We start from the raw sequence: 230,686 nt of genomic DNA on the forward strand, positions 1-230,686 counted from the left end.
TATGAAGCAATATAAACCCAAACGTTTTAAAGATTATCCGCTCTACTATACATTAATGTTATTTTTAAGTCGTACTGGCTTACGGATCAGCGAAGCGCTCGCTTTACGCTGGAATGATCTGTCTGGCAACCAATTGACTATTCAGCGTCAAACGAACCGAGATAAACATAATCAACTAACCATTACGTCACTGAAAAGTCATTCATCATATCGTACCATTCAACTGGATGATGACTTACTTTGTTATTTAGAACAGTTTAAAGACATCCAAACACAAATGATCTTGAGTCCACATGAAGATAACCTAATTTTTCAAAACGGATGGGGTCAATATTTAATGCCTTCGGTCGTTCGAGAAGCATTCGAATCTTACTGCAAACAAGTCGGCGTCGAATATAAAGGGACGCATGGTTTTCGACATACGCATGCGGTCTTATTATTAGAATCCGGTGCCAGCTTACTTTATGTATCACGGCGACTCGGTCATCGAACCATCAAAACAACCGCCGATACGTACCTATCCATTACAAAAAAAATCGAAGAAGATGAGCTCCAGAAGTTTGCACGTTATGTTCCTTTGAAATCTTGATCGGCACGAAATCGGCACGACGTCAAAATCATCCCTTTAGACCACCTAAGCGAGTGCATAATCTTCTGTCTGTATATTGACGAAATGTTCCTGATCTTACACCCTATGAACTATCGAAAAACCCTTGTCCTGTCTACGATTTCACTTACATCGGAGGAACTCACTTACTATGATGCGCACTTGGTTTCCACGCTTACAAGGCAATAGCCGCGGTTGCCTTGCTTTTGAACCGTTTTTTCTAATTCCGTATAGCATGGTTATGACGTATGCCACGCTGTATATGTACGAGCTAGGCGTTACCGAGACGGCGATTGGTTGGATTACGACGCTGAGTCTGATTGTGCAGGTATTCTCTTCCTTTATTAGCGGGTATCTAACCGACCGGATGGGGCGTAAGCGAGCGGTGTTGTATTTTGACTTACTTAGTTGGAGTCTAGCGGGTGTGATCTGGGCTGTATCACAAAATGTCTGGTTTTTCGTCGCGGCTGCGCTAGTGAACGGCTTTCAGCGGGTTCCCTCTACTGCCTTTTACTGTCTGGTCGTAGAAGATACGAAGCCTGCTGATCGGACGTATGTATTTACGTTATTACAGATTATTAGCGTAATCGGTGGTCTGTTCGCTCCGCTGGGTGGTTTGTTAGTGTATGCGTACGGGTTAGTGCCGGGTACGCGAATTATGTACATATTGGTCGTTATTCTGATGACTTTTCAATTCATCGGTCGCCATCTAACGACACGTGAGACTGAGATGGGTTATCGTAAAATGAAGGAAACCCGTGATCTCGGTCTACGGAAAAGTCTGATCGATTATACCGGAGCGATCCGTGAAATTACAGGCAGCCGCGCACTGCTGCTCATCTTCAGCGTATATGTACTATTCAATTTTCAAACAACTTTGAAAACGACGTATTTATCGCTCTACATGGCGGACTATTTACATATTGATAACGATCTAATCTCCTTTGTTCCGGCGGTATCTTCGGTCGTGATGCTGATCGTATTGTGGTTACTCACTCCTCGTATCCCGGAGCACGGCATATTCAAAGCAATGATGGCTGGATTTGCGCTATCCGTATTATCTAATCTGATGCTCATTGTTGGACCGATTACGCATCTCGGCTGGATTGCTCTTAGTACGGTCATCTCTGCCGTCGGGATGATGATCAGCTCCCCTTATTTGGAAGCGGCGGTTGCCAATGCAATCGACGATGAGAAACGCGCCAAAATCTTCTCCATGCTATCCGTACTTATACTGCTTATCACATCCCCAGCCGGTATTATTGGTGGGTGGGCATACACATTTGATCCACGTATTCCAATCTGTCTGATGATTGGCGCCTTCGTATTGGCATATGTATTGATTGTGTTGTACCAGCGTAGACAGTTACAGCATATTTGATTGCGCAAATTAGAAAGGGAAAACACCTCTGCGCTTGTGGCGGGTGCTTCCCCTTTCACTCTCATTCTCATTTTTACTTTTACTTTTACTTTTACTTTTACTTTTAGATAACTATACAAATGGTGCATATTAAAAACAATGATATGCACATTCAACGATACAATGTGTTTTTCTCATATGAATCTATACATAGATGTTATCCAAGATATCTTCTGTATGAAAATGAAACTGTATTACTTATTTGCTATTCAGATTATTTGCCATTCAGAAAATTCAAGGCATCCTGTCCGATTCTTTCCGCTGGCGTGATACCGCGGAAACGAGTCCAGATATCGCGATCTACCATATACACGTGGTTGTTCTTCACGGCTTTCAGGTTTTGCCATACCGGTAACGTTTTCCACTCATTGGTGATAGCTTCCGAATCATCCGTAGCGATAAAGATAATATCTGGATCGATGGACGTGATTGTTTCCAGATTCACATCTTTGTAAGGCTCTTTCTCTGTGCCTTCCACTACATTCTCAAAACCGATATCCTGCAATACTTCCCCTGCATACGAGGCGGTTGTATGAGCGTTAAAGCCGTCTTTACGAGCGACACCGATTAGCACTTTTTTATCTTTCATGTTATCGACCTGTTTTTTTAGATCAACCATTGTTTGATTATGCTGTTCAATCCGCGCTGTCGCTTCCGTTTCTTTACCAACCGCTTTGGCGATGATTTCAAAATCCTTCAAACTATCGTCATAGGAGCCTTTACGACTATTCAATACAATCGTTGGTGCAATCGCATCCAGCTGTGCTTTGATTTTGGAATGGCGATCTGTATCCGCGATGATCAGATCGGGTGCTGCCCCAGCAATTTTCTCCAGATCTGGTGTTTCGCGTGTACCAAGTGGCATATATTCAATCGGTTTGCCAGCCAATTTCTCTATCACTTTATCTTTATCATCGTCTGCGATCCCAACCGGTGTAATTCCAAGTGCAAGTAAATCGTCTACAAAAGACCATTCTAGTGCGACTACATGTTGTGCCGGTTGTTGCAATTCGGTTGTGCCCATATCGTGCTGGATGGAAATACCGTTCGTTGTAGCTGTTGTATTCGTTGCGCTGTTTGTGGAAGATTGGCTGTTACCTGCATTACCGCAGCCTGCTAACAGTGCTACGCATGCTCCTCCGATCAGTATGTGCTTTGCCCATTGTTGCCATTTCATGTTCCCGTCCCCTTTATCTCTAATACTCGCTGATAATGAGAATTATTATCAGCCTTGACAGTATAACGCGTTCAAGCGATGATGTAAACCTTCAATTTAATTGTATACAACAAGTATATAGTTTCCAGACAATACATAACGAAAAGGACAAGCCTTTGTATAACAAGTATACAGAGCTTGTCCTTTATCTATTTTGAATCAAATGAGAGAACAACTTTCACGATAAAACTCATCCCAAATCCAAGCACTGAAAAGGGTAAACAATTAAAGGTGATCATTCTCCAACGTATTGTTGTGATACGCATGAATAATGCTCGACCATTTATCCAATTGCTGCTCCACATCCTGAACATGCAACGGTTTGGATACAAAATCCTGCATGCCACTTTCCAGACAGAACGCCTTTTCTTCGTCTCGTGCAAATGCAGTTACTGCTACAATAACGGGCAGTGCAGGATTATGCCCGATAGCTCGAATATGACGCGTTGCTTCCATACCGTCCAACACTGGCATATTCACATCCATAAAGATCAAATCATAATCATGCTTTGTCGCCTGCTGTACAGCTTCTTCCCCATTACGAGCAATATCTGCTTCATATCCACGACGTTTCAGAATTGTCAACAATAGCTTGCGATTAATATCATGATCTTCGGCTACTAGAATACGTAATGGACCATACTTGGCTTCATGAGAAGAGTACAGTTTGTCCGGTTCATTCATGCCCGGCTGAATCTCTGGATAATCGCTAGCATTCAGTGCAATCGTAAAGGAAAAGGTAGCGCCTGCTCCTTGTTGACTCTGTACATCAATCGTGCCGCCCATCAACTCTATGATCTTTTTACAAATGGATAGTCCAAGACCTGTTCCTCCATAATGTTGACGGGACTGATTACGAATCTGCGAGAACGGTTGGAACAGTCGTGATTGTTCTTCCTTAGCAATGCCAACACCGGTATCTCTAACTGTAAATCCGATCACGAGCTTTTCTGGATCAGGCTGGTTGATGCAGCGAGCTGCGATGTGTACACCACCTGTTTCCGTGAATTTGACAGCATTGCCGACCAGATTAACAAGTACCTGCCGTAAGCGACTCCCATCGCTAATGATCGCTTGTGGCAGATGACGATCCAACTCCGTTACAATGCTGATACGCTTCTCAGCGGCTACCGGTTCAAATAATTCGGCTACCTGCGTCAATAGCTCGCCCAGATGTACAGCCTCGTATTCCAATTCCATCCGTCCCGCTTCGATTTTGCTAAAATCGAGCAATTCATTTACGATCTTCAGTAGTTCGTTGCTACTGTTCATAACGATACCAGCGTATTCTTTCTGTACGTCCTGTTCCAACGTTTCCGCTAACAATTCCATCATACCGATCATACCATTCATAGGTGTACGCAATTCATGACTGATAATCGCTAGAAATTCTGATTTGGCACGGTCAGCCTGCTCCGCAATTTCACGTGCCTGAATGATCCGATTTTCTTCCGTACGATCTCGGAATACAATAACCATACCGACACGTACACCATGATCCACAATCGGTGTTACACGATAGGATGCGAGAAAACTCGTATGATCTTTGCGCCATAATACCGCTTCATCCCGCTCCAACGTGTAGCCTTCATGTAACGTCTGCCAGATCGGTGTCTCACCTGAGATGATCGGACTTCCATCTGGACCACTTTGTTCAAATTCCAATAACTGCTTTTGCCCCACCATTTCGCTAATATCATAACCAAGCATACGTGCGGCAGGTGGATTAGCGAAGATCGTTCGACCTTCGAGATCGACACCGAAAATACCTTCTGAAACGGAGTCAAGAATAAGTTCCTGCTGATTGCTTAACTTATAAATCTGATCAATTTGTTCATTCCGCTCCGTTACATCTTGTACAATCGCATATACGCCGACCAATTCTTCTTCCACATAGATCGGTACATTGGTAATATCTACATCTACTTTGTGACCATCTTTGTGGATCGCTTCGATTTCATACGATTGTGGTCTTCCTTGCTTCGCCTGCTCAAACCGCTCTACTGTATAATCAAGATCATGGGGTGCGACCAAGGCGTGAAACTTGCCTTGGACCAGCTCTTCTTCTTTGTAACCAAGAATCTGCTCAAAGCTAGTATTGGCGGACAAATAAGCACCATCTAGACCAAGAGCATGAATACCAAGCGGGTTAAAATCAAACAAAGATTTGTAGCGACTTTCGCTTTCTTTTAATCGACGTTCATTTTCGCGCCGTTCACTAATATCGCGTGTAATCGCTAGTACTTCGACCGCATTGTCTTGTTGATCCAATACCAAACGGCAGACGGATTCCGCCCAGAAATACGTTCCATCCCGGCGCAAATTACGGAAGGTAAGTGTTATTGCTACATTCGGCTGCAATCCGTTACGCAGCTGATGAATAAGAACTTGCCGATCTTTAGGGTGTACATAATCGAAACCGGCTGTACCAACCATCTCTTCCGCTGTGTAACCCATCAGTTTCTCACACGCAGGTGAAACTGCCGTATACGTAGACCCAGCATCCAAGCGATGATGACTAATGATATCGTCCGTATAATTCATTATATTTTGATAACTTTGCTTGAGTCGAATGAACTCATCATATTCCTGTTTACTGATTATGATGTCTTCCATATGTGTGTAGGCTCCTTATGATTAACGGTTACACTGATTTATACATATACTATCATGGACAGCATCGTATTTCAGCCAGACCTTCTCTATATGCATCTTGTGCAAGGTAACAATATACGATTCATGCTACTGTATTCTTTTCACCTGATATGCAAATAGACAAACAGAAAACAATAAAATTGACACTGTCCATTAGTATACATAGTCAGCATGCAGCAATATACTTCATTATCTAAGCTTTTCTTCATTTTACATTGCTCGCTATATTCTTGTAAACAAACAAAAAATTATATATGTCCTAGCTGGAATTCAAATATCTGAAATGAATAAGAAAAGGATCTCTCCATTAAAGTAGGAAAGATCCTTTTCTTATTCATTATTCCGTCTATGATACTAACTCATCATACAACGTTCATTCAAATTATAACCGTGCTTCCAGATATACATCCAGATATTCACGTGCGGATGCTTGCCAGCTGTAATCGCCGCTCATGGCATTTTTCATAATTTGTTTCCAGTGCTTCGGCTGTTCATGGAAAGAGATTGCACGGCGGATCGTATACAACATGTCGTGAGCATTGTAAGAGTGGAACGTAAAACCATTGCCTTCGCCTGTCGATTCATTGTACGACTGCACGGTATCATTCAGACCACCAGTCTCGCGTACAATGGGAATACTTCCATAACGCAGTGCCAGCAATTGACTAATACCACATGGTTCAAATTGCGATGGCATCAAGAACATATCGCTACCGGCATAGATCCGGCGGGCTACCCCTTCGCTAAAGCGAATTTCCGCTGCCAACCGTTCAGGATGACGATACGCGGCTCCGCGGAACCAGTCTTCATATTGCTGTTCGCCTGTACCGAGCAGTACGAATTGTACATTATTGTAATAAAGTAGTTCATCCAGCACACGAGTGACTAGATCCAACCCTTTGGATTCGACGAGACGCGTAACCATCGCGACAACGGGAACACTCGCGTCTACAGGTAAACCAAGTTCTTCTTGCAATGCTGCTTTATTTTGCAATCGCTTATTAGTGGCGCTGCGATAATGAGCGTTGAGATATGGATCGGTAGCAGGGTTATAACTTTTCGTGTCCACGCCGTTCACGATACCACGCAGACGACCACCGAGCGAAGTCAGCAAACCGTCCAGACCGTAACCGTAATACGGCATTTTGATCTCTTCGGCGTATGTAGGACTAACGGTAGTTACCCGGTCAGCGAAAACAACACCCGCTTTGAGGTAATTCACATTGCCATAATACTCGACTCCTTCTGCCTGGAAATAACGATCATCCAGTCCAAATAACGCACCCAAAATCGAATAAGGAAATACACCTTGATACAGCAAATTATGAATCGTGAATACCGTACGAATATTAGAATAAAACGGCAAAGCCTGATATTGTGCTTTGAGCAGCAATGGAATCATGCCTGTATGCCAATCATGCGTGTGAATAATATCCGGCTGGAAATCGATAACTGGCAAAATATCCAGTACAGCCCGGCTAAAGAACGCAAAACGTTCGCCGTCATCATCGTATCCATAAATGCCTTCACGTCCAAAATAATATTCATTATCCAGCAGGTAGAAAATAATCCCGTCTTGCTTAAATTGCTTGATGCCACAATATTGACTGCGCCAGCCTACTTGTACCTGCACAACATCTACCAGCGTAGCCTGATTGCGAATCGCTTCACTAATGTTGGAATATTGCGGTATGACGACGCGTACATCACATTTTTCCTTTTTCAACGCTGCGGGCAGTGCACCAATCACGTCTGCCAACCCACCTGTTTTAATAAAAGGGTTTGCTTCCGCTGCTGCAAATAAAATATTCATGCAAAATCCTCCTTTTGGATGTAACGGTATCGCCAGCAGGCATCCATCTCGTTGTTAGCGATCGCTGCGCTTGACTGCTTTACCGGTATGTCGTTTCAATATAATAACGCTGAGTGGTGGAATGGTCAGCAGCACGCTGTTCTCCTGACGATCCCACGGAACTTTCTCAGATCGCAGCAACGATTCGGTTCGTCCGCCTGTTCCGCCGAACCGTGGCTCATCGCTATTCCAGATTTCCCGATAAGTGCCTGCTTTTGGTACACCGATCCGGTAATTGACGCGTGGCACTGGCTGAAAGTTAATCATAATCAACAGAGTATCAGCGGCTTTTTTGCCTTTGCGCATATAAGTAATCAGACTGTTGGCGGCATCATCGGCATTTAACCACTCATACCCTTCCCAATCGTGATCCTTCTCCCATAACGCTGGGGATGCTGCATATAGATGATTTAGCTCACGCGTATAATCCAGCATGTTACGGTGCATTTCATAGTCAAGCAGCAACCAGTCTAATTGATCCTGATCTTTCCATTCGATAAACTGACCAAATTCGCCGCCCATAAACAGCAGCTTTTTGCCGGGATGGGTCATTTGATAGGCCAGCAACATACGCAAGCCTGCAAACTTCTGTTCATACGAACCGGGCATTTTATCCAGCAGCGACTTTTTGCCATGTACGACTTCATCATGAGACAGCGGTAACGTAAAGTTCTCGGAATAAGCATATACAAGTGGGAATGTTAGCAGATTATGATGTGCAGGACGCTCATCAAAGGGCGTCTCTACATAATCCAGCGTATCGTTCATCCAGCCCATACTCCATTTATAATTGAAGCCCAATCCATTCTCATGTACTGGTCGCGTTACACCAGGCCATGCACTGGATTCCTCCGCCATCATCAACGTGTGCGGGAAATAATGAAATACCGTCTTGTTCAACTGCTGTAAGAACGAGATAGCTTCCAGATTCTCTACCCCACCATGTTGATTCGGACGCCAGCCGCCGCCTTCACGTTCAAAGTCAAGCCGGATCATACTTGTCACCGCATCCACACGCAATCCATCAAAGTGATACACGTCCAACCAGTATAGCGCACTAGAGATCAGAAATGAACGCACTTGCGGTTTGCCGAAATCGAATGATAATGTACCCCAACCATGCTTCTCTGCACGGTCTGGAGCTGAATATTCGTATAATGGCGTTCCATCGAACTGGCGCAGCCCGTGCGCATCTTTTGTAAAATGACCAGGCACCCAATCCAGCAATACCCCAATATTATGCTGATGGCATTGATCGACAAAGTACATAAGATCCTGCGGAGTACCATATCGACTCGTTGGTGCAAAATAACCTGTCGCTTGATAACCCCACGACAGATCGTATGGATGCTCTGTCAGTGGCATCAGCTCTACATGTGTATAGCCCATATCCACTAGATAAGGAATAAGCAGCTCCGCCATCTCCCGATAGCTGTACAGACTGCCATCTTGCTTTTGCTTCCATGTGCCAAAGTGCATTTCATAAATATTCACCGGACGCTGATACAACGGGCGGCGTTTGCGACGCCATGCCGCGTCCTGCCATTTGTATCCGCCCAGTGATGTAACGATCGATGCTGTAGCTGGACGTACTTCCGCATGAAACGCATACGGATCTGCTTTGAAAATGGCTTCTCCATGCTGCGATGTCATATGGTATTTGTACACACTGCCTTCAGACACATCATCAAAAAATCCCGTCCAGATTCCCGTATCGTCCAGTTTATGTAGTAAATGATGTTCTCCGTTCCAGTCATTCCAATCACCAGCTACACCTACCTGTACAGCATGGGGCGCCCAAACTGTAAAACGGACTCCGCTTTTCCCGTCTTCGGAAGATAGATGTGAGCCAAACTGACGATAAGCATGATAATTGGTTCCTTCATGAAACAGATAAATGTCCTCAGAACCGGGCAAATGAGATTGCGAATGTAATTGTTTCAAAAAATCACCTCCAGAATGGATGCCAAACTGCTAGAAACACATTAGGAAAATAATTCCTTTCCGCTATATATGTTCCCCTTTTTCACAGTCATAAGATGTATTCATGAACGTCGTTCTACCTATAATAGATTCCGCACGGTAGCGACTACCTCTACTTAACTCCATGTATTACCCTTTTCCATTCAAATTGAATAGAGCAAATAAGAATTGAGACTGATTCCTTGTTCCAATAAGCATATTCCTTGCTACTATCGCATTCTACTCTATTGTATAGCGATAAAAGCAGAAATACCATGTACAGAAGTTCGGCAATTATTTCGATTTGTCAATTGAATTATTTTTCAGTGAAATCGCCCGTCGTTACTGGTGTTTCACCGCGTTCGACATAATTTATAAAATTTTACAATTTCAATTGTTTCAACAGGGATAGGAGACGTTTATAACACTAATACATTGTCAACTGTGCGTTGTCATGAAAATGGGAGGGAAAACATCATGAAAAAGACAAATAAAGATTGCATCGCTATGTTGCTGGCCGGGGGCGAAGGACGCAGGCTGGCTCCTTTGACGTCCGTTATTGCTAAACCAGCAGTACCGTTCGGCGGTGACTACAAAATTATAGATTTTCCTCTTAGTAACTGTGTGAATTCCGGGATCGATACAGTCGGGGTATTGACCCAATATGAAGCACAATCGCTGCATGACCATATCGGTCAAGGCAACGCGTGGTCTACGGCAGACCAATCTATGAATATTACACTACTGTCATCGGAACGTACCGGTGAATATACAGGTACAGCAGATGCCATTTATAAAAATATCGAATATATTGACCAAATGAATCCAAAAGATGTGTTAATCCTGTCAGGTGATCATATCTATCATATGGACTATAATGAAATGCTGCAATACCATAACGAAAATAAAGCACAGGCGACAATCGCAGTGGTCGAAGTACCATGGGATGAAGCGAGCCGTTTTGGTGTGATGAGCACAGATGATGACATGAACATTACCAAGTTCTCCGAGAAGCCAGCACAACCAGAAAGTAACCTTGCTTCGATGGGTATTTATGTATTCGATTGGCAATATCTCAGACAACACCTGATTGCTGATGCAGCACAGGCAGATTCCAGCCATGACTTTGGTAAAAACATTATTCCGCAAATGCTGGCGGATGGCGAGAAAGTCGTAGCTTATGAATTCCTTGGCTATTGGAGAGACGTTGGTACAATCAACAGTCTGTGGGAAGCTCATATGGATATTCTGCAACACAATCGTCAATTTGAACTTAAAAATGCAGAATGGCCGATGTTCTCTGCTGATTTTAATCCACTGGAAAACAATAACCACGATACTGCACCAGATTGCTCGATGGTGAGCAGCAAAGCAGTATTGGACGGTACGGTGGAACAATCCGTTGTGTTCAACGGCTCTACCATCGGCAAGCAAGCTGAGGTAAACAATAGCGTTATTATGCCCGGTGCAACCATTGGTAAACACGCGCGCATCCAGTACGCTATCGTTGCCGAAGGCGCGACTGTCAAAGACGGTGCTGTTGTTATCGGTACACCGGAAGAAATCGCTGTAGTGGCACCTTATGATACCGTATATGCGAAACCATCCGTACGCACACAACCAGCACGTCTGCTGCAAGAAGTATACGACAAATCTGGTCGTGTTCATGCAGGTGGCATGTCCTCTTAATATCTGCTTTATAGTAGATCGTACTATTGGATTCTATACGCAATGATTGATTATATAAAAAAGAAGCTGTTCTCTGAACACCATATGGTGTTGCGGAGACAGCTTTTTTTCATAAGTTAGCGTATACTAATTCAACTACTATTTTGTATCCACTGTACTGTTCAGTTCCTGTATCCAATGTAGACGATGTATCAGTAATATAGGAGCGACTTGGAGAAATATCCACGAATTGCTTGCCAATGGTCACATCATTGAACAGCGGCTCAAACAACGTCGCTGGTGCGTACAATACTCCATTCTTCCGCGTCAACTTTTCATCCAATACATAATCACCAGAAAGATCAATTACCTTTAATGTTCCTTTAACCTTCATCTGAGTGCTATTGGGATATAAGGTAATATGCTGGATCGGCGCTTCGATCTGAATATCCTTCGTACTCTGTTGCCAGATCACCTGATAACCGAGCGCTTCAGCAGTCAATCGTAAAGGAACCATTACTGTACCTTGAGCAGTACGATAAGGAGCCGCATGATCTGTATTGACCGTTTTGCCGTCGATTTGCAATGGATACGCAGGTGTTTGCTCCGCTGCTTGCGCAGGGAATGTGAATCCAGTTAAACTGCATGTCAACATGGCAGCAATTAGCCATTTTTTCATCATCTTCATTCATCCTTTCTTTGCCTTCTATCGTTTAGACGAAGCCCGCTGATAGAAAGTTACCGATGAATACAGATGAAGACAATGAATATGTGTTACTGTGGTTGCGACTGTGACAAAGCGCGCCATTCCTCTTCCAATATTGCCATTTCATAAACGCTATAATATTGACCATTACTATACGCTGTATCTCGCATCAAGCCTTCTTTACGAAATCCACAAGACTCATACAAACCCGCTGCTTGCTCATTATAGTCAAAAACGGCCAGTGTAATCCGATGCAAATTCAGCGCCTCAAAGCCAATACGCAAACCTTCCAGCACCATTTGTCGACCGTATCCTTTGCCACGCGCATGAGGATCACCGACCAGCACACGAGATAGGCGAGCGGATTTATTTTTGTGATCAATCCGGGTTAATGACATATGACCAATTGTTTGTTCACTCTGCCGATTCACCACTGCATAGATCAGCCCATCGGAATGTAGCGGATGATTGGCATCCTGAATGTACGTTTCCAGATCTGCACGCTGCAATGGATAGTTCCACATCGGACCTGCCCATTGCATAAGCATCTGCTGATCTTGCTGTGCTGTCCAGCTCAGCATCGTATCAAAATCTCGTTCGCCAAAATAGTGCAATCTCAGTTCATTGTCTACTGCTGGCGGTAACTTTTCATATAAGCTGGCAAGTTTGCCGTTGACATCATGCGTACCCATATAACGAAAATTCTGCTGTTGATAAAATCGGTTCAACGGCACCAACTCAGCCAGACAGTCAAGACGAAGCCCTTTTTTGCCTTGATCGGCTGCTCGCTGCACTGCCCAATCCAACATTGCAGCTCCCAAACGTTGACCACGGAATTGACGTAGAACGGTCAGGCGATGCAGATAGTAATACTCGGAATCATTTTTATGCTGCCAATAATCAGGATCATCTTGTTGAAGAGTGAACATTCCTGCCGGTTCTCCTTCATATTCAGCGATATATACTTCACGCTCCACAAAATAACTACGAATTAGTTCTGGTGTGAACAATACGCGTCGCCATTGCCCAATGCCTTTCTCTTCCATCCAATCCGCAGCCTCAACTAGAAAATCAGTAATCAGCTGTTCTTCTCCTTCGACAGCACGACGAATATGCAATCCAGTGACAGATGTTGGTTGCTGCTCATTTGACATCATATAGCTCCTCCCCATCCTCTATGTATGTTATAAAATATCCCCGTCCAGCAATGCTGGTTACGGGGATATTTTACAATTATGAATTCACGACAAGTGGAATGATAATTTTATTCTAATTCATCCGTGTTTTCTATAGACCGAATCGCAGTAAGTTGTTTCTCCTGCAAAGGCAGCTCTATAATTACCGTTGTTCCTTGATCCAGTTCGCTTTCGATACTCATATCACCTTTGTGCAACTGAACAATCTGCTGGGTAATGGCAAGCCCCAATCCAGTACCACCTTGATTCGGATTGACTTGGAAGAAGCGATCTTTGACCTTTTCCAGAAACTCTGCACTGATGCCGATCCCGGCGTCTTTGACCAGAATACGTACGCGCTGTGGTGCAGTCTCCTGAATGCTCAATTGGATGGTCGAATCATTAGGCGAGAACTTGATCGCATTATCGACCAGATTCAGAAACACTTGCTTCAAACGGTTCCCGTCTGCGTGCACAATATACGCGGCATCGCCCGGTTCTAGATTGAGCTTAATCTGCTTCTGCTCTGCCTTCGCCCAAACATTGAGCATCGTTTCCTGCAACACTTCTTTGAGATTCACTTCGCCCATAACAAGCTTCATCTGATTTTGCTGCAATTTGGAAAAGTCTAGCATCTCCTCGACTAACCCAATCAAACGTTCTGTTTCTTTGGAAATGATGCTCATGCCTAGCTTCGTTTCCTCTGGGTCAAAACCGCCAGAAACAAGCGTCTCACTCCAACCCTTAATCCCAGTTAATGGGGTGCGCAGTTCATGCGAGATAGAGGAGATAAAATCGTCCTTAATCTGATTACTGCGCACAATCTCGTCTGCCATATAATTCAGCGTAGAGGCAAGATCCCCGATCTCATGCGGATAATTGCCCTTGATCCTGACATTGAAATCACCCTTCGCCATCATTGTCGATACCCCGATGATGTTGTTAATCGGCTTCACGATAGAGTTGGCAAGTCCAATACTGACCATCAAGACGATTACGAGAATAATAACACCAATGCCTGCCGAAACGAGCGTAATGTAAAACAGCTTCTGGTTCACCAATTCTAATGAAGTCACATAACGAACAAGATATTCCTTATCGCCATTGACCTTGATTAGATGCGAGACCGCCATCACATCTTCACCGGTTCCAGACTGCTTGCCGATCCAGCGTGCACTAGTAACCGAACCGGACGTTATCTGTGTCACATCATTCGTCTTTACCGGCTTATCCACAATAAAGGAGGTTGAATTTTGCAGTACATTGCCCTGTGTGTCCAGTACTTGTACTTCCGCTTTGTCCAGACTGTAGTTGGATATGATATCCCGGTAATTTGCCGGTACGCGTGTGTTATCAAACGATGACTGCAAGTAGTTGGAGATGCCGTCATAGTAATACGTCCGGATGGCGAATAAAAACACCAGTTCCACCAGCAATATCGTCAAAAAGACAACGATAAAGTAATGCAGAACAATCTGTCGGGTCATCCCCTTTTTGATCATTATGAATCCCGGCCTCTCCATTTATACCCATGGCCCCATACCGTTTGCAGGAATTCCGGCTCGGATGGGTTGTTTTCGATTTTTTGACGCAGGCGACGGATATTCACATCGACAATCTTCGGATCGCCCATATACTCCTTGCCCCATACATGATCAAGCAGCAAATCACGGCTAAGCGGCGTATTTTCCTTTTCCAAGAAAAATTGTACCAACGAAAATTCGGTTGGTGTCAATTCGATCAGCTTGCCGCTTTTTTTGAATTGTTTGGAGATCAGATCCAGTGTGAATGGACCGGATTCAAATGATACTTTTGTATTCGATTCGCGCTGTACATTCACACGACGCAGCAGCGATTGAATACGCGCAATCAGTTCCGTCGGGCTGAACGGCTTGCTTACATGATCATCAGCTCCGACGGACAAGGCATAGACTTTGTCCTGCTCCTGCACTTTGGCAGTTAGGAAAATAATACCGATGCGCTCATTCTTCTCACGAATCCGGCGGCACACTTCGAAACCATCAATGCCCGGCACCATAACATCAAGCAGCGCAATATCGATATCCGGTACAGTTTCCAGCATATGCAGCGCCTGCTCGCCGTTCTCTGTTTCCAGCACTTCAAAGCCATTGCGCTTTAAGTTAATAATAATAAAACTACGAATTGATTCTTCATCTTCCATGATCAGCACTTTGCTCATGAATGATCCCCTCCAAGATACCTGGTTGATTGATATTGCCTGTTATTGTTAGTTTTGTACGATATTGATTTTGCTATTTTCCCAGAGGGCGATAATCTGACCACGATTCTGGGCGATGACTTTCCAGTCGCCATTATGATTATTCCAATCGCTTTCGCTAAAGAAACGGACTTCAGCGACTTTTTCCCCGGTATCCTTGAGAATGAAACGAATATCCTGATTTTTGTTCGATTTTGTATCGATTGTCAGCTTATCGTTCCAGTCCGGTGCAATTCGGATAACAAATCGACCCTGATCATCACGGTACTGCTGACTGACCAGCTTAGTTAATTGACTACCGCCATTCCATTGATAGTAGTACGTCCAGCGCGGAGTTTCTGTAGGCGAGATATTTTCCCAGCCTTCTGGTACAACATCTCTGCCAATTTCCAGAATCCCATCATTGTTAATATCTTCACTGGCAATTTGAATATTTTTGAATGTTGCCAGCAAGCTGCGTGGGAATACATCCACCAGCTCATTATTTTCCATAACGATCAAATGGGTCAGCCCAGATACACCAAGCGCTTCATCCAGAATAATACCGTTCTGATTGGAAGTCACTTTACCAGCGATCGTATTGTAGAAACTTTCGACACTGTTAGCCAGATCGATGCTGTCTATTTCCTGAAACCCGTTTTTGTAACGATATACAGTCACTTTGACATAGCCCAGATTTTCCTGATCGCCAAACTTGTCGATGGTTGCGATAGCAAGTTCATTCACACCATCTCCATCCAGATCGGTAATAAAGTAATACGAATACGGCATTTCGCTAACGGTCTTTAGAACGCCTTTGTCATAGCTATAAATAACGAGCGTCTTCAGCCCCGTATCTGAATTGGAAATTCCGCTATTGGAGTAGCCTACAATGATATCGCGTTTTCCATCATGTGTAATATCGCTAATCTCTACACTCTCCAGCGTGAATCCTGCACCTTCAATCGTATCTTTCTTTACCCATGTATCGCCAGATTTCTCAAAAATCAGACCGTTAATCCGACCATCGAATGTCTGGTAAAATACAATCGTCTCACTCGTTCCATCGCCATCCAGATCGACGGTCTGAATTTTGCTGGAATTGCCGTTTTTGGGACTTTGAATGCTAGCGCCCTCCGGTAATTCAGAACTAATCAAACTGCTCAATGTTTGTTTGTCTGAAGGCAGTTGTGGCGTCTGAATCAACGTTTTCGGATCAGCCAGCGGATTAAAGCTGCAACCGCTCAAAATGAATAGCAGCCCTGCGGTTGCCAGCAACTTGATCCAGATGCTTTTGCTCATCATATCACTCTCTCATAAAAAGAACGGCGTACCGCCCCATTGTTCAAATTCCCACCGTGTATTGTGATTTCATAACCAGCCGGTTCTGTCCGGTCTGTTCTCTGTGTAGCATAAGAACTCATATTGTTGTACGTGATCCGTATCTCTAAGGCAAACTATAACAACCGTCGCTCGGCACTAGTCAGTCGTCTTCCTTTGATATCAAACGATATATGACCAACCTGCATACCGATAATGCGCGTTGCATAGCGTTCAGCCAGTTCCAATGGAATAACGGAGATAACGGTCAGTCGCTCGCTGCTGCATAATCCGCGCAGCGTTTTGATCACTTCTTCGCCAGAGCGAGGATCAAGACCAGTGATCGGTTCATCTGCCAGAATCACCTTTGCGCCATGTGCTAGCGCGCGTGCAATTGCAACACGCTGCTTTTCACCGCCGCTTAGCGTACCAGCTTTTTGATGTGCTTTGTCCAGCAAGCCTAGCGTTTCCAAAATATCCATTGCACCCATATAATCATCCGAACGCACCATACCAGTTACCATACGCCAAATTGGCGTCTGCCCAGGTTGACCGATCAGCACCGTTTTCAGTGCTGTACGCTCTGGATGAAGCTGCGGACTTTGTTCCAGAAACGACCACTCTCTGCTAATTTTGCGTTTGCCACTAAAGCCCGATTTTAAAATATCTGTATCGCCAACACGGAAACTGCCTTCCGTCCAGCTTTCTTTCATGGCCAGACATTTGAGCAGCGTACTTTTACCACTACCGCTCGGTCCGACCAGTGCGATCATTTCGCCGTGTTGAATTTCCAGGCTCACATGATCCAGCACACAGGTTTTATGCTCGCCGACCGTTTTGGTCAGATGTTCAATTTGAATCATCGACATCTACTGCTGACCGCCTTTCTGCACTGTTGCTTCAACCATAACATCCTACTCTATAGTTTAGGGGAAAAAGCAAAGAAATGCCATCCGCAGACCTATTTTATTTTGATTTTTCAGAAAATGACCAACCAAATAGGGCAAACAGCACATAACAACCGCCTAGTACCCAGAACAGACTGGACGGCGAACCCATTTCAATCCCTTTTCCACCTACTGCTGGTCCAATGATACTACCAAAGTTGAAATGAAACGAAGCAAGCACATTCGCTGCTGGCAAATAGGCTCGTGGCAAGATATCTGCTGCATAAGCAAGACCAAGCGAGAAGAACGATCCTACTAGACCACCAGCGATAGCAAAAATAACCGCCAGCAGGATTTGCTTCGTTCCGACAAACGGTACGAGCATAAACAACAGACCACCGATACCGCCCGCTAACATCAATACTTTCTTCCGTCCAAACCGATCGCTCAGCATCCCTAAGGGAAGCTGTAAAACAAGCCCTCCGATGCCGATAAAAGGTAAAAGGAATGCAATATTGTCGGTGGACAATCCGATCCGCAATCCATAGACCGGGAAATTGCTGTTCATTGCCGCCTCCATATAGCCGTACAGCAGCGCTGGGATTAACGCATACCAAGCGAGCCGGTAACTGCGGCCAAAGCGTCCTTTTTCCGGTGTGGTGCTCTCGCCCTTCGCAGGTGCGCCATTGGGCAGCTTCCACCAGACCAGCAATGCAACAACGATGAATACCGCCGCCATAATCACGAATGGAACCATCATCCCCCAGTCTAGCAATGAAATGCCCAGTGGTCCGATGCTAAAGCCAATTCCGTAGGACATGCCGTAAATAGATAGATTGCGTCCACGATTCGCTGCGGGTGTCACCATGAGTACCCAGAGCTGCGCCACATAATGGATCGCACTATCGCCAATGCCAACGAGCAGCCGAAGTACGAACCAGAATGCAATCCCGGGAACGAGTGGGAATAACGGCAAAGCGATAATGACAAGCAGTAGACCGCATAATAACAACTTCTTGAACCCAAGCTTGCCAAGTAGCCGTTCAGCCACTAAGGTCATGGAAAAAGAACCGACATACAATGCCGCCGCATTGAGTCCGTTCATTGTAGAAGATACGCCCATTTGCTCCAAAAAGATGGCGAGTACGGGCAGCAGCATTCCCTGGCTCAGCCCCGCAACAATAATGGCAAGAATAAGAATCACGAAATGCAGAGTCTGATTGGAGTCAGCTCCAGTTGATGTACGTGCAGTGTTGTTAAACAAGGAATATTCCTCCATTTTTGCTAGGTAGATGTGTATTTTATTTTACAAACTGCCGGAATTATGCTGTAATTTGATAACGGTTCTTCTGTAAAAATCCTGCTATGTATGCATTTTCGGCCATCCCAATATTATAGTGGACAATTGGCCTGCAAACAAGCCATAATAAGCACAACAGGGTTTTAGGAATCAGCCTGTTTTTTAGCATTTTCCGCGTTTGGATATGCGGCTACCGACTATATTTGGGAGGTCTTGGTTTCATGAGCTATCAGGTGAAAATCGACATTTCCCCGGTCTATGATCTGCTCGGCAGTTTTATGGTCTATGTGACCAAAAAATGGATTCGTGACATCGATCTGGGCCCGGAATGGATCAGGGAAATTGATAATAGGTTAAGCAATGGAGTACGGATGGCAATTCTGGAGGCTTCTTCTTGGCCTTTTGACGATTATGACGCACTGTATGCTTGGGCTAGCTGCCGGACACGCGAAGGCTCGGTCAGCGATTTTCTGGATCATCTGGAAAGTATGCCGGAAACGGATATGTGGAATGAGATTCATCCGCTGATGCCTGGACTCACACTGAGCGAAGCGATCCGTATTCAAAAAAGCTACGCTCCACTGCTCAAGCTGTGGTACGAAAATTATTTTAACGAGATCGAAAATGAAATTTTGCCGCTGATCGCCGAGGATGGCGAAGAGAAATTGCGGTTACTTGATAAAATGGAACCTGCTGCGCTGATTGAATATGCGTCCGGCGGTCTAGTCGTTCCCGAAATGCCCGGTCTGAACACCGTTATTCTGTTCCCGACCGTGCACAATCGTCCGATCAATACGTATTGTTTCTATGAAGGCTTTTTGTTAATTCAATATCCGGTCGATGTGCATGAAGAAGGCGAAGAAGACCCGCCAAACGTATTACTGCGTATGACTCGCGCATTGTCCGATCCAGAGCGTCTACGTATGCTGCGCTATATTGGCGGCGATGAGCCGAAATCATTGCAGGATATGTCCCATGATCTGCTTCAGCCGCAAGAGACGCTAATGCATCATCTGATGATGCTACGTGTAGCCGGTCTGCTGCGCATTCATCTGGGCAGAGAGGATATTGACAGGTTCAGCCTGCGTCAGGACGGCGCGTCCGAATTGCAGCTGTTCCTTGAATCGTATATCCGTATTTAAGGAGTGAACGTCATGAACAACATTCGGCACCAGCATCTGATCTTCGATATGGATGATACGCTGATTTATTGTAACAAATATTTTAATTTGATTTTGGATGAGTTTATTACGCTGCTATCGGGATGGTTCAAAGAATACGATCTAGCTATGGACGATATTCGGCAAAAGCAGATCGAGATCGACGTTGCCGGTGTACATGTGGTCGGCTTTGCGAGTGAGCATTTCCCCGCTTCGCTGGTGGAAACGTATCGTCATTTCAGCCGTCTGTATGGTCGTCCACTGGACGATAGTGAGGAACGCCAACTGAAGCTGCTCGGCAGCAGTGTGTACGAGAAAGAAGTTGAACCGTATCCAGGTATGGTTAATACGCTCGAATCGCTGCGTCTTGCCGGTCATACGCTTTATTTATATACCGGTGGCGAAACTGCTATTCAACAGCGCAAAATCGATCAAATGAAGTTAAGCTCCTTTTTCGGAGAGCGCATCTTCATTCGTCAGCACAAAAATATTACTGCACTAGAAGAAATCATCACGACCCAGCTATTGCCTCGTCAGGATACATGGATGATCGGCAATTCGCTGCGTTCCGATGTACAGCCTGCATTGCAAGCGTCGCTGAATACGATCTATATCAAGCAGGAATTAGAATGGGCGTATGATATTGTGCAGCTGCAAACCGGCAGTGAGCAATCGTTCCATACAGTTTCACATCTGACTGATGTACCGGATACGATTCACCAACATCTGAATATTTACGATAACGAACAAAAACGGACCTGGGGTTAAACCCGGTCCGTTTTTTGTGATAAGACATTTTGGTGAGACAATAGGATTTATACTTCTGATCCAGTGCCTTACTATACATTCAGCAATACCAATCTCACTCGAAGAAAATTAAGAATCGACAGCTTCCACTCCAAGCTTACCGGTTTGGCGATCTATAAGCTTAATACGCGCTTTGAAGTCATTACCGCCTTTTTTAAATGATAGCACCTGACTTTCACCCTTTAACAACAATGCTTTGAGCATTTGTACCGATACAGATTTACCAGAAAACTCTTTCCAGATGACAAAGCTACAGCCCTGTTTGAAATGAGAGCATCCATAGCCTTTGCGACCTTCAATAATCGTTCCGCCGCAGCCTTGGCGTGGGCAACTACCAAGTGCCGTATGAGAGGGCACGGACGATCCGTTAGAACGATTGCTCTGAGTGCTAGCGCTGTTAGCATTCTCCCTTTGATCAGCCTTAGAACTTCGTACAGCGCCTGTCGCTGATGATGAGGCTGTTTCGCTTACGCCAGTATGACGATTGCCATTTTCTCTGTTCTCGCTAGTAGCTGTCGATTGCGTACGAGACGATTCGTAATTGGAAGTAGAGTAAGACTGTGCATACGACATATCCTCTGGCGGCGCGTCTGGCATGGGATGATCGACAATAGCCGATGCAGATGACTTGTTACGGCTACTTGCCTTGCTACGCGCCGAGCGCGCCCCCTCTGCTCCATTGGATGAACTCGTAGAACGCGACCGGGAAGACGATGCACTATTGGAACTACTGGAACGGCTACTAGTGGATGTGCGGGTGCTACTCGATGTGCGAGAGCTTGTACGTTTCCCTTTTCCTTTGGAGCGTGATGATTCATCTCCAAACAATCCGGCAGCAGCGGGAGTCTGTGTTCTTACCTTATCGATCACCGATACGGCGAATTTCTTCACACTTTCCAGAAACCGGTCGGAATCGGCTTCGCCACGCGAAATCTGGTTTAATCGCCGTTCCCATTGTCCGGTCATCTCCGGGGAAGTGAGCAGCTCTACGCCTGCGGCTCGGATCAGCTCGATTGCTGCTCTTCCTTTGAGCGTTAACTCGATCTTTTTGCCTTTGGCAGTAACATAACCAACCTGCTTGAGACGCTCAATCGTTGCAGCGCGTGTTGCTGGTGTACCAAGACCTGATTCCTTCATCGCATCCCGCAATTCCTCATTCTCAATCTGCTTGCCAGCACTTTCCATCGCTTTGAGCAGTGTGCCTTCTGTATACGGCTTTGGTGGCTGTGTTTCCTTTTCTTTCACATCCGCTTTGCGACACTGCACCGGCAGTTTGCTATCGATAGTGAACGGCTTGTCCGTTTCCTGCTCTTGCTGCTCTTCGCCGTCTGCATCTTTTTTGGACGACTTGTTGCCTGGTTTGCCTTTGTCTTTATCCGGCAACGTCACCTTCCAGCCCGGCGATAACAACTCCTTGATCGCTGTTTTGAACGTCTCCTGCTCGACCACCGTCAGCACTGTATGGTGCTTATACTCCGCTGGTGGATAAAATTGTGCCAGAAAACGGCGAATAATGAGATCATACAGCTGCTGCTCTTCCTTGCTCAGCGTACCGGGCTTTTTCAATGTCGGCAAAATCGCATGGTGATCTTCCACCCGTGCCGGATTACAAACAGACTTATTATTCACATGCACACGCTTGCTATCGGCTTCACTAGCGAGCTGAGCATAATCGCCGTTTTGCAGCATATTCAATACCTTGTGCATGCCATCAATATTTTCCTTCGTCACATAGTTGGAGTTCGTACGCGGATACGAAATGATCTTATGACGTTCATACAATGCTTGCGCTACATCCAGCGTCTTTTTGGCGGAAAAGCCGAATTTGGCGTTGGCATCGCGCTGTAACAATGTTAGATCATACAGCTTATACGGATACTCTTTGCTTTCCTTGATCTCGTACTTACTAATCTTGCCCTCTTTGCCTCGCACTTTCTCTGCAATGGCTTCGCCTTTGGCTTTATCGGTCAGACGGTCTTCCCCTTGCCAGATGCCTTCATACGTTTTGTCCTTTTGCTTGAACGATGCTTTCACCTCGTAAAAGGTCTGAGAAGTGAAGTTTTCGATCTCCTTTTGCCGATCATAAATAATTGCCAGCACTGGTGTCTGTACCCGACCAACAGATAACAGATTGTTATGCTTGGTCGTAAATGCACGCGACGCATTCATGCCGATCAGCCAGTCCGCTTCACTACGTGCTCGGGCAGCCTGAGTGAGGTTCTCAAATTCACTGCTATCCCGCAACTGGTCAAATCCGCGCCGAATACTCTCGGCAGTCAGATCGGAGATCCACAGCCGCTTGACTGGCTGCTTCAACTTGAGTTGACGCTGAATCAAAGCAAAGATATGCTGCCCTTCCCGCCCAGCATCGCAGGCGTTAACGATACGGTCGCATTGCTTCGCTAGATCACCGATCACCTTGAGCTGATCCTTCGTGCGCGGATTCGGCACGATCTTGAATTGCTCAGGAATAATCGGCAAATCGCCAAAGTTCCAGCGCTTGTATTTACTATCATATGCTTCCGGCTCTGCTAGTCCGATCAGGTGACCGATTGCCCAAGTGATAATGTAACGTTCACCTTCAATATATGTGCGCTGATTGCGTGCACCAGGTTCGATCACCGCCGCAATATTACGTCCCATATCCGGTTTTTCGGCAATAACGAGAATTTTCATGCTTTCATTCCTTTCAGGGAATGGTGATGTATACCGTATTGGTATGATTATCATCATTTTAACGGATTTTCGGCAAAAAAAGGAGCCACACTCTGGAGTGCAGCCCCCTTTATACCACGTTCGTATAACTCTATTTTAGTATAGCACAATTGCGATTGTAAATCGAACCGAATCCATGGATGGGAAACCGAGAATACATGACTGCATCGCAGTCGAATCCTCTCTGCCTTATTATACGAGAACGGTTGCGCCCATCAGATATTTATCCACTTCGCGCGCAGCTTCGCGACCTTCGTTAATCGCCCACACAACCAGACTTTGTCCACGACGCATGTCACCCGCAGCGAATACTTTATCCACATTCGTGGTGTATTTGCCATAACGTGCTTTTACATTCGTCCAGCGGTCACTTTCCAGTCCCAGCTGCTGGGAAATCGTTTGCTCTGGTCCGTCAAAACCGATTGCAATCAGTGCCAGTTCTGCTGGGAATACACGCTCTGTACCCGGAATTGGCTGATAAATTTTGCGACCTGTTTCATCAACAATACGTTGAATCTGAATCGTATGCAGTTCTTTCAGGTTACCATTTTCATCACCGACAAATTTGGTTGTCATGATTGAGAACTCGCGCGGATCGCTACCGAAGATCGCTTTTGCTTCTTCCTGCGCGTAATCCAGTGTGTATACATTCGGGAATTGCGGCCACGGGTTAGCGATCGGATCGCGCTCCAGTGGTGCTTTATCATGCGTACCGAATTGCGTTACACTGCGACATCCGTGACGCAGGGAAGTAGCTACACAGTCAGAACCGGTATCCCCGCCACCGATAACGATCACGTCTTTGTCCTGAGAGGACAAGTAATTACCATCTTCCAGATTGCTATCCAAAAAGCTCTTGATCGTGCCGTTCAGGTAATCCATCGCGTACACTACACCATTCAGCTTGCTGCCTTCGATGTTGAATTCACGCGGTTTCGTTGCACCGCCACAAAGCACGACTGCATCATAATCATCGACCAGCTGCTGTGCAGGGATGTCTTTACCAATCTCGGTGCTCGTAATGAACTCAATACCTTCCTGTTTGAGCAAGTTTACACGACGCTCGACGATTTGTTTATCCAGCTTCATGCTCGGAATACCATATGTCAGCAGTCCGCCAACACGGTCGGAACGTTCGTATACGGTCACACTGTGACCAGCTTTGTTCAGCTGTGCAGCGCATGCCAATCCGGCAGGACCGGAACCGATAACAGCTACACGGCGACCCGTACGCTTCTCCGGCGGCTCAGGTACAACCCAACCTTCGGCAAAGCCTTTTTCAATAATCGCTTCTTCAATCGTCTTGATCGTGACTGGCTGACCAATCAGACCGACTGTACACGAACCTTCACACGGAGCCGGGCAGATACGACCAGTAAATTCCGGGAAATTATTCGTTTTGTGCAGACGCTCCAGCGCTTCTCTCCACAGACCACGATATACGAGGTTATTCCATTCTGGAATCAGGTTATGAACCGGACAGCCAAAGGTGGACCCTGCCATGTTCATTCCCGTGTGACAGTAAGGCGTTCCGCAATCCATACATCGTGCGCCTTGTGTACGCAGCTCGTCTTCAGCCATATGCTTGTGGAACTCTTCCCAGTCTTTTACACGCTCAAGCGGATCACGATCCGCAGGAATTTGTCTTTTATATTCCATAAATCCAGTAGGTGTAGACATGTTAAATTTCCCCCATCCGTTCTATACGCTGCCGACCTTCTGCAATAACCAGTCTGCCGATAAGTTTATTTTCAAGAGTAGCATTATGACCAAGATTGGCAAAATGGATTAAGCGCATAATTATTTGTACTTTTTACATAGAGATTACACCGTCATGAAAGATCTTGCAATAACAATCGTGTGATTTTCATCAAATTTTGCATATTTTTATTTTTTTCCTCTTATCGATATCGCTAATCTCCCCCTACAGCCGCAAGGGTTTCAGCATTTTCTTCAGACAAAATATACATTTATGCAAAAACACGAGATTTCCCCTTAACAAGACATGTATCCAGCAAATATACAAAATCTTCGGACCATTATACAAGCATTATGAGATTTTGTTAATAATTATGCATTTCAATTGAAAGTAATACGCCGATTTAGCGACGCACATACTTTTCAAAATGGTACTCATACACATTCTTTTCATCACGGATACCCGGCGTATCTTGCTCCAGCTTCCATAGCGACCAATCGACTGCCGGAAAATACGTATCTCCATCAAACTCATGCTCAATCTGCGTAACAAGCAAAACATCCGCATGTCGTAAAAATAGTTCGTAAATTTGCGAGCCGCCAATAATCATTAGCTCATCATCACCCGCGAGCTTCAGCGCCTGCTCCACTGTGTGCACGACCTCAGCACCTTCTGCTACAAACTTCGGATCGCGTGTCAGTACAATATTGCGGCGATTAGGAAGCGGCTTTGCGCCAAACGATTCCCAGGTTTTGCGCCCCATGACAATTGTTTTGTGCTGCGTCTGTTGTTTGAAATAAGCCATATCGGCAGGCAACTTCCACGGCATATCGTTATATTTCCCGATTACTCCGTGCTTGCCCTGCGCCCAGATCAATGTCATTGTCATTGTGGCCAAACCTCCTGTCTTCCAGTGTATATCCGATTGATGTCCATCTGAACAAACCGGATAAGTTTATTCTATATCATATCATTAAAACCTATCATTCTGCATCAACTTCTTGTAATCTTTTACGAATGATTTGTAAGTGTATATAATGGATAATTCGTGAAAAAGCAAGTTATTAAAAGTTTTATATGGGGAGATTGATAAATTTGATCAACTTACTGTAATTGGAAATTTGAATTGGAGCTGCGTAATGGAATTGTGAGAGGTGCATGCGGAAGTTTTGTACTGTGGTGTGCAGGATGGCTGGATAGCAAAATAAAAGGACACTCTTCGAGTGGAAGAATGTCCTTTTATTCATTGTTTCATTTGTAGACTATTTGTAGACTCTAACTGCATATAGATAGAGCATTAGACATCAAGGTGAACATGGCAGAATAACCTTGGGCTTATCTTCCGCTTACCTTATGCTTACAACGAGAGAAATAAGCGAGTAACTATCATTCATCAAATAGCGATTGGTGCTTTGATAGTTGGATGGTATTCATAATTTTGAAATTGGAAGTCTTCGAATGTGTAGTCGAAGATCGATTCTGGCTTGCGTTGAATGGTCAGTGTTGGCAAATGGTGTGGTTCACGGGTCAATTGTAGTTTGACCTGTTCCAGATGATTGTTATAAATGTGTACGTCGCCGCCCGTCCAGATCAGATCACCGACTTGCAAATCGCATTGTTGGGCGACCATATGGGTTAGCAGTGCATACGAAGCGAGATTGAATGGCAGACCGAGGAACGTATCGACGGAACGCATTTGGAACATGCAGGACAGCTTGCCATCAGCTACGTAAAATTGGAACGCATAGTGGCATGGTGGTAGTGCCATGTTATCAACTTCGGCAGCATTCCATGCGTTGACGATATGACGACGGGAATTGGGGTTGTTTTTGATTTGCTGGATTACAGACGTGATCTGATCAACCTGTTCGCCGCCTGGACCACGCCAATCACGCCATTGTGAGCCGTAGACGCGACCGAGATTACCATCTTCGTCTGCCCATTCATCCCAGATCGTCACGCCATTCTCACGCAAATAATTAATATTAGTATTCCCACTCAGAAACCAGAGCAGTTCATGAATAATCGAGCGCGTATGCATCCGTTTCGTTGTCAGCAGCGGAAAGCCTTCCTGTAAATTGATTCGCATCTGACGACCAAATACAGAAATCGTTCCTGTTCCTGTACGGTCACCTTTCTCGACACCATTGTCTAGAATATCCTGCAACAGTTCTAAATATGCTTTCATTACTATACACCTCATAACTAAGACTTGTGTTCTGGCACAGCAACAGCTCCTAAGTCACCTATTGTAAATCAAGATCCTCATCTTGCTGTGCTCATTGTGCAACGCTACACGTTGCGATGGTCGCTGTTTTTAAACACAAAAACTAGTGTACCATTGTTGATGATTTCATGTACAGCTTCTTCAAGCTTTCTACTCACTAAGTTCTATTATAATCATTTGAACTTCAAATACCTATCATTCTTCTCTACAAATGATTTCTATTTTATGTACAGTATATATCAAGTCTTATGCATCTATAGCGCAATAGCACCATACAAACAAAATAAAAACCCCTGACTGCAATAGCAATCAGGGGCTTCATTACACATTCAAGCGAAAATTAACGAGTTTCGCGGTGAAGCGTGTATTTTTTCAGACGTGGGCAATATTTTTTCAGCTCAAGACGCTCCGGATGGTTCCGTTTGTTCTTGGTTGTTGTGTAGTTACGATCGCCAGTCTCTGTGCATGCCAAAGTTACGATAACGCGCATGTGAATTCACCTCACTTCATTGGTAATCAGGAATGATTAAATTAACTCTTCCGTAAAATCAATTAAACACCTTGTCCATTTTAGCATACATTGTTTTAAAAACCAATACATTTTTACGAACATGTATTCACTTGAATTCCAGCATATGAAAAACCGCCAGGAGCTCTCTGGCGGCTGTTCCTCACCTTTGCCTGCTTATGAATCTGTACAATCTCACCAGTTGCCTGAGAAGTGTACGTTCTTGTTCACCGCTGTATAAAGGCTGCATGGTTGCATACTTCTGCCATCGGGGATAAAAGTCCAATCACGAGTACGATTAAGCAACAAATAATGATATATGGCAGAGACTAAAGAATAAGTTGATTGTAGAGATAACAGTATGCTGCACCGCTGAATGCAGCATACTGTTCATCGCTATCCTCTATCTTACTTCTCGTATACAACACGGAAAATGTATTCACTCTCATCTTATGATAAGAACAAATGTAGTCCCTTTTGAAAAGAAATTACTTCTTACGTGGAGCTACAACGTGGATCGGATGACCCATAACCAGCTCAGCTGCTTCCATTACGATCTCACCCAGTGTTGGATGCGCATGGATTGTCAGAGCCAGATCTTCGAGTGTAGCTCCCATTTCGATAGCCAGACCCAGTTCTGCAATCATGTTAGAAGATTCCAGACCTACAATTTGGCTACCCAGTACAACGCCTGTTTCTTCATCAGCAACGATTTTCACGAAGCCTTCAGTATTACCCAGAGAAGTTGCACGACCGTTACCAGCATAAGGGAATTTACCTGCGGATACTTTGTATCCGTTCGCTTTTGCTTCCGTTTCAGTCAGACCTACGCTTGCGCATTCAGGATCAGTAAACGCTACAGCAGGTACACATTTGTAATCGATCACGGAAGGCATACCGGAGATTACTTCAGCTACCACTTTTGCTTCATAAGAAGCTTTGTGTGCCAGTGCCGGACCTTCAACGATGTCGCCGATTGCAAAGATGTGCGGAATGCTTGTGCGTCCTTGGTGGTCGATTTTCACCAGACCACGATCAGTCAGTTCCAATTCGATCAGATCCAGACCCAGTTCGCCGTCTGTATTTGGACGACGACCAACTGTAACGAGCAAGTAATCCGCAGTCAGTTCTTGTTCTTTGCCATCTACTGTGAATTTTACAGTAACGTCTTTGTCGGTTTGAGTTGCACTTTCTGCTTTCGCGTTTGTGAAGATCTCTGCACCGGATTTTTTCATATTTTTCGCTACGAGCGAAGTCATATCTTTATCGAAGCCTGGCAGAATTGTATCCAGACCTTCAATGATTGTAATTTTTGTACCAAATTTAGCATACATTTGGCTCAACTCGGCACCGATGTATCCACCACCGATAACGATCATCGATTTTGGAATTTCAGGCAGGTTCAGTGCTTCTGTTGAAGACAGGATGCGACCGCCAAACGGGAATGCTTTCAGTTCGATTGGACGGGAACCTGTTGCGATGATGCAGTTTTTGAAACGGTAGCGCGGGGACTCATGGTCATTGAACAGACGCGCTTCGTTTTCATTGATGAACATGCACTCACCTTGGAAAACTTCAACTTTGTTGCCTTTGAGCAGACCGCTTACGCCGCCAGTCATTTTTTTCACAACGCCGTTTTTAAATTCTTGTGTTTTACCGAAGTCAACTTTTACGTCGCCTACCGTAATACCGAATTGTTCGCCGTGCTGTGCAGCTTCAAACTGGTGAGCAGCTGCGATCAGCGCTTTGGAAGGAATACAACCGCGGTTCAAACATACGCCACCAAGTTCGGACTTGTCGACGATCAGAACTTTTTGACCCAATTGTGCAGCGCGGATGGCGGCTACATAGCCACCAGGTCCCGCACCGATTACTAACGTTTCAATATCGATAGAAGCATCTCCTACTACCATTGAATTACACCTCCATAGTTAACAGCTCAGGGTTACCAAGCAGTGATTTGATATGGTTCATAAAGTGTTGTGCAGTTGCGCCGTCAATAATACGGTGGTCAAAGCTCAGGGACAGTGCCATTACTGGTGCTGCTACCACTTCGCCATTTTTGATTACCGCTTTTTCGCTGATGCGACCTGTACCCAGAATCGCAACTTCAGGGAAGTTGATGATTGGAGTAAAGAACATACCGCCTGCGGAACCGATGTTGGAGATCGAGATTGTGCTGCCTCTCATTTCGTTAGCAGCCAGTTTACCGTCACGTCCACGAACAGCCAGATCGTTGATTGTATCAGCGATCATGAAGATACTCTTACGGTCAGCATCTTTTACAACCGGTACGATCAAGCCGTTAGGCGTATCTGTTGCGATACCGATGTCGTAGTGTTTTTTGTAGACAATTTCTTCTGTTTTTTCGTCGATAGAAGCGTTCAATGCCGGGAATTGACGCGCCGCGGACACGAGTGCTTTTACGATGAATGGCAGATAAGTGACTTTTGTACCGCGTTTTTCAGCCAGTGGTTTCATGCGTGTACGGAAAGCAACCAGTTCCGTAACGTCAACTTCGTCCATGATCGTTACGTGTGGAGCTGTGTACGCCGATTTCACCATAGCGTTAGCGATAACTTTACGGATACCTTTGAATGGTACGCGCTCTTCGTCGCCAGCTGCGGATGCTGCTGGTGCAGAAGATGCTGCTGGAGTTGCTGCGGAATCTACCGGCGCAGCTGCTTTGTCTGCTGCCGCTGCTTCTGTTGTTGCGCTAGAAGCTACTTGACCGCCACCTTGTTTGAACGATTCGATATCTTCGCGAGTGATTTTGCCGTTGCTGCCTGTGCCACTTACTTGACCCAGATCAACGCCTTGCTCACGTGCAAATTTACGAACGCTTGGTGTAGCCAGTACATCTTTGTTTGGTGCTGCCGGTGCGGAAGCATTTGTTGCTTGACCGTCTTTGGCATCAGCCGGGCTGGATGCTGCTGGAGAAGTGCTAGTATCAGCGCTACCTTGAGCTGCATCGATTTCTTGACCGCTCTTCTGTTCTGGAGCAGATTGCTCAGCTGGTTCTTCATCCTCTTGATCAGGGATATCGCCTGTTGCATCGATGATTGCTACTGTTTCGCCAACGTGGCAAACTTGACCATCATTGGTCAATACTTCAAGTACTGTACCTTCAACTGGACAAGGAACTTCAACAACCGCTTTATCATTTTGTACTTCCATGATGATGCTGTCATCAGTTACTTTGTCACCTGGTTTAATGTGCATCTTGATGATTTCGCCTTCGTGCAGTCCTTCACCAAGCTCTGGAAATTTATATACGAATCTTGCCACTTGCAAAACCTCCCTGATTAAAATTGTTGAACAGCGCATAAGGCCGGTATGTCAACAATCGTTGATAAATAATAAATAGATATAGTAGAACGTATAGCGACCGATATGCCGCTTATGGGCAAAGCCAAAAGGCGCCTGTAGAAAGGTGTTCGCCGGTCTCCACCTTCCCGGGATGGATGGTTGACCGGACGAATGCCATCTTGCAATCCGCCTCTTGTTTCCTTGCACCTTTAATTCATCAAGTCGTGAACGTTAGGTTCAAAAAGCCGGATGGCTATTTTAATCCAATTAGAAGTTCATTACTTTGTTTACAGCGTCGATAATGCGTTGCGGTGTAGGCAGCCAAGCATCTTCAACTTGTGCGAACGGATAGATTGTATCCGGCGGGCAAACACGCAGTACTGGAGCTTCCAGATGCAGGATTGCTTTTTCGTTGATTTGTGCGATAACTTCTGCTGCTACGCCAGAGCTCTTTTGAGCTTCTTGAACCACGATAGCGCGGTTTGTTTTTTGTACGGAAGTGATGATTGTATCGATATCGATTGGGCTCAGTGTGCGCAGATCGATAATTTCAGCTTTGATGCCTTGTTCTGCCAGTTGATCAGCAGCTTTGGTTGCTGTGTGAACGGTCATACCGTAACCGATCAGAGTTACGTCAGAACCTTCACGTACAACATTGGCTTTACCGATTTCGACAGTATAAGCTTCTTCAGGTACATCAGCACGGAACGCATGGTACAGGTTCAAGTGCTCCATGAAGAAGACAGGGTCGTTTTCGCGAATTGCTGCGATCATCAGACCTTTTGCATCGTAAGGGTTCGAAGGGATAACCACTTTGATACCCGGTGTTTGTGCCAGCAGACCAGACAGATCGTCCGTGTGCAGCTCAGCCGCTTTTACGCCGCCACCGAAAGGTGTACGGAATACGATTGGTGCATTGTAACGACCGCCGGAACGATAACGCAGACGTGCCGCTTGTACTGCCATTTGATCGAGAGCTTCAAAGATAAAGCCTACGAATTGAATTTCAGCAATTGGACGGAAGCCTTGGATACCCAGACCGAATGCCAGACCGCCGATTGCGGACTCAGCCAGCGGCGTATCGAATACGCGCTCCTCGCCAAACTCGTCTTGCAGACCTTCTGTCGCACGGAATACACCGCCGACTTTACCTACGTCCTCACCAAAGATGAGCACGTTAGGATCGTTTTTCATCTCAACGCGAATCGCGTCACGAATCGCTTCTTTCATATTCATTTGTGCCATTTGCTTCATTTCCTCCTTAAACATTTCACTGTTCATGTTCACGCATCAAGGATGTGCTACGGTACTATAGATAAACCTCAAACGCCCCTAAGGACAGATCATCTTATTGGAAATCAGCTTTTTGCTCTTCCAGATCGTGAGGTGTTGTTTCGAACATGCTATCGATCAGACCGGCAACAGTCATTTTCTCTGTTTTCTCGGCTTTTTTGATTTCTTCGTTCACTTTTGCTTTTGCTTCTTCTCTTACGCGCTCTGTATCTTCGTCAGACCACAGACCTTTTTCACCCAGGTATTTGGCAAGGCGAGCAATCGGATCTTTTTCGCTCCAGATACCTTCTTCGTCTTTGGTACGATATTTACTCGTATCATCGGACATGGAGTGTGGACGGAAACGATAAGTGACAGCTTCGATCAGAGTAGCGCCTTCACCGTTACGTGCGCGTTCAGCAGCTTCACGAACAGCCGTGATAACCGCGAATACGTCCATACCGTCGATTTTTACGCCAGTGATACCAGCAGCAATCGCTTTGTGTGCGATCGACAGTGCAGCGGTTTGTTTAGCAAATGGAGTTGTGATGGCATAGCCATTGTTTTGTACGAAGAAGATTGCAGGCAGTTTGTATGCACCAGCAAAGTTCAGACCTTCGTAGAAGTCGCCTTCCGAAGAACCACCGTCACCTGTGTAAGCAATAACGACTTGTTTTTGTTTTTTCAGTTTGTAACCCATAGCGATACCCATCGCATGAACGATTTGCGCACCGATGATAATTTGCGGCATCAGAACGTTAACGCCTTCAGGAATGCGTCCACCTTCTTGATGACCACGGGAGTACAGGAATGCTTGGTGCAGCGGCAGACCGTGCCATACCAGCTGAGGCATATCACGGTAACCCGGACATACGAAATCTTCTTTATCAAGCGCATATACGCTACCTACCATTGTTGCTTCTTGACCGGAAACCGGTGCATAGAAACCAAGACGACCTTGACGGCCGAGGTTAACGGCACGATCATCCCAAGTACGTGTAAATACCATACGGTACATAATTTCTTTCAATTGATCATCAGTCAAATCAGGCACTTTGTCAGGATTAACAATTTTGCCTTCTGGGGAAAGAACGGAAAGTGTTTCCACTTCTTCCGTGTAAACTTCATAAGGAACCTTGCTCATTTTATTCACCTCAATAAAAAATTTGAATATCATGTTCCGCTGTTATAGAATTATTATACACCTGTTCTACTCCGTTCGTCAAAGCATACATTGAAATTCATAAGCAGCAGCAATTATTGTATGTATAACAGGTTTATTTAATTAATATAACAGTTAATGCAAATGTAAATACTTTTCCTAAAAAGCACACCACTTAATAGTAACGTATTATACGTTGTAATGCAAAATTCTGATACAACAATTACGATGAAAAAGGTGATCTCCATGACAGATTCTCGCTACTTGAAGCGAACCATTCTAAAAGAGGAAATACAGAGCCGCCATTTGGGTGAATCCCGTACGCTACGCATCTATCTTCCGCCCGGTTATAATGAACTGCTTAGCTATCCCGTTATTTATTGTCAGGATGGCGAGGAGTTTTTTAACTTTGGACGAATTGCTACTTACGCCAATCAGTTAATTTTGGACGATAATATTGAACCGTTTATCGTCGTTGGTGTAGAAGTAAACACGAAAATCCGTACTCAAGAATATGCGCCATTCGGTAGTCGCTTTGATGCTTATACCGCCTGCTTTGCCGAGGAGATTATTCCATATATTGAAGGAAAATATCCAGTACGTACATCAGCTGATGAGCGTATCCTTGCTGGCGATTCGCTTGGTGGCAGTGTATCTATGCACCTTGCCCTCCTCTATCCGCAGCTATTCCAGCGAATTATCAGTCTATCCGGTGCTTATTACGAGCAGAGTCAGAAGCTGATTGCCGCTGAAACTAACTTGTCTGCCTTGGACGTATACATGATCGTCGGTTTGCAGGAAACGGATTTTGAAAGTGATACTGGCGTATACGACTTTGTACAGTTGAACCGCGACACACGCGATCTGTTACTGGAACGAGGCGCTACTGTCCGTTATACTGAAAAAGACGGCAAGCACCTATGGGGCTTCTGGCAAAAGGAATTGCCCGATGCACTCAAATATTTCCTCAAGGAAGTCTAATTCAGCAATCAGTAACAAGTGTCGTTCCAAGTCTACTTTGCTGTAACCAGTCTCGATAATTCACCGTTCCAGTGAAGACGCGTTTAATCAGACATGACAATACATCTTCTACTTACGATGATCCAGCCGCAGCGTATCTGTCGCTGCGGTTATTGATATAGGCAGTATGAAGAAGATGAAGGGGTATCACTACGGACGGTTAGCATGAACATTGGTACGACGATTGTATGATCGTTCGTCCGGTACAGGTGCTGCGTTACTCAGCGTATGGGAACTGTCATGGACAACTCTTAACTTATTACATTTAAAAATGGGAATTCAAACGTCATTTCTCAATGTTTACGCTTACATTTTCAACAATAACAATAGACATATCTGTCAGCGCAACATCATAAGCGTTCCAGCAAACAGATCCTATTCCCAAACTCTATTGTATCGGTGTATGTAAAAGTTGCGCAACTGTAATTTTCAATTTAGAGTTACATATATGGATAGGCTTATCGTAAATTGCCGTTGTTCTCTTAGCGGCACATTATTATGGACAGAAAGAGGGAGATTTCATGGCTGCAACACGCGCTCTTATTTTCTCAGGCGGTCTGTTACACCCTGATTTTTTGAAGGAAATTCGTGACGATGATTTTGTGATCGGCGCTGATCGGGGAGCATTGTTTCTGGTAGAGCACGGGATCAGACCGAATCTGGCGATTGGTGATTTTGATTCTTTGCAGGATCAGCATATCCAGTTGGAACAAATTCGCGAGAATTCCGATGAACTGGTCGTGTTCGATCCTGTTGATAAAAACTGGTCTGATACGGAAGCTGCGTTCGAAGCAGCTATGCAGCGTCATATTCAGAATATGGTTATCTTTGGTGCACTGGGTACGCGGTTTGACCATACGATTGCGAATGTACAATTACTGGTGCGGGCTGTGCAACATCAGGTGCATTGCGTTATTCAGGATATGAACAACTACATATCGTTGACATCCACATCCTCCATCGTGCATAAGCTAGAGTATCCTTATGTATCGCTGCTGCCAATTACGTCCGAAGTGACTGGGATTTATCTGGAAGGATTTCAGTATCCGCTGGAAAATGCTACGCTGCGGATGGGGCAATCCTTAGGAATTAGCAACCATCTGGCAGCCGATCAAGGTAAAGTGACGATTGAAGGCGGATTATTGATGATTATTCAAAGTCGGGATTAAATTCCTAGGAAGCAACAAAGTAAGGCACATTTTACTTTTGTGCTTTGTGCTTTGTGCTTTGTGCTTTGTGCTTTGTGCTTTGTGCTTTGTGCTTTGTGCAACGATGATAATTGATCAAGAAGCTGGAATTGCAAGATTGTTCGTTATTTTTATATTACAAATAAATACATCGCCATTATTTGATTATGAAAAAGAGATGTAAGTCGTTGTGACTTACATCTCTTTTTTCGCTATTGTTCCACTGTTTTTCAAAACAGCTAGATTCTTTGTTAAAATAAACATTACATTTTTGCTCGATATTTATTTGAAAATAGCTTTTCTCGTTCTATTTGGCGCCGATGATGAAGAAATACTTCTCAAATTTTAGCCAAAATAGCGATGATATACAGTACGTGCTTCGGCAATATCTTTCGTGCCGTGAACCATTACCCTGCCATCCTGAAACACTACCATTCGTCTACCTTCATGTAGCGTCATCGACAGTAGAAATGGATTAACCGTCACTTCATGCTCCGCCTGTGCTTTTAGACGGCGAGCAGTTTGCTGAAGATCCAGCGTTTGTCGATGTGGTGGGCGAATCTGTACTGTATCGCGTCCGCATAACACTTCACTTTTACTCTGCCCCTCATGACTTAAATGCGGATACGTCGGATGCTCACCGCAGGATGGGCAGTTGGAACGACGAGCGCCATTCATTTTGATCGAAACGTGTTCGTTGCGCCATAGATCAAATGACAGCAGTGTTCCTCGCAATTGTTCCCTATGACCAGACAGCAATTTTAAGGCTTCCGTTGTCTGATGAGCGACAACCATCTGTACCGCTGGTGGAATAATACCGGACGTATCACATGTATCGCCGCCAAGCGGTGCCGATTCCATCAAACATTGAAGACAAGGCGTAACACCCGGCACAATCGTAAATGTAATGCCATAACTACCTACGCATCCACCATAAATCCATGGAATACGATGCTTTTGTGAAACGTCATTAATCAGTAGACGTGTCTCGAAATTATCGGTCGCATCCATGATCAGATCGACTCCGTCTACCCACTCTTCTATTTCGTTCGCTGTCACATCAGCGATATGCGCTTCAATCTGCACGGTGGAGTTGATTTGTCGCAGACGATCCCGAGCAGCAATTGCTTTCGGTACACGATCTGCTGCGTCCTGCTCCGTAAAAAGCTGCTGACGCTGCAAATTGCTCCACTCTACATAATCACGATCTGCAATAATTACACGCCCCACACCTGCACGTACGAGCGTCTCCGCAGAACTGGAGCCAAGTGCACCTGCACCAATAATCAGCACAGTGGATTGCTGCAACTGCTGCTGACCGTCCCGCCCAAGCGGTGCAAATAACTCCTGCCGCGAGTAGCGTTGATGGTTATCCATCGTGGACGGTTGTTGCGTATTCATATTATCTTCTCGACTCAAGTCGTAATCATCCCTTCTGCAGGGCTGCTTGCCACTGCATACTGCCGCACTGGAATCATACCAGCTTCCCGACCAAGCCGACCGGCTTCTACAGCCAGCCGCATGGCATTTGCCATACGTATCGGATCATTGGCACCGGATACCGCAGTATTCAACAGTACTGCATCAGCACCCAACTCCATCGCACGTGCTGCATCCCCAGGCGAGCGAATACCGGCATCAACAATTACCGGTACGCTGGCATCACCGATAATCCATTCCAGCGAAGACGGATTTAGAATTCCGCGTCCAGAGCCAATCGGTGATGCTCCGGGCATAACGGCATGTACACCGAGCTGTTGCAGCCTTTTTGCCAGCATATAATCATCGGAAATGTAAGGCAACACCGTGAAGCCGTCCGCCAGCAAAATTTCGCAGGCTTTGTACGTTTCCAACGGGTCTGGCAAGATCAATGCGTCATTGCCGATGACTTCAACCTTTATCATATCACATAATCCAGATGCTCTGGCGAGACGAGCGATACGTACAGCTTCTTCCGCTGTGTGCGCGCCTGCCGTATTGGGCAACAGCTTATACTTCGTCAGATCCAATTGCTCCAGAAAATTAGGCTCATCTGGCTGATCCAGATTTAAGCGCCGAACAGCGAAAGTCAACACCTCTGTTCCTGAAACCTTCACAGCTTGCGCCTGTGTATCCAGATCACTGAATTTACCTGTACCAAGTAATAAACGTGATGAGAATTGATGTTGTCCAATATTCAACATATTAGCCACCTCCTACAAAATGTACAATCTCTAACTTGTCGCCTGCTTCTAACTGGGCTTGTCCGTGATCCTGTTTTTGCAAAATCTGTTCGTTATGCTCGACGATAACCATTTTGCCCTGCAATTGAAGAATATTCAGCAATTGCTGTACCGTTTCGGGCGCATCGGGAAATGTACGTGTACTGCCGTTGATAATCAACTGCATAGTAATTTTCCTTTCGTTTGCGACTGTTTTATTCTGTACTCTGTACTCTGTACTCTGTACTCTGTACTCTGTACTCTGTACTCTGTACTCTGTACTAAATTACCTGAGATGAGTTTGCTAATTGAAACTTTCTTTTTATAGGATTGATCATTGTTGACTTCTTACTTCTTGATGCAGATAAGAGCTAGCATCAAGAGGTGGAGACATGAACAGAGGCAGCATCTACAGAATGCATGAAACGCAAGGCGCGCTCGGGGTGAAAGCAGTTTGGAATGGCTGCATTCCCACGTCCGGCTATCGCATCTGCGATCCATTTGGCTGTACCAGCTGCCAACAAAATCCCATTGCGATAATGTCCAGAGGCAATCCATAATCCGGGCAGCTGCGGTACTGCACCGAGATACGGCAATTCATCCGGTGTTCCGGGTCGTACACCAGCCCAGCAGCGCAGCAGCTCAGCTTCGCCAAGGCGCGGTAAATGGCGCTGACCTTTTAGCAATAATTCCATCACTGCTCCTGCTGTAAAGGTAGTGTCATGCTGTCCCGGTTTGCTTGTTGCTCCTACCCAAATTTTGTGATCATGCTTGGGAATCAAATATATCTGCTCGCCATAGATCGTGTGATGCAGCCACGGTACAGGTGTCTGAAGTTCGATGAGTTCTCCTTTAACCGGAACAAATGGCAATTGCCAGTGTTCAGCCATCAACAGCCTTGATGTACCCAACCCAGAAGCAAGTACTACATGCTCACTGCGTAGTATCGAATCATCGGTCACTACACCGCAAACGGCACCATTACCTCCCGTTTCTCGCAACAGACGGTTCACATCATAATTTCGATAAACATCTGCCCCGCCATGAATGGCTGCACCTACCAATGCTTCGGTAAGTAGCTTAGGAATTAGCTGCAACTCATCCGGGTTGTACATCATACCTTGCTCTGCCCGTATATACGGCTCAACATCTGCCAATCGTATAGCATTCCACCATTCCAACCCTTGCTGCGGGCTAGTATCGGCAGCATTCCCTATAGAGGCAGCAACATTTATAGTGTTGGCAGTATCTTCAATTGGTAAAAGAAATCCTTCCTTGCGCAAACCAATGTCGATTCCAGTGCAGTTATACAAACGCTGCGCAAGCGCCGGATACAATGAACGACTGCGTAATGCGAGTCGCTGCAAATCCTGATGCACAAAATGCTCAGACGATGCAGCCAACATTCCACCTGCTGCACCGGAAGCTCCTGCTGCTGGTCGTTGTTTTTCTACTATCGCGACGTTTGCTCCACGGCTCTGACATTCCAGTGCAATCGCTGCTCCAATTGCGCCCGCGCCAACGACAATCACATCGTACTGTCCTTCATGTCTCATGAATGCCACTCCCTGTTGTCCCGTTCATCTCTCGTGGACGTTTGTTGTAAACTGCTTGTTGCGCAGAACCAGTCTGTTGTATAGCATCTGCATATTGTTGGACTGCTTGCAGCGGAGAACTGGCAGTGAATATGGAAGACATCACCGCTATGCCAGCCGCACCAGCAGCATGTAATTCTGCACAATGATGTGGCTGTATGCCGCCAATTGCGATTATAGGCATATTTGTTGCTGAACAGACTTTTGCCAGTTGCTCTACTCCGCGCGGTTCGACTCCGTGCTTGGACTGGGTAGCGTAAATATGTCCGAATATTGCATAATGACAGCCTTCCTGTTCTGCTTCCCATGCACGTTCAACACTATGAACGGAACGACTGATCGTTAATGAAGATGATTGAGCAATGTTGTGATTGGATTTGGTCGAAGATTTGTTGTCTGACTCAATGCAATCACTGGCGGTATACATAGCTGCAAATTCTGGTAAATGTACACCTCCAACCCCTAATTCCAGCGCCAATTGCGGATGATTATTAATGACAATCAAAAAAGCAGGTATATCTCGCAGCAACATCTGCTGAACGGTCTGTATGATTTGTTGCTCTGTCCAGCTTTTTTCACGAATATGGATTGCTGTCACGTAAGGATGAATACGTACACTAATGTCTATCACACCTTGTTGCGTTAGCGTACCGGGAGTCACTACATGCAGTTCCATTGGATCACCTTCTTTGTATGCTTCGTTTGTATAACTGCCTTGCAGATACCAATATACGCAAAACAGCCACCTTCCAATTGGAAAGTGGCTGTTTATTTTATCGTTATGAAATAAACAGGGTTTGCACTCGGATTCACCTGCAAATCAGTGATCCTTCTGCTACCCAGAGCAAAGGCAGATTCATGAGGTTGAAGATGATCATAATCTATTCCGGTTAACTATTATATTCACATCATTTACCGTATTATATTGCCTGATCGCGATCCATCCCATAGTAACTATCATGTAATAGAATATAACCGATCATGCTGATACAACATTAGATGCTATTTAAAACCCGGAATACGTCTTCATTTCCTCATATCGGATATGCTCTTCCACTTCCCTACGCTGGTATGATCCAGATCAGGTCCAAAGGGTTCGTCAGCAGTATGCTGTCATCTCAGCCTATAAAGGCTCCCCTAGTGCATATGGATATGCTGTTGTCGTTTGAAACATTCTCATCTTAGCAAACCTGTATCAATAAAGCAAATGAAGCTGCTATTTTCATATACAGGTTTATCGCTGTTTATGTAAATGCACCCTGGGTGCACTTTATAATCTGCTAGTTACAATTTATTATTTACCATCTGTTACATGATTAAGCTTAGCAGGTTCAGGAAGTCGATCTGTTTACAATCAAACGGGAGAATATACAAGCGATGGCATTTTCAATGCCAGATGACGAATCCGATGAATGCTAGACCGTTCACCCGCCAGTACGGCTTGCTGTGGCAAAGCTGCATTTTCCTGTTGCTCAAGCTGTTCGAGAATACCCGATGTCAGCAAAAACGATTGTCTGAAAAATTGACCCAATTGTTGCTCTGGCCAATCGAGAACAAGCCGATTTCGCATAAAAGACAGCAGGCGTTGTACATTCCATGCATCCTGTAAAGGCTGGCAATGATTCAGTGTGTATAACTGGCGCTGCAACCCAAAACGACGACTGATTTCGGTTTCTGTCAGTTTGCCTTTCGGTTGATATGCTCCGATTACCGGCATCCATGAAGAACTCCATTCCCAATCCGCATATAATGGGTTGGCAAAAAAGTTGTGCAAGGACTCGCGGTTTTGTCCCAGATTCACAACTACGAGGTCTGCCAATTCAAGCAATGGCAGCTTGTCTTCGCCACAACCTGCATCCATTAACACCAAGTCATAATGATGACTTGCCGCCTGAAATAGATTGTTCCAAAATACAGGATTGCGGTTTGCTTCGTTGTGAGCATGTTGTGTTCCTGCCAGTAAATGAAGCCGATCACGTACTAGCGGCACCATATAATCGGTCACATTGCCTGCATTCAGAATACCTGACTGCTGCAAATAATGCAGACGATCAATGCCAGGCCCGTTCTTCCAGATGTCTGCCACTGGCTCGCTCAAATCCGCTGTAATTCCATATTCTACACCATGTCCACGTTCATCATTATGGCAGAGAAGCAGACGTGCCCTGTATTGCAATGCAGCTGTAATCGCAGTAATAACTGTATGCGCAGACGTTTTACCCTGTCCGTTATCCGGACTCCAAAACATAACCGTCGTCATATTCACTCCTCCTTATCTCCCTGGCTATCCGTGGGATCATAAGCAGTCGGTTTATGATCCTGTTTGTGCGTTTGTGTATACAGGCAACAGAATTGATAGCACATCAGATTGCAATCGATAATGATCATTGGTGCAAATATTTTCTGTAAAAAGTGATGAATCATTGCAACCTTTATCGCAGCCTGTATTGATGTCTGTACAATGTTTGCAGATGGCCCGTATGTGGTATGATGTTTGCTACGAATAGAGAGTGAATAGATGTGGATGAGTTCGCAGATAGCCGTTTAGTACAGCTTATAATATATTACTATTGCTTCAAAGTGATAAAAGGCCGAGTATGGAATGATCTTATGTACCCTGTCCAGTGAATCTACGTCTGAGACTTTTTGCATTCTAATTGTTGAATATCAAATTTAAAACAGGGAAAGATGGAATCGAAAGCGCTTCTTTCGCGGGATGGCGGGCAAATAATTGCGCAAAAGAAGGGTAAGCAATTCGTCCATATCCTGCTGTCGATCAAACGGATCAGGCTGAGCTGGCAACCCATACACATGGTCACTCCCCAATTCACGTTGCAGCCGTTGCACCGCTTCCTCTTGTGCCAGTGGTAAACAATATTGCCATTTCTCCTGCGAATAACGCCTCAAATCATGAACCATATTCAGTATATCCTGATACCGCCATTCCGCCCCAGAGCCAACAACAAGCGGCAAATCAGCGCGTAAAAACTCCTCCAGTCGATCATTGCGCCGATATCCACCAAGATCCAGTATCAAAAAATGATAACTGCCGCTGAGGAGTGAAACAACTTCCGCTCGTGCTGCTTCGCGCCAGTAATCGACCCCTTCCAGTTCAAATCTTCGCGACTCGCGCAGCCTTTCCTGATCGGTCATTCCTTGTAATGCTACCTGCTGGATACGGGCAAATGCACCCGGGTAACTATTCATTTCGACCAGTGCGACTTTGTGCCCAAGCCGGGCAAGGTAGTGAGCGATGCTAACTGCTGTATGAGTTGTACCTGTTCCCGGTGTCGCCCCAATCAAAGCAATCACCTGTGTTGTTTTGTTCCATTTCAGCATAGTCGAAGGATGATCACTTCCGGCTTGAGCAGCAGAATGCCCGATTGCTAGATTTAGCGCAGTTCTCGCTTCGCTTGCCGATTGAAAACGATTGGCAGGGCTATATTGTAATAAACGACGTAGCATCTGTATAAAAGCAGGCTTTACATCGTTACGGATAGATGATTCCACCTCACTTTTCCATTCACTATATTGACCCGCAGTACATAGATACAACAGCAATGCTCCCAATCCATACAGATCAGAACGATGATCCGTCTGTCCACTGCCGTATTGTTCTGGAGCGGCAAAACCTACCGTTCCTAACTTGACTGTATCTTGATTCTCGTCTGGCTTAAACGTACGAGCAATGCCAAAATCAATCAACCGAATTTCACCCTGAGATGTAATCATCACATTCGATGGCTTCATATCGCGGAATACGATCGGCGGATTGTGCTGATGTAGATATTCCAGCACACTGAGTAGCTGATCTCCGCACCGCATAATAAAATCGCCATCCACTGTATGCGGCTCCATTTGAAATTTATGTTCCAACGTATCTCCATCGATATAGTCCATTACAAGATAGGTGTAACCATCTGGATCATTTTGAATATAATCGACGATACGCGGCAGACATGGATGTACCAGTGTTGTCAACATGCGCGCTTCAGCAGCAGCTTCACGGTATTTGGACGGTAACGATACCGTCTCCTTAATCGCCCATTGTTTGCCCGGCAGCTTCAGATCATGTGCCAAATATACATGACTCATCCCGCCACTGCCAATCTGTCGTTCAATATGATACCGTTGCTCCACTATCGTCCCTTGCTGCAATCGTGTTGGGAAAACCATCACCGTATCTCCTCCCCTGTAACGGTATCACAATGCCCCATTACAGTTCCTTATCGTTATGGCAGCGACCAGTGAATGATCCGTTCAAGCGGGTATAAAAAAGAAAAGCATCCCGCCGAATAAACGCCATAATGGCATTCACTCAAACGGGATGCTTTCCCTGTCCGCTGCATATTCAATGTACTTGAATTATAAATGATGTTGCGAGCAATGTAAAGACAGATGACAATTACTTGGCTGATGCAAAGGCATCGCGATTACGCTGCACTTGTTTGACATGCGACTCCAGATGCGTCACACACAGCTTATCAACGACCATACGCGCCGTAATCTCACCGTCGGTCGTATGAATGCCGATGCGATGCTGATCTTCTTCGCTAATCGTTTCCAGTACGGGTACAAAAGCACGTCGCATCGCCAGCAATGCTTGCAAATGATGCTCCAGATCCAAACCAGCATAATTCAAACGCTGCGCCCAACGATCCTGATCAAAGGCAACCAGTGTCGGCGGCTCTGCTTCACACAAAATCAACTTCAAGCGATGCTGCAATACAATTTCCACATCAAACAGATGAACGACAATTTCACGAATACTCCATGCTTCTGGCGCCGGTTTATAATCCAGCTCCGTTTCAGGAATATTGCGAATGGATTCAACAAAGCGTTCCATATCCGGCCAATAACGATAAATAGTATTTTGCATCATGCACATCCTTCTTGGAAGATATACAGCAACTACATATTAATATTTTACCATATACAGCGTAATTTCATCACGGTTGTGAAACAATTGCTTGGCACGCTGTACTTGCAGTCGCGCATCTTCGAACGATTGAATGACTTCACGAATGACGGCAAGCGGCTTTTTGTGCATCAACTTAACGGTCACAATAACAGTGCCGCCGGGTGATACCGCATCCAGCAAGTCGATCACCAGACGTGCAGTCAGTTTCGGACTCCAGCTCATATCACATACGAGCAGATCAAATTCGCCGGGACTGAATTTGACATCCGAAGCATTGCGGCGAACGCTTTTGAGCTGGGGATGATTTTGCAGGGACGAATGCATTTTGGCAGGATCAACTGCTGTTACATGCATCCCACGCTCTAGCAAAAAGGATGTCCAGCCGCCCGGCGCTGCACCGACATCCAATCCGCGTCGGAAAGCGGTAAAATCAATACCGAACACTGCTTCTGCTTCTAGCAACTTGAATTTGGCACGTGAAATCTGACCTTCCTCACGTTGAAAACGAATCGCTCCACCGTTCCAGTCGGACAGATTATCTTCCGGTCGTGAAATGCCTGCATATAATCGGTCTGACGTCCAGAACACGGAAATCGTCAATGTTGGCTGGTGTACGGTAAATTCAGCATGCAGCGATTCCAGCTTTTCTTCCAAACGATGACGCAGCTCGGAGGCATTGCCGCCATCCGTTTCGGCATCGCTCGTTTTACGAACCTGAAGTGACAGCGGAATACCGTACAGCTCTTCGCGCTTGAGTAGCAATTCTACTAGTGTATCCAGCGGATCAATCGTATCTTCCAATTGCTCTAGCACGATATCATAACGTACCGGCTGAATATGTCGCAAGAACATCAGCGGTTGACGTTGCAGCTGTTCAAGTACGTCTTGTTCACTAGCAGGCAGGGTTAGCAGCAATACCTCGCTATGCACCAGTACGGAACTTTTCACCGATCCAAACGCACGTTTTAATTCTTCCTGCGCATAAGCGGCAAAGCCATGATTGGCTGTACCGATCCAACGCGATTCCGCCTGCTGCTCGGACGGATGTTGTTTCTCCTGATCATTCATGAAATATTCTATAGCCTCCAATAGATTATACGGTTGTGCCGCGTACATGCTCAAGAATACGCTGTACCGATTGCAGGCGATACAACATACGCGGCTTCCGTTCACGCCATGCCTCGAATACGATCAGACACGGTACGCTAGTCAATTGCAGCTCCTGTACAAGACGGGGCGCAAAATTGATATTGAGCGCATACACCTGCTGCTCAGGCAACAGCGGCAAAGAAGCATCTAGCATCTTCCTGCCTAGTTTGCATGTGCCGCAAAAGGGCGTATACGCATAAATGACCGCCATTTCGCCGGATTGTGATGCCAATTCCAGCGCTTGCTTTTCATTTAATTCCTGAATCATGACATCACCTCCTGTTGATGGATATTATCGTTTATTCCTTTACATGATTAGCAGCAATCTGCTCTAACCGTTCTGACGCAATGGGACCGTTATGCAAGATCACATGCTCTGGCTTCGCTTGATACAGCAATTCATACATGCTCTTCTTACCAGACATGCTGGATGTATGCAAATAAATCTCGCGTGCATACAGCCCTTCTTGGATCATTGCTTTGACAACATCGGTGCCATCCATCTGACCCCAACCCAGCTCATGATCCAGCGATAAAATATCCACCTCACACTGGCGCAACATGGTCAGACATTCGCCGCCATCTCTCGCGAGTGCAAAACCCTTTGGACACGGACGGTAATCATCCAGATACAGATGAATCATCAGCTGTCCCTCCCGCTTTCGTAATTAATTGGCAAATTGCGATGCTGGACAATAATATGTCTTTTTCCCAGCTACTTCTGTTTTGACAACGGTATCGGTAGACGAGCGAACAGATGGTTCCCCTTCACGTTCATATACACGGCGCAGCGCATGGAAGCCGCCAGTTAACGCATCGTTAGCAGTCAATGGCTGACCTTCCATATGACCGCCTGCTTCGATCGCCTCTTGCAGCACGATATGCATTGCATCATATAACTTGCCAAGCGCTTCTTCATCTAATTCCTGCACTTTGGCAGTTGGTAACAAACCTGCGGTAAATGCGATCTCGTCCGCATAATAGCTGCCAATTCCTGCAATTACGGATTGATTCAGCAATGCTGTTTTCAATGCACCACGACGACTTTTGATCAGACTTGTAAATTGCTCACGCGTTAATTTGCGATCGGTTGCTTCTGGACCGAGATCCGCAAAGTACGCCTGCGCTTCTTTTGCCGAACAGAAGTGGAAGATGCCTTGACGACCAGCGGTATAGTACAACGAAGTACCGTCCTCAAACTGCAACTCCACATCGGACTTGCGGTTCGCATGTTGCTCACGCACACCATAGTAGAGCGAGCTGCCCAGTACGATGCTCATTATGATGCGGTGTCCGCTGTGCAGGTGCAGATTCAGATATTTGCCGCGACGTTCGATAAAAGCAACCCGGTTGCCGCTCAGCAGCATATTGGTAGGATCAGCTTCTACATTCGATACACGGGCAAGCCCAAGTACCATTTTCTCAATCGATGTATTCAAAATGTAACGAGTCAGTTGAATCTTGTAATTTTCCAGTTCTGGCAATTCAGGCATAATGTTGTCCCTCTCTCTCTGATAATAAAACTGCATGTAATCTATATTCATACTTGATTCATACTTCGTATACGTTTATCGTGCAGTCGGTTAAATCTCCGCCAATGATGCACAGATGCGATCTGCTTTCACACCGCTACGCGCTTCGTGGGCAGACAGATTATCCGCTGTTGTCACTCCGGTCGTAACGAGAATGGTCTGACATCCAGCAGCAACTCCGGCTGCAATATCAGTCAGCATATTGTCGCCAACTACGATCGTATCAGAGGCAGGCAACCCGATTCGATCTAGCGCATATTGCATCAGTATCGAAGATGGTTTGCCAATAATAATCGGCTCTACTGCGGCAGCGGCTGAGATTGCTGCGCCCAGTGTTCCCGCTCCTGGCAGCAAGCCATCATGAGACGGCAATTGCAGATCAGGATTTGTCAGAACAAAGCGTGCGCCCTGCCCGATCAATCGTAACGCGATCGTTAGCTTGTCATAATCAAACTGACGGTCAATCCCTTGCAGCACATAATCTGGCTGCTCATCAGTTACGATCAATCCTGCTTCCTCTACTGCGTTGATCAAGCCCGGTTCACCGATCACATAGACGCGCGCCCCCGGCTGTTCATCCGCGATGTAGGCGGCAGCGGCGAGCGCTGATGTGCATACTTGATTCGGCGTTGCTTCAATACCTAGCTCGGTCAGATGTGCAGACACTCCCGCGGCTGTACGTGAGGAATTATTCGTCACATACAGATATGGCGTCTGCGCCTGCTCAAGCTGCTTGATCCATGCTGCCGCGCCGGGAATCACACGGTTGCCGTGATATAGCGTTCCATCAAGATCAATCAGCATTCCTTTCGTATGCCCCATCCTATAGCCATCCTCTCTATTACTCACAATCCCCATTGTAAAAAAAGTTGCGGCATAAGGCAAACGATTTGCTCACCTGACCGCAACCTGTTTTCTATTTTGTTATGCGTTTATTGGAAATAGCATATGCTCTACTGCCAATTCCGTATGCTCAAACACCGCTTTTGCTTCTTGCAGTAGATCCTGAAGCTGCGCTTCGTCCTTATATCGGGAGCTAAAATGAGTCAAAATCAACTCCTGCGCACCAGCTTCACGAGCTGCCTTCGCTGCTTGTAGCGCGGTGCTGTGATAATACTTGCGAGCTGTTTCTTTTAGATCATGCAAAAAGGTCGCTTCATGCACGAGCATATTGGCGCCTTTGGCTAGCACCAGCACATTATCGCATGGTCGTGTATCACCAAGGATCGTAACGATCTTGCCCTTTTTCGGTTCACCCACTACTTGATGAGAATGCAGTGTCTCGCCATTGTCCAGCGTAATGCTACCGCCATTTTTCAGCTTGCCATAGATCGGTCCTGGCTTGATCCCATATTGCTTCAATAATTCAAAATTCAATTGTCCCGGGCGATCCTTTTCGATGATGCGATAACCGTAGCTATCGATCCGGTGCTCCAGCAATGCTGATTCTACACGGAAGGTCTCGTCTTCAAATACGACTCCACCCTCGTGCTCATGTACATTCAGTTCATATTCTACGCGTGATTGACTGAGTCCCATCGCTGTATCGACGAACTGTTTGATGCCCGGAGGACCGTACACATCCAGCGATGTCAAACCGCCTTGATTGGAACGGCTCGATAGCAGCCCTGGCAATCCAAACAGATGATCGCCATGCAGATGAGTAATGAAGATCTTTTCCAACTTGCTCAGCTTCAATTGGGAGCGCAGTACCTGATGTTGTGTGCCTTCGCCGCAATCAAACATCCACAGTGCCTTGCGCTCCTCATATAGCCGTAATCCAATCGAGGTCACATTGCGCTGAAGCGTAGGCACACCAGCATTGGTACCTAGAAAATAAAGTTCCATACGTCAAACCTTCTCTCTATAATAACAGCACAATGATACGAATCATGCTTGTTTATGCAAAATGATAATATCCTTTATCATATCATGTTATGCGTATAGTAAAAAGCCGTTCAGCAAATAGAATATACAGGGCAGCGACTATACTGGGTAGCGACGAATGTTAATAACCAATGTTGATATTGAGACCAGCTGTTTGGTTTTCTAAACTTATGCTTCATTTACCCTAACCAATATTGCGATAAGCAAAATGAATATGTTGCTATTTACATCACGATTGTTTGATATATGTCTCTCTGATTCTGCTGTTCCTTTTCCTACTATGCATTTTCTGATGCCAACGTATAAATGAGACTTGAACCTAACATCAAGCTGCTATATGATCAAACGTAACACTTGCATAAACTTGCATTTTTAAGATTAAAGCTGCATTTCTCAATATTCGCTATGTATCAGCTTAAAATCATAATGAGTTTTTAATGAAACTATCGACAAGGTTCAACATATCTTTTATAATACTTAAAAAACCAAGGAAAGAAGGGTAATCCGATGGCTGAAATCAGAATTAGAAATACGGATGAAAGAATTTCCGGTGATGACAACGTACTGGCGTTTTTGAACCAGCATGAAGTTGTGTATGAGAAATGGGATGTATCCAAACTCGCTTCCGAGCTGAGTGAGAACTTCTCCCTGACAGATGAGCAAAAGCAAGAAGTGCTGAATACATTTGAATCTGAAATCAAAGACTTGTCTGCACGCCGCGGCTATCGTACATGGGATGTTATTACCCTGTCCGAAGCAACACCGGATCTGGAAGCGAAGCTTGCCAAATTCGAAGAGATTCATACTCATACCGAAGATGAGATCCGTGCAATTGTATCGGGTAACGGTATTTTCATCATCAAAAGCCCGGAACACGGCTACTTTGATGTAGAACTGGAGCCAGGCGATGTAATCTCTGTACCGGAAAATACGCCTCACTTCTTCACACTAGTCGAAAACCGTAAAATCGTCGCTGTGCGCCTGTTTGTAGAAACAGACGGCTGGGTGGCACATCCATTTGCAGATTCTTCGTTCCAAAAAGCCTAAGCCATCGCTTCGATAAATATTATGTATTCCGGCTATAACGGATAGAATGATCATCTGCATCCTCTATGATGTATAGTCCATGAATAAAAGAACCACGCTCCCGATTCGCAAAAGGGTTATCCTTTATGCTGCGGGAGCGTATTTGTGTTTCCATATTGTCTTGCTATTCTAGCGCTATATTATACAAGCTGTTCAGATATCTGGTGAATCTCACTCAAATGCTTGATTTCATAATTCGGCTGAATATCGCTATCATTGGTTTTGGCATTGCGATTCAACCATACCGTGTTGATGCCAGCTGCCAGCCCACCTTTGATATCGGTCGTTAGCTTATCACCTACCATTAGCGCCTGTTCCGGCTGAACGTGCAGCAGCTCCAGCGCATGATGGAAAATCGACGGATCTGGTTTGCCTTTGCCATATGCGCCAGATACGAGAATGTGATCAAAAAACGGTGCCAGCTCTGGTACGCCGTCCAGCTTCTCCTGTTGCAATGCCGGACAACCATTGGTCAGCAGCAGCAGTTTCACTTTGCCCTGTAATTCACCGAGAATTTGCAGCGTTTCTTCATACATATGCGGACGATTGCGACGTTCCTGTACAAAACGATCTGCCAGCAATTGAGCCAGTTCTTCATTTTCTACACCAACTGCACTCAAACCTCTGCGCCAAGCTTCGGTGCGATAGATCGGTGCGATGCGTTCCAATTCACGAAATTCCGGTTGATCGCCAGCGCTGAATTGTGCCCATAGACCTTCAAATGGATTAATACCAATCATCTGGGTAAACGGAAACGTCTCATACGATTCATATAACGCACGCGCTTCACGACGCACAGCGACTTCCAATTCGACTGTATCCACGCCTGCCTGCTCGGCAGCAAACAAACAGGTTTGCTCAAATGCTTCTTCAATACTGCGTTCATCCCACAACAGCGTATCATCCAAATCAAACAAAACAGCTTCAATAGTCAAGTTCAAACCCTCCCGGCGATAGTTAAGCATATCGATATAGCGAAACAGGCAATCAAGAGCACAGCATATGATCTAACAACCTTCATATCCTCTGTCTCTCCGATATACCTGTTACTCTAATTTCATTCATTTATTGTAAATCATATAGTGGTATGACAATGTTACAGTTTATCTTCGATCGTAATGTGGTGCTGTGCTGCGAACATACGCAGATGCTCTGCCATCGCTGCTGTATCATAACGATTCAGCGTACGTGTGCGAATACCCATGCGCCACCTTTGGTGCTGTGCTCAATAACGACATAGCCTTTTTGCAAACGAATCTTCTTCACTTTGTCAGCGGTGATGATACGATCACGGTTAAACTTAGTCGTAATCAGGGAGTCTTTGCCGATTTTCAAATATGGACGACGGAAGTACAGAACGACTCCGAGGAATACATACAGCAGAACAGTCACAACAAACAAGATGGTGCTACTATTGGTCGCTGGATACATAATCCCCATGATACCGTATACAACTCCGAGCAGAACGAGCGTTGCCGGGAACACAAAATTGCGTCCTTTGTATGTGGTAAATTCGGATGTGGTATTACTGGTGCCGTTACTACCGATTCGATCTTGACCGGCTTTTTTGCGGCGATCGTTCACTTGCTTCGTATTGCGTTTGACTTGCCTTTCCCAGGAACGGGACATCGCATTTCCCCCTAAATAAAATTGATGAATATTACTTCTATTCAGACATGCAGAGTCCAAAAGCAGTTTCTGCACGCTCAAATACAGACAAACGCCGCAAATAAAAGAAGATGCCGGGGCTTGATCATGGATCAGCTGCGACATCCCTATATGGTTATTGCGTCGATGATCATAACCGGATTGGACGGGTCAGCCCGTCGTTTATTTGCCCTTTTCTTCCGTTTCACTGTCCTCGACCCATTCGATCGTGTCTAGTTGCTGACGGAAATTGCGGCGGATGTTGCCAAGATAAACGGCACGGAGTTCATCACGTTCTACTGTTTCTTCTTCAGTTAGACCGGATTCCTTCTTTTTACGTGCCAATTCGTTAATGCGTGCAATGATTACATCGATGTCCATAACTACCCTCCCAAAACTCTCTTTTCTAACTTTGACATGTAAAAAAAAGCTTGTCAAGGTTATTCACACCGTGACAAGCCACCAATATGGCATATATGTAAAACCGGAGGAGAACCGGTTCGTTAACTGTTAGATCAAGCATATCAAAACTATCATATTAAGTAGTAGGAAGTAACTTGCTTGCGTGTTCCTATTATCGTTGGTTCGGAATCACCAATACGTCACCGCTTTGAATCTCGCTGGTCGCCAAATTGTTCTCATCCCGAATCTCTGCGATGTAATCGCGAATATCAGCATCTGGTGCTTTGTATTGAGAAGCAATCGCCCACAGGCTGTCACCGTCAGATACGATTACATGTTGCTTCATCGCCGGAGATTCGTCCGCGACTACAAAGTGTTGTACTCCGCCATACAGCAATACACTCGCGAACAGCAGGCAGACAAACATGCGTCCGGTGGAATTCCAATTCGACTTGCGAGATGGACGTTTGCGTTTCTTTTTACTATTTAGCGATTTGCGCGCGGTCATCTGAATCAGTTCTAGCGTTTTCTGCCGGAAGGTGCGATGCGACTTGCGTGTACCGGATGATTGACGTTTGTTCTCACCGGAGACATACGTCCATTCGGTCACTGCTGGTTCTTGGGGCGATGCTGGATTGCGTACTGCTGAATTCTGACGGATATTGCCTGAGCGAGATGTAGAAATAGAAGATGCGGAGATGTTCGATGCGGCAGAAGTTGTATGAGAAGAACCTTGGTCTGTTCCTTTGACGATAGGCTCGATGGTTTGCGATTCCTGTTCTTGTTGGTGGATACTTTTATATGTAGAATATTTTAGCATGTGCTTCACGCTCCAAACGTTTGTTCTTGTTTTCCTGAAAAGAATATAACACGAACATATGTTTTGATCAAGCACTTTTTCGAACCTTTGTTCGCTTTTTATTCAAAACAATACCGAATACCCGTTCCTATAATTGAATAGAGTCTACAGTACTGAATAATCTCCGTTTGTAAGTTGCCCTTTTACTTTCTATATCGATAAATTATGTAGTTGTAGTTGTAGTTGTAGTTGCTACATTCATAATTGCGTATAGTTGAATCTTTATATTTAGATACAGCGATCTGTAATTATTGAGATTCAACGATTGATTATTTATTTTTTTTTTTAAATGCAGGTCATTCTTTGAAATGCAGGTGATTCCATGTAACTTTTGTTCGCATTTTATATATTCTTGCTAAATTTTAGAACTTATGTTTGTGCGAACGGTAGTTCCGTGTTATACTTTTCCCAAACGTTACTAGTATTGGGGTTGATACGGTATGTCCAAGATTTCTAGCCGCCAACAGGCGATTCTGGAATTTATCCGGAATGAAGTAAAACTGAAAGGCTATCCGCCATCCGTTCGTGAGATCGGCGAAGCGGTCGGTCTTGCCTCCAGCTCCACTGTACACGGTCACCTTGATCGTTTGGAGAAGAAAGGCTTGATCCGTCGCGACCCGACTAAACCACGTGCGATTGAGCTGCTTGGTCAGGAAGAGTCCGAAAATAATCTTTTGTTTGCGCAATCGGTATCTCGTGTACCAATCATCGGTAAAGTAACTGCTGGTGTGCCGATTACTGCAACTGAGCATATTGAAGATTACTTCCCACTGCCACAGCAATTTATGGTGATAACCAAATTTTCATGCTTTCCGTTATTGGCGACAGTATGATCGAAGCCGGTATTCACAACGGTGATTATGTGATCGTTCGTCAGCAACAAACCGCGGATAACGGCGATATCGTTGTTGCGATGACCGAAGATGACGAAGCAACTGTCAAAACCTTTTATAAGGAAAAAGACCATATTCGTCTTCAACCGGAGAATCCAACATACGAGCCGTTGCGCCTGACCCGTGTTACCATTCTTGGTAAAGTGGTTGGATTGTTCCGTAATTTGCACTGATTCTGCCCGGTATCAGCTGCATTACAAAAAGACTTCTGATCATCACATCAGGAGTCTTTTTTGTGCTTATTTATGTTATCCTTGCCTCGCTGCTACTTGCTGCTCACCGATATCACCCTTTTTCAATCGTGCCAATTCCATCCGGAACATTTGCATAAGTGCGTTGATATTAGTAATCTCGGCATGATGCTGACGTTCTAGTTCCTCAATTTTGGCGCTGAACACATCTTTGGCTTTGCTGGCGTGAAACATATAGGAGCTATAATCTTCATACGTCTGCCCTTGCGGCACACCGGTGCGCTCGACAGCGCTATAGATGTCCTCTAACCTGCGGCATACTTCATATTCATGCCGTACGTCAATGACTTCTTCGCCGGATACATTATTTTCATGAAGCGGATTATCAATCGTATACAGCTGTTTCAAACGGGCAGTTAAGTTTCTCAAATGCTGTTCGTATACAAGCGTCAATCGTTCTCTTACTTCTTCGTCCATCGCTTTTCCTCCTTGACAATGCAGGCATAGCCGCAGATGAATGGTTTGTTTTTCCAGTGTTTGCTTGTCCTGCTGAACTATATTACCCATGAGGCAGATATTCCTATCTTCGGCATAATGAGGTGGATATGTTATGGCTACCAATCAGCTTTTATTGAAAAAGAGGACAGCAAACACCGGTGTATGATCATACACCGGTGTAGCTTCAGACGATTATGCAGATGTGCTAATATGATATGCCTCTTTTAAAATATTCAGGTTTGTAGTAGTTCTGTTTAAAATAATTTCGTTTCCAGCACTTTAGCCATTAATGCTTTGAAATCTTTATTCTCTGCCTTTTCCGCCAGTTGGTTTTCCATGGTGTTAAACTTTTCTGCTAGAAAATAGGCATTTAAATACAGTGCCAGATGATCCTTTGCAATCGCTTCGGCATGCTGTTGTTGAGATACGTAACCAGTGATGACCTGCCCTGCAAATGTAGCGGGATGGATATTCACTTTATTCCGCATGCAAGATGTCCTCCTTTTGCCTTTGTTAGTAGTAATGATCTGCTGTGCAGCATCTGATTAGGATGTATGCAGCCAGACTTGCATTTCACCAGACTTGCGATTCGCCCAGCTGTAATACGGAATCAGTGTCAAAGTATGCGGGAGATATGTTTCCTTTACAAATGAACGGTACAATTCACCTGCCCACTCCGCTGCAATCTGCTGTCGCTGCTGCGCCTCTACTTGAATCACACCTACGCCTCCGAGTAACTCCGGCTGGAACTGGTACGTGTACTCCGCTTCAGGCGATACTCGAATGAGATGTAGATTGTCACCATTATCCTCTTCTTCTGCGCAATACATGAGCGGTCCGCGCCCAATCGCCAGCTTGCCCTGATCGCTTCGTACTAATGGATGCGCCGCATACTGACGAATATCCATCGGCAAAATCAGTTTGATCTGATCCCCATCCTGCCATACTCTATGCAGTGCTATATATCCATCCTGCGGCTCTGCGATGACTGATTCGCCGTTTATCTGAAGCGTATAGCCATCTGCCCAATATGGAACACGTAGCGTAAGTGTAAAGGCTACTGGTTCAGCAGTATGGATACTCATGTGCACCTGCCCTTCCCACGGCAACTGGCTATGCTGTTGTAGCTGCACTTGCTGACCGTTTAATTCCAGATGAACTGTACCTGTTACGTACAGGTGCGTATGAATAATCTGATGCTCAGCATCCACGGTATACACATACTTGTGCAGCGATGTGAGCAGACGTGCCAGATTGGGTGGGCAGCAGGCGCAACCGAACCAGGCGGGACGCGTGAATTTGACATGACTTTTGCCTGGATCGTGGATGCTGTTCTCTGGACGCACTTCCAGTGGATTCACATAATAAAAGTGCTTGCCGTCCAGCGCCATGCCGCCGATCGCCGTATTGTATAGCGCACGCTCCAATACATCGGCGTACTGCGATTTGACTTCATTTTTTAACATCGTGAAGGCGAAAAAGATCAAACCGATCGAAGCGCATGTTTCGCAATACATCGTATCGTTGGGCAGATCATAATCCAGTGTGAACGCTTCACCATCCACTGTAGAGCCAATACCACCGGTAATGTACATACGCTTGCTTACGAGATTGTTCCACAGTCGACGACAGGCTGCCAGCATCTGTTCATCTCCCGCCAGATGTGCAGCATCTGCCATCCCAGCACATAGATACACCAGCCGCACCGCATGCCCTTCTGCGGTTTCCTGTTCCAAAATCGGCTTATGCGCCTGATAATACTCAAGCGGACGATGCTGCATACCTTCAATTACCGGACGAGTACCTGGATCTGCCGCATGCTGTCTGGCAAAAAAGGTAGGATCTGTGCCACGCTCATACAAAAAGTAACGGCTTAATTCCAGATAACGTGATTCACCTGTCAACGCATACAGACGAGTCAGAGCTAGCTCAATTTCTTCATGACCGTCATAGCCGTGAATTTTGCCTGCTTCCTTGCCAAAATGATGATCAATGCAATCTGCAAGACGGCAAGCGATGGACAAGGCTTTTTCACTGTTAGTTGATTCATAATAAGCGACTGCCGCTTCGATAAAATGTCCTGCACAGTACAGCTCATGACTTTCGGCAAGTTTTTTGAATCGGCGTTCCGGTTCTTCAATGGAGAAATACGTATGGAGATACCCGTCCTCTTCCTGCGCCAGCGCAATCAGATCTATGACACCATCTGCTAGCTCCTGCAAATGCTGATCTGGATGAAAGGATAACGAATACGCGACCGCTTCCAACCATTTATACACATCGCTATCTTGAAATACCCAGCCATAATGACTGCCTTGCTTCAGTCCAGCAGCAATTTTGAAGTTCTCGATTGCATGACTTTTCTCGGATGGAATCGTTTCATCGTTACGCTCTTTTTCGATAACGATATTGGCATTGTCATTCAGTACATTCCACTGATACGGAATCATTTCGGTGCGTACTAGCTCGCGATAATGAGACCAGAAGGGATCGGTAATAGTGAATTGTTTCAGTTGTAAAGACATCGAAATGGCTCCTCTCCACACGGTTTCTTTTTGTACTTATCTGTTGTCATTTCTTGTGAATTGCACGTACATAGGACTGCATACGCTATGTTGGCTACATGTGCTATGTTTGCTAACTGTATTGTCTTTGCTTAGATTTGCTGCTCTTGCTTTTGGATCAGCTGTTTGCGAACAAAGCTTTCTTTGCGTTCAAATCGCCGGTAAAAGATCATCGGAATGATGCCTAGCGCGAATACAATCGCTGGCAGCCAGATAAATACGAATTGAATACCAGATAGCGATTGTGCACTTTGCGCTACGTTAGGCACATAACCGAACGCTGACATAAATTGGGTCGGAATAAAGCCGCCGAGACCGGAACCTGCCTTGATGCAAAAGGCGCTGCCAATCGCCGTCAGAATACCGCTAGCACGCAGCCCAGTTTTCCATTCGCCATAATCCACCGTATCTGACAGCATGGCAAACGGCATGGAACAGGCAATACCTGAACCGATACAAGCGATAATCCAGCCAACAATCAGTGTAGACATATGCCCATGAGCAGCAAACAGAATCAGTTGCCCACCCGCCGCCAGCACAAAGCCGAGAATCATCGTTAACTGCTTGTTCGTATATTTCACGATAAACGGAATCGACACCATGCCCAGCACTTGAATGATTGAGATGCCGTTGATGAGTGGCACCAGATTTTTCTGACCGATATTGTATTCAAAATAATAAACTAGTGTGGATGTACGGATTGTGAGTGCGATCCAGAACAGCAAATTGGCAGCCACAAGCAACATCCACGGCCAATTGCCACGAAGAGCTTTCAAGCTGGAGCGTAGCGGAATTGTTTTGATCTTTTCTGTATTGATCTCACGCAAGTTACCAAATGCGATCAGAAACATCACAATCGAGACAGCACCGAACAGACATAATGTCCAGAAAAACCCTTTTTGATCGTTGCCGCCACCGAGAAATGCTACCAATGGCAACGTAAACGTCACCGCTGCAAAGTTACCGATATTGCCACCGACCATCCGAAATGAATTCAATACAACCCGTTCATTCGGATCTCGGCTCAAATTCGGCAATATAGATGTGATTGGCGTTGAGATGCCTGTATACGCAATGCCTGCCAAAATATACGTCACACTGGCATATACGATTTTCCATGTGCCATCCAGATTTGGCGTTGTAAACGTCAGAATCGTAAACACAGCAAACGGAAAACAAAGCCATAGAAAATACGGACGACTTTGCCCATATTTGGACTTCGTATGATCGACGATAATGCCCCATAGCGGCGCGTCGATCGCATCAACCAGTCGGGTAATCAGTAGCAGCGCTCCCGCTACCCCAACTGATAGACCGAATACATCGGTATAAAAGTACAATAAATATCCACCAATGATGCTGTACAGCAAATTGCCACCAGTGTCTGTAAGCGCATAACTAATTCTGCGATGAAATGGGACTTTGTCTGTGCGCAAGGACGGATGCTGCTCTGGTGAAAGATCGGATCGTTGTTCCATAGGTGTAACCTCCTGTTTACTAGTGACCACGTACCAGATGGATGCCGTAGCGATGTATGTATATTATTCACGTCATCCGGTTCTTTTATCGTAAGCGCTTTCGGAGTGGTGATAAACTTAGGATTTCGTAGGAAAGGTGTATATTTGCGACTATTTGTATTTCAGAATTGTTACGTAAAACCGTATACATTCATGCTATAATGACTGTTAACAACGTATTTTAAGATTATACTGATTTAATTAGTGTATGAATCCGACTTTTCCTGTCTAAAACTGATATTCTGGTAAGGAGTGACCTTGATCTACAATGAAACCAGTATGGAAAATGAATATTGAACGTCCACTCGCGTATTATAAATGTGGTCAATTTGTCAGTGATGAAGGCTGGAAGCATAAGAAAATGAATATGGAAAAGGATTACGAGCTGATCATTGGTCTAAAAGAAACGGTTTATTTGCAAGTCGGCGATCAGCGGTATGAGATCAAACATGGCGATGTATTGCTGATTCAGCCACAGGTGGAATACTTCGGTTATGCATCATCGATAGCTGGCGCTAGCTTTTTCTGGCTACATTTTATTCCGCGTCAAGGTATTGTGACAGAAGCAGGCGATACCTTTGCCAATCGACTGCTGGGAAGTACGTTAACCGAACAACGGGATGAGACGAATGCGTATGTATGCTTACCGGATTTCTTTTCGCTGACGTATCTGGACAAGCCATTGATGTTAATGAAGCAAATTCTCGATATTTCCAATACATCGTATTACAGCACTTATGCGGTCGATTATCTAGTCACAGCGCTAATGATTGAATTGACGGATAAGTACATGGAGCCGCTGCTACATCATCAGCTATTGAACAAAGAACATAATCAGAAATTCATGCAGATTCTGGAATGGATTCGCGTCAATATATATCATGACTTGACTGTGCAAAAAGTGGCGGATACGTTCTGCTTCAATTCCGATCATCTCACTCGTTTATTTAAGAAAAATCTAGGCATGAGCACGATCCGCTATATTAATACGCTCAAACTCAGTCTGGTAAAAGAACTGCTCTGCACGACGAACCAGTCGATCAAGGAGATTGCTTATGAGCTACATTTCCGCGATGAGAAGTACTTGATGAAATTGTTCAAAAACTATGTTGGCATGACGCCGACACAGTTCCGTGATACGTATACGAATACGTACATTAACACCGTTACCGTTGACCCAGATATTCCGCTACCTGCTCACTTGCGTGAGGATTGATTTTTTCTCAAAATCTGGAACGGAATAAACACTTGAAGATCAGACTGATTCGACTAGGGAAGGCTTATAGAAAAAGATAATACATTGCCCGGCGCATCTCGTACAACGAGGATATGCCGGGCTTTTTTCTAACCATTTGCTATTGAAAATTCATCCAGCGCAATGCCAGCTTCTCTTATCGTGCATAATTAAATGCTTACTCATTGCATATTGGATTACTGAATATTTCATGCTTAATTGTGTAATCGCAGATGGTATGCGCCGAGAAGCTGGTGAACTGAAAAACGCAGCAGCGAATTTCAAATTAACGAATTTGAATATAATCCAATTCCGCATATCCAGTGCCTTTGCCAAACACAAGCGTATTGTCGCCTTGCTTCAGTGTAACGGGTACTGTCAGCACTTTGCGTGTACCAGCATTCGGAACATTCGAGATCCAGCCACCGCTAACCGGATACGATACTGCGTTTTGCACCTGCCCATTGACAGTCAGCGTATGTGTGGACGTAGCGCTTGTACCATTGCCATAACCGACATCCATACTGTACGTTCCAGCGCTTGGTGCATATACCGCAAACGCAACCGAACTATCAGGATTGTCGATATTACCTACAAACATACGATTCGATGCAAAGGAACTACCGACTACTTTGGCATCCTGTACTTTGGCATTTTCTGCTTCAAGTCTGACATCGAATGCGCCAACAGGCTGCAATTGAATATAATCTAGCTCAGCATATCCTGCATTTCCTTTAGCCAGTGTAATGATATTCTGTCCCTGCTTCAACGAAACGGTTTGCTGAATGGCAGATACATTGCCCTGTGCTAGCCATCCACCAGTTGTTGGATAGTGGACAGTTGCATACGTATTGTCGTTTACAGTCAATGTATGTGTTGCGGTTGCCGAGCCGCCATTGGCATAGCCGACAGTCATTTGATAATCGCCAGCCGTTGGTGCTTGGACAGCGAATTGTACATAGCTATCTTCATGATCAATCGTGCCGACGTACCCACCATCAGATGCCTGTTTATTCGATAATACGGCAGCATCATGAACGTCTGCTTGCTCTGCTTCATAGCGATTTACATCATTTTGCTCACCTGGTGTCACGATGAGTTGGTAGCCCGTCGAGGCTTTCATATTCGTAACTGGGACCGTAATCTGTCCATTTTGAATATGGAAATTGCCACTAAACTCGCTAGTCGTATTCGGTACAGCAGTATCGACCCCATACCACGGTGTACTCTCCAGCTTCACATGCGCTGTACCGGAAAAGGAAGATAGCGCATCTAACCCCTTGACCACAACATTGTGATTGCCAGTACCGCCGCCAAATACTACATTTACCTGCTGCTTACTATCATTGACACTGGCGATGCCGTCCAGATCGACAGCACGAGGATCAGCCGGAGTGGTCATCACCATTTGTCCCGACATATCGCCGTACCATTTGTACAGCCACCAGGCACCATTTTTTTGTCCGGTATCTGTTACTAGATTGCTTAGACGCCCCGGACGGAACCAGAATGCAATATTGGCGGTATCCACACCGGTTCGCTCAAATTCGGCAATATAGCGTACCATACTCCCCGGCACTGCTTGCTCTGCGATCACGCCGTATTCGTTAATGCTGATCGGTCGTGGGCTAATACCAAGTTCTTTTTCCAATGCACGATAAGAAGCTACATGATCGGAAATATAGCCCGTTGCTGGTGTATCGCGATGATTCCCTTCTGGGTCCCCTAGTTCATGCCATGAAATGATGTCCGGCAATACGTTGTTATCCCTAGCATAGGTCAAATAATTGCGAATCCATGCTTCATCATACTTACTGATACTTGGACCTACCGTTTTGGCAGATGAGTCAAGTTGCTTGACGCGCAGGTAAGTTTTTTTCCATGCTTCGTTAAAAGAACCAGCAGCGTTGGCATTCCAAGTCCAGTCCGGTTCATTCCATAGCTCATATCCATAAATGTTATCCGCTCCAGATTGCAGTCGTGCCTGTACAATATGATCTACCTTAGCATACCAATCGTCCCAACTTACCCAGCGATACGGAAAATCAGGATAAATATCCGGCATACGAATCATAACTTCCGCTCCATTGCGCTTAGCAATATCAGCTACCTTCAACGCATCCCCAATAGGTGTCGTTTCCCCATTCGGCAACTGCCTACCATCCGGTGCCATCTGCGTAAACATTTTTGGCTTAGTCGGTCCGATTAGATCATCTGCGGGTCTACCCTCTTCTGCCAGTCCGTACAAAGAACCGGAAGCAACATGGGTGACCGGTCTGTATGATTCCGATACATCTACAGTAAATGTAGTTGGAACTGCCGCTGAGACGGGCTTTGCGGATACAGGTAATAGGCTGAGCAATAATGCTCCACTTAACAAACACGCTATCTTTTTCATTCGTCATCACCTTTCGAAATATAGTGCGGATTGTGGTCAAACGATAATTGTAGCGCTTTCAACAGACGTTGGCCGACGCCTATCAACTGGTGTAAAAGTTATAACTTTACAGTAATAGGTTATTGGTTTTCCAAGTGGGGGTAAACTTAATAAATCGTAGGATGGGTGTATATTACCGACTTGTGATTATTCAGACAGTGCCTATATATTCCGAGCATTGGTAATTATAGTTTGCATACAAAATCATTTATTCTTCTTTATTATGAATCAAAGTGATGTCTGGATGAATAAACCAAGCCTACTCCCGCCAATAATAAAATCACAGGTATGACGATCCATCCCAATCCTACATGTAAGATCTGATATGTAAAAGCTCCACCATTAACCTGTGATGAAATAGCTGCTCCTTCTAACCCTGCAAGGATAAACCCTGTACATAATAGCATAATTGAAGCCAGAATAAGCGTGCAGCCTACCAATAATTTGATCATACTATCTCCTCCCATTCCCATACACCTAATTTTCCTTTTGCGACAATCGGTGTCTCTAATCGCTGAATAATATCCATTTGCCACGCGTATCGTCCTACTGTAAAATCTCCAAATGTCCATTCTGGATCAGAAACCTGATGCCCATTTTCCAGCATACAACCAGACTGCAACCCCTCTGTAGCCTGTAAACAGTTCGTCAAATTCGCTATCGCTACAATGGAACCTCTCGGCAAGTCCGCTATTGTCAAATACCCATGACGATCTAGTGCCTCTTCAACATACTCATTCTGTAACGCTTTTTTGTCCACTTGTTTACCGGCATGAATCGCTATTGTTCCTCGTAAAGCTGTTTTCCAGCTTCGAGTCTCATACTTTTTTTCTCCTAATGCCAGCAACGTTGCCCATGGCTGCCTGACGGTAATTGCTCTCATAGGTATAGTTCCTCCAATTATTAAATATCGATTTACTAATCATTTGATTTGTATCATTCGTTCTGCATGTTAGCATGAACGTCTAAAGCACGAATGTCTAACTTTCATACTCCAACATCATATCAAAAACCCCGGCGCTTCATGCTCCGGGGCTTTAGGTTTTCCTTTTAGTACAACGTCATATATTGGTCGCGCTCCCATTGATGCACTTGGGTGCGATACATATCCCACTCGATCTCTTTCAGCTCATAAAAGTGAGCTGTTGCATGCTCGCCCAGTGCTGTGATCATTACGTCATCACGCAGCAGGTCGTGCAGTGCTTCTTTCAGATCGCCTGGCAAACTAGGAATGCCTTCGTCGATCCGCTCATCTTCAGTCATTATGTAGATGTTACGGTCGATTGGTTTAGGCAGGTTAAGTTGACGATCAATACCGTCCAGCCCTGCTCTCAACATAACAGCCAGTGCCAGATAAGGATTCGCGGTTGGGTCCGGGTTGCGCAGCTCGATACGTGTGCTCAAACCACGGGAAGCCGGAATCCGAACCATTGGGCTACGATTGCTCGCCGACCATGCTACGTATACAGGAGCTTCATAACCAGGTACGAGACGTTTGTACGAATTCACGGTAGGATTCGTTACAGCTGCCATGGAACGTGCATGTTTTAGAATACCTGCCATATAATGACGGGCAATCTCGCTCAGACCGATCTCGTCGCTTTCATCGTAGAATGCGTTTTCGCCATCACGGAAAAGGGATTGGTGACAGTGCATACCGGAACCGTTCATGCCGAACAATGGTTTTGGCATAAAGGTCGCATGCAGTCCATGTTGACGAGCGATCGTACGTACAACGAGCTTGAACGTTTGAATCTGGTCAGCCGCTAACAAAGCAGGCGCGTATTTGAAATCGATCTCGTGCTGTCCCGGTGCTACTTCGTGGTGAGACGCTTCGATTTCAAAGCCCATTTCTTCCAGCGTGATAACGATATCGCGGCGACAGTTCTCGCCCAGATCGGTTGGAGCCAGATCGAAATAACCACCTTGGTCATTCAATTCCTCTGTAGGATTACCGTTCGCATCGGTGCGGAACAGGAAGAATTCTGGCTCAGGACCTACCATCATATCGGTAAAGCCCATCGCTTCAGCTTCTTGCAGGTTGCGCTTCAGTACACCACGCGGATCACCAGCGAATGGCGTGCCATCCGGCATGTACACATCACAAATCAGACGTGCTACACGATTGTCCGTTACCCATGGGAAAATAACCCATGTGTCCAGATCCGGGTACAGGTACATATCGGATTCTTCAATACGAACATATCCTTCGATCGAAGATCCATCAAACATCATTTTATTGTCCAGCGCTTTGGTCAGCTGGCTTACGGGAATCTCTACGTTTTTGATTGCGCCCAGCAAATCGGTAAACTGCAATCGGATAAAACGTACATTTTCTTCTTTCGCAATTCGCAGAATATCTTCCTTCGTGAAACTCACGTTACCCTCTCCTCTGTGCTCTGTTTATTTTTTGTTGAAGAATCGGGATAATTCCCCTTGGATAAGAGACACCTGACCCGGACGCTTACCGGTAACCAGTTGCTGTTTAAGCATACGATGAAGTTGGGAATCTGACAATTCCCTGCGACGTTCTTCCGTATCTGGCGTAATCACCGTTGCTTCTTCCGATTCTTTGGAAACAGGGTTCATCACTTGTTTGATACCAGCGATATTTACCCCTTTCTCGATCAGTGCTTTAATTTCGAGCAGACGCTCTACATCATTAAATGAGAACAAACGCTGATTCCCTGATGTACGCGCAGGTACAATCAGATTATGCTGTTCATAGTATCGAATCTGCCGTGCAGACAGATCTGTCAATTTCATGACGATCCCGATTGGGAATAGCGCCATATTTCTCCGAATTTCATCGCCCATGTATTCATCAACCTTCCAATTCGCATTTTAGCTTTATCTTCTCTTGCTACTATTGTACATATCCTGATATCGAGCGTCAATAACATGTTAAGTTAACTCACAATAATTTTATATTGCTTTAACATGTGATTAACAAACAAACAGATAGAAAGTTTCTATACATGCGCAAGCTCTCTTTTTCACAGACTTATTATAACATGAGATGCCTGTCAAATGCACGTCAGGTCGCTAATCTGTCTATCAATATTACTGCACGATGTAATGTTGGCGAGATGCCTATTTATAAGTTCACATTTGCTCAGGATAGGCATGTTATACATATAATCCTAGTTTGTTGCTATACAACCGAAATATTACATTGATCCAATATTCATCGTAACAAACATTACAATGGGCACAAATTTCCCCGCTATCCCTTCCTATCAAGTAACGTCTATGCCTTCTCTGGCAGCTTTTCTTCCGGTAAGCAAATATCTCATCCCGAGCAGACAATGATAGCTTGTTCAAAATGCTACACTTTATTTGTATAAAAAGAGGTGGCTGCCCATCCATAATCATAACTTTGTGACAGGGTGAACATAGTCTGGTATATGCAATCTATTGCGCGTAACGAAACAATCTTTCTAAAATACAACAGTTATTGCCTACTACAATAAACTTATATCCATAACCTATAAGCAAGCGAGCAAGCTTCCTTATTTATCCATATTGATCATAACGCCAAAATACATACATTGAAATATTCTATCGAACTTCATATAGAAAAAAAGAAATAAAAAAATGTATTTCCGCAACCTATCAATGAATGAAATCATTACAACAAGTTGCGGAACTATAGCTTAGCATGTATACCTTGCATCAATGTTGAGATATATCATACTTATTTTATATCTATTATATTTATTTAAAGCAGATTGCGTTCTAGCATCGTTTGCAATGCCATCAGTACACCAAGTTTTACATGGGAAAAGGTTAATCCACCCTGCATATAACCAATATATGGCTCACGGATCGGCGCATCAGCAGACAACTCCAGACTGCCACCTTGAATGAATGTACCTGCTGCCATAATGACCGGATGCTCGTAACCTGGCATATCCCATGGTTCTGGTACAACGTGGCTGTCTACTGCTGCTGCCCGCTGAATCCCCTGTACAAAAGCGATCAATTGCTGTTCCTGTTGAAACGATACTGCCTGAATGAGATCCGTACGAGGCTCGTTCCACCCGGGCTTGCTGTTGAATCCTGCCAGCTCAAACATAGCTGCGGCGTAGATGCTGCCTTTTAACGCCTGACCGACAATCGTCGGTGCCATGTATAATCCTTGATAAATCCCTCGTGTCGTTCCGAGCATGGCACCAACTTCGCCACCGATTCCCGGTGCTGTCATTCGATATGATGCCAGCTCCACGTATTCGCGCTTACCGCAAATGTACCCCCCAGTTTCAGCAATACCGCCACCCGGATTTTTGATCAGAGAACCTGCCATCAGGTCAACACCGACCTGCGTCGGTTCCAGCGTTTCACTGAATTCGCCATAACAATTGTCCACGAAGATCACGATATCAGAGCGGTATTCGCGAATCTTGCGTACCATCTGCTCAATATCTGCAATCGTGAACGAAGAACGCCAATCGTATCCGCGTGAACGCTGAATACCGATGACTTTGGTTCGTTCATTCAGCTTGCCTTCCACTGCCTGCCAATCGACTTGCCCATGCTCATCTAGTGCAGCTTCGCTATACGTAATACTGAAGTCTGCCAGTGATCCTTTGCCATCGCCCGGCTTGCCGATCACTTTGTGCAGTGTATCGTAAGGTCGACCGGTAATGTATAGCAGTTCATCGCCTGGACGCAGCACTCCAAACAGAGCCGTTGCAATCGTATGCGTACCGGAAGCAAAATGCGGGCGCACCAATGCGGCTTCGCAACCGAACACTTCTGCATACACTTCTTCTAGCACTTCACGTCCACGGTCGTTATACGCATACCCGGTTGAACCGGCAAAGTGATAATCGCTCACTTTATGTTTTTGAAAAGCTTCGATTACTTTCCACTGGTTGGCATCAATGATGCGATCCAGCTTGCGAACCGCTTCGTCAATGATCTGATCTGCTTGAGCAGACCATGCCATAATTGTATCGTCAAAAACCGGCATTTCTCTATCTCCCCGCAATGATAGCCCGCCCCGGTCATGCGGGCGGGCTATCTCATATTCATGTTTGGCTATTACGCCTGTTAGTTCTAATGTTCAGATCATGGAACGATGTATCCCGTTCTATCATGACATGTCAAAATGTAAACTTTCGCGATTCATATTTTACACGAAACGACAGCTTAAAGAAATGTCATTGTGAAAATTGTCGCAATTTTGTCACTTTACTTCGTAATCTTGCAGCTTGTAACCGAATTTCTCATAATCGACTTTATTGATTTCGACCGTGAAAATGGCTTCATTCTCTTCGTACTCTTGATCCACAATGCTGCTGAATGTATACAGCTGTGAGATCAGATCGCCACGTTCAGCTGGAATACGATAGATACGTTTCCCACCTGCCAGCTGATCCTGAATTAGCAAACTGACGCGCTCCAGATCAGCATCGTTGTAAGCACTGATGCGCAGATGTGTAGAATCAGACGGCAACATCTCCAATTGATCCGGTGTACACATATCAGATTTATTGTAGAGCACTACCATATCTTTATTACCAGCACCCAATTCCTGCAAAATCTCATCTACGACTATCATCTGCTCATCCCGACGCTCGGAAGACGCGTCAACGACATGTAAAATCAGATCCGCTTCGTTCACTTCTTCCAATGTTGCACGGAAAGCAGCGATCAGATCGTGTGGAAGATTCTGGATGAATCCAACGGTATCAGTGAGTACAATTTCCTTACCACCGGGCAATTCCAGTGTACGTGAAGTCGGATCAAGCGTAGCAAACAGCTGATCTTGCACGTACACATCTGCAGATGTTAACTGCTTGAGTAGCGTCGATTTCCCAGCATTGGTGTAACCGACAAGTGCTACTTGAAAAACACCAGACTTTTTGCGGCGTTCCCGATACAGTACGCGATGACGCATCACTTCTTCCAGCTGACGTTTCAGGTCAGTCACCCGGGTACGAATATGACGACGATCGGTTTCGAGTTTACTTTCACCGGGACCGCGCGTACCAATCCCGCCGCCCAGTCGAGACAGGTTTTTGCCTTGACCGGACAGTCTCGGCAGCAAATAACTGTACTGTGCCAGCTCCACCTGCAAAATACCTTCACGTGTTTTGGCACGCTGGGCGAAGATGTCCAGAATGAGCTGTGTACGGTCAATGATCTTCACATCCAGATGTTCTTCCAGATTACGTACCTGCGCACCTGATAGCTCTTGATCGAAAATGACAGTATTGGCGCCGAGAGCTTCCAGCAAAATGCGTAATTCTTCCACTTTACCTTTACCGATAAACCAGCGTACATCCGGCATCTCGCGATTCTGAGTCATCTGTTCCAGCACTTCTACGCCTGCCGTCTCCGCTAGACTGACGAGTTCTTGAATAGAGCCTTCCGCGTTTACATTGTTACGCTTGTCCATCTGTGTATACAGACTTACCAGTACCGCTCTTGCCTGTTGCTCGGTCTGTGTATCATGTGTTCCTTGTTTCATGGTAATACCCCTTGTGTATGTTATGACATCGTTAATGAAGCGGATGCTCAGGAGTGATGATCCCGTCCAAATAGGCTACGCCGATGCTTCAGCGATAACGGGAACAACGGAAAAGCATGCGCATCGATCTGCTTGAGCAATCGTCTGGCGGTTGCATGAGCAAGCTCATAATCTTGCTGCGTAATGACCCGGCGACGCAATGCATCATCTAGCTCATCCTCATCCAGCAGGAAAATCTGTCCATCCTTCATGACTACAATATCCAGATACAGATCATCAAACCACGGAACGCCCTGGTCGGTAATGCCCTGCGTTTTGCAGATGTCAATATACCACTCGATGATCTCCAGCTTATCATCAAACATGGCGGTTACGACATAGTTGGCATTGTCCGGGTAATACTGCATCCACGAATATTCAGCAGCAGCGATGCAAAATCTCCGGCCTCCATAAATTTTGTATAATGGTTCGCGCAAACGGTTCATATGGTAGAGCGTCACATATCCTGTAAAAATATTGTTGTTTACATAACGGCGTGTATAACTGCGTTGTATGACACGCCGCCAGTTCGCTCGATCTGCAAATTTACGTTTCATGGAAGCGTCCCTTTCCTACAAAGTAACTTCAGAATAGCATATTTGCGGTCATCCCTCAAAAAAAGCCTCCAATCTTCACGATTGGAGGCCTGAATCATGCCGTTTGTTACGTGGCAGGCGGTGTGGTCGTTGTATTATCGGTACTATTCGTACCTGTATCACCTGTACCTGCCGGTGGTGTGGTCGTTCCCGGCGTAGTCGTACCTGGCGTTGTTGTGGTGCCATCGGTCGTTCCACTGCCGTCCGTACCATTTTGACTATTATCCGGCGTTGTGGTGCCTCCATTATTGGTTGAACCATCAGTTGGACCGGTATTGGTTCCGGTATCTCCTGTACCACCTGTTCCATTATCCGTTCCCGGATTGGTATCCGTACCCGGTGTTTCTTCACCGGTTGGTGGAGTTGGTGTCTCGCCTTCTGGCGGTACGACTCCGTCTGGATTCTCGGTTGGTGGCGGTTCCGTTTCTGCCTGATCAATCGCAATTTGCACTGTATTAGATGCATCGGATTGCGCTCCGTCAGCCGTAGTTGCGGTAACGTAATAATCGTACGTTTGTCCGGCAGTGACTGCACCATCGGATGCGACTGGCTCAGCTCCACCGCTTGAGATTACACTGAACTCAGTTGCTCCACTTTCCTTACGGTAGACGGTGTAGCTGGATGCTCCTTCAACAGGATTCCATGCCAATGCTACAGATTGACTATCCTGATCAAAGGAAGCGCTCAGACCTGTAACTGCGGAAGGCGTCACCGGTTCTTCCTCTTCCGGCTCTTCCACAACTGGTGGCGGTACTGCGGCGGTATCAAAGTTCTGTACTGGATATCCTTCCAGTGCAGGACCCATGACTGCGGCAAACAATGCTGCTGCCCGTCCGCTACCGTCTTTGAGCAGATGCGTGCGATCTGGCTTGTCATAACCCATCCAGACAGCTGCCGTCCACTCCTTGGTATAACCGGCAAACCAGATATCGCGGTTGGCACTGCTGCTCAAGCCAGAGATACCATGCTGAGTCGTTCCTGTTTTACCAGCAACCGGACGGTTAATCTGTGCCCGTTTACCTGTACCATTCTGAACGACGTTTTGCAGCATTTGAGTCATTTCATCGGTTGCTTGCTTATCTAGTACTTCGATTGATTTGGCACTGTTTTTGTACACTTCATCACCAGTGCTATCGGTAATGCTTTTCACAGCGTAAGCAGCGGTGTAATTTCCGCCGTCGGCGAATACACGGTACGCTTGCGCCATTTCCAGCGTATTGGTTCCTTTGCTCAGACCACCTAGCGCAATTGCCAGGTTGCGGTCGTCGCCAGTCAGATCGAAACCAACCGACTTGGCATAATTGATACCAGTATCAATACCAATCTGATTCAGCAACCATACGGCTGGAATGTTGACGGAATCCTCCATCGCAGCTGTCATACTGATCGTATTGGAATAGCCACCATGCAAGTTATTCGGACAATACGTACCAAAACATTGCTTTTCATTGCTAAGCATGGAATTGGAATGGTAGTTGCCACTTTGCAGTGCTGGTGCATACGTAATAATTGGTTTGAATGCTGAACCTGGTTGACGATGACTCGTCACACGGCTGAAGTTGCCGCTCACATAATCGCGTCCACCAAGTAATGCGACAAGTCCGCCGGTATCGTTGTTGACGATAACCATCGAACCTTGCACTTTGACATCATCTGGACTGTTCTCAAATAGATCGTCGTTTTTGAAAGCATCTTCAAGCGTTTGCTGCGCCTTGGAGTCCATTGTCGTATAAATGTTATATCCGCCGCGGTTCAAATCATCCGCGCTCAGACCAGTGGCATCCTCCGCTTCCTGCATCGCATAGTCGATAAATGCCTGATACTTGGCACTTTTGCTTTCTGGCGATTTGTAATTGTACGTTACTTCTTCGGCTTCTTTTTCATCGGCGGCTGTAATGTAGCCCTGCTGCTGCATGAGCTGCAATACAACGGCGCGACGTTCTTGTGACAGCTCAGGATTGCTTTGCGGGCTGTAACGCGACGGTGCCTTCGGCAAACCAGCTAGTGTAGCAATCTGCCATGTTTTCAGTTTACTCAAGTCGCTAACTCCAAAATACGTTTCGGACGCTTCCTTGATACCGTAAGCCCCGGAGCCAAAGTAAATCCGGTTCAGATATGTCGTAATAATCTCGTCTTTGGTCATATTACGTTCAATCGCCAATGCGATCGATACTTCTGTTGCCTTACGGAAAAATGTTTTGTCATTCGTTAAAAAGACGTTTTTGGCAAGCTGTTGGGTGATTGTACTACCACCCTCTACGGCGGAGCGGGCTACAACGTCACGTACCGCTGCCCGACCGATCGACCACAGATCCACGCCCTGGTGGTCGAAAAACCGCCTGTCTTCGGTTGCCACGAAGGCTTCGATTACTTCTTTTGGAATTTCTTCGTATTTGACTGGATCGCCTGTGCGTATACTACGTTGCAAAATCAATGTTCCATTGCGGTCGTATACTTTGGTTGGCTCGGTGACCGCGAGTTTGTTGATGTTTGCCTGATAGATTTTTTCCCCGCTTACCATAATGAAGAGGTAGCCGGCAAGCGCACAAAATATACCCAGTGCAGTGACGGCAAATAATGTCCAGAATACGCGTTTGCCTGTAATTTTTTTGGTCTTTTTCTTTTTGGCACCCGAGTTGCCCGATCCTGATCCCGAGCCGGAAGAGCTTGTTCGGTTTGGACGGTTCGGTCGGTTCGTACTCTGACTTTGACCTTTGTCACTGCGGGATAGTTGCTGTCTTGGCATTGTTTATTCTGACTCCCTTTCAGTAAACCATGTAGTGCAATTCATGACGTGTATGCAGGACAGGTATGCGAAAGAAAAGAACAACCCTTATAAAGGGGTTGTCCGATTCCTTCTCTGTATAAGACGATATATGAAGCACAAAAGTTTCATTCTACTGTCTCTGTCTCTGTTTTGAGCAGCGAACCCACTTAGTTCTCGCTTTGGTTATCCTGTGGCATCAAGGATACATTGCGTGAAGGTGTAAATGTGGATACTGCATGTTTGTAGATCATTTGCTGACGACCATCACTGTCTACCATGATCGTAAAGTTATCAAACGCTTTGATCGTGCCGCGAATCTGGAAGCCGTTCACAAGATATACGGTGACCGGAATATTTTCCTTACGCAATTGATTTAAAAAAGTATCCTGAATATTAATAGACTTGTTCATTAACCGTACCCCCAAGTGATTATTAATTCAGCATTGGCTCAATGCTCAATTGGAATAAAGAAGTTGCTGCTGATAGTGCAGAAATGCGATTTAAGTTGTTGAAGTATATTCCCTGTCCCGGTACAAATTTCCTGCTACGATGTCATATACTTTCTCAATATGCTCTTCTTGGTTGTTCACATCGCTCACATCAACCCAGTGTATATCGCGCATATGGCGGAACCAGGACAGTTGGCGTTTGGCAAAACGCCGCGTATCACGCTTTAATAGCACGACCGCTTCTTGCAGATTCATGCCGCCTGATAGATAAGCGGCGATCTCCTTGTACCCCAATCCCTGCATCGCTACCATTCCGGGGGTGTATCCCTGATTCAGCAGATGCTGAACCTCGTTCAGCAAACCTTCATCCAGCATCTGATCAATCCGTGCTTCAATACGTTTATATAGCATTTCCCTATCCATTGTCAAACCGACGATGCACAATTCGTATGGCGACGTTCTGCTCTGACCCGATAGCTGATCGGAAAGCTTGATCCCGGTTAAATGATGAACTTCCAACGCGCGGATAATGCGCCGCTGGTCGTTCTGATGCAGACGGGCTGCGGATTCCGGATCAACGGCAGCGAGTCGTTTGTGCAGTGCCTGCGCGCCGTGACTCTCGGCGTATTCCGCTTGCTCACGGCGAAACTCTTCATCCGCTCCGCTGTCGCTGAACTGGAACTCATAGCTGACCGATTCGACATACAAACCTGTGCCTCCGACGATAAAAGGCAGTTTGCCACGGCTGCTAATATCGGGAATCAACTCACGGCAACGCTGCTGAAATTCGGCAACGGAGAATGGTTCGTGCGGATCATGAATGTCGATCAAATGGTGGGGAATCCCTTGCATTTCTTCACGTTTGATTTTTGCTGTACCGATATTCATACCACGGTATACCTGCATAGAATCACCGGAGATAATTTCGGCGCCAAAACGTTTGGCGATTTCGATACTGATAGCGGTTTTGCCGACGGCTGTCGGCCCGATCAGCACGAGCAGCTTCGGTTTCTCTGCTGTCTGGTCTGGTCGGATAGTCATACATAGATCACTCCGTATTCTATTTTGGATTTTTTGCGCCGGATGCGTTCAAATCCAAGGCGTTCATATTCAGGGCTGTCCCATTTTTCCTTTAGCATCACCGTTTTACGTGCGACACGTATAGCATGTTCGATGCATTGTTGATCCAGCGCATCATTGTTAGCAAACCCTCGCAACGGCGCGATAGCAGCCGATTCATGCAGTGCCTCACGGAACATCGGGTCAAAATAAACGATATCGACGCTCTTGTCCGGCAGGCTGCTCAAGTAAGACGTATGATCCTGCGGAATCACACGAATGCGCCGCAACGCTTCATCGACTGGTAGCAGTCCGCTTTCATACGTGCGAAGACCTTCCGTCAGAAGCGCGGCAAGTGGTTTTGAATATTCCAATGCAGTAACTGTGCCAGAAGACCCGGTTGCCAGCGAAAATACAAGCGAATCTGATCCTAGTCCAGCAGTACAATCCAACACGGAATCGCCAGGCGTTAGCCGGGACGTCGCAATCATGACGTCCTCTTCCCCTTTGAGCAACCGTTTGGCGCGTACAAACGCCATACTAGGATGGAAAAACATCGCAGACTCGCCAGGACGGGCAAGACGCGTTTCTTTCTCTACTAATACGATAATGTCAGGATCATCGTATTGAGCCGCCATACGGGCAACAGAGCGCCCTTTACGCGGAATATAGGAAACGGCGAACTCTGCTGCTAGCTTCCGGGCGCGTGCCTCGGTTATGGCAGACGGATCATCGCCAGTTGTAATCAACATACATTCATTCTCCATTCTTCATCTTTACATCACACGCTTGAATAGCTTCTCCAGATCATAGCTGGAAAAGGATACAACGATTGGGCGTCCATGTGGACATGTATACGGCTGATGACAAGCAGCCAGCCGATTAAGTAGTGCCTGCGCCTCCGCTTCAGTCAAGCGCTGATTGGCTTTGATCGATGCTTTGCATGAGCAGAGCGTGGACGCTTGCTCACGCAGCTTGGACAGGTCGATCTTGCGCTCGCTCAGCACCCATTCGGTCATTTCCTGAATGACGCGCTGCTCCTCGCCTTTGGGGAACCAATAAGGATATGCACAAACACGGAACGTCTGTCCGCCAAAGTGCTCCAGATATACGCCCACCCGTTCAAACCAATGCAGCCGATCTTTGAGCTTATCCGCTTCTGCACGAGTAAATTCCAGCGTAATCGGTAGGAGTAGCTCTTGTGAAGCTTCCTCTGGCTGACCGAACTTGTTGTAATAAAATTCGTAATTCACCCGTTCATGTGCAGCATGCTGGTCAATGAGGAACAAGCCTTCTTCATTTTGTGCAATCAAATACGTACCGTGATGCTGTCCAATCAACGTCATCTCTGGAAATTCCGGTTGCTGCGGCTCTTCGGCAGTTCCGTAGAGCATCTCTGCCGGAATACCGCGATTGGCATTGCCTGGACGCTGTGGTTGACGTGCAGACGTTCCTGAACCGGATGAGCGTTTATAATCTGGCTGATATGCACGTTCGCGCTCCCGAATGCCAGATGGCTGCTCTGCTGTAGTTGCTGCCGAAGATGGATAGTCTCCTTTGGCAGAAGTCGCTGGCCGGTTCGACGATGCACCAAGATCAGCGTCTGGTACAGGCAGCGAATCGGCACCTGATGCTGCTGTTTGAATGGAAGCTTCGTTCGTACGTTTTCCATTTTCATTATTAATTGTTCCATTCTTCGTATCGGTCGCACGGGAAGCGCCAGATGGCGCCTGCTCTTCTGCCTTGGCATACTCAGGATGCGGCAATTGTTCGCGGATTGTCGGAGACGATGTTGCACGATTCTCTGTGGCTGCCGGAATACTATCATGCAGTGAAGTATGACGTGCAGCAGATGCTTGCTCTCCTTCGGTCTGTTCATTCCACTGTGGAGCAGGCTGTCCCGGTTCTGGCGGTAGATCATGATCGCCTAGCGGCGGCACATAGGGAGCATCCAGTTCGCCTATATCCTCCTGTGCAATCTGCTGACGCGGAAGATCGGAGCCGACATTTCCACTCGGTGACAATGGAGTCGATGAAGATGAAGGCGCAGTGAACAGATCATTGCCCGCATACGCATCATTGGATACCGGCGGACGTGGGAAGCTAAACTGCTCCTGAATAACGGATTCGCTATTACCGCGCTTCACCGTCTGCTTGGTCACATGTGGAATCAGAATCTCGCGCCGCAACGCTTGACGAACCGATTCCTCTACAAACATCATCAGCTCCGGTTCTTTGCTGAAACGTACTTCCATTTTGGCAGGATGCACATTGACATCGACTAGTGATGGATGCATTTCCAGCCGTAGCACCGTGAGCGGATAGCGATTAATCGGCAGCAATGTATGATAAGCGCGTAGAATTGCTTGATTGACGATATAACTTTTAATATAACGTCCATTCACGATCACGGACATCGCATTACGGTTGGCACGCGCAATCTCCGGTCGTCCGATATATCCATTAATGCTGTAATCTAGATTATCATTGTTGAGCGGCAATACCATTTTGGCAGATGATGTACCGTAAACAGCCGCAATCACCTGCAACATATCGCCATTTCCCGGCGTTTGAAGCAACACATTATTGTTATGCCGCAGTGTAAAAGCAATCTCTGGATGTGCCAACGACATACGATACATAATATCAGAGATATGTCCCAGCTCCGTCTGGACCGTTTTCATATATTTCAATCGTGCTGGAGTATTGTAAAAGAGAGAATTGACGCGAAAATCCGTACCACGTGGTGCGGCTTCGTCTTCATTACTTTTCAATGTACCACCTTCGATCACTAGACGGCGACCCGCGCCATCATCGGTCGCGCTAGTTAACAGATCGACTTTGGATACGGCGGCAATACTTGGCAGCGCCTCACCGCGGAAACCGAGACTTGTAATCTGGAACAGATCGCGATCATTTGCAAGCTTACTGGTCGCATGACGGTAAAAGGCAGTTTCGCAGTCATCCGCCGCGATTCCCGTCCCATTATCCTGCACACGAATCGACTCCAAGCCACCTTCACCGATATGAACATCAATGCGGGTGGCACGCGCATCAATCGCATTTTCCACCAGTTCTTTGACGACAGAGGCAGGACGCTCGACTACTTCACCAGCAGCAATCTGATTGGCAATATGCTCATCCAGTACACGGATATTTCCCATATTGATCTTCCTCCTTCCCCATTCAGCCTATAGTTATATCGTTACACGCATCAGCCAATGATTAGCGAATCGTCTTCATTTTCAATTCATTTAGAAATTGCATTGCTTGTAGTGGCGTCATATTCATCAGATCGGCATTTTGCAACTGGCTAATAATTTGCTTGGCAAGCGGATCTTCTTTGATCTTCAGTGGCTGTACTTCTTCTTCGCCAAAGATTGACAGCTGTACAATCTCTTGTTGCTGTTTCGTTGCAGCAGGCTGCTCAGAAGGAGTTGTATCCAGCTTCGTGTGCACTTCCTGCGTATCGTGTTTCTCCAGATCGGATTGCTGAGTCTCTGGCAATGGGTACTCCTTATCCATGACAGCTACTGCGGGCGATACAGGAGACACGACAGACTGCTGACCATATATGGACGAGCCTTCGCGAATCGTAGAACGCTGCTCCATCATATCATCCGAATGCGTAGAGGACGCACGACTCAATCCGCTGGTACGATGTTCACTGTTAGATTCCGCTTCGTCATGAGATACAACCGTCGTAGTTGCTGCCTGCTCCATCCGATCCAGCAAAATATTAGCCCGATCAATAATGCTGCCCGGCAAGCCTGCCAGCTGCGCACAGTATATACCATAACTGCTGCTGGCTGCACCCGGAACGAGTTTACGTAGAAAATGAACTTTATCGCCGCTCTCGCGAACTGCCATGGAGAAGTTACGCAGATGCTCCAGCGTTTCCTCCAGATGTGCCAATTCATGAAAATGCGTCGATACGAGTGCTTTACAGCCAATCTCGTGATGCACATACTCGATGACCGCCTGTGCAATCGCCATGCCCTCACTAGTGGACGTTCCGCGTCCCAGCTCATCAATAATGATCAGACTGCGGCGAGTTGCGCGCTCCGTCATGACTTGAATATCTGCCATCTCTACCATAAAGGTACTTTGCCCGCCGATCAGGTCATCCGCTGCACCGATCCGGGTAAAGATACGGTCAACCATCGGAATCTCCGCCTGCCCAGCAGGTACAAAGCAGCCAATTTGCGCCATAATAGATAGCAAGGCAACTTGGCGCATATACGTACTTTTCCCCGCCATATTCGGACCTGTAATGAGCAAAATATTAGCTTCATCCTCGCTAATATCCGCACTATTGGAAATAAAATGACTGTTATTCATAACCGCTTCAACAACCGGATGACGACCATCTACAATACGCAGATTATACTGTTCAGACAGCTGCGGTTTGACAAAGCCACGTTCCGCACTAACCGTTGCAAACGACTGATACACGTCAATACCTGCTACTTGCTCAGCAAGCTGCTTCAGCCGTGTCACTTCATTCGCAATGCGTGTACGCAGCGCTGTAAACAGATCGTACTCAATATCGACCATTTTCTCTTGCGCTTCCAAAATGAGCGCTTCTTTTTCTTTCAGTTCCGGTGTGACAAAACGCTCGGCATTCGCCAGCGTCTGTTTACGCTCATATCGACCTTCTGGCAGCTGCGCCAGATTGGAGCGTGTCACTTCTATATAATAGCCAAATACTTTGTTATATCCAATTTTGAGTGAGCGAATACCAGTCGCTTCACGCTCTGCCGCTTCCAGTTCGGCGATCCAGCGTTTGCCATTCACGTTCGCTTCACGAAGTTCATCCAGACGCTCATGATACCCTTTGCGGATCAGACCGCCTTCACGTACAGAGATAGGTGGATCATCCACAACCGCGTTGCCGATGTCTTCTGCAAGATCCGCACATTCATCCATGCGAGCAGCCGTCTGCTGCAATGTTGAAGACGGAGATTCAGCACACAATTCGCGCAAGCTTGGAATACGCAGTAGGGAATCGCGCAGTGCCAGCATATCGCGTCCATTGGCTGTCCCAAATGCGATCCGACCGACCAGACGCTCTAGATCATAAATGCCTTTTAATTGACTACGCAGATCTTCACGTAAAATCAATCCGTGATGCAGCTTGTCTACCGCTTCCAGACGCTCCTCCACGAGACGCTTCGATAACAACGGCTTGTCAATCCAACGACGCAGCATACGACCGCCCATAGGGGTCTCTGTGCGATCCAGCAACCATAACAATGTGCCTTTGCGCGAACGTTCACGTACGGTTTCTACCAACTCCAGATTGCGGCGAGTAAACGGATCAAGAATCATATAATTTTCCGGCTCATACGCGCTAATATGTGTCAGTTGACCGAGAGAACGTTTCTGCGTTTCGCTTAAATACGAGATCAACAACGCGATACATGCTTGACGTTCCTCATCCAGACGTACCCATGCTGCTTCGCCAAACTGTTGACGTGCCAGCTCTTCGCGCTGCTTTTCCCATGGTGTGTAGAGGATTTTGCGACCAAATTGTGCAGCCTGACGATAATTGTCATCAATCAGTTCCAATTTGCCGATGATTTCAGACGGCTCGTACAATCCCAATTCATCGCGTAGCCATTCCTGTGATGCTGGTGAAGACGTGACATGCAATTCGCCCGTCGATAGATCACAGGCAGCAAGTGCCATTTTGCCATCATGCTCGGTGACACAGATCATGTAGTTGTTGTCCTTGTCGCTCAGCGCCTTGCTCTCCATCATCGTGCCCGGTGTAACGACACGAATGATTTCACGCTTGACGATGCCCTTTGCTGTCGCCGGGTCTTCGACCTGTTCGCAGATCGCCACTTTATACCCTTTTTCAATCAAACGATGGACGTAATTGTCTGCCGAATGATAAGGCACACCGCACATCGGAATCCGTTCCGGCGGTCCGCCATTTTTGCCAGTCAGTGTAATCTCCAGCTCTTTGGCAGCCAAAACCGCATCGTCAAAAAACAGTTCGTAAAAATCCCCCAATCGGAAAAATAAAAACGCATCCTGCGCTTGTTCCTTTATATCAAGATACTGCTGCATCATTGGTGTATATTGACTCATGATTCCCCTCCATATAAACCTGTATTTCTGCATCAGGATCAACCGATTGGACTTCAACTTCGCATACTATTCATAGTGAAATCATCGTTTTCAACAGTGTGCGAATGAATCCTTATCCTGTTTCGGATGCGAAAATAATCAGCCACTTGAATTCCGTGCCGCCGATCATATGCAAATGCTTGTTCGTCTATCCATTATACCGAAAGAACCTGAAAAGTTCTATGCTTCTCAGGGCTTGACGGTTACGACTCTATCTTTGTGTAGGAATTGCATTTCAACCGCCATTGTTATCCAGTATCTATCGTTTGCCCCCTCCACACTGCTTCTTTAACTTTCTCTTCCCAAACAAACAAGACCGGAAAGCTTCTGCTTCCCGGTCCCGTCGATCATCGTTATCCAATTCATAATTCGCTTGTTGATCATTCTCATGATCCTTGCTTATTTTGAAAATAATGCTTGTAACTATTATTGTGTAACTGGTTTGTCCGCAGTCAGCTCGATACCTGCCAAAGCGTCAGCGCCGTAGCCGCTGCCGTATGTGATATCGTAGTTTTTCACGCGTTTGTTCATCGCTACCAGCTCATAACGGTACAGAGTCGGGATAACCGGTGCATCTGCAACCATCAGTTCTTGCCATTGTTTGTATACATCTTTGCGATACGCATCGTCAAATGCTTTCTCGGACGCGCCTTCTTTCAGCAGTTTATCATTGTCTTCGCTAGTGTAGCGGGAATAGTTAAACTGTGCATCGCGACCATACAGACCTGCTGGGTTCACGTCAGTACCTGTACCCCATGCTGCGGAATACACATCCACTTCAGGATCGTCTTTTTCAATACGATCATAGAACGAGTTGAATTCTTGTAGACGACCGTCCAGCAGTTGTACATCCAGACCGATGTCTTTCCAGTTTTGCAGATAGAATTGAGCTTGTGGTTCAGCTACACTATCACCACTCATAGCAGAGAAGTTGATCGTCAGTTTGTTGCCTTTTGGATCTTCACGCAGACCGTCGCCGTCTTTGTCTACATAACCGGCTTCATCCAGCAATTGTTTCGCTTTTTCTGGATCATACGTGTAACCTTTGATGTCTGCATCATAGTAATCAGCGAATGCTGGAATGATCAGGGAAGATGCCGCTGTACGCAGACCGTGGTACAGTTGCTCACCCACCTGTGCATTGTTCATTGCATATCCCATTGCTTGACGCAGCGATTTGTTCGCCATTTTCGCATCTGGGTCCATTACGTTTTCGCCTTTGGCTTTGTCCCATTTGCCCAGTTTGAAACCTAGATACGAATACGCCAGATCTTGGTTACCCAACAGTTCGATATTCGTAGGCAATGTTTTCTCATCATATTGGCTAGTTGGCAGACTCACCATATCCACTTGACCGGAGCGGATCGATTCGACCACTACGTTCGGGTTGATGACTTTCAGGTTTACGCCATCCAGTTTTGGTGCGCCGTGGAAGTACTCTTTATTTGCTTCAAATTCAACGGATTCACCAGTAACCATCGATTTGATTTTGAAAGGACCATAACCGACTGGATCTTTACGAACTGGATCGGAAGAAGACATTTTGGCAACTGGGATGTCACCAAATACTTTTTTCTCCAGTGGGTAAGACCACAGACCAGCTTTGATACTTGGATCTGGATTAATAAATGTAATTTGCAGTTCTTTATCATTTACGACTTTAATACCAGAAATGGAATCTGCTTTTTTGGCATGATAATCTTCCATACCAGCGATATTGGTAAAGGTGGAGTCGTAACGCACACCATCATAGTCAGGGTCGCCGATCACTTCGAAGGCAAATGCATAATCTTCTGCTGTAACCGGATTTCCATCCGTCCAGTTCAGTTTGTCATCGATTTTTACAGTTGCGGTTTTGTTATCTTCGGAGAAGCTCAACGATGCCGCCCCGCCGTCTTTTATATTAAAGCTTGCATCTGTATCAAACAGAGACGGATAGAAGAATTGGATAACCTCAAAGTCAGGGTTACCACTATAGAAAACAGGGTTCAGGATACCTTCAAACGGTGTATCCGATACCAGACCATACGTTAATGTACCACCTTGAATCGCAGCGTCTTGATTCGACAACGATTTGGGGAATTTCCCCGTATCCTTGGTGCTTTCACTCGTTTGCGGCGTTGTCGTTGCCGTATCAGTCGATGTGTTACTCTTCGTGCAAGCAGATAGCACCAACACCAATGCAATCAACAAAATGGATATCGTACTCAGTTTTCTCTTTTTACTTCCCAACATAAACCTTCCTCCTCTTTTGATATGCATGCCTTACATTTATTATCCCAATCGCTGTCTGGCATCTGTCGCGCGTTTTAACGCTTGACCGATAAAGTTGATCGCCAGAATTAACACCAAAATCAGCAGCGATGCTGGTAACCACATCCACCAGTAATTCTGTAAAATGTTCGGGTCTGTCGCATTACTGACAATGGTACCCAAACTCGGTGTTCCTTCTGGCAAACCGAAGCCCAGATAAGAAAGACCGGTCTCAATGCCGATATTACCGGCAAGATTGAGCGTCATATTCACGATGACGATGGAGCTAAGATTGGGAAGAATGCCAAACGCGATAATTTTCCAGTTTGGCGTACCAAGCGTTTTGGAAGCCTGAACATAGTCCAGTTCCCTCTCCGCCAGTACTTTGGCACGGATCAGCCTTGCTTTGCCGACCCACAGGAAGGCGGTCATAATCCAGATGAAAGCCCAGATATCATACTTGGGTACAATCGTAACGAATACGATAACCAGCATCAGAAATGGCAATACGAGAATGAAATCGATAAAACGCATAATGACGTTATCAATCACACCGCCGAAAAACCCGGCAACCAGACCGATTGTCAAACCGATCGCAGCAGCCAATACCGTAATCATGAAGCCAATCGTAAACGAGTTACGCGCCCCCAATACAACCTGACCGAAAATATCACGACCAGCAAGATCAGTACCGAGCCAGTGATCGGCGCTTGGTGCTGCCTTGATCGACATCAGATCGACTTTGGTCACCGTCGCCTGATCAATAAAAAAGGTAGAGCCATAAATGAAGACCAAAAACAACGCCAAAAATACTAATGAAATCAAAGCCAGCTTATCTTTGATCAATTCTCTTGTCAGAATCGACCAGCTGGATGGCGACTTTTGAATCGTTTCAGCAGGAGCAAATGTTTCTGCACGCATTCCCATACTCAGTCTCTTCCTCCGTTCATATTCAGATACCGGAACCGTTGCTCCGGATACGGCGATCTTCGCGCATTAGCTAATCCGGATACGCGGATCGACCCAGCTCAGAATAATATCCGACAACAGTGTACCGATCAATGCCAGTAAACCGGAGATCATAACGAGTGCCGTAACGACAGAGAAGTCACGCTGTGTAATGGATTGCAGGAATAATTGTCCCAGTCCCGGATAACCGAAGATGGATTCGATAAATAGATTACCAGCAAGCACCGCTGTCAGATCGTAGCCTAGAAATGCAGCGATTGGCAGCAGAGAGTTACGCAGGATATGGCGAGAATATACTTTCGATTCCGGCACACCTTTGGAACGCGCTGTTTTCACAAAATCTTTGAGTCGTGTATCGATGACTTCGTTGCGCAAATATTGAATGGTTGCCGTTGTACTGACAAAAGCACCAGCAAACGCAGGCAGAATCATATGATAGATACGATTTGCAAAGTAATCCCATGTACCCGGCTGTAAGCCAGGATCAATACTACCGCTCGTTGGGAACCAGCCTAGCTGGAAACCGAATACAAACACAACAACGAGTGCAAAGATAAATAACGGTGTTGCAAAGCTTAAATACGTATAGCCGGTAATCGTCTTATCCAGCAGACTATTCTGATAACGTCCACTAAGAATACCAAGCGGAATCGAAATAATATAAGTAAGAATCAGAATAGCTACCCCGAGATAAAATGTATTCGCCAGACGGCTGCCGATCAGATATGTTACATCGACTTTGTGCACATACGATACACCCAGATCTCCTTTGAACAAATTGCCTAACCAGCGTGCATATTGCACGGTAGCCGGATCATTGAGTCCAAGGCGCTCACGCTGCTCGGCGATCATTTGCGGACTCAGGTTTGGATTGTTTTGAATCAATCCGGTTAATGCGTCCCCCGGCATTGCTTTTGCCAGAAAAAATACCAGTACACTGAGCACGAACAACTGGGGAATCATGATCAGAATACGGCGAAGCGTAAATTTCCACATTACTTATGTCCCCCTTACGTTACGGTAGTGCTACCTTGTGTGATGAACTGATAGGTTTCAGCGCAAGCGGCTTGCCTTCCGCATCGAGCAGCTGTTGGAGATCTTCTTGATAGGATGACATAATATTTTGGCGCAGTTTAGCAGTTTCCTTGCGCTGTTCCGGGTCGATATTCGGAATCGCCGAGATCAGACGCTTTGTGTACACATGCTGTGGATTTTCGTAAATATCTTCTGTATTGCCCTGCTCCACCAATCGGCCACGATACATAATACCGATCTCGTCACACATGTGGCGAACGATACCAAGATCATGACTAATAAACAGATAGGTCAACTTGAATTCCTTTTGAATTTCTTTCATAAAGTTCAGTACTTGTGCCTGTACAGACACATCAAGCGCGGATACCGGCTCATCGGCAATGATCAGCTTTGGATTCAGTGTCAATGCTCGGGCAATCCCGATCCGTTGACGCTGACCGCCGGAAAACTCATGCGGATACTTGAATGCCGCTTCCGGGTTCAAGCCGACACGCTCCAGCAAATCCTGAATACGGCGACGCTCTTCATCAGGCGTCAGCTTCTCAAAATTGCGCAACGGTTCAGCGACAATATCAAGCACCCGTTTTCTGCCGTTCAACGAGGAATACGGATCTTGGAAAATCATCTGAATATCGCGGCGTAGCGGATGTTGATTTTTGTGTGCGATACGGGTCAGATCTTGACCTTCAAATGAAACAGTGCCGTCCGTAATTTTGTTCAAACCAATAATGGCGCGACCAGTCGTGGTCTTGCCGCAGCCGGATTCACCGACCAATCCATATGTAGTGCCTGGTTCGATGCGAATGGACAGTCCGTCCACCGCTTTGACTTGGCTTACCACACGCCCAAAAAAGCCGCCTCTGATCGGGTAATGCACTTTCAAATTATTGAGTTCCAGCAATGCCATCCAGTACGTGCTCCTTTCCTTCATCTTCAAAATGAAAATGCTGATAGCAGGTGCAGCGCACCCAATGCTGTGGACTGACCTCACTCAAGGTCGGATTGTCAGCATGCGCTGTCTGCGGAATCCACGGAATGCGCTCGGAGAAGCGGCAAGTACCACGCGGAATATTTTGCAGAGAAGGAACACGTCCCTGAATAACGTGTAGGTTTTCCTGTCCAGCATTAGCGCCAGGCATAGAAGCCAGCAGGGAACGAGTGTACGGATGAAGCGGATTTCTGAATAGGTCGTTTACATTGGCAATTTCTACGATTTCTCCTGCATACATGACAACAACGCGATCCGCCATCTCCGCTACGACACCAAGGTCATGCGTGATGAGAACGATACCGGCTTCCGTTTCTGCCTGCAATTGTTTCAGCAGATCCAGAATTTGCGATTGAATCGTTACATCCAGCGCAGTTGTCGGCTCATCCGCAATGATGAGTGATGGACGGCATGCAATCGCAATCGCGATCATAATACGCTGTCTCATCCCGCCGGACAATTCATGTGGATACTGATTGTACACACGCTGTGGGTCAACAATATTGACATGTTGAAGCAGTTCGATCACAAGTTTGGTCTTGTCCTTCTTCGATAACGACGTATGATAATCCAGATTTTCTTCAATCTGTTTACCAATCGTCATCAATGGATTGAGCGCAGTAAGCGGGTCCTGAAAAATCATCCCGATCTCGGAACCGCGAATTTTGTTCATCTGTCCTGGCGATAGCTTGTTCAGGTCTTGTCCCTTAAATTGCAGCTCGCCCTGGATACGCGTATTTTTGCTATCGTGCAACCGTGTCAGAGAAAGTGCCAATGCACTTTTTCCGCAGCCGGATTCCCCGACAATAGCCAAAACCTCATTCTTGTTAATCGTCAAATCAAGCTGGTCGACAGCGGGATAATGATTATCCCTGATCCGAAAAGACACCGTCAGACCTTTGATTTCCAATACCGGTTCTGTGTTCAAAATTCTGGTTGCCCCCTCATCTCAAACTTTAACGCAATGTAAACAAACCTCGTAAGATTGTTATCATTTTATATTCATAATCTTCCACAGGTCAATAAAATTTATCTTTTTTTCAAATTGGCTAAAAGATTTTAGCAAAAAAGCTATCACCTGCTGTTATAAAGGTGATAGCTTTCTTCTATAGTCCTATCCTTATTTTACCTTATTATCCTGAGTTAGCAAGGGGTTTCTACCTTTATCCCGCTTTGAAATTTTCAAATATTGATCCAACTCGCGGCAGAGCTGTAGCGTAGCGGAATGAACTTCGAAATCTTCCCGGGTATCCGGCAAATCTAACGTAGCAAACGTCTGCTGAAATTGTACCAGCATCTTTTCCGTTTTACCGGTATAGTATGGTGCCTTCACATCTTCTGCCAGCTGCTCAAAGATAGCACCCATCTGCTCAGCATTCGGCATTTTGCAATACAGCTGCGAAACCAACTGCATCATATTTTGAATCGAATCCAGGTGCTGCTTGCGCATATGAAAATAAACGACCCATGACTCGTCAGGATGCCAGAACTGATTTTCCAGCTCACGACGTGCAACTACCAATCCTTGCTCTACTTTGCGCGTCGCTTCGATTACTTCTTTGCCATCCCACACATACGACGGATTCTCCATCGTGCGTCCAATCTGGGCAAACATCGCCGACATCAGCTCATGAATCTCCATCCGAATCACATTGAGCTTGGAATGCGGGTTCGGCATATACACCAGATTCACGACCGCCGCTGCGCCGAGACCGATCAGTAGCAGCTCCACTTCTACAAGTAACGCATGCATGGTCAATAATCCGCCGTTATAAATGTGTACCACCACAACCGAACTCGTTACAATTCCGCCACTGAACCGCGCCTTTGTAATGAGCGGGAACGCTACCAAAATGTACAGGGCGAATACCCAATGCTCAAATCCAAATAGCGAAAACAACACAAACGCACAGATCATACCAATGAGCGATGCAAAAAAACGCGCCGAAATTGTCATCAGACTGCGTTTGCGCGTTACATCCACTCCCAGAATAGCGAGCAGTGCTGCCGACATTGCGCTGGGCACCCCTAAAGCGCTAGCTATAACAACAGCCAGCAAAGCAGCAATGGCGGTCTTGATCACGCGAAAACCCATTTGTTCTTCTCTCCTTACCTATCGCTTTCTGTATCTATTCATTGTCTATTGGAATGTTTTTATCCTACTTCATTTTGCCCGGTACGACAACGTGAAAATACGGACAATCTTACATTTCGACAATCATTCTGCAACAATTCAGCATATGACGAATCTATATCTCATTGTTCACTTTCTACTATTAATAATAGACTAGCATTTTTTCCAGTAACCATTTCTTTCATTCTAATAATTCCATATTTAACATTCACCACTTGCGTTTGTGTAATTGTTGGTCTATACACAAACAGAGTGAGCATCCTCGCACTAGGCAGGGACACTCACTCTATTTCCACTTTACGTATTCACAATAGCAGCTATGGAATGTAGCAATAAGGTTGATATCATTACTATTCTGTTTCAAAAAAATTCATAGTTGCAAAGATGATATACCTTAGGTTTTTGAAGATACTACACGTTAGGCTTTTAAATTAAGATTGTACGTTAAGATTCTAAGAGAACTATAGTGAGATAAAGAGAACTACAGAGAGATACAGAAATCTATAGAGAATTATAGATAGATTCAGTGAGATATAAAGAGATAGAGAGATCTAAAGACAATTACAGGCTATAAATATCCGTATATTTCTGCTCCAAATAATCTGCCAGATAATCCGGGTTCAGCTCTTCCCCAGTAATATCACGAATCAGCTCAAATGGCGTTCTGCTTTTGCCGAAACGATAAATTTTGTCAGTCAGCCACTCTTTGATCGGCAACAGATTGCCTGCTGCGATCCATTCTTCAAACTGTGGCAGCTCTTGACGCATCGTATTCGTAATTTGCGCTGCATACATATTGCCAAGTGAATAGGAAGCAAAATATCCAAAGTCTCCACCCGACCAGTGCACATCCTGCAATACACCAAGCGCATTCGTAGGCGGCGTAATACCGAGATACTCCTCATACTTGCTGTTCCATACGGTTGGCAGATCTGCAACTGCGAGATCTTCATTGAATAGCATTTTCTCAATCTCATAACGGATGATAATATGCAGATTGTACGTCAATTCGTCTGCTTCGATCCGAATCAAGGAATTCTCGACCCGGTTAGCAGCACGGTAAAATTGCTCTTTATCTACATCAGCCAGTTGTTCTGGGAATAGCTGTTGCAGCTTATCATAATACTGATCCCAGAATACGCGACTGCGACCGACCACATTTTCCCAGAAACGGGATTGCGATTCATGAATGCCCATCGATGTACCCGTAGCTAACGGCGTACCTACCAGATCGGTAGAGATATTTTGCTCATACAGAGCATGTCCGCCTTCATGCAGAGAACTGAAAATTGCGCTCAGCAGATCATCCGGGTAGTAGTGAGTCGTAATGCGCACATCGCCCGGGTTCAGTCCCGTTGCAAACGGATGCTCACTTTCGTCCAGACGACCGGCGTCGAAGTCATATCCCATTTCTTTCAGCAAAAAGTGACTGATCTCTTCCTGCTTTTGCAGATCGTAATTTTGCTTGAGGAAATCATGCTCAGGCGTGTAACCAGACTGCTGAATGTTTTGCAGTAATGGCACGAGACGTGATTTTAGACGATCAAATACAGCGTCCAGCTTCTCTACCGTTATATCTGGTTCAAACATATCCAGTAGCGTATCGTACCGCGTGTCTTTCGCTCCCCAGTAACCGATAAATTCGCGCTTCATATCTACAATCTCGGTCAACAGCGGTGCAAAGCCTTCAAAATCATCCTTATGTTTTGCCTCTTCCCAGACTGTCTGTGCATGCGTCGTCAGACTGGCATACTTTTGAAAACGTTCTGCCGGAACTTTGCGGTTGCGATCGTATTCGTCTTTGCATTCCTTAACCGAACGACGATCGTTGTCGCTCAGCTGCTCAGAGATTTCAGTACGAGACAGAAACTCCACATATTCGCCCATCTGATCGGAGATCGACAGTTTAAATGCTTCCGTAGCGAGCACACCGATCGTATCGGCGCGCAGCTCGGCACCTTTGCGCGGTGCACCTGTACGCAAATCCCAACCTAGCAGAGCGAGAGCTTCATTGTAACTACTGATTTTGCGGACAAGCTGCTGGAATGATTCCAGTATCTGTTGTACATTTTGATCCATAATCAGGTCTCCTTTAATAGATGGGTTTGATGATGTAATGATATCTTGCTGCACATTCATTATGCTCAACTATTGCACAAACGACAACATTTTGAGCGGCAAATCGTCGTTACTGCTTGATGATCTGTTTGGCGCACATTATAATCAATGTTACATACACTGTTCTTCAGCCGTCAAGATGAAGCTACTGAGTCTATGACTATGCAGAACAATATTACATGTTGAATGTTCACTTTGGATATTTGTTCATCATTTTGACCATCGTGAATAAATATCAACAATATTGAATATAAATACAATGCGATTTGCATTGTTCAGGAGGAGATCTCATGGATTCATTGTCAAAGATCATGCAGTTTAACGAAGAGTTCGTTTCCAGCAAACAATACGAAGCGTACAGCTCCAGTCCGTTTCCAGACAAAAAGCTTGTCGTCGTAACGTGTATGGATACCCGTCTTACCGAGCTGCTACCACGCGCGATGAACATCCGTAACGGCGATGCCAAAATCATCAAAAATGCCGGTGCTGTTATTTCCCATCCATATGGTAGTGTTATGCGTAGCGTGCTGGTTGCACTCTACGAGCTGCAAGCCGAAGAAGTTATCGTATGCGGTCACTACGGTTGCGGCATGGCTGCACTGAATGCAGATCATATGATTAATGAGATCAAAGAGCGCGGTGTTTCCCCAACAGTACTGACAACTTTAGAACATTCTGGAATTGATTTAAAAAGTTGGTTGCAAGGGTTTGGTAACGAAAAGAACGGGGTAATCAATAGCGTGGATATCATTAAGAATCATCCATTACTTCCCCCCCATGTACCGGTGCACGGCATGATCATTGATCCCTCGACAGGTCAATTGGAATTGCTTGTGAACGGGTACGCCCAGCAAGAAACTTCCATTTAGCGGACGGATCTAACGGCTTCCTACATAATCTTGATTGCGGAAGAAGCCGCCCATACCGCCAGGACACGAAGACTACTTCGTGTCCTTTTTATTTTGTCTGCGCACTAGGCTGTTCGGTCTTTATAAAAAAATACATAAAAACCATAAAAGTTTTTGAATCTTTTTACGATTGTTTACGTACCGTATGTCATGCAGCTTTTAGCTACTCTCAGCAGCCGTTCCTCTTCATTTTTTGCTGTCAGCTGAACTGAAACATAACGCCCGTAACAACCATGCAGCGGATTGGCCGATCCTTTTACCTGCTGGAGTGTATTTCTGTACGGGCGCACAGTTGAACAGCTTACATTCGTTGTGACTTTCGATATGTAATTATGAAAATTGTTTGTCTATTTCCCTTTATTTTTGTGTGTTTTCCCGGATTTTGTCGTCGCCTTTCTTGCGAAAGCATACAGTTGTAGTGTACACTTTATCTTAAATCGGCCGATTTGCTGCTTGATAGATAGGAGAGACTGACTTATGAATACGCTATCGTATGGTTTACTTGCATTGCTTGCCCGCAAGCGTTCTTCCGGTTATGACCTGATGCTTAGAATCCAGCCTTTCTGGCAGGCAAAGCATAGTCAAATTTACCCACTGTTGTCCCGTATGGAGGAGCAAGAATTGCTCACTGCGGAATGGGTCAAACAGACGGATAAACCGGACAAAAAGATTTATGCAATCACCCCGACAGGTGAACAAAAGCTTCAGGAATGGATTCAACTGCCTGCCGGCGAACCGGTAACACGCGATGAACTTGTACTGAAAGCATTCTGTCTATGGATCACAGATCGCGATACCGCTATCTCGTTGTTCCGCAAGCGTTCCATTTTCTATCAGGAACAAATCCACTATTTCGAGCAAGCAATTCACAAAATGGCGGACGAGAGCCATCATTTCGGTTCTCCTGACTTTGGACTGTACATCCTGCGTCAAAAAGCGCTCGGTACAGCCCGTTCGAACATGGAATGGACAACCTGGGTAATTGATACACTCAAAAACTCAGCTCCATCCGAAGCGACAAATGAACCGCAACATCAGTAATTTGTAATATTTAAAAGTAAATGTTTGAAACGCTCGGGCTTCCTGTTCGTATACGTGTAGAAGCACCAAAAATTCAACTTACCAGAGGGAGCATACAGATAATGAAAAAAGTGCTTATGGTCTTCATGGCATTTACGTTATTCTTCGCTTCGCTTGGCATCGCCAGTGATGCGGATGCAAGACGCGGTGGTGGCGGATTCAAATCCCAGCCTAAATCGTACACAAACACACCGAACCGTGCGGACAACAACAGCGGCAGTGTGAACAGCACTAACCGTTCTGGTACCAATAGCTCGACAGCCGGAACAACAGGCAAACGTGGATTTTTCAGCGGCGGTAGCTTCTTTACCGGTCTGATGGTCGGCGGTCTGGCAGGCATGCTGTTTGGTGGCATGTTTGCAAATATGGGCTTTATGGGCGATTTCCTTGGTCTGCTCGTGAACCTGGCAGCTATTTATGTACTCTTTATTGCAGCTCGCGGCATTTATCGCATGATTCGTCAGCGCAAGAAACCGGCTGACCCTTACGACAGACGCTAATGGCAATGACGCTGAGCATGGACGAGATTATTAATGCGGTATGTTTGAACATCGCCGAACGAAAAGGCATTAAGCCTACGGATGTTACTGTTCAACTGGCATGGGAGGAAGATACCGGCTATACTGCGGAAGTCTGGTCACTGGGACGCAGCCAGTACCTGATCGAAAGTAATCTCTACGAAGCCATTCTGCGCTACATGTTTTCTGAATACAACGCGAGAGTATTTCGTGAACAGGTGGAATTGATCTTGAATGAAGAAGCTGAAGAGATTCAGGCGATCATTCGCGATTGATGCACGATCCGTCCTGGCTGTTGATTGATACCTGTGCTAACACTTGTATCGTATCCTTGTACACACCACCGGACGCACTAACGACTGAAAATAAACCCTGTCCTATTGCAGATTACTGCGATAGCGACAGGGTTTTTGGTATGCTGCTCTACTAGGTTCTAAAACGCTTTCTTGTTGACAAGCCACTCCTTGCTTGTTAGAGTTTTAGTGACAATCACATTCATTTCAGGGATGTTACCCGCGGGGCATAACCTGAACGATATCGGCAGCCAATGATCTGTAATGGGCCGATCTCGTTCGGGTTTTCTTTTTTTCTGGCCCTCTTCCCTACTAACTCTTATCTATTCACTACGGAAGGAGATTTATCATGTCCAATTTTACATTTCCCGAAAACTTTTTGTGGGGTGGCGCTATCGCTGCCAATCAGGCGGAGGGTGCTTATCTGGAAGATGGCAAAGGGCTGACACTTGTCGATCTGCTACCTACTGGTGACAAGCGTCGCGATATTATGAAAGGTTATGTGCCGGGTTTGACACCGCTGGAAGGTGAATTTTATCCGTCGCATGAAGCGATTGACTTCTACCATCGTTACAAGGAAGATATTGCTCTATTTGCCGAAATGGGCTTCAAATCGCTGCGGATCTCGATCTCGTGGGCGCGTATCTATCCAACTGGTGAGGATGCACAGCCGAATGAGCAAGGATTGCAATTTTATGATGATCTGTTTGACGAACTGCTGCGTCATGGGATTGAGCCGATTGTTACGCTGGCGCATTTTGACGTGCCTGTAGCATTGATTGAGAAATACGGCAGCTGGCGCAGTCGTGAATTGGTCAGCCTGTTTGAGACGTATTCACGTACGGTGCTGGAGCGCTACCAAGACAAGGTCAAATACTGGATGACTTTTAACGAGATTAATATGCTATTGCATCTGCCATTTCTCGGTGCGGGCTTGACCTTTAGTGAAGGCGACAATGTGAAGCAGATTCAGTATCAGGCGGCGCATCATCAGCTGGTTGCGAGTGCACTGGCAGTCAAAGCGTGCCATGAGCTGATTCCAGACGGTCAGATTGGCTGTATGCTGGCAGCGGGAAGTTTCTACCCGTATACGTGCAACCCGGAAGATGTATATCAAGGGATGGAAAAAGATCGGGAATCGTACTTCTTTATCGATGTGCAATCACGCGGTGAATATCCAGGTTATGCGCATCGCTTCTTCCGCGATCATAATCTGCATATCGATATGCAGGACGGCGATGCTGAGCTGCTCAAGCAAAATACGGTTGATTATATCGGCTTCAGCTATTATTCCAGCCGTACGACCAGCACCGATCCTGAAGTGATCAAAAATATGACTTCCGGCAACGTATTTGGCTCGGTTGCCAATCCGTATCTGGACAAATCCGAATGGGGCTGGACGATCGATCCGAAGGGCTTCCGTATTACTGCCAATCAGCTGCATGATCGGTATCAAAAGCCGCTGTTTGTAGTAGAAAACGGTCTGGGAGCAGCGGATGAGCCAGCACAAGACGGGGATGTGCATGACGACTATCGAATAGATTATTTGCAGCGTCATATTGCCGAGATGGGCGAAGCGATTCAGGATGGCGTGAATATTATCGGTTATACGAGCTGGGGACCGATTGATATTGTCAGTGCATCATCGGGTGAGATGCGTAAGCGTTACGGTTATATTTATGTAGATCGTGATAACGACGGCAACGGAACGCTGGCACGTAGTAAGAAGAAAAGCTTTGACTGGTACAAGCAGGTCATTGCCAGTCGCGGAAGTGATTTGAGTTTATAATTTGGTTGTTTATGTGTTTATGATGCAGATTTCGTTGTTCAGTGATCTGCGATGAGTAGCAAATAACTAGCTATTATTATTTATATTTATCGTTTTAGCAGCATCAGAATATGCGGATAAGTCGGCAGACTATAGAAGCATATTCTGATGTTTGATATGTTATCGTGTAGGGATATTTTCAGATTCACGTTTTACAAGTGCGTAGATTACTCATCCCCCTATTCTCCATTCTCTACTGATCATTTTGATATTCAGAGGCAGATTTGCTTGTTCATACTTTAAGATACGCTTACTATGACTGATCCATACAGAAATATGATTATGCTTTTTTACGTCATGGAAGCGTTGACAGCTTGCTATGTTACAGCTACACTAAACCTAACATTATGGATACGATCATGTTCATATTGGATTGGGATTGTTACTGGTCTACAGGCAAAACCTGAGCCGCCAACTAAAGGAAGACGAGAACGTCTCCCCTGCTTTGTCGTGCTTCGGTTTTTTTGTATTGGAATAGAGAGTACATAATAGCTATCAGACAGATGATGTAGCGGAATTGCGTGAAATGCTTGGAACACTTGAAAGACGTTAAATATGTGAAATGCGTGAAATACAACTATGTTATGAATGATATGTTTGGCAAGGATGCAGATCGGGGGATTCATATGAAAATTGCAAAGGTGATCAACAATAACGTAATCAGCGTTTTTCAGGCGGACGGCACGGAGCTGGTAGTAATGGGTCGGGGCATTGCGTTTAAGAAAAAGCCCGGCGATGAAGTGGAACAACGTAATATTCAGAAAGTATTTGCTCTGAAAAATAAAAAGGCTTCGGATAACTTCAAAATGCTGCTACGTGAAGTGCCGATTGAGCTGATTGTGATCGTAGAAGAGATTATTTCATACAGTCGCCAAATGCTCGGCAAGTCACTGAACGAGAATATTTATGTCTCGCTGACTGATCATATGAATTTTGCGATTGAACGGCATCAACAAGGGCTGGAGATTCGCAATGTGCTGCTATGGGAGATCAAGCAATTGTACCGCGAAGAATTTGGCATCGGTCTAAGAATGCTGGAACAGATTAAGGACAAGATGCAGATTGAACTGCCTGAGGACGAAGCAGCATTTATTGCTATACATATCATCAATGCAGAGATGAATGAAGATGTTAGTACGACGATGAATATTACGCGCTTTATGCATAGTATTATTAATATCGTTAAATATCATTTCAAAACAGAGTTTGAGGAAGATTCGCTAAATTATTTCCGTTTTATTACTCATCTCAAATTTTTCGCGCAACGCATTATGCACAAAACTCATTACGATAACAATTACGATCATCTGTACAGCATGATTAAGGAACAGCATCAGGATGCAGCGGCATGTACAGAGAAGATTCGCATATTTGTGCAAAAGGAATATGCGCATGCGTTAACCAACGAGGAAATGCTGTATCTTACCGTACATATTCAGCGTATTGTGAGTCGCAATTGATTAGCGCGGTTTACAATTATCTTTTGCTATATGTCAAATAATCTTTACCAGAGCGCAAACCTCAGCTATTTCAAATGTATGCGTTGACAAAAATATGAAAGCGTTATATCGTAAGGGTACAAATTGCATATAACCGGACTCGGATTGTTACTGGTTGAGCAGGCAAAACCTGGGTCATGATAAGCGGCAAGGACGTTATTATTCGCGTTGTCCTCCGTTTGTCATGGCTCAGGTTTTTTATTGCCAAAAATTGGAGGTGTCGAGTATGAATTACGAAAATCTGGCAAAAGAAATATTGCAAGGTGTCGGCGGGGAGCGCAATGTATCTTCTCTCGTCCACTGTGCAACACGGCTTCGTTTTACACTCAAGGATCAGTCCAAAACGGACAAATCTACACTGGAGAAGACAGATGGTGTCATTACCGTCAAGGAAAGTGGTGGGCAGTTTCAAGTCGTCATCGGTAATACGGTGCCAGAGGTATACGAAGCGATCGGTCGTATCTCCAATCTGTTACATGATGACAAGAAGGAAGACAAATCTGCATCTGCCAAAAAGGGATTTGGTAGTATTGTGGATGTGATTTCCAGCATCTTTGCTCCGTTGCTTGGGGTAATGGCAGGTGCCGGTATTTTGAAAGGATTGCTGTTGATTGCGAGTAATGTAGGCTGGCTGAATACGAAAGAAACGACGTACATCATTCTGATGGCAACAGCGGATAGTTTATTTTATTTCTTGCCACTGTTGCTGGCAGTCACGACAGCGCGTAAATTTGGCGGCAATATCTTCACTGCGCTTACAATAGCGGGCGCACTTCTCTATCCGTCGATTATTGAATTGAAAACAGCGGGCACGGAAACGAGCTTTTTCGGTATTCCCGTTATTATGATGAGTTACTCCTCTACAGTGATTCCGATCATTCTGGCAGTCATCGTATTGAGCAAGCTGGAAAAATTCTGTAATCGTCATATTCATGAAAGTGTTAAAAACTTCGTCACTCCACTTATCTCGCTAGTTGTGATGGTGCCGCTGACATTGATCGTATTCGGTCCATTTGGCGTGTATGTTGGTAATGTAATTGCGACTTCCCTTGTCGCTGCGTTCGGATTCAGTCCATTGATCGCTGGTGCGATTATGGGTGCATGCTGGCAGTTGTTCGTGATCTTCGGTGTTCACTGGGGTCTTGTGCCGATCTTCATCAACAATGTCGCGGTGCATGGACGTGATGGTATCAAGCCTGCGGCGGCAGCTTCCGTATTTGCCCAGACTGGCGCAGCCTTTGGCGTTATGTTAAAAACGAAAAACAAAAAGCTCAAAACACTCGCCGGTTCTGCTACTCTCTCCGCTCTATTCGGGATTACAGAACCAGCAGTATACGGTGTAACGTTGCCGCTGAAGCGTCCGTTTATTGCCGGAATTATCGGCGGTGCGGTCGGTGGTGCCATTATCGGTCAGGCAGGTACGCAGGCATTCGCTTCTGGCGCGCCGGGACTGCTGACTTTGCCAATCTTTTACGGACCGGGTGGTCAGGGCTTTCCCGGCTTACTTATCGGGATTACTGCTTCCTTCCTTATTTCTGCAACGTTAACGTACTTGATGGGCTTCCAAGATCCGGTGGAAGACACACCAGTTGAGCCTGCGGCCACTCCGGTTACTGGCATAACTGGCAAAGTCGATGAAAAGGTACTAAATCCGGTTGCCGGTCATGTTGTACCACTAACAGAAGTACCTGATCCAGCCTTTGCCTCTGAAGCGATGGGCAAAGGCATCGCCATCGAACCATCTACTGGGCGGGTAGTCGCTCCGTTTGACGGCACGATCACGGTCGCATTTAAAAAGAAACATGCGCTGGCAATTGTATCTGATCATGGTGCTGAAATTCTCATTCATGTCGGAATTGATACGGTGCGACTCGAAGGCAAGCCTTTTACACTGCATGTGCAGGAAGGTGATGTCGTAACCGCGGGGCAGTTATTATTGGAGATGGATTTGGAGCAAATTCGTACTGCGGGTTGTCCGACAGTAACGCCGATTATTGTGACGAATACGTTTGATTATGCGGATGTACTGCCGCTACAGCAAGGAATGGTGCACGAACAGGTGGAGCTACTCCATATCATAGCACCACAGACCGACTCACAATCTGATTCGCCCTCCAATACAGGTGTTCCAGTAAACAAGGCAAAAGAAGTGCTTCTATAAAGCTCAGCTTGATAGACTGCTATCGTACAACTTGTTCATGAGTCAAAAGTCAAATGTGTGGCTTATTCATGAATCAAACATATGACTTGCTCATGGATCGAATCATTCACACAAATCAGATGTTACTCTGCCCGATGATAAAGCAGCCCGTCGATCAGAAAAGGCAGTGCTTGTTCAATATAAGCTGTAGCAGACAGCTTCTGCTGATTTTGCCATTCTAGCGAAGCTCCGTATAATGACCAGCTTAGCATCGTTGCGATAATATGCTGCCGTTCTTGCTCCATCTCCGGTTGCTGCTGAGCAAGCAGCTGCACAAGGATCGATTGCAGTTCTGCTTTGAGTTTGCGTTCCATATGCGACTGAATCAATTCGTATGTGCGTACTGGCTTCAAGCGAAGCTGCTGATTACTCTGTTGTTGAAAATGAGCAAGCGTCATAAAAATATCAGTCATGCTCTCAACAGTTAATGATGCATGTTGCTGCCATTTGGATCTCACTTCATCAATCAAAAATAACGTGACCGCTTCATCCATCAAATGATATTTATCCAGAAAATGCGTATAAAAGGTCGCACGGTTCACCTCTGCCGCATCGGTAATGTCCTTGATCTTGATTTGTTCAAAATCCTTGCTATAGCTAATCTGCATAAAAGCTTCCAGCAAAGCGCGTCTTGTTTTTACGGCACGTGGATCGGTGCTATTCATATTCGGTTACGTCTCCTTCCGATTTGGGCAACAATATAAGCCAACTGTTGTGTACACAACAAATGCAGCATATTGACGATTGAATGGTTTTACGTCGCTGCATACAATAACTATACAACAGCTGTTGCTTAAGTTAAAACAACAAGCTACCGACAGTTGTATGTCTATTCCATATTGTGAGGAGAAGTAAATGATGAATACAATCACCCCTTCTACTTTTAGTGAACTGATCCGTAAACGGAAGTCGATTCGTCAATTTCAATCGACCCCAGTGCCTGAACACGTACTACATGAAGCGCTGGAAGATGCCCAGTATGCTCCTTCCAATTGCAATACACAACCATGGCATGTGCATATCGTGTCCGGCGCGAAGAAGGATGAATTGAGTCAGGCACTGCTGCACGATGTAGTGCAAGGTCATGCGTCGCCAGATTTTGAATTTGATTTTAATCTGTATCATGGGCGTTATGCGCAGCGGCAAATTGAGCAAGTGACGCTCTTTTATCAATCGTTAGGCATTACTCGCGAAGATCGGGAGCAGCGTCAGCGAGCGCTGACACACAATTTTGAATTTTACGATGCTCCGCATGTTGCCTTTTTGTTTATGCCATCCTTTGGCGACAATGTCCGCGTGGCGTCCGATGTTGGTATGTATGGTCAATCGTTACTGCTGGCATTGGCGGCTCGCGGAATTGGTAGTATCCCGCAAACGTCGATTGCTATGTATGCAGATACGGTACGCCGCGTTCTGAATGTTCCGCAAGAGCTGAAATTGTTGTTCGGTATTTCTTTCGGTTATGCTGATGAAGAGCAACCAGTCAATCAGTCACATATTGGACGCGATCCGGTAAAGGACGCTGTGACGTTCCATTGAACATGGAGCGACTAAACATTTCATCCCAAATATTTACCAGCTAATATCTAACATTGAACATCCGCTATTGAACATTCAATATTGAGCATCCGATATTGGATAGATAATAAGCGAATAGTAGTAACTCTTTAGACAGATGACAGATCGATTTCAGTGAAAAACGACTGTAGGACGCACATCAGCGTCTTACAGTCGTTTTTATTTCCATTATTCAGATCACATTTATTCAGATCACATTCATTTATTCAACCGTATCATCGGGCAATTTCTGCACATTCATGGATACGATACATACGTCATCTTGCTGGCGATGCAGACGGGTTAATTTGGCGAGAAATGCTTCATTATCTTGATACAGCAAGCTTTGTGCATATTGCTCCAGCTCTTCGATGACCGACTTCGGATTGGTTCCCGGACGGGTGATCAGACCATTGGTGTATAGTACAATCCGCGCAGATTCATCGTACTCCACTGTTTGTGTATCGGTGCTCATATCTTGCTTCATACCAATCGGCTCCGTTGTCACAACGAGACGAACCGGGTCTTTTCCTTCCGCCAGCAGTAATCCTTGTGCATGACCGGCGTTGAAGTATTCAATCTGCTGCTTCTCCAGATCAATCATCATATAGATCGCGGTAAAATAAACAGCACGGCGCATCTTACCAAACAGCATGCGCATTTGCCGATTCAGCTCAGCACATACTTCCTTCGGGCGACGATAAATGCCGACAATGCCATCCAACAAGGAGCGGATTGACATGCTAATCAGCGCCGCCGAGATGCCGCTACCAGATACATCGATCAACAGCACACCGTATTGAGTATCACTGAAGCTTTTCCAATAAAACATATCGCCAGACACTTCAGACGATTGAATATAGCTGCTACGAATGTTGATGCCGGGTTCGGTCAATGGCGGCGTCAGTACGCTATTTTGTAAATGACGGGCGAGCTGTAGATCTTTTTGCATACGCGATTCCCATTCTTTGCGCGCATCGGTTTCCGTTTTTAACCGTAGCGCTGACTGTACACGCGCCAGCAATTCGTACTCTGGTCCGCCTTTTTCGATAAAGTCCATACCGCCTGCGTTAAAAGCTTCTTTAAAATGCACCCGATCCGCTGTCAGGAAAATAATCGGCAAGTCTTGATAGACTGGCATCGACTTGATTAATTTACATGCTTCAATGCCGTCTACTTCCGGCATAACAATATCGAGCAGGATCAGATCAATCGAAGCCGGCTTACGTGGTGCCTGACCGTCGTATATGCCGAGTAGCTGGTATGCTTCCTGCGCTGAACCAGCCGTAGTTACATCTTCATAACCGGCAGTTTTGAGTATATTTTCAATAAAAGCAAGGTTTAACTTGGAATCGTCCACTATCAATATGCTACTCATCGGGTATTCCTCCTGAAAATGAAAGGTATACCTCTTTTTTCGTCAAAACGTGCAAAAGATGTAATAGCGATTAAGTTAGCCGTTGAGATATTTTATGTTGATTTACAATTCCATCATACCACGCAGCGAGACAACAGCCGAGCCTGCTATATGAATGATCGCAGAGGAGCCATTCGGTTCGACGGTTGCGTACAATGTGCCACCGCGACAGATTGTATCACCTTGCCGGATTTCAATAGATACGGTGTGCTGCTGATCGATCAGCTTGTTCAAATACAGATATGCCATCAAGGCACCGTTGGCGGAACCAGTTACCGGGTCTTCGGCAATACCGATCGCCGGCGCAAAATCGCGTGTATAGATCTGGCTGTAATTCTCCGCTGTGCTGGTAAACAGATGCGTCGTAATGACACCCAGCTCACGATTGTACTGTGCCAGCTCACTTAGATCAGGCTTCGCTTCATCAATGGATATACGATCCGTTACTGGAACGAGTAAATGCCAATTTCCAGTATACCCAAGCTGAATAGGATGCGTCGTGTCGAGCTGCTGAATCGGAATGCCAATACCGCGGCTGAGTCGCTGCACATCGATCTCGGGCTGGCGAATGGACGGTGCTGCCTGCGTCATTTCCACCTGCGTTACCTGCCCATCGCGCTTGATCCAACGCACCGGAATGATGCCGATATTCGTCTGTAGTGCTACCCCATTGTCCAGTTGTGCCACTCCCGGTTCTGTCGCTAGAATCCAAGCGATCCCTACCGTCGCATGACCACAAAAATCCACTTCATCTGTCGGGGTAAAATAACGCACCCGGTAATCTGCCTGCGCATCTTCTGCCGGCAGCAAAAATACCGTCTCCGACAAATTCAATTCGTTTGCGATCTGCTGCATCTGTTGTTCATTTAAATGAGCACCATCCAATACGACACCGGCTGGATTGCCGCCAAATCTCTCTGTTGTAAAAGCATCTACATGGTATACGCGTATCGGTTTCATCTCTGCCTCTCCTTCAGGTTGTACGATCACTTGCATTTACTAGTTTGCTGTACTTTACCTTTATACATCACAACAGAGTAGCCGTAAAACAGATAAAATCGATAACCATCATCGGCAAATATACCCTTTCGCTCGTACACCGCGTCACTCCAACGATGGTGCTCCACTGCAAAGTTCCATTTCACATTACAAAAAAGCTGACCGCCTGCCATCACGACAGTCAGCCAGCTTCTTCAGCACTCAAATAAAATTCCAGCAAAATCGCTGTCCCTTCCGGGCTGGTGTGTAGCATCACCCGATCCGCGGACACATACATGAGTGCAAACCCTTTGCCAAGTGAACTTTTACTGCTATACCCGGATACAAGAATCGTTTTGGGCAGTTCATGCAGCGGAATACCGGAGCCATGATCCGTAATATAAATCTGCAAACTACCAGACTTGCGAAATACTTCGATTTTGCCCTGCTGCGCGTGTTTGATCAGATTCGTAACACCTTCGGATACAGCAAGCTTGATGCTCATTAACTTTTTGGGAAATTGTTGTCGGTACAGGTCAGGCACTTGATCGACAACGAGTGTGCGGCTTGTCGATACATCTGCACGCGTGCTAATATCCATTCCCGCTACCCGTTCACCCAGCTGACTTTCAATTTCCTGCTGCTGTAGACAGACGTCCATTTTACTATGGGAGAGTGTACGGATCACGTCACGATACGAACGAAGCGTATTATGATGCAGTTCCTCACGGTATTGCAGAGCAGGCGTAATATCGGTCAGCACAACCATCACTCGCGTATGCTCAGGATAGAAATACGCTTCGAAGGTATGCTCATCGCCGGTCAATACTTCATAGAAGCTTTCCGCCATCAACAGTGCCCGTTCAGCTAATCCTTCTGCCGCATGTACAATTGCTTCCGGGATATCCTGTACACCAGCGCCGGACAGCTTGCCGACATCGTCATATTTGAGCAGTCGTGTGCCTCCGGTAATACTAGTCAGCTCTGGACGCATCGTTTCATCGGGACGGATGACATGTTCCAGCTCCGCCGACATCTCTGTATGCTCATAAAAGGTATGCTCACGCAGCCAAGCGATCGTATCGCAACGAATCAACCGAACAAGCTGCGGGTCCAGTTCTTTGCCTGCCATCTGTTCCAGCTGACGCAGAATCTCGTCATCGTTGGCATATTGGCGAAGCAAGTACTCCAGTTGGCTGCACAGATAGATGATCCGTGATTCATAAGGAATATTCCGCCCTTGCAATCCATTTGGAAAGCCTTTGCCATCATATCGTTCGTGATGATGTAGAATCCAGGCAGCTGCTTTTTTGTCGCCGGTAATATTGCCGACGATGTCCGCTCCTTTGGAAGTATGCGATTCGTAAATTTGCTGTTCGCTAAGCGACAATGCTCCACGTTTGGTCAGAATATCGAGCGGTAGCAGCATTTTACCCACATCGTGCAGAGCAGCGATATTCACCAGCTCAGGGCGTTTCTTCTTCGGATACCCAAATTGCTCCAAAATCTGTTCACAAATGATGCCTACATTCCGTCCATGCCCTTCCGCTTGATTAACAAGGCGCAGTTCACCAATTCGGATAAATTCTTCCGTCCCCCGGCGTCGCAATTGAACCTGCTGAATATAGCCGTACGAGAAGAAGACGATCAGTAGCAAGAATAGTAAAATGTACACTGTTTCATACACCATATATCCAAGCGACAGATGATGTAGAAAATGAGGCACAATGACGGTACAGAGTACAACAGGAACTGCTAGTTCTTTCAGTTTGATCATCAGATTGTTGCGTAGCGGAATTCCGCTAATTGTGCGTGATACTCCCGCTGCCAGCGCAATATACAACAGACTGAATACAAATGTGCCGATTGCCACCTGCACATATAGCAGAGCATGAGTGTCGTTGTCGATCCACTCCATCACACGATGCGCGGCGTACAGACAGATCGTCAATTTGCCCTGTGCCGACATAATGCGAAATCCATTCATTTGCCGCAACTGAAATCCGGCTTTGCGCCAGTGGCTGATCAGTGTGCTGAGCGCAATCCCGGCCAGTGCTGCGGTCGGACCATATGCCAGCAGCAAGATGAGATAGCCAGCCAGACTTCCGCTATACTCTTCACCACTGAGCAACCGTACTGGAAACAAATCCAAAATCACAATGAGCAGCAAAATCGGCAGTACACTGGATAACAGCAAATGATTCGTATTCCAGATCATATAAACAAAGCTGCATAAACCAATCAAACTGAGCGGGATGGTATAAAGGTTTTTCTCTCTCACGTCAGCGGAAAGCTTCCTTGCCCAGAATCTCGTCCAGTTGCAGTAGTTCAAATACTTCCATTACTTCCGGCTGGATTCGTTCCAGCCATACCACCCGCTCCTGCTCTTGCAAATCCTGTACCAGCTTGATCAACAAACCAATGCCTGATGAATCTACAAACTGCACTTGCGCCAGGTCGATCACAATTGTCGCATATGACTGCAATGCTGGCTCCAATTGTTCCTCAATCAAATCGCCAGCGTCAATATCGATATCGCCTTCGCAATATACGGTAATCTGCCCTTCTTTTTCTTCCAATTGATATGAAAACATACCGATCACTCCTCATGCCATACAAAATGTTGATCCCGATTCACTCTTGCAAATACATGGTCCCGGTCTTCGACAAACTGATGAATACGTTCACCGATGCGTAACGTTGTGCCTGCAAGTACATGCTTGACACGTACATATCCGCCTTCCGCTACATGCAGCAGCGTTGTACCTGTGCCGGGTGAACCTGCTTCCTCTACGGTCATGCTGTGTCCTGCATAATACGTACCGCCACGTAAAGCGCCACCCGCTTGCAGTCTGCCTTCACAGTGCACATGACTGTTGTAACTGCCTTTCTCGATCACAATATCACCGCCGCAGCGGATCGTACTATTTTGTACAAAATGAAACCGCGAGAAAATCTGCTCCATTGCAGGCAATACGACTACAGAATACAAATACCGTGTACGACGCATAAAGCCTTCCAAATCGTCTGCTGTGCGGAAATGACTAGAACCTTCAGTCAAAAATCCGCGCTGAATTTCTTTGAAATAACGTGTCCAGTCTTCGCTCAATACCGACTTGTATTGCTCGGCAACTTTTTGCATCCGATCCATATGATCATGCATCCAGCGAAAACGCCCTTGAAATAAAACCTGAAACAGTGGCGCTAGACCGACATTGTCCACATCGCTCAGCTTGAACGCGCTTGCGCTGCTAACCTGACGCACCGCTGCTTTTAACAATTCTGTCTGCTCTTCCATATAAGTCAGCATTGGAGCAATCTGTCCGTAAAACAGATACATTTGCCCGACCACGATGCGACTACTGATCACATTGGCATTGACAATCAGCGATTGCCCCGCAATGATCTGCGCCATATTCACATTGCTACGGATATGGATATTGCCTTCCGCTTCCACCTGCATCGTATCTTGTACGGCACCGCTAATCTCTACATCACCGAGAAAATGAATATTGCCTGTTCCCAGATTCACATCGCCGCCGTGCATCAGCTTCGGCACGATGGACAGCTTAATATTATAACCTTGCTTCGTCTGACTCGGCATACCCGCTCGCAGTGCAATCGCACTCAAACGGTCAGCGGATAGCTGTACATCCTTGCCCGGAATAATCTGCACATTGCGTACTGGTGGAGCGGGAACGGTACGACCATAAATATCAATACCATCTGTCCCCGGCTCTGCTGGCAGTACAACACCGATAATATCGCCTTCATCGACCGCTGGAAATTCACGTGTCTCCCGGTAATCAATCGTGCCATCATCGCGCAGCTTCGGTTGAACTTTGCGCGCCTGAGTATCCGTTTTAAACTCAAATGAGCCGTCTGTTCCCGGCACTGGCAGACGACCGCTGGCGATTACAAATATACCTGCTTCTGCCGTTTCGCAAGCCAATTGCAGTGCCTGCTTATCAAGCCCATAGCTAACTTCCAGCTTGTTCAATTGCTCTTGTACCGCTCTTGCCTCGATCGGTAGAAGTGTTTTGTGATTCGTTACACGCAGCATCAATCGCGATTCTGGCGGGCTGTCTAGCAGATAACGCCGAATATGACTGCCCGGCTCCACTTGAAGTCTGACGGTCATTGCATCTGGATCAATCTGAATCTCCCAGACTGGTTCGCGCAGCTCTTCGGTTAATACTACTTCGATCACATCCTGCTCGCTCACCTGTGCAGTCTGACCAGCAAGCAAAGGCTCTCCATTGATCAGAATATCGCCGGATTTGAAGGCATCGAGACGAGGCAATGCTCCGCCGGGAAAGGTTTTCACCTGAATGCGGTTATCGGCTACCCAGACTTTGCCCTGCAATTCGGACGTATCTACTGCAAACGAATGCAAATCTTCCGTTTGTCCTTGCGCAAATGAATCTTCTACTGCTGCGGTATCCGGCTTCCGGTTGCCGATCTTATTTACCTCATCTTCCGTCGGCAACACCGTCTCCTTCATCCGTCCAGTTGTACGCAATTCCGATTCATGCACCACAGAACCCGTAGCCGTCTCAGGGAATATACCATCCGTATCAGATAGTGGCAGCGGACGCTCCAACACTTCTGTACCGGTAGCAGCACGATTGTCTGCTCCCGCATAATTGGGATGGTTATTCGTATTGGAAGGCGTCCCATTGTATTCGCGTACCAGCGTCACCTTGACAACAGCTGGTCTCGCATTGAATCCGAGCACGCCTTTATTTTCTTCATCAATAATCTCAATGCTGACATCCTGCTTGCTTGCTTCCAGCAGCGCCAGTGCGCGGTCTACAGCCTGTTCCACCGTTTTCCCCTTGGAGATTACGCTTCGTTCCATTCGTGTCTCCTCCATTCCATTGCTGTTCTGTCACTCCAGCTCGACAGATACGATACAAATATCATCATCACGCTGGCGATTCAGCCGCTCCAGCTTGCCGACAAAATTCTCATTATCCAAATAGTCCAAACTCTGCGCATATTGCTCCAGCTTGTCGATCCCAAAATGAATCGACGTTCCCGGCTGCTCGACCAGTCCATCGGTATAGAGGATGATACGGCAAGGAGTGTTGTAACGGATATGTGCGGTCTGTATGTTCATGTCTTGCTTAATGCCGACTGGAACGGTCGTTCCGCTGAGCTTGATCGGTGGTTGATCTTTCGTTAGCAGCAATCCCGGCGGATGCCCAGCATTCACATATTCAAGTTCATGCTTGTCCAGATCAATCAGCAGATAGATCGCGGTAAAATAAGCCGACCGCCGATTTTTGCCAAATAACATACGCATCTGCCGATTCAATTCCATACATACTTCTCGCGGCTGACGATACGTACCGACGATGCCGTCCAGCAAGGAGCGAATCGACATGCTGATCAGTGCTGCCGGAATGCCGTGACCGGATACATCGATCAGTAGCACGCCGCATTTGCGATTGTTGAACATTTTCCAATAAAACATATCGCCGGATACTTCAGCAGACTGGATGTAGCGGCTATGGATGGAGATGCCCGGCTCCAGCAGCGGCGGACTGAGTACACTGCGCTGAAGATGCTTGGCAAGCAATAGATCCTTTTGCAATTTTTCTTCCCAATCTTTGCGGTCATCCATTTCCTTTTTCAAGCGTAGCGCGGATTGTACGCGTGCGAGCAGTTCATATTCTGGACCGCCCTTTTCAATAAAATCCATGCCGCCTGCACTGAACGCCTCCTTAAAATGCGCCCGGTCGGCAGTCAGGAAAATAATCGGAATATCCTGATACGTCTCTATGCTCTTGAGTACAGTACATACTTCGATGCCGTCAATCTCCGGCATTACAATATCCAGTAAAATCAAATCCACGGAAGCCTTTTTGCGTGGCGGTTGTCCGTCCACGATGCCCAGCTCCCGGTATGCCTCCTGCGCCGAGTATGCGGCACGCACATCCTTATACCCTGCTTCGTGCAAAGTATTTTGGAGGTACGCCACATTGAGCTTGGAGTCGTCTATAATCAGTATGCTGCTCATCTGGCTTCTCCTCCGCCAATGTCCCGTTTCGTAGTGGACAGCGTATAGTGATATCATATGTTTCGACATTTTGCGGAGGTTATGTAATAGAATTTTAGGGATGTTTGGAAATAATAGTGCTTTTATTGGTAAAAGAAAGGGAATAACAGCAAAAAACCGGAATGTTCAGCGATGATGCAGCTCTGAGTCAGGGCATACATACATCGTGAAACGTCCGGTTTTGAGACAAGGCAATGCTTAAGAGAGCTATATCTGGTTATAGAATGAATCATACACAGTTACATGTGTCAGGCAACAATATCATACAATTACAACTCGAGTACTTGTCGTATCTCCAACCGACGAGCAGTCAGCTTCGGATTATCCGCAAAAAATTGCAGTTTCTTGTCCACGGTAGTCTGCGGTGTACCGGTTGGCAACGGATTGATTACAAAGGTCATCCACGTCTCTGCCATATCCTCGGCTACATTGGTCGCTGCGTAGGATGTGACGAACGTTTTGACGCCACCTTTGTTGCGGTAGAAATTAGCCACTTCCTGCTCGTTGGAGCCTTCATTTGCCGGTGCGTCTTTGCCGTATTTCTGCCAGAACTGTTTGTAATATTTATAGTAATCTGAGGTTGGACTGGCGCAGGAGTACAGATCCATCTTCACCGTTTTGCAGGGCGAGGTGGAGCTTTGTAGTGGTTTATAGGCAGATAACGTAAGAATATGCCCATATTCGTGTACCATTGTATCCTTCATCCAGTCTGCGTCGCTCAACCCGATTAGATTAATGCCCAGAATCCATTTGTTCGGATCATCCGTCGGCTGCACATATGCGGAGAACGGCTCGTTGAGATTGTTGTACACTCTGAACTGAACAATCTTGTTGACGTCCGAACCCGCAATCTCAGCAAACAGATCCCAGATATTCGTCATCTGTACACTCGCTGTACCGTAATATCGAGATGGATACAGTTTGCCTTGATGAACTGGAAACATAATATTTTTGCCAACGGTTTTGTCAACTTGATCTGTCGCTTGCGAATCCGGTTTCGTAGTGGATGAAGCAGATGCTGGAACTGACGCTCCAAGCAGGATCGATAATGTGATCAGCGCCATTACGCAATAGCGCATTGGTAGATGAAGCATGTGGCGATATGAATGGAAGCGTCTAGTTGTGGAATGAGGTTCGGAACTGATGGTGTAGTTGGCTGTAGAATTTGCTGCGCGATTTGTTTTGGATTTTGCTGTGCAATTCATTGTGGAACTTGTTGTTGGTGTTGTGGGATTCGATTCGTAATTACTGTCAAGCGGTTGACGACTTGTTTTCATAAATGGCTGCTCCTATGCTGTGTAATCATTTATTTTATTATAAGCAGGCGGTGTGCTGTTGATGTGTCCTTCTGTGAGTTGTTGGTAGATAGTTATGTATTCGGCAAAAAGATTCGGAGATTGAACAGCGATGCTGTATTGTTGATGCTAGAAGCAGGTAAGGTACTTGTTGTGTTTGTTGTGCTTGTGGTGCTTGTGGTGCTTGTGGTGCTTGTGGTGCTTGTGGTGCTTGTGGTGCTTGTGGTGCTTGTGGTGCTTGTGGTGCTTGTGGTGCTTGTGGTGCTTGTGGTGCTTGTGGTGCTTGTGGTGCTTGTGGTGCTTGTGGTGCTTGTGGTGCTTGTGGTGCTTGTGGTGCTTGTGGTGCTTGTGGTGCTTGTAGTGCTTGTGGTGCTTGTGGTGCTTGTGGTGCTTGTGGTGCTTGTGGTGCTTGTGGTGCTTGTGGTGCTTGTGGTGCTTGTGGTGCTTGTGGTGCTGCTAAATTGTATGTAAAATCTCCGCCCGTTTCAACTATATTTTAACATGGTGAAATCAGTTTGTTAATCGCTACACATCCACTATTGGGCACTCTAGGACTACGTGATATCAAGCAACATACTGCTATCATTAGCGGATATACATAAAACAAAGGACATCTCCAATCCGAAGATGTCCTTGCATAATCTGATTTCGTTGTTACGTCTACATCAAGCCATCCATGATATCCATCCATCAATAATGCTGATATCTAACTCCAACTATTGCTACTTTGCGACCAACTGCTCACGCAGCGCTTCCAATGTAGTCAGCGGCGCGCGGCAGACAAAGCCTTCGCAAATATACGCAGTCGCTCCATCCTTCATTCCCATATCCTGAATATGCGGCAGCAACTCCCGCAAAGATTCGCCTGCTTCGCCGCTGCTGTTAAACAACAATGAAGCAAACGGACGATACGTCTTTTGCGCTTCCGCAATCATATGCTGGTAATCGATATCTTCGATTTTACCAGCCAGTACAATCTCCTCTGTGCCATGCAGCAGTTGCATACCAGCTAACAATAGCATCGAATATCCAGCCGGATACTGCTCTACCGTACCTGCAAAAGCATCCAAAATCTGCTCCGCATATCCACGCAATTGCTCATCGCCAGTTACCGCAGACAGTCGCGCCAATGTCCAGGCAGCTACCGCATTGCCAGACGGAATCGCGCCATCGTAAATTTCTTTTGTCCGACTGAGCAATTTCTCACCTTCACTGCCTGAAAAGTAAAAGCCTTGCTGCTCCTCGTCCCAAAACAACGCCAGCAATTGCTCCTTGAGTGTCATTGCGCGCTGCAAATGGATCGCTTCTCCGGTCGCTTCGTACAATTCCTGCAAGCCCCAGATCAGATATACATAATCGTCCAGATATGCCTGGTAAGCGACATGTTCATCCCGGTATCGGGACATCAAACGTCCATCTTTGCGGAACATATTGTTCCAGATAAAATCAACAGCACGCCGAGCAGCATTGGCATATTCGGGCTTTTGCAGTGTTTTGCTAGCACGAGATAGTGCCGCAATCATCATACCGTTCCATGAAACGAGTACTTTGTCATCTTTAAACGGATGGATACGTTGCTCGCGGTAAGCAAATAGCTTTTGCCGCGCTTCTTCCAGATCGGTGCGTAACGCCAATTCATTCAGATCACGCTGCTCTGCAATCTCTGCGGTGGAGGAAGAGATCAGGTTCGGAATATTGGCACCTTCAAAATTGCCCTCTGGCGTAATATCGTACACATTGCAATACGTGTGCATATGTTCCAAACCGAGCACTTCCTCAATCTCATCCCGGTGGAACACATAAAACTTGCCTTCCTCGCCCTCCGAATCCGCATCCTCCGCCGAATAAAATGCTCCTTCCGGCGACGTCATATCCCGTAGCACATACGTAAAGACCGATTCTGCAATACGCGCATACTCCTCTTCCCCTGTCAGCCGATAGGCATCCAGATAAGCGATGGATAATAGCGCGTTGTCATACAACATTTTCTCAAAATGCGGCACCAGCCACTTCTCATCAGTCGAATAGCGGGCAAAGCCGAAGCCGATATGGTCGTAAATGCCGCCGCGATACATATTATCCAGCGTCCTCCTCACCATATCCAACGCCTGCGGTTCGTTGTAGGTATGAGAATAGGCACTGAGAAACATCAAATGATGCGGTGTCGGGAACTTCGGCGCTCCGCCAAATCCACCATACACATCGTCAAACGAACTCACAAATGTCTGATACCCACGATGAATCAATTCTTCACTAAACTCTCCAGGCTGCGCTTCGCTTTTGTGCTCTGCCATTCGTGCGACGATGGCGTTACCTGTTTCCAGCATACGCTCGTTCTCATGCTCCCATTTGTCATGAATCTGAGTGAGCATGTCGATCATGCCGATGCGACCATATTTCGTCTGTTTCGGGAAATAGGTTCCTGCATAAAACGGCTTTTGGTCAGGCGTCAGCAACACGGTGAGCGGCCACCCGCCCTGTCCGGTGAGAGCCTGGCAGTAGGACATGTACAGATTGTCGATGTCTGGTCGTTCCTCACGGTCTACCTTGACCGGGATGTAATGTTCGTTCAGCAGCGCAGCAACTTCTTCGTCCTCAAAGCTCTCGCGCTCCATAACGTGACACCAATGGCAAGTGGATGTAATCCTCCGCTAGGAATAACCGACAGACAGGAATACTGGCTTGCCCTCTCGTTTGGCTTTGGTGAATGCTTCGGTTCCCCATGCCATCCAGTTGACTGGGTTATGAGCGTGCTGTAGGAGATAGGGGGATTTTTCGTGGATCAGGTTGTTGGTGTGTTTGGGATTGCCTTCGACGAATTCGCGCATGTGTGATTCCTCCTTGGGGTTGTTATTGATAATATAACCGAATGTGGAGGGAAAGAAAAAAGAACCTTCGCGGATGAGGACATCTATCCTACCAGTTTATATTTATTAGCTTTCGAACCTATCTCAGTTTTACTAACATCTCTTAAATTAAACACTAAACTTTATCTTCATATATTAAATTTAAAAACACTATCAACTTAACTTTTTCAGATTGTTTAATTATATTAGTAGATTTATTCATACCACTATTTCAAAAAGGCTACCTAATTGATTAGGTAGCCTTTTTTATAATTTTGTTAATTAGATACGAGAATGAATTGTGCTAAATATATAAATTCAATTCAAAAAAAAGTATCAAATGGTAAATCAAACATTTCTAATTCATTCTCTACAACCTTCATTATACTCGCCACTACAATATAACGACCATTTTTAGAAATAATAATTCGAATACTTTCAGGTAGTATATGTTCTCCTAGTTTCTGTTGTATATAATTAATATCTTTTTCCTGAGCTTTTTCTAATTTTACATCTGAAAGATAACGAGGTAATTCTATATAATCTACATCCAAAAACATAACATCAATATTAGTTGTGTTGTTGTCATCTTTGATACTTCTTAGTAGAAGTTGTCCATGACTAATAGTGTAATACCATAATTTGAATTTTCTATCGCCAAAAGATTTCACTATTGCTAATCCTCCTCTTTTTAATCAAATGGAGCAGACCATGGATTATCTATACCAGTAAGATTAAATTTAATTTCTTCATTTGTATCATTCAACTTATTTGTCACTATAGATTTCCAATTCTCGTCAGGGAAGTTTTTCCATGTTTTAGCTTGTTGATTTGCTGCAAAACTGTCCAAATGTTCTGAGAGGCCTAAAGTAAATTTTTCAGAACTGTTTACACCTTTTTGAACTACAGAAGCTACGCCTTTAGTAACAGCTTTGCTACCAATTCCTACTCCACCTGTTGCTACAGAGTCAAAAACAAATCCAGTCCATGTATTGTCTATATGAACTCCACCATTCCCAGTGCTATATGGAGTCGACTTTCCTGTAGTATAGTTCATTTTATTTACAACTTCGTAATCACCACTTGAAAAACGTATTTCTACAGCCTTATTGTGTGCCGCTTGCATTCCAGCAACGTCACCACGTTTTTTTGCATTATCAAACTCTTTAGTCGCTTGTTTGACTTTATTTTGAGAGGCAGCATTTAAGTTGGAATCATCCGCTATCCAGTGCCCAGTTGGATCCACATAAACCATTGGATTGTTATGCACGCATGAATACCCATTCATATTGAGTGGACTATTCATTTGTCTTTCATAACTATCCTCATTTAAGAATGGTTCTAGACTTGGATCGTAGTACCTGGCTTTCAAATAACACAGACTTATATCAGCATCATACGTCTCGCTAGCATATTTAAAATCATTAGCTATCGTGTCTTTCTGCTGCGTTAGATTGCCCAACTCATCATACTGATAATTATTCACGATAATACCATATGTAGTAATGAACTGTACGGCATCACGATAATCATTGTACAGATAATAATAATCTGTCTTCACTAGTATTCGATACGGATGTCAGCGCATTTTGTAAATCATAATACAGCTGTATTACATCTCCTATCTACATAAATTCCTTTAATCAATTAAAAAGTATATATTGCTTTAGCTGCGAATCGAAATCTATAGTATACATTCTTCGGATCAATAAATTTAATATCCAACCTACTACATATAAAACTATCCAATCCACAAAGTAGTATGCTCTGTTTTAAATGCTGTTGGTAACTCTCTCATAAGCAAGTTGATTCTGGAAACTATATAATTCAGGTCATTGTTCTGTAAATTAGATTCCGCCCAATTTCTTAATTGTTCTAATTCATGAAGCGTAGACGATAAATGCTCATTTTTTAGATCTATACCATTTTTGATTTCAGTAATTCCCAATTCATCAATTGCAACTTGCCAAAACTTTATAAAAAACTTTTCTCTTGCAATTGGTATTTCAAAACCCAGTTCAAACGAATCATCTTCTTCATTTATTCTAAATGCACTGACCGATACTACAAATCTCCAAACTGAGTTAAACAAGTATAGCTCGGATATTTCATTTCAAGTTGTAGATCTTGTTATACTCGCATTTTATACCAGAAATGATGGTACTCAAAATTCTGATTAATTAATATTTTTCAACAAATAGATTTAATTGTTCGATAAATGGGATTAATGCATCCATTGATTTTGAAGTATGAACTCCCATTAGATAATCATACCCAATGAAAATCTTCATTCTTCTAGGATAAAAGATATCAGAACCAATATCTTCACGTAGTAACAATCTGCAAAAAGAATCTACTTGCCCTATATATAGCTTATCGCCGTCTTTGACCTGATTGTACATTTCTATTATATCTTGAGAATAGAGTTCGCAATCTTCTCTCATCTCTACAAATCTTTCGCATGAAAAACTTCGTAAAATATTATTGACTGACAAGAAAGGAATATGCAAATACTCCATTGACATAATTATAGCTTTAATATAACTATCTTCACTTTTCTTATAGCTCTCAGTTGTCAATAATTCATTTTCGAATGACTTACCGATATCACTGATTGAAGTCCAATCTTTCTTTAAATACATTCTTTTTTCATCGCGCAAATTTGGATTGTATTTTGTAATTTCGTATTTATACAAATGAATCACCTATCCGATTTGAGATAATATCCTACATCCCCATTTTATTTCCATTACCAATATCTTGACTTATATAAGTTTTATTTTTTTGTTGCAGAATATCTTTTATCTGTTTTTGAAAATGTAATTAGTCGGTTCGGCTTGTCATAGATATACGTAGAGGTTTGTGCTGCCGCATTCTGTACTTGCTCGGTGACTGCTATGATATTACATTTATTATCATACTGATAGCCGTAGACGGACAACACGGTATCGCCCTTAGTGTTGGTCAGACTGCTTAGGCAATTCAGTGGATCATAGCTCATGCTTTCTTGTAACTTGCTGCCATCCGACAAAGTCGGGAAGGTGATTTGTTGTACCTGACCGAGTGGAGTGTATGTATATCGTACATTGGCCGTATTCGCTGTGTTCCGGCTTTGTACACCGTTAGTCTGTACTTGCATCAGGCAAGATTTATCGTAACCATAGTTGGTAAAAAAGCTGGTACCATTCAGTATATTCTTTTGATTCGCGATGCGATCCAGTTTATCGATCGTGCTGGTCTGCGTCGCGACTTTGGCATCGTTGATATACAGCTCATAACGATCCGTCAGTGGATTGCCGTCGGCGCTATAGATGCTTTTCGTTTCCAATGTACCGCTCCATCAGCGAGTTGCTGCTGTACGCTTTGAGGTAGGCACTCGTTTATTGCCCGTGCTCATCGTATGTGTATTTCGCTGTTGTTTCATTGCGGTCGATGAGTTGTTCGGTTCATTCGCGTTGGTTACAGATTGATTGAAATAAACATGAGACTTAGGTTTCTTCAAGAAATTCCACTCTAGTAAAGGGTATTTTGTTATGAGCACTTGAGCAAAATATAAATATCTCCAGCCCATTAGCTTTTATTTCCCACACCAAATATATATAATTTTCAATTGCGCTCTAACATAACTGAAAGATGAAAAGAGATACTTTTTAGTATCCCTTTTCATCTTTCATACAATTTATTAGCTAATTTAATCGAAAAGCACATAATTATATTTTACATGTTTATTTATAGCGATTAAAAGCCTTATGATCTTCTACAGGTCTTTCTGGATTTATAAGAACCATACTATAATCAAAATTCGGTACTAAGTCTGGTTTATGACGTCGTAAACTCTTACCATCCTCCATAAAAGCTTGTTTTCCTAAATATTCTTTTACTGATTCTCTGATTTCTTTTGGAATATCTTGATAAATAGATTCTGTCAATTGAACTCCTACTATAGAATCTGAAATGTCATGAATTTTGTAAGCAGGTGTATTCAATAATTTCTTATGACCAAAAAGTTTCACGTATGGTTCTCCGAAAATATTCAACCACTCCAGATGTGGATAGCGAACTTCTAAATTAATAGGATCTGATTTAAATTCATGCATTATTTTTATACATCCATATACAGGTTTGAGCAGTTGAATATACTCTAAACACAAGTTCAAAAAACCGGGAAATCCATCTTTTTTATTTAAGCGTATAGCATTTACATCAATATTCATAAAATTGAAATGTGCATATTGATTCTTAGTCCATGAAAATTGAAATTCGGCTTTACATTGTTTATTTCTTTTGGCTAAAAATTCTCCTGAAGCCGCCACATTTCTATTATGTGGTAATACATTTACTTCTTCATTCATCCAAGTATTTATCATTAAATCAATTTGGTCCCAGTTAATTTTTTTTCTTAATGGTTCACTTCTGTCAAATTTATCTGGAGAAATTTCTGAATTCTTATTCATCAATTTGATGCATTTCTTTGCTATTTCTTCATTTTGCAAATCTTCTAGCGTCATTAAATAAAAACTAACGATAGAATTTTGATTCATTTACTTCACCCCAATTTGAATAATATTAACATTCATACTTTTAGCTTGGTTCAATAAATTTTTTAAGATTTTCACATTGCCACTTTCGGTAAATCCGCGTTGGTTATAGTTCATTGGCGTTGTACTTCGTGTACTACATCATTCTTGTATCGATAGCTTCAGGCGGATGCATAAGACGGTATTATATTTAGTGTCATAACAACTCTTTAGAAGTTTGCTTTGAGCGCCATACACGCTTTATGTTCTATTAAAAAACCTTGATCAAGTATGGAAACTTGATCAAGGTAAATGATTGAGTTTTACATCAAATAAACTTCTCCCAAACTTCAAATGAAGACAATAAATTTTTTTTAGAATCTCCATCTGCATATGAACTACATATATTAGTAACAATGGTAGGCGGATGGAGTGGTCCACTTTTAAATTCTTTTATTGTAGGTCTGTTTATATAAACATAAGACTTGGGTTTTGTCACAAATCCCCACTTTAAAGAAGGATATTTTTTTATAAATACTTCACCAAAATAGATAGATACATCTACTGCTAATGCAATAGTAGGAGTATCCAATTTCCAATTTTGAATATCTTCAAAGATCCAGGGAGGTAATGTATCCTGTAATTGTTTTGTTTCATCAGGCGAATAAGGCACTGTGTTAATGCGCATTTTCAGCCAGTTCCAGAGTGGTACTAGAGATTGAGGGGTCATATCAAATTGTTCTATTTTTTCAACCCCTGACTCTTTCATTACATTTTTCAAAATTTCTAATCTGGATGGGATTTCGCTTACAAACCATTCAAAATGTTGCTGAACTTGTTTTTTGTTCATTTTTTCAAAATGTACAACTTCGAATGGCGGAGTCATAATTGGATATTGAAAAGCCATTTTTTTCCTCCTGTTATTCTCAAATCAAACCTCTAATTTTTTATTGGTGTTTACATAGAGTATACTGGATGTATTATTCTTTCAAATCATTCATGAATAACATATTTAATTCCATTTTGAGTTAGCAATTGAAGCAATCTTGGATCCGCCCCAATTTTACTAGTTACTCCACTTCTTAGAAAATGCCATGTATAATTTTTGACACTATCATTAGCTACGAGTTCCGCATCTTTCAAAATTTGTGTTTCAGCCACCTGCGAGTATTTAACATAACCAACTTTTGATTCATAGGCCGAACCCTTAACAAGAACATCTATAATACGAGTTCCCATGCTTGTTTTAAAATGTTGCTGCAATTGATTTTCACCAGTAGCTTTTGCTAGACTTGCTACAAAGGCTTCTCCTGCTAAACCACCATAAAAAACTTGTCCATTTGCTACGGCAACAGCAGTTTCTTCAGCAACAGCTGTTCCATATAATTTCGATATTGCTTTTGATATTACTGCTTTCCCTACTCCTGCCCCTCCTGTAATTGCCATATCAAATAAAACACCTGTCCAGCTATGATCTGGATGAGCACCATCATTATCATAAAAAACACCTATTTCGTTACCGTTACTAACAATTTGATCTCCATCATGTAAATAGTCTGATTCAAAATTGCCTGCTTTGGTAGAACAATCGCCAGGATGAGCATTTTTACCATCAGAGGAAGCACACCAATTACCAGTAGGATCAGCATGAATTAGTGTATTATTATGCACATACGTATATACATTTAAACTTAGTGGATTGTTTATTTCTCCTTCATACGTATCCTCATTCAAAAATCGTCCTTGAGCTGGATCGTAATATCTCGCCTTCAGGTAATACAATCCCGTCTCCGCATCATACGTTTCACCAGCATACTTAAACTCATTGCCTACCGTTTCTTTCTGCTGTGTGAGACTTCCCCACTCATCATACTGGTAGCTGTTGACGACACTTCCATCCGTGGCGATCATCTGTACGACATCTCTATGACCGTTATACAGATAATAGTAGTCCTTCTGGTTCGTCAGATCTTTCTTCACCAGTACTCGATCCCCGCGTACATAACTGGATACCGTTCCATTACTGGCTTTGTCTCCAATCACCTGATCGGCACCATTATAACTGTACTGCGTCACTTTACTACCCGTTGTTTTCTTAAAACGTAAGCCATCGAGCAGGTAGTCGAACAGGGTTTTGGCTTTGTAGGTCGTGGCGGAAATGAGCGTGTTTTGCAGATTGTATCGGTAATTGACCGCTGTCTCATCTGCCAGATCACGGGTATCACTTTGTGTCAGACGGTTGCCGCGCAGATCATACCCGTATTGCGTTTCACTGCCATCGGTACGTTTTTACGCTACTCAATCGGTTCAGCTTGTCATAGCTGTACGTGGAGGTTTGTGCTGCGGCATTCTGCACTTGCTCAGTAACTGCTGTGATATTGGCGTTATTGTCGTACTGGTAGCTTGTTGTCCGCGCTCATCGTACGTGTATTTCGCTGTTGTTCCATTGCGGTCGATGAGTTGTTCGGTTAATCCGCGTTGGTTATAGTTCATTGGTGTTTGACTTCGTATACTACATCATTCTCGTATTAATAGCTTTAGGCGGATAGCATCATAGCAATTCTTCAGAAATTTGTTTTGGGTGCTATAGAAGCTTTATGTTTCATTAAAAAACCTTGATCAAGCATCGAAGCTTGATCAAGGTAGACTACTCAATATGTCAGCTAAATAAATTTCTCCCAAAATTCAAATAAAGATAACAACGTTTTTTCTGATTCTCTATCTACATATGAAGTGCACAAATTAGTAACGATTGTAGGCGAGTGAAGTGGTCCTTTTTTAAAACCTATTACTACAGTTTGATTAAAATAAACATGAGATTTAGGTTTTTTCAAAAAATCCCACTCTAGTGAAGGATATTTTGTTATGAACACTTGGGCAAAATAAATAGATACATCTAATGCCAATGCAATCGTAGAAATATCCAGCTTCCAGTCTCTGATATCCTCAGCTATCCATGGAGGTAATCCATCCTGTAATCGTTTTTTTTCATCAGGAGAGTAAGGTACAGTATGGATACGCAGTTTTAGCCAATCCCATAGTGGTACTAGGGATTGAGGGGTCAAGTCAAATTGTTCTATTCTTTGAACACCTGAGTCTTGTATTGCATTTTTTAAAATTTCGATTCTTGATGGGATTTCGCTTACAAACCATTCAAAACACTGTTGAGCCTGTTTTTTATTCATTTCTTTAAAGCCTATAAATTCAAATGGTGGCGTCATAATTGGATATTTAAAAGTCATTTTTTCCTCCTGTTATTTTAAACTCAAATCTCTGTTTTCTTTTGTTGATTTCTAAATTCAGTATACCGTTTGTATTATTTCCCAAAAATCACTTGTGTATAATATACTTAATGCCGTTTTGAGTTAACAAATCAAGTAATCTTTGATCCGCTCCAATTTTTCCTGTCACTCCGCTTCTTAAAAAATGCCATGTATAACTCTTAATGTCACCTGAACCTAAGATTTCTGCATCTTTTAAAATTTGTTTTTTGGCAACCTCCGAGTATTTAACATAACCAACTTTTGATTCATAGGCCGAACCCTTAACAAGAACATCTATAATACGAGTTCCCATACTCGTTGAAAACCGTTGTTGTAATTGATTTTTTGCTGTAGCTCCTACTGCGCCTGCTACAAAAGCCTCTCCGGCTAAGCCGCCATAAAATACTTGTCCGCTTGCTATTGCAGTAGCAGTTTCTTCAGCAACAGCTGTTCCATATAATTTCGATATTGCTTTTGATATTACTGCTTTCCCTACTCCTGCCCCTCCTGTAATTGCCATATCAAATAAAACACCTGTCCAGCTATGATCTGGATGAGCACCATCATTATCATAAAAAACACCTATTTCGTTACCGTTACTAACAATTTGATCTCCATCATGTAAATAGTCTGATTCAAAATTGCCTGCTTTGGTAGAACAATCGCCAGGATGAGCATTTTTACCATCAGAGGAAGCACACCAATTACCAGTAGGATCAGCATGAATTAGTGTATTATTATGCACATACGTATATACATTTAAACTTAGTGGATTATTTATTTCTCCTTCATACGTATCCTCATTCAAAAACCGTCCCTGAGCTGGATCGTAATATCTCGCCTTCAGATAATACAATCCCGTCTCCGCATCATACGTTTCACCAGCATACTTAAACTCATTGCCTACCGTTTCTTTCTGCTGTGTCAGACTTCCCCACTCATCATACTGGTAGCTGTTGACGACATTTCCATCCGTACCGATCATCTGTACGACATCTCCATGACCGTTATACAGATAATAGTAGTCCTTCTGGTTCGTCAGATCTTTCTTCACCAGTACTCGATCACCACGTACATAACTGGATACCGTTCCGTTGCTGGCTTTGTCTCCAATCACCTGATCGGCACCATTGTAACTGTACTGCGTCACCTTATCACCAATTTTTTTCTTAAAGCGCAAACCATCTGGCAAATAATCCAATGTCGTTTTACCATTATCATTCGATACAGATGTCAATGTATTTTGTAGATCGTACACATAGCTTCCAGACTTCGTAGAAGGCAGTGTCTGCGTATCGGTCAACACTTTGCGATTGCCACGCAGATCATACGTGTAGGTCGATTCGCTTCCGTCTGCGCGTTTGACGTTAACCAGACGACCTAACTTATCGTATCCGTAATTTGACGTTTTCGCATCGCTACCTTGCTGCTGTTCCTGTACAGTCAGAATATTTCCGTTTGCATCGTACGTATAGCGGTACAGCGATAGCGTAGTTCCTCCGCGAGTATTCGTCAAATCAGTCAAACGATTTAACGGATCGTAATTCATGGTTTCTTTTAATACGCTACCGTCCGACAAGGTAGGGAAAGTAATTTGCTTAACCTGTCCCAGCGGTGTGTAGTCATATTGTACATTCGCTGTCGCTACGGTTGTACGAGTACCCGATCCATCAGTTTGAATCTGCGTCAAACGCGATTTGTTGTAACCATATTGAGTCACAAAACTACTACCTGCTAACTGATTACTCTGACGTTGAATGCGATCCAGCGGATCATAGTTAACGTTTAGGCTTGCTTCGTATCCACTTCCACTTGAGGTAAGTTTGGTAATGCGATCTAGTTTATCGATGGTGCTTGTTTGGGTCGCTGTTTGGGTTCCATTCAAATACAATTCGTGTCGGTCAGACAATAGATTGCCATCACTACCAAAGATGCTTTTCGTTTGTAGTGTTGATCCGTCTTTACCTTGCATCAATGCACTAGTACGTTGTCCGCGCTCGTCGTATTGATAGGTTGTAACCGTGCCTTTACGATCAGTTTGCTGGTTGTTCAAACCGCGGGCATCATAGGTTAAACTGGTTTGCTTTCCGGATGTGCTTGTTTTGCCAGTGAGTTGACCCAGTTCATTGTAATTTTTTGTGTATAAGTTTTCACTTTTTCCAGTGTTATCGCTGATAATAACACTAGACAATCCGCCCAAACCATCATACGTATAGCGACTAGATTGATCTATAGCATCTTGTACTAGCGTTAAGCGATTTAACGCATCATACGTATACGAAGTGGTCACGCCATTACTGTTATGATTGCCGTTAGGATCATTGTAGCTTAGGACATTACCAGCTAGATCATAGGTGTAACTTTCCTGAATCGGTTCATTACGGGAAGCACCATCTTTGAAAGCGACAACTTTGATTTTGTTACCGTCATTATCAAAGGTTTGTTCAACTGTATTTAGACGAATACCAGGATCGTTCGCATTCGCTTTGTAAGCTGAGACGTTGCTGGCTGCAATCGTAAAATGGTTTACTTTTTGCTGTGTAAGTTGATTATCCGTGACGTATAAATTCCCATCTGCATCCGTAAATTGCTTTTGCTGATCCCATGCATCGTAAGCAGCAGTCTGTGTATTACCTAGTGCATCAATGGCATACACCGCACGTCCTTGGTCGTCGGGATGATACTGCGAGCGCGTCCAGCCATTGCTGTCATTGTAGGTTTCCATGACGCGCAGGAACCCAAATCCATCATAATAAGCGGATTGACGATTCAACATTGTAATAGCACCAGTAGCTTTATTCGTATATTGACGAATACCATCCACGCGTAGCGTCAGAATCCCTGCATTGGTGCTATCCGCTTCAGTACTGTACACTCGATTCGTATACGCATACTGATCTTCAATACTATAGACGGTGCCATCCAAATTGGTCATCGACGGCTGAACGACTTTGACGGCACGTCCCAGTGCATCGTAGGAGGTTGTCGTTTTGTTCCCATCACTGTCGGTTTGCTGAGTTAATAGCCCTGTTCCAATATTATAGCTCATCGTTTGACGAACGGTTTTGATAGTTTTGTCATTGTTCGTAAAGATAGTAGTTTGCTCAGTTGGATACGCGTATCCGTAATCTGCGCCGAAGGTCGTTGTGACTTTGGTGTTGATACCATCGCGAACTCGTTTTTGTTCCGTGACCTTTTGAATCTGGTTGGCATTTGCCGCAGATGCCTCATAGATGTAGCTGGTCGTTTCGCCCGCTGCATTGGTGGTACTTTGTAGGCGACCATTACCAGTATAGGCATATTGTTCGCTGAGGGCAGCACCGCCATTTTGATACCAGGTTTTGCTGGTTGCTTGATGATACTTTGGTTCATACGCATAGCTCACGGTGTGGAGCGCTTTCGTGTCCGCATTATTGTAATCGTTTGGTACCAAAGCAGCCGTTTCAGACTGAGTGCCTCCCCAATCCGCATAGACAATATCTTTGTATCGAGTGACCGTACCACTGCTGTCTTTCAGGATGGTTTCCATCTTGGTTGGGTTATACTTGTAAGTCGAGTCGAAGGCTTGATAGTTAGTTGTCGTTTCCTCCCCTTGATCCGTACGTACTTGGGTCTTTAGCAATTGGTGCAAGCCGTTATAAAGATTAGTAATCGTTTTTTCTCCTGAAGCTGTATTACTTTTTATATGTGCAGTTTGCGAATACTGATACAACTCTGGTGTAGGTGCACCCACATTATTGTAGAGGATCGATGCTTTTGTATAATCACCATCATACGTATAGTCAACGCGATTCATGATTGTGCCTGCACTATTATCCGCAAGTAGTGGTGTATCATAACGCGAACGGATACGATATTCTTTACCATCTCCCCCTCGTCCCTCGACGCGATCAGTTTGTTCATATTCATACTGCGTTGATGACCGTGGCGATGTGACGGTATGTAATAAGAAACCTGGATCAGAGATATAGTTATCTTCACTTTTGTATCGAAGCTGCGCCTGCACTTGATCGTAATCAAAAGTTTGTGTTTCTTGTGCATGATTCGTTATGCTGTGCAGCAGAGGAAAATAGCCTTGATCTTGTCCATTTTGGATAAGTTTGACGCGGCTTTTGGTGTACACGACTTTTTGCTGAGGATGTCCCTGTGGATCCAAGACGGTGACAATAATACGTTCCCCTTGGAATTCGTCACCTTGATTCAGCGTCGTTTCATAATCAAATGTTACCTTACGTCCTAATGTATCGGTGATATAGGATGGAACAAATCCACCCCACCCGGGCGTCACATCAGAGTTCAATTTACGATCCTGATAATGATAGGTCAGCGTATTACCATAGCGATCGACCTTACCAATCATCAACCCAAATGAAGAGAAGTATTCTTTTTGACCGTTGGGATGCTTCATTATAAAACAAGTACTTAATTCACCGTTACTAAACTGCTGATCTTGCGGGATCGCTCGTATAAAGGTAAGTAGTACGCCACTCTCTTTTTGAACAATGGAGTCATTGATATTCCCACCTGTATCGACGTTATAAATTTGTCCTGTACTGGAATGGTAGAACTTTGGATTAACATTGCAGTTCATACCTCCGCCCTCAACGGAAGGAATTTGGAAGGACCAACCCATACCTAGATCATTATGCTCATGCATATAGCTCCGCTTAAGCAGATACGCCGTTCGTTTTTTGGTAGACTTGCGCAGATAAGGTGACGTATTGGAAGAATCATACGTTACTCCGATATCTAAATCTAGCCCATCTCGTCCAGGCAGGTGAATCTGTGTAGCACTCCAGGAGAGATCACCGGTCGAACTGCTTATATTTTCACTATTCCCTGTTCGTTCCGCATACTCTTGCTTACCAAGATCACTGATTTTTTGAGCATAATCGCTATCGTCTAAGGCGCTGCTAAGTGAGGCAGACAGCGATGTAGAGTTACTCCCTTTCAATTTTGCTGCTAAAAAGGTAGCCTGATAAAGTGAATTCCCCGAAACGGATGTAGTATTTAGAATGTCTTTCGTCTGGCTGGTAGCAGGGGCATACACATCTCCTGTTACAGAAGCGAGAGATGCGATGTATTTTTTTTCGAGATCTTTCCATTTCATGTGACTCTGCTGATGTTCTTGCCACAATTCATTCCCACTATGTCCACTCAGGCGCATCAAATATTCGATCCAATAAATATCCAGCGGCTCGGCTCCCTGTTGCAGCAGCAGATACATGCCTTGCTCGCCCAATTGGGTGGTTGCTTCTTCATCCGAATTCGTAGGCGGGCCTTCTTCGTCCTCTTGAGCGAACGTAGAAAATACGGATGAGCTTGGATCCTGATGCGACTCATCCAGATCTATAATCTTGTCTTCCAGTAGTTGCATCTGAGGATCCGGTGCTTCATAGACGTCTTTATAAACGCTATTGACAACAGTCGTCCATGCATCGGGTTCGATGTTAGAAGATGGGGCTACTTTACTTGGTGGTTGAATCGAGCTTAGTGTTTCCTTCGTCTGGGTTTTGGAAGGCTGTGCTGCGGCTTGAGCGAATGATATATTGGTGTTGAACACAAGCAACATCGCTAAAAGCCACAGCAAGACTTGTTGTGTAATTCGTTTTTGATATCGAGACACGTGGTTATCCCCTTTATACAAACTATATTGTTATACCTCAAATATACTTGCCCATCTTACAAACTTATAGGTGCGCCAATCATTCTCGAATACGAAGTCACAACATTCGATTTGTTAATGATTTTGATTTCAACAGTATGAAGACGATAGCCTGGTACTAGTTGATTTTTCCCTTTTTTGTTTTTTGAGTAATATGGTGTTCCGTCCGTTGTAATATTAATATTATCTGCGTAAAATCCAGAAACATGGTTGTTGTAATCAGGATAGGCATTGTATACGTCTTCGCGTGATCTTCCCATATAGGCTCGACCATGATACACATCATCCACATAGACATCAATTCGTTGAATGCCAACGGGGTCTAAATACCAGCCAGACAATGTTATGCCTCCCTTAGCAGATGGAACCGAGCTAGCCCAAAATGTGTCTAGATAATACTGAATGGGCAGTCCTACTTTTGTTGGAATAGGCGTAGGCGGTGGTACAAGTGTTAGATCTGGATCTGGAACTGGTTCCGGTATTGGGGCAGGAGTTGGTATGGGCGTCGGCGCTGGTATTGGGGCAGGAGAAGCCGGGTTCGTAATACTGCTGTAATCTCCTTTTTCAACAGATTTATTAATCATGTTACCGTTATCATCGTAGCTTAATGTCACCTTCTCATCGCGACTATAGATTGTAGTCAGACGTCCATCCGCATCGTATTCGTATATTCGTTTCGCAGCATCAGCTGCGTATGTATGCGTACTCCAGACGGTAGACAACCCTAGGATTAGGCTACATGCCGTTACGATGGATTTTTTGACGATTCGTCCTCTCTTTTTTCTCGTATAGCTTCTCTCGTTCTTCGTCGCAGAATGTTCTGCTTGTCCCGTGTTTCTCAAAACAACGCCTCCATTTGACTTGCACTCATCACTTCGGAATGATTTCTATTTGTCTATGTTTATATAGAAATTATTCCTTATAAAAGTGATTGCTAAGTAATTATAATAGAGGTTTACAAAAATGAATATATTCGACTTCATGAAACTTTTTTATGTATACAAACCATCATATGGAATTAGATCAATTAGGTTCCATTCATCAATTATATTCCTCACACCGACATCTATATTCTCCCTATTCCATTTCAACCATCCACAGTATATTTTTGCGCAAACCTTTATTCTTTTAACTCATTCTTTTTTACCTTTAAATCTATGATTTTTTGAGCGATCACTGTACAATCATTCACACTTTTCGAAAAATCTTCTTCAAAATAAACTGTAAACACATGAAACAACTGGTGTGCAAGCTCATCGACAGTCGTTGTAAGATCTAACATCTCCAACACTTTTTGCACTTCGATTGAATATTCATCTGCTAGCAGCGGATAAATGTCTATCGGATTCCATTCGTTTATGATCTGAGTAATATGTTCTCGCATCAGTTACGCTCCATTCTTCGCAATCTAATCATGACGCTGCGCCACATTCACAACCACTTTTTTGCTTCCCCAAGCAGTACCAATCAAGCTTCCTTCAGCATGTATAACAAGTACGTTTCATTAACTTATTATGTAATAATCTATCTCATATTACATCTTCCCTTCCTCTATTGTACAGTTGAAAAGCTCCTATTCCACAGAATAAGAGCACTTCACACCTATACATACTTTTGCAACCATTTTACTCCCGTTGTTCTTCTGGAAATCACGCAAGCAACCATCCAGATCACTACCGCAACGAGAATTCCAGATTCTCCTGTCCACAAGAACGCTTCGCTTCCTTTGGATATTGCGTCAAACACATCTTGAATAATAGCGTTCCAAGCAGCATGGAAAATGACAGCAGGCCAGATGCTACCTGTTTGCAAGCGAATATAGCCGACCACATATCCCGCAGATGTAACGGTCACCATGAACAAAATCAACGACAACGCAAGATAAGGTCCATTGTAATAAGCACCAGCAAGAATAACAGGCACATGCCACAATCCCCATATAATTCCACTGACCAGTAAAGGATAAGGAACTTCAGCCCGAATCAATGTCGTGAGCATATACCCGCGCCAACCAAGTTCTTCGCCAAGACTACTCAGCATCCCAATCGCTGTGCCTACACTCATTTGAAAAAGCAGCAGCATTCCAAAATGCACAGCAGGAGCAGCAACGATGGAAGAAACCGGAATTTCAAGGTCAACCCATCCGGTCATCCAAGCGGTTCCGTATGCGAGCAACCCGACCAATACAGGGAAAAATAGTGATAGTACAATCAACTTCCATGATCGGCGCATATTCAAACGTAATGAAATATCTGCGATGCCCTCACGCAATACGATGCGTGTCACAATCGATGCCAATCCCGGTGCACACATGAAAAGTGCCCCTCCCAATGGATAGCGATACCCAATAGCCAGAATAAAGCCTGTAGCCGACAACAACACCAGTAATACAAAGAACAACATTAATCCGCGCCTTGCTAATTTCTTGTCTACGTCTGAGCGTTTGCCATCTACTTGCTCCGCTTTACTTGTTACATGGTAATGTTCAGTCATTCCAATCTCCTCCTACATGCTTGATACATAAGCTATCGTTAGCAATATAACAAAGGATACATAAGCATCAAACATGCTGTAGTCTATAGTTGATACTAGGCTTTGGTCGAGCTGGCATTCCGCTTACAGATGGACTTGTATGTACTGGGGAAATTTGTATGATCATTCATTTTAAACAAATACCTAAATCGTTAAGTCACAAAATACAAAACCCGTGGTAAAATAGGAACAAACGTTCCTATAGGAGTGATAATCATGCATATCGACTATACCAAGCTTCCCAACTACAAGATTCTCTGTGTGGATCTGAAGTCATTCTATGCTTCGATCGAAGCCGTCGAGATGGGGCTTGATCCGCTTCATGATATGGTGGCAGTCGTGGGCGATATTACTCGGCGTGGCGGAGTCGTTCTGGCAGCTTCACCTGCGCTAAAAGAACGTTACCAGATTCAAACTGGTAGCCGTTTGTACCAAATCCCGCCAGACCATCGTATACATATTGCCAAAGCTCGCATGGGCTTATATTTGGAAAAGTCGATGCAGGTCACCCACATTTATCACCGTTTTGCTCCTCTTGAAGCGATCCAAATCTACTCTATTGACGAAGCATGGATCAATGTGACGGGTGCCGAAAATCTTTTTGGGCAAAATGGCATCCCGGCTACAGCCCGCGATATAGCGATGATGATCAAGCGTGCCATTTACAAGGAGCTAGGATTGCTTGCTGCTGTCGGCATCGGTCCGAACAAATTTCTGTCCAAAGTCGTACTGGATAACTACGCCAAACAAACAGGTCTTGCTTCTATTCACTATTCGCACATCAAAAAGTATCTCTGGCCGCTGCCCGTGCAGCAAATATGGGGTGTCGGTCGGCGCATGCAGCTTCATCTGAATCGTATGGCAATCTTTACACTTGGCGATATTGCCAAGGCACCCCTGCGTATTTTGAGCAAACGCTTTGGCATGATAGGAGAGCAGTTGCATTATCATGCGTGGGGCATTGACCATTCGCCCGTCATCGTCGATCCATTCACCGAAGCACGCAAAGGATTCAGTCACGGGATTACACTCATGCGCGATTACCGACATGAAGAAGCGGCAGTTGTCATTTATGAGTTGACTGATATGCTCGCTCGTAAGCTGCGGCAGGTGCATGCAGCAGCATTTACAATTTCTCTGTCGCTACGCTTTAGCCGCCGAAATGACGTGCCTTCCTTTCGTAAATCGACTTCCCTGTACTCGGCAACCAATCTGTCGAAGCCACTGTACCTTGCCTGCATGGAGCTGCTGCTTCAGGATCAGACGCATGCGCCGATTCGCCATATTCATGTCGGCGTGAGCAATATGGTACATCAGGATGCTATTCAGGTTGATTTATTTGACGGCATTCATCATAACAAGCTGTATCGGTTGGGACAGACGACGGATCAGATTATAGATGAATATGGGAGGCGTGCGATTATGCGAGCGGTATCGTTAACACAAGCTGGTACATGGATGGATCGTTCGTTTAAATTAGGAGGGCATGATGAATAACGAGTATCAAGATCGTGGGAACAAAAAATGGAGTGCGATGCTGCTACCCGAACATCGGGATCGTTTGCGGCAAATGGCTGAGGATGAGCGAAAAGTGAAGCGCCCTTCGTTGGACGATGATCAATGGCAAGAGCTGAACCATCAGTTGCAGACTTGTTTGACTGGGCAATATCAGGTGCGGATTGTTTATTTTGAGCGGCAAGCATGGGTGGAAGCGATCGGGAGTATTAAAAAGTGCGATATGTTGGAGCGACTTCTATATATGTTTAAACACGATGCACAAGTCATTACAATCAGCTTACATGATATTCAGACCATCGAAATTATACACTAATGCTTTATGAATTCGGATATAGACACTTACAATAAAGAAAAGTGCGAAAGAGAGGAATACAAGAATGGCCATGGATCATCACTTGCAACGAGGTGGTATTCACTTTTACAATAGCCCAGAAGCGTTAAAACGGATTGCTATATTAAAAACAAATCGCACTACTATTCACGGTATCGATAGTTTTAAGCTAACTACATCTCAAACGCAGCCGATCTTGGAACATAGTATTGATTACGGTTACTCTACAAATAATTGGAATCATGCCGCTGCCTTTATTGAATCCAAAACAGATCTAGAATTGATGTTTGAAATTATATCTGCCGAATCCGATTCTACCAACTAACTTTACAAATAAAAAAGGGAATGATCTGAATAAGATCGTTCCCTTTTCGATACAATTGTGAAATTCCAGTCTAGTGATCCAAAAACACCAGCTGAATCAAGAACAGCACCGCGAATACATAAAAGATCGGATGAACCTCATTCCCCTTGCCGCGCAGCAGCTTCAGTACCGGGTAGAAAATGAATCCAAATCCAATCCCTGTCGCAATACTATGCGTCAGTGGCATCAGAATAATGATCAGAAAAGCTGGAAATGCTTCTTCAAGGTCTTTCCAATTTATCTTGCTCACTACACTAATCATAAAGTAACCAACAATGATCAACGCTGGCGATGTAATCGCCGGAATGCCGGAGATCACGCTAACGATTGGGGCGAAGAACAGCGTAAGTGCTAATAATACGCTAACCGTTAGCGCAGTGAGTCCCGTTCTTCCGCCTGCGGCTACACCAGTACTGGATTCGATATACGCAGATGTCGGGCTTGTTCCGAGTAATGCACCAGTTGTCGTTCCTACTGCATCCGCAAGCAATGCGCCGCGTGAACGTGGGAATTTGCCGTCTTTGAGTAGACCTGCCTGCTCCGCCACACCGAGCATCGTCCCCGTCGTATCGAACAGTGTAATTAATAAGAAGGTAAAGATAATCGTATATAGTCCATTTGAGAATACACCAGCTATATCCAGCTGGAAAGCGGTCGTTGCCAATCCGTGCGGCATGGACACAATCGACGCTGGTAGCTGGAATAGACCGAGCATCCATGCTAACACAGCCGTTACGACCATACCGATAAACAGGTACCCTTTGACGTTATACGCCATCAGCACCACAGTGATCAGCAGTCCGATAATTGTCAGATAGGTCATCGGCTGCTCCAGATTGCCGATGGTGATCAGATTCGATTCAGAAGCGATGATGATACCGGAATTTTGCAAGCCTACTGTTGTAATAAACAGCCCAATTCCCGCAGTAATCGCATGCTTCAGACTTGCCGGAATTGCATCCAGCAGCATATATCGAAACGAAGTTACAGACAGGATAACAAACAAAATCCCGGCGATTAATACCGCACCCAAAGCAACCTGCCATGATACGCCATACCCACCAACAACGCTATATGCGAAAAACGCATTCAGTCCCATCCCCGGTGCCAACACAATCGGATAATTGGACCATAATCCCATAATGAGCGTTGCTACAATGCTGGCAATGATCGTCGCAATAAACACACCGTTAAAATCCATCCCTGTACTACTCAGAATGCCGGGATTCACAATGACGATATATACCATCGTAAAAAATGTCGTTAACCCCGCAATGATTTCAGTTGAAATCGTCGTGCCTCTTTCTTTGAGCTTGAACCAGTTATCCATGTAAAACAGCCTCCACGCCATCGGTTATTCATCGCAACCCATATCCCTGAACATTGTATATCAATGCAATCTTGCGTCGTTATAATTACCGTCAGGATTTCGTAATGAAAGGTATGAATAAAATCAAGGCATTCTATGATATGATTGTTCGTTCTTTTGCACCTTTCGAATTTTAATGAAATGAACATGCGTTGTCAATGAATATTCGACTTTTTTCGCCTGATTCACGAACTATTAATGAATGACGTTCACGTTTTATTCGTTTTTCAATTATTGATTATGAGAAAGAAACCAATCGACTATGTAAAAATGTACTAGTAATTGGGATAACAACTAACAACCCGTCTACTTTTTACATGGAAACTGAATCCCATTTATGATAGACGGGTTGTATTGATGTAACCTCATATTTCGTTTTATTTAGACTATACTCATGTATTATTCACAAGCTACTCCGTCGCGATCTCGATCCAACTTTGTGCTATAACCCGGTTCGCCTTCAAATAATGGTGCTTCGCCCGCTTCTCTTACTGCGGAGCAGTTTTGGTAATAAACATCCGTCTCAGCTTCTTCTTCAATTACTAGATCGGGTTCCGGCTCTGGTTCTGTTTCTTTTACAACTTCTGCTTTTGTATTAGCTTTTGACGGTTTATCGGCGGTAGTATGTTGCTGTTTGTTTTCTTGAACTGGCTTTTCTTCTTTACTGACTGGAGCGTTATTTTTCGATACTTCATCCGCTTTTGTAGCTGTTTCTACCGATGCTTCTGTTACATCTTGAGATTCTGCCGATGTGTCCTGATTGTTGGAGTTGCTTACGATTTGCTGGGATATCCCTTGTTTGGTCTGATTCGCAACTGCATCTGGGGATACTTGATTAGCCTCCTTATTTCCTGCCACTGACATTAGGCAAATGACTGCCCATGTAACACCCAACCCGCGTTGAATCCGACTGAGTTTGTTCCATTGAAAAAAAATCATAATATACGGTACGAATAACCAGCCTACAAACTTCCAACCTTTTTTCACTATATCCATCCTTTGCGATTGTATAGAGAATGTTTGGAAAAGCATACTTTGTTGCAGATTATATATACTGCTTTACTCCCCAAATATTCCCTTATCATCCATAACGGAATCATGGTACATTCATTTCATAGCGAAATCTGTCGTTTAGATAAATAAGTGATTGCATACTTTACAAATGAACAGAAAGGAAGGTCTATTGAATTGAATTTTTTAAGAGATAGACGAATTTTGATACTCATCGGTCTTGGCATAGTTGCTATGTTCATTCTTGTCATTGCCTTACAAAGAGTGACTTTTACCAATCCAGAATCCTCGAAAGAACAAAACTACTATATGGGCACTATTAGCAAAATCCAAAAAATCAATACCTCTGTTGATGGAATTACTATTGTGTACTCTATTACTCTAGACAATAAAAGAAGTTTCGCCGTGACCAAGAACACTCATTTATATACAAATCAAATCCTTTTAGTTGGAGCTACTTCTGATCCTTCTAGCGCTCCCACGCGAATTAGAACAGAAGCAAAGATAGAAAATTTACAAATTGGGAATAAGGTTGAACTTTGGGACCGTCAAGTAACAGATCATTTATTTGAAATTTTTGAGCTTACTACACTTGATCCTAGAGAAAAATCATAATGGCGAATAAAAAATACGCTGAGATCTATGATTGAATACATTAGTCCGTTCATTTATTACTCATTCATATTGGTTAAACCATCAAACACCTTAACATTTCGCATATACTGCGGCTTTTAAGGTGTTTTTTTGATCAACACTTGAATCAGAACTATCCTCCTTTCTCAACCTTAGTCCTCTTTCTACTATGCTCAAGATTCAATCATTTTATAAATTGACAACTTGTATATACAGGTATACAATCAACAAGGCAAGCAATCCTGTATATACAGGTTGAACAAAAAAACGCATCCATAATCATTCGCATACCATACATAGAATGAACAATGATTATGGATGTACTGAAGTACTGATCGATTGGGGAGGAATTATACGCATGAGTTTTGGCATGACGGAGTGGTGGCGTAGATCGACCGTGTATCAGGTATATCCACGCAGCTTCAAAGACACCACAGGCAATGGGATTGGCGATATCCGAGGCGTGACGGAGAAGCTTGATTATTTGCAGGAGCTAGGTATTGATATCGTGTGGCTGCAACCGGTATATGTCTCACCGCAAAATGATAACGGTTACGACGTTGCGGATTATCGCTCTATTGATCCCATGTACGGTACGATGGACGATTTTGATGAATTGATGAGTAGTTTGCGCAAACGCAATATGCGAATGATGTTGGACATCGTGGTCAATCATTCGTCAACTGATCACATCTGGTTTCAGCAGGCACGTAGCTCCAGAGATAATCCATATCGGGATTACTATATTTGGCGTGATCCTGCACCGGATGGCGGGTTGCCTAACAATTGGCAGTCCAAGTTTGGCGGTTCGGCATGGCAATACGATGAACCAACGGGACAATATTATCTAGCATTGTTCGACAGCACCCAAGCGGATTTGAACTGGGAATATGAACAGGTGCGTCACGAAGCGGCAGACTTGATGCGCTTTTGGACAGATAAGGGGGTCGATGGGTTCCGGCTGGATGTGATTAATCTGATCTCCAAGGATCAGAATTTTCCGAATGATACGAATAGCGATCTACTCGTTAGCGATGGGCGCAGATTTTATACAGATGGTCCCCGTGTCCACGAGTATATCAAGGAGTTATATGAGAACGTTTTCGGACCGCATCGTCTGGTCACTGTCGGCGAGATGTCCTCTACTACGCTGCAACACTGCATTCGATATTCGAATCCAGACGAACGAGAATTTTCGATGACGTTTAATTTTCATCATTTAAAGGTCGATTATCCACAAGGACGAAAATGGGAATTGATGCCATATGATTTTGAAGCGCTCAAGAATCTATTGTCAGAATGGCAGACAGGCATGTACATAGGGGGCGGCTGGAACGCGTTATTTTGGAATAATCATGATCAACCGCGAGCATTATCGCGCTTTGCAGATGACGGGCGTTATCGGGTAGCCAGCGCCAAGATGTTGGCAACGACATTACACGGATTACAAGGTACACCATACGTTTTTCAGGGTGAAGAAATTGGGATGCCTAACCCTCATTGGAACGATATTACGGAATTTCGTGACATTGAATCCAAAAATATGTATCGCATCATGATCGAAATGGGTAAAACACCAGAAGAGGCATTTACGATCATCGCCCGCCGTTCTCGTGATAACGCCCGTACACCGATGCAATGGAACTATAGTGCCAATGCGGGATTCACGGATGGCACACCGTGGATCAAGGTCGATGAGCGTTATCCAGAGATCAATGCGGAACTACAACAGCACGATCCAGATTCGGTATTTAGCCATTACAAAAAGCTGATTCGTCTGCGTAAAACGGAAGATGTGCTCACTGATGGACAATATATTCGGATCGATGAGCAGCATCCACAAGTATACGCATATGCTCGCCGTAATGCAGTCGATACGCTGATCGTTGTATCCAACTTCACCGATCAGCCGGCACAATTCACACCGTCCGCCGTGTATGTCGATAGCAACGACATTGCTAGTATGGAATTGCTTGCGGGCAATACGGAACAGATTCCTGTATGGGACACTACCGTATATTTGGAACCTTATGGTTCGTATATGTGGGTCATCCGGGGGTAACTCCCCGGGCATTTTATAAGAGAGAATGGAGATGAACAGATGTCGGTAAACAGAGAAGATGTTGAGAAAATCGTCGCAGCGATCGGCGGCAAAGACAATATCGAGGTCGCTACGCATTGTGTCACCCGGTTACGCTTTTCACTGCTCGACGAGAGCAAGGTAGACAAGCAGGCACTAGACGATAATGAGCTTGCCAAAGGTTACTTTTCCACACAAGGACAATTTCAGGTGATTATCGGACCGGGCATTGTCGACAAAGCATACGAGCAATTGATAGCGATTACAGGTGGTCAGCGTGCTAGTAAGGAAGATGTAAAAGCCGCCGCCATCAAACATAAAAGCCCTATTCAGCAATTCATCAAAACATTGTCCGACATTTTCATCCCTTTGCTGCCAGCACTCGTAACGGCAGGTCTGCTACTCGGGATTAACAACCTGCTGACTGGTTCGGATATTTTCTTCAAAGGGCAATCGCTCGTTGAAGTGTATCCGCAATGGGCAGACTTCGCCGCAATCGTCAATACAATTGCCAGCACCGCCTTTACCTTCCTACCTGCACTCGTCGGATGGTCGGCAGCGACAAGGTTTGGCGGTAGTCCATTACTCGGCGTCGTGCTCGGCTTGATTCTCGTTAACCCTTCTCTACTGAGCGCATATGATTATGCCGCTGCGTATAACGAAGGAACCGTGCCAACATGGGATCTATTCGGTCTCCACATTAATGCAGTCGGGTATCAAGGGCAAGTACTGCCTATGCTCGTCGCCGCCTATGTACTAGTCACAATTGAGAAGTGGCTGAATAGAACCGTACCAGATTCGTTCAAGCTACTGGTCGTTGCGCCGCTTGCACTACTGGTGACCGGATTCCTTGCTTTTGTCGTAATCGGACCGGTTACATTTGCACTGGGGAACTGGCTGACTGCCGGTGTAGTGTGGGTATTCTCAACGGTTCCATGGCTCGGCGGTCTGTTATATGGTGGATTGTATGCACCGCTCGTTATTACCGGTATGCACCATACGTTCCTCGCAGTCGATCTGCAACTGATCAACTCCACCGGTGGTACGTTCCTGTGGCCAATGCTGGCGCTGTCCAATATTGCACAGGGTGCTGCTGCTCTAGCGATGATGTTCGTAATCCGCACGCAAAAAATGAAAAGTCTCTCTGCTACCACATCCGTCACCGCATTTCTCGGTGTTACGGAACCGGCGGTATTCGGTGTGAACGTACGCTTTAAATATCCGCTATTCATGGGGATGATCGGTTCGGCAATCGGCGGTGTGCTGCTGACGATGAACAATGTACGTGCATTTGCAGTCGGTGTCGGCGGGTTGCCCGGTTTTCTGGCGATCAATGTTGGCAACTGGGGCATTTTCTTCATCGGTATGGCAATTGCGTTAGTTATTCCTTTTGTCGGTACATTGCTCTGGGGCAAGCTCGTTACTCGCAAGCAGACCACTTCCACTGAAGTGACGGAAGTAGAAGATCTCGCCGATACTGCTGTAGATAAGGTACAAGACGGACGCAGTCCTATCCCTGCCTCCGATGCTGTTATTGCCAATTCTTCCGCATCCGCAGAGCGTGTCGATATGCTGGATCTGCTTTCGCCGATTTCTGGACAGGCGGTGCCACTGGATCAAGTGCCTGATCCTGCTTTTGCCGAGAAACAGATGGGTGAAGGTATTGCAATTGAACCGACAGATGGTAAAGTATATGCTCCCTTCGATGGCAATGTTGCCCATGTGATCGACAAAAGCAAACATGCGCTCATTCTGGAACATACGAGCGGCGTGCAAATTCTTATCCATATCGGTATCGATACAGTAGGTCTCAAAGGCGATGGCTTCAAGGCACATGTCGCTACTGGCGATACGGTAACGAAAGGACAGCTGCTGTTGGAATTCGATATGGATATGATCCGTTCTGCTGGCTATGCAACTATCTCCCCGATCATCGTTCCGGTCGGTCAGGATCTGATTCAGCGCATTGAAGAATTGCCGGGTCACGCCGATGCCGGTGAAACGCCAGTGCTGCGTATTCATCTGAATGGGGCAAGCACCTGATACTTGCACGGAATCGCCTTGGACAGCAATAGGATCTTTTGCTTTTTGACTGTATAATCCGTACAATAGATGGCGGTGATGCAGAATGAATAAAAATATCTTTTCGCAAATTTACAGTGAGTATACACAACATATTGAAACAGGGGCACTGAAGCCCGGCGTTAAACTGCCTTCGGAACACGAGCTGGCAGAGCAATACGGCACCTCGCGAGAAACGGTGCGCAAGGCGCTGCATTTGCTATCTCAGAACGGATATATTCACAAAATGAAGGGCAAAGGCTCATTCGTACTGGATATGAACCGGATGGAATTTCCCATTGCAGGGCTGGTCAGTTTTAAGGAATTATCGGAACGATTAGGTCGCAATGTACGCACCCTTGTACACGACACCTCCCTTATTCCTTGCCCACAGCATATCGCACGGCAGCTGAATATTCAGGAAAAAGAACCGATATGGAAAGTCGTTCGTGCTCGTGAGATTGAAGATGAGAAGATTATTCTGGATAAAGATTACTTTCTAGCGTCTGTTATTCCATCGCTCACACGCGAAATCGCCAGTCAGTCAATCTATGAGTATCTCGAAGGCGAGTTGTCGCTAAAGATTGCCTATGCCAAAAAGGAAATCTCCGTCGAACAGGTCACGCCTGAAGATAAGCTGCTGCTCGATTTGAAGCGCGATACGCATATTGTAGTAGTGCGCAACTATGTGCATCTGGAAGATACGACATTGTTCCAGTATACGGAATCTCGACATCGGCTGGATAAGTTTCAATTCGTGGAATTTGCACGTAGAATGCCAGTAGAAGAATAGGCTGATCTCTCATATGTAAGTCAACTGATTCTCCTTTAGATGATCAGGCACGTTAAGACGTATGCAGCACAGGCATATGCTGCATTCCATTACAGCCGATATACAAAGCAAACAGCGGTATGGTGGTACTCTCCCTATACCGCTGTTTGCCTATTTATTCTCCTGTTATATTTTCCTGTTACACACTCATACTAGCGCTACCGCTGGACCGAAATATTCATAATGACGATGCTCTATTGGTACATCCCACTGCTCCAGAATATGATGGACTGCCTTCATAAAACCAAACGGTCCGCAAAAATAAAACTCTGCTTCCGCAGGATGTGGCAGTATGCGCTGTAACCATTCCATCTCCATATACCCTTCCCGGTGAAACAACTGCTCTGCCCGATCCTGCTGACTCGGCGCTGTATAACAGTAATACACCGACAGCAAAGGCTCCCGCTGCTCCAATTGCGCAATCTCTTCTCGCAGCGCATGATGCTCGCCATCGTGGGTCGCATGGATGAATACAACAGGTTGCTGCAACGGTTGTTCCAGCAATGCATGCAGCATACTGGTAATCGGCGTCAAGCCAACTCCACCGCTCAACAGCACAATCGGGCGTTGTTGCTGCCGCTGCAAGGCAAAATCTCCTGCCGGTGCAGATAACCACAATACATCGCCTTGCTGCACCTGCTGATGCAGATACATTGATACTTTGCCCGCAGGATATGCTTCATTGCCATCCGCTCGTCTAACAGAAATACGATAATAATCATGCTGAGATCCGGCAGATAAACTATATTGACGAATCTGCTCAAATTCATCGCCGGGGATATGCACCTTCACACTTACATACTGCCCTGGTTCAAATGACGCCAGTGTTCCTCCACTCTGTGGCACCAGATAAAAAGAAGTAATGACCGCACTTTCCTGTTCTTTGCGCTGCACGACAAACGGCTGAAATCCACTCCAACCTCCCCACTGATGCTCTGCCTGTGCATACATTTCCTGCTCAATACCGATAAATGCTTCAGCAATGACCTCATATGCACGCCCCCATGCTTCCAAAATGTCCGGTGTCGCCGCATCCCCTAGCACATCGCGAATCGCCGCTAACAGATAACGACCAACAATAGGGTAATGCTCTGGCAGAACACCAAGACTGCGATGCTTGTGAGCAATCTGCTTCACCACTGGTATAATCTCGTCCAGCCGATCAATGTGCTGCGCCGCCGCATATACCGCATTGGCAAGCGCTGTTTGCTGGCGTCCTTGCTTCTGATTCGCATGATTGAATATGTTCAATAGCTCAGGATGATCATGGAACATCGTTTCGTAGAAATGACGTGTAATCTTCACACCCTCGGTTTCAAGGACTGGAATGGTGGATTGAATAATCTGGATTGTTTTGGCATCAAGCATGAAACTTCCCTCTTTTCGCTAGTTCTAATTTTATATTAAATTGCATATATTAAATTCTAGCGTTCTTCTGCGGAGTCTATGTGTGATTACAATCACAGCAAATCGTACAGTTTGTTCACATATGATGAAGATAAACTCACAACAATCAGCTTAGGAATAAGAAACTTCCGGCAGCACAACCGTCACCGTCGTGCCCACACCAACCTCGCTATCCAGCTCAATTTGACCGCCATGCAGATAAACAATTTTACGCACAATCGTCATACCTAGCCCATTGCCCTCGCTAGCATGTGAAGAATCCCCCTGATAAAACTGGTCAAATACATGCGCTAACGTATGCTCGTCCATGCCCGGTCCTTTATCACATACCTGAAAATAGATACTCCCTGCCTCACGATATACCTTTGCTACAATCACCGCGCCGTCTGGCGAAAATTTGACTGCGTTATCCAGAATATTCACCCATACCTGCTTCAGTACCCCGGCATTGCCGTAATATTCTAACTCGTCCAGCTCTAGTGCAAATTCCAATTGCTTCGCCGTCCAGCGCGCTTCCATCATCACGATAGCACGCCGTACCTGCTCACTGATGCTAAAATAGTGTCGATCCGCTAGTAAACGTTCCGATCCCAATTGGGATAACTCCAGAATACGTGTCGCCAGTAACGATAATCGATCTGCTTCATGAATGACAATATCCAGATACTCTCTACTTTCTTCTTCTGGTAAACTTCCTTCCCGTAACAATTCGGCAAATCCCTTAATCGACAAAATCGGTGTTTTAAATTCGTGCGAGAAATTATTAATAAAATCTTTACGCAGCAGCTCTACACGACTCAATTCAATTGCCGCTTGATTATAACTGTCAGCAAATTTGCGAATCTCGACCGTATGCAGGCTACCGTCCAACATAATACGCCGATCAAAACGCCCTGCGGCAAGATCGTTCATTGCCGCAATCCCCTGATGGATCGGACGAATCAGCATTTTATCAATCATGATCAATACGGATATACCAATGAATACACTCACGATAAAGGCAACTCCCAGAACAGGAATAATGGGATGTTCATAAAATGTATTTTGTACCCAACCAAGACGAATCATGGTCATCGTCTGCAAAGCAATCACGATGAGTATGAATACAATAAGCAGAAACAGATTAACGGACAATAGCAAAAATAGATTCCATTTCGATACATATGCGCGTACATGATGTCGTATATTCATAGTCTCTTCACCGCCCGATACCCCAATCCACGCACTGCCTGCAATTCAAACTCATCATAATGCTCAAACCGTTTACGCAGTCGATTGATATGTACAGTCACCGTACTGTCACTGCTCTCTGTCTCCAATCCCCAGATTTCATCTAGCAGCTGCATACGTGTGAATACTTGCCCCGGATACGCCAGCAATTTATATAGCAAATAAAATTCCTTTGGCGGTAGCACATGCGTATCTTCCTTCCGTGTAACAGTCAGCGCATCATAATGCAGCGATACTTCTCCAATGGAAATTTTACGTTCATGTACAATCATCGACCGTCGCAGCAATGCACGGATACGCAGCAATAATTCGGTGCGGTCCACCGGCTTGGTCATATAATCATCTGTACCGACTAGAAATCCACGATGCTTGTCTTCTGGCAACTGGCGCGCACTCAGCATCAATATAGGCAACTGATATTGCGCATCGCGAAGTTGCCGCGTCAATTCATATCCATCCATATGCGGCATCATAATATCTGCAACGAGCAGATCGATATGCAGCTGCTGAAGCTGATCCAGCGCCTGCTGTCCGTCAAATACCGAAGTCACACGATACCCATCCGCACGCAAAAAAGCACTAATTAATGTATTGGCATGATGATCGTCCTCGACCACCAAAATATGAAACATATCCATCCCTCCTGTACCTGACTTATTATATAACATGCTTTTCTAAACAGAATCTAAACAAAAGTTTAGATTGCGTTTATATTAGCGTTAGCGCACGCCTTTATACTAACGACATCAAGCCAACCAAGGAGGATATGATGAAAATAAACATTAATCTGGAACAACAACATACCGATGAGAACACGGTCGCCGTGCCAGAACAACAGCAAGAAATGATCATTCGCTCGCCACTGTCGCCTCTGCTATTCCCGCTTCGCCTGATCGCGACGGGATTGCAGGCGCTCGTCAGCATGCTTGGCTGGGGTGTAGTTGGTACAGGGTATGCGTTTGCTACGCTGCTGTTGCTGGTAGGTATCTTCTTTAATGTGATTGGGCTGCTCAATCTGGGAAATGGCATAGGGGCGACACTGTTCGCATTTGGACTGTGCTTTATTCCGATGGGTTTGGCTTCCCCACTGTTTTACTGGAGCCAATCGTTGAAAGGCAAGCTGACTGTATTCGGGAAAGCGCGTAAAGGAATGCTGCAAAGGGAAGGGAATGTTCAGGGATGAGACGTCAACCGAAAAAGCTAAAAAACAAACGTACACGTATGATGAAAATGTCAGTGCTGATGCTAGTGCAGGGTATTTTGTTCCTGCTGATTGGCTTCTGGCTAGGCGGAGCGGATACGATGACAATGCCACATCTGCCAGAGTTGCCGACAAAAGCGTTCTGGCAGTAAACTACTAATCAATAAAAAATCATAAAAAACAAGCTGCAAGTTTATAATTACTATACGCTTGCAGCTTGTTTTTATTTTAAATGAAATTGTATTTCTCTCAAGTCATTAGTGATCGAATCGAATATTCTTCGATCTATATTAAGAAACCAGTAATTTATTGGTTCTCTTAGTAAAGAAAAAAAGAAAAAAAACAAAATATAATATTAACATTATGAAGGTACTTATTATTAGCGCCGTACCAATATTTGTAATATATTTATTCAAAACAGATACAATAGTTGAAGTTAAAAAAGATGCCATAATTGTTATCATGGCATTACCACCCACAAAAAAATTTGTATTTAATTCATTTGACTGTTTTTCAATCATTTTTATTAGTAATTCGATTTTTTCAGTATTATAATCTATCCCATTTGATATAAAATAATTTTTTAGACCTTCAATACGTAATTCAGAATAGTCATTTTTCCCAGTACTATTAATGACCCTCATAGATTCTTTTTGATATTCTTTTAAAAAAATAATGTAGCTAGCAATAAACAATATTATAATTAATGATATATCAAAATAAAGAAAAGGAGGGTGAAAAAAAGGAGGATGAAAAAAATCAAATATTAAAATTATTAGAACGCTCATAATTGCTGTAAACGAAATTTGTGTTCTTTTAAAATTACTTTTTATCATTTGATCCAATATAAGTTTTCTTTTACTTAGTTCTGTTTTGTATAGATTCAATAATTTATAAGACATTTAATATCCACTCCATGATTTATATTTCATATATCCTGTATTAAAATTCAGTTTACCATCATATCTAATATACGTATTCATCAACTTTTATTGTCCAAGCATAAATATACTGTAATAATAAAAACATTCAATAATTGCTTGATTTATAAGCAAATTCCCGTTTTTTTCAATAATTGTTTTGCTATACAACAAGTATGGGTTTGATATAGAAAGTCTAAGCTGCCCTAAAATCTTTTATTGAATTGTGGTCTCAGTTTGTCAATCAAGAGAACTTCCAATGCAGCTAACCAATGCCAATCTTCACGATCTTCAAATATAATTAATCCATATGTAGTATTTGGATCGGATATCACATTGTCCCAGCCGTCATGTCCTCCCCAGGCATTTGCCTGTTGATACACTCGAATTCCAAGCCCTACATTTGGGGTAGCCCTACCTACATATTTAACGATATCATTTTGCAAAAAATAATAGACACCTGCTTTTTTTGACCAGTTTTGTTCTTTTTTCGGTATGTTTCTTAAATCAACAAGCGTAACAGGGGCAGCAACAAAATCGTTGTATTTAATTCTTTTCAAAAAAGCGTTGGTGAGATCAATTAATGTTTGTTCATTGCAATCCATTGTTATTCATTCTCCTTCGACTTGATTTCAACTAAAATAACGTACAGACCGTATTGCATATGATCTGTACGTTGACTAGTCTGATGGCTGTATTAAAATATATTATCGTTACTGCATTTGTATATCATCAAATCCGATTCGCTACCTTCTCCGCCTGCAAATTCAGCTCATGCGCCGAAGTAAAGATCGCATTGAATGATTCCATTGCCGTCTGTACCTGCTCTTGACCACGCTTGACGCTCTGTTCTACTTCGCCAGTGCTGCCGGAGATTTTGCGAACTTCCTGGCTCATTGATTCTACACTCCGCTTAATCTGGGCAATGGAATCCTGTACCATATTGGATAACTTGCTCACTTCACGCGCTACCACATTAAAACCGCGACCAAATTCGCCAGCATGCGTCGCTTCAATTGCCGCGTTCAGTGCCAGCATTTGCGTTTGTGCGGCGATCTTGCGAATCGTCTGCACGACGTCTTGAATCTCGTATGCTTGCTCCTGCAATGTATATACGGTTTCTGCATTCGCACCGGACATATGGACAATCTGCTCCATACTGCGTAGTAGATGCTCACTATGTTGAATGCCCGCCGATGAATGCTCATTGAGCTGCTGCGCGGTCTGTTGCAAATCACTAACTACCGAAGACAGATCGTGGTGACGATCCGTAATATTCGCTGCAACCTTCGTTACGCCGATAACACGACGACGCTGTTGATCCCATACTGGCATATAGGTTGCTTCCAGCCAGACCGGATTACCGTTTGCATCACGGCGCATAATTTTATCGTGAAATGTTTTACCGGAAAAGAGTTGTTCCCAGAACTGCGTGTATTCTTTGCTATTATAAAGCTCAGGAAAGCACAGATTTTTATGATACATACCAATCATCTGCTCGGGTGTATACCCTAACACCGCTGCAAAAATCGGGTTGACATACGCTACGCGATGATCAGTATCAAAACGAATAATCGCCAGATTTTCCTGTAACGTACGCACGACGAGTTCATCTGTAACCTGCTGATTGACATTTTCCATAACCATCCACCCTCTGCATCGGTATTCGTTCTTTATTTATTCCATATGTTACATCATATTTCTTTTTTTACCTTATTTACATTATATACTTCCATATAAAGAATTTAATTCAATTTACTGTTGATTAAACAAAAAGTGTATATCCTCTTTTTATATCGACATTTATGTTTTTGTAATTAATGCCATGAAGCACCATAAAACGGAAAATACAGCAAAAAAGTCTTGCCCGCATCAGGACAAGACTTTATGTAACTATGAATATAAACAATATTCTTCTTTTTCATATCTTCATTAGAAATTCTATATATGTGTATACGCTTCGCTCATGCACGATACGATATCTTTATAGATTCTCGTTCCACTCTATCAATTGATCAATCCACGACAGCTCTCGCTCTAGCATATCGATGCCAAGACGGGACACTTCGCGCGCGTACAAACTGCGCTTTTCCTCCTGCCGATTGCGCTGTACATGCTCCAGCATATCTGCTACAAAGACACGACGCAAATGCAAGATCCGCAATCGCTCCACTGGCTCCAACCGCTCAAACAGATGAACCCGAATCATAAATTCCAGTTCATTTCGCGCCAATCGCTCGTCAAATGCAAGTAGCAGCTCCCGCAATAGTTGCTCACCCAGCTCGGTAATACGATACATATTGCGGCTTGGTTTGCCTTCCTGACGCTGTACTTCTTTGATTACAGCACCTTGCTTCTCAAAGCGCTGAAGTGCGGGATATAGCATATTGTTATTCACATCCAGCAGTACATCAAGTTGCTGCTGAATCGTCTTTTTAATTTCATAGCCATAGCGTGGTGCCTGGCTGATCTGATCCAGAATTAACAGGTCAATGTACATGCCCATTCCTCATTTTCGTTATATAAATCATATCGCGTGACAGGCGATCATGTCTGTTCATCATAACAACTTCGTTCTGTCATGACAATGATAAGCATAGCTGATGTGCTGGATTGAACACGTATTATGGTCTATACATACTTGCGCCTACAAGTTCTCACCCGCTATTTACAACAGATAAAGAGCAAACTTTGATATGTTAATATAACCTATGTTAAATTAACATATATACCCGACCATCATATGCAGAAGGAGGATGATTCATGTATAAGGAAATTGTCACCCCGTCAGAAATCAGCAACTTTGGTAGTCGTTCTGAGCAATTTTTTCCGATTGATTGGTTGAAGCGTATGGTGACAGGCGAACGGGTATATTACCATGAAGCAACCAACACCTGGAATGTATTTCGCTACAACGATGTCAAGGAAGTGATGGGCAACTACCAGTACTTCTCCAATCGTGGCTCACGCACGACGACCGCTGTTGGCGCTCGCAGTAAGGAAGGCGTCATGCCGGAAAAGCTTCAGCTTACTTCGCTTGACCCGCCGGATCATCGCAAAGCGCGTTCACTGCTCTCTGCCGCTTTTACACCGCGTAGCTTGAAGCATTGGGAGCCGCGTATTCAGCAGATTATTAACGATCTGCTGGATGAGATTGATGACAGCCAGCCGTTTGACGTTGTCGATGAACTGGCAACGGCATTGCCTGCGATTGTGATGGCAGATCTGCTTGGGCTGCCTTCGGAGGATCGTTTGCTATTCAAAAGCTGGGTCGATGTGCTGTTCCAGCCTTATGTAGGTGGGCAGCAGGAAGCGATCGAGCAGCAAAAGCAGCAGGCAGCACGAGAATATTATGAGCATCTGTATCCATTGGTCGTGTACAAACGTAGCCATCTGGCAGAGGATATTATTTCCGATCTGCTCACGGTAGAAGTGGATGGCGAGCGTTTTACCGATGATGAGATTGTGCGTACGACGATGCTCATTCTTGGTGCGGGTATTGAAACGACGAGTCATGCGTTGTCGAATACGTTTTACTCGCTGTTGTATGATGATCCGTCTCTGTATGCACAACTGCACCGTGAACCGACACTGGCAGCGCCAACGGTGGAGGAAATGCTGCGCTATCGTTTTCATACTGGAGCGCGCCACCGTACAGTCAAGCAGGATAATGAGCTGCTTGGTCAGACGATCAAGGAGGGCGAGCTGGTGATTGCTTGGATGAGTGCTGCGAATATGGATGGGGATATGTTTGAAGACCCGTTTAGGTTGAATATTCACCGGGCGAATAATAAGAAGCATCTGACCTTTGGTAGTGGACCGCACTTCTGTCTAGGTGCACCATTGGCTCGGATGGAATTAAGTCTTGCCTTGCAAGGTTTCAGCGAACGCTTTGCGGATATTCAGCCAGCAGGTGCCTTTGATCTGGAAGGCAATCTGACTAACTCTGCCACCGGACAATCACTGACCAGCCTACCTATCATCGGACGGCGAGCTTGATCGATTTTTATGACGAAATGACGATTACTATGTAACATTGCTACTTGTTGGATTGAGGTATGTTGATGAACACCAGTCTATATAGTGTTGTGGACAGCATTTTGTTCTGTCCTTGAAGCCCGATTCGCGCATCGTAATACGAGCGAATCGGGCGATTTTTTGTGAATTCGGATCGAGAAGAGTTGATATGATAGACGGAATAGATTAGTAAAATATTATAGTTTGCGACATACATAGATCATTTGTACAGCTTCCGGTGTAAGTGAAGTGTTGTTCCAATCCTCATAACGCTTCACTATCTCCAATCCACCACGTATTCCCTCTTATTTTACAAAAAATGGGCTTAATTATTGTTCAGACTGCCTATGACCTTTTGAATACATCGCTTACCGGGTAAGAGGAGAATATACATCCAGGAAAGGTGGCTCATCTATGGAAAAAAACGAAGATTACCGACTGGTCATCGTCGGCTATGGCGGAATGGGTAGTTATCATGCGCGACTGGTAGAACAGGCAGAACGGATTCAAGTAGCAGGCGTACTCGATATTGCGCAATACCGACAGGAACTTGCCAAAAGTCACGGTCATCCCATTTACGATGATCTACAATCGGTCTTGTCAGACGATACGATCGATATTGTGCTGATCGCCACACCGAATGATGTGCACAAGGAGCTAGCTATCGCGGCATTGCAGGCAGGCAAGCATGTGATCTGTGAGAAGCCAGTGACGATCCATAGTCAGGATTTGCTGGATATTTTGCAAGTAGCGAAGGAAGTGGAGCGCGTATTCATGGTACATCAGAATCGGCGCTGGGACGAGGATTTCCTCATTGTACGCCAACTGATTCAGCAACAAACGATCGGCGATGTCTTTCATGTGGAATCGCGTGTGCAAGGTGCCAATGGAATTCCGGGCGATTGGCGACAGCTCAAGGCATATGGCGGCGGTATGCTGCTGGATTGGGGTGTGCATTTGCTGGATCAGCTACTGCTGCTCACCGATAGCAAAATAGAAAGCGTATCCGCAGAGTTGAGTACTATTTTGAATACCGAAGTGGATGACGGATTCACTGCGCGCATCACATTCAAAGATGGTCTGACTGCACTGGTCGAAGTCGGCACGACTAACTATATCAAGCTGCCCCGCTGGTATGTCAAAGGCAGCCAAGGCACTGCGATCATTCAGGACTGGGATTTGAGTGGCGAAATTGTACGCAAAAATCTTGACGTTGCCCATGTAGAGCCTAAGCCGATTCAGGCAGGACGCGGACTGACCAAGACGATGGCGCCTCCTTCTGAGAAATCGACGATTCGCAGCCCCATTGAGCGAATCGCAGAGCAGGATGTGCCAGAGGAATTTTTCCATAACTTCATTGCCGTGGTGGAAGGCACAGCCAAGCCTGCGGTGGACAATGAGCAAGTATTACGAGTGCTACGTCTGATCGAAGCTCTATTTGAAGCAGCAGAACAGAATCAGATTATTCAGCGCGAGTTGTGATGTATAATCGTGAATAATTAATGAGTAGCCGGATTATGGCGATATACATGGATTGCAGTTGATCGGACGAACGTGGTATGAATGTATTCATTATAAAAACAGCCATTTGTTCCCCTACCTATGTAGGCGGAGAGCAAATGGCTGTTCTGCTGAAGTTTAAAATATCGCAAGCGTTATCTTAACCGCTTACACTGTAATGTTAGTTGACCAGACGAATTTCGTTGATAACCAGTTTGGAAGTTGTATCCGAATCGATGGATACGAGGACTCCCTCATATGTACCCGGAGTGACCTTGATCGGATCAAGTATAGTCGCTTGACCATTCGCGCCCGGTTCAACGGTACGAGATTCGCGTGCAATGATTTTCCACTCTTTCCCTTGCAGACCATACACCAGATATTTATGCGTCGTTGTCTTCGATACGGTTGGCGCAATTTGAACTGCACTTACAGATACCTGCTCGCGGAAATACAAGCTAATGACATCGCTGCTTTTCCCAGCCGTCCAAGCCGTATTAATATCGCCGTCGATCGCCTTATACGGTATATTTTTGTCCGCAAAGGTATGTGTGCTTACCACCGTACGATCAGGTACTCTTGTCGGAGATAATTCGCTAGCAGCACCCGCCTGCGAAAACGGAACAGCCAGCGTTGCAACACATGTCAAGCATACAGCAGCGTACTTTAAAGACTTCATCATTAATAACCCCTCCTTTGTTATGTGGATCGTATTTATTATACCCTTTAACTAAGCAACTTGTGTATATTTATTTATCTTTTTTTGTAAAAAATTTTATTTTTTGGTTATTGAGAAGTAATAAATTTGCTGTATACAAGAATCTTGATTTTATGTGTGATATGGCAATTTGGCATAAATATACTCTGCCACTTGTTGTTCATTTCTACTGTGCGTATCTACATATTCGGCAAAATGATACTGATTGTACGCCGCGAGACAACGCTCCGTCTGTGCAAAAGCCCAACTTCCCTCTGCCTCCCCACGTTGTAGCAGTCGTTGATGAATGGTCATTTGATCTGCAATCAGGCAAAAATGAAATGTATCTTGCGACAAGTGCTGTAACCCCTTATGTATATATTCAAAGTACTCCCACTTGTAAATCGTCATCGGTATGATCAGGTGCTTGCCATATTGCCTATGCAAATGTCCGGCAACATCAACAACCAAATATTTCCAAATATTGATATCCTGAAAGTCACCCGTCCGCTCATGCTCATGCAATACGGTGTCTGGAATGATCTTACGTAGCATAAATCCAGGTTCTTCCGGATCGTAAATCATACTGTTGTGAATACGCTGCTGCAATCGTTGCGCTGTAGTCGTTTTACCGACACCAAATGCTCCGTTGATCATAATAATCATGTATTTATCTCCCTCTCTCCAATTCGCTACGTCTGCCTTGCTGATGCCACTGCTGATACACACCTCCGATACTATCAAAGGCAGCATTGACCATTCCATCCAGCTCCGCCGTAATCTCCGGTGTAAGTCGCAAATGGGTCGTTATATTGTCAACGTTATACATTTCCATCAACAGTACGTAGCTATGGCTAAAGATCACATCTTCCAGAATCCAGTAGATGACGTCATCGGCTTGGGTTGTCTTTTTGCTCATCATATTCACTCCACGCTCATACAATTCAAGCAGATAACCATCATGCTGAACTTGGATATGTGGCTGTAGATCGCCGTACCAGGAAGGGTCAAAGGCGGCGGCTGCCATTTGTCGTTGGCGCTCGCGGTACGTATCCGTGCGTTGCAATAGTTCGTCGATCGTCTGAATGAGTTGTTCGGCAGTTTGGATATTGTGTTGTTGGAAGGTCATCATGAGTTCTCCTTTTTGTATAATTGTAAAATACGTTGCACAAATTCGGTTTTGCGGTTGGTGTAATCTAAGCGATCGGATGACGTGATCGCCAATTCCTTTTTCAATATGCCATATTGCGCTGCCGCTTCTGGATGATTCCGTAAATGATTGCGAAACGACAGATGATTGTGCAGCTCCATACTCTCCTGCGAGCATACGTACAGATGCTGCTTCATCCATTGCTGTTGACTAGTACACCACGGCACTGCTACATCTAGACGATGGTATCCTTCTCGGTCCGGCACCAGTTGCAATTGCTCATGCACATATCCTAGTGTGAACAACGCCGCCGAGACTTCGGGCAATTGTGCGTTATCTGCAATGATCAGATCGATATCCAAGATTGGTTTGGCTGCCAGCCCCGGTACAGAGGTACTGCCTACATGCTCCACCTGCATAATGGCAGGGCAGTTCAACTGAAGAATGATTTCCTTGATCTGTCGGAATTGCAATGCCCATTCCGGGCGATAGTCTGCTACTTCTATCAATGGATTCATGCGATCTCTTTCCTTTCGTTTCCCATGTCTACTCTTATCTGATTTCACATCTCTATTCACATCATCTTCCATTATACGCTCCCCGCTCCTGACTTGCATTTCATGCATATGATCGTTATCATGTGATTGAATTTGTATACCTGAATGAGATAGAGAGGAAGTTGTTATGTTACCATCCATCGGAGATATATACTGCGTATATTCAGACAAAATGCAAAGCTATACCGCCTGCCAGATTATTGATCTGCGCATATCGGAATCTAGTGACGAGACTATTCTCGCCTCTGTTCTGGAGCTGGATTGGTGTGGCAAGGAGATTCCACATGAGCATGAATGGCAGCAGATGAAGCCGTTGGTCTGCGATTTCTATTTTTGGAATCAGAAGCTGGATCATAGCTATGTGGAGGCCGATGTGCCATCCAACTACATCTATGTCGGTACGATGTCGCCCCTGACCGACGAACAAACGAACAGCTACAGCGGTGGCTGGAATGTCGGCGATTCGTTGTATCGTCAGCGTAGCTGGGAACAGATCGATCCGGCAGCTCGGCAGCGATTCAAACAAGCAGCAGCAGATCGTGGCGATATTCAGCTCGCTGGGCAGACAATTCGTCGGAACTGTAGTAAAGTAGACGACTCACTGCTTCAACATCTGGATCACTGGTCGCAGTTAGAACAGTTGCCTTGTCTGACCGAAATTCAAACGTCGGATTGCGATGAACAACTGCTGGACTATTTGCGCAACAATCCATTTATACATCGACTCATTATTGAAGATTGTACGATGCCTGTGCTGGACTTGACTGGTACCGCTGTTCGGAATTTGAGTGTTACAGCGGTGAATATGAATGCGTTGCGGTTGAATGCTCCGATCGAACAGCTGTATTTGAATATAAAACAGACCGCACTTCTTGAGATTGAAGCTCCAGCAGACGGACGCGATCTCATATTGTATGCATCAACCGTAGCGGACAGTGGCGAAGTTGTTCCTTTTAGCGGATTGTCGCGATTACGCTCTCTTTCCCTATATCATGTTCGTACCCTTCATATCGCAGAGCTGGCTAAACGTTTCCCGGATCTGCATCGTTTGAGTGTATGGGGTGCTCCGGGCAACGTTCAGCATATGGAGCATTTGGTGCAATTGGAACAACTGCATTCTTTACGTATGAACGATATGTTCAACTTTACCGGTGAGCAGTTTCCAGACCCGGATGAATGGTCATCCATTCGTGTACTAGATATGGTCAGTTTGCCTGCCGAAGCAGCAAAAGAGATCAAGAAAAAATACAAAAAGCGTACCGCCGCAGGTATGCATATCCATATCAAACGTCCGCGTAAGCCGGAATGGCTCGCTGAGAATCTGAACAATCCGTTCCGTGATTGGGATGGACGCGAAGGACTGACCACTACACAGGCGAAAAAAGCTGCCAAAGCTTACAACACCCTGCATGCTGCGATTCGTAAGCTGGATCATGCAGATGAGCAATCTCTGTTGCCGCTCGTGGAGCAATATACCGAAGCATTCAATGCCATGCAAAATAGCCGTTCCGGTTATCTTGAAACGGTAGAGCGTGAGGAAGTGTATATGGCACTTGTGTCACTGCTGGATCTAGTCGATGAGCAGCGTGCTGCCAATGAGCGAGAACGGTTACTGCGTGATTCGCTATATGATGTCTTTGATCAGGTTCGCGATTTTTGAGATGAGGGTATGATTATGATGACATGTTGATCTGAATCTGTTCAGCGTGTCATATAATCGTGCATTTGCACATGTTATACTATCATTTGCACATCTTGTATCCTGATAAACGTAGCCATACGATCGGTTTATTGCTCAGTAACAGTCGGCAACAATGCTGTAAACCTTTACACATAGGGTACGAAATATGTTTTAATAAAACTATTAATGGATAACATCTGATGTAAAGGAGTGGTCATTGTGCAAATATCCCATTTTCTATTACCCAAGGAACAGGTAACCTACATATCCTCATCTGTAACTATGCTGGAGGCATTAGAGGTGCTGGAACAGCATCAATACTCCGCCATTCCGATCATTAACGAACAAGGGCATTATGTAGGCACCCTCTCCGAAGGCGATCTATTGTGGAAGCTGAAAAATTCGTTTCAGCTGGACTTTGAAGGTATGCGCCATGTGCATATTAGCGATATCCAGCGCCGTGTCAAAAATGAAAGTGTCGTCATTACCGCCAATATGGAGGATATGCTCAGCCGAGCAGCCGACCAGAACTTTGTACCGGTGACCGACAATGAAGGGCTGTTTCTCGGCATTATCCGCCGCAAGGATATTATCGAATATTACAACGATACGATGACCGATTGATTGCGTACTCTCGCATAAGTGTTGATATGGTATCGCCATACGAGGAATGACTAGAGCAGCCGTCAGTGATGCGGCTGCTTTCTTCATAATATAGAGCGACAGCAATAATACATCCCTTCTACTCCCACTGCTGAAAGGAGCTTGTGTATGTCCATCAAAGTGCTGATTGCAGACGACGAAGCAGGTATTCGCAATTCCATCGCATACGCGCTAAAGCGAGAACATTTTACTGTCGAGACAGCGATCGACGGTCGGGATGCACTATCCAAAGTCGAGCTTTTCCAGCCGGATGTGCTGCTGCTGGATGTCATGATGCCCGAAATGGACGGCTACGAAGTATGCCGACGGCTGGATCAACGCCGCGGCATGGGCATCGTACTGCTCACTGCCAAGAACGATATCATTGATCGCATTCTCGGTCTGGAAATGGGGGCGGATGACTATGTATCCAAGCCATTCGATCTGCGTGAATTGATCGCCCGCATCAAAGCATTGGCACGCCGTATGGATCGCGAGAATACACCAATACCGGATGAAATCATCAGACTCGGTTCACTGGAAGTACAACCAGCTTCACGTCGTGCGCTAGTAGACGGTCAGAGTTTGGAATTGACGCCGCGCGAATTTGATCTGTTGTCCTTACTCGTAGCGCATCCGGGCAGAGTATATGCGCGCGATGAACTGTTAGAACTCGTTTGGGGCATGGATTTTTTCGGGGAAACGCGTACGGTGGATATCCACATCCAGCGTTTACGTAAAAAGCTAGACCCACATCAGAATCTGCTACAAACAGTATACGGTGTCGGCTACCGAGCGGAGCCTGCGGGATGAATCCATCTTCGTCCACTCCACCTGCCTCTCATGATTCCCTGCTACAAGACAACACTGGAAACTACTCATCTCAACATTTCCCCCCAGATGCCGGAGATGGCAAAGCTCGCCGTCCTCGCTTTAGCCTGCGCTGGAAATTTCCGTTGTTACTCGGTGCGTTACTGCTGTTCACAGTTTGCATATTAAGCATACTCGTACTTTCTGGCATCCGTAGTAACCAGCAGCAGCAAATCGAGCAGCTATTGCTGCTGCAAAGTCAGCTGATGGAGACGCGCATTCGGCAACTGTATCTGACAGGCACCCGTTTGGACCCGGTGCTATTCATGCAGCGTCGGGGCAATGAACTCGCTGTTGATCTAGGATCGTCCAGCAATATGCGTGTCATTTTGTACGATAATCAAGGCGAATTACGTGGGGACTCTCTACCGCTTGGCTGGCGTAGCGATACCAGCTCGGCGCTTCGCTATGCGCTACAAGGACGCACCGCTTATATTACGGAAGGCTCCAATGTGTTATATCTGGCACCTGTGTATGGTACGAGCGGCTTGCTAGGTGTCGTGCAGCTACACGTCTCCATCGCCGATCAGCAAGCCTTTTACCGAAATATGCTATTGGTCTGTATCTACACTGGCGGCATCGTATTGAGTGTCAGCTTTGGGATCGGATGGCTATATATTCGCCGTCAGACGAAGGATATTCGTACGCTGATGAAGCAGGCACAATCCATTTCTCGTGGTCATTATCCTGAACCGGGGCAAGCACAGCCCGTACAGCGTAACGATGAGCTGGGACAGCTGGGGGATGGTATTGCGGAGATGGGCAGTATGATTCAGCAAAGTATGAACGAGCTAGAACGGGAGAAGAGCCAGCTTCAACAGGCAGTTGCCAAACTGTCCGCGCTAGAACAATTGCAAAAGGCATTTATCGGCAATATTAGCCATGAACTGAAAACGCCTGCCACCTCCATCCAATCGTATGCCGACCTGCTCAGCATGTACGGCGATGACCCGGAACTCGTACAGGAAGCAAGCGCCAGCATTTCTTCCGAAATCCGTCGACTGATTGAATTAATTGAGGATTCTATTCGTCTATCACTGCTGGAAAAGTATGATTTTGAACTGCATCCTGAGCCAGTTTCGCTGAATGAACTTGTGCGCGAAGCGACAGAACGTACGCGTGGCAAAGCTGCCAATCGAGACATTTCACTACATGTGGAACTGGATGCGCCAGTCGTGATTACCGCTGATCCGAAGCATCTGATGCACATTCTGCTGAATTTACTGGACAATGCAGTGAAGTATAATGTACCGCAGCAAGGTTGGATTATGGTGCAAACGGAGATTAAGCAGCAGCACGTACGTTTTCGTATTGGCAGCTCCGGTCCTATCATTCCATCATCACAATGGGATATGGTCTTCGAGCCGTATACAACGTTGAGTCAGGATCGCTCACGCACGGGCAGTGGCACGGGATTGGGTCTGCCACTAGCGCGCCGACTGACTGAACGTATGAATGGCAGTCTGTCTATTGCAAGTTCGGATGAACATGGAACTTTCTTCGTGCTGGATATGCCATTGTAAAAAGACCTTATTCCATACATTAGGAATAAGGTCTTTTTTGTCTTCTTTGGGATGAGCAATGCACTTATGATCTAGTCCAGCCGTTTGCCAAGTGCACGCTCCTCAATCAGATCAATCCCATGTGGGGTAATAGAAAAATGAATATACCCAACGATGTCCTTGATCTCAAGTAGCCCTTTTTTGCTCAAATAGTCATAGGCAAGCCGAGTTTCCTTATCGGTCAGCGGTCCGGTATTCTTCTTCGGTCCGGGCAAATGAAAAGAACGCTCGTCCGGTCCAAAATGATAATCGTACAAATCCTGAAGCAGCTGAATCCGCAGCTGTTGCCGTTCTTCAATTGTGATTGACATGCTTCTTCACCTCCGTCTGCCTCCGGTTCGTATGGGGTTGCGGAAATCTAAGGCGATTGTTCGATATAACGAACCAACCGCCAACTTTTACTTGTACTTGTACTTGTACTTTTACTTTTACTTTTACTTTTACTTTTACGCTAAGTATACGCATGCGTATCACATTTCACCCTTATCATACCATGAACAAAACAATTGTACGATTGCATACATTTCCTTTTATACAAACAGACTGTACGCCTGTTGTCGCAGCATTATTGTTTACAGTTTGGATACAAGTGGATATATTACGGCAATATGCGGATGTTATATTGGATGTAGTTCAGAAATATGGTGCAATCCAGATCATGTGAACCGTACACCATACAGCTGCTATCCAATACCTCAGCAGCTTAATCGAACAGCACACAATACAATTTCCATTTACGTTATATAACAAAAGTTCATTTTATACAACAGAATGGGCTAGATAGACTGACTGAACGTTAACCGATTGAATGTTATTTGAAAGGAGCACTACTATGTTTGTACTCACAGGCAAATCAGAGTCGCATGAGCGAGTCAAGCTGCAATCATCGCATGAATCAATAGGCGGACAGCCATCGCAAGAACGACCGTTGCAAAAGCACCCATCGTCATCCCAAAATCAATCTTCTGCTCCTCTTCATTCATTGTCAAAATGGCGCCCATATACCACTCTCCCATTTGCTGCGATGCTGACATTTGCTCTTCTGCTCACTGGCTGCAATACCGCTAACAATGCTGGGCAAACACTTACTGTACTGGATGACCAACAGACAACACCAGCGGAAGAAACGGTCACGCTAACGTCACTCGACAAACTGGATAAGGTGTACGGACGCACTTGGTTATCTGCTGACGAATTAATCATCAACCGTGACAATCGACTGCTCATCCACAACGCCGCTACGGGCAAAGAAACAGAATTAACACCGGGACGCAAAGGCTTGCAGCTGCTAGCAACCGCATCGCCTGATGGCAAATATGTTTATTTTACTGAAGGCGTACCGGATGATCGCTATACAATCTATGGATATATGTTGAATGTCGCAACAGGCAAAGTCAGCAAAGTCGGGCTTGTTGATATGTTGAATGAAGCAACATGGGCGGACAATACACATCTGATCAGCGGCAAAGCAGGAACAGGCTTGCAGATGATCGATGTACAAGGTCAGATTACTAAGTTATCGTTGCAGGAAGAACACCCTGCCGAAAATATCCAATGGGTACAGCAATCCGGCTCCCAGATCTATTATCTAGGCGATGACGGGAAAGGGTATAGCGTGCTCAACCGCGCTGATATTAGCAAGCGACAAGCAGCCACCATTCTGACTGGTACAATGAATTTCGACGTGATGCCGGGCGGCAAGCAAATCGCTGTGTTGCAGCAAAAATGGAACAGCAACGAGCCGACCAAACTGATTATCGTCGATAATAACGGCAAAATGCTTGGTACGATCAGCGAAGGTACTTTGCTTGGACGCCCCGCTTGGTCGCCGGACGGCAAGCTGCTCGCCTTTACCATTTATCAGGAAAGTCAGCAGGGAATGAAGGGTCTATACATTTTCGATCAGACAACAGGCAAAACGACGCCGATCACATCCGAGCTGCAAGCCTATAATACATCCATCCGCTGGAACCCGGATGGCACCAGACTTTCACTATATCAAGAGGACAACGGAACAGTGACCGCAATTGTCGGCATCGGGAAAAAGTAAATATATCTAGTTCCCTCGATGCCTAGATGGATATGATTTGAATGCCGAGTGTATATAGTCGATCCAGCACTTGATGCAGCGGTTAAACCAGTACTTCATTCACACCGTGAATTGCTATATTCGTGTAGACTAGTACTCTTGAGAAGAGACAAAAACAGCTTCTATACCGAATCTAATGTTGACGATTTCGGATACAGAAGCTGTTTTACTATACATGCGAATATTCAATAATCATAAAACAACACTATCTATCACGCATGGACTACTATGCTGCTATGCTGCTATGCTGCTATGCTGCTATGCTGCTATGCTGCTATGCTGCTATGCTGCTATGCTTAATATGGTAACACTCCCACTCCATCCTGCTACTCCAAATACTCCGACAATTCAATCAAATTGCCATCAGGATCGCGGATATAGACAGAGGCGATTTTGCCCATAGCACCAGTCCGCTGTACTGGACCTTCCTCTAGCTCAATGCCGAGCTGATGCAGATGAATCATCACCTTTTCCAAACTACGGTCGATGATAAAGCATAGATCAGCCGAACCGGGCTGCGGCACATTCGCTTTGGGTTCAAATTCATGACCGACCTCGTGCAGATTGATCTTCTGTTGACCGTAATGCAATGATTTGCGTCCCTCGCCAAACGTCTCCACCCGCATACCGAGCACATTTTCATAAAATTGCAGTGTAGCTTCTATATTCTTAACCGTTAACACGAGATGATCCAGATGACGAATCATAGGTAATCCCTCCTGTAGTGTACCTATTCCCCTTATGAATGATCTCCATATTCCTCACGCATTCGCTGCTCCAGTACCGCTTCCTTTTCCGCTTTGCGTGCTTGGCGTTTGTCTACACCACTTGCTAATACCATATACAAAGACGGCACAACGAATAGCGTTAATACTGTGGAAAACACTAGTCCGAACACAATCGCAATCGCCAGCGGACGGAACAATTCTTCTCCGACCGTTGCCATAGGCAGTAGCGCCACAATCGCTGCCAGCGAAGTGAGCAGAATCGGACGGAAACGAGCGGAAGCGGCTTGAATAATCGCTTCTTTCATCTCCATGCCTTCATGCCGCGCATCCTCGATAAATTCGATCAATACAATCCCGTTCCGCACGACGATCCCAGCGAGCGAGATAACCCCCATAATCGACATGAAGCCAATCGGCGTCTGGCTAATGAATAGACCAAGCACACCGCCCGCCGCCGCGAGATAGACAGTAGTCATGACGATTAGCGGAATCCACATGGAGTAAAACTGCATCGCAATCAGAATGAAGATCAACACAACGACAATCGCGAACAATCGACCGAGATCGGCGAAAATATCCGATTGCTTGGACGTTTCTCCACCAGTTTCCCATGTGTAGCCTTGCGGAAATTGAATCTGATTCATCCCTGCACTTACATCCTGCATCACTTCCGTAGCCGTACGACCGTTAACATCTGCTTCAATCGTATTGACCCGTGACAGATTGTAATGACTAATCTGCTTAATGGAAAATGACGGATTGATCGTAACTAGCTGTGATAGCGGCACCTGCACATTGTCCGCACTCGTCACATTTACTTGCTGGAACAGCACCGATGGATCAACCGTAGACGCATCTTTCATGAAGATTTTGATATCTACCAGATCGCGTCCATTGTCAAAATCTCCTGCACTCACACCTGTACCCATCATGAGCAGCGTTCGAGTCAGACTCTCATACGTGACATTATAACGATCCAGCGCCGCCTTATTCACTTCGAAGTCCAGCGTATAGCTCTGAATGCCCATCGTATCGCTAATATTGCCTGTACCACTGACACCGGCAACGACATTTTTCACCTGATCAGTCAGCTTGCGCAATTCTTCCAGATCCGTACCAGTAATGCGAATCGATACCGGCTTACCGACTGGAATCCCTAGCTCCGTCTGCTTGATCGATAGACTGACCTGCGGGAACTTCTGCTTGAGCAATGCAGGCCATTCATTCACCGCCTGCGTACTGTTGAGCAGCGTATTGTCACCTTTGAGCAGAATCTCCGCCTTGTTCGTACCATAGGTTGCTACATTCGTAATGTTGTAAAAGAGCGGCGGAGCCGAACCGCCTGCTGAGTACGATACCGTCTTCACACCAGACTGCTGCTGCACCCATTTTGCCATATCACGTACCGTTTTGTCGGTATCCTCAAAAGAAGAACCAGTTGGCATCGTCATATCGATAGTCAGCTCCGCATTGGTCGATTTGGGAAATAACTGCACTGGTGTAAAAGCAACCAATCCGTAGATCGCCGTACTGATGATCAAGCCCAGCAATCCGATGAACAGCGGATGCTTGAGCACCCCCGGCATCATACGATGTGCATACCAATCCGTCGCTTGCTGAATCTGCTTGCCTAATAAGCCAGCAGGCTTGTCATTGCGACGCTTCTTGCCGCGCAGCAATTGACGACGTTCATACCATTCGCGGAAGATCGGAATGATCGTCAGCGACATCGCCATGGATGCCAGCATTGCCAGTGAGATAACGACCGGAATCGGCTTGATAAACGAACCAACATCCCCAGTCAAGAACATTAGCGGCGCAAAGGCAGCAATTGTAGATAGCGTTGCCGTCAAAATCGATAGCGCCACTTCCTTTGTCCCGCGAATCGACGCATCATGTGGATTCTCTCGTAGCACGGTCAAGCGTCGTTCAATATTGTCATTTACTACAACTGCATCATCGACTAGAATCCCGAGTACGATAATGAGCCCGACTACCGTCACCTGATTGAGCGTAATGCCCATCGACGGCAATATAATCATCGCCATCGCTACCGAGATCGGTATCGCCAGTGCAACGAACGAGGAAGTGAGCAGATTCAAGCCGAGCATACAGACAATAACGACTACCGCGATAGCGATCATCGTCTCATGTAGCAGATTGTTGAAGATTCGATCAGTTTCATTTTTCTGAGCAAATAGCGACGTGATCTTCGCATCAGCTGGTAGTGTCAGCTTCAATTGATCCATCTTGGCATTAACGCTATTGTATACACTTGGCACATCCGAACCAATTTCGCTGTTAATAAGCAGCGAGATGGATGGCTGACCATTGTAATAACTCAAGTACTCCGCTTTTTCATTGGTCATCGTAACAGTGGCAACATCCTTGAGATAGACCGGCGTTCCTTGCTGTGAACGGAAGACTACGACGTTCTCCAAGGTTCTTGCTTCATGATTGGCAGGCACGGTTAGCTGATAACTGCGGTCGCCATAATCAAGTGTACCAGTTGGCACACGGTTATTTTCCGATTGTACCGCCTGCATAACAGATTCCCACGGAATGCCGAATTGTTGCAGCTTTGCCATGTCCGCATCGATACGTACTTGACGTTCTGGCAGACCGTTAATCGTTACGTCCGTCACGCCTTCGACCGAACGCAGCTGATCGCGCCAGTCATCCATCAGGTTTTGCATACTTTCCAGTCCTTTGAGATCAGGACCATAAATAGCAAATGCCTGTACAAATGATTTGGTCAAATTATCATTGATGATTGGTGCATCTGCGCCTTCCGGTAGATCTGCCTTCGCATCTTCGACCTTTTTACGCAGCTCACTCCACACAGTTGGCGCATCCGCAGTCGGCTGCGTCTCCACGATAATGCTGGATACGCCTGCACTGGAGGTGGAAGTGACTGTCTTCAGGTTGGATACTTCCTTGATCTTCGATTCCAGTACTCGCGTTACTGTCGTCTCTACCAGCTCCGGCGTCGCTCCAGCATATACGGTAGTTACCGTTGCCTGCTTCACGACAATATCAGGCATGAGCTGGCGCGGTAGTTGTGATGCGCTGAATACGCCGATCAGAATCAACATAATGAAGAACAGAATCGTAATTTTGCGTTTGCGAACGATATACTTAATCATTGCTGCCGTCCTTCTGCTGAGTAGCTGCCGCATCGGACGAAGATGAGGTTGTATCAATCGTATCGCCCTCAAATAGTCGATCCGCTCCGGCAGTTACTACGATATCACCGGCTTTCAGACCGCTAGTGATGACGAGCTGATTGTTGTAAATGGCACCCGTTTTCACCGAGGTGCGTACCGCTTTGCCTTTGACCTCTTTGAACACATACGGTTCGTCATTCGTGCTAACGACCGCCTCGACTGGCACCATAATGCCTTTCTCCGCCTGCACCTGACGCGATGCTTTGACAACCTGACCGGGTTTCCAGTCACGCTGTGGATTGGCAATCTGGACTTCGGCACTGATCGTACCCGTATTGTCATTGGTCTGCGGATAGATGCTAGTCACTGTACCAGTGCGCTGCTGGTCATACAGACTAATGCTCACCTGTTGCCCCTTTTTCCAGTTGCTAATGTCTTCGTCTGGAATCGGTAACAGCACCTTCAACTTCGTAATCTCACCGATTGTAAAAGCAGGACTGCCCGCGGCGATCGTCTGTCCAACCGCGATGTTTTTTTCCAAAATCACGCCGCTTGCCGGTGCGTTCAGACTGGCTTTGGAGCGTGCCAATTGTGCTTGATCCAGACCGACCTGCGCCTGATCGACACTTGCTTGTGCCTGTTCAATGCCTGCCTGCGCTTGCTGCAAGCCAGCACTTGCCTGCTCGACGCTTGCTTGTGCTGACTGTACGCCAACCTGTGCTTGTTTTACAGCTGCCGCCGCTTTGGAACGATCGGAGCTGCTCGCGCCTTCCAGCACGAGTGATAATTGCTCCTGTGCATCTTGTAAACTATCCTTTGCGGTAGCAAATGTTGTCTGCGCCTGCTCATTCTCCTGTTGAGTGAGCAACCCGTTATCATATAGACTTTGTGCACGTTTTGCCGCGGATTCTGCCTGATTATACGCCGTTTGTGCCTTGCTGACGGCATTGCGCGCCTGCGCTTTCTCCTGCTCGCGCGCTCCATCTACAACCCCCTGCTCCTGACTGCGCGCGCTCTCGACCTGCGCATTGGCAGAAGCAACACCTGCCAGTGCAGCGGAACGCACCGCCTGAGCATTGCTGAGCGATGCTTGCGCACCTTTTACACCTGCCTGCGCCTGACTGACTGCTTGCTGTGCTTCGCTGACTTTCAGATCGAGATCGGCAGTGTCCAGTACCGACAACGTTGTACCTTTATTCACAGAATCGCCCACATCGACTGAGAGCGATGATACCGTGCCGCCAAGTTCAAATGAAACCGGCGATTCCTCCAATGCTTGCAACGTCCCGGACAGATCATACACGGCTGTCAACGGCACCTGCTTCACCGTTGTTACCGATACCGGATTCACTGCCGCCGGTACAGTCTGTTCCGCCGAACAACCCGCCAGCAACACCGTAAATGCTACCGGTGCAGCGAACCATGATACATATTTGTTTCTCATGCTTCTACTTCCTCCTGCCTGTTTATATCAAAAGAAATGTTCCTTAGACGAGAAAACGACGGATCGTATTGAAGATTTGTTCATCGCTCAGCGGCTCATAATATCGTTCCCACTCTGTCGTCAAGGAATGATACAGATGCCCCAGCACGAAGGCAGTCAGGCGAATATCGTCGATTTGCACCAATTGCTGCTCTACTGCTTTTTGCAATAAGGTCATCACCGAGCGCATCGTCGCTTCATCCATCTGATCTAGCGCATGTTTCGGTGCAGGTGTACCAAATTCCCTCGCTTCCTGAGATAATTTATCCATCAGACTGTAATGACGTCGACTCATAATCGCTGCATAAATGGCGCGGTACAATCGCTCTTCCGGTGTCCCTTCCGAACTCAATTCCACCTCTACCCGCTCGATCATATCCTGCACACAACTATCGATAATTGCGCTGAGAATATCTTCTTTTGTCTCAAAATACAAATAGATCGAACCTTTACTAATTCCGGCGCTTTTAGCGATCCGCTCTACGGTCGTGCCTTTATAGCCGAGTGTGGAAAATACCTCTCTAGATGTATTGATAATTTTGGCGTATTTCTCATCCTGACGATGATTACTCATACTTGTGCTCGCTCCTATCGGTATATAATCCAGCATAAATGAAACGCTGATTCGCTCCTGCTCCTGTTCAAGTTCCGGCATATGCTCATCCCCCTCAGCGGTTGATTGTTTTGCCTATCTCTATATAAAAATTGACTCTGTAATAAAAATGACCAAAAAACCATTTTAGTTCTATGGTCAAAATATAGCATGACGATTTCCAGATTGCAAACCTCATATGTATTTATGTTTGAGCTGCTAACACATTTATCTGACATGTAGACTATGAGATCATATGGACTGGTGTAAATGTTCCTTTATTCATGCACAAAAAAAGCGCCCGCAGGCGCTCTCTCAAAACGTTCTCGTATATTGTTCCACTAGCAACTCTTGAAGTACTTCTTTTGTATCCTTATTATGATTGTGGATAAATCCGTTCCCATCATAGACTTCCTTGCTTTTATAAATATCATTACCTTTGACCGTAAAATTGTTCATTCCAATCGTTACGCTCCACTCCAATGGATAATGACTAGACAGATTGCATTTGGTTGGCACTCCCTGCTCCTGTAATTGATCAAGTAGATGCTTTAACAAATCGCTTACCTCTTCGCCAAAGCTCTTATGCTTCAGATAGCGCTGGGTAATTTCTTCTTTCCAATCCATGGTTGCGAATTCCCTCCTCTATCAATTCAAATATGTCAGTCAATTAAGCCTCCCCCCAACTTGAAAATCACTCTTTCAAATTATTCACCTCAGCACAATGCAATTGAATCTGGATGTAATGTAATAATTTTACTACGTTTATTTTTATATAAGCAAACAAGTTAAGTAAACAGAACAATTTGGCAAAATCTTTCTAATTACGTTTTAACGTGATAGTGGAGCAAGAAATGAAAATTGAACCGGTACAATGTGCTCGTGTGGCTCATACTCACCTTCCATCTGCGCATGTAATAACTGAACCGCCCACTCCGCCATACTCTGTTCATCCTGTACAATGCAGCTTACACCGGGCAATCCCGAATCGTCGAAAGAGATCATTTCGGTTACACCATCTCGTCCCAATTCATGCAGCGATGAATGCGTCAGCTCCGCTGCTTCCGCTGTTAACGCGAAGATCGCCGTCACATACGGATATTTACGCAAAAACGCACTCACATACTGCTGTGCTCCCGCTGTCCGTAAAATGTCCAACGGCACATGACAGAGCAAGTTTTTGTCAATCGAAATATGCTGATCCATATACGCATGTTCCATCCCAATTGTCCGATCCTGAATCGCTGTATTCGTATTATCCGGTGAAATAAGCGCAATATGCCGATGACCCTTTTCCAGCAAATATGATACTGTTCGATAAGCGCCCGTGAAATTATCCGACGTTACCCGATACGTCTCAATATTGCGCAAATACCGATCCATAAAAATAAACGGAAACTTGTCCAATGACAGTCGCAGCAATGATTCGCTGTACTTCTCATCCTCCGTCGGGAAGACGATCATCCCACGTACCTGCCGCGCCACGAGCATACGGATTGCCTCTGTCTCATTCACCGCCGACTCACGAGTAATGTGCAAAATAAGCTGGTACCCTGCCTGATTCGCATAATACTCTGTATAGTCCACCAGTCGCTGAATGACCCGCGTCTTCATCGTTGGAATGATCAGACCGATGACTGGTGACAATGCTACTGGATTACTCTTCAGAGGAACATTCATCTCCTCCGACAATATACCGGATATGCGTGTTCCCGGCTCCAATGAGACAAAGGTTCCTTTCCCCTGAATTCGTTTCACCCAGCCTTCTTCAGCAAGTTCAATCATCGCATTTTTGACTGTAATTTTGCTAACCTGATACTCCTCCATCATCTCTTGCTCAGATGGCACACGATCACGATAGCGTAGCTCGCCAGAGCGTATCTTCTGCTGCACATGCTGTTTGATCTGCTTGTAGAGTGGCAGTTTCTTCACATCTCTTCACCTCACTTTCTTCAACATAACAACGTCATATAACCCTTCGTAAAAACGTGTTTATCAACTACATTCCAACGTAATCGTATTCTTTTCACAAAAAAATAATAGATAATGCTGACATTATCTTACAAAATGTTAACGCTTTCAATATAAAAGTTTAACCGTAACAAAAAAATATATTTTTTATAAATTTATAACCAATTGATTATATAAATTGAAAAAATTGCGATTTATAATACGTGAATGAAGCGCTTACAAAATTACGATGGAGGTTTGTTATGAAAACAACCGGACTTCTGCTTACCCTGCTACTCGCCGGCTCCCTCACTCTGGCAGGCTGCGGCAACTCCGCTTCCCAGACCGGCTCGTCCACCAGTGATCCGAATGCCAAAATTACCTTGTCGGTCACGCATTACATGGTCGAGAAGCCCAAAGTCGACACATTCAAAAAGCTGACTGACCGCTTTACCGAGCTGCATCCGAATATTACCTTTGACGTACAGGTCATGCCGGTAGATAAGTACAATGACAATATCAAGATGAAAGTCGCTGCCGATGATCAGCCTGACATCATTTTCGGACGTCCGCAAGGCATGGTCGATATTACCAAGTCCGGTGCGTTCCTCGATCTGACCAATGAACCATTTATGAAAAAAGTAAAATCCGACTACCTGCCCAACGTTTCGTATGAAGGCAAAGTATACGGTCTGCCTATCGATCTGATGACCAACGCTGTCATCTACAACAAAGATCTATTCAAAAAAGCTGGCGTAGAAGTTCCCAAAACATACTCCGACTTGGTGCAAGCCGCCAAAACGCTGCAATCCAAAGGCATCACTCCATTCGCAGCTTCGTGGAAAGACGGCGCATCGTACATGAGCTTTATGTTCCCTGATATGTTCGGTAATCTGCTCAAAGACAATCCAGATTATCCGGGTCAAATTATGGCAGGAGACAAGAAATTTTCCGATATTCCCGGCTATCGTGACTTCCTACAACGCGTGAATGAGTTAAGCAGCTATGCCAATACCGATGCACGCGATATCGACTATGACCGCTCGCTGCAATATTTTGCTCAAGGCAAAGCGGCGATGGATATTATGGGCAGCTTCGCGATTGGAACGATTCGCAGTTACAACCCAGAAGGTAACTTCGGCGTGTTCATGTACCCAGCAACTGACAATGCGGATGAGAACGTAATGACGTACTCCACCGACGATACATGGATGATCGGCGCACATTCACAGCATCAGGATGTTGCCAAGCAGTTCTTCGAATTTATGGCTTCAGATGAAGGCGCGCAAATCTGGGCAGATGGCGTACAGACGATCAGCACCATCTCCGACGATATTAAGCCGAAGGAACAAGATCCCATTGCTAAGGAATTCCAAGATATTTTCCAAACAGGCAAAGTGATCAATAATCAGGTAAAACCACTCTGGTACGGTCAATACGATACGACGTTTGGACAGGATCTAACCTTCTTCCTAGTCTCCGATACAGCAACTCGCAGTGTAGACGAACTGCTGCAAAAGCTAGACGATGACTTCTCACGCATTAACCGGATGCGATAAGACGTTACACATTCTGCAAGACATAATGAATGATCACGGAGGTGAATGTTATGACGCATCGACTGCGGGATGAATGGGTGAAATTCTCCTTTGTCGTCCCGGCACTGCTCTTTTTCGGACTAGTCGTTGTCTTCCCGTTTGTCCGCGGTCTGAATATTGCCTTCACCAACTGGGATGGCATCGCTACTAGCTACGATTATGTTGGACTGCGGAATCTGCAATTACTGTTTACCGATCCTGAACTGCTGGCACCGGTGAAAAATACGCTATTCTTCACTATTGTAACTACACTGTGTATTAACGTGTTCGGCTTGCTGCTAGCGGTTGCGCTCAATACGCGCTTCCGCGGCGTCAATCTGCTGAAAAGCTTTATCTTCATGCCAATGGTGATCAGCCTCGTACTGGCAGCGATCATCTGGCGGTACATTTACAGCGATATCTTCCCGATTCTGTTTCAGACGAGCGGTGGACTGCTTGGTAATCCGTCCACCGTTATGCTTGGGATTGCGATCATCTGTATTTGGAAAGAAATCGGTCTGGCGATGGTAATCTATTACGCTGGGTTACAGACGATTCCGAAAGATATCTACGAATCAGCGCGTATCGATGGTGCTAGTAGTGTCAAGCAATTCAGCCGTATTACCGTGCCGTTGCTGCTGCCTGCCTTCACCTACTGTATTCCGCTCTGGATCGGCACTGGGCTGCGTCAGTTTGATTACCCGATGGTCGCTACCAAGGGCGGTCCGGGTACATCTTCCCAGACACTGGCGATGTATGTGTACAACTATGAATTTCCGTACTTCATGGCAGGTTATGGGCAGATGGCAGCACTTGTACTATTCATCTTTATCCTGATCGTTACCGTCTTCATTACTAGCTATTTCCGCAGAAAGGAAGTGGAATATTGAACTCCACCCATACCGGCGTTCCCGCCATGGCAGCGGAAGAACCACGTCCGCGCCGTTCGTGGACGCATCTGCTGCGGATTGCCATGTTGTATGTGATCGGTCTATTGTTCCTGTTCCCGTTCTACATCGCGGTCGTCTATTCAATCAAAACACCGGTCGAAACCGCACAAAGCCCGTTATCCTTTCCAACCCATATCGCTTGGTCAAACTATGCACAGGCGATTGAAGCGTCCAACTTCTTCCTCGCACTGCGCAATAGTGTACTGACCACGGTAGGCACGGTCGCGCTGACGATCGCCGTCTGCTCGATGGCAGCGTATGTCATTGCACGGAATAAGACGAAAATGTACACCTTTTTCTATTATATGTTTATGTCCAGTATCATGCTGCCGTTTCAGGTATTGATGTTCCCACTGTACAAGACGTGGAGCGAGCTGAGTCTACTGAACACGATTCCGGGTCTAATCATTGCACTAACCGGGGTGCAGATCGGGTACTTTGCCTTTCTGTATGTAGGCTTTATCAAGACCGTGCCGAAGGAATTGGAAGAATCAGCGGTACTGGATGGGGCGTCGCGATATCGGACATTTATCAGCATCATCTTCCCGCTGCTCAAGCCGATCAATTCGACTATTCTGGTGCTGAGTGCGCTTGGGGCTTGGAATGACTTTGTCGTGTCGATGATTCTGGTGCAGAAGAAGGAAGCATCGACGCTGCCGCTAGTGCAGTTCCAGTTCTTCGGGGAGTATACGTCACAAGTGAACATGGCGTTCGCTGCGATTATCCTGTCGATGATCCCGATCATGCTGTTCTATTTATTTGCGCAAAAATGGATTATCGGCGGTGTGACTGCTGGGGCTGTGAAGGGTTAGGGTTGAATCAGATAATTTCCATTGTTGAGAATAATTATAGTTTGAAAAGATGAAAAACCCTCCAGTTATACAAAATAGCTGGAGGGTTTTTACATATTTCACTATTGTTAATTGGTCATTCGCACCCCATGTGTAATAATCAATATTGATATACCATATTCCCTTGATACCAACACTGTCTTTCGTCACCATAAGTTGAGAATTTATACCAAGTCAATGTACCAATATAACCATTACCATCATTGTGCACAATTGTTCCGCATCCTTGACTGGATGATACAAGTCGAGTTACTTGATTCGTCCAATACGACTGAGCAGCAGCAAAGCCTGTAGTAGACGGAAGCAATAAGGCAAGGGACATGACAGATGCTATAATTTTCTTTTTCATTCTGTGTATCTCCTCTCATTATTGGAATCTTTGCTAATATAGCATATAATACATAAATTGTAAAATTTACAATAAAATATATTTATTTATATTTAAATAAAACGACGAAAAGCATCCTTTTTGTATGGATGCTCATCATCAAAATATCAACTATACATCAGACAAGGATGCTTTTTCGTCTATTAAACTTTTATCGATTAATCTTTCTAAAAATTCTCATTCACAATCCATTCCGCCTTCGCATCATCTGGGCGGAAATTCGTAAACACCTGATTCATCGCATGACGAATCGCTGCTTCTGGCGCGTGCTGTCCAGTCTGTTCCAGTACATCTGGTGCCGATTCTTTGCCCGGCTGGTAAAAGTGACTGACATCATGGTAATACAACTCGTCGCGCCCTTGCTTAATACGGACAGCCAGACGTGTCTTACCTAACTTCGCATGCTGCACCCAGATTTCCCATTCCCCAATAATCGTATACCGTTCTGTTACATATTCGTAATCGTCAAAAAGCTTACCCATCTCACTCATGGTCTATACCTCCATTTACAAAAATTCGTAGTTAATCATGCTCTTTTCTGAAATCTATTGGTTCATTAACCATTTATCGCCCTGACGATTACGTATTATAGTGGTGGCTGTTACACGAAGTCAAATTTCGTCCTATCCACCAGCGTGTATTGGATAACCATCATAAAAGCGCCTGTAGCGCAAATCCCACTACAGACGCCGATTTATCCATTTACTTGTCCCGACAATCAGATCAACCGTGCAATATTCCGAATATCTTCTGCCGATCCTGCTAATTGTTCCATCGAAGCTGCGATTTGCTCTGTTGCTGCTGCCTGTTGCTCACTCTGTTCAAAGCAATCCACCAATGTACTGTCCAACTTGGCAATGCTCTGCTGAATCGTTTTCAAAATCTGTTCAATGTCTTTGGCTGACGATGCGCTGGAATCCGCCATTTTGCGAATCTCGGTGGCAACTACGCCGAACCCGCTACCATGTTCGCCCGCATGTGCCGCTTCAATCGAGGCATTAATACTAAGTAGTCGCGAATTGTCTGCCACCTGTTTGATAAAACTCAACATCTCGTCCGTCTTCTTCAATTCGCCCACGATCTGACTGCCGAGTTCTTTGAGCTGTTGAATCTCCTGATTCAATTCCGTCGCTGTTGTGGCGATGCTGTCCGTTGCCGAACGTACTTCCCCCGAACTGACTGCCAGATTCTCTGCCGCTTGCGTGAGCACCTGCTGATTCTCCAAGCTTATGCCCATCGTCAGCACACCCTGCACTTTGCCGTGGTCATCCTTGAGCGGAACCGTCGTCGATTTGAAAGGAAAGCCGTATACTTCCGTTCCCACATCCGTACTCAAAAATTCCCCGTTAGTAAGTGCTCGCCGCAACCCACTCTGTTGCGGAATCGTTTGCCCTTCTTTTAGACCAATATTCAGCTTCTTACCCGGATAATAGTTCAAAAACTTCTCCGTATCCGCAAACGCAAACATCACATCCATCGGAAACAACTGCTGAATAATCGGCAGCGAAATCTGCAACGCTTCCTGTAACTTTTCAAAATCATAAACCGGCTGACGACTCAAAATGACCCACTCCTACCTATTTATATTTCAGTTACCAATTTAGCATAAGGCATGCGGCTATGCAGTGAGATCCTTCGGTGCTTCTGTATTTTATATCGGTTATTTGAAGGATGAAGTGAAAGAAATTCGACAAGTTTCTTTCTTTGGTAGAGTTAGTGTGAAAGAGCATTCTGTCCTATATGCTCTTGTTATACAATTTGATATGCTGACTGGATATATTAGTTAAATAAATTAGGCATTGTGCATGCAAGTAATGAATCTTAATCCCTATATCTATTTATTACTATACATCTATAATGAAATACATATTTTCCAATTAAAAGGAGTGATGAATATGAAAAAAAGCGTGATTTGGAATTTGGTTTTTTGCTTACTATTATCGAGTGGCATCCAAAGCAAGGTATATGCTGAAGGCGATTCTGCAATTAACACGGAAGAACAAACATCGTTATCGTCTCCTCTAATCGATACTGCCTCTGAAGATTCTACAGTATATACGGATGTCTATACTCCTCAAGCATTACCTCAAAAAACACTAGGCGAAGATGATGTAGCAACTCAGGAAAATGTTCAAAATGATGTCTATGCGAATTCTATCTATCAGCAATTAGAAGACTTTAAGATTGATACTCCGTATGGTATGGATTATTACAATAAGTTTATTTTTGTAGCCCAAGGAAAAAATGGAATATCCCGAATATCTTTGACAACAGGTAAAATCCATGTAATTGTTGGCAAAAGTGCCAATATTGATTTTCGCGCAGTAACTTTAGATAAATACGGAAATTTGTATTATACAGTACGCAGTAGTCTGCAAGTATATAAATTTATTTTTGATTCCTCGGTGCCGCTGCCCTTATCCGCTGAACAGTTTAGGAATCAAAGTATCGCTTACACCGATCCTGCTGCATACGGATACGATAGTCGAGATATACAAATTAGCAGTATTGGGTTCAGCCACGATAATCAATTATACGTTTCTCTGTTTCGTCCAGATTACGTCTATTCTGGTTTGAGACCTCAAGGATTGTTAAAATGGAATCCTTCACAGTCTCATTTTGACCCTATAATTAATGATCAAGTTTGGAGTATTAAAAGTATTGATTTTGATAGTCAAGGTAATTTGCATCTTCAATTACCAGGCGATTACAATGAACCTCCATATGAACTAGATCAACTCAGTAAGATCTCACGTAGTCAGCTGAATAACTGGCCTATCGAAAAAGAAGATATACCTCAAAGATATTTTCACTCTCCACGCAAAATTTACGGTTTAGCTGTTCTTCCTAATGGTCGAATCTATGCTTCAGACAGTACTTCTATTTTTGCTCCTTTTCCTAGTTCCAAACCCATTCTTACACTAAATGGTCAAAAATCGATCAAATTATTGCAAGGACAACCGTATAACGAATCAGGTGCTTCCATTGAAGACGAAAAATACAACAATATTCCACTCACAATAACGTATACTTTAGACGGAAAGCCTGTGGATCACTTAGATACATCTGTAATCGGTACTTATCAAATTGATTATAATGCTGTCAATCCTGATGGTTATGCCGCAGTTACCCAAACACGTACAGTTGTTATTACATTGTTACCGGCGGATTTATCTGACATTTATTTGATCGCTCCGGGCAGTATGGATGCTGATGCTACACATTTATATATTACTGATAAATATAATCAACCTGGCGAAACGGGGGGAATTTATAAAGTCTCTTTATCTAATTACCAAAAGTCTTTACTAGTTCAGACAGATCAGACGTTTAGCGCCCTCGCTGTCGATGAAAAGGAAAATTTATACTTTGCTTTACCTCATGATAGTCGGATCGGTAAAGTGAACATCCGCGATCTAGATTCGTCGGTGCCTTTAACATCCAATCAGTTTTTTGAACGTGCGGAATATGTTCAGCCTTTTGCCAATCAACCTAAATGGCAAAACCATACGATAACTGGGTTGGATTTTGACCAACATGGCAAACTTTATATTACACTACAATTAAAAGGAGGCTATGATGGTTATTCGATCCTAACACGTACAGCAGCTGCTGATTTTCTAGTGACTGGGCCTGCTGTAAATATTCCATATGATATAAAAGATATTTCATTTGGGCCTTCAGGTAATCTGCTCATTCTCGGCGCGCGTCCCGACAACTACAATTATCGGATTACTGCCTCGCAGTTACTTCACTTTTCCTCCAACATTCTCCCTGAAAAGATGGTGGGAAGTTACACAGAGTATGCGATTGTAGGGCTTGCTATTCTTTCAACAGGAGAAGTATATGTAAGTAATTCCTCTACAGATAGTACGTATTTTCCAACTCTTCTTCAAAAAATGCCTTTTAGCGAACCTGCTCTACCCAATCCTGCTCCAGTACCACCGCCGGTTATTACTATAGATCGAAATGAAGTCTCACAGTTCAAAGACGATCTGTATTACGAGCGTGGATTTACAGTTCAAGATGCTACCTATGCTGAGTCAGAGCTCACGAAAAGTATCACCTATTCTTTTCATGGTAAAACGATTCCTGCTATAGATATTCATACGGCTGGCGTATATGTTGTCCATTACAATGCTATGAATCCAGCAGGTGTATCTGCAATAGAGAAGATACGGATCGTCACTGTAAGGTCTGCTCCATACGACCTTTTTGAATGGGATATTGATGCGATCAAAGGTCTGGGGGCTAATAGCAAAGATGTATATGTAACCAGTGCATTCAATGAACAGAACCCTAATTACGGTCTGCTTAAAATCTCTCTTGCTACTATGAAAAAAACGAAACTTGCCGACCTACCTTCAGGTCAAGCCATTACAGCCAAAGAAAATGGAGATCTATTCTTTTCCCGTTATGGATTTGATAATATGTTTTACAAAACTCCAGCGAGTCAGTTCACTGAAGGAAAAGTTCTTTCGTATAGCGAGTTAATGCACGGTAGTCAGACATTTCAACCATTCAAAGACAACGATGTGAAAGGCAATACTGTAGAAATTACAGGTCTGGATTGGGATGCGGCGAACCGTTATTTGTATGTAGCTGGTTCGTTTACCAACAAAAAAACGCATAAAACCACATCTAAAGTGGTACGTTTCAAAGATAACGATATGCGAACGTACACACCAATCGCTACCTTTAACAAAGGTACTCATGATATAGAGATCAGTAGAAATGGAAATTTATACGTGATTTTGGATGGCTTCAAATTATATAAAGTCACAGCGAAGCAGTTGAATAATCGCCCGTTAACCATATCTGATTTCACAAACATAGATAATCCTTGGGGTGATGAAGCGATTGTCTTTTTACAAGATGGATACGGGTATGTCAGCAGTATGTCGAGTAGAAATAAATCTGGTTCCAGCTTTGATGTGCTACTGTGGTCTATAGATTGATGATGTGATCTATCATGAGATATAGAAAAAAGAAATTTCTACAAATGAAGTAAGTTGGTTGAATTGAAATGCCAAAAGTCCCTTGGGAGATCATCTTGTATGTAAAACAGGTGACTCTGGAGGGGCTTTTGCATATATATTAATGAATCTTAATCCCTATATCTATTTATAATTTATTATTCATATACTTTATGTATACATATTTTCCAATAAAAGGAGCGATTATGATGAAAAAAAGTGTAATCTGGAGTGTGATGATTTGCCTAATCTTCTCAGTCGGTTGGATACATCCAACTGATGCCGCAACTACTTCTACGCCTATAACAGAAAAAGGTGATTCTTCCACCGTCCTTGTATCTAATCCTGATTCTACAGTACGTACTGATGTATATACATCGCAAGAGAGTTCGAATGTTGCTTCTTTACAAGCAAATACTACGGTTAGACAGGCTGTTTATAACATAGTATTGGGTTCAATCAGCAATCCATTTGGAATCGCTTATCGAAAAAATCATGCTTATGTCGCACAAGGTGGAGAAGGAATACTTCGGATGTCTCTGACCAATAGCGATCAAAGAGAATTTGTATATGGAGAACGAGTCTACGATGATAATTATGATTTTTACGAATACAAATATATTTTTCATTCTGTAACTAATGATAGTTATGGTAATCTCTACTACAATCTAGAGAATGACAACATTATTCGCAAATTTACATTTACTGATTCTACCCCTAGTAGTATGAGTGCTCAGGAATTTTTGGATCAAAGTACAGTATATGCTGAATATGTTTCACCTGCTAATCAGAAAAAATTGATTATTAGCGGTTTGGCTTTTGATCGAGACAATCAGTTATATATTTCGGCTTATAGTGATCTTACCGTAGGTTCTACTACGACTCGAGGAATATTAAAATGGAATCATGATTCCAAACAATTTCAAATCGTGTTTAAAGATAAAGCACCTTATGCCAGTAGTATCGCTTTTGATAGTAAAGGCGATTTATATTTTAGTACTAAGTCTGATCACCCTTCCGTTATAACAGGTATCAATAAAATACCGGCTACTGCGCTTAAACATTTACCTGTCTCTATTGAACAAGTTCAGTCTTATTTTCATGACGACACGGTTATTCGTGGAATGATATTTCTTCCGGATAACCGAATATATGTGACCATTGACGAAAGTATTATAGCGCCATTCGCTGATTCTAAACCTATTGTCCGTTTGCTAGGAAGCACGGAACTAACGATATTTCAAGGAGATCCTTATACAGAGTTAGGAGCCATTGTCGACGATGAGAACTATACAAATGTTCCTATACAAATGACCTACCGTTTACATGGGAAATCTGTATCTGGTATAGACACTTCTGTAGTAGGAGAATATGTAATTACCTATTTTGCAGTAAATCCAGATGGTGTTCAATCATACTATTGGAACCGCTATGTTACAGTCAATCCTCTGCCTTCCGATTTAGCAAGCTTAGGTCTAAAAAATCCTCAACATATGGATTATGCTAACGGATCTATTTATATTATGAATAAACCGGGGTATGATCCTTACGGCGAATCTCAAAAGTCTGGTATTTATAAAGTATCTCTAGATCATTATAGATCTACATTAATGATTGAGACAGATGCTTTAGATGGGTCATTTGCTTTTGATCAGCAGGGGAATTTTTATTTTGCTACCAATTATGAGATTGGCAAATTAGATGCCCGCTATCTAAATACTTCTACACCTATAACTTCGGAAGAACTTTTCGCCAAAGCGGAATATTTTCAGCCTTTTCGTAATGATTTAGATTATCATGTGATAACCGGACTGGATTTTGATAAAGAAGGCAAATTGTATATTACAGCGAACATAAATAAAAAAGGTTCCGATAGCCCTTTTTCTATTCTCGCAACAACCACAGCGACTGATCTATTAGTGACTGAACCTAGAATAGAACTTCCTTTTGCAGTTAACGATATATCGTGGGCGCCGTCGGGCAATCTGATCCTACTGGGCAAAGATGCTCATTATCGACTTACAGCATCACAGTTACTTGACCTTTCTTCGGGTGCTCTAGCTCAGCCTATACCTAATACGTCTACACACATTGGCATTGTTATTTTGCCATCAGGAGATGTGTATGCTAGTGGTTCTACTAACAATGATTCTGAAGCGACTATTCAAAACATGTCCTATAACGAGTCAGCTTCTAATCCTCCGATTCCTACAAGTGCCTATCATTTAGAAGATTTTTATATTCCTAATGCTTATGGAATGGACTATCATAATGGTTACGTCTATCTCGCTCAAGGAAAAATGGGAATATCCAGAGTATCATTAGCTAACTGGAAATTAACACCGATTGTTTCGAGAATCGCATCAGACGCATCATATGCTGCGATTATTTCAGTTGCTTTGGATTCAGCAGGTAATCTTTATTACACAACGACCTCAACAAGCGATGAAGTCACACTTGTAAAAAGAATAGCCGCAGCAGATATTCCTTCGGCTCCTATAAGCATGACTGAACTAGCTCAGCTGAGTACTGACTATGCATCGTTTCCTTTCAGGTCATTTAGTAGTCTTGCGATTGACCCGAAAGATCAGTTGTATATAGCACAATACAATGATTTAGATCATCCAAGTGGGATTTTTAAATGGAATCCAGATTCCAAACAATGGGTATCTATGTTTAAAGAGTCCCTTAAAGGTATTGAGTATATTGAATTTGATATCAAAGGTAATTTGTATTTTTATACACGCAACAATGATATTCAAAAATCTATTTCAGCAGGTATCTATAAAATTCCGGCTGATCATCTGAACCGTACGTTGCCATTATCATTTAATCAAATCAGTTTATATCGAAGTGAAGATCATACCATTTCAGATAGTCAAAGCTTGATGTTTTTACCAAACGGTTTATCTTACGTATCTGATGCAAAGGCGATTACACGTCTTTTTCCAGCATCTAAGCCTATTATTTCTATAGATCATACAGAAGTTTCATTATTTCAAGATGATTTGTACTACGAACGTGGATTTACAGTCAGTGATGCTACTTATACTACCTTTGAGAAAAGTATCACTTATTCTCTAAATGGTACAATCATCCCTGAAATCGACATTCATACGCCAGGAGAATATACCGTTCACTACAACGCGGTCAATCCTGCGGGAGTGACTGCACTTGAAAAGACAAGAATAGTCACAGTATATCCTACACCTACAGCGATCAACCAATGGGATGTTGATGCAATCAAAGGTATGGGCGCTAATAGTAAAGATCTGTATCTAACGAGTGCATTCAGTGAGCAGAATCCGAACTATGGCTTGCTCAAAATCTCGACTTCGACTTTTAAGAAAACGAAGATTGCTGATCTGCCTTCGGGACAGGCTGTTACAGCGAATGAGAAAGGAGATATTTTCTTCTCACGTACAGGTTTTGACAATATGTTTTATAAAATTCCGGCTAATCGATTAACAGAAGGAACTATTCTATCTCACAGTGATCTTATGCGTAAAAGCCAGACATTCAAACCATTTACGGATGAAGAAGTGAAAGGAAATACAGTGGAAATCACTGGTCTGGATTGGGATGAGAAGAATGCTACCTTATATGTAGCAGGTGCGTTCACCAATAAAAAAACGCATAAAACGATATCTAAAATTGTACGGTTAAAAGGGACGTATTTGCAGAGTTCTACACTGGTGGCTACCTTGCAGACAGGGACACATGATATCGAAGTGAGTAAATATGGGAATTTGTATGTGGTTGTCGATGGATTCCAACTATACCAAGCAACTGCTGCTCAGTTAAGTCAGCAGCTACCTCTAACCCTGAATCAATTCAAAACGATAGATAGTTATGGAGATGGAGCGGTCGTCTTTTTACAAGATGGACAGGGATATGTCAGCAGTATGTTTAATAGAAAGAACTATGGCTACAGTCTGAGTCGACTTTCACAGAAAGACTAATTTTCTATTTTATGTAGATGATTCTTTATATCATAGATAGAACACCCTCCGGGTTACACGAAAAAAGACATTTTATATCCTAGATGTCTTCGTGCAAACCGGAGGTTTTTTGTGTCTAAATCATTATTTAAATTAGGTATTGTGCATGCAAGTAATGAAACTTAGTCTATATATCTAGACGTATATGCACCGCTGGAGAGTAGCTATCGATTCGTCACAATCGCAATCCTATGTTAGCAGAATCGTATGTAAATAATTTATACATACTGGGATAGAGAGTCATTGGGAGTCGCTTATAAGAAAGGAAATGCTTATATAGCAAAGGAAGGAGAAGCAATATACAGAGTTTCTTTAAAAAAGAATAGAGACACACTTCCTCCTGCTAATCAATAAAACCTACTGTAATTAGTGTTATGGTTTTTGATCGGAACAATCAGCTATATTTTTCGGCTTATGGTACTTTTACAATAGGCTCTACGACAACACTAGAATTATTAAAATAGAACAATGATTCTAAACAATGCTTGCTGTTCGTTATCAAAGATTCCAACAGTAAATGCAGATTCAATGGTGACATCTCCAGCGTAGGCGGATATGACAATTGTATTGTCTGAGGTTTCGACAGTAAGCGCGATGGCTTGGATGAAGATTTTTTGATTTTGACTGATGATCCACATATGTAAAATACTCCTCTCGTAAGTAGGTAGGAGAGGAGTATAGATTAAAGCTTTTAAATTGGTAATATAATAAATAATTTACATTTTATATAAAATAGAAACATAATGATTCTGATTTAGGCAGTAATACCTCAAAGTTTATAATGGAAATAGTATAAGATTACAGCTCTCAAATATGCTTAAATAAAAACCTCTTCTGCTCCATTCTCTCCTAATACTATTTTTATAGTATATTGTTCCCACACAAATAGAGAATTTTTTGTGTTATATTTTACTATCTGATTTGATTGGAAAGCTTCTATCAGTTCGTAACGAAAACGAGATACTCCTAATTTTAGATATCTTTCTAATTTTGGTGGGAGAGTATTCAAGCCGCTAAATTTAATAATAAATTCATCTGAGAAAACACATCATAATTAATTTCGAAAATATCAACAATACTTTCATTTTCTACTTTGATTACCGTTAGATTTTTTTCAAAAAAATTAAGAATTAAATTATTTTCTTTTGTATTGATAGTATATTCGGAATCACATAAGTTATGAATTGATTTATAAAGATTTTGTGTAAATAGTTGGCAGTAAGCTTCAACAGCAGAATATTCAATTCTATAGCTCATTGTCACCGCCCTCTTATTTTACTCTATTAATTTCATTTCTTCAGTAATTTTATCAGTAGACAAAACCTGATATATAGCAAGTTCTATATCTAAAGCTTTGTGTAAAACTTTTCGATCTATATCCTCTTTCTCAACAACTTCAAGACTTAAAGCTTCAAATAGACCTTTGTAAAATAAATCTCTCGAGTTATTAATCCGCTGTTCATTGATTCTATATTTTTCATGCAGATATAATAAAGTTTCAATATCAATAAATATAGGTTTTGTATCATAATCTTCATCAAGTTGATCGTAGAAGTATCTTTTCATTGTTTCAAAATTATTCTCATTGAAATTATTACTTATAAAAATATGCCCAGACAATTGATGCTTATCACTAAATTTTTGTATATAATCGTTCTCATTTAAAGTTTTTACATATTCTACTGCTTTTCTTTGCTCATCCCTGCCCAAGTCATACCCTTGTTTTGTCTTACTCAGTTTACAATCATAAGAAAAAATTTTATTACACAAATTTCCGGATTTATAAAAAGAGATAGTGAAAATCCCCTCAGGTACTGGCTTACCTGATAAATCCTTACCCCATTTTTCTGCATTCGGGAAAATATCGTTTAATAAAGCAAATGTATCGTCTTCAAATTGTGCAGGAGTGTATATTTTATTTACGATCGATTCGCGACTTATACCTTTAAGCGATAGAGCAGCTTCATTGGCAGCAGTAGAGAGATAGCTTTTTGACCTAACTTTTATTCTTTTTGATATTTCTTCAAAGTATTCATCGAACATTTGTTCGTGTAAATACATTTTACCAAAATTCACTGCTTCCATGCAACTATACAAATTGTAATCAATTTGATACTCCGCTTGTCGAATTAATATTAGCAAAGTTGGTTTTAGTAATTTATTAAGCTTCTTTAGAACACTTTTGTGTAAAGATTTATCAATAACAATCAATTGCAGTTTCTCTTTACTATCTTTGTTCTCAAAATGTAAGCAATTAAATTTATGCTTTGCTATTTCTATCTCATTTTCTCTAGAATAACTCCATTTATTTATATTAGATCTGATTTTTGATTTTAATTTCTTGCAACATTTTGATTGATCAATTTCTATCAATTCATTACTTCTAGTTAATATTTCTTCAGCATCACAAATAGAACATGTAGAAGGTATTTCGATTCCTTCTACTATAGGATGATCAATGTTACATTCTTTACAAAAATAATAATTATCTGTCTTTTTTCTTAGTATTTCATCTTCTTGAAGTTGAGAAATAATGGATTGTTCAAATGTATTTAAATTTTTAAAATTTAAACTTCTCATCAAATAATCGACTTTATCTGCCTTTCCTTCAATAAATGCTTCATTAGATATTTCAGTATAAAGAGGTACTCCGAATTTATCATAAAATTTATCATTTATAGATTCTTTACTGGTAGTATCTAAATTACTATCGTCCATAGAAAATAAAATATTACCATTATCTAACATAGTAGATTTAATACTTCGATTTCCAAAACTAGATTTAAAATAGATAGAATCCAAATCTTTTAGACTTCCAATATCTATAGTACCGTTAGCGTGTGCTTCTTCTATTGCAGGCCAGATATTTGTATAATTCAATTCAAATGTTATTTGAGGAGATCCTTTTAAAGAACTATTTCTAAATTTGATCTTATATACTATAAAATCGTCTACCTCATTGCCAGAAGCAGTCACTGAATCACCTTTCACAATACTTTGAATAAATGTTTCTTTGAGATATTCTGTAAAAACCTCTCTATTAACTTTTGATAAACTTCCTAGTGTTTTTTCAAAATAAATAACTAAGGCCTTTTCTTCTGCTAGGGAAGTTTTTATTTCTAATGTGTTGTTATTCGTATCAATCATGAACAATATTGGGCTTACTTCCCTATTTCGAGGTGCCGAAACAAAATCCGGTTTAGAAGTGTCATTAATTTGTTTGTACATCAATCCATATATTTTATTGGTATCTATACAATAAGAAAACACTCTATACAAATTATTTTGACCTGTATTTTGAAACAATGTATCACATAACGTATCTCTGTATGTTTTTTCTCCTACAATTTTCTTAGATTTTTGGGAATCCACTTTATTATCAAATTTATATATATTTCCTGATGATTTGCTTTCCCAAAAATGCAAAGTAAATATTTCTATTAAATGTGAGCGATCTAATTTGAACATTTGTACAAGCATTGCAATAGATGTAACCTTCAATCTTATAGCATCCATTTTTAAAGTACTGTAATACCTTATGATTGTTCGCTTTTTTCGTGCACTAAAATCATAAAGTAAAAGAAAAACTTTTCTTTCAGTTATGTCTATTTGTAAAAATTTATTTTTTAACGTGGTCAATTCATCTTCAGGTTTTATACTATATATCTTGCATAATTCTTGTAACTCTTTGCTCCGAAGTGTTTTTAATATTGCTTCTATTCTTTTGTTTATTAAAATGGGTTCCGTTTCTAAAATAGCATCACTTTTCACACCCATCTCTCTCCAAAAACTTGTATTATTTAAATCAATTGTAGTATCTAAAAACATTTCATTTAATGGATTTAATAGTTTCATGTCTTCCTCCATATTTTACATAGAATTATTAATTTATTTTTATTTCTTCACTCTCAAAATCATCTCCACCAACTCATCTCGCCCAATCAACCGCACATTATTAGACAACGCCAAATTCCTCGCTTGCTGCGTATAACCGCTATTCGTCACAACCCATCCAGACGATGCTTTATAGTGAGCAATCGCTCCATGTACCTCTTGCACAGCCTTCAACCCAACATTCTTGCTATACCGTTTCGCCTGCACTACGATCTTCTCGCCATTTCGACTAATCACCAGATCGGCACCATAATCACCTTGAGCACGAGTTGCATTTGCTTTGTATCCTTGCAATCGGAACAGCTGCTCCAGATACTTTTCAAACTGAATGCCATCCATCTTGTCAATCTGTGCAATGCCTGAACGTCGTAACCGAGCAACTTTGGCTTCATGAATGACATAAGCAATTGCGACTATCACGATCAGAGCAATGATAGCGATAACGCCTGCTGCCATTATACTTTTTGTGAAATACAGAGTTCCTGTCCCAATCATCACGACTAACAAACCCATTGCATTGAATGTTTCTTGCTGCTGTTTCTTCTTGCTTTTTCTACGTACCATTTCTGCTTCCCCTTTTGTCTCTATTTTCTAACACTAAGATGAGCCTTCTCATCCACCCACTTCGCAAATCCTTCTACCTTGCTATAACTCAAATACAAATACTCCATCGCCCGTGTCATCCCGATATAGAACCGCGACACTTCCTCGTCCCAATCCTCTTCCTTCGCCTTCTCTCTCGGCATGCCATCCACATTCACGATAAACACTGCCCGGAAGTCCATTCCTTTCGCGCTATCAATCGTCGAAATCTTCACGCTGGGATGGTTGCGATCGAAGTTGTCTTTTGTCTTTTTGCTCTCCGTAAACCAGTTATGCGGGATACCGTTCTTATCCAGCTCCTGCCGGATTGCATCTACGATAAACGCGTTCTTATAACTGCCCTTCACTCGGTACAGAATTGCCATATCTGCATATTCCACCTTCTTCTCCTGGTGCAGATTCTGCATCTGTTCTGCTACCCACTGCATCTCTTCCTGAATAGAGTTACAGCGGCACATTTGTGGTTCGGGACCTCTCCGCTTCGTTCCCTGTGGTGGAATAATCTCGGCGGGTTCGTTTGCGGTGATCGTCGTCTGGAATTTGTCCTTCAGCTTGGAATGAGAACGGTAAAAGTCCCACGCAAAGCCCACGATCTGTGATGTGTTACGGTAGTTGATGCTTAGTATTTTGGAGCGTCCGCGGAAGTCGAGTCCGGTGTTGCGGGATAGGCTGACTTTACGGCGGAAGATTTTTTGGGCTTTGTCTTCTACGATTAGTAATGATTGCGTTTCCGGGTTAAGTGCTTTGGTGATCAGTTCCAGCCATTGCGGTTCCAGATCCTGTCCTTCGTCGATCAGTATGGCATCGTACTGGGGTGCGGTTACTTTGCCGCTATCCAGTTGATCTAGCAGTTCAGCAATCTGTCGCTCGTTTTCCTTTTCGCTCATGGAAAATTTCAACGGGAACTGCTTGTATAGCCAATCGTGGAAAGTGCCGATCTCCAGCTGTCGGTTTAATGGATCATCTGCGTCATTGTCACCAATTTGCGACTCCATTGCCGACCATTCAAACAGGTCTTCCGGTTCGCTCAGTTTGTTGCGGATCATGCTGCGGATATTGCACGACAGCGGACTCCCGTAGCAGAGTACCAGAACGCGCCATTCCGGATGTTCGCGTAGCAGTGTACGAGCGCGAGTAGCCAGAATGAGCGTCTTACCACTGCCCGCGACGCCGCGAATCAGTCGGTGACGATCGCCGATCTGACGGGCGAGCGACTCCTGATGCAGATCCATTGCCTGAATGTTATGCAGCGACAGTAGCAGGTCATCCTGGTAATATCCACGCTGCCGGATGTCGGCAGAGATGCGTACTTCGGGGAACAGATGATACCGGATTGCTTTCATATCATCTTCGCTCAGCCATTGTCGCTGGTGAAACGGGTGTGGGAACATGCTGGTCATTCGTTCCAGCAGATGGTCAGCGTTAAATTGTTCGTCGTCGGGATCAATCTCCTCGCGAGTGAGGAGCAGATTCAGATCGATGCAGCGATGAATCTCGTTGCGGATGATCTGGGCTTCTTTCATACGGGTGAAGACGACACCGTAGCCATAGCGGAATTTGAGACTGTTGGCGTAAGCGCCTTCTTGTTGCAGCAGGTTACGATCTTGTTTCAGTTTATTATGAATATGGAATGCGTAGTTACGTGCTTGTGTAATCGGGTTTTTGACGGTTTCCAGACTGCCGGTGCCTTTTTGTGTATGTATGTGCCAATCGTCCGGGCTTAATGTGTGCAAGGTATTCTCGGTATAGTCTTTTACTTCCAATACAAGCAGACCAAGATCGGGACCAATGATGACATAATCTGGTCGCCGGTGGTGACCGTTGTTGATATGAGGTTCGTAGTAAACGATATAATCGTCGGGAAGATGTTTGCGGAAGGTGTTGAATAGAATGCGTTCTCCATTCGTTGCGGTACCCGGAATCGTTTCCGGAATCATATATGCCATGTGCTGGTTTCTCCTTGCTGCCGCAGATTCCGTGGTTCTGTTTCCAGTGCTTCTGGAATACTGACGGGTATGAATTTTAATGTATAGGTATATCGGCAGGTGCCATAAGAGGTAAATAAATGAATTATTTTCCTACATCATACATCGTTTGGACTATTATGGGAATAGTTATTTTCTAATTTATGTATGAATTATATTTATTTTAATGTTTTTCAAACAAAAAGAAGCCAATCTTATATAGCTAAATGAGCTATCTGGTTGGCTTCTTTTATTCATCTGTCCTGTTCATTACTGCTTATACGGTTAGATCACTGCGGCTTCATCCATTTGCTGGCGGCATAGCAAATGGCAAAGAATGCACCGACCAATACGCTGAATAGCGCAGCATTGAATAGACAATCCATCACGTATTCATCCATAGATACCTGCATCTGTATACTTGCTCCCGGCGTAGAAGCAGTCATCGAAATAGTCCGTTTCGTCAGAAACGAATACAATAACCCTGCTACGAATCCGTACGTCATATACTTCACCAGTTGCTGTTCAAATCTACTCATGATGACCTCCATATTCTATGTAATTACGATACGATTGTAATTATAACTTAATTGTAAATAAACGGAAAACGATACGTCTATCTGTTATATTCTGCATGATTGCTCTCTCTAAAGCCATATACATTTTTTATACACCACAATTAGATGGAACAATATGGATATCTTGTGTGTGTACTAAGCAGGAGGATGATGATATGCGAATATTACAACAACGCTTTGTATCGTTACTGTTGATTGCTATGCTTGTATCCACAGGCTGTTCGGCGAGCCATACACAATCTAGCGGAGATGATTCTTTTACACACCTACATGCAAAAGAAGAAGAACCTGTATCTGCTCCAGACTCTTCTTCTCTTCCATCTTCACCGCTTCCACCTTCTCAACAGCTTCAACCATTGCAGTCAAATGAACTTCCTTCGCTTGTCGTCCATGCAGGCGAAACGGACATTCCAGTTGCCCAAAGTTCCTATTGCTGGGACAATCTCGGTTGTCGCAACTACACAAGCGATCCGAAGATGCTGGATGATCAAACGTTACCGACACTATCACCCGGAGCGGCTATTGCACTTGTCTTTCCTTACGATCCAGCTCCTAATCAGATTCAGGTCACTTCGCTTGGCACTTCTGCTTCAGTTGATTCTGTGATTGCTTTGCGAGATTGGACATTTGATGCACCGCTGAAACATGGGACGTATTTCTATACCTTTCAAGCCTATTGGACAAGTGAAGACGGCATGTATACTCAAGGCGATACGTCGTTTGTATTCGGGTTTCAGATTGAATAAGACAACTTCTCGAATTAGTCTCGGTGTATCGTAAGCTGCCTATCTATAATGTGTTTTGTATTTTCTATATTATCCATGTTATGCGTATCCTATGAATCTTACATGCATGACTTATATTCTGTATATTGCATCTTTTTCAAGTGTTCAGAATGTGGATGACATTGCTGGTGCAGCGAATGGCATCGTCGCCAACTGCACCGGCACATGCTCTCTCGCTTCGACCTCTTCCTCTTTATGCTTATACGCATAGCTATGATGCAGATCGATACCGTCGCGTGGAGCCGCATTGTACTGGGTAATCATGCCTTCATGCCGTTTGTAGTAATAACGCGCTTCTGGATCGTCGGTAAAATGCACTTCCACGCCGAGCACCGGATTGATGCCAAAGCTGGCTTTGACATAATCAATATCCTCGGCACTATATTGGCGGCTGTCCAGTAAGTACGCTTCTACCTCACGTTCTAGCTTGACCTCACTTGTATACGCTCCGATCCACACAACCGCTGCGAGCAGCAGAATGGTACTGAAAAACATATTGCGTTTGTTAAACGTTCCCATCGATGTACCCCTCCTTCTCAGAATGGGCATCTGCAACACAGCGATAATGAGATGAAGCCGATAATATCCAACATGACATCGCCATCCTACAGATGCAAAATCAATTCGTATGTCAAATGTTCCTTCCTAACTGCATACGAACTAGTTGCAATAACGTTTCATCTTTTTGCTCAAATTTCGTTATTTCAGGTGATTTAAGGCGAAATACGTTCATTTACACAAAATACATATGTAATGTTGTACATGGGCAATCACTTGCATGTAGTAAAAGAATTATCCATTTTGTATGATGATCTTATGTTCCGATTGCTGCAATAATTATCCCTATCCTGTGCAAAATTAGATATAATAAATGATAATGACTCTCAATTACGCTTAGAGTTATGTATTTTACAGCAGTATGCAGGAGGAACATGATTCATGAACAACTTTCATTCTACAGGCTTCTCGCCGCCGCGCGAGCAACTCGCCGACTACATACAACAATGGACGCGCGCTTCCATCTCTCTCATCGATATTCGTCACGAATGGCTACATGCGCAGCAAGAGAACAGGAATCATCTGGCTCCTGCCAGTCTGTTCCTGTTCTCTTATGGCGGAGCGGCAGATATTCAATTAAACGGTACTGGTTACAGTATCGACCGGTTTGGGCTTTTTCATGCTTGCAAAGGATCGTCCTTCTCCGTTCGTGCGGGCGATGTCGGTACTGGCTTGTACACTTTGCTGTATCGAGCTGAACCGAAAAGTATACTAGACAAGCACTTAAAATCACGCCATGATGCTACGCCATTTCGTGAATGTTACGGCTTTGAGCCTGACGATCCGCTATTCTTCGCTGAACATCTACACCGAATGTGGGAACGCTGGGCAGGTGGTAAGCCGCTGGATATGCTGTATAGCAAGGCAGCACTGCATCAGCTGGTGTACAAAGTATATGAACAATTGGAGCGCGGCGATGTCCGGCGACTACAACCGGATGCGGTATCACTGGCGCGGCATTATATGGATACGCATTACCATGAATCGGTATCGCTACGGCGTATCGCGCAGTATGTGCATGTCAGCGCCAGCAATCTGAGTCGATTGTTCCGCAAGCAGCAGGGCATGTCTCCGCAGGAATATTTGATTCGTAAACGGCTATCTGCGGCAGAGCAATTTCTGCGTACAACCGATGCGAATTTACGCGAAATCGCTTATCGTTGCGGGTTCTCTGATGAATTTCATTTGATCAAAACGTTCAAAAGCGTACGTGGCATCACCCCCGGCGATTACCGGAAACTTCATACAATACAGATGCACGATTCTGCCATGTTGCTTCCTACATCGATCCCTTATGCTGGACAGAGACCGGTTCAACCGGATCACGAGACAACAGAAGGGGAATATGCCATGTTTACTGCTACAAAAGGAAAAATGATGCTCGCCCTGCTCGGGTTGACGCTCATTCTCTCCGCCTGCGCATCGACTACTACACCAGTGTCTGGCAATACAAGCACTGCCAGTTCCAATCCCAATGAATCGTCCGCGACTTCGACAGCTGCGGTTACTACGCACGAATTCAAGCACGCTGGTGGTACATCTACCGTGCCCGTTCAACCGAAACGAATCGTGACCGATTGGTTTTACGGCGAGCTGCTGACACTCGGCGTGCGTCCGATCGGTTACCCGGAATACCTGCTCAGCGAATACCCGTATGTCAAAAGCGATGGCACTGAGGCACTCGGCGATTCACTTGAACAGGTTGTTGATTTAAACCCGGATCTGATCATCTCCACCTGGGATGAAAGCTATGACCAATATGCCAAGATTGCTCCATCTGTTCTGCTCAAGACGACCATGCCGCTCAAAGAACGAATGCAGAAGCTTGGCGAGCTTGTTGGCAAAGAGGAAGAAGCGCAGAAATGGAGCGCGGCATTCGATACGAAGCTGACGCAAGCCCAAACGAATTTGCATGAAAAGATGGCGCCCAATACAACGGTGACGATCTTGAGCATTTTCCAAAAGAATCTACAAGTGTACGGTTACCGCAATATGGGCGGCGAGGTGTTGTATAAGATGCTAGAGGTGCAGCCCCCACAGGCAGTACAGAAGCTATTCGCCGATTCGGACAAATGGAATGCCAATGTATCGTTTGAATCGCTGCCGGATCTGGCGGGCACGGATATTATTTTAACCGTCTACGATCCCGAAGGCACCGGACGCCAGAAGTTGCAGGAATTACAACAAAGTACCGTATGGAAAAATCTTGATGCGGTGAAGAATGGACGCGTGCATATCGTGGATTATTATGACCTGTTCTATGAAGATCCGATTGCAGTCGATAACCAGATCAAGATGCTGTCGGATCTGCTCACACAATGATTTCTGTTCAAACATCACAAAACCCGATCTATCTGCACTTGGCGGATAGATCGGGTTTTGTGACTTTGTATAGGTTACATTTTTATTTTTACAGATTGATTTGTCACAGGTTTACAATGTATTGATCAATACCGATGCAATCAGGATGGATGCGGTCGTTACGGTTGTAAATCCGCCAACCAGCATCGGGGTGAAGATTTCGTCCAGAATCGCCTGACGTTCTCGTTCATCTCTGCCGACTGAACGACTGACTTCTTCACAAATGATATAGTCACCGGGGAAACCGAATAGTGCGGTCATTGCGATAGGAATGCCTTTGAGCGGGTCCCATTTGAACCATTTGGAGCCGAGCCAGCCGCCCAGCATGATGCCGAACACGCCGACTACGATGATCAACAGCACCGGACCGATAGAGCTGAGTACAGCTTCTAGCGTGACCGAGCCCATGCTGGACATCACGACTACAATGAGTCCGACCATCGCAACACCAGTTGTATTAGCGCGATCCATCGTACGCGGTGGGAAAATGCCTGCTACTTGTCCGATAATACCGATTGCCAGCGCCCAGATGCTGTAGTTCAATCCAGTCAGGTTGTTGAGCAGCACCGCCAGACTTCCGCCTAGGAATAATAGCAACAGCAGAATCGGTGGCGTCTGCAAGCGTTCCGGCAACAGCATGCGCGAGTTGCCTTTAGCAGTATTCTGCTGCTCATGATCATGAGAATGATTGGCATGTGAATGTTGCGTAGCGGCGGTCTGATTGCCTGCTACGTTTGCCTGTTGCTCAACACCGTGAGAAGCTGATTGGCGAGTAGCACTAGTCAGCGATTCATCAGTTGCAGATTCATGTGCAGTTAATTCATGTGTCGTACTCTCCAGCTTGGGTGCATCGAAGAAGCCTTGACGCTGCATTTTCAACGCATATCGTCGTAAAATATTCAGTGCAACCGGCATCCCGAACAGTGCGTGAATACCGAGAATTACCGCTGGGACGGTAACGAGTGCGGTCAAGCCCATTTCTTGCAAACGCTGCGTGGTGATCAGGTAGGCGATAATGCCGCCAGTAACCGGACCTGCACCAGCTACAGCTGTCGGATAACCGTAAATCGGCGATACGACCAGCAGTACAAGTACTGTTGCTATCAACGTTGACAAGAGAGCGATCAGAATCGCTTTGTACTGTACGCGAATGAGACGTGTGGGAATGAGCGTACCCATATGCACGACGAGCGGCGCAACCATAATGGAGCCGAAGACAGCAAATGCGGAGCTAGTAATGACCTCCTGCGGAAATACGTGCATCCATGATAGCAGCAGATATCCTCCCATCACCACTAGCAGTGAAGGAATTCGCGCCCTCGACCAGATGGAGATCAATTCCCCTACTGCCAGCAAAATAAGCAGCAACGTCGCAATATAAATCGGTTGACTGAACATCGCATTTCCCCCTTTTGAGCATCTACCGTTATTTCAATCGTTTTCCGCCAATGTATACTTGCTGGATATGCTCTGTCTGTTGAAGCAGTGTAATATCATCCAGCGGATTCACATCCAGTACGATCAGATCGGCGAATCTCCCTGGTTGAATGGTGCCGATCTCGTCTTCCATATGAAGCGCCTTGGCAGCATTGGCTGTAGCGGCAACAATCGCTTCCATCGGTGTAAAGCCCACATCCTCTACCAGCAATTGAAGTTCCAGTGCATTACCACCGTGTTCTACTGGCGCACACGAGGCAAAATCCGTTCCGGCAGCGATGGTAACACCTGCTTGATGCGCCATGATCATATGCTCAATATGCTCACGATAGACGGCACGCGCCTTGCGTAGTCCAAATTCCGGCACGCCATACAGATGACCTTCCTTAATAATACGATGCACAATTGCGAGTGTCGGCACCAGAATCGCTTTGCGATCTAGCATCAGCTCAATGCCGTCCTCATCTATGTAAATGCCATGCTCAATCGTCTTCACTCCGGCAAGCAGAGCATTTTTGATCCCCTGTGCACCCTGCGCATGAGAGGCTACATACGACTGCACTGCTTCGGCTTCGTATACGATCGCCTTGAGCTCATCCATATTAAATTGCGACCAGCGCGGATCATCCTTTTCCGATAATACGCCGCCAGTGGAACAGATTTTGATAAAATCAGCACCTTCGCGGAATTGCGTACGCACTGCCTTAATACATTCCGGCACACCATCACAAACGGTGAACAGATTAAACGATGACGGTAGCATGTGCATGTCACCATGCCCGGCAGTCTGACTGAGCATATGGCGCGACGTCTTGATACGCGGCCCTTCATACGCACCTTCGCGGATCAGATCGCGAATATGCACTGCCACATGACTGCCCACATCGCGAACCGTTGTAAACCCAGCATTGATCAGCCGCGGCAGATCAATTAACGCGCGTCCCATTTGCATCGCTTGCGGCTCTAATGCTACTTGCGCCATATTGAGACTTTTCGATCCGATCACATGCACATGCGCATCGATCAGTCCGGGCATGATTACCTTCCCCGTTACATCGACGGTCTGCGTTCCTTCCGGGATGGTTATATCCGCTGCAACTCCGGCTGCGACAATGCGATCATCCTGTACCAGTACGCCGCTATTGTGAATCGGCTCGCCACCTAGTCCATCAATCAATACAGCTCCAAGAAAAAAAGTACCACTCATCTCTCTGTTCCTCCATTCTCTCTGTGTGATGCCCCATTCACTGGTATTGCTCAATTGCTCTATTCATCTGTAGAACGATGTGTATGTCGAGGGATGAACAATAGTAAAATGGAATCTTTGCTATAGCACGACTGACATTGTATGACTTCCATTCCTATCAACGTTACATATAGTGACATTCATTATAAATTCAGCATAGACATGTGTCATTGTGGCAATGAATAATGTTTTGCATAAAATAGTGGGGAAATCTATAATTGACAATACATATCAATAGACAGAATTCGACAATGTGCTGGAGGTGGACGTATGGATTTTACAAAACTGCGGCAGTTTATCGAACAAAAGAATGGACATATAGATAAGATACAGACAAACGATGAAGCTGTATCTGCATCTATTTCTGCTTCTTCTCCTTCTGCTTCTGGACTGTGGCTTCGGGATGAGCATGATTGTCGTTGGCGCTGCGGGTATGCAGATGAGACAGCAGATGAATATTGGAGAACACTGCACCCAGACTCTGCTTCTTCTTTAGCAAATATTAGCGAACATAACCTTCTATCTCCTACTTTCATAAATAATCAGGACGCTGCATCTGGATCATCTATTCTTCACAGTAACTCTACACCGCAACAAAGTCATACTAAGGTTAAATATAACGACGTAAAGTTGACACATCAATCACCTTTGTATTCAAATGTGTCAAATTCAGAACATGCAGCACCAGATTCTGCACATCGTGATGAATATAGTGTTACACATCAGATTGAAACTCATATTGCATATGAGAATGCAAACAATACCATATGTGAGCCTGCGAATTTCCAGACACTCAATTTCGAGCTGGATATGCTGTCGCGCTGTGATGTGCAATTGATGGTGCAATCCACACATCAATTTACAGAGCTGGAACAGCAGCATATGGAATATTTGATTCGAGATGTGCTGCTTCGTCATCAATTGTCTACCGAGCGTGAGCATCATCAGCGTTGGTTGCAAAGTCTGCGCCAGTTAACCGGTTCATTACGACTGGACGAGCTACTGCTTACGATTATGGATCATGCCTTAGAAGTACTGCCTTCCGCCTCCGCTGGGCTGTTCCTGATGCACGATCCTATTAGCGACAATATGCAGCCGCGGGCACAGCGTGGTTTTCATGATTCCATTTACGATTATCGGGCGCAAACGCATGAAGGCATTACTGGGCGTGTATTCAGTGAAGGGGTGGCGCGAGTGTACCCAACCTTTGCATCCATATTCGAGGATATTCATAACGTAGATGAGGAGCGACTCGGTCTGGTCGCAGGTTCATTTCTGGGAGATGACTTGACTGTTCATGGCATGCTGGCAGTGCCCGTGCGTATGCATACAGACAAGATCGGTGTGATGCTGATCTACCAGTTCGACGATAGCCGTACGTTGCATCAAGGTGATCTGGATAAGCTACAGGGCTTTACCGATCAAGCTGCGATTGCTATTGTCCATGCGCGTATGTATAGCGAATTGCTGGATAACAATCGGTATTTGGAACAACGTAGCCAGATTCATCGCGTGTATACCCAGCTCTCAATCGACAATGCTCCGCTAGAGCAAATCGTGCAGACAGCCGCAGATATGCTGAAATTCCCGGTCTGCTTTGTCGATACGGAAGCACAACAAACGTATAGCGCGGAAGGATACGAATACATCGCTACAGAGCAGGATACCAGCGGGAATGCAATGTGGACGACGGATGATCAGTATGCTGTGGATGCTGCTTCTCATAAGACTCCATCGTCCAATGAACAGATTTATCCTGTCCGAAATGGCTCGTTGCTAGTTGGGTATTTTCAATTACCAATCCAGCGTGCATTGGAGCCGCTAGAGGAGGTCATATTAGAACAAGCAAGCGCTATTGTGCTACTGCATATGATGAATATGTATTCCATGACTGGTATGCTGTATCGGCAAAGTCGTGACTTCTTCGATGAACTATTGCAGCATCGCGATCCACATACACTAGCAGATGGGTTGCGGCGCTATGGATTGCATGCAGAATCGCCACTATATGTCGCCCTATTGCAGGTGGATAGCGATACAACCGATGTACGCATAGCTGAAAATCATATCCGTCAGCTCATCGCTCGCATTGATCGTCAACCGGAACGTGGTGCATATCTGCTATTCGGATCAAGTGACAAAATTACGCTACTGTGCAATACATCGTCCGCTTCTACTCCATCACAACTGGCAGAGCAATTGGATGTGATTATTTCACACTGGCAAAGGGATAGTTCTATTCCGGTATACGGCGGGATCGGCGGCGCCTATAATGGCTTAGAACAAATTGCACGTAGTCATAATGAAGCGGGACGTGCGCTATCGTATGCCCGTCGTCGCAGGCAAACCGGAGTAATGACATATGCGGATATTGGTATTAATCGCCTATTTCTACAGCAGGAGCCGCAGGAGATCGAGAATTATGTACAGGAAATTCTATCTCCCCTACGCATTCCCAAATATGCTGCCGCCGAGTTAGAGCAGACGCTACGGATGTATATTCAGGAGAACCGCATTGCAGCTGCAACGGCGGAGAAGCTGTTTATCCACCCGAATACACTGTATGTACGCTTGCGGCGAATTGAGGAGATTTTGCAGGTGAATTTGAACGATTCTGGGGATTGGATGAAGGTGTATCTGGCTTGTCATTTGAGTGAGACGTATTGAATAGCGGCAAGTTAAAGTTGTATAAAGTGTACTACTGAATTCATTTTATAACCAATTAAAGCAAAGCCAGCAGAAACGGATGACGGATCATCTGATTCTGCTGGCTTTGGTTGTGAATGTGTTCTACATGTATTCGTTTAATAATCGAGGATTTTACTCAAACCTTTGTACTCCATTCATTTTGAAGCATAGTCATTACTTATTTTCTCTTTTGACTACGCCATCCCAAATAATTCTACCGTTGTCAAATTTGTATGGATCTGAACCTGGATTAATAATAGTCATATGATTATAAGTGATTGTGCCAACTTGTCCACTTCCCCAAACTCCTGTGCCGAATTTGCCAGCATTCGTACTTGTATTATTGTTAAATGTCACATTATCAATTGGTGTGTTGCCAGCATATACAAGTAAGTCTGCATGACCTCTTCCTGTATCCTGAGCTGTACGATCTACAGTGTTATTGTTAATCGTAATAGAGTCAACGGCTTGCGTATTATATTCATTATTTTCACCAGTTTCAGTTGCAATATAAATACCTGCCATTTGCGTCAGTTGGATATGATTACCCTCAATCAGTACATCGCGTCCACCAACAACAGAAATTCCTCGCGCTTTTGAATCATAACCCACATCGTTGTTCAAGATACGAATATTGTTCGTTTGTCCTTTGTCACCATCGGATTTGGCACTCTTACCATAACTAACCACAGCAATAGTATCATCACCGACCTGTTTCACTACGTTATTTTGTACGGTAATGTCGCTGCTGTCACCTGTCATGTGAATACCGTCTGCCTGTGTATCCTGCACCGTATTATTAGTAATGGTTCCACCTATCGAGTCTGTCACATAGATGCCGGCTGTACTGGCTTTTTGTACATGAATCTGATCCACTACAAAATTCGTTGCATTCTTAACACTGATACTGTTCTTTTCATTTTTACCATCGCGTTCACCTAAACTGCTATACACATGCGACAGATTGCGAATCGCTGGGCTAGCTCCAGTAAGATCAATAGAACCGCACTCTGGGTTGGTTGAGGTCAGAATGGATTGGTCTTTATTTTCCCCCTTCAAGGTCACACCATTTACGGTCAGAATATTACTCAACTCAAACGTTCCTGTTGGTACATACACATCTTTGCCTTCTGTCTTCGCCTGTTGGATCGCAGCAGCAATGGCGGTATCATCCGGCTTGTTATCCCCCGCCACAGCGCCAAAGTCCAAAATCGATAAACTGCGATCATCCGGTACATAAGCACCTGCTGTAAATGCAATCGTCGGATTCCACAGCGTATGGTCAAAGCTGATCGAACCGACACGATTCACCACAAAATGAATCTGTGTTCCTTGCTGTACTGGAATATTCGTGACACCGCTAGGCTGTACTTCCGTTGTATTACGGATCGTTTGCGTCCATAGACTGGTACTATCTTTTATAATAGATGCGTTAATTCCGTCGCCATCTGCACTGCCTTTTTGCACGGAGCCGGTAATGGTAATCTTGCCACTGGATGGTGCAATCCATGTGCGTACTGAATCGGCGCTATTGCCCGGATGCTGTGCGTTGGATGATACCCATGGATACGTTCCGCTGACATCCCAGCGACTTGATGAAGACTGGTATGTAAGATTGGTGTAGGTAGTCCCGGTCTTTTGCTGGTAATACCAATTGTTCGTGCCTTGCGTGGCGCTGAAGCCTGTTGATGCCGTATACGATACAGAACTCGCTGCTTGCGCTCCGCCAGCTAAACTGATACCGCTTACAGTTAAAATCGCTGCAAGACTCCATGTGCTCCATCTCGTATTCTTTTTCAAATGAATGCCTCCCTGTAATTTTATTATTTTTTTGTTAGTAATATATATTAACTTCCATTATTAACCTTGAATAAGAATATAGAACCGAAATAGAGTATTCCGAGCAAGTGATCGTCTGTATAACAACATATCAATAATGTTGTGCGTATGACATCAGATATCATTACACTTCAGAATAGCTAAGTTTTTCAGATACAGCTATCGTATAAACCATATCTGCTTCTAAGTTATTCTGTTTTGATGGAAATGCGCTTCTGATCAGATACGATCTGCATTTGCTCCAATTTGCCTTGAGCTGGGAAGGAAGTATTCACATTCGGGGCAAGTATAACGTTAATGGCATCTCCAATATGAATATCGTCGGCTTGAGTAACATCTTCCGTCGTGAGCCAGATGACATTAGGATTAGCAATCTGCAAAATATCATCCACGGAACGTCCGTTCATCTGCTCTGCCTGTACATCCCATACAAATAAAATCGCCGGAATCTTCTCCTGCTTTTTGTCGATGACATAACCTGTATATTGCCAACTACTTTGGCGTGGATCAGTATCATATGGTGATATGGAATCAGGGAAGCCCGTTTTGTTATCATTAGGCGTCGTGTTCGAAACGGTTTGTTCATCTACTGTAACCGTATTAACACGAGTTGTCTCTGCATCCTGACGGTTAACAGAACAACCAGCAATCATCGCAATGAAAACAACCGCTACTATAATTCTCATGCGTATCATACGATGCATCTCCTTAGTTTGCTAATGGTCGTCATTTGATCGACTGTATCTTTTCATCTTCGGATTAAGCTATGCTATCTCCAATCATAGAGATATTTAATCTGGATCACCCAATGTATATTGCGTATATGTATGTGCAAACGGATGAAAGAAAAATATCGTTTGCTTGCATCTTTTGTACCACTTTTTTACAATTATTTCAATTTGACGTGGAAGATTAAAGAACTTATGGTAGAAGATATACTATCTGTTACAGTGGCTTATTTTATTTTACATACAGGAGGAAGATCATATGGCTGGAGAACAGATTCAACTTAATCAGGGGCAAAATACGAACCTGCCGCCGGGTAGTACATTGGACGTGATTATTCAATGCGGTGCTGCACCATCTTCGCTGGATGTAAGCTGTTTTATGGTGGATGAGAATGGCAAAGTGCCTTCTGACGACTATTTTATCTTTTACAATCAGAATGTCGATCCGCATCAATCGGTGCGGTTAACTCAGGCAGATGAACACAGTTCACGCTTTACACTAGATTTGAACAGATTACAGCAAGCCCCTATTAGCAAATGCGTATTCACCGCCACGCTGGAAGGCGTCGGTACGTTCGCGCAAGTTGCCAACTGCCAAGCAGTATTACAGATCGGAGGACAACAGGTTACATATACACTATCCGAAATGACATCCGAAACAGCATTGATCCTGATCGAAGTATACAAGTACAAAGAAGCTTTCAAAGTACGGGCGATTGGACGCGGATTCTTCGGTGGATTGCAGCCGCTGGCAGAATCGTTTGGCGCAGAGATCGAAGCCGATGATTCCGCAAATGGCTCGCAAGCTGCCGCTACTTACACCGCTTCCCAACAAGCTGCTTCCGGTTCTGCGAATGCTACTTCATCTGTCGCAGGCTCATCCACATCGCCTGCCTCTACTGCTGCGGCACAGTCATCCCCAGCTCCGTCACCATCAGAATCAGCACCAAAATTGACCGTGCCATTAACTAAAATCGATCTGCTGAAGAATAAAGTCACGTCATCGCTTGAGAAGAAACAAGTGGCTCCGATCAAAGCACGTGTTGCGGTCGTCTTCGATGCGTCTGGCTCGATGTACTCACTGTACAAAAAAGGCATCGTACAAGAAGCATTTGAACGCGTACTGGCGATTGCAGCGGCGTTTGACGATGATGGTGAACTGGATGTGTGGTTCTTTGCCAAGGAATTTTTGCGCGCCAAAAGTGTACGAGCAGATAATTACGAGAATTATATCGAACGCGCCTACAAACTAGGCAGCAAAGGCGGAACGAATAACGAGCCACCAGTCATGGAGGACGTGATCCGCAAGTATACAAAAGAAGCGCCCAATGTGCATATTCCCACGTACATCATCTTTTTCAGTGATGGCGGGGTGAGTAGTAAGAGCAAAATCGCCAAGCTGATCATCGACAGCTCGCGCTATAATCTGTTCTGGCAGTTTGTCGGACTGGGCAATGCTAACTATGGCGTACTGCGGGAATTGGACGAACTGAAAGGTCGCTTTGTAGATAATGCAAATTTCTTTGAACTGGATGATATCTCGAAGGTGAGTGATGAGGAATTGTATGATCGGCTACTGAATGAGTTCCCAAGCTGGATTGAGGAAGCGAAGCGCAAGAGTATTTTGGCTTGATGTATACAATCACAGCCACATCAATAAGCGGAGACGAATACGACTGGTTCGATTGATTCAATAACGCACTCTATACTAAAAAGATGAACATCGCTTAGAGCGTGTTCATCTTTTTTATGTTCTATTACATAGTGTAAAGCAATATTCGTCATTTACTGATGTATCCGATCTGTATCTTTTCTCAAATTACGTGTATACATTTCGCTCATCGTCTACAATCTACCGCTCGCATGCTTGAGCAATGTCGTCTTGCATACGCTCCTGCTCCGCTTCGTATTCCAATCCCGTAATCTTCTCTGCCAGAATCTTGCCCGCATTTGCCAGTGTCGCCATTTTTAGCGAAAATCCCGCCAGCATCTCTTCCTGCGAACCTGCCGCATTGTCGCGTAATTGTCGACCTTCTTGCTTTGCCATCTCCATCGTATAGTGAGATGCCGCTTCTTGCTCTTCGCAAAAATGGTTGTAGATCTCGCCTAGCGTGCGTGTTTGCATTTGTGTTGCAATCATTGCTTGAATAGTCCCGATTGGCAAAACAGGCTTCAGGTTGCAGATCATGATCAGATAAGCAATATGTTCGCGAGAGTAGCGCTTTTTCACGGTTGGCGGAATAATCTTCTGCTTAACGTAATTGTTAATCATCGACGGCGTAATGAGCTTACCTGCGGCTTCGCCAGGAAATTGACGAAATTGCTGTTCCAGCCATTCAACCAGTTGATCCATATAAATGCCGATAACAGGCAGCTGTTCCCAGCGTGGAAAGCGATAAGCAACCTTAATCTCACCCCAGTCCTTCAGCTGATCCAGCAGTGAATATTGCGATTTCATTGATCCTACCTCCTTTGATTTGCGTATGTATGGTTGTGCATGCCTATATGTATGTTCATAAAACATTCTGAAATTTGAATATGTGCAAACCTATCTTCTTTTCATTATAACGGATAAATCGCAAAACGAAAGTTATTTAGTATTCATAATCATATATAAAGTTTGTAATTACGTCTACATCTGGTTATAATAACTACATCTTAAAGTTATGAAGTACATATGTACATTTTGCAATATGACATTCTCCGTTATCTATATTGGAGCGTGTGGGCAAAATACGCATATGCTCACAATCTTTGAAACGCGCTACACTTTGCGCGATCTTCAAGGCATTGTTGAATCTTACTATGGAAAGTAGTGATCTGATTATGAAAACAATCGCCTGGGTTACGGACAGCACCGCTATGATCGATGCTGATTTTGCCCGTGAGCATGATGTGTATATTGTACCGCTGTGCCTGATCGCTGGAGATGAAGTCTATCGCGAGAATGTCGATATTACCGCGGAACAATTTTATGAAAAAATGCGTGAACATGATAAAGTAAGTAGCTCCCAACCGCCAATCGGCGAATTTGTGGAATTGTACGAGAATCTCAAAGGCAAATATGACGACATTATCGTCATCCATTGCTCGTCGTCACTAAGCGGCACCTACCATTCTTCGCTGCAAGCTGCCGAGATGGCAGATGTACAGGTGATGGGCATCGACTCGCAGGTTGGCGCATTCCCACTGCGGGAAATGGTATTGCAAGGGATTCAGTATTACCAGGAAGGATTAACTGCCTCCGAAATCTGCGACAAAATCCAAGGAATGATCAACGACATGTCCTTTTACATGATTCCGGCGAGTCTGTCGCAACTGCATCGCAGCGGTCGCGTTTCCGGTACGCAGCTCGTAATCAGTCAGCTGTTGTCCATTCATCTGTTGCTGCGCTTTGAAGGTGGTAAGGTCATTGTAGAAGACAAGATTCGTACGATGAAAAAGGCGAAGCAAAAACTGCTCGATATTTTGAAAAAGGATATTGAGCATGTACGCGATGTCTGCATTATGCACGCGAACAATATGGAAGGCGCGTTCAAGCTGAAAGAGGAGATCGCGCATCTGGCACCACGTTTGCAGATCGAGATCGCTTCGTTTATCCCGGTGGCGGGCATTCATGCGGGTGAGGGGACGCTAGCGCTTGCTTGGATTAAAAATAATCGTAGTGCGTTGGGACGTTTTGGAATGCCAGTGTCGGTATCGACGATGGCTTGAGGATGCAAATATAAAATCGCATTACCATATAACAGATCATGAAAAACAGGAGAAAGGCATATGCCCTCTCCTGTTTTTCATTTACAGCATTTCTATACATTTATATCTTTATTAAAGTCGTTCTATCGTCTGCCAACTTCCTTGCGCAATATAATTTACCTGATCACCTATAACGATCAACCCATACTCCCATTCCTTCACTTTTACTTCAGCGCGTCCACAATCGTCGAATTCTAAAGTTAAGTAAAATGAATGAAGTGACTCAGACATTGGTGCAGATCTTTTATCAATCACTCTTCCTATGCGCTTTATTTTGGGCTTAGAACCATTCTTTTCTTTTTGAACAAAATGTATAATAACAAGCCCAATAATCAGAGCAACAAAGATTCCAATTACGGAAAATACGGATGTCTCAATTTTCATACTGAGATTACCCAATGCAACTTCCATCATATCTCTACATCCGCACAACTACATCTTCATAATCCATCAAACTCAACCTATAAAACTTCGCTCCATGCGGCGGAACCTTCACTTCGATATCGTATCCAACCTGTCCGGCTTCTCCACGTTCCCACAGATTACGTACACGGTAATAGCCACCCGTCAATCCGAGCTGCTCCAGACTCACACGCACCAGCGCTGGATCATCACTCGCATTAAACAGTGCTACATAATGATCACCAGTCGTCGCATTCTCGGACGTCCAGACAATCCGGTCATATTCATCCCGATACACCTGACGGGCATACCGACCGGAACGGTTCGCTTCCAGCACTTCGTCGTTGGTCAACAGCGACATTGTCCACGCGTCATTGTCGCGCAGTTCGCCGCCAAACATCAGCGGTGAACGGAAGATTGCCCACAATGTCATCATCGTCAACTGCTCATCCTCGGTAAAACGCGTCCAGCGGTCACTTCCCCCGCCATCTACAGAACGAATGCCGATATGACCAAGCGGCAACATATCACAATCTGGCCAGCTACCCTGCTCGACAAACTGTGCCCACTGTTCGCAGCGCTCAAACATCTCATACAGCAGCTCCCAACGATCCCAGAAGTCATCGGTGATACGCCACATGTTGGCGTTCTCGCGGAACGGCTGATTGTACGCAAGCGGTGCAGGGCCTGGCGATAAGCTAAGTACCATCGGGCGACCGCAACGATCAATCGCATTGCGAATCAGGCGAATTTCATCCATATGGGTATCGTACAGACGCGAAGCGGCAATATCGTCCACTTTGATAAAATCAACGCCCCACTCTGCATACAGCTCAAACAAAGAATCATAATATTCCTGCGCACCTTCCTTCGACGCATCCACACCGTACATATCTGTATTCCACGGACAAATGGAATTGGTATGCGCAATCTGGCGCGCGGTCACATGCGTACCTTTGATTGGGGTATCGTTATGCACTGCCTGACGCGGAATACCGCGCATAATATGAATGCCAAAGCTCAGTCCAAGCGAATGTACATAATCTGCTAACGGTTTAAACCCCTGTCCATCTGCTGCCGAAGGGAAACGGTTCACTGCTGGCAACAGACGCGAATACTCATCCATTTCCAGTGGTACGAACGGTCGGTACGCAGAGGATACTGCATCCGGTTCATACCATTGAATATCGACTACTATGTACTCCCAACCGAAGATTCTCAAATGATTCGCCATATATTCGGCATTGCCACGAATCTCTTCTTCGCGTACGGCTGCTCCGTAACAATCCCAGCTGTTCCAACCTAGCGGCGGAACGTATGCCCATTGATGATGTTGCATTCTGCACACTCCTCATCTGCTACGTATATTTGTATTTCGATTCTATTTCTGCTTCGATCATACCTTTTGTGAACGACAAGTTCAATTATTTGAAAGATATCGAACACGCAAGCAGCTCCATAGCTGTTATATTTTCAGTCATAGTCTGGAGCAGGCGATACATGATGAGTATACCGCATTAATGTTAGGACGATATCGATTTTTCTTTCCAATGAATGTAAGAGCGATACGTCTATCTATGCATCAATATAGGACTATTTATCTGCTAAAACTACTTATTTAAACAATATGCTTTTGTTTAAAACATTTAAAAACGACAAATTTCTACATTTATTTCATTTTTAAAATTCATAAAAATTTTTATTTTGTTATTTTTATTCACAACTTATTCCTATAACAAAGGTTTTACAATGCATAAAATATTACTTTGAATCCATTTTTATTGTGTACTAGGTATTTTGTATTAAATTAAAAATTTTTACGTGTAAATTTTCTGCTAACCCTGTCGATATATTATACATAACACAACAAGTAATCAACATTAATTGGCTGGAGCGTGAGTTTATGAAGTTTACGATTCAAATGAAGTTATTAACCGGTTTTATCGCTGTCATTTTACTTTTGATGGCAATCTCGGCGCTGTCGCTGTTAGGGATTAATGGCTTGAATGTTCAAGTCAAAAATATTGATGAAAAATCCATGCCAAGTGTCTCCTTGCTTGGTATTATGAATGGCGATGTATCCGATGTGGAACGTCTCGTTCTGAATATTGCTGTAGAACGTAATACTTCTGAAGTCAAAAGTCTGGAAGAAAGCTTAACTTCGCTATTGAAAAAAATCGATACGGAACGTGCTCAATACGCAACAATGGCACAAACTGATGAAACCAAACAATTGATTGCTGCTTTCAATACCAACTATGAAAGTTACGCCAAGCTCATCCCTAATATGGTCACAGCAGGTCAGAATAATGATATGGAAACTATGAGCAGTTTGCATAGTACTGCTTATCAATTGTGGTATACAGCTAATGATACATTGACACAACTCATTACATTAGAAAATGATCAATCCTCTGCTTCTACAGCAGCTGCGGTACAACTGAGTTCCAAAACAATTACTAATATTGTTATCATCTCGATTGTAGCGATTTTACTAGGATTACTGATTGCATTCTTCATTGCACGTCTTGTATCACGTCCGGTGAAACAGCTCCAAACTGCCGCTGAGCGTATTGCGAATGGTGATCTGACTGGCGAAGATATTGTGATCAAAAATCGTGATGAGATCGGTCTACTCGCAGGTTCGTTTAACAAAATGTCCGGTAACTTGCGTAATCTGATCGAATCGGTAGCATCCACTTCCGAAACAGTTGCCGCTTCGTCACAGCAATTGAATGCAAGCAGCGAGCAAAATACGGATGCTTCCCGTCAAATCGCTGAAACAACACAAGAAGTTGCCGAAGGTACAAACCGCCAAGTCGAACTGACCCATCGTTCGTCCCAAGCGATGAAAGAAATGTCCATTGGTGTAGAACAAATCGCCGTTCGTGCACAGACTGTATCTGCTTCTGCTTCTGATGCAGCTTCCCGTTCGGCTGATGGTAATGATGCAATCCGTACTGCTGTTGCTCAGATGGATTCGATTCAAGGATCAATGTCTTCACTCGCTCATATCGTACAAGAGCTAGGTGAACGTTCACAAACGATTGGTAATATTACAGACGTAATTACAGGCATCTCCTCCCAAACAAACCTGCTGGCGCTGAATGCTTCGATTGAAGCGGCTCGTGCAGGTGAAGCGGGACGCGGCTTCGCCGTTGTAGCGGACGAAATCCGTAAACTGGCAGAGCAATCGGCTGAATCGGCACGTCAGATTACTGATCTGGTTACAACGATTCAAAAAGAAACGTATCGTGCAATCCAAGCGGTAGACGTGAACAGTCAGGAAGTCAATAAAGGGATCGCTTCTGTATCTGTTGCCGGGAATGCTTTTGAAGGGATTCTGAGTGCGGTCAACCAAGTGGCTGGAGATATCGAAGATGTATCTGCGGGTGCAGAGCAAATGTCTGCTAGTACGGAAGAATTGCTGCGCTTTGCCAGCGAGATCGCTCGGATTACCGAGGAAACATCGGCTGGTACAATGAACGTATCGGCTGCGACGGAAGAACAACTTGCTTCGATGGAAGAAATCTCTACCTCTTCTATGGCACTCGCTGAGACTGCTGAGCAGCTGCAAGCACAGATTGGCGCTTTCAAAGTTTAATATCTTTTCATATGACGCTGTGACCTACCAGATGAAACCTTTTGGTATGTTACAGCGTTTTATTATGGGTAATACCGATTATGTGAGCATTCTATAAAATTACGACGATAAACTGGAATTTAGCAACGTCAGCAGGGTACAATAGAAGTGTATCGCTATTTCTATCGCTTCCTTTATCTTCTCCTCCCTAGCAATATATAGATGTATCGAAATATTACATACCGATTCTTTCCCCATTCTGAAGCCGCCGGCACAGCCGAGAGGAGGACGGTCCACATGAACAAGCAAGAACATAAATCTTCATCCCCCCAGCAAGATCCAAAGCGTTCCAGTCCGTCTTCTTCTCCGGTAACATCGACTGCGGATAGGACAGTGTTGTCACACTACAAACCTACATGGTGGGGACGTATTCGGAATTTGCTGGACATTCGTCTCCTGGTGCTCGTTATCTCTACCGTGATCGTCATTCTGATTCTGTTGCTGACCAGTTGGCTCAAGCCGAATCATACGAGCAGCACGGAACTAAGTTGGGGCGAGCTGGAGCCATTCCGTTTTTACCAGAGCGAGCAGGTGCATAATCAGAGTCTCGTCTCAGCGATTGAGCACAATTATATGCAGCAGGTCGACAAGTCTGCTGAACAAAATGGCTACCGGCTAACGATCAATGCCGTTACAGCTGATGAGAACCGCTTAATCCTGATGTACACAGCTCATACCGATCGAGATCGTTATATTCCCGGCGTGAACAGTGTGAAGCTGCGCAATATTGCTACCGGACAACCACTGAGTATGGCTTCCGCACGTTTGAATGGTATTCAAGATGAGAACAATCCACAGCAATACTACGGTACAGCTACGATCCGACTTGATCAAAAACAAAATTTCCCGCGTGAAATTGCTGCCCAGTTCCAAATTATGTCTACCGATAATTACGCTGACCAATCCAGTGAAGCAACTGCGCAAAATATTCACTACTCACCTACCCTGCTCGTTCATTTCTCGCTTGCACCACAATTTCAGCGTCAGGAAACCGAGATTATTTATCCGAACCGGGCTGTCGAATGGAGTAGCCATAAGCTGACTATGTCACGTGTAGAGATTTCTCCGCTAGAAATGCGCGTGCGCTTCACTTCCGATACACCAGTCGACGAGAAGGATGCACGTCCGTTATGGTTGAAGCCGGAAAATATCATTTCCGAGAAAAATGGTACTGCGGTGAATCTATTACCAACCGGTAGCCGGTTGATCAGCTGTGATCCGTATACGTTTGAGCATGTCTTTTACAGCAATTTACTCAATGAACCGGATTCGTTACAGCTCGTCGTCAAGCCTCGTGATGCCTCCGCCTATGAAGACGTACGCATTATCAAAATCAAATGATTCTCGTTAGCGATACACTAACAATAAACAGAGCAAAAAGCGCATCAGATTACTAGATGCGCTTTTTGCTGTGCAATGCTAATCGTGGCGCTTACTCCCGAATTGAATTCCAAATAATCACTTTCTACCCCATCGCTAAAAATCACACCGTCCTCTGGCATCTGAGATACGATGCGTAGCGGATCATGCTCAATGCGTCCAAATACAAGATCTGTCGATGTATTACGACTTGGGAAAGGCTCTCGTACACTGTAATACAGATACGGCGAATCCCAGCCAAACGATGAAGGTACAGACGGCGGTTGTACATCCTGTCTACCATTTGCCGCGTTCATAATGCCTGCTGCTCCAGCGAGTACACTCTTAAACCAACCCGTGGAACCCATGCCGGTCGAGATAATGATTCCACTGGAAGACTGCTGCTCCATCACGCTACCGTAGCTGATCTGATAGCGCGCAGATACATGCGTTTTGCGCCCGATAAACAGATCGTTTACTCCATATAGTACCTGTCCATCATTCAACTGCGCACGGGCAAGCCGTACCTCCTTCACCTGTCGTCGCCGGGCGAATACGTCTGTCAGTAGCGGCTGTAATTCTTGAACACGAAATGGCAGCAGCACTCCATCCCAACGCTGCGGATCGGGATTGACCCCAATCAAGGGCAGCTCTGTTGCATACTTCATCGTATTCGCTACTAGCCCATCCTGTCCAAGCACAACGACCACATCGTCCGGTCCAAAAATAAAACTTGGTACATGTTCGCGATCCAATAGCTGTACTCTGCCAAGCTGCTGCAATTGCACGGTCGCTTGCTCTAATGCGAGCTGGTAGTGATGATCCTCCTGCACATAATCGCCAAAATCCGCTCCTAGCCGTTCAATATAAAATTGCGCTTGTTGCACCGTATTGTAACGTACGATCAATTCCTGCAATCGTGTTCGACGCTTGACGAGCACGATTTTATTTTCGGTCATCCGGCGGTTCATGATGTCCGTCCTCCCCGTTGATCTGTCGCTCTATTCCCATGATCATTTAGTAAACCTTGCAGCAGATCTGGCGAGATGTTCAGCTGTCCGATGCGACCTGCATTTTCCGCCAAGCCAGTAAATGCCATCGCAATCAGTTGATCCGGTTTCATACCCATACTTGCCATTGCCTGCAATACATGTGGCGGCACATCTTGTAGCGATTGCATAACAGCAGACATCTCATAAGCGCGAGCATCGGCTTTGGCACGGTCGTTCGTTGTACTGAGCTGTACGAGCTGATTTTTGCGTTCTTCTAACTCGGTATCGAAGCGCAGCTGCTCTTCTTGCATTTCGTTTTGCTTGATTTTTACCGAGCGTTCGGCTTCCAACTGAGTTTCACGGATTTGACGCTTTTTCGTTTCGACGGCAATCTCGGTATTCAGTTCGTTCTCGCGTACTTTGCGCTCCTGTTCAATCGAAGCGTTGCGACGTTCGTATAGCGCCTCATCGGCATTGCGCAAAATATGTTCTCGTGCCTGTGCTTCCAGCGCTCGCATCGTTTCTTTGTTTGGCAAAATTGCCAGAATCGACAGCCCCATAATCTCAATACCAAGCTTTTGCAGTTCCTCATTGCTTTTCACTTCGGCTGTTATATTGCGTACGAGTAGCTCACTGGATTGGATCGCTTCGCGTAACGGCAACTGCTCCATCCGCTTTTTCATTAATACTTTGACGATATTGATGACGCGCTGGGATAGCTTGTCGGGATCATCTGACAGGTAACGGTTTTTTTTCAAATTGTATGTGTAGTTCAAAATGCGTGTCGTCTGCCGATATTCGGTAATCCGGTAGGTTACTTGCCCCTGAACAGTGACTGTCTGATAATCGCTCGTAATCTCTTCAAACATAAACGGTACGTCAATCGACGATACAGGCACGACAACAACTGATGTTGTCGGCTCGTAGTAATAAAAGGATAGGCCGACACCCTCTTTTACAATTTTGCCGTTCTTCACTTTCATCACATAATCGCTTGGTTGAAATTTTGCAAATCGAAGTCCAAACATAATCCGCACGTCCTTTTCTCATTTTTATGTTAATAACAATTTGTTAATATCTTTGATTGGTCTTATCATAGCATCATCTTTAGATATAATCAATATGATAATAACAAAAAGTTTATATGATTAACACTGAGCGTTTTATGATATGTTGAAATTATATTGAAATAGTATAGTGATCGTACTTTATTCGTCGTAGCGGTCGTTTTTATTGGGTTTATTATATGGATGCTTCTCATTGCTTTTGCTGTTAGAGCTGCGTATGTACATAGTTAAAATAGAATTTTATCTGGATGATGCTAAATTACGATAGGAGGATGAGTATGCGTTCGTTTGTGCCGGTGCAGCCGCCGTTTTTGGAATATGGATTGTTGCATGCTCACTATCGTTATGCGGAATATGTGCCTGATGAGCGGTTGCGAGATGTGATTTGCTGCTATTGGAGTTCGGCGGCTCATCCGCAGCAGGGCGAGCAATTGCATCGGATCGTGCCGGATGGCTGTATTGATATCATTTTTGATCTGGATGCACGGCAGATGAATGGAGCGTTTCTCACCTCGTTGATGCGATCATACGAAGTGATGCATCTGGATGAGTCAATGGCATTCTTCGGTGTGCGTATGTATGCTGATCAGGTGCGGCGTTTATTTGGATATGCCGGAGCAGAATTGACTGGTTATCATGTTGGATTGGAGCAATGGCTCGGACGGGATGCGGCGAGCATTGTGGAGCGTGTTATTCTGGCAGACAATATGAGCGAGCGAATACAGCTTGTGGATACGTGGTTGCTGCATCTGTTGTATGAACAGGATGATCAAGCATCATCATTGTTGCATACAGTCGTACAACAGATTGATCATAAGCATGGCAATGTGAGTATTCGACAGCTGGCTGAAGATACTCACTATAGTGAACGTACACTGCGAAGGCTATTTCAGCAGGAACTGGGAATGGCACCTAAGGAATGGACAGATATTATCCGGTTTCAGGCAGTATTGCGATACTGTCAGCTGACAGATCAACGATTGCATAGTGAACAGCATGCCAGTCATCCTAAAGTAATAGCAGGTCATCCTTCGCATCAAACACAATCAAGAACTGGCAATATGGATCGGGAATCACGACTGTCTTTGAGTGAATTGGCGACGGCATTTGGGTATTATGATCAGGCGCATTTGAATTTGGCATTTAACAAGTATTATGGTCTGACGCCAGGGCAATTGCGGCTGCGCCAGATATATACCAACTGACTTTCTACGATACGATACGATACGATACGATACGATACGATACGATACGTCGAAATTGTCCGTTTTTTCCAAGAGCTTTGTAAACGAATATCGTACAGTAAGAATCAACAGACGCTTTCGCATGACGAACAGAATACGTTCTCTTTTACCGACATGGAATGGGTTTGACATGAATACAATAGGAGTGGATGAATATGAAATTAAATCTCAAGTATATTATTTTGTATGTAAATGATCTGGAGCAATCGTTACATTTCTATCGTGATTTGCTAGGGTTGGAAATCAAGATGCAGGTCGATACGTATGTCGAATTCGAGACAGGGGATACGACGCTGTCACTGAATACACGGCAATCTGTGAACGAACTGTTGAATCTGGGATTGACTGACGATATTCCGGCGGCAAGCAGCTTTGAAGTGGGATTCGTGGTTGAGGATGTAACGACTGTGATTGAACACCTGCGCGCTCAAGGGGTAACGATCAAGCACGAACCGGTGACCAAGCCATGGGGACAAACGGTTGCTTATGTAACTGATCCAGATGGACATTTTGTGGAGATTTGTACAGCAGTTGGTTGAACGATAAATTGCCAAAAATAGGGGGCATCCATCGCGAACGGTCTGTTGCATGAATATCATAATAGAGTGAATATAAATAGGATGAATATGCCAAAAAGGTCTTTCGCATGAAAGACCTTTTTGGTATGATCTATAAACTGATCTATTAACCAATCTATTAACTAATCTATATCTCAGTCTACAGCTGGATTGATCATCCGATTTACAAGCATGTATCTAGAGAAACAAACATTCATCTGAAGCGATCATACACGCTTCTTAAAAGCATCTATTAGCGTCGCGAGCTGTTGCGTGATGTGTACAATACTTTGCTTGTTGCACGACCACCAGTAGCGCGAGCAGCTTGCGGTTGTGGTGCAGGTGCTGGAAACGCTTCACGAAATGTCCCCAGACAATGATTGCACAGTCGTCCTCTATTGATCGGCTGTGAACAGCATTCGCAAGGAAATGTTAAGTTAGGATGACTGTATGAAAAACGTCCCTCTTGAATGTAACGATACAATTCTTGCATGTCCATACCAGTAGCTGCACTCAACTGTTCGGTCGTACTCTTAGGATGCCGCCAAAGATGGTCAAGACAACGATTCAGCTTTTGATCCAGTTCGTCCCGGCAGCCATTACACATATTACGCATATTTTTCTGATACACTGAACCACAACGGGGACAGTAATCCACCATCAAAGTCATCTTAGTCACCTCTTCCATGAGATCCCATGCCAGTGACATGAGTTACATTTGTAACGCGTCCTTGCGTTTGTATATTGGCATACTATGAATCTAAAAATCACGATACTGTGATCCTAAAGAATTAACCCGATTTCCAATTAAATCTTTAGTTGTAGGTAAATAATACTATTAATAGACTATGTAAACAATACATAATATGCCAAAAGACTCACAAAAAGACGAATAATCGACAAAATAAAATCATTTATTTTTATTTTCAAGATAAAAAAGTATGAAAAAGGAAATTATCCTTTTATTAGAAAAAGAGATTGAAATATACTTTAATAATCTACCCTACATTTATATACACAAACATGCAAAAATTAATCATACAATAATTTCCAATTGATATATAGCACAAAAAAACAGCAATGCCTTCATCAGGAAGACACTGCTGCTCACTTCATCTATGCTAATGTTGATGATTACAACGAATTGGTTCTGTTCGATATGATTGTTCGTTGTAATTTTTATTTTACACCTGCATTTTGTAATGCTTTGGCATATTCAGTGCTGATATATTGTGTCAATTTGTCAGCGCCTGCCTGCTTGAAGGAGTCAATCGCTTTTTGTTTGTTAGCTGCAAAGTCTTCATCTGTTTTGGACAAGATCATCGTAGCGGCAGTCCGTGCTGCCAGTTCTTTGAGTTGCGTTTCCAGCTTGAGCAGATCATCGGTTAATACTGGCAGCACAACGGTATTTTGTTTAACAATTTCGTCTTGGGTTAGACTTTTGAGCGGAGTATTCTCGTCAGTCAGCTTGCCCTCTTGTACTAGTTTGGAGAATACTTCGCCGGGATAGGTAGCTCCGTAATGCTTGCTAAAGTCTTTTTCCAGTGTAGTTGAGCTTTGCGCCATCGCTTCTTCGGTTGAGAACAGATTGACCGGTGTATCGTTCGACGGATCAATTACACTGCCACCAAGTCCGATCAAGTTCTGATCCAGCGCGATCCCAGTACGTTCCCATGCATCGCCACCGTTCACTTTGGCTGCAATGGTGTCTTTGTTCAGTTGTGGTTTGCCATTTTCGACAGTCCAATCTTTGCCTTTGATGCCGCTGTACATCGTTCTGGCACCTTCATACGAATGAATATAGTTCAGGAATTCCATTGCTTTTTCTGGATATTTGCTGCTTTTGGAGATGGCATAGCTTTTGTCTGACCAGCCGATGGGACGAACGCCACCGCTCCATGCTTGTTTACCGATCGGCAGTACCATGTAGCCTTTATTATCTTTGGCGTATTTGGCATTAAAATCACCCATTGCCCATGTTGCTGGACCGAGGATGAATTGACCAGCTGTCGCTTTTGCCATGTAATCGTTATTTTTCATCGTCAAGGCATCGGGGTCAAGTAAGCCCATGCGATACGCTTTGTTGTAAAAGTCCATCGCAACCCAGTAGTTCGAGGTATCATCGGTCAATACGTTCAACAGTCGGTTCTCGCCAAGTGGTTTTGCCATCAGATCAGAACCACCGCTTGCTGTTTGTTGGGTAATCCAGGTGAACGGGATGATATACGGCCATAGTCCCCAATCTTGCCACATGGATACACCGTATATTTTCTTCCCTTCGTCGGTGGTCGGGTGCTTGGTGCTAATCTGTTGCAGTACATTTAGCAGATCGTCCGTGCTGTTAATAGCGGGCGTACCGACTTCTTTGTAATAATCCCAGCGCATCGTTGGTCCAATCGTTACGTTCGGATAGACCGGGCTAGGGTCGGCTTGAATTTGCGGAGGTAGGAAATAAAGCTTGTTCTGCCCTTCGCTCCAATTGGTACGGCTGTAATCGACAACAGTTGGGATCGTCTGCTCAATGTCTTGTCCATATTTGTCCATTAGGTCGTCCATCGGGATAATCAGATTGCCGTCGATCAGCTGTTTGCCGTACTGGTTCGGATCAGCACGCACAATATCCGGCAGATCACCGCCTGCGAGTAGTACATTCATTTTGTTGGCATCTGCTTCCACGTATTCGATTTTGACACCAATTTTGTCTGCTAGCTCCTTGGCAATTTCGCTATCAGGATACGTGTTCCAGTTGGTGCCCGTTTCGTTCACAAGTACACGCAGCGTTACAATGCCATTGGCATCCTTCGTTCCTGCCTGACTCCCCGTTCCTGTTTGCGATGAAGTTGATCCGGAACATGCTGTAAGCGTTATCATAAATGTGAGTAGAACACTGGTGAGTGTACGAGTCTTGATTGCTGTTTTCATAGGTTGACCTCCCTTGATGGGTATATATGATAATGAACAGGTGATCATGACGGTGTTCATTGTACCATTTGACTAGCAGAGGCTGCTGCTTATCCTTTGACTGCGCCCATCATGATCCCTTTTACAAAGAAGCGTTGCAGCATTGGATAGACGATAACAATCGGCAAAGTAACGAGCATCGTAATCGTCATCTGGATCGATTGTGGTGTCATGGTACGCACTTCGGCGGAATTGGTCATCTCGGCAGCACTCATGCTGGAGATGCTATTGGATTGATTAAGGAAATTGTACAGCACGAGCTGGAGCGTTTGCAGATTCGGATTTTCCACTAAGAAGAAGTTATCGAACCATGTGTTCCACTGCCCGACTGCCGAGAATACGGCGATGGTCGCAATGATCGGTGTAGATAGCGGGAATATGATACGGGTAAAGGTCGTAATGTAGCCCGCTCCATCAATCTTCGCCGATTCTTCTAGTGCTGGTGGCAATTGCTCGATAAATGTTTTGATCAGGATGATATTAAAGCCGCTCAGAGCGGTTGGCAATACATACAGCAGGAAATTATTTTGCAGACCGTAGGCTTTCATTGTCAGATACCACGGGATAAATCCGGCGTTAAAATACATCGTAATCAGAACGAAACGATAGATCAATCGACGCATTGGCATTTCCCTTTTGGTAATAAGATATGCAAAGAATGAACAGCATAGCACGGTCAAAATCGTACCGATAATCGTCCGCAGCACCGAGACGATTGCTGCTTCCTGCAATCCGTTTAGCTGCAATGTCGCCTTGTAGCTATCCAGTGAAAATCCAGCAGGTAACAGAAATACACCGCTCTGTGCTTGAAAAGAATCACTGATCGAATAGATAAAGATGTAATAGAACGGATAAATGGTTACGATTAGCAGCAGACTGAGGATGATGTAGTTGACGATGCTGAATAGCAAATCCGGTATGTTAATTGGTTTGCGTGTACGTTCACCGCGCACGCTGATTGCTCTGCCCATTGAGATCTTCCTCCTTAGCGGATATTGCTAGATAGCGATCATTTAGATAATACTTTCCCCGCGTACTTTTTTCGATAAGCTATTGATCATAAACAGCAAGATGATGCTGATGACTGACTTGAACATACCAACCGCGGTGGAATAGGGATAATCGTTAGTCACAAGACCGAGACGGTATACGTACAGATCCAGTACCTCGATTTTGTCGGCGACCATAATATTGTTGAAGACGAGATATTGTTCAAAGCCCGCGGACAGCAGATTGCTCACCGCCAACAGCAGCAGTACGATAAAAGTAGGCATAATATTCGGAATCGTAATATGCACGATACTGCGGAAGCGTCCGGCTCCGTCAATCTTGGCAGCATCATATTGCTCACCGTCGATACCGACAATAGCGGCGAGATAGATGATCGCGTTCCAGCCAATCGTTTTCCAGATCAGGAGTAGCGTCTGCACCATCCATACATGATCTGGATTGCCGAGAACGTTGAGCGGCGTATCGCTTAGTCCGAGCCTTGCAATGATCGTATTGATCGCGCCTTCTGAACTGAACATGCTAAACGCGAGCGAGAATACGATAATCCAGCTAATATAGTTGGGCAGCGTTGTCGTCGTCTGAATAAGTCGTTTAAAAAATCCATTGCGTACTTCCGATACCATGATCGCCAGAATGAGCGGCAGCGGTGCCGCGATGATCGATAGCAGACTGAGCGCGAGCGTATTGATCAGCACGCGTAGCATGTCGCGGTCGTGCATCATTTCGCGAAAATGCTCCATGCCGACGAATGTCGTCTGACTGAGCGGAATCCCCGGATGATAATCGAAGAACGCATACACCCAGCCGAATAGTGGCACATAACTGAAAGCGATTACAAAAACAAGAAACGGTAATGTCATCAACAGCAGCCTGATTCCGTCTGCATGAATGCGGCGCCGCTTGCGCGTCTGAACGGCTTCTCCCTTTTTATACGTAATGTCCACAGCGGAACCTCCCTTTGGTATATCTGCAACTTGGTTCTGCATTTAGTGTATGCTTTTAGGAATAGTCGCTGAATGAACAATCTGTAAAAAAAGCTGAATTATCTACAGATGTTGCTAGTGGGAGATGGACGATGGATAGAAAGTTGAAGGATATACAGATAAAGTTGAACAGATTGGTAGAGGTCGAAGGATATAGATATAAATTGGTAGTTATATTTTTCAAACATTACTGGTGCACCAATGGATTTACTGCTCTATTTAACTGAAGTATAATGTGATAATCATCCATATGTTTTAGCATGTTTAAAACGGAAATCGGTATATAATTGGCTTTTAATTCATACTATTAGGAGTTGATCCTATGACAAAGAGTGACCAGAGTAAATACGCAGCCATTCAAAAGTCTAAGTCTTATCATCTTTCTCCTACAGGAGTTCTTGCTATTCCTGCAAAACCTGAAAATATGGATCAGATTCGTGCCTTGATGAGTAAACGGATTAGTGAAAGCAAACAATAGATATGCAAAACAAACAGCCCTGCTCTCTGTTTAAGAGATGCAGGGCTGTTTTCTATTCCAATCCACAAACAACAGATCATTGACTGATTTGTATATGCTATACCTTTGCTACGTTCGTCCATCTTCTTATCCATCTACCAATATGCGATTCAACAGTGCAAGCCAGAACAATTATCCAATTACAAACTGCTCACTGATCTGCCCGCATCCGCCAGCAATTGCTCTACCGCTTCCACATATGCCGCCTGCAACTGGCGCACAATATGTCCCGGTGTGCCGTTTCCGACTGGCTTGCCGTCAATAGTAATGATGGCAGTCGCTTCCTGTGTGGTGCTAGTCAGGAATACTTCGTCAGCCTCCAGCAGCTGCTCACGGCTAAATGCTTGCTCTACATACGAGATGTTCAGTTGATTTGCCAGTCGATGCACGACTTGCTTCGTAATCCCATCTAGAATCAGATTGCCATTCGGATGCGTATAGATCGTGCCATCCTTGACGATCAGCAGATTGGATGACGTACACTCGGTCACAACATCATTCCTACGAATCAGGATCGCCTCATGAGCACCCGCTTCCGCCGCTTCCTGCTTCGCCAGTGTATTCGCCAGCAGGTTCAATGATTTGATATTGCAGCGCAGCCAGCGGATATCTTCGAGCGTGATCACGGCAATTCCATTTGTCAGTGTAGCAGTCGGGCGAGAGAGCGGTTCACAATAACCGAGCATTACAGCTTCAACATGTTCGGGGAAAACATGCGCCCGCTTCGCTTCACCGCGTGTAAATTGCAAATATAAAATCCCATCCTGATCTCCAAATGCCGCCGCTAGCTCGTCAATCTGACTGGACAATTGTTCGCGACTCCAATGCAGCTGAATTTTGATCTCATCCAGACTGCGGTATAGCCGATCCAGATGCGCTTCTTTTTCAAAGATCACGCCCTGATACAACCGAAATACTTCATAAATGCCATCGCCAAAATAGTATCCGCGATCGTTGTACGAGATACGCACGTCTTCTTCCTGTACCAGCTTGCCGTTCCACAATAACATAAGCCGACCTCCGTATGATTGCGATTAAATACATCTGTAATGCATTTTAACACGCAGGCTCATAGGAAGAAACAGCGTACTCTACGCAGCGCTTGGAATTAATACGCGGTCCAGCCTGCGTCCGCTGTCAGAACGGTAGCATTGATAAAGCTGGCATCGTCAGAAGCAAGGAATAGCGCCGCCGCAGCGATCTCTTCCGGTTCACCAACACGCGGCATTAGCTGCATACCACCCATCACGCGCTGCTGACCAAACTCGCTTACCTGATTCATCGATGCATTGATGGCAGTCTTCACACCGCCGGGAGCGATAGCATTACAGCGAATGCCAAGTGGAGCGTACTGGAAGCCCACATTACGCGTTAAGCCGACAACTGCGTGCTTGGATGCAGTATACGCTGCTCCGGCACGAGAACCGGTCAATCCACCAGCAGACGCGATATTCACAATCGCACCTTTGCCCTGCTCTTTGAAAATAGGTAGTACTTTGCGAATGGCACGCATCACGCCGGTCGTATTCACTGCAAAAACACGTTCCCACAGCTCATCTGTCACTTCTTCGGCAGGCGTAAAATTGTCCATAATCCCCGCATTGTTGATCAGAATATCGACGGTACCATACGTGCTTACCGCAGTATCGATCATCTGTTGCACATCCTGTTCCTGTGCTACGTTGGCAGCGACGGCAATTGCCTGTCCGCCTGCGGAATGGATCTCGTCTACTGTCTGCTGAGCCGCTTCCAATCGCAGATCGGCAACGACAACGCGCGCACCTTCACTGGCAAACAATACGGCAATCGCTTTGCCCATACCGGATGCGGCTCCTGTAATGACAGCTACTTTATTTTGTAATTTCATGAATCATTCCTCCTTGAGTGATGAAAGTTAAAATGCTTGTAGAAGATGAAGAGCATATATACGATTCTGTTGATTAACGTATAGCTCTTCTTTTATGATACAGAGAGGGAATTTGGAGTCGCAATCAGTAAAAAAGGGTTGGTTTGTTGGATAAACGACAATCAACATATAAAGTGTTGGTTATCTTCTATTGCTATCATGATACAGGAGGAATCGTTATGGATCGCCGGATTCGCAAAACCAAGCAAGCGTTTCATGAAGCACTGCTGCAATTGCTAGAACAGCAGGATTTTCGCGATCTAACGATTACGGATATTGTGAAGGCTGCGGATGTGAATCGCAGTACGTTTTACAAACATTATGTATACAAAGAAGACCTGCTCAACGAGATTATTGAACAGGTCTTGCATGATCTGACCAACTCTTATCTGGAGCCATACCGTCAGCAACCTGCGCTGGATGTGCGGACGATGGTCGCATCTACGGTAAAAATCTTCGATCATGTCGCCCAGCATCATAGCTTTTATCGGCTGATCCTTAGCTCGCAAACGCTGCTGAACTTCCAGCTACGTATTTGCGAGCGATTGCAGGCGCTCTGTTTGAACGATATGCAGGCTTCTCTGCCTGATGTTCAACATCGACAGCAGAAACAGGTGGAAGCTGGCATCTATGCCAGTTATCAGGCGCACGCAATCTGGGGCATGATCGTATACTGGGCGCAGCAGGATTTTCGTCACTCGGCGCATGAGATGGCAGAACAGTTGCTGCTTATTTTGAATTTTCGTCCACTTGCAGATGTGCAGGTGACTCATCCGTCAACTTGGGCAAACGAATCATCACTTCCGCTCCGTGCGGCACCTTCGGAATCGTGACTCCATACGGCTTGCCAAAGTACAACTGAATACGCTTGTTAATATTGTACAACCCGACTCCGCTACCACGTTCGCTAGTAGACTCTTCAGCGCCCGATTTCAGACCGTTGGTCTCGGCTGTTGTAGAAGTGACTTCTCTATGAATCGTAGCTCCCTTGTATTCTGCTTCCGGTTCTGTAGTCAGATTCCTAGCGGAATGTGCTTGGGTTCCATCTTCATCCGCTTCTTCCCCTTCTCCTGCTGCGAGACGCGCATTCAATGCTTCGCGCGTCTCTGGATCGAAGCCTGTACCGGAATCGACAACCGAGAGCCATACATCCTGCTCGTCCTCGTACGCCTCGATACTGATCTCAATGCCTTCATGATCGTCACGCACATACTTGATCGAATTCTCTACTACTGGCTGCAAAATAAAACGCGGAATCCGGTAATTGAGCATCTCTGGCTGAATATCAAATGTAAATGCAATCGTGCTGTTAAAGCGCAAATTGATGATTTTGATATAGTTTTCCAAATAGTTCAGTTCGTCACGCAGCGTACACATGCTATCTTTGCTGGCAAACACCGGACGTAGTATATTGCCGAGTGCCACTACACTGGTCACGATATTGTCCGCGCGTACCATCGTTGCCATCCAGCGGATCATATTGAGCGTATTGTACAGAAAATGTGGGTTAATCTGGTATTGTAGCGCTTCAATCTCTAGCTCACGCCGCTTCTCCTGCATCTCGTTATTACGGCGCAGCAGGTTAACGATGCTGAGCGACATTTCATTAAACCGCCGCATGACAGTGCCGAACTCGTTATTGGGAATATTGGTAAATGTCACACCTAGATCGCCTTGACTAACATCGCGCATTTTGTGCGCCAAGAGATGTAGCGGTCGGATCAGCTTGTTCAATGAGAAATACGAGACACCGAAAATAACTAGAATGCTCAAGCAGAAGACGATCACCATAATCCGCTGTACCGAGAAAATCTGCTGCGAGAACAGACCGAGCGGCACTTCGCGCATCATGTACCAGTCGGAATCCTGCAATTTGTAGTACAATATCTGAATCGGATCGCCATTCTTCACTGCATCATAACTGCCAAAGGTTGCATCGTTATCATTTGGCGGTACATAGGGGCTGTGCTGACCGACCGCCGCTGCACTGCTACCAGACACGATAACACCGCTGCTGTTCACGATGTACATATTGCCTTCCGCCATATTCAGTTCGGCAGAATAGGTAGATGCCAAATATTGCTCATCCAGATTGAAAATAACCGTCGCATTGGTGTCTGGCTCGTACAGCGGACGTACTCCACGAATCAGGCTAATCAGCTTGCTCTCATTATCACGCGTAATATACGGATTGTAATATGACTCCGTTGTCGCCCCGGCAATCGTCAGATTCGGAAACGACTGCTTGGCACGCTCATATCCTTCCGATTGGAAAAAGCTATCTGTCCAGCCGCGTCCTTCATGCACAAGCGTACGAGTAGCATCCCCGCCGAGTGCACCATTTTTGTCGGTGATGATGTAGATCGAGTGAATATAGCTATAATTGCTAATAAAGTTAGCGATGCGACCGTAGATGTCTTTTTTCAGCTCGATATTTTCCAATTGGGTGCGGGTATCGTTGCTTTGCAAATAATTCTGCACATTGTTATCCAGTAGAAACAGCTTGGACAGCCGATCCACATCGCTCAACAGACTATGAATATTATGATCGGTTTGTTGAAATTGCTGATACAGCAGCTTTTCATTCTGTTCCTTGATCAGTCCGAGCATAAATGTATACAGAAAATAAGTGGCGAGCGAGAATACAATTACGCTGATTGCCATAAAATACACGATCAACTGCGTGCCGAGATGCTGAATACGACCGGTACTGCTGGAGCGACGCCAGAGACGCATCAGCGCTTAACTCCACTGGCATCGGCAGTACCAGCTCCGCTCAACCATTGACGCCGATATTCATTCGGATTGAGACCGGTCACTTTTTTGAATACTTTGCTGAAATATGTGTATTCTGGCGAGAATCCGACCTGCACGGCGATATCATATGATTTTAGATTGGTGCCGATTAACAGCTCTTTGGCACGTTCGATCCGATAACGGTTCAAGTAATCGACAAAGGTAATTTGCAGTTCTTTTTTGAACAGATTGCTCAGATAGCCAAAGCTAAGGGAAACGTGATCGGCGACTTGTTGTAGACTGATATTTTGTGCATAGTTTTGTTTGATGTATTGCAGTGCACGAGCGATCTCATTGCTCATATGCAGCAGGTTGCGCGAATATTCTACCAATTCGGACAGATAATCCAGCACCTGATCTAGCATCTCTGGCAACGTATCGCACTGCTCCAGCTGCCCGGTAATGTCGGACAGTAGCGTCTTCTCGTTCTGATGATGATCGTACAGACTGGTACTGACCCACTGGATAAACTGGAATAGCAAATGCTGCACAGCACGATGATCGTCGCGCAACTGACGGCATAACATATCGATATAATCGTCATACCGCTGCTGTTTGAGCGGAGACAGCAATTCACGAATCGGCATATAGTGGCGGATATGCTCTAACGTCTGTTCTAGCGACGTCAGATGCAGTGGTTCACCGCGTGTATGCACCTTGCCGCTACCAGTTAGAAACTTATTGCCTAGCGCCTGACGAGCTTCGTGATAAGATCGCGACAGATGGCAATACGTATTGACCATCTCGCTAATGCCAAACGATACCGAACTGCCAAAATACGTCCCAATCGCTTCCTGTACCCGCTGTACCATCTGATTCAATTGCTGGCGAATCAGCTGCTCAGATCGCACATCTTCAAAGCTAAGCAGCAGCAAATAATGCCGATGATCCAGATGAAATCCCTCGCCACGTTGGAAGGAAGAGGTGATCTCGTCCAGCATATTCAGCAGTGTCATTTTGATCAGATGCCCGTGTTCGTCCTTGAACTTATCAGTCAGTCTAGCGTAATGATCCAGCTCGATCACACAGGCAATCAACCGCACAGGTGCTAGACGCATCTCACTTTGCTGCACAAATTGATGGAATTCCTCAGCGGAGTAAATGCCATATAACAGAAAGTCTTTGAGAAACTTCTCTTTGACCAGTTCCAGATTCGCCGTCGGCACGGCGCGACTGTTATGCGATACGCTGACCGCAGCTTGTCGTTGCTGCTCATCCAGCTCATGCCGAACACCGCTCAGCACGCTCTCAATCTCCTGCTCGGTCATCGTCAATTTTAAAATGTAACCGGATACACCAAGCGACATCGCTCGGCGCGCCAGCTCAAATTCCTCCAGACAGGACAGCACGACGATACGCGTCTGTTTGTCCTGCTGACGGATGCTGGATATAAGCTCCATTCCATCCATACGCGGCATGCGAATATCGGTAATGATCAGATCGGGTTTCTCCTGCTGGTACATATCCAGCGCACTCTGCCCATCCGGCAGATCGGCGATGACGTGCATGCCAAATTTGCTCCAATCGACTGAATTTTTCAGACCGATGCGTACCAGCATTTCATCCTCCACAATCATAACTTTATACATTCCGCTCACTCCCTTGTATTCAGATCATCCCATTAGATCGTCCAAGTAATGCACAGCACCCAATCGTTACCACGTCCGCTTGAAGGCGCTTTCCATTCTACATGTAATTCTCTCCGCCGTTCTGGTTCTGACAGATCGTGAATGCTACCTGTGCGCGGGCAATACCAGTGTGCTTGCCAGTTGTGCGAAGGCAGGCTGTTTGTTTTAACTTTAACATACAGTCCATGCGGACAATAGACGAATATGTAGTTTTTCCCTTGTATAGCGACCGGGTAATTACTGCCGGTTGGTGGATGATGCAATATATGCTGTGCAGGCTTGGCGGTGTGCAGGTCGACACGCTCCAACAGATGGCGCATATGCTGCATCTGCCATGCACCCGGACGCTGCAACGCCTGTTGCCACGGCATGATAAAATAACCTTCCTGCTCACCGCTCCATACGGAATCATCTACTCCATTGTACATGGACCAAACCGAATGATGACCATACGTATGACCACATGCTCCGCTAAACACCGCATAATACGCTGCTTGCCGTACATCCGCCTCGTCAAAATAGCCATGCTCCGCTCGAAAATCAATCGGTATATCTTCATAACACGGCTCGGCATCCAGTGTTGGGCGCACCGGCTGTAAATGGTAATCATGCTGTACAAGACGATAGTTATCTCGCACACCTGCGCCATGACTGGACTGAATCATATGAAAATCAAGCCACGGTTCGTCCTGTACATACAGCGAAGATGACACTCCGCCCTTCGGATGAAACGTAATCAGTTGGCGTGCGCTGGATGTACCCTTTTGCTCACTGTCTGATGGGGTAGTATCATCTTCGGCGTTATACTGACTGCCACGTAGCCCTTCTGCCATCTGATGAATACTGTCAAAATGCTTTCGCGTTTGCAGCGCTCGGTCGCCGCCCAGAACCCAGATCAGATGGACATGCCCACCATACCGCTGATGCAGCCATTGTCCATATTGGTAAGCCAGCTCCGGGGTGAAAATCTCTGGTCCTGCTCCGCCTGCTAGATGGAACTTGTCTCCCCATGTTGGCAGTAAGGCGACATACAATCCATGAGCGGCAGCCATATCCAATACGGTATCCACATGATCCCAATAGCTGTAATCTCCATCGGTATCTGGTTGAAACAGATGATGCTCATCGTTTGAATCCATATGCAGTGGCAATTTGCCATACGCGTTCGGGGTGCGCAATCCATCGCACTCTGCCAGCAGTACCGTTTGAATAACATTGAATCCCTGCTCTGCACGGGTTCGCAAATATAGTTCCGTTTCCTCTATATTCAGCCGATGCAGCAATTCCCATGCGGTATCTGCCAACCAGAAAAAGGGATGACCGTCGGCGGTATTTAGGAAATGCCCGTCACTGCTAATGCAGAGTGGCTGAAGATTGGGAGGATTTGCGATAGTATCCGTTTGTTGATTGAACTTGGGCATATCGTGTATTCCCCTTTCAGCGAATATGCAGGTATAGATTGGGTGCTGAATGTTGCTTGTTGCTTGTTGCTTGTTGCTTGTTGCTTGTTGCTTGTTGCTTGTTGCTTGTTGCTTGTTGCAAGTATTATCACATGTGAATAATTCTAACTGTTCCATTAACAATGGATTTGAACGATTTAGACACGAGAGGCAAAGCCTTCACTTTACTGGCTTTGCCTCTCATTCTACGATTCGTGTTTATTGGTATATTTCACATATCCGTATTTCGCATATTCGTGTATTCGTGTATTCGTGTATAGTTCGAACCGTATGGTTTACTTTTTGAATCATTACTCACGACTTTTACTCACTTCTTTTATTCATTTACTGAATGACAATCTCCGGCGTGCCTTTGGTACCAAAGCGAACGAAGCAATATCGATCAGTATAAATATGCTGACCAGCAAAATTACCATCCGTCCAGCTTGGTGTATCGCGGAAACTATCTGGACCGACCATCGTCAATTCGCCGCGCACATGATGATGAGGACCGAGCAGATTGCGACAGCTCGACATCAACTCTAACGACACCTCATTGGTGCCCGGCTGCAACCAGTCGGTAATGTCCGCTTCATACGGCGCCCACATCCACGTATGCACCTCACGTCCGTTTAACCACAATCGCGACAACACCGCATCCGGTCGATTCCAGACAAAGGTAGCCGTTTGCCCTTTTTCCAGCGGTGGCATTTCCAATTGCTGGGTCAGCGTCACATTGCCCGCATAGAAGTTCAATCCTTGTGTTGTCAGATCACCCGTTTGTACCGACTGCACTGGATCTTGCAAAATGAAATCACCATCGGTATAGATCGCTCCACGTTCGCCTTCTTCATACCCACCCTTTGCCTGTACATCAAAGTCGCCCAGTAGATAGATGCTTTCCAGTTCGGTATCGTAAAATAACTTATTTCCCTCAGATTCAAACTGCTGCGCACGAGCAGCGGCTTCATACGTTTCTTCCGAGTTGCGGAATGTACCGCTGATCAGAATCTCATTTCTACCCGGCTGTACACGTCCACGCAAATCCAACTTTCGAAAAGCAATATCTCGCCACCAACCCAATTCCTGTGATGGCAAAATCTGTCCGTTCACTACGATCTCATATCGATGCGGCTGCTCCATAATCAGATACCATTCACGATCTAGATAAGCTCCCTCTTCCGCCTCAAATATAAATTCCAGCTCTATCTTAACCGGTCTGCCTAGCTGCACCAATTCATCCTGTATAAAAATAACCGGTTTACGCTCCTGCCATTGTCCACCGTCTACACGCAAACGACACATATCCAGCGTCAAGCTGTTAAGATCGGTTTGCTGAAGTTGCCATTGCTCCTGAAGTGGAATCGTAACAGTGTGCGCCGGATTCATCTCCAACCTCGTATTTACATTTGTATTCGCGGTTGTATTGGTGTCCATGCTTGCGTTCGTTAATGCATTGGTATTCAACGCAGGAATTGATGATGTATCCAACGCTTCTTGTTGAGCAGTAAGCGAATGATTGATATTGGAGATGCTCCCATCTACCTCTCCTTGTGGATGTGGCGCTTCCACGATTACGCGCAGCATATAGGACTCCGCTGGGGCAAATGTAAGCTTGATCGTCGTCTGGTCATGCTGATGGATCATACTATTTGGGGACATCGCTGTTAGCTCCACACACTTGCCAGTTTGCAGATCGATTCGCTGAATATGAAGCGCAAGCGATGCGTCATCTTCAATATCCGACACATACGCAGCATGGTATGCCGTTGCTGCTGATAGCGATGCATGCGGAATAACAAATTCGGCACTGTATCCATGCACCCGATCCGTATTGACGAGATAGATTAGCGTTTCCTCATCTAGCGTACTGATGCGGCTGAGCAATACCGCTTGCCCCGTTTGAGCAGGTGTCTCAGTGACTTCGTTATCAAACCATTCCTGTTGCTGGATGTTATCCGGTTGGCTGGATAGCTCGGCGGAATGTCCGCCGTCTGCGCCGATGGCGGCAGTCGTATAGCTTGCATGTTCCTCGCCTGCGGCGGCAGGGTGCTGGATTAGCTGTATCAATTCCAGTCGTGCCGGTACATGCGCTTCCAGATAGCTTGCCAATGCTGAGCGTTCTAGCGGCAGACAAGGGATACGGCTTTCCAATACTGCCAGACGATGATCATCACGTTTTCCTCCCACTGATGAGGGCAGTGTGCCGAGCGCCAGCACCTGCCCTCCCTGCTCCAATACTTGCAGCAGCAAATCCAGCGTATGCGAAGCAATCGTCAACATCGGTGGCATAATTACAGTGTGATAACTGCTCTGTCCGATGACAAATTGCCCTGCTTGTACATGTCCATGACCATCAATAATACTTTCCGATCCGTAATCGTGACCGTAATGCAGTCCACATAACCATTCGCTCACCGCTACAAAGTCACGATTCAACCGCTCGCCTTCTTCATACGTGCGATTGTTATACACCAGCCATGCCGACCGAATCGGATGCAGTAGCAAAATATCATGCTGCGGTGTACTTTCGGACAACAACAACGATAATCGACCAAAATAATCATTAAACCGACTATAATCGCTCCACCATGGCTGTTGGTAATACAAAGATGGCGGATAATCCCGTTTACGAATCCCGCGCATACTGTACCCTTCCAGATGCTGACACATGAGATTGACGCCATGCACATATTGCCATTCAGCAATCCATTTTAGATCGGCAAATGATACATTCCAGCCACTACATCCAAATGTCTCGGATAATACGAATTTCTGTCCAAGCTGGTGCGCTACCGAGCTGGCTTGCTTTGGGGTAAGCGGATTGTCGATGAAGCGTCCTAACCAATCGATCCCCGGCGTCTGCATATACGCATATGACGCCATCGCATCGCCAACCGAACTCGTCTGAGCTGTCAAATGATCTTCGCATACCACATGCCCGGTCAGCCGAATCTGGTGTTCCCCACACCAATCGCCAATCTGCTTCATAAACGACTCTGCAAACAATCTCGTCGCCAGCTGCCAGAATCGATACCGCACTTCCTCATGCCCTTCTAGCTCCAAAAAGATCGATGGCAGCTCATCCAGCAAATGAGGTACATCATTCGCTACATTGCCGTCACTCTCTGTGCCAGAACGCTTATGAAGTTCTGTGTAAGACTGCTCACTGTGCTGTCTGTACGCATCTACATACTGCTGCTCCAACGTGAACGACCACGGAATCTGATTGCGCCCATATTGCGGTTCATCTGTAAAAAGCCCTGCGACTGCCTGACCAAAATGCTCAGCAAACCGATCGGCATATTGTTCATACGTAGATTCGATAAATGCACGCACTACCTGTGCATCCAGCGTATCGATGTAATACGGATTGACCTCGTAATATATGCGTAGTTCGGCGCGTTGCTCCTCACCCGGCTGTATCCGTACATAACGATCCTGTTCCCGGTAATACAGCGCAATCGTACGCTCATCATACCGTTGATCTGAATCCTTCATCGTGGTATCACTGTGTTGATTATGTTGATACGAGTCTTCAGCATCGGCACTCATCTTGTCCTGATCAAGCCACTCCATACGTAACAGTTTCTGCTGATAGTCCAGCCCAAGCTGCGGTACAACGCCGTCGGCAAATCCGCTGGGCCAGCCATTTTCGTCATAACACCATACTTGCATGCCGAGACGTTCTCCTTCGTCGATTCCGGCAGCAATGCACTCCATCCACTCATCGCCCATATATGGCGTTTCCAAGCCAGCACGCGCGTGCATAATATAGCCGCCTAGGCCTGCTTGCTTCATCTCGCGCACCTGCCGCCGAATCTCCTGCGGGTCCATGCGATCATTCCATGACCAGAATGGAATAGCACGGTAGATCGCAGGCGGATCAAGCAAATGTTCATACAACTCGCTAGCAGACAAACGATCGTGATGTTGCGTATGTTCAGTATCCTGCTGTATTGTATGCTGTGTCTGCACTTCAGTGGATACATGATCTGACTTCATAGCGTTCCCCCCAGATTGCGTATGATTGGGCTAAGACTCCATTTACATGCACATGAATACGATTCTGTTTATTAGCGTTGCAATCATTTCACATTCCACGCTCGCACAGACAACGATTCCTGTGAATCTACACCAATGATCCGACTCTCACCACTGTCCAACCAGAAAAAATGATCTTCCGCTACCAAAATAGAGTGTATCTTTCCGTTCATAGAGCGTGTGTTTTCGCTGACATTCAAATTTGAATTTTCGTAGTTCTGTAAAGAACTACTAGTAAGGCTGTACAGTTCAACAGCAACAGCCGGAAATGAACCGGTATTCGTTATTTTCACCTGACGTGTATACCGTGAAGGCGATACCACGTCATCTGCTGTATGTTTACTCACATCTGTACCTGAAGACTCTTTCGCCAAATTCGAAGCGGAAGCGGGTAATACATGCTCATCCAACTTCAATGTCGTCGTTGGCAGATTCATTAGCACACCCGGTCGTGCATCAAAATTCAGCCAGTAAAACGTTCGATACAGTACCTGCTCTGCCTGTACAAGCTCCGATACGACTAGCAGCGGCGCGTCGTCCAGCGGTGCAGCGTCTAGCTGAATCTCACCCAGCTTGTGCACCTGCTGCGCGGCAAGAAGCGCTGGTTGATCATGAGATGGAGATAGCGAATCCTCATCATGCTGCAATGGCTGATGTGTCGTTTCCGAATGATCTTCCCCGGCTTGCCACGCTTCGGATTGCAGCAATTGCAATTGGGCGTCGTAGACACGGACACCTGCCGTCCAGTTGCCATTTTGCCAATCTAGCTGTTGGCGCTCGTCCAGCAGGTATACAGGTAGCGTCTGATGAACATCCGGGCTATTCAGCTTCTCAAACAGAACGACTACAGCTAACGGTGCATACGAATCGGCTGTAAAATAGTGCGACATCTTCGGTACACCATACCAGTCTACCGTCGCCCATGATACCCCCGGATATACATCATTCAGCTTGTACGTAACGACTCCGGTCTGCTGCGGCCAGTGACAGCGAGCGCGCTCCATTTTGTGACGGAGTGAGACGACCTGCGCCAGCTGGGTACCGACAACAAACTGTGCCAGCGATTCACACGGTACAAACGAACCGGCAAATTCAGATAGAATGCGCATCTCATCACGCGTATTAAATGCTGGCAAATGATGATAAAAGCTCCGCCCCGGCTCTGGCGGCCATTGATCTTGTTCTGTTTCCGGCATATAGCGCTGCACCGATTCCAGCACGGGAGCAGATGCCAGTCCAAATTCACTCAGCAACATATCGTCCAATCCAGCATAATAGTCAAAGCTATACGCCGGTGTCCAACCATTCCAGACGATATGATCATGTGTACTTCCACCTAGCGGATCAGTACGATGAAATGGACGCGTATCATCCAGCTCAATACTATAACGCCCCATCATATTCATCGATTCATGCTCCAGTTCGCTACTCGTTTCATTGCCACCGCCCCACATGACCAGCGATGGATGATTGCGCAGTCGTAGCGTATTGCGCCGCACCGTTTCTTCCAACGCATCATAAGGCTGATTGGCATGACTTCCCCAGCACGTCGGCCACTCCTGAAGAATCATAATGCCAAGTCGATCACACAGATCGTAGAAATCATCCGTTTCCGGCATACCGCCGCCCCATGCTCTCATCATATTCACATGCTGATCCGCCGCCAGTTGAAGGAAATGTTCATACTGCTCCCGTTGGAAATTCATTAACGCATCCAGCGTGCACCATCCAGTTCCTTTGGCGAATACCGGTACGCCATTCACCGCAAATGTCCAGTCATACAGCTCCTCATGCGTTCCTTGCGGCGAAGGCAGCATGCCGATATGCCGGATACCGAATGTCGTTTCCACCACATGCCCGTTATGATGAAGTCTCTCGCTCTCGCCATATACATAAGCAAGCCGCAAGCGATACAGAGGTTGTTCTCCCATATCCAGCACCCACCACAGCTGCGGTTCCGGTACATTCAGCTGAATATGCACAGACTCATCACCAGACGACCACTGCCCTGCCTGCGGCTCCCATGCAAAAGATACCGCCTGCCCGTCGCCCTGTTCCGGTTCAATCACACCATGCACCACATCCCCAGCCTGCACCTGCCCTGATAAGGTAAACGACACATCCACCTGCCCTGACAATGCCTGCTCCAAACTGAGCGCCGCGACAAACGGATGGCGAATTTCTACTCTATTCGTCGCTTCCAGTGTGACCGATTGCCAGATCCCTACCGCAGGCAGATTGACATAGTGCCAGCCATAGTTGCAATTGAATACCACGGTCGAATGCCAGATGTTCCACTCATTGCCAAGCGGTGCCGGATGCACACGCACGATCAGCGTATTGTTTTCTTCCAACAGTCGTCCCACTTCGTGCTCCGGTCCGCCAAATGCGCCATTATGATATCCCAGCGCCTGACCATTCAGCCATACATCGCAGGCAGGCGATACACCTTCAAAGATCAACCGTGCCTGCCGCCACTGCTCCATATGTTCCAGTTCAAACTCCACTTTATGCCACCATGTGCGATGACTGTACACCTTGGCAGCATCGGCATGTTCGCCAAAGCTCGGATCGTTCAGTACACCATTGTCCACCAACGCCTGATGAATACTGCCCGGTATATTCACTACATACGCATCGTCCCACGGTTGCTGCAAACGCTGCTGCTGCTCGCCTTCCTCTGCCATTTGCCATTGTCCATTCAACAGTACATGCGGGGCGGAATTGATCGTTCCCGTCTGCTGTTGCCAATGTGTCTGCGCCTGTTGCCGCGTCAGCTGCTCTATGTGAATATCACTAATAGGCTGATCCCACGGCGTATGTTGGGCGTTGAAGCTCTGGCGATCGATCTGATCTTTGCTGAGCGCATGTCGTGTATTCAATCTGTTCACCTTCCTTTGCATTCGTTTACGTGCATGTGTATCGAAGCCAAGCTTTACATGAGAATGTTGCAACAATCGCTTGACCGCAAGCAGCCAACACTACATAGAAACGTAACCCTTCACCCGGCAGCGAGTTATGAAGTTTGCACCGTTGCAAGCAAGGGCAGCTCCGTAACACGCGGCACATGATCAAGGGTTAGCGTTTATCTGATACATGATGAATCACGTCATGTTTACAAGAACATCGTTCTATACCATCGGATGGAGCACGATATGATCAACTTGCTG

The 230,686-nt window shown here is 44.9% G+C and carries 184 protein-coding genes, 2 pseudogenes and 1 riboswitch (1 of these 187 only partly in view); of the genes and pseudogenes, 51 read left to right on the forward strand and 135 right to left on the reverse strand.

The features are described from left to right. Positions 1-589, forward strand: the 3' portion of a protein-coding gene (locus ACDE64_RS13265; RefSeq protein ID WP_411347122.1) for a tyrosine-type recombinase/integrase. 539 nt of this gene lie to the left of the window's left edge; 589 of the gene's 1,128 nt are visible here — the last part of the coding sequence; the start codon falls outside the window, past its left edge; it ends in the stop codon at positions 587-589. Positions 590-758: 169 nt separating this feature from the next. Continuing rightward, complete coding sequence (locus tag ACDE64_RS13270) at positions 759-1,988, forward strand: MFS transporter (protein ID WP_411347123.1); 1,230 nt, start codon at positions 759-761, stop codon at positions 1,986-1,988. A gap of 253 nt (positions 1,989-2,241) precedes the next feature. Here ACDE64_RS13270 and ACDE64_RS13275 read toward each other — a convergent pair whose 3' ends face one another. From ACDE64_RS13275 to glgB, 4 genes are all read right to left on the reverse strand, one after another. Further along, complete coding sequence (locus ACDE64_RS13275) at positions 2,242-3,204, reverse strand: ABC transporter substrate-binding protein (protein WP_411342612.1); 963 nt, start codon at positions 3,202-3,204, stop codon at positions 2,242-2,244. Between the two features lie 264 nt (positions 3,205-3,468). Continuing rightward, positions 3,469-5,859 (reverse strand): PAS domain S-box protein, encoded by a 2,391-nt coding sequence (locus tag ACDE64_RS13280; protein WP_411347124.1) that lies wholly within the window; start codon positions 5,857-5,859, stop codon positions 3,469-3,471. Between the two features lie 421 nt (positions 5,860-6,280). After that, positions 6,281-7,711, reverse strand: a complete 1,431-nt coding sequence (gene glgA, locus ACDE64_RS13285; protein WP_411347125.1) for a glycogen synthase GlgA — start codon at positions 7,709-7,711, stop codon at positions 6,281-6,283. 54 nt (positions 7,712-7,765) lie between these two features. Beyond that, on the reverse strand, positions 7,766-9,694 hold the full coding sequence (gene glgB, locus ACDE64_RS13290; RefSeq protein WP_411347126.1) for a 1,4-alpha-glucan branching protein GlgB: 1,929 nt from the start codon (positions 9,692-9,694) through the stop codon (positions 7,766-7,768). Positions 9,695-10,189: 495 nt separating this feature from the next. Here glgB and ACDE64_RS13295 point away from each other — a divergent pair, with 495 nt between their 5' ends. Continuing rightward, positions 10,190-11,401 (forward strand): glucose-1-phosphate adenylyltransferase, encoded by a 1,212-nt coding sequence (locus ACDE64_RS13295; protein WP_411347127.1) that lies wholly within the window; start codon positions 10,190-10,192, stop codon positions 11,399-11,401. A gap of 109 nt (positions 11,402-11,510) precedes the next feature. Here ACDE64_RS13295 and ACDE64_RS13300 read toward each other — a convergent pair whose 3' ends face one another. From ACDE64_RS13300 to ACDE64_RS13330, 7 genes are all read right to left on the reverse strand, one after another. Continuing rightward, positions 11,511-12,062, reverse strand: coding sequence for a stalk domain-containing protein (locus ACDE64_RS13300; protein WP_411347128.1), 552 nt, complete (start codon positions 12,060-12,062; stop codon positions 11,511-11,513). Between the two features lie 92 nt (positions 12,063-12,154). Then, positions 12,155-13,243 (reverse strand): GNAT family N-acetyltransferase, encoded by a 1,089-nt coding sequence (locus tag ACDE64_RS13305; protein ID WP_411347129.1) that lies wholly within the window; start codon positions 13,241-13,243, stop codon positions 12,155-12,157. 107 nt (positions 13,244-13,350) lie between these two features. Then, positions 13,351-14,763, reverse strand: coding sequence for an ATP-binding protein (locus ACDE64_RS13310; protein ID WP_411342619.1), 1,413 nt, complete (start codon positions 14,761-14,763; stop codon positions 13,351-13,353). Continuing rightward, entirely contained in the window at positions 14,763-15,461 is a 699-nt protein-coding gene (locus tag ACDE64_RS13315; RefSeq protein WP_367058456.1) for a response regulator transcription factor, read from the reverse strand. Before ACDE64_RS13315 ends, ACDE64_RS13310 begins: the two co-directional genes overlap by 1 nt. A gap of 48 nt (positions 15,462-15,509) precedes the next feature. Beyond that, the gene (locus ACDE64_RS13320; protein WP_411342620.1) at positions 15,510-16,784 is read right to left on the reverse strand and encodes an FG-GAP repeat domain-containing protein; all 1,275 of its coding nucleotides are present in this window, start codon (positions 16,782-16,784) and stop codon (positions 15,510-15,512) included. A gap of 152 nt (positions 16,785-16,936) precedes the next feature. Further along, complete coding sequence (locus ACDE64_RS13325; RefSeq protein ID WP_411350293.1) at positions 16,937-17,662, reverse strand: phosphonate ABC transporter ATP-binding protein; 726 nt, start codon at positions 17,660-17,662, stop codon at positions 16,937-16,939. 103 nt (positions 17,663-17,765) lie between these two features. Beyond that, complete coding sequence (locus ACDE64_RS13330) at positions 17,766-18,950, reverse strand: MFS transporter (protein ID WP_411347130.1); 1,185 nt, start codon at positions 18,948-18,950, stop codon at positions 17,766-17,768. Between the two features lie 257 nt (positions 18,951-19,207). Here ACDE64_RS13330 and ACDE64_RS13335 point away from each other — a divergent pair, with 257 nt between their 5' ends. Then, positions 19,208-20,128: a winged helix-turn-helix domain-containing protein gene (locus ACDE64_RS13335; RefSeq protein ID WP_411347131.1), complete on the forward strand. Its 921-nt coding sequence runs from the start codon at positions 19,208-19,210 to the stop codon at positions 20,126-20,128. Positions 20,129-20,140: 12 nt separating this feature from the next. Next, a complete protein-coding gene (locus tag ACDE64_RS13340) occupies positions 20,141-20,914 on the forward strand; it encodes an HAD family hydrolase (RefSeq protein ID WP_411347132.1) in 774 nt (257 codons plus the stop codon). Positions 20,915-21,022: 108 nt separating this feature from the next. Here ACDE64_RS13340 and ACDE64_RS13345 read toward each other — a convergent pair whose 3' ends face one another. The 9 genes from ACDE64_RS13345 to pdhA form a co-directional block, all read right to left on the reverse strand. Further along, positions 21,023-23,629 (reverse strand): DNA topoisomerase 3, encoded by a 2,607-nt coding sequence (locus tag ACDE64_RS13345; protein ID WP_411347133.1) that lies wholly within the window; start codon positions 23,627-23,629, stop codon positions 21,023-21,025. 231 nt (positions 23,630-23,860) lie between these two features. Next, positions 23,861-25,348, reverse strand: a complete 1,488-nt coding sequence (locus ACDE64_RS13350; protein WP_411342625.1) for a glutamate synthase subunit beta — start codon at positions 25,346-25,348, stop codon at positions 23,861-23,863. 422 nt (positions 25,349-25,770) lie between these two features. Continuing rightward, positions 25,771-26,256: a dihydrofolate reductase gene (locus tag ACDE64_RS13355; protein ID WP_411347134.1), complete on the reverse strand. Its 486-nt coding sequence runs from the start codon at positions 26,254-26,256 to the stop codon at positions 25,771-25,773. A gap of 504 nt (positions 26,257-26,760) precedes the next feature. After that, positions 26,761-27,555, reverse strand: a complete 795-nt coding sequence (thyA, locus tag ACDE64_RS13360) for a thymidylate synthase (RefSeq protein ID WP_411347135.1) — start codon at positions 27,553-27,555, stop codon at positions 26,761-26,763. Between the two features lie 379 nt (positions 27,556-27,934). Beyond that, positions 27,935-28,084: a 50S ribosomal protein L33 gene (rpmG, locus tag ACDE64_RS13365; protein WP_082472246.1), complete on the reverse strand. Its 150-nt coding sequence runs from the start codon at positions 28,082-28,084 to the stop codon at positions 27,935-27,937. Positions 28,085-28,590: 506 nt separating this feature from the next. Next, positions 28,591-30,015 (reverse strand): dihydrolipoyl dehydrogenase, encoded by a 1,425-nt coding sequence (lpdA, locus tag ACDE64_RS13370; RefSeq protein WP_411347136.1) that lies wholly within the window; start codon positions 30,013-30,015, stop codon positions 28,591-28,593. A 4-nt stretch (positions 30,016-30,019) separates the two neighbouring features. Continuing rightward, the gene (locus ACDE64_RS13375; protein WP_411342628.1) at positions 30,020-31,390 is read right to left on the reverse strand and encodes a dihydrolipoamide acetyltransferase family protein; all 1,371 of its coding nucleotides are present in this window, start codon (positions 31,388-31,390) and stop codon (positions 30,020-30,022) included. Between the two features lie 288 nt (positions 31,391-31,678). Next, positions 31,679-32,656, reverse strand: a complete 978-nt coding sequence (locus ACDE64_RS13380; RefSeq protein WP_411342629.1) for an alpha-ketoacid dehydrogenase subunit beta — start codon at positions 32,654-32,656, stop codon at positions 31,679-31,681. A 103-nt stretch (positions 32,657-32,759) separates the two neighbouring features. Continuing rightward, complete coding sequence (gene pdhA / locus ACDE64_RS13385) at positions 32,760-33,827, reverse strand: pyruvate dehydrogenase (acetyl-transferring) E1 component subunit alpha (RefSeq protein WP_411347137.1); 1,068 nt, start codon at positions 33,825-33,827, stop codon at positions 32,760-32,762. 264 nt (positions 33,828-34,091) lie between these two features. Between pdhA and ACDE64_RS13390 the strand changes: the two genes are divergently transcribed. Together ACDE64_RS13390 and ACDE64_RS13395 are read left to right on the forward strand one after the other, a co-directional pair. Continuing rightward, entirely contained in the window at positions 34,092-34,826 is a 735-nt protein-coding gene (locus tag ACDE64_RS13390; protein WP_411347138.1) for an alpha/beta hydrolase, read from the forward strand. Between the two features lie 560 nt (positions 34,827-35,386). Beyond that, complete coding sequence (locus ACDE64_RS13395; protein WP_411347139.1) at positions 35,387-36,034, forward strand: thiamine diphosphokinase; 648 nt, start codon at positions 35,387-35,389, stop codon at positions 36,032-36,034. A gap of 363 nt (positions 36,035-36,397) precedes the next feature. Here the strand turns inward: ACDE64_RS13395 and ACDE64_RS13400 are convergent, their stop codons facing one another. The 14 genes from ACDE64_RS13400 to rnz all read right to left on the reverse strand — a co-directional run bounded on the left by ACDE64_RS13400 (position 36,398) and on the right by rnz (position 49,298). Then, the gene (locus ACDE64_RS13400) at positions 36,398-37,453 is read right to left on the reverse strand and encodes a thiazole biosynthesis adenylyltransferase ThiF (protein ID WP_411350294.1); all 1,056 of its coding nucleotides are present in this window, start codon (positions 37,451-37,453) and stop codon (positions 36,398-36,400) included. 14 nt (positions 37,454-37,467) lie between these two features. Then, positions 37,468-38,235: a thiazole synthase gene (locus ACDE64_RS13405; RefSeq protein ID WP_411347140.1), complete on the reverse strand. Its 768-nt coding sequence runs from the start codon at positions 38,233-38,235 to the stop codon at positions 37,468-37,470. 1 nt (position 38,236) lies between these two features. Continuing rightward, positions 38,237-38,440 (reverse strand): sulfur carrier protein ThiS, encoded by a 204-nt coding sequence (thiS, locus tag ACDE64_RS13410; protein ID WP_411347141.1) that lies wholly within the window; start codon positions 38,438-38,440, stop codon positions 38,237-38,239. A 190-nt stretch (positions 38,441-38,630) separates the two neighbouring features. Then, complete coding sequence (gene thiO, locus ACDE64_RS13415; protein WP_411347142.1) at positions 38,631-39,809, reverse strand: glycine oxidase ThiO; 1,179 nt, start codon at positions 39,807-39,809, stop codon at positions 38,631-38,633. Beyond that, positions 39,799-40,524: a thiamine phosphate synthase gene (locus ACDE64_RS13420; RefSeq protein ID WP_411347143.1), complete on the reverse strand. Its 726-nt coding sequence runs from the start codon at positions 40,522-40,524 to the stop codon at positions 39,799-39,801. The genes thiO and ACDE64_RS13420 overlap by 11 nt, the downstream gene beginning before the upstream one ends. 365 nt (positions 40,525-40,889) lie before the next feature. Next, positions 40,890-40,997: riboswitch (TPP riboswitch) on the reverse strand. Positions 40,998-41,202: 205 nt separating this feature from the next. Then, positions 41,203-42,108 carry a hypothetical protein gene (locus ACDE64_RS13425; RefSeq protein ID WP_411342637.1) on the reverse strand — a complete coding sequence of 302 codons (906 nt, stop codon included), beginning with the start codon at positions 42,106-42,108 and terminating at the stop codon, positions 41,203-41,205. Between the two features lie 413 nt (positions 42,109-42,521). After that, positions 42,522-44,024: a serine/threonine protein kinase gene (locus tag ACDE64_RS13430; RefSeq protein ID WP_411346791.1), complete on the reverse strand. Its 1,503-nt coding sequence runs from the start codon at positions 44,022-44,024 to the stop codon at positions 42,522-42,524. Between the two features lie 229 nt (positions 44,025-44,253). Then, complete coding sequence (locus ACDE64_RS13435) at positions 44,254-44,730, reverse strand: DinB family protein (RefSeq protein WP_411342638.1); 477 nt, start codon at positions 44,728-44,730, stop codon at positions 44,254-44,256. Between the two features lie 36 nt (positions 44,731-44,766). Beyond that, positions 44,767-45,837: an SAM-dependent methyltransferase gene (locus ACDE64_RS13440; RefSeq protein WP_411347144.1), complete on the reverse strand. Its 1,071-nt coding sequence runs from the start codon at positions 45,835-45,837 to the stop codon at positions 44,767-44,769. A 25-nt stretch (positions 45,838-45,862) separates the two neighbouring features. Further along, positions 45,863-46,186: a thioredoxin gene (locus ACDE64_RS13445; protein WP_411342640.1), complete on the reverse strand. Its 324-nt coding sequence runs from the start codon at positions 46,184-46,186 to the stop codon at positions 45,863-45,865. A 31-nt stretch (positions 46,187-46,217) separates the two neighbouring features. After that, positions 46,218-46,562 carry a cyclic-phosphate processing receiver domain-containing protein gene (locus ACDE64_RS13450; RefSeq protein ID WP_411347145.1) on the reverse strand — a complete coding sequence of 115 codons (345 nt, stop codon included), beginning with the start codon at positions 46,560-46,562 and terminating at the stop codon, positions 46,218-46,220. A 24-nt stretch (positions 46,563-46,586) separates the two neighbouring features. Then, complete coding sequence (locus ACDE64_RS13455) at positions 46,587-47,411, reverse strand: Fpg/Nei family DNA glycosylase (protein WP_411342642.1); 825 nt, start codon at positions 47,409-47,411, stop codon at positions 46,587-46,589. 90 nt (positions 47,412-47,501) lie between these two features. Beyond that, positions 47,502-48,272 carry a TIGR01457 family HAD-type hydrolase gene (locus tag ACDE64_RS13460; protein WP_411347146.1) on the reverse strand — a complete coding sequence of 257 codons (771 nt, stop codon included), beginning with the start codon at positions 48,270-48,272 and terminating at the stop codon, positions 47,502-47,504. Between the two features lie 102 nt (positions 48,273-48,374). Next, positions 48,375-49,298 carry a ribonuclease Z gene (gene rnz / locus ACDE64_RS13465; protein WP_411347147.1) on the reverse strand — a complete coding sequence of 308 codons (924 nt, stop codon included), beginning with the start codon at positions 49,296-49,298 and terminating at the stop codon, positions 48,375-48,377. A gap of 546 nt (positions 49,299-49,844) precedes the next feature. On the opposite strand from rnz, the gene ACDE64_RS13470 reads away from it, so the two are divergent. Next, on the forward strand, positions 49,845-50,384 hold the full coding sequence (locus ACDE64_RS13470; protein ID WP_411342645.1) for a cupin domain-containing protein: 540 nt from the start codon (positions 49,845-49,847) through the stop codon (positions 50,382-50,384). A gap of 179 nt (positions 50,385-50,563) precedes the next feature. Here ACDE64_RS13470 and ACDE64_RS13475 read toward each other — a convergent pair whose 3' ends face one another. The 4 genes from ACDE64_RS13475 to ACDE64_RS13490 all read right to left on the reverse strand — a co-directional run bounded on the left by ACDE64_RS13475 (position 50,564) and on the right by ACDE64_RS13490 (position 53,292). Continuing rightward, positions 50,564-51,358 (reverse strand): HAD family hydrolase, encoded by a 795-nt coding sequence (locus tag ACDE64_RS13475; RefSeq protein WP_411347148.1) that lies wholly within the window; start codon positions 51,356-51,358, stop codon positions 50,564-50,566. 244 nt (positions 51,359-51,602) lie between these two features. Beyond that, a complete protein-coding gene (locus ACDE64_RS13480) occupies positions 51,603-52,052 on the reverse strand; it encodes a methyltransferase (protein ID WP_411347149.1) in 450 nt (149 codons plus the stop codon). A gap of 201 nt (positions 52,053-52,253) precedes the next feature. Then, positions 52,254-52,451 carry a DUF896 domain-containing protein gene (locus ACDE64_RS13485; RefSeq protein WP_411342648.1) on the reverse strand — a complete coding sequence of 66 codons (198 nt, stop codon included), beginning with the start codon at positions 52,449-52,451 and terminating at the stop codon, positions 52,254-52,256. Between the two features lie 193 nt (positions 52,452-52,644). Continuing rightward, positions 52,645-53,292 (reverse strand): LysM peptidoglycan-binding domain-containing protein, encoded by a 648-nt coding sequence (locus tag ACDE64_RS13490; protein ID WP_411347150.1) that lies wholly within the window; start codon positions 53,290-53,292, stop codon positions 52,645-52,647. Between the two features lie 479 nt (positions 53,293-53,771). On the opposite strand from ACDE64_RS13490, the pseudogene lexA reads away from it, so the two are divergent. Beyond that, a pseudogene (gene lexA, locus ACDE64_RS13495) lies at positions 53,772-54,397 on the forward strand (transcriptional repressor LexA). Positions 54,398-54,472: 75 nt separating this feature from the next. Here lexA and ACDE64_RS13500 read toward each other — a convergent pair. The 4 genes from ACDE64_RS13500 to ACDE64_RS13515 all read right to left on the reverse strand — a co-directional run bounded on the left by ACDE64_RS13500 (position 54,473) and on the right by ACDE64_RS13515 (position 58,955). Next, positions 54,473-54,982, reverse strand: a complete 510-nt coding sequence (locus tag ACDE64_RS13500) for a hypothetical protein (protein WP_411347151.1) — start codon at positions 54,980-54,982, stop codon at positions 54,473-54,475. A gap of 185 nt (positions 54,983-55,167) precedes the next feature. Beyond that, the gene (locus ACDE64_RS13505; protein ID WP_411342651.1) at positions 55,168-55,401 is read right to left on the reverse strand and encodes a hypothetical protein; all 234 of its coding nucleotides are present in this window, start codon (positions 55,399-55,401) and stop codon (positions 55,168-55,170) included. Between the two features lie 57 nt (positions 55,402-55,458). Continuing rightward, a complete protein-coding gene (locus ACDE64_RS13510; protein ID WP_411347152.1) occupies positions 55,459-57,438 on the reverse strand; it encodes a glycoside hydrolase family 127 protein in 1,980 nt (659 codons plus the stop codon). Positions 57,439-57,569: 131 nt separating this feature from the next. Further along, a complete protein-coding gene (locus ACDE64_RS13515) occupies positions 57,570-58,955 on the reverse strand; it encodes a glycoside-pentoside-hexuronide (GPH):cation symporter (RefSeq protein WP_411342653.1) in 1,386 nt (461 codons plus the stop codon). Between the two features lie 307 nt (positions 58,956-59,262). On the opposite strand from ACDE64_RS13515, the gene ACDE64_RS13520 reads away from it, so the two are divergent. Beyond that, a complete protein-coding gene (locus ACDE64_RS13520) occupies positions 59,263-60,210 on the forward strand; it encodes a helix-turn-helix domain-containing protein (protein ID WP_411342654.1) in 948 nt (315 codons plus the stop codon). 304 nt (positions 60,211-60,514) lie between these two features. Here the strand turns inward: ACDE64_RS13520 and ACDE64_RS13525 are convergent, their stop codons facing one another. The 21 genes from ACDE64_RS13525 to ACDE64_RS13625 all read right to left on the reverse strand — a co-directional run bounded on the left by ACDE64_RS13525 (position 60,515) and on the right by ACDE64_RS13625 (position 89,649). Then, positions 60,515-62,626 (reverse strand): CBM35 domain-containing protein, encoded by a 2,112-nt coding sequence (locus tag ACDE64_RS13525; protein ID WP_411347153.1) that lies wholly within the window; start codon positions 62,624-62,626, stop codon positions 60,515-60,517. Between the two features lie 260 nt (positions 62,627-62,886). After that, the gene (locus ACDE64_RS13530; protein WP_411347154.1) at positions 62,887-63,117 is read right to left on the reverse strand and encodes a hypothetical protein; all 231 of its coding nucleotides are present in this window, start codon (positions 63,115-63,117) and stop codon (positions 62,887-62,889) included. After that, positions 63,114-63,548 (reverse strand): ASCH domain-containing protein, encoded by a 435-nt coding sequence (locus ACDE64_RS13535; protein WP_411347155.1) that lies wholly within the window; start codon positions 63,546-63,548, stop codon positions 63,114-63,116. The genes ACDE64_RS13530 and ACDE64_RS13535 overlap by 4 nt, the downstream gene beginning before the upstream one ends. Positions 63,549-63,715: 167 nt before the next feature. Continuing rightward, a complete protein-coding gene (glnA, locus tag ACDE64_RS13540; protein WP_411342658.1) occupies positions 63,716-65,044 on the reverse strand; it encodes a type I glutamate--ammonia ligase in 1,329 nt (442 codons plus the stop codon). Positions 65,045-65,068: 24 nt separating this feature from the next. Beyond that, positions 65,069-65,482: a MerR family transcriptional regulator gene (locus ACDE64_RS13545; protein WP_188777794.1), complete on the reverse strand. Its 414-nt coding sequence runs from the start codon at positions 65,480-65,482 to the stop codon at positions 65,069-65,071. Between the two features lie 904 nt (positions 65,483-66,386). Beyond that, positions 66,387-67,616 (reverse strand): aminotransferase class I/II-fold pyridoxal phosphate-dependent enzyme, encoded by a 1,230-nt coding sequence (locus ACDE64_RS13550; protein ID WP_411350295.1) that lies wholly within the window; start codon positions 67,614-67,616, stop codon positions 66,387-66,389. A 240-nt stretch (positions 67,617-67,856) separates the two neighbouring features. Next, entirely contained in the window at positions 67,857-69,143 is a 1,287-nt protein-coding gene (gene hflX, locus ACDE64_RS13555) for a GTPase HflX (RefSeq protein WP_411347156.1), read from the reverse strand. A 47-nt stretch (positions 69,144-69,190) separates the two neighbouring features. Next, positions 69,191-69,739, reverse strand: coding sequence for a DUF402 domain-containing protein (locus tag ACDE64_RS13560; protein ID WP_411342660.1), 549 nt, complete (start codon positions 69,737-69,739; stop codon positions 69,191-69,193). A gap of 106 nt (positions 69,740-69,845) precedes the next feature. Next, positions 69,846-72,524 carry a PBP1A family penicillin-binding protein gene (locus tag ACDE64_RS13565; protein WP_411347157.1) on the reverse strand — a complete coding sequence of 893 codons (2,679 nt, stop codon included), beginning with the start codon at positions 72,522-72,524 and terminating at the stop codon, positions 69,846-69,848. 188 nt (positions 72,525-72,712) lie between these two features. Next, complete coding sequence (hfq, locus tag ACDE64_RS13570; protein ID WP_411342662.1) at positions 72,713-72,955, reverse strand: RNA chaperone Hfq; 243 nt, start codon at positions 72,953-72,955, stop codon at positions 72,713-72,715. A 90-nt stretch (positions 72,956-73,045) separates the two neighbouring features. Next, a complete protein-coding gene (gene miaA / locus ACDE64_RS13575; protein WP_411347158.1) occupies positions 73,046-74,035 on the reverse strand; it encodes a tRNA (adenosine(37)-N6)-dimethylallyltransferase MiaA in 990 nt (329 codons plus the stop codon). Next, complete coding sequence (locus ACDE64_RS13580) at positions 74,032-74,805, reverse strand: class I SAM-dependent methyltransferase (protein ID WP_411347159.1); 774 nt, start codon at positions 74,803-74,805, stop codon at positions 74,032-74,034. The genes miaA and ACDE64_RS13580 overlap by 4 nt, the downstream gene beginning before the upstream one ends. Before the next feature lie 24 nt (positions 74,806-74,829). Continuing rightward, the gene (gene mutL / locus ACDE64_RS13585; protein WP_411347160.1) at positions 74,830-77,217 is read right to left on the reverse strand and encodes a DNA mismatch repair endonuclease MutL; all 2,388 of its coding nucleotides are present in this window, start codon (positions 77,215-77,217) and stop codon (positions 74,830-74,832) included. 61 nt (positions 77,218-77,278) lie between these two features. Continuing rightward, positions 77,279-80,152: a DNA mismatch repair protein MutS gene (gene mutS, locus ACDE64_RS13590; RefSeq protein WP_411347161.1), complete on the reverse strand. Its 2,874-nt coding sequence runs from the start codon at positions 80,150-80,152 to the stop codon at positions 77,279-77,281. 465 nt (positions 80,153-80,617) lie between these two features. After that, complete coding sequence (gene opp4A / locus ACDE64_RS13595) at positions 80,618-82,426, reverse strand: oligopeptide ABC transporter substrate-binding protein (protein WP_411347162.1); 1,809 nt, start codon at positions 82,424-82,426, stop codon at positions 80,618-80,620. Positions 82,427-82,465: 39 nt separating this feature from the next. Next, a complete protein-coding gene (locus ACDE64_RS13600; RefSeq protein ID WP_411350296.1) occupies positions 82,466-83,365 on the reverse strand; it encodes an ABC transporter permease in 900 nt (299 codons plus the stop codon). A gap of 75 nt (positions 83,366-83,440) precedes the next feature. Further along, complete coding sequence (gene opp4B, locus ACDE64_RS13605) at positions 83,441-84,409, reverse strand: oligopeptide ABC transporter permease (RefSeq protein WP_411347163.1); 969 nt, start codon at positions 84,407-84,409, stop codon at positions 83,441-83,443. 19 nt (positions 84,410-84,428) lie between these two features. Next, entirely contained in the window at positions 84,429-85,355 is a 927-nt protein-coding gene (locus tag ACDE64_RS13610) for an ABC transporter ATP-binding protein (RefSeq protein WP_411347164.1), read from the reverse strand. Continuing rightward, a complete protein-coding gene (locus ACDE64_RS13615; RefSeq protein WP_411342670.1) occupies positions 85,333-86,364 on the reverse strand; it encodes an ABC transporter ATP-binding protein in 1,032 nt (343 codons plus the stop codon). Before ACDE64_RS13615 ends, ACDE64_RS13610 begins: the two co-directional genes overlap by 23 nt. Positions 86,365-86,556: 192 nt before the next feature. Next, the gene (locus tag ACDE64_RS13620; RefSeq protein ID WP_411347165.1) at positions 86,557-87,531 is read right to left on the reverse strand and encodes an aromatic acid exporter family protein; all 975 of its coding nucleotides are present in this window, start codon (positions 87,529-87,531) and stop codon (positions 86,557-86,559) included. 600 nt (positions 87,532-88,131) lie between these two features. Beyond that, positions 88,132-89,649: a carboxypeptidase M32 gene (locus ACDE64_RS13625; RefSeq protein ID WP_411347166.1), complete on the reverse strand. Its 1,518-nt coding sequence runs from the start codon at positions 89,647-89,649 to the stop codon at positions 88,132-88,134. 329 nt (positions 89,650-89,978) lie between these two features. Here ACDE64_RS13625 and ACDE64_RS13630 point away from each other — a divergent pair, with 329 nt between their 5' ends. From ACDE64_RS13630 to ACDE64_RS13660, 7 genes are all read left to right on the forward strand, one after another. After that, on the forward strand, positions 89,979-90,557 hold the full coding sequence (locus ACDE64_RS13630; RefSeq protein WP_411342673.1) for a beta-class carbonic anhydrase: 579 nt from the start codon (positions 89,979-89,981) through the stop codon (positions 90,555-90,557). A 516-nt stretch (positions 90,558-91,073) separates the two neighbouring features. Next, positions 91,074-91,637 (forward strand): PadR family transcriptional regulator, encoded by a 564-nt coding sequence (locus ACDE64_RS13635; protein WP_411342674.1) that lies wholly within the window; start codon positions 91,074-91,076, stop codon positions 91,635-91,637. A gap of 101 nt (positions 91,638-91,738) precedes the next feature. Continuing rightward, entirely contained in the window at positions 91,739-92,176 is a 438-nt protein-coding gene (locus ACDE64_RS13640) for a hypothetical protein (RefSeq protein ID WP_411342675.1), read from the forward strand. A 5-nt stretch (positions 92,177-92,181) separates the two neighbouring features. Next, a complete protein-coding gene (locus tag ACDE64_RS13645) occupies positions 92,182-92,469 on the forward strand; it encodes a YxcD family protein (protein WP_411346794.1) in 288 nt (95 codons plus the stop codon). 367 nt (positions 92,470-92,836) lie between these two features. Further along, positions 92,837-94,276 (forward strand): 6-phospho-beta-glucosidase, encoded by a 1,440-nt coding sequence (locus ACDE64_RS13650; RefSeq protein WP_411347167.1) that lies wholly within the window; start codon positions 92,837-92,839, stop codon positions 94,274-94,276. A 665-nt stretch (positions 94,277-94,941) separates the two neighbouring features. Then, positions 94,942-95,775: a BglG family transcription antiterminator LicT gene (gene licT / locus ACDE64_RS13655; RefSeq protein ID WP_411342677.1), complete on the forward strand. Its 834-nt coding sequence runs from the start codon at positions 94,942-94,944 to the stop codon at positions 95,773-95,775. A gap of 265 nt (positions 95,776-96,040) precedes the next feature. Beyond that, a complete protein-coding gene (locus ACDE64_RS13660) occupies positions 96,041-97,975 on the forward strand; it encodes a beta-glucoside-specific PTS transporter subunit IIABC (RefSeq protein WP_411347168.1) in 1,935 nt (644 codons plus the stop codon). A 122-nt stretch (positions 97,976-98,097) separates the two neighbouring features. On the opposite strand, the gene ACDE64_RS13665 is transcribed toward ACDE64_RS13660, so the two are convergent. Further along, positions 98,098-98,679 carry a TetR/AcrR family transcriptional regulator gene (locus ACDE64_RS13665; RefSeq protein WP_411347169.1) on the reverse strand — a complete coding sequence of 194 codons (582 nt, stop codon included), beginning with the start codon at positions 98,677-98,679 and terminating at the stop codon, positions 98,098-98,100. Between the two features lie 190 nt (positions 98,680-98,869). Here ACDE64_RS13665 and ACDE64_RS13670 point away from each other — a divergent pair, with 190 nt between their 5' ends. Then, positions 98,870-99,553, forward strand: a complete 684-nt coding sequence (locus tag ACDE64_RS13670) for a nitroreductase (RefSeq protein WP_411347170.1) — start codon at positions 98,870-98,872, stop codon at positions 99,551-99,553. A gap of 241 nt (positions 99,554-99,794) precedes the next feature. On the opposite strand, the gene ACDE64_RS13675 is transcribed toward ACDE64_RS13670, so the two are convergent. From ACDE64_RS13675 to ACDE64_RS13705, 7 genes are all read right to left on the reverse strand, one after another. Beyond that, on the reverse strand, positions 99,795-100,949 hold the full coding sequence (locus ACDE64_RS13675) for a PP2C family protein-serine/threonine phosphatase (protein WP_411347171.1): 1,155 nt from the start codon (positions 100,947-100,949) through the stop codon (positions 99,795-99,797). A gap of 102 nt (positions 100,950-101,051) precedes the next feature. After that, a complete protein-coding gene (locus ACDE64_RS13680; protein ID WP_411347172.1) occupies positions 101,052-101,948 on the reverse strand; it encodes a PhzF family phenazine biosynthesis protein in 897 nt (298 codons plus the stop codon). Positions 101,949-102,168: 220 nt separating this feature from the next. Beyond that, positions 102,169-104,247: an HD domain-containing phosphohydrolase gene (locus ACDE64_RS13685; RefSeq protein WP_411342682.1), complete on the reverse strand. Its 2,079-nt coding sequence runs from the start codon at positions 104,245-104,247 to the stop codon at positions 102,169-102,171. A gap of 1 nt (position 104,248) precedes the next feature. Beyond that, the gene (locus ACDE64_RS13690) at positions 104,249-104,560 is read right to left on the reverse strand and encodes an STAS domain-containing protein (RefSeq protein WP_411342683.1); all 312 of its coding nucleotides are present in this window, start codon (positions 104,558-104,560) and stop codon (positions 104,249-104,251) included. A 5-nt stretch (positions 104,561-104,565) separates the two neighbouring features. After that, on the reverse strand, positions 104,566-106,827 hold the full coding sequence (locus ACDE64_RS13695; RefSeq protein ID WP_411347173.1) for a flagellar assembly protein A: 2,262 nt from the start codon (positions 106,825-106,827) through the stop codon (positions 104,566-104,568). A 30-nt stretch (positions 106,828-106,857) separates the two neighbouring features. Next, entirely contained in the window at positions 106,858-107,991 is a 1,134-nt protein-coding gene (locus ACDE64_RS13700) for a PP2C family protein-serine/threonine phosphatase (RefSeq protein WP_411342685.1), read from the reverse strand. A gap of 308 nt (positions 107,992-108,299) precedes the next feature. Next, complete coding sequence (locus ACDE64_RS13705; RefSeq protein WP_411347174.1) at positions 108,300-109,307, reverse strand: hypothetical protein; 1,008 nt, start codon at positions 109,305-109,307, stop codon at positions 108,300-108,302. A 120-nt stretch (positions 109,308-109,427) separates the two neighbouring features. Here ACDE64_RS13705 and ACDE64_RS13710 point away from each other — a divergent pair, with 120 nt between their 5' ends. After that, positions 109,428-109,796: a hypothetical protein gene (locus ACDE64_RS13710; protein WP_411347175.1), complete on the forward strand. Its 369-nt coding sequence runs from the start codon at positions 109,428-109,430 to the stop codon at positions 109,794-109,796. Between the two features lie 251 nt (positions 109,797-110,047). Here the strand turns inward: ACDE64_RS13710 and ACDE64_RS13715 are convergent. From ACDE64_RS13715 to ACDE64_RS13780, 14 genes and pseudogenes are all read right to left on the reverse strand, one after another. Beyond that, positions 110,048-112,153 (reverse strand): annotated as a pseudogene (locus ACDE64_RS13715) (thioredoxin domain-containing protein). A 341-nt stretch (positions 112,154-112,494) separates the two neighbouring features. Continuing rightward, positions 112,495-112,842 (reverse strand): hypothetical protein, encoded by a 348-nt coding sequence (locus ACDE64_RS13720; protein ID WP_411347176.1) that lies wholly within the window; start codon positions 112,840-112,842, stop codon positions 112,495-112,497. Between the two features lie 20 nt (positions 112,843-112,862). After that, on the reverse strand, positions 112,863-113,657 hold the full coding sequence (locus ACDE64_RS13725) for an RHS repeat-associated core domain-containing protein (protein WP_411347177.1): 795 nt from the start codon (positions 113,655-113,657) through the stop codon (positions 112,863-112,865). Positions 113,658-113,912: 255 nt separating this feature from the next. Beyond that, positions 113,913-114,263, reverse strand: coding sequence for a hypothetical protein (locus tag ACDE64_RS13730; RefSeq protein ID WP_411347178.1), 351 nt, complete (start codon positions 114,261-114,263; stop codon positions 113,913-113,915). A gap of 88 nt (positions 114,264-114,351) precedes the next feature. After that, on the reverse strand, positions 114,352-114,867 hold the full coding sequence (locus tag ACDE64_RS13735) for a hypothetical protein (RefSeq protein WP_411347179.1): 516 nt from the start codon (positions 114,865-114,867) through the stop codon (positions 114,352-114,354). An 80-nt stretch (positions 114,868-114,947) separates the two neighbouring features. Next, entirely contained in the window at positions 114,948-115,499 is a 552-nt protein-coding gene (locus tag ACDE64_RS13740) for a hypothetical protein (protein WP_411347180.1), read from the reverse strand. A gap of 397 nt (positions 115,500-115,896) precedes the next feature. Then, positions 115,897-116,712 (reverse strand): hypothetical protein, encoded by an 816-nt coding sequence (locus ACDE64_RS13745; protein WP_411347181.1) that lies wholly within the window; start codon positions 116,710-116,712, stop codon positions 115,897-115,899. Between the two features lie 304 nt (positions 116,713-117,016). Beyond that, a complete protein-coding gene (locus ACDE64_RS13750) occupies positions 117,017-117,595 on the reverse strand; it encodes a hypothetical protein (protein ID WP_411347182.1) in 579 nt (192 codons plus the stop codon). An 86-nt stretch (positions 117,596-117,681) separates the two neighbouring features. Continuing rightward, positions 117,682-118,731: an RHS repeat-associated core domain-containing protein gene (locus ACDE64_RS13755; RefSeq protein ID WP_411347183.1), complete on the reverse strand. Its 1,050-nt coding sequence runs from the start codon at positions 118,729-118,731 to the stop codon at positions 117,682-117,684. 620 nt (positions 118,732-119,351) lie between these two features. Next, entirely contained in the window at positions 119,352-119,930 is a 579-nt protein-coding gene (locus ACDE64_RS13760; RefSeq protein ID WP_411347184.1) for a hypothetical protein, read from the reverse strand. 88 nt (positions 119,931-120,018) lie between these two features. Beyond that, entirely contained in the window at positions 120,019-125,577 is a 5,559-nt protein-coding gene (locus ACDE64_RS13765; protein ID WP_411347185.1) for an RHS repeat-associated core domain-containing protein, read from the reverse strand. Between the two features lie 56 nt (positions 125,578-125,633). Continuing rightward, positions 125,634-125,957 carry a hypothetical protein gene (locus tag ACDE64_RS13770; RefSeq protein WP_411347186.1) on the reverse strand — a complete coding sequence of 108 codons (324 nt, stop codon included), beginning with the start codon at positions 125,955-125,957 and terminating at the stop codon, positions 125,634-125,636. 779 nt (positions 125,958-126,736) lie between these two features. After that, the gene (locus tag ACDE64_RS13775; RefSeq protein WP_411347187.1) at positions 126,737-127,000 is read right to left on the reverse strand and encodes a DUF1871 family protein; all 264 of its coding nucleotides are present in this window, start codon (positions 126,998-127,000) and stop codon (positions 126,737-126,739) included. Between the two features lie 218 nt (positions 127,001-127,218). After that, the gene (locus ACDE64_RS13780) at positions 127,219-128,109 is read right to left on the reverse strand and encodes a type II CAAX prenyl endopeptidase Rce1 family protein (RefSeq protein ID WP_411347188.1); all 891 of its coding nucleotides are present in this window, start codon (positions 128,107-128,109) and stop codon (positions 127,219-127,221) included. A gap of 255 nt (positions 128,110-128,364) precedes the next feature. On the opposite strand from ACDE64_RS13780, the gene ACDE64_RS13785 reads away from it, so the two are divergent. The 3 genes from ACDE64_RS13785 to ACDE64_RS13795 all read left to right on the forward strand — a co-directional run bounded on the left by ACDE64_RS13785 (position 128,365) and on the right by ACDE64_RS13795 (position 130,322). After that, entirely contained in the window at positions 128,365-129,645 is a 1,281-nt protein-coding gene (locus ACDE64_RS13785; protein ID WP_411347189.1) for a DNA polymerase V, read from the forward strand. Then, complete coding sequence (locus tag ACDE64_RS13790; RefSeq protein ID WP_411347190.1) at positions 129,635-129,979, forward strand: YolD-like family protein; 345 nt, start codon at positions 129,635-129,637, stop codon at positions 129,977-129,979. The genes ACDE64_RS13785 and ACDE64_RS13790 overlap by 11 nt, the downstream gene beginning before the upstream one ends. Before the next feature lie 64 nt (positions 129,980-130,043). Then, positions 130,044-130,322, forward strand: coding sequence for a hypothetical protein (locus ACDE64_RS13795; RefSeq protein ID WP_411347191.1), 279 nt, complete (start codon positions 130,044-130,046; stop codon positions 130,320-130,322). 70 nt (positions 130,323-130,392) lie between these two features. On the opposite strand, the gene ACDE64_RS13800 is transcribed toward ACDE64_RS13795, so the two are convergent. Next, entirely contained in the window at positions 130,393-131,691 is a 1,299-nt protein-coding gene (locus ACDE64_RS13800) for an NCS2 family permease (RefSeq protein WP_411347192.1), read from the reverse strand. A 438-nt stretch (positions 131,692-132,129) separates the two neighbouring features. Beyond that, positions 132,130-132,717 carry an excalibur calcium-binding domain-containing protein gene (locus ACDE64_RS13805; protein ID WP_411347193.1) on the reverse strand — a complete coding sequence of 196 codons (588 nt, stop codon included), beginning with the start codon at positions 132,715-132,717 and terminating at the stop codon, positions 132,130-132,132. Between the two features lie 201 nt (positions 132,718-132,918). Between ACDE64_RS13805 and ACDE64_RS13810 the strand changes: the two genes are divergently transcribed. From ACDE64_RS13810 to treR, 4 genes are all read left to right on the forward strand, one after another. Next, positions 132,919-133,356, forward strand: coding sequence for a hypothetical protein (locus ACDE64_RS13810; protein ID WP_411347194.1), 438 nt, complete (start codon positions 132,919-132,921; stop codon positions 133,354-133,356). Positions 133,357-133,732: 376 nt separating this feature from the next. Further along, a complete protein-coding gene (treC, locus tag ACDE64_RS13815; protein WP_411347195.1) occupies positions 133,733-135,436 on the forward strand; it encodes an alpha,alpha-phosphotrehalase in 1,704 nt (567 codons plus the stop codon). Between the two features lie 39 nt (positions 135,437-135,475). Beyond that, positions 135,476-137,497 (forward strand): PTS system trehalose-specific EIIBC component, encoded by a 2,022-nt coding sequence (treP, locus tag ACDE64_RS13820; RefSeq protein WP_411347196.1) that lies wholly within the window; start codon positions 135,476-135,478, stop codon positions 137,495-137,497. An 85-nt stretch (positions 137,498-137,582) separates the two neighbouring features. Beyond that, positions 137,583-138,308: a trehalose operon repressor gene (gene treR, locus ACDE64_RS13825; RefSeq protein ID WP_411347197.1), complete on the forward strand. Its 726-nt coding sequence runs from the start codon at positions 137,583-137,585 to the stop codon at positions 138,306-138,308. Positions 138,309-138,494: 186 nt separating this feature from the next. On the opposite strand, the gene hmpA is transcribed toward treR, so the two are convergent. The 3 genes from hmpA to ACDE64_RS13840 all read right to left on the reverse strand — a co-directional run bounded on the left by hmpA (position 138,495) and on the right by ACDE64_RS13840 (position 141,616). Beyond that, positions 138,495-139,715 (reverse strand): NO-inducible flavohemoprotein, encoded by a 1,221-nt coding sequence (hmpA, locus tag ACDE64_RS13830; protein WP_411347198.1) that lies wholly within the window; start codon positions 139,713-139,715, stop codon positions 138,495-138,497. Between the two features lie 150 nt (positions 139,716-139,865). Next, entirely contained in the window at positions 139,866-140,945 is a 1,080-nt protein-coding gene (locus ACDE64_RS13835) for a sensor histidine kinase (protein WP_411347199.1), read from the reverse strand. Continuing rightward, positions 140,942-141,616, reverse strand: coding sequence for a response regulator transcription factor (locus tag ACDE64_RS13840; protein ID WP_411342721.1), 675 nt, complete (start codon positions 141,614-141,616; stop codon positions 140,942-140,944). The genes ACDE64_RS13835 and ACDE64_RS13840 overlap by 4 nt, the downstream gene beginning before the upstream one ends. A gap of 134 nt (positions 141,617-141,750) precedes the next feature. Between ACDE64_RS13840 and ACDE64_RS13845 the strand changes: the two genes are divergently transcribed. Beyond that, positions 141,751-142,167, forward strand: coding sequence for a hypothetical protein (locus tag ACDE64_RS13845; RefSeq protein ID WP_411347200.1), 417 nt, complete (start codon positions 141,751-141,753; stop codon positions 142,165-142,167). Continuing rightward, positions 142,164-142,337: a hypothetical protein gene (locus ACDE64_RS13850; protein ID WP_411342723.1), complete on the forward strand. Its 174-nt coding sequence runs from the start codon at positions 142,164-142,166 to the stop codon at positions 142,335-142,337. The genes ACDE64_RS13845 and ACDE64_RS13850 overlap by 4 nt, the downstream gene beginning before the upstream one ends. Positions 142,338-142,475: 138 nt before the next feature. Here the strand turns inward: ACDE64_RS13850 and ACDE64_RS13855 are convergent, their stop codons facing one another. The 4 genes from ACDE64_RS13855 to ACDE64_RS13870 form a co-directional block, all read right to left on the reverse strand. Continuing rightward, on the reverse strand, positions 142,476-143,087 hold the full coding sequence (locus ACDE64_RS13855; protein WP_411347201.1) for a hypothetical protein: 612 nt from the start codon (positions 143,085-143,087) through the stop codon (positions 142,476-142,478). A 224-nt stretch (positions 143,088-143,311) separates the two neighbouring features. Further along, the gene (locus tag ACDE64_RS13860; protein WP_411347202.1) at positions 143,312-143,710 is read right to left on the reverse strand and encodes a hypothetical protein; all 399 of its coding nucleotides are present in this window, start codon (positions 143,708-143,710) and stop codon (positions 143,312-143,314) included. 127 nt (positions 143,711-143,837) lie between these two features. Next, the gene (locus ACDE64_RS13865) at positions 143,838-144,746 is read right to left on the reverse strand and encodes a methyl-accepting chemotaxis protein (protein WP_411347203.1); all 909 of its coding nucleotides are present in this window, start codon (positions 144,744-144,746) and stop codon (positions 143,838-143,840) included. A 343-nt stretch (positions 144,747-145,089) separates the two neighbouring features. Continuing rightward, positions 145,090-145,605 (reverse strand): PadR family transcriptional regulator, encoded by a 516-nt coding sequence (locus ACDE64_RS13870; protein ID WP_411347204.1) that lies wholly within the window; start codon positions 145,603-145,605, stop codon positions 145,090-145,092. A 263-nt stretch (positions 145,606-145,868) separates the two neighbouring features. On the opposite strand from ACDE64_RS13870, the gene ACDE64_RS13875 reads away from it, so the two are divergent. Both ACDE64_RS13875 and ACDE64_RS13880 read left to right on the forward strand, forming a co-directional pair. Then, positions 145,869-147,104, forward strand: a complete 1,236-nt coding sequence (locus tag ACDE64_RS13875) for a cytochrome P450 (protein WP_411347205.1) — start codon at positions 145,869-145,871, stop codon at positions 147,102-147,104. Positions 147,105-147,536: 432 nt separating this feature from the next. Continuing rightward, on the forward strand, positions 147,537-148,604 hold the full coding sequence (locus ACDE64_RS13880; protein ID WP_411347206.1) for a Gfo/Idh/MocA family protein: 1,068 nt from the start codon (positions 147,537-147,539) through the stop codon (positions 148,602-148,604). A gap of 199 nt (positions 148,605-148,803) precedes the next feature. Here the strand turns inward: ACDE64_RS13880 and ACDE64_RS13885 are convergent, their stop codons facing one another. The 4 genes from ACDE64_RS13885 to ACDE64_RS13900 all read right to left on the reverse strand — a co-directional run bounded on the left by ACDE64_RS13885 (position 148,804) and on the right by ACDE64_RS13900 (position 150,987). Beyond that, on the reverse strand, positions 148,804-149,304 hold the full coding sequence (locus ACDE64_RS13885; protein WP_411342728.1) for a discoidin domain-containing protein: 501 nt from the start codon (positions 149,302-149,304) through the stop codon (positions 148,804-148,806). 147 nt (positions 149,305-149,451) lie between these two features. Next, positions 149,452-149,985: an AAA family ATPase gene (locus ACDE64_RS13890; protein WP_411347207.1), complete on the reverse strand. Its 534-nt coding sequence runs from the start codon at positions 149,983-149,985 to the stop codon at positions 149,452-149,454. A 4-nt stretch (positions 149,986-149,989) separates the two neighbouring features. After that, positions 149,990-150,451 (reverse strand): Imm63 family immunity protein, encoded by a 462-nt coding sequence (locus tag ACDE64_RS13895; RefSeq protein WP_411347208.1) that lies wholly within the window; start codon positions 150,449-150,451, stop codon positions 149,990-149,992. Beyond that, complete coding sequence (locus ACDE64_RS13900) at positions 150,448-150,987, reverse strand: GrpB family protein (RefSeq protein WP_411347209.1); 540 nt, start codon at positions 150,985-150,987, stop codon at positions 150,448-150,450. The genes ACDE64_RS13895 and ACDE64_RS13900 overlap by 4 nt, the downstream gene beginning before the upstream one ends. Before the next feature lie 166 nt (positions 150,988-151,153). Here ACDE64_RS13900 and ACDE64_RS13905 point away from each other — a divergent pair, with 166 nt between their 5' ends. The 4 genes from ACDE64_RS13905 to ACDE64_RS13920 all read left to right on the forward strand — a co-directional run bounded on the left by ACDE64_RS13905 (position 151,154) and on the right by ACDE64_RS13920 (position 155,742). Then, positions 151,154-152,686, forward strand: a complete 1,533-nt coding sequence (locus ACDE64_RS13905; RefSeq protein ID WP_411347210.1) for a hypothetical protein — start codon at positions 151,154-151,156, stop codon at positions 152,684-152,686. A gap of 240 nt (positions 152,687-152,926) precedes the next feature. Beyond that, positions 152,927-153,331 carry a CBS domain-containing protein gene (locus ACDE64_RS13910; RefSeq protein WP_411342733.1) on the forward strand — a complete coding sequence of 135 codons (405 nt, stop codon included), beginning with the start codon at positions 152,927-152,929 and terminating at the stop codon, positions 153,329-153,331. 147 nt (positions 153,332-153,478) lie between these two features. Then, a complete protein-coding gene (locus ACDE64_RS13915) occupies positions 153,479-154,162 on the forward strand; it encodes a response regulator transcription factor (RefSeq protein WP_411347211.1) in 684 nt (227 codons plus the stop codon). Then, positions 154,159-155,742 (forward strand): ATP-binding protein, encoded by a 1,584-nt coding sequence (locus ACDE64_RS13920; protein ID WP_411347212.1) that lies wholly within the window; start codon positions 154,159-154,161, stop codon positions 155,740-155,742. The genes ACDE64_RS13915 and ACDE64_RS13920 overlap by 4 nt, the downstream gene beginning before the upstream one ends. A 71-nt stretch (positions 155,743-155,813) precedes the next feature. Here ACDE64_RS13920 and ACDE64_RS13925 read toward each other — a convergent pair whose 3' ends face one another. Beyond that, complete coding sequence (locus tag ACDE64_RS13925; RefSeq protein ID WP_411342736.1) at positions 155,814-156,092, reverse strand: hypothetical protein; 279 nt, start codon at positions 156,090-156,092, stop codon at positions 155,814-155,816. Positions 156,093-156,613: 521 nt separating this feature from the next. Between ACDE64_RS13925 and ACDE64_RS13930 the strand changes: the two genes are divergently transcribed. Then, positions 156,614-157,831, forward strand: a complete 1,218-nt coding sequence (locus tag ACDE64_RS13930; protein WP_411347213.1) for a WD40 repeat domain-containing protein — start codon at positions 156,614-156,616, stop codon at positions 157,829-157,831. A 365-nt stretch (positions 157,832-158,196) separates the two neighbouring features. Here the strand turns inward: ACDE64_RS13930 and ACDE64_RS13935 are convergent, their stop codons facing one another. From ACDE64_RS13935 to ACDE64_RS13960, 6 genes are all read right to left on the reverse strand, one after another. Then, positions 158,197-158,577, reverse strand: a complete 381-nt coding sequence (locus ACDE64_RS13935) for a VOC family protein (RefSeq protein WP_411342738.1) — start codon at positions 158,575-158,577, stop codon at positions 158,197-158,199. A 32-nt stretch (positions 158,578-158,609) separates the two neighbouring features. Continuing rightward, positions 158,610-161,744, reverse strand: a complete 3,135-nt coding sequence (locus tag ACDE64_RS13940; protein WP_411347214.1) for an efflux RND transporter permease subunit — start codon at positions 161,742-161,744, stop codon at positions 158,610-158,612. After that, positions 161,737-163,209 carry an efflux RND transporter periplasmic adaptor subunit gene (locus ACDE64_RS13945; protein ID WP_411347215.1) on the reverse strand — a complete coding sequence of 491 codons (1,473 nt, stop codon included), beginning with the start codon at positions 163,207-163,209 and terminating at the stop codon, positions 161,737-161,739. Before ACDE64_RS13945 ends, ACDE64_RS13940 begins: the two co-directional genes overlap by 8 nt. A gap of 43 nt (positions 163,210-163,252) precedes the next feature. After that, positions 163,253-163,903, reverse strand: coding sequence for a TetR/AcrR family transcriptional regulator (locus ACDE64_RS13950; protein ID WP_411342741.1), 651 nt, complete (start codon positions 163,901-163,903; stop codon positions 163,253-163,255). Between the two features lie 252 nt (positions 163,904-164,155). Further along, a complete protein-coding gene (locus ACDE64_RS13955; protein WP_411347216.1) occupies positions 164,156-164,467 on the reverse strand; it encodes a hypothetical protein in 312 nt (103 codons plus the stop codon). 204 nt (positions 164,468-164,671) lie between these two features. After that, a complete protein-coding gene (locus ACDE64_RS13960; RefSeq protein ID WP_411342743.1) occupies positions 164,672-165,772 on the reverse strand; it encodes a GntR family transcriptional regulator in 1,101 nt (366 codons plus the stop codon). A gap of 281 nt (positions 165,773-166,053) precedes the next feature. On the opposite strand from ACDE64_RS13960, the gene ACDE64_RS13965 reads away from it, so the two are divergent. From ACDE64_RS13965 to ACDE64_RS13975, 3 genes are read left to right on the forward strand one after another with little or no spacing between them, the layout of a single operon-like run. Then, a complete protein-coding gene (locus tag ACDE64_RS13965; protein WP_411347217.1) occupies positions 166,054-167,349 on the forward strand; it encodes an ABC transporter substrate-binding protein in 1,296 nt (431 codons plus the stop codon). Between the two features lie 50 nt (positions 167,350-167,399). Beyond that, positions 167,400-168,257, forward strand: coding sequence for a carbohydrate ABC transporter permease (locus tag ACDE64_RS13970; RefSeq protein ID WP_411342745.1), 858 nt, complete (start codon positions 167,400-167,402; stop codon positions 168,255-168,257). Beyond that, a complete protein-coding gene (locus ACDE64_RS13975; RefSeq protein ID WP_411342746.1) occupies positions 168,254-169,129 on the forward strand; it encodes a carbohydrate ABC transporter permease in 876 nt (291 codons plus the stop codon). Before ACDE64_RS13970 ends, ACDE64_RS13975 begins: the two co-directional genes overlap by 4 nt. Positions 169,130-169,268: 139 nt before the next feature. On the opposite strand, the gene ACDE64_RS13980 is transcribed toward ACDE64_RS13975, so the two are convergent. The 3 genes from ACDE64_RS13980 to ACDE64_RS13990 all read right to left on the reverse strand — a co-directional run bounded on the left by ACDE64_RS13980 (position 169,269) and on the right by ACDE64_RS13990 (position 171,117). Next, positions 169,269-169,517 carry a hypothetical protein gene (locus tag ACDE64_RS13980; RefSeq protein WP_411347218.1) on the reverse strand — a complete coding sequence of 83 codons (249 nt, stop codon included), beginning with the start codon at positions 169,515-169,517 and terminating at the stop codon, positions 169,269-169,271. Positions 169,518-169,723: 206 nt separating this feature from the next. Beyond that, positions 169,724-170,047 carry a hypothetical protein gene (locus ACDE64_RS13985; protein WP_411342749.1) on the reverse strand — a complete coding sequence of 108 codons (324 nt, stop codon included), beginning with the start codon at positions 170,045-170,047 and terminating at the stop codon, positions 169,724-169,726. A 227-nt stretch (positions 170,048-170,274) separates the two neighbouring features. Beyond that, positions 170,275-171,117: a methyl-accepting chemotaxis protein gene (locus ACDE64_RS13990; RefSeq protein ID WP_411342750.1), complete on the reverse strand. Its 843-nt coding sequence runs from the start codon at positions 171,115-171,117 to the stop codon at positions 170,275-170,277. 334 nt (positions 171,118-171,451) lie between these two features. Between ACDE64_RS13990 and ACDE64_RS13995 the strand changes: the two genes are divergently transcribed. Both ACDE64_RS13995 and ACDE64_RS14000 read left to right on the forward strand, forming a co-directional pair. Beyond that, complete coding sequence (locus ACDE64_RS13995) at positions 171,452-174,514, forward strand: immunoglobulin-like domain-containing protein (RefSeq protein WP_411347219.1); 3,063 nt, start codon at positions 171,452-171,454, stop codon at positions 174,512-174,514. 224 nt (positions 174,515-174,738) lie between these two features. Then, complete coding sequence (locus tag ACDE64_RS14000; protein WP_411347220.1) at positions 174,739-178,494, forward strand: hypothetical protein; 3,756 nt, start codon at positions 174,739-174,741, stop codon at positions 178,492-178,494. A gap of 494 nt (positions 178,495-178,988) precedes the next feature. Here ACDE64_RS14000 and ACDE64_RS14005 read toward each other — a convergent pair whose 3' ends face one another. The 6 genes from ACDE64_RS14005 to ACDE64_RS14030 form a co-directional block, all read right to left on the reverse strand. Then, positions 178,989-179,171, reverse strand: a complete 183-nt coding sequence (locus tag ACDE64_RS14005; protein ID WP_411347221.1) for a hypothetical protein — start codon at positions 179,169-179,171, stop codon at positions 178,989-178,991. Between the two features lie 367 nt (positions 179,172-179,538). Then, positions 179,539-179,790: a hypothetical protein gene (locus ACDE64_RS14010; RefSeq protein ID WP_411347222.1), complete on the reverse strand. Its 252-nt coding sequence runs from the start codon at positions 179,788-179,790 to the stop codon at positions 179,539-179,541. Positions 179,791-179,808: 18 nt separating this feature from the next. Beyond that, positions 179,809-182,388, reverse strand: coding sequence for a hypothetical protein (locus tag ACDE64_RS14015; RefSeq protein WP_411347223.1), 2,580 nt, complete (start codon positions 182,386-182,388; stop codon positions 179,809-179,811). A 39-nt stretch (positions 182,389-182,427) separates the two neighbouring features. Beyond that, entirely contained in the window at positions 182,428-182,991 is a 564-nt protein-coding gene (locus ACDE64_RS14020) for a restriction endonuclease (protein WP_411347224.1), read from the reverse strand. Between the two features lie 20 nt (positions 182,992-183,011). After that, a complete protein-coding gene (locus ACDE64_RS14025; protein ID WP_411347225.1) occupies positions 183,012-184,976 on the reverse strand; it encodes a 3'-5' exonuclease in 1,965 nt (654 codons plus the stop codon). Between the two features lie 308 nt (positions 184,977-185,284). Then, positions 185,285-185,533: a hypothetical protein gene (locus ACDE64_RS14030; protein ID WP_411347226.1), complete on the reverse strand. Its 249-nt coding sequence runs from the start codon at positions 185,531-185,533 to the stop codon at positions 185,285-185,287. A 194-nt stretch (positions 185,534-185,727) separates the two neighbouring features. Here ACDE64_RS14030 and ACDE64_RS14035 point away from each other — a divergent pair, with 194 nt between their 5' ends. Further along, complete coding sequence (locus ACDE64_RS14035) at positions 185,728-186,318, forward strand: hypothetical protein (protein WP_411347227.1); 591 nt, start codon at positions 185,728-185,730, stop codon at positions 186,316-186,318. A 144-nt stretch (positions 186,319-186,462) separates the two neighbouring features. Here ACDE64_RS14035 and ACDE64_RS14040 read toward each other — a convergent pair whose 3' ends face one another. Then, positions 186,463-186,876: a hypothetical protein gene (locus tag ACDE64_RS14040; RefSeq protein ID WP_411347228.1), complete on the reverse strand. Its 414-nt coding sequence runs from the start codon at positions 186,874-186,876 to the stop codon at positions 186,463-186,465. 420 nt (positions 186,877-187,296) lie between these two features. Here ACDE64_RS14040 and ACDE64_RS14045 point away from each other — a divergent pair, with 420 nt between their 5' ends. Further along, positions 187,297-189,237, forward strand: coding sequence for a helix-turn-helix domain-containing protein (locus ACDE64_RS14045; RefSeq protein ID WP_411347229.1), 1,941 nt, complete (start codon positions 187,297-187,299; stop codon positions 189,235-189,237). A gap of 111 nt (positions 189,238-189,348) precedes the next feature. Here the strand turns inward: ACDE64_RS14045 and ACDE64_RS14050 are convergent, their stop codons facing one another. Next, the gene (locus ACDE64_RS14050; protein ID WP_411347230.1) at positions 189,349-190,674 is read right to left on the reverse strand and encodes a hypothetical protein; all 1,326 of its coding nucleotides are present in this window, start codon (positions 190,672-190,674) and stop codon (positions 189,349-189,351) included. A 28-nt stretch (positions 190,675-190,702) separates the two neighbouring features. Further along, positions 190,703-191,920: an amidohydrolase family protein gene (locus tag ACDE64_RS14055; RefSeq protein WP_411347231.1), complete on the reverse strand. Its 1,218-nt coding sequence runs from the start codon at positions 191,918-191,920 to the stop codon at positions 190,703-190,705. Positions 191,921-192,796: 876 nt separating this feature from the next. Between ACDE64_RS14055 and ACDE64_RS14060 the strand changes: the two genes are divergently transcribed. Then, positions 192,797-194,626: a helix-turn-helix domain-containing protein gene (locus tag ACDE64_RS14060; protein WP_411347232.1), complete on the forward strand. Its 1,830-nt coding sequence runs from the start codon at positions 192,797-192,799 to the stop codon at positions 194,624-194,626. Between the two features lie 195 nt (positions 194,627-194,821). Here ACDE64_RS14060 and ACDE64_RS14065 read toward each other — a convergent pair whose 3' ends face one another. Both ACDE64_RS14065 and ACDE64_RS14070 read right to left on the reverse strand, forming a co-directional pair. After that, positions 194,822-196,447, reverse strand: coding sequence for a right-handed parallel beta-helix repeat-containing protein (locus ACDE64_RS14065; RefSeq protein WP_411347233.1), 1,626 nt, complete (start codon positions 196,445-196,447; stop codon positions 194,822-194,824). A 227-nt stretch (positions 196,448-196,674) separates the two neighbouring features. Next, positions 196,675-197,181 (reverse strand): DUF3221 domain-containing protein, encoded by a 507-nt coding sequence (locus ACDE64_RS14070; protein ID WP_411347234.1) that lies wholly within the window; start codon positions 197,179-197,181, stop codon positions 196,675-196,677. 292 nt (positions 197,182-197,473) lie between these two features. Between ACDE64_RS14070 and ACDE64_RS14075 the strand changes: the two genes are divergently transcribed. Beyond that, the gene (locus ACDE64_RS14075; RefSeq protein WP_411347235.1) at positions 197,474-198,847 is read left to right on the forward strand and encodes a VWA domain-containing protein; all 1,374 of its coding nucleotides are present in this window, start codon (positions 197,474-197,476) and stop codon (positions 198,845-198,847) included. A gap of 219 nt (positions 198,848-199,066) precedes the next feature. Here ACDE64_RS14075 and ACDE64_RS14080 read toward each other — a convergent pair whose 3' ends face one another. Next, complete coding sequence (locus ACDE64_RS14080) at positions 199,067-199,672, reverse strand: DUF1836 domain-containing protein (RefSeq protein ID WP_411347236.1); 606 nt, start codon at positions 199,670-199,672, stop codon at positions 199,067-199,069. A gap of 368 nt (positions 199,673-200,040) precedes the next feature. Here ACDE64_RS14080 and ACDE64_RS14085 point away from each other — a divergent pair, with 368 nt between their 5' ends. After that, positions 200,041-200,928, forward strand: coding sequence for a DegV family protein (locus ACDE64_RS14085; RefSeq protein ID WP_411347237.1), 888 nt, complete (start codon positions 200,041-200,043; stop codon positions 200,926-200,928). 111 nt (positions 200,929-201,039) lie between these two features. Here the strand turns inward: ACDE64_RS14085 and ACDE64_RS14090 are convergent, their stop codons facing one another. Further along, positions 201,040-201,381: a DUF2500 family protein gene (locus ACDE64_RS14090; RefSeq protein WP_411347238.1), complete on the reverse strand. Its 342-nt coding sequence runs from the start codon at positions 201,379-201,381 to the stop codon at positions 201,040-201,042. A 4-nt stretch (positions 201,382-201,385) separates the two neighbouring features. Then, positions 201,386-202,708, reverse strand: a complete 1,323-nt coding sequence (locus tag ACDE64_RS14095; protein WP_411347239.1) for a glycoside hydrolase family 27 protein — start codon at positions 202,706-202,708, stop codon at positions 201,386-201,388. 564 nt (positions 202,709-203,272) lie between these two features. Between ACDE64_RS14095 and ACDE64_RS14100 the strand changes: the two genes are divergently transcribed. After that, positions 203,273-204,973: a methyl-accepting chemotaxis protein gene (locus ACDE64_RS14100; protein ID WP_411347240.1), complete on the forward strand. Its 1,701-nt coding sequence runs from the start codon at positions 203,273-203,275 to the stop codon at positions 204,971-204,973. Positions 204,974-205,249: 276 nt separating this feature from the next. Beyond that, a complete protein-coding gene (locus ACDE64_RS14105) occupies positions 205,250-206,353 on the forward strand; it encodes a DUF4179 domain-containing protein (RefSeq protein ID WP_411347241.1) in 1,104 nt (367 codons plus the stop codon). 44 nt (positions 206,354-206,397) lie between these two features. On the opposite strand, the gene ACDE64_RS14110 is transcribed toward ACDE64_RS14105, so the two are convergent. Together ACDE64_RS14110 and ACDE64_RS14115 are read right to left on the reverse strand one after the other, a co-directional pair. Continuing rightward, entirely contained in the window at positions 206,398-207,342 is a 945-nt protein-coding gene (locus tag ACDE64_RS14110; RefSeq protein WP_411347242.1) for a sugar kinase, read from the reverse strand. After that, positions 207,339-208,391, reverse strand: a complete 1,053-nt coding sequence (locus ACDE64_RS14115; RefSeq protein ID WP_411342782.1) for an SPFH domain-containing protein — start codon at positions 208,389-208,391, stop codon at positions 207,339-207,341. The genes ACDE64_RS14110 and ACDE64_RS14115 overlap by 4 nt, the downstream gene beginning before the upstream one ends. A 317-nt stretch (positions 208,392-208,708) precedes the next feature. On the opposite strand from ACDE64_RS14115, the gene ACDE64_RS14120 reads away from it, so the two are divergent. Together ACDE64_RS14120 and ACDE64_RS14125 are read left to right on the forward strand one after the other, a co-directional pair. Continuing rightward, a complete protein-coding gene (locus tag ACDE64_RS14120) occupies positions 208,709-209,635 on the forward strand; it encodes a DUF6597 domain-containing transcriptional factor (protein WP_411347243.1) in 927 nt (308 codons plus the stop codon). A 194-nt stretch (positions 209,636-209,829) separates the two neighbouring features. Beyond that, positions 209,830-210,213 carry a VOC family protein gene (locus ACDE64_RS14125; protein WP_411347244.1) on the forward strand — a complete coding sequence of 128 codons (384 nt, stop codon included), beginning with the start codon at positions 209,830-209,832 and terminating at the stop codon, positions 210,211-210,213. A gap of 271 nt (positions 210,214-210,484) precedes the next feature. Here the strand turns inward: ACDE64_RS14125 and ACDE64_RS14130 are convergent, their stop codons facing one another. The 4 genes from ACDE64_RS14130 to ACDE64_RS14145 form a co-directional block, all read right to left on the reverse strand. Next, positions 210,485-210,901: a hypothetical protein gene (locus tag ACDE64_RS14130; protein WP_411347245.1), complete on the reverse strand. Its 417-nt coding sequence runs from the start codon at positions 210,899-210,901 to the stop codon at positions 210,485-210,487. Positions 210,902-211,410: 509 nt separating this feature from the next. Beyond that, a complete protein-coding gene (locus ACDE64_RS14135) occupies positions 211,411-213,153 on the reverse strand; it encodes a hypothetical protein (RefSeq protein WP_411347246.1) in 1,743 nt (580 codons plus the stop codon). Between the two features lie 89 nt (positions 213,154-213,242). Further along, complete coding sequence (locus ACDE64_RS14140) at positions 213,243-214,163, reverse strand: carbohydrate ABC transporter permease (protein ID WP_411342787.1); 921 nt, start codon at positions 214,161-214,163, stop codon at positions 213,243-213,245. A 42-nt stretch (positions 214,164-214,205) separates the two neighbouring features. After that, on the reverse strand, positions 214,206-215,147 hold the full coding sequence (locus tag ACDE64_RS14145; protein ID WP_411347247.1) for an ABC transporter permease: 942 nt from the start codon (positions 215,145-215,147) through the stop codon (positions 214,206-214,208). Positions 215,148-215,508: 361 nt separating this feature from the next. Between ACDE64_RS14145 and ACDE64_RS14150 the strand changes: the two genes are divergently transcribed. Then, the gene (locus ACDE64_RS14150; RefSeq protein ID WP_411342789.1) at positions 215,509-215,664 is read left to right on the forward strand and encodes a hypothetical protein; all 156 of its coding nucleotides are present in this window, start codon (positions 215,509-215,511) and stop codon (positions 215,662-215,664) included. Positions 215,665-215,843: 179 nt separating this feature from the next. Here the strand turns inward: ACDE64_RS14150 and dat are convergent, their stop codons facing one another. Next, positions 215,844-216,713, reverse strand: a complete 870-nt coding sequence (dat, locus tag ACDE64_RS14155) for a D-amino-acid transaminase (RefSeq protein ID WP_411347248.1) — start codon at positions 216,711-216,713, stop codon at positions 215,844-215,846. Between the two features lie 98 nt (positions 216,714-216,811). Then, positions 216,812-217,570 (reverse strand): SDR family oxidoreductase, encoded by a 759-nt coding sequence (locus ACDE64_RS14160; RefSeq protein ID WP_411342791.1) that lies wholly within the window; start codon positions 217,568-217,570, stop codon positions 216,812-216,814. 218 nt (positions 217,571-217,788) lie between these two features. On the opposite strand from ACDE64_RS14160, the gene ACDE64_RS14165 reads away from it, so the two are divergent. Next, positions 217,789-218,442 (forward strand): TetR/AcrR family transcriptional regulator, encoded by a 654-nt coding sequence (locus tag ACDE64_RS14165; RefSeq protein WP_411342792.1) that lies wholly within the window; start codon positions 217,789-217,791, stop codon positions 218,440-218,442. On the opposite strand, the gene ACDE64_RS14170 is transcribed toward ACDE64_RS14165, so the two are convergent. From ACDE64_RS14170 to ACDE64_RS14190, 5 genes are all read right to left on the reverse strand, one after another. After that, positions 218,339-220,345 carry a sensor histidine kinase gene (locus ACDE64_RS14170; RefSeq protein WP_411347249.1) on the reverse strand — a complete coding sequence of 669 codons (2,007 nt, stop codon included), beginning with the start codon at positions 220,343-220,345 and terminating at the stop codon, positions 218,339-218,341. The genes ACDE64_RS14165 and ACDE64_RS14170 overlap by 104 nt on opposite strands. Then, positions 220,345-221,994 carry a response regulator gene (locus tag ACDE64_RS14175; protein ID WP_411347250.1) on the reverse strand — a complete coding sequence of 550 codons (1,650 nt, stop codon included), beginning with the start codon at positions 221,992-221,994 and terminating at the stop codon, positions 220,345-220,347. The genes ACDE64_RS14170 and ACDE64_RS14175 overlap by 1 nt, the downstream gene beginning before the upstream one ends. Before the next feature lie 32 nt (positions 221,995-222,026). Beyond that, positions 222,027-223,454, reverse strand: a complete 1,428-nt coding sequence (locus tag ACDE64_RS14180; protein WP_411347251.1) for a DUF4038 domain-containing protein — start codon at positions 223,452-223,454, stop codon at positions 222,027-222,029. Between the two features lie 363 nt (positions 223,455-223,817). Continuing rightward, complete coding sequence (locus tag ACDE64_RS14185) at positions 223,818-227,477, reverse strand: hypothetical protein (RefSeq protein ID WP_411347252.1); 3,660 nt, start codon at positions 227,475-227,477, stop codon at positions 223,818-223,820. A gap of 83 nt (positions 227,478-227,560) precedes the next feature. Beyond that, complete coding sequence (locus ACDE64_RS14190; RefSeq protein WP_411347253.1) at positions 227,561-230,398, reverse strand: glycoside hydrolase family 2 protein; 2,838 nt, start codon at positions 230,396-230,398, stop codon at positions 227,561-227,563. Positions 230,399-230,686: the final 288 nt, after the last annotated feature.

It is taken from the genome of Paenibacillus sp. WLX2291 (assembly GCF_046603665.1).
Lineage (GTDB): Bacteria > Bacillota > Bacilli > Paenibacillales > Paenibacillaceae > Saccharibacillus.

Excerpts from the sequence above, each read along its gene's own strand:
- ACDE64_RS13270 (WP_411347123.1), top strand. The coding sequence starts at position 759 with ATGATGCGCACTTGGTTTCCACGCTTACAAGGCAATAGCCGCGGTTGC.
- ACDE64_RS13275 (WP_411342612.1), bottom strand. The coding sequence starts at position 3,204 with ATGAAATGGCAACAATGGGCAAAGCACATACTGATCGGAGGAGCATGC.
- ACDE64_RS13280 (WP_411347124.1), bottom strand. The coding sequence starts at position 5,859 with ATGGAAGACATCATAATCAGTAAACAGGAATATGATGAGTTCATTCGA.
- glgA (WP_411347125.1), bottom strand. The coding sequence starts at position 7,711 with ATGAATATTTTATTTGCAGCAGCGGAAGCAAACCCTTTTATTAAAACA.
- ACDE64_RS13295 (WP_411347127.1), top strand. The coding sequence starts at position 10,190 with ATGAAAAAGACAAATAAAGATTGCATCGCTATGTTGCTGGCCGGGGGC.
- ACDE64_RS13300 (WP_411347128.1), bottom strand. The coding sequence starts at position 12,062 with ATGATGAAAAAATGGCTAATTGCTGCCATGTTGACATGCAGTTTAACT.
- ACDE64_RS13305 (WP_411347129.1), bottom strand. The coding sequence starts at position 13,243 with ATGATGTCAAATGAGCAGCAACCAACATCTGTCACTGGATTGCATATT.
- ACDE64_RS13310 (WP_411342619.1), bottom strand. The coding sequence starts at position 14,763 with ATGATCAAAAAGGGGATGACCCGACAGATTGTTCTGCATTACTTTATC.
- ACDE64_RS13315 (WP_367058456.1), bottom strand. The coding sequence starts at position 15,461 with ATGAGCAAAGTGCTGATCATGGAAGATGAAGAATCAATTCGTAGTTTT.
- ACDE64_RS13320 (WP_411342620.1), bottom strand. The coding sequence starts at position 16,784 with ATGATGAGCAAAAGCATCTGGATCAAGTTGCTGGCAACCGCAGGGCTG.
- ACDE64_RS13325 (WP_411350293.1), bottom strand. The coding sequence starts at position 17,662 with ATGATTCAAATTGAACATCTGACCAAAACGGTCGGCGAGCATAAAACC.
- ACDE64_RS13335 (WP_411347131.1), top strand. The coding sequence starts at position 19,208 with ATGAGCTATCAGGTGAAAATCGACATTTCCCCGGTCTATGATCTGCTC.
- ACDE64_RS13340 (WP_411347132.1), top strand. The coding sequence starts at position 20,141 with ATGAACAACATTCGGCACCAGCATCTGATCTTCGATATGGATGATACG.
- ACDE64_RS13345 (WP_411347133.1), bottom strand. The coding sequence starts at position 23,629 with ATGAAAATTCTCGTTATTGCCGAAAAACCGGATATGGGACGTAATATT.
- ACDE64_RS13350 (WP_411342625.1), bottom strand. The coding sequence starts at position 25,348 with ATGTCTACACCTACTGGATTTATGGAATATAAAAGACAAATTCCTGCG.
- ACDE64_RS13355 (WP_411347134.1), bottom strand. The coding sequence starts at position 26,256 with ATGACAATGACATTGATCTGGGCGCAGGGCAAGCACGGAGTAATCGGG.
- thyA (WP_411347135.1), bottom strand. The coding sequence starts at position 27,555 with ATGAAAGCATATTTAGAACTGTTGCAGGATATTCTAGACAATGGTGTC.
- rpmG (WP_082472246.1), bottom strand. The coding sequence starts at position 28,084 with ATGCGCGTTATCGTAACTTTGGCATGCACAGAGACTGGCGATCGTAAC.
- lpdA (WP_411347136.1), bottom strand. The coding sequence starts at position 30,015 with ATGGTAGTAGGAGATGCTTCTATCGATATTGAAACGTTAGTAATCGGT.
- ACDE64_RS13380 (WP_411342629.1), bottom strand. The coding sequence starts at position 32,656 with ATGGCACAAATGAATATGAAAGAAGCGATTCGTGACGCGATTCGCGTT.
- pdhA (WP_411347137.1), bottom strand. The coding sequence starts at position 33,827 with ATGAGCAAGGTTCCTTATGAAGTTTACACGGAAGAAGTGGAAACACTT.
- ACDE64_RS13390 (WP_411347138.1), top strand. The coding sequence starts at position 34,092 with ATGACAGATTCTCGCTACTTGAAGCGAACCATTCTAAAAGAGGAAATA.
- ACDE64_RS13395 (WP_411347139.1), top strand. The coding sequence starts at position 35,387 with ATGGCTGCAACACGCGCTCTTATTTTCTCAGGCGGTCTGTTACACCCT.
- ACDE64_RS13400 (WP_411350294.1), bottom strand. The coding sequence starts at position 37,453 with ATGAATACGCAACAACCGTCCACGATGGATAACCATCAACGCTACTCG.
- ACDE64_RS13405 (WP_411347140.1), bottom strand. The coding sequence starts at position 38,235 with ATGTTGAATATTGGACAACATCAATTCTCATCACGTTTATTACTTGGT.
- thiS (WP_411347141.1), bottom strand. The coding sequence starts at position 38,440 with ATGCAGTTGATTATCAACGGCAGTACACGTACATTTCCCGATGCGCCC.
- thiO (WP_411347142.1), bottom strand. The coding sequence starts at position 39,809 with ATGAGACATGAAGGACAGTACGATGTGATTGTCGTTGGCGCGGGCGCA.
- ACDE64_RS13420 (WP_411347143.1), bottom strand. The coding sequence starts at position 40,524 with ATGGAACTGCATGTAGTGACTCCCGGTACGCTAACGCAACAAGGTGTG.
- ACDE64_RS13425 (WP_411342637.1), bottom strand. The coding sequence starts at position 42,108 with ATGACGACGGTTATGTTTTGGAGTCCGGATAACGGACAGGGTAAAACG.
- ACDE64_RS13430 (WP_411346791.1), bottom strand. The coding sequence starts at position 44,024 with ATGGTTTTCCCAACACGATTGCAGCAAGGGACGATAGTGGAGCAACGG.
- ACDE64_RS13435 (WP_411342638.1), bottom strand. The coding sequence starts at position 44,730 with ATGATGCAAAATACTATTTATCGTTATTGGCCGGATATGGAACGCTTT.
- ACDE64_RS13440 (WP_411347144.1), bottom strand. The coding sequence starts at position 45,837 with ATGAATGATCAGGAGAAACAACATCCGTCCGAGCAGCAGGCGGAATCG.
- ACDE64_RS13445 (WP_411342640.1), bottom strand. The coding sequence starts at position 46,186 with ATGATTCAGGAATTAAATGAAAAGCAAGCGCTGGAATTGGCATCACAA.
- ACDE64_RS13450 (WP_411347145.1), bottom strand. The coding sequence starts at position 46,562 with ATGATTCATCTGTATCTGGATGATTACCGTCCGTGTCCAAAGGGTTTT.
- ACDE64_RS13455 (WP_411342642.1), bottom strand. The coding sequence starts at position 47,411 with ATGCCTGAATTGCCAGAACTGGAAAATTACAAGATTCAACTGACTCGT.
- ACDE64_RS13460 (WP_411347146.1), bottom strand. The coding sequence starts at position 48,272 with ATGGGGCATACGAAAGGAATGCTGATTGATCTTGATGGAACGCTATAT.
- rnz (WP_411347147.1), bottom strand. The coding sequence starts at position 49,298 with ATGGAACTTTATTTTCTAGGTACCAATGCTGGTGTGCCTACGCTTCAG.
- ACDE64_RS13470 (WP_411342645.1), top strand. The coding sequence starts at position 49,845 with ATGGCTGAAATCAGAATTAGAAATACGGATGAAAGAATTTCCGGTGAT.
- ACDE64_RS13480 (WP_411347149.1), bottom strand. The coding sequence starts at position 52,052 with ATGTCCCGTTCCTGGGAAAGGCAAGTCAAACGCAATACGAAGCAAGTG.
- ACDE64_RS13485 (WP_411342648.1), bottom strand. The coding sequence starts at position 52,451 with ATGGACATCGATGTAATCATTGCACGCATTAACGAATTGGCACGTAAA.
- ACDE64_RS13490 (WP_411347150.1), bottom strand. The coding sequence starts at position 53,292 with ATGCTAAAATATTCTACATATAAAAGTATCCACCAACAAGAACAGGAA.
- ACDE64_RS13500 (WP_411347151.1), bottom strand. The coding sequence starts at position 54,982 with ATGGGTAATATAGTTCAGCAGGACAAGCAAACACTGGAAAAACAAACC.
- ACDE64_RS13505 (WP_411342651.1), bottom strand. The coding sequence starts at position 55,401 with ATGCGGAATAAAGTGAATATCCATCCCGCTACATTTGCAGGGCAGGTC.
- ACDE64_RS13510 (WP_411347152.1), bottom strand. The coding sequence starts at position 57,438 with ATGTCTTTACAACTGAAACAATTCACTATTACCGATCCCTTCTGGTCT.
- ACDE64_RS13515 (WP_411342653.1), bottom strand. The coding sequence starts at position 58,955 with ATGGAACAACGATCCGATCTTTCACCAGAGCAGCATCCGTCCTTGCGC.
- ACDE64_RS13520 (WP_411342654.1), top strand. The coding sequence starts at position 59,263 with ATGAAACCAGTATGGAAAATGAATATTGAACGTCCACTCGCGTATTAT.
- ACDE64_RS13525 (WP_411347153.1), bottom strand. The coding sequence starts at position 62,626 with ATGAAAAAGATAGCGTGTTTGTTAAGTGGAGCATTATTGCTCAGCCTA.
- ACDE64_RS13530 (WP_411347154.1), bottom strand. The coding sequence starts at position 63,117 with ATGATCAAATTATTGGTAGGCTGCACGCTTATTCTGGCTTCAATTATG.
- ACDE64_RS13535 (WP_411347155.1), bottom strand. The coding sequence starts at position 63,548 with ATGAGAGCAATTACCGTCAGGCAGCCATGGGCAACGTTGCTGGCATTA.
- ACDE64_RS13545 (WP_188777794.1), bottom strand. The coding sequence starts at position 65,482 with ATGGGCGATGAAATTCGGAGAAATATGGCGCTATTCCCAATCGGGATC.
- ACDE64_RS13550 (WP_411350295.1), bottom strand. The coding sequence starts at position 67,616 with ATGGCATGGTCTGCTCAAGCAGATCAGATCATTGACGAAGCGGTTCGC.
- hflX (WP_411347156.1), bottom strand. The coding sequence starts at position 69,143 with ATGAAACAAGGAACACATGATACACAGACCGAGCAACAGGCAAGAGCG.
- ACDE64_RS13560 (WP_411342660.1), bottom strand. The coding sequence starts at position 69,739 with ATGAAACGTAAATTTGCAGATCGAGCGAACTGGCGGCGTGTCATACAA.
- ACDE64_RS13565 (WP_411347157.1), bottom strand. The coding sequence starts at position 72,524 with ATGCCAAGACAGCAACTATCCCGCAGTGACAAAGGTCAAAGTCAGAGT.
- hfq (WP_411342662.1), bottom strand. The coding sequence starts at position 72,955 with ATGAACAAGTCTATTAATATTCAGGATACTTTTTTAAATCAATTGCGT.
- miaA (WP_411347158.1), bottom strand. The coding sequence starts at position 74,035 with ATGACTATCCGACCAGACCAGACAGCAGAGAAACCGAAGCTGCTCGTG.
- ACDE64_RS13580 (WP_411347159.1), bottom strand. The coding sequence starts at position 74,805 with ATGTTGATTACAACTGGCGATGATCCGTCTGCCATAACCGAGGCACGC.
- mutL (WP_411347160.1), bottom strand. The coding sequence starts at position 77,217 with ATGGGAAATATCCGTGTACTGGATGAGCATATTGCCAATCAGATTGCT.
- mutS (WP_411347161.1), bottom strand. The coding sequence starts at position 80,152 with ATGAGTCAATATACACCAATGATGCAGCAGTATCTTGATATAAAGGAA.
- opp4A (WP_411347162.1), bottom strand. The coding sequence starts at position 82,426 with ATGTTGGGAAGTAAAAAGAGAAAACTGAGTACGATATCCATTTTGTTG.
- ACDE64_RS13600 (WP_411350296.1), bottom strand. The coding sequence starts at position 83,365 with ATGCGTGCAGAAACATTTGCTCCTGCTGAAACGATTCAAAAGTCGCCA.
- opp4B (WP_411347163.1), bottom strand. The coding sequence starts at position 84,409 with ATGTGGAAATTTACGCTTCGCCGTATTCTGATCATGATTCCCCAGTTG.
- ACDE64_RS13610 (WP_411347164.1), bottom strand. The coding sequence starts at position 85,355 with ATGGCATTGCTGGAACTCAATAATTTGAAAGTGCATTACCCGATCAGA.
- ACDE64_RS13620 (WP_411347165.1), bottom strand. The coding sequence starts at position 87,531 with ATGGGTTTTCGCGTGATCAAGACCGCCATTGCTGCTTTGCTGGCTGTT.
- ACDE64_RS13625 (WP_411347166.1), bottom strand. The coding sequence starts at position 89,649 with ATGGATCAAAATGTACAACAGATACTGGAATCATTCCAGCAGCTTGTC.
- ACDE64_RS13630 (WP_411342673.1), top strand. The coding sequence starts at position 89,979 with ATGGATTCATTGTCAAAGATCATGCAGTTTAACGAAGAGTTCGTTTCC.
- ACDE64_RS13635 (WP_411342674.1), top strand. The coding sequence starts at position 91,074 with ATGAATACGCTATCGTATGGTTTACTTGCATTGCTTGCCCGCAAGCGT.
- ACDE64_RS13640 (WP_411342675.1), top strand. The coding sequence starts at position 91,739 with ATGAAAAAAGTGCTTATGGTCTTCATGGCATTTACGTTATTCTTCGCT.
- ACDE64_RS13645 (WP_411346794.1), top strand. The coding sequence starts at position 92,182 with ATGACGCTGAGCATGGACGAGATTATTAATGCGGTATGTTTGAACATC.
- ACDE64_RS13650 (WP_411347167.1), top strand. The coding sequence starts at position 92,837 with ATGTCCAATTTTACATTTCCCGAAAACTTTTTGTGGGGTGGCGCTATC.
- licT (WP_411342677.1), top strand. The coding sequence starts at position 94,942 with ATGAAAATTGCAAAGGTGATCAACAATAACGTAATCAGCGTTTTTCAG.
- ACDE64_RS13660 (WP_411347168.1), top strand. The coding sequence starts at position 96,041 with ATGAATTACGAAAATCTGGCAAAAGAAATATTGCAAGGTGTCGGCGGG.
- ACDE64_RS13665 (WP_411347169.1), bottom strand. The coding sequence starts at position 98,679 with ATGAATAGCACCGATCCACGTGCCGTAAAAACAAGACGCGCTTTGCTG.
- ACDE64_RS13670 (WP_411347170.1), top strand. The coding sequence starts at position 98,870 with ATGATGAATACAATCACCCCTTCTACTTTTAGTGAACTGATCCGTAAA.
- ACDE64_RS13675 (WP_411347171.1), bottom strand. The coding sequence starts at position 100,949 with ATGAGTAGCATATTGATAGTGGACGATTCCAAGTTAAACCTTGCTTTT.
- ACDE64_RS13680 (WP_411347172.1), bottom strand. The coding sequence starts at position 101,948 with ATGAAACCGATACGCGTATACCATGTAGATGCTTTTACAACAGAGAGA.
- ACDE64_RS13690 (WP_411342683.1), bottom strand. The coding sequence starts at position 104,560 with ATGTTTTCATATCAATTGGAAGAAAAAGAAGGGCAGATTACCGTATAT.
- ACDE64_RS13695 (WP_411347173.1), bottom strand. The coding sequence starts at position 106,827 with ATGGAACGAAGCGTAATCTCCAAGGGGAAAACGGTGGAACAGGCTGTA.
- ACDE64_RS13700 (WP_411342685.1), bottom strand. The coding sequence starts at position 107,991 with ATGAGCAGCATACTGATTATAGACGACTCCAAGCTCAATGTGGCGTAC.
- ACDE64_RS13705 (WP_411347174.1), bottom strand. The coding sequence starts at position 109,307 with ATGAAAACAAGTCGTCAACCGCTTGACAGTAATTACGAATCGAATCCC.
- ACDE64_RS13745 (WP_411347181.1), bottom strand. The coding sequence starts at position 116,712 with ATGAATCAAAATTCTATCGTTAGTTTTTATTTAATGACGCTAGAAGAT.
- ACDE64_RS13750 (WP_411347182.1), bottom strand. The coding sequence starts at position 117,595 with ATGGCTTTTCAATATCCAATTATGACTCCGCCATTCGAAGTTGTACAT.
- ACDE64_RS13760 (WP_411347184.1), bottom strand. The coding sequence starts at position 119,930 with ATGACTTTTAAATATCCAATTATGACGCCACCATTTGAATTTATAGGC.
- ACDE64_RS13775 (WP_411347187.1), bottom strand. The coding sequence starts at position 127,000 with ATGCGAGAACATATTACTCAGATCATAAACGAATGGAATCCGATAGAC.
- ACDE64_RS13780 (WP_411347188.1), bottom strand. The coding sequence starts at position 128,109 with ATGACTGAACATTACCATGTAACAAGTAAAGCGGAGCAAGTAGATGGC.
- ACDE64_RS13785 (WP_411347189.1), top strand. The coding sequence starts at position 128,365 with ATGCATATCGACTATACCAAGCTTCCCAACTACAAGATTCTCTGTGTG.
- ACDE64_RS13790 (WP_411347190.1), top strand. The coding sequence starts at position 129,635 with ATGATGAATAACGAGTATCAAGATCGTGGGAACAAAAAATGGAGTGCG.
- ACDE64_RS13795 (WP_411347191.1), top strand. The coding sequence starts at position 130,044 with ATGGCCATGGATCATCACTTGCAACGAGGTGGTATTCACTTTTACAAT.
- ACDE64_RS13800 (WP_411347192.1), bottom strand. The coding sequence starts at position 131,691 with ATGGATAACTGGTTCAAGCTCAAAGAAAGAGGCACGACGATTTCAACT.
- treC (WP_411347195.1), top strand. The coding sequence starts at position 133,733 with ATGAGTTTTGGCATGACGGAGTGGTGGCGTAGATCGACCGTGTATCAG.
- treP (WP_411347196.1), top strand. The coding sequence starts at position 135,476 with ATGTCGGTAAACAGAGAAGATGTTGAGAAAATCGTCGCAGCGATCGGC.
- treR (WP_411347197.1), top strand. The coding sequence starts at position 137,583 with ATGAATAAAAATATCTTTTCGCAAATTTACAGTGAGTATACACAACAT.
- hmpA (WP_411347198.1), bottom strand. The coding sequence starts at position 139,715 with ATGCTTGATGCCAAAACAATCCAGATTATTCAATCCACCATTCCAGTC.
- ACDE64_RS13835 (WP_411347199.1), bottom strand. The coding sequence starts at position 140,945 with ATGAATATACGACATCATGTACGCGCATATGTATCGAAATGGAATCTA.
- ACDE64_RS13840 (WP_411342721.1), bottom strand. The coding sequence starts at position 141,616 with ATGTTTCATATTTTGGTGGTCGAGGACGATCATCATGCCAATACATTA.
- ACDE64_RS13845 (WP_411347200.1), top strand. The coding sequence starts at position 141,751 with ATGATGAAAATAAACATTAATCTGGAACAACAACATACCGATGAGAAC.
- ACDE64_RS13850 (WP_411342723.1), top strand. The coding sequence starts at position 142,164 with ATGAGACGTCAACCGAAAAAGCTAAAAAACAAACGTACACGTATGATG.
- ACDE64_RS13855 (WP_411347201.1), bottom strand. The coding sequence starts at position 143,087 with ATGTCTTATAAATTATTGAATCTATACAAAACAGAACTAAGTAAAAGA.
- ACDE64_RS13860 (WP_411347202.1), bottom strand. The coding sequence starts at position 143,710 with ATGGATTGCAATGAACAAACATTAATTGATCTCACCAACGCTTTTTTG.
- ACDE64_RS13865 (WP_411347203.1), bottom strand. The coding sequence starts at position 144,746 with ATGGAAAATGTCAATCAGCAGGTTACAGATGAACTCGTCGTGCGTACG.
- ACDE64_RS13870 (WP_411347204.1), bottom strand. The coding sequence starts at position 145,605 with ATGTACATTGACCTGTTAATTCTGGATCAGATCAGCCAGGCACCACGC.
- ACDE64_RS13875 (WP_411347205.1), top strand. The coding sequence starts at position 145,869 with ATGTATAAGGAAATTGTCACCCCGTCAGAAATCAGCAACTTTGGTAGT.
- ACDE64_RS13880 (WP_411347206.1), top strand. The coding sequence starts at position 147,537 with ATGGAAAAAAACGAAGATTACCGACTGGTCATCGTCGGCTATGGCGGA.
- ACDE64_RS13885 (WP_411342728.1), bottom strand. The coding sequence starts at position 149,304 with ATGATGAAGTCTTTAAAGTACGCTGCTGTATGCTTGACATGTGTTGCA.
- ACDE64_RS13890 (WP_411347207.1), bottom strand. The coding sequence starts at position 149,985 with ATGATTATTATGATCAACGGAGCATTTGGTGTCGGTAAAACGACTACA.
- ACDE64_RS13895 (WP_411347208.1), bottom strand. The coding sequence starts at position 150,451 with ATGATGACCTTCCAACAACACAATATCCAAACTGCCGAACAACTCATT.
- ACDE64_RS13900 (WP_411347209.1), bottom strand. The coding sequence starts at position 150,987 with ATGAATCCATTGATAGAAGTAGCAGACTATCGCCCGGAATGGGCATTG.
- ACDE64_RS13905 (WP_411347210.1), top strand. The coding sequence starts at position 151,154 with ATGTTACCATCCATCGGAGATATATACTGCGTATATTCAGACAAAATG.
- ACDE64_RS13915 (WP_411347211.1), top strand. The coding sequence starts at position 153,479 with ATGTCCATCAAAGTGCTGATTGCAGACGACGAAGCAGGTATTCGCAAT.
- ACDE64_RS13920 (WP_411347212.1), top strand. The coding sequence starts at position 154,159 with ATGAATCCATCTTCGTCCACTCCACCTGCCTCTCATGATTCCCTGCTA.
- ACDE64_RS13925 (WP_411342736.1), bottom strand. The coding sequence starts at position 156,092 with ATGTCAATCACAATTGAAGAACGGCAACAGCTGCGGATTCAGCTGCTT.
- ACDE64_RS13930 (WP_411347213.1), top strand. The coding sequence starts at position 156,614 with ATGTTTGTACTCACAGGCAAATCAGAGTCGCATGAGCGAGTCAAGCTG.
- ACDE64_RS13935 (WP_411342738.1), bottom strand. The coding sequence starts at position 158,577 with ATGATTCGTCATCTGGATCATCTCGTGTTAACGGTTAAGAATATAGAA.
- ACDE64_RS13940 (WP_411347214.1), bottom strand. The coding sequence starts at position 161,744 with ATGATTAAGTATATCGTTCGCAAACGCAAAATTACGATTCTGTTCTTC.
- ACDE64_RS13945 (WP_411347215.1), bottom strand. The coding sequence starts at position 163,209 with ATGAGAAACAAATATGTATCATGGTTCGCTGCACCGGTAGCATTTACG.
- ACDE64_RS13950 (WP_411342741.1), bottom strand. The coding sequence starts at position 163,903 with ATGCCGGAACTTGAACAGGAGCAGGAGCGAATCAGCGTTTCATTTATG.
- ACDE64_RS13955 (WP_411347216.1), bottom strand. The coding sequence starts at position 164,467 with ATGGATTGGAAAGAAGAAATTACCCAGCGCTATCTGAAGCATAAGAGC.
- ACDE64_RS13965 (WP_411347217.1), top strand. The coding sequence starts at position 166,054 with ATGAAAACAACCGGACTTCTGCTTACCCTGCTACTCGCCGGCTCCCTC.
- ACDE64_RS13970 (WP_411342745.1), top strand. The coding sequence starts at position 167,400 with ATGACGCATCGACTGCGGGATGAATGGGTGAAATTCTCCTTTGTCGTC.
- ACDE64_RS13980 (WP_411347218.1), bottom strand. The coding sequence starts at position 169,517 with ATGAAAAAGAAAATTATAGCATCTGTCATGTCCCTTGCCTTATTGCTT.
- ACDE64_RS13985 (WP_411342749.1), bottom strand. The coding sequence starts at position 170,047 with ATGAGTGAGATGGGTAAGCTTTTTGACGATTACGAATATGTAACAGAA.
- ACDE64_RS13995 (WP_411347219.1), top strand. The coding sequence starts at position 171,452 with ATGAAAAAAAGCGTGATTTGGAATTTGGTTTTTTGCTTACTATTATCG.
- ACDE64_RS14000 (WP_411347220.1), top strand. The coding sequence starts at position 174,739 with ATGATGAAAAAAAGTGTAATCTGGAGTGTGATGATTTGCCTAATCTTC.
- ACDE64_RS14005 (WP_411347221.1), bottom strand. The coding sequence starts at position 179,171 with ATGTGGATCATCAGTCAAAATCAAAAAATCTTCATCCAAGCCATCGCG.
- ACDE64_RS14010 (WP_411347222.1), bottom strand. The coding sequence starts at position 179,790 with ATGAGCTATAGAATTGAATATTCTGCTGTTGAAGCTTACTGCCAACTA.
- ACDE64_RS14015 (WP_411347223.1), bottom strand. The coding sequence starts at position 182,388 with ATGAAACTATTAAATCCATTAAATGAAATGTTTTTAGATACTACAATT.
- ACDE64_RS14020 (WP_411347224.1), bottom strand. The coding sequence starts at position 182,991 with ATGGTACGTAGAAAAAGCAAGAAGAAACAGCAGCAAGAAACATTCAAT.
- ACDE64_RS14025 (WP_411347225.1), bottom strand. The coding sequence starts at position 184,976 with ATGGCATATATGATTCCGGAAACGATTCCGGGTACCGCAACGAATGGA.
- ACDE64_RS14030 (WP_411347226.1), bottom strand. The coding sequence starts at position 185,533 with ATGAGTAGATTTGAACAGCAACTGGTGAAGTATATGACGTACGGATTC.
- ACDE64_RS14035 (WP_411347227.1), top strand. The coding sequence starts at position 185,728 with ATGCGAATATTACAACAACGCTTTGTATCGTTACTGTTGATTGCTATG.
- ACDE64_RS14040 (WP_411347228.1), bottom strand. The coding sequence starts at position 186,876 with ATGGGAACGTTTAACAAACGCAATATGTTTTTCAGTACCATTCTGCTG.
- ACDE64_RS14045 (WP_411347229.1), top strand. The coding sequence starts at position 187,297 with ATGAACAACTTTCATTCTACAGGCTTCTCGCCGCCGCGCGAGCAACTC.
- ACDE64_RS14050 (WP_411347230.1), bottom strand. The coding sequence starts at position 190,674 with ATGTTCAGTCAACCGATTTATATTGCGACGTTGCTGCTTATTTTGCTG.
- ACDE64_RS14055 (WP_411347231.1), bottom strand. The coding sequence starts at position 191,920 with ATGAGTGGTACTTTTTTTCTTGGAGCTGTATTGATTGATGGACTAGGT.
- ACDE64_RS14060 (WP_411347232.1), top strand. The coding sequence starts at position 192,797 with ATGGTGCAATCCACACATCAATTTACAGAGCTGGAACAGCAGCATATG.
- ACDE64_RS14070 (WP_411347234.1), bottom strand. The coding sequence starts at position 197,181 with ATGATACGCATGAGAATTATAGTAGCGGTTGTTTTCATTGCGATGATT.
- ACDE64_RS14075 (WP_411347235.1), top strand. The coding sequence starts at position 197,474 with ATGGCTGGAGAACAGATTCAACTTAATCAGGGGCAAAATACGAACCTG.
- ACDE64_RS14080 (WP_411347236.1), bottom strand. The coding sequence starts at position 199,672 with ATGAAATCGCAATATTCACTGCTGGATCAGCTGAAGGACTGGGGTGAG.
- ACDE64_RS14085 (WP_411347237.1), top strand. The coding sequence starts at position 200,041 with ATGAAAACAATCGCCTGGGTTACGGACAGCACCGCTATGATCGATGCT.
- ACDE64_RS14090 (WP_411347238.1), bottom strand. The coding sequence starts at position 201,381 with ATGATGGAAGTTGCATTGGGTAATCTCAGTATGAAAATTGAGACATCC.
- ACDE64_RS14095 (WP_411347239.1), bottom strand. The coding sequence starts at position 202,708 with ATGCAACATCATCAATGGGCATACGTTCCGCCGCTAGGTTGGAACAGC.
- ACDE64_RS14100 (WP_411347240.1), top strand. The coding sequence starts at position 203,273 with ATGAAGTTTACGATTCAAATGAAGTTATTAACCGGTTTTATCGCTGTC.
- ACDE64_RS14105 (WP_411347241.1), top strand. The coding sequence starts at position 205,250 with ATGAACAAGCAAGAACATAAATCTTCATCCCCCCAGCAAGATCCAAAG.
- ACDE64_RS14110 (WP_411347242.1), bottom strand. The coding sequence starts at position 207,342 with ATGAACCGCCGGATGACCGAAAATAAAATCGTGCTCGTCAAGCGTCGA.
- ACDE64_RS14115 (WP_411342782.1), bottom strand. The coding sequence starts at position 208,391 with ATGTTTGGACTTCGATTTGCAAAATTTCAACCAAGCGATTATGTGATG.
- ACDE64_RS14120 (WP_411347243.1), top strand. The coding sequence starts at position 208,709 with ATGCGTTCGTTTGTGCCGGTGCAGCCGCCGTTTTTGGAATATGGATTG.
- ACDE64_RS14125 (WP_411347244.1), top strand. The coding sequence starts at position 209,830 with ATGAAATTAAATCTCAAGTATATTATTTTGTATGTAAATGATCTGGAG.
- ACDE64_RS14130 (WP_411347245.1), bottom strand. The coding sequence starts at position 210,901 with ATGACTTTGATGGTGGATTACTGTCCCCGTTGTGGTTCAGTGTATCAG.
- ACDE64_RS14135 (WP_411347246.1), bottom strand. The coding sequence starts at position 213,153 with ATGAAAACAGCAATCAAGACTCGTACACTCACCAGTGTTCTACTCACA.
- ACDE64_RS14140 (WP_411342787.1), bottom strand. The coding sequence starts at position 214,163 with ATGGGCAGAGCAATCAGCGTGCGCGGTGAACGTACACGCAAACCAATT.
- ACDE64_RS14150 (WP_411342789.1), top strand. The coding sequence starts at position 215,509 with ATGACAAAGAGTGACCAGAGTAAATACGCAGCCATTCAAAAGTCTAAG.
- dat (WP_411347248.1), bottom strand. The coding sequence starts at position 216,713 with ATGTTATTGTGGAACGGCAAGCTGGTACAGGAAGAAGACGTGCGTATC.
- ACDE64_RS14160 (WP_411342791.1), bottom strand. The coding sequence starts at position 217,570 with ATGAAATTACAAAATAAAGTAGCTGTCATTACAGGAGCCGCATCCGGT.
- ACDE64_RS14165 (WP_411342792.1), top strand. The coding sequence starts at position 217,789 with ATGGATCGCCGGATTCGCAAAACCAAGCAAGCGTTTCATGAAGCACTG.
- ACDE64_RS14170 (WP_411347249.1), bottom strand. The coding sequence starts at position 220,345 with ATGCGTCTCTGGCGTCGCTCCAGCAGTACCGGTCGTATTCAGCATCTC.
- ACDE64_RS14175 (WP_411347250.1), bottom strand. The coding sequence starts at position 221,994 with ATGTATAAAGTTATGATTGTGGAGGATGAAATGCTGGTACGCATCGGT.
- ACDE64_RS14180 (WP_411347251.1), bottom strand. The coding sequence starts at position 223,454 with ATGCCCAAGTTCAATCAACAAACGGATACTATCGCAAATCCTCCCAAT.
- ACDE64_RS14185 (WP_411347252.1), bottom strand. The coding sequence starts at position 227,477 with ATGAAGTCAGATCATGTATCCACTGAAGTGCAGACACAGCATACAATA.